Source organism: Streptomyces longisporoflavus (genome assembly GCF_014649775.1).
In the GTDB taxonomy this organism is placed as follows: Bacteria; Actinomycetota; Actinomycetes; order Streptomycetales; family Streptomycetaceae; genus Streptomyces; species Streptomyces longisporoflavus.
On record NZ_BMTR01000005.1, the window covers coordinates 228,778 to 456,577 of the forward strand.

At 71.1% G+C, this 227,800-nt stretch carries 209 protein-coding genes, 1 other RNA gene, 1 pseudogene and 3 riboswitches (2 of these 214 running past the window's edge); of the genes and pseudogenes, 102 read left to right on the plus strand and 109 right to left on the minus strand.

Going from position 1 to position 227,800, the window contains the following annotated elements:
* Positions 1-861 carry the 5' portion of a sensor histidine kinase gene (locus IE226_RS12470; RefSeq protein WP_190081192.1) on the minus strand. 390 nt of this gene lie to the left of the window's left edge, so 861 of the gene's 1,251 nt are visible here — the first part of the coding sequence; it begins with the start codon at positions 859-861; its stop codon lies beyond the left edge, outside the window.
* A gap of 389 nt (positions 862-1,250) precedes the next feature.
* Between IE226_RS12470 and chsH3 the strand changes: the two genes are divergently transcribed.
* Genes chsH3 through IE226_RS12485 form a run of 3 tightly spaced genes read left to right on the plus strand, consistent with a single transcriptional unit; the run spans position 1,251 to position 4,196 of the window.
* Positions 1,251-2,105, plus strand: a complete 855-nt coding sequence (gene chsH3 / locus IE226_RS12475; protein WP_190081193.1) for an enoyl-CoA hydratase ChsH3 — start codon at positions 1,251-1,253, stop codon at positions 2,103-2,105.
* A 43-nt stretch (positions 2,106-2,148) separates the two neighbouring features.
* Positions 2,149-3,225, plus strand: a complete 1,077-nt coding sequence (locus IE226_RS12480) for a Zn-dependent alcohol dehydrogenase (RefSeq protein WP_190081194.1) — start codon at positions 2,149-2,151, stop codon at positions 3,223-3,225.
* A gap of 17 nt (positions 3,226-3,242) precedes the next feature.
* Positions 3,243-4,196: a 3-oxoacyl-ACP reductase gene (locus IE226_RS12485; RefSeq protein WP_190081195.1), complete on the plus strand. Its 954-nt coding sequence runs from the start codon at positions 3,243-3,245 to the stop codon at positions 4,194-4,196.
* 139 nt (positions 4,197-4,335) lie between these two features.
* Here IE226_RS12485 and IE226_RS12490 read toward each other — a convergent pair whose 3' ends face one another.
* On the minus strand, positions 4,336-4,491 hold the full coding sequence (locus tag IE226_RS12490) for a hypothetical protein (RefSeq protein WP_190081196.1): 156 nt from the start codon (positions 4,489-4,491) through the stop codon (positions 4,336-4,338).
* Positions 4,492-4,562: 71 nt separating this feature from the next.
* Positions 4,563-5,723, minus strand: a complete 1,161-nt coding sequence (locus IE226_RS12495) for a hypothetical protein (protein WP_229870810.1) — start codon at positions 5,721-5,723, stop codon at positions 4,563-4,565.
* 346 nt (positions 5,724-6,069) lie between these two features.
* Between IE226_RS12495 and IE226_RS12500 the strand changes: the two genes are divergently transcribed.
* The 3 genes from IE226_RS12500 to IE226_RS12510 are packed head-to-tail and all read left to right on the plus strand — an operon-like array spanning position 6,070 to position 9,007.
* Entirely contained in the window at positions 6,070-6,921 is an 852-nt protein-coding gene (locus IE226_RS12500; protein WP_190081197.1) for a Nif3-like dinuclear metal center hexameric protein, read from the plus strand.
* Positions 6,917-7,660, plus strand: coding sequence for a zinc ribbon domain-containing protein (locus IE226_RS12505; RefSeq protein ID WP_190081440.1), 744 nt, complete (start codon positions 6,917-6,919; stop codon positions 7,658-7,660). Before IE226_RS12500 ends, IE226_RS12505 begins: the two co-directional genes overlap by 5 nt.
* Positions 7,661-7,672: 12 nt before the next feature.
* Complete coding sequence (locus IE226_RS12510) at positions 7,673-9,007, plus strand: bifunctional RNase H/acid phosphatase (protein WP_190081198.1); 1,335 nt, start codon at positions 7,673-7,675, stop codon at positions 9,005-9,007.
* 365 nt (positions 9,008-9,372) lie between these two features.
* On the opposite strand, the gene eda is transcribed toward IE226_RS12510, so the two are convergent.
* Entirely contained in the window at positions 9,373-10,011 is a 639-nt protein-coding gene (eda, locus tag IE226_RS12515; RefSeq protein WP_190081199.1) for a bifunctional 4-hydroxy-2-oxoglutarate aldolase/2-dehydro-3-deoxy-phosphogluconate aldolase, read from the minus strand.
* Between the two features lie 75 nt (positions 10,012-10,086).
* The gene (yaaA, locus tag IE226_RS12520) at positions 10,087-10,887 is read right to left on the minus strand and encodes a peroxide stress protein YaaA (protein ID WP_190081200.1); all 801 of its coding nucleotides are present in this window, start codon (positions 10,885-10,887) and stop codon (positions 10,087-10,089) included.
* Between the two features lie 231 nt (positions 10,888-11,118).
* On the opposite strand from yaaA, the gene IE226_RS12525 reads away from it, so the two are divergent.
* Entirely contained in the window at positions 11,119-12,567 is a 1,449-nt protein-coding gene (locus tag IE226_RS12525; protein WP_190081201.1) for an RNB domain-containing ribonuclease, read from the plus strand.
* On the opposite strand, the gene IE226_RS12530 is transcribed toward IE226_RS12525, so the two are convergent.
* Positions 12,518-13,369 carry a hypothetical protein gene (locus tag IE226_RS12530; protein WP_229870822.1) on the minus strand — a complete coding sequence of 284 codons (852 nt, stop codon included), beginning with the start codon at positions 13,367-13,369 and terminating at the stop codon, positions 12,518-12,520. The genes IE226_RS12525 and IE226_RS12530 overlap by 50 nt on opposite strands.
* Before the next feature lie 35 nt (positions 13,370-13,404).
* The gene (locus tag IE226_RS12535) at positions 13,405-14,232 is read right to left on the minus strand and encodes a MerR family transcriptional regulator (RefSeq protein ID WP_190081442.1); all 828 of its coding nucleotides are present in this window, start codon (positions 14,230-14,232) and stop codon (positions 13,405-13,407) included.
* A gap of 201 nt (positions 14,233-14,433) precedes the next feature.
* Between IE226_RS12535 and IE226_RS12540 the strand changes: the two genes are divergently transcribed.
* Together IE226_RS12540 and rnpB are read left to right on the plus strand one after the other, a co-directional pair.
* Positions 14,434-15,003 carry a Uma2 family endonuclease gene (locus IE226_RS12540; protein WP_190081443.1) on the plus strand — a complete coding sequence of 190 codons (570 nt, stop codon included), beginning with the start codon at positions 14,434-14,436 and terminating at the stop codon, positions 15,001-15,003.
* A 56-nt stretch (positions 15,004-15,059) separates the two neighbouring features.
* Positions 15,060-15,469, plus strand: an RNA gene (gene rnpB, locus IE226_RS12545) — RNase P RNA component class A.
* Positions 15,470-15,495: 26 nt separating this feature from the next.
* Here rnpB and IE226_RS12550 read toward each other — a convergent pair.
* A complete protein-coding gene (locus tag IE226_RS12550) occupies positions 15,496-15,999 on the minus strand; it encodes an ATP-binding protein (RefSeq protein WP_229870824.1) in 504 nt (167 codons plus the stop codon).
* Between the two features lie 162 nt (positions 16,000-16,161).
* Between IE226_RS12550 and IE226_RS12555 the strand changes: the two genes are divergently transcribed.
* From IE226_RS12555 to IE226_RS12565, 3 genes are all read left to right on the plus strand, one after another.
* Entirely contained in the window at positions 16,162-16,992 is an 831-nt protein-coding gene (locus tag IE226_RS12555) for a helix-turn-helix domain-containing protein (RefSeq protein ID WP_190081202.1), read from the plus strand.
* Positions 16,989-17,192, plus strand: coding sequence for a DUF397 domain-containing protein (locus tag IE226_RS12560; RefSeq protein ID WP_190081203.1), 204 nt, complete (start codon positions 16,989-16,991; stop codon positions 17,190-17,192). Before IE226_RS12555 ends, IE226_RS12560 begins: the two co-directional genes overlap by 4 nt.
* A gap of 151 nt (positions 17,193-17,343) precedes the next feature.
* Entirely contained in the window at positions 17,344-18,105 is a 762-nt protein-coding gene (locus tag IE226_RS12565) for a hypothetical protein (RefSeq protein ID WP_229870826.1), read from the plus strand.
* Between the two features lie 120 nt (positions 18,106-18,225).
* Here the strand turns inward: IE226_RS12565 and IE226_RS12570 are convergent, their stop codons facing one another.
* The 5 genes from IE226_RS12570 to IE226_RS12590 all read right to left on the minus strand — a co-directional run bounded on the left by IE226_RS12570 (position 18,226) and on the right by IE226_RS12590 (position 21,937).
* Positions 18,226-18,483 carry a Txe/YoeB family addiction module toxin gene (locus tag IE226_RS12570; protein ID WP_190081204.1) on the minus strand — a complete coding sequence of 86 codons (258 nt, stop codon included), beginning with the start codon at positions 18,481-18,483 and terminating at the stop codon, positions 18,226-18,228.
* Positions 18,480-18,752 (minus strand): type II toxin-antitoxin system Phd/YefM family antitoxin, encoded by a 273-nt coding sequence (locus tag IE226_RS12575; RefSeq protein ID WP_190081205.1) that lies wholly within the window; start codon positions 18,750-18,752, stop codon positions 18,480-18,482. The genes IE226_RS12570 and IE226_RS12575 overlap by 4 nt, the downstream gene beginning before the upstream one ends.
* Before the next feature lie 117 nt (positions 18,753-18,869).
* On the minus strand, positions 18,870-19,793 hold the full coding sequence (locus tag IE226_RS12580; RefSeq protein ID WP_229870831.1) for an endonuclease/exonuclease/phosphatase family protein: 924 nt from the start codon (positions 19,791-19,793) through the stop codon (positions 18,870-18,872).
* Positions 19,794-19,906: 113 nt separating this feature from the next.
* Positions 19,907-20,839 (minus strand): glutaminase, encoded by a 933-nt coding sequence (locus tag IE226_RS12585; protein WP_190081207.1) that lies wholly within the window; start codon positions 20,837-20,839, stop codon positions 19,907-19,909.
* Between the two features lie 354 nt (positions 20,840-21,193).
* Complete coding sequence (locus IE226_RS12590; RefSeq protein ID WP_190081208.1) at positions 21,194-21,937, minus strand: YqeB family protein; 744 nt, start codon at positions 21,935-21,937, stop codon at positions 21,194-21,196.
* A 188-nt stretch (positions 21,938-22,125) separates the two neighbouring features.
* Here IE226_RS12590 and IE226_RS12595 point away from each other — a divergent pair, with 188 nt between their 5' ends.
* Positions 22,126-23,061 carry a phosphotransferase family protein gene (locus IE226_RS12595; RefSeq protein WP_190081209.1) on the plus strand — a complete coding sequence of 312 codons (936 nt, stop codon included), beginning with the start codon at positions 22,126-22,128 and terminating at the stop codon, positions 23,059-23,061.
* A gap of 41 nt (positions 23,062-23,102) precedes the next feature.
* Here the strand turns inward: IE226_RS12595 and IE226_RS12600 are convergent, their stop codons facing one another.
* Together IE226_RS12600 and IE226_RS12605 are read right to left on the minus strand one after the other, a co-directional pair.
* Positions 23,103-23,927, minus strand: coding sequence for an SAM-dependent methyltransferase (locus tag IE226_RS12600; protein ID WP_190081210.1), 825 nt, complete (start codon positions 23,925-23,927; stop codon positions 23,103-23,105).
* Between the two features lie 133 nt (positions 23,928-24,060).
* Positions 24,061-24,594, minus strand: a complete 534-nt coding sequence (locus tag IE226_RS12605; protein WP_190081211.1) for a DoxX family protein — start codon at positions 24,592-24,594, stop codon at positions 24,061-24,063.
* 154 nt (positions 24,595-24,748) lie between these two features.
* Here IE226_RS12605 and IE226_RS12610 point away from each other — a divergent pair, with 154 nt between their 5' ends.
* Both IE226_RS12610 and IE226_RS12615 read left to right on the plus strand, forming a co-directional pair.
* The gene (locus IE226_RS12610; protein WP_190081212.1) at positions 24,749-25,072 is read left to right on the plus strand and encodes a nuclear transport factor 2 family protein; all 324 of its coding nucleotides are present in this window, start codon (positions 24,749-24,751) and stop codon (positions 25,070-25,072) included.
* Positions 25,073-25,124: 52 nt separating this feature from the next.
* The gene (locus IE226_RS12615) at positions 25,125-26,138 is read left to right on the plus strand and encodes an aldo/keto reductase (RefSeq protein ID WP_190081213.1); all 1,014 of its coding nucleotides are present in this window, start codon (positions 25,125-25,127) and stop codon (positions 26,136-26,138) included.
* 156 nt (positions 26,139-26,294) lie between these two features.
* Here the strand turns inward: IE226_RS12615 and IE226_RS12620 are convergent, their stop codons facing one another.
* On the minus strand, positions 26,295-26,759 hold the full coding sequence (locus IE226_RS12620; protein ID WP_190081214.1) for a lamin tail domain-containing protein: 465 nt from the start codon (positions 26,757-26,759) through the stop codon (positions 26,295-26,297).
* Between the two features lie 176 nt (positions 26,760-26,935).
* On the minus strand, positions 26,936-27,805 hold the full coding sequence (locus tag IE226_RS12625) for an SDR family oxidoreductase (RefSeq protein ID WP_190081215.1): 870 nt from the start codon (positions 27,803-27,805) through the stop codon (positions 26,936-26,938).
* 133 nt (positions 27,806-27,938) lie between these two features.
* Here IE226_RS12625 and IE226_RS12630 point away from each other — a divergent pair, with 133 nt between their 5' ends.
* Positions 27,939-29,573: an alkaline phosphatase D family protein gene (locus tag IE226_RS12630; protein WP_190081216.1), complete on the plus strand. Its 1,635-nt coding sequence runs from the start codon at positions 27,939-27,941 to the stop codon at positions 29,571-29,573.
* 39 nt (positions 29,574-29,612) lie between these two features.
* On the opposite strand, the gene IE226_RS12635 is transcribed toward IE226_RS12630, so the two are convergent.
* Entirely contained in the window at positions 29,613-30,593 is a 981-nt protein-coding gene (locus IE226_RS12635) for a Gfo/Idh/MocA family protein (RefSeq protein ID WP_373306949.1), read from the minus strand.
* Between the two features lie 127 nt (positions 30,594-30,720).
* Here IE226_RS12635 and IE226_RS12640 point away from each other — a divergent pair, with 127 nt between their 5' ends.
* From IE226_RS12640 to IE226_RS12650, 3 genes are all read left to right on the plus strand, one after another.
* Positions 30,721-32,076 carry a Bcr/CflA family multidrug efflux MFS transporter gene (locus IE226_RS12640; RefSeq protein WP_190081218.1) on the plus strand — a complete coding sequence of 452 codons (1,356 nt, stop codon included), beginning with the start codon at positions 30,721-30,723 and terminating at the stop codon, positions 32,074-32,076.
* Positions 32,031-33,209, plus strand: coding sequence for a serine hydrolase domain-containing protein (locus IE226_RS12645; protein ID WP_190081445.1), 1,179 nt, complete (start codon positions 32,031-32,033; stop codon positions 33,207-33,209). Before IE226_RS12640 ends, IE226_RS12645 begins: the two co-directional genes overlap by 46 nt.
* Positions 33,210-33,308: 99 nt before the next feature.
* Positions 33,309-34,322: a small ribosomal subunit Rsm22 family protein gene (locus IE226_RS12650; RefSeq protein WP_190081219.1), complete on the plus strand. Its 1,014-nt coding sequence runs from the start codon at positions 33,309-33,311 to the stop codon at positions 34,320-34,322.
* On the opposite strand, the gene ddaH is transcribed toward IE226_RS12650, so the two are convergent.
* Both ddaH and IE226_RS12660 read right to left on the minus strand, forming a co-directional pair.
* The gene (ddaH, locus tag IE226_RS12655) at positions 34,319-35,170 is read right to left on the minus strand and encodes a dimethylargininase (protein ID WP_373306935.1); all 852 of its coding nucleotides are present in this window, start codon (positions 35,168-35,170) and stop codon (positions 34,319-34,321) included. The genes IE226_RS12650 and ddaH overlap by 4 nt on opposite strands.
* A 163-nt stretch (positions 35,171-35,333) precedes the next feature.
* Positions 35,334-35,516, minus strand: coding sequence for a DUF6243 family protein (locus IE226_RS12660; RefSeq protein WP_190081220.1), 183 nt, complete (start codon positions 35,514-35,516; stop codon positions 35,334-35,336).
* Between the two features lie 170 nt (positions 35,517-35,686).
* Here IE226_RS12660 and IE226_RS12665 point away from each other — a divergent pair, with 170 nt between their 5' ends.
* The gene (locus IE226_RS12665; RefSeq protein WP_190081221.1) at positions 35,687-36,316 is read left to right on the plus strand and encodes a TetR/AcrR family transcriptional regulator; all 630 of its coding nucleotides are present in this window, start codon (positions 35,687-35,689) and stop codon (positions 36,314-36,316) included.
* Here IE226_RS12665 and IE226_RS12670 read toward each other — a convergent pair whose 3' ends face one another.
* Positions 36,317-37,180: a glycerophosphodiester phosphodiesterase gene (locus IE226_RS12670; RefSeq protein ID WP_190081222.1), complete on the minus strand. Its 864-nt coding sequence runs from the start codon at positions 37,178-37,180 to the stop codon at positions 36,317-36,319.
* Between the two features lie 170 nt (positions 37,181-37,350).
* Here IE226_RS12670 and IE226_RS12675 point away from each other — a divergent pair, with 170 nt between their 5' ends.
* Positions 37,351-38,094, plus strand: a complete 744-nt coding sequence (locus tag IE226_RS12675) for a bifunctional DNA primase/polymerase (protein ID WP_190081223.1) — start codon at positions 37,351-37,353, stop codon at positions 38,092-38,094.
* A gap of 39 nt (positions 38,095-38,133) precedes the next feature.
* On the opposite strand, the gene IE226_RS12680 is transcribed toward IE226_RS12675, so the two are convergent.
* From IE226_RS12680 to IE226_RS12715, 8 genes are all read right to left on the minus strand, one after another.
* A complete protein-coding gene (locus IE226_RS12680) occupies positions 38,134-39,138 on the minus strand; it encodes an SCO2278 family lipoprotein (protein WP_373306936.1) in 1,005 nt (334 codons plus the stop codon).
* 76 nt (positions 39,139-39,214) lie between these two features.
* Entirely contained in the window at positions 39,215-39,556 is a 342-nt protein-coding gene (locus IE226_RS12685) for a hypothetical protein (RefSeq protein ID WP_190081224.1), read from the minus strand.
* A 74-nt stretch (positions 39,557-39,630) separates the two neighbouring features.
* Positions 39,631-40,485, minus strand: a complete 855-nt coding sequence (gene efeU, locus IE226_RS12690; RefSeq protein WP_190081225.1) for an iron uptake transporter permease EfeU — start codon at positions 40,483-40,485, stop codon at positions 39,631-39,633.
* 15 nt (positions 40,486-40,500) lie between these two features.
* Positions 40,501-41,814 carry an iron uptake transporter deferrochelatase/peroxidase subunit gene (gene efeB / locus IE226_RS12695; protein WP_190081226.1) on the minus strand — a complete coding sequence of 438 codons (1,314 nt, stop codon included), beginning with the start codon at positions 41,812-41,814 and terminating at the stop codon, positions 40,501-40,503.
* 20 nt (positions 41,815-41,834) lie between these two features.
* A complete protein-coding gene (gene efeO / locus IE226_RS12700) occupies positions 41,835-43,004 on the minus strand; it encodes an iron uptake system protein EfeO (RefSeq protein ID WP_190081227.1) in 1,170 nt (389 codons plus the stop codon).
* 235 nt (positions 43,005-43,239) lie between these two features.
* On the minus strand, positions 43,240-44,085 hold the full coding sequence (locus tag IE226_RS12705) for a heme ABC transporter ATP-binding protein (RefSeq protein WP_190081228.1): 846 nt from the start codon (positions 44,083-44,085) through the stop codon (positions 43,240-43,242).
* Entirely contained in the window at positions 44,082-45,137 is a 1,056-nt protein-coding gene (locus IE226_RS12710) for a FecCD family ABC transporter permease (RefSeq protein WP_190081448.1), read from the minus strand. The genes IE226_RS12705 and IE226_RS12710 overlap by 4 nt, the downstream gene beginning before the upstream one ends.
* Before the next feature lie 38 nt (positions 45,138-45,175).
* Entirely contained in the window at positions 45,176-46,189 is a 1,014-nt protein-coding gene (locus IE226_RS12715; protein WP_190081229.1) for a heme/hemin ABC transporter substrate-binding protein, read from the minus strand.
* Between the two features lie 166 nt (positions 46,190-46,355).
* Between IE226_RS12715 and IE226_RS12720 the strand changes: the two genes are divergently transcribed.
* The 3 genes from IE226_RS12720 (at position 46,356) to IE226_RS12730 (ending at position 50,184) form a co-directional block, all read left to right on the plus strand.
* Positions 46,356-47,846 (plus strand): HtaA domain-containing protein, encoded by a 1,491-nt coding sequence (locus IE226_RS12720; RefSeq protein ID WP_190081230.1) that lies wholly within the window; start codon positions 46,356-46,358, stop codon positions 47,844-47,846.
* Positions 47,847-47,919: 73 nt separating this feature from the next.
* Positions 47,920-49,452 carry an HtaA domain-containing protein gene (locus IE226_RS12725; RefSeq protein WP_190081231.1) on the plus strand — a complete coding sequence of 511 codons (1,533 nt, stop codon included), beginning with the start codon at positions 47,920-47,922 and terminating at the stop codon, positions 49,450-49,452.
* A gap of 66 nt (positions 49,453-49,518) precedes the next feature.
* The gene (locus IE226_RS12730) at positions 49,519-50,184 is read left to right on the plus strand and encodes a PhzF family phenazine biosynthesis protein (protein WP_190081449.1); all 666 of its coding nucleotides are present in this window, start codon (positions 49,519-49,521) and stop codon (positions 50,182-50,184) included.
* Between the two features lie 38 nt (positions 50,185-50,222).
* On the opposite strand, the gene IE226_RS12735 is transcribed toward IE226_RS12730, so the two are convergent.
* Together IE226_RS12735 and map are read right to left on the minus strand one after the other, a co-directional pair.
* Positions 50,223-50,879: a biliverdin-producing heme oxygenase gene (locus IE226_RS12735; protein ID WP_190081232.1), complete on the minus strand. Its 657-nt coding sequence runs from the start codon at positions 50,877-50,879 to the stop codon at positions 50,223-50,225.
* Positions 50,880-51,031: 152 nt separating this feature from the next.
* The gene (map, locus tag IE226_RS12740) at positions 51,032-51,889 is read right to left on the minus strand and encodes a type I methionyl aminopeptidase (RefSeq protein ID WP_190081233.1); all 858 of its coding nucleotides are present in this window, start codon (positions 51,887-51,889) and stop codon (positions 51,032-51,034) included.
* 57 nt (positions 51,890-51,946) lie between these two features.
* Between map and IE226_RS12745 the strand changes: the two genes are divergently transcribed.
* Entirely contained in the window at positions 51,947-52,168 is a 222-nt protein-coding gene (locus IE226_RS12745; RefSeq protein ID WP_190081234.1) for a hypothetical protein, read from the plus strand.
* A gap of 39 nt (positions 52,169-52,207) precedes the next feature.
* Here IE226_RS12745 and IE226_RS12750 read toward each other — a convergent pair whose 3' ends face one another.
* Entirely contained in the window at positions 52,208-53,479 is a 1,272-nt protein-coding gene (locus IE226_RS12750) for an MFS transporter (RefSeq protein ID WP_190081450.1), read from the minus strand.
* 185 nt (positions 53,480-53,664) lie between these two features.
* Positions 53,665-54,279 carry a hypothetical protein gene (locus IE226_RS12755; RefSeq protein ID WP_190081235.1) on the minus strand — a complete coding sequence of 205 codons (615 nt, stop codon included), beginning with the start codon at positions 54,277-54,279 and terminating at the stop codon, positions 53,665-53,667.
* Positions 54,280-54,358: 79 nt separating this feature from the next.
* On the opposite strand from IE226_RS12755, the gene IE226_RS12760 reads away from it, so the two are divergent.
* The 3 genes from IE226_RS12760 (at position 54,359) to IE226_RS12770 (ending at position 56,478) form a co-directional block, all read left to right on the plus strand.
* Entirely contained in the window at positions 54,359-55,447 is a 1,089-nt protein-coding gene (locus IE226_RS12760) for a sialidase family protein (RefSeq protein ID WP_190081236.1), read from the plus strand.
* 37 nt (positions 55,448-55,484) lie between these two features.
* Positions 55,485-56,189 (plus strand): NADPH-dependent F420 reductase, encoded by a 705-nt coding sequence (gene npdG, locus IE226_RS12765; protein ID WP_190081237.1) that lies wholly within the window; start codon positions 55,485-55,487, stop codon positions 56,187-56,189.
* 97 nt (positions 56,190-56,286) lie between these two features.
* A complete protein-coding gene (locus IE226_RS12770) occupies positions 56,287-56,478 on the plus strand; it encodes a hypothetical protein (RefSeq protein ID WP_190081238.1) in 192 nt (63 codons plus the stop codon).
* Here IE226_RS12770 and IE226_RS12775 read toward each other — a convergent pair.
* Entirely contained in the window at positions 56,468-57,271 is an 804-nt protein-coding gene (locus tag IE226_RS12775; RefSeq protein WP_190081239.1) for a site-2 protease family protein, read from the minus strand. The genes IE226_RS12770 and IE226_RS12775 overlap by 11 nt on opposite strands.
* 107 nt (positions 57,272-57,378) lie before the next feature.
* Between IE226_RS12775 and IE226_RS12780 the strand changes: the two genes are divergently transcribed.
* On the plus strand, positions 57,379-57,798 hold the full coding sequence (locus tag IE226_RS12780) for a DUF6578 domain-containing protein (protein ID WP_190081240.1): 420 nt from the start codon (positions 57,379-57,381) through the stop codon (positions 57,796-57,798).
* Positions 57,799-58,431: 633 nt separating this feature from the next.
* Entirely contained in the window at positions 58,432-61,773 is a 3,342-nt protein-coding gene (locus IE226_RS12785; protein WP_190081241.1) for an AfsR/SARP family transcriptional regulator, read from the plus strand.
* Positions 61,774-61,782: 9 nt separating this feature from the next.
* Here IE226_RS12785 and IE226_RS12790 read toward each other — a convergent pair whose 3' ends face one another.
* The 3 genes from IE226_RS12790 to panB form a co-directional block, all read right to left on the minus strand.
* Positions 61,783-62,610, minus strand: coding sequence for an ABC transporter permease (locus IE226_RS12790; protein WP_190081242.1), 828 nt, complete (start codon positions 62,608-62,610; stop codon positions 61,783-61,785).
* Positions 62,607-63,626 (minus strand): ATP-binding cassette domain-containing protein, encoded by a 1,020-nt coding sequence (locus IE226_RS12795; RefSeq protein WP_190081243.1) that lies wholly within the window; start codon positions 63,624-63,626, stop codon positions 62,607-62,609. Before IE226_RS12795 ends, IE226_RS12790 begins: the two co-directional genes overlap by 4 nt.
* A 154-nt stretch (positions 63,627-63,780) precedes the next feature.
* Complete coding sequence (gene panB / locus IE226_RS12800) at positions 63,781-64,680, minus strand: 3-methyl-2-oxobutanoate hydroxymethyltransferase (RefSeq protein WP_190081244.1); 900 nt, start codon at positions 64,678-64,680, stop codon at positions 63,781-63,783.
* A 157-nt stretch (positions 64,681-64,837) separates the two neighbouring features.
* Here panB and IE226_RS12805 point away from each other — a divergent pair, with 157 nt between their 5' ends.
* The 4 genes from IE226_RS12805 (at position 64,838) to IE226_RS12820 (ending at position 69,674) form a co-directional block, all read left to right on the plus strand.
* Entirely contained in the window at positions 64,838-66,427 is a 1,590-nt protein-coding gene (locus IE226_RS12805) for an MFS transporter (RefSeq protein ID WP_190081245.1), read from the plus strand.
* A 56-nt stretch (positions 66,428-66,483) separates the two neighbouring features.
* On the plus strand, positions 66,484-67,083 hold the full coding sequence (locus IE226_RS12810; protein ID WP_229870836.1) for a TetR/AcrR family transcriptional regulator: 600 nt from the start codon (positions 66,484-66,486) through the stop codon (positions 67,081-67,083).
* A 174-nt stretch (positions 67,084-67,257) separates the two neighbouring features.
* Positions 67,258-68,280 (plus strand): endonuclease/exonuclease/phosphatase family protein, encoded by a 1,023-nt coding sequence (locus tag IE226_RS12815; RefSeq protein WP_190081246.1) that lies wholly within the window; start codon positions 67,258-67,260, stop codon positions 68,278-68,280.
* A gap of 170 nt (positions 68,281-68,450) precedes the next feature.
* Positions 68,451-69,674 carry an MFS transporter gene (locus IE226_RS12820; RefSeq protein WP_190081247.1) on the plus strand — a complete coding sequence of 408 codons (1,224 nt, stop codon included), beginning with the start codon at positions 68,451-68,453 and terminating at the stop codon, positions 69,672-69,674.
* A gap of 88 nt (positions 69,675-69,762) precedes the next feature.
* Here IE226_RS12820 and IE226_RS12825 read toward each other — a convergent pair whose 3' ends face one another.
* The 3 genes from IE226_RS12825 to IE226_RS12835 form a co-directional block, all read right to left on the minus strand.
* On the minus strand, positions 69,763-71,520 hold the full coding sequence (locus tag IE226_RS12825; RefSeq protein WP_190081248.1) for an NAD+ synthase: 1,758 nt from the start codon (positions 71,518-71,520) through the stop codon (positions 69,763-69,765).
* 89 nt (positions 71,521-71,609) lie between these two features.
* Positions 71,610-73,199: a multicopper oxidase family protein gene (locus IE226_RS12830; protein ID WP_229870879.1), complete on the minus strand. Its 1,590-nt coding sequence runs from the start codon at positions 73,197-73,199 to the stop codon at positions 71,610-71,612.
* Between the two features lie 195 nt (positions 73,200-73,394).
* A complete protein-coding gene (locus IE226_RS12835; RefSeq protein ID WP_190081250.1) occupies positions 73,395-73,925 on the minus strand; it encodes a hypothetical protein in 531 nt (176 codons plus the stop codon).
* 124 nt (positions 73,926-74,049) lie between these two features.
* Here IE226_RS12835 and IE226_RS12840 point away from each other — a divergent pair, with 124 nt between their 5' ends.
* Positions 74,050-74,754 carry a DUF998 domain-containing protein gene (locus tag IE226_RS12840; RefSeq protein ID WP_373306937.1) on the plus strand — a complete coding sequence of 235 codons (705 nt, stop codon included), beginning with the start codon at positions 74,050-74,052 and terminating at the stop codon, positions 74,752-74,754.
* Entirely contained in the window at positions 74,751-75,569 is an 819-nt protein-coding gene (locus IE226_RS12845; protein ID WP_190081252.1) for an alpha/beta fold hydrolase, read from the plus strand. Before IE226_RS12840 ends, IE226_RS12845 begins: the two co-directional genes overlap by 4 nt.
* Before the next feature lie 58 nt (positions 75,570-75,627).
* Here the strand turns inward: IE226_RS12845 and IE226_RS12850 are convergent, their stop codons facing one another.
* The 4 genes from IE226_RS12850 to IE226_RS12865 form a co-directional block, all read right to left on the minus strand.
* Positions 75,628-76,698: a LacI family DNA-binding transcriptional regulator gene (locus IE226_RS12850; RefSeq protein ID WP_190081253.1), complete on the minus strand. Its 1,071-nt coding sequence runs from the start codon at positions 76,696-76,698 to the stop codon at positions 75,628-75,630.
* Positions 76,699-76,832: 134 nt separating this feature from the next.
* Entirely contained in the window at positions 76,833-78,470 is a 1,638-nt protein-coding gene (locus IE226_RS12855; RefSeq protein WP_190081254.1) for a type 2 periplasmic-binding domain-containing protein, read from the minus strand.
* Between the two features lie 55 nt (positions 78,471-78,525).
* Positions 78,526-79,389 (minus strand): carbohydrate ABC transporter permease, encoded by an 864-nt coding sequence (locus tag IE226_RS12860; RefSeq protein ID WP_190081255.1) that lies wholly within the window; start codon positions 79,387-79,389, stop codon positions 78,526-78,528.
* Between the two features lie 83 nt (positions 79,390-79,472).
* Positions 79,473-80,327 carry an ABC transporter permease gene (locus IE226_RS12865; protein ID WP_190081452.1) on the minus strand — a complete coding sequence of 285 codons (855 nt, stop codon included), beginning with the start codon at positions 80,325-80,327 and terminating at the stop codon, positions 79,473-79,475.
* 386 nt (positions 80,328-80,713) lie between these two features.
* On the opposite strand from IE226_RS12865, the gene IE226_RS12870 reads away from it, so the two are divergent.
* A complete protein-coding gene (locus IE226_RS12870) occupies positions 80,714-81,766 on the plus strand; it encodes a hydroxyacid dehydrogenase (RefSeq protein WP_373306939.1) in 1,053 nt (350 codons plus the stop codon).
* 472 nt (positions 81,767-82,238) lie between these two features.
* Here the strand turns inward: IE226_RS12870 and IE226_RS12875 are convergent, their stop codons facing one another.
* Both IE226_RS12875 and IE226_RS12880 read right to left on the minus strand, forming a co-directional pair.
* Positions 82,239-82,862, minus strand: a complete 624-nt coding sequence (locus IE226_RS12875; RefSeq protein WP_190081256.1) for a DUF305 domain-containing protein — start codon at positions 82,860-82,862, stop codon at positions 82,239-82,241.
* Positions 82,859-83,521 carry a thioredoxin-like domain-containing protein gene (locus IE226_RS12880; protein ID WP_190081257.1) on the minus strand — a complete coding sequence of 221 codons (663 nt, stop codon included), beginning with the start codon at positions 83,519-83,521 and terminating at the stop codon, positions 82,859-82,861. Before IE226_RS12880 ends, IE226_RS12875 begins: the two co-directional genes overlap by 4 nt.
* Positions 83,522-83,841: 320 nt before the next feature.
* Here IE226_RS12880 and glnA2 point away from each other — a divergent pair, with 320 nt between their 5' ends.
* Complete coding sequence (gene glnA2 / locus IE226_RS12885; protein WP_190081258.1) at positions 83,842-85,203, plus strand: gamma-glutamylpolyamine synthetase GlnA2; 1,362 nt, start codon at positions 83,842-83,844, stop codon at positions 85,201-85,203.
* 111 nt (positions 85,204-85,314) lie between these two features.
* On the opposite strand, the gene IE226_RS12890 is transcribed toward glnA2, so the two are convergent.
* Both IE226_RS12890 and IE226_RS12895 read right to left on the minus strand, forming a co-directional pair.
* Positions 85,315-85,749, minus strand: coding sequence for a VOC family protein (locus tag IE226_RS12890; RefSeq protein WP_190081259.1), 435 nt, complete (start codon positions 85,747-85,749; stop codon positions 85,315-85,317).
* Positions 85,750-85,815: 66 nt separating this feature from the next.
* Positions 85,816-86,328: a pyridoxamine 5'-phosphate oxidase family protein gene (locus IE226_RS12895; RefSeq protein WP_190081260.1), complete on the minus strand. Its 513-nt coding sequence runs from the start codon at positions 86,326-86,328 to the stop codon at positions 85,816-85,818.
* 117 nt (positions 86,329-86,445) lie between these two features.
* On the opposite strand from IE226_RS12895, the gene IE226_RS12900 reads away from it, so the two are divergent.
* Positions 86,446-89,439: a bifunctional [glutamine synthetase] adenylyltransferase/[glutamine synthetase]-adenylyl-L-tyrosine phosphorylase gene (locus IE226_RS12900; protein ID WP_190081261.1), complete on the plus strand. Its 2,994-nt coding sequence runs from the start codon at positions 86,446-86,448 to the stop codon at positions 89,437-89,439.
* Positions 89,440-89,450: 11 nt separating this feature from the next.
* On the opposite strand, the gene IE226_RS12905 is transcribed toward IE226_RS12900, so the two are convergent.
* The 3 genes and pseudogenes from IE226_RS12905 to IE226_RS12915 form a co-directional block, all read right to left on the minus strand.
* Positions 89,451-90,320 (minus strand): phosphatase PAP2 family protein, encoded by an 870-nt coding sequence (locus IE226_RS12905; RefSeq protein WP_190081262.1) that lies wholly within the window; start codon positions 90,318-90,320, stop codon positions 89,451-89,453.
* Between the two features lie 75 nt (positions 90,321-90,395).
* Positions 90,396-91,428, minus strand: a pseudogene (locus tag IE226_RS12910) (LacI family DNA-binding transcriptional regulator).
* Between the two features lie 25 nt (positions 91,429-91,453).
* Complete coding sequence (locus tag IE226_RS12915) at positions 91,454-93,103, minus strand: glycoside hydrolase family 13 protein (RefSeq protein WP_190081263.1); 1,650 nt, start codon at positions 93,101-93,103, stop codon at positions 91,454-91,456.
* Positions 93,104-93,466: 363 nt separating this feature from the next.
* Here IE226_RS12915 and IE226_RS12920 point away from each other — a divergent pair, with 363 nt between their 5' ends.
* The 4 genes from IE226_RS12920 to IE226_RS12935 all read left to right on the plus strand — a co-directional run bounded on the left by IE226_RS12920 (position 93,467) and on the right by IE226_RS12935 (position 97,964).
* On the plus strand, positions 93,467-95,089 hold the full coding sequence (locus tag IE226_RS12920; RefSeq protein ID WP_229870840.1) for a fused response regulator/phosphatase: 1,623 nt from the start codon (positions 93,467-93,469) through the stop codon (positions 95,087-95,089).
* 88 nt (positions 95,090-95,177) lie between these two features.
* Positions 95,178-96,110, plus strand: a complete 933-nt coding sequence (locus tag IE226_RS12925) for a metal-dependent hydrolase (RefSeq protein WP_190081265.1) — start codon at positions 95,178-95,180, stop codon at positions 96,108-96,110.
* Position 96,111: 1 nt separating this feature from the next.
* Positions 96,112-97,182, plus strand: coding sequence for a PDR/VanB family oxidoreductase (locus tag IE226_RS12930; protein WP_190081266.1), 1,071 nt, complete (start codon positions 96,112-96,114; stop codon positions 97,180-97,182).
* A gap of 77 nt (positions 97,183-97,259) precedes the next feature.
* A complete protein-coding gene (locus IE226_RS12935) occupies positions 97,260-97,964 on the plus strand; it encodes a TetR/AcrR family transcriptional regulator (RefSeq protein WP_190081267.1) in 705 nt (234 codons plus the stop codon).
* Between the two features lie 132 nt (positions 97,965-98,096).
* Here the strand turns inward: IE226_RS12935 and IE226_RS12940 are convergent, their stop codons facing one another.
* Positions 98,097-100,010 carry a hypothetical protein gene (locus tag IE226_RS12940; RefSeq protein ID WP_373306950.1) on the minus strand — a complete coding sequence of 638 codons (1,914 nt, stop codon included), beginning with the start codon at positions 100,008-100,010 and terminating at the stop codon, positions 98,097-98,099.
* Positions 100,011-100,097: 87 nt separating this feature from the next.
* Entirely contained in the window at positions 100,098-103,223 is a 3,126-nt protein-coding gene (locus IE226_RS12945; protein ID WP_190081269.1) for an alpha-N-acetylglucosaminidase, read from the minus strand.
* Positions 103,224-103,364: 141 nt separating this feature from the next.
* On the opposite strand from IE226_RS12945, the gene IE226_RS12950 reads away from it, so the two are divergent.
* A complete protein-coding gene (locus IE226_RS12950; RefSeq protein ID WP_373306942.1) occupies positions 103,365-103,841 on the plus strand; it encodes a hypothetical protein in 477 nt (158 codons plus the stop codon).
* 53 nt (positions 103,842-103,894) lie between these two features.
* Here IE226_RS12950 and IE226_RS12955 read toward each other — a convergent pair whose 3' ends face one another.
* The 3 genes from IE226_RS12955 to IE226_RS12965 all read right to left on the minus strand — a co-directional run bounded on the left by IE226_RS12955 (position 103,895) and on the right by IE226_RS12965 (position 107,415).
* Positions 103,895-105,409 (minus strand): DUF1996 domain-containing protein, encoded by a 1,515-nt coding sequence (locus IE226_RS12955; protein WP_190081270.1) that lies wholly within the window; start codon positions 105,407-105,409, stop codon positions 103,895-103,897.
* Between the two features lie 99 nt (positions 105,410-105,508).
* Positions 105,509-106,159: a LuxR C-terminal-related transcriptional regulator gene (locus IE226_RS12960; RefSeq protein ID WP_190081271.1), complete on the minus strand. Its 651-nt coding sequence runs from the start codon at positions 106,157-106,159 to the stop codon at positions 105,509-105,511.
* Positions 106,144-107,415, minus strand: coding sequence for a sensor histidine kinase (locus IE226_RS12965; RefSeq protein ID WP_190081272.1), 1,272 nt, complete (start codon positions 107,413-107,415; stop codon positions 106,144-106,146). Before IE226_RS12965 ends, IE226_RS12960 begins: the two co-directional genes overlap by 16 nt.
* Positions 107,416-107,647: 232 nt before the next feature.
* Here IE226_RS12965 and IE226_RS12970 point away from each other — a divergent pair, with 232 nt between their 5' ends.
* Positions 107,648-109,837, plus strand: a complete 2,190-nt coding sequence (locus tag IE226_RS12970) for an MMPL family transporter (RefSeq protein ID WP_190081273.1) — start codon at positions 107,648-107,650, stop codon at positions 109,835-109,837.
* Between the two features lie 123 nt (positions 109,838-109,960).
* Here the strand turns inward: IE226_RS12970 and IE226_RS12975 are convergent, their stop codons facing one another.
* From IE226_RS12975 to IE226_RS12990, 4 genes are all read right to left on the minus strand, one after another.
* The gene (locus tag IE226_RS12975) at positions 109,961-110,956 is read right to left on the minus strand and encodes an NAD-dependent epimerase/dehydratase family protein (RefSeq protein ID WP_190081274.1); all 996 of its coding nucleotides are present in this window, start codon (positions 110,954-110,956) and stop codon (positions 109,961-109,963) included.
* A 98-nt stretch (positions 110,957-111,054) separates the two neighbouring features.
* Positions 111,055-111,678 carry a winged helix-turn-helix domain-containing protein gene (locus IE226_RS12980; RefSeq protein ID WP_190081275.1) on the minus strand — a complete coding sequence of 208 codons (624 nt, stop codon included), beginning with the start codon at positions 111,676-111,678 and terminating at the stop codon, positions 111,055-111,057.
* A 386-nt stretch (positions 111,679-112,064) separates the two neighbouring features.
* Positions 112,065-113,084, minus strand: a complete 1,020-nt coding sequence (gene glnII, locus IE226_RS12985; RefSeq protein ID WP_190081276.1) for a glutamine synthetase — start codon at positions 113,082-113,084, stop codon at positions 112,065-112,067.
* Positions 113,085-113,363: 279 nt separating this feature from the next.
* Positions 113,364-113,732 (minus strand): arsenate reductase family protein, encoded by a 369-nt coding sequence (locus IE226_RS12990; RefSeq protein WP_190081277.1) that lies wholly within the window; start codon positions 113,730-113,732, stop codon positions 113,364-113,366.
* Between the two features lie 154 nt (positions 113,733-113,886).
* Between IE226_RS12990 and IE226_RS12995 the strand changes: the two genes are divergently transcribed.
* Together IE226_RS12995 and IE226_RS13000 are read left to right on the plus strand one after the other, a co-directional pair.
* Complete coding sequence (locus IE226_RS12995; RefSeq protein WP_190081278.1) at positions 113,887-114,192, plus strand: hypothetical protein; 306 nt, start codon at positions 113,887-113,889, stop codon at positions 114,190-114,192.
* Positions 114,193-114,534: 342 nt separating this feature from the next.
* Positions 114,535-115,908, plus strand: coding sequence for a DUF2252 domain-containing protein (locus IE226_RS13000; RefSeq protein ID WP_190081279.1), 1,374 nt, complete (start codon positions 114,535-114,537; stop codon positions 115,906-115,908).
* A 99-nt stretch (positions 115,909-116,007) separates the two neighbouring features.
* Here IE226_RS13000 and IE226_RS13005 read toward each other — a convergent pair whose 3' ends face one another.
* Positions 116,008-117,150, minus strand: a complete 1,143-nt coding sequence (locus IE226_RS13005; RefSeq protein WP_190081280.1) for an HAD family hydrolase — start codon at positions 117,148-117,150, stop codon at positions 116,008-116,010.
* A gap of 196 nt (positions 117,151-117,346) precedes the next feature.
* On the opposite strand from IE226_RS13005, the gene IE226_RS13010 reads away from it, so the two are divergent.
* From IE226_RS13010 to IE226_RS13030, 5 genes are all read left to right on the plus strand, one after another.
* Positions 117,347-118,219 (plus strand): helix-turn-helix domain-containing protein, encoded by an 873-nt coding sequence (locus IE226_RS13010; RefSeq protein WP_190081281.1) that lies wholly within the window; start codon positions 117,347-117,349, stop codon positions 118,217-118,219.
* Between the two features lie 5 nt (positions 118,220-118,224).
* Complete coding sequence (locus IE226_RS13015; protein ID WP_190081282.1) at positions 118,225-118,677, plus strand: VOC family protein; 453 nt, start codon at positions 118,225-118,227, stop codon at positions 118,675-118,677.
* A 31-nt stretch (positions 118,678-118,708) separates the two neighbouring features.
* A riboswitch (cobalamin riboswitch) is annotated at positions 118,709-118,894 on the plus strand.
* A gap of 66 nt (positions 118,895-118,960) precedes the next feature.
* Complete coding sequence (locus IE226_RS13020; RefSeq protein ID WP_190081283.1) at positions 118,961-120,049, plus strand: ABC transporter substrate-binding protein; 1,089 nt, start codon at positions 118,961-118,963, stop codon at positions 120,047-120,049.
* Entirely contained in the window at positions 120,046-121,077 is a 1,032-nt protein-coding gene (locus tag IE226_RS13025; RefSeq protein WP_190081284.1) for a FecCD family ABC transporter permease, read from the plus strand. Before IE226_RS13020 ends, IE226_RS13025 begins: the two co-directional genes overlap by 4 nt.
* Before the next feature lie 287 nt (positions 121,078-121,364).
* A complete protein-coding gene (locus IE226_RS13030) occupies positions 121,365-122,114 on the plus strand; it encodes an ABC transporter ATP-binding protein (RefSeq protein WP_229870841.1) in 750 nt (249 codons plus the stop codon).
* Positions 122,115-122,180: 66 nt separating this feature from the next.
* On the opposite strand, the gene IE226_RS13035 is transcribed toward IE226_RS13030, so the two are convergent.
* The gene (locus IE226_RS13035; RefSeq protein WP_190081286.1) at positions 122,181-122,987 is read right to left on the minus strand and encodes an MBL fold metallo-hydrolase; all 807 of its coding nucleotides are present in this window, start codon (positions 122,985-122,987) and stop codon (positions 122,181-122,183) included.
* 83 nt (positions 122,988-123,070) lie between these two features.
* On the opposite strand from IE226_RS13035, the gene IE226_RS13040 reads away from it, so the two are divergent.
* Positions 123,071-123,679, plus strand: coding sequence for a CGNR zinc finger domain-containing protein (locus tag IE226_RS13040; protein WP_190081287.1), 609 nt, complete (start codon positions 123,071-123,073; stop codon positions 123,677-123,679).
* Positions 123,680-123,766: 87 nt separating this feature from the next.
* On the opposite strand, the gene glnA is transcribed toward IE226_RS13040, so the two are convergent.
* Positions 123,767-125,176, minus strand: a complete 1,410-nt coding sequence (gene glnA / locus IE226_RS13045) for a type I glutamate--ammonia ligase (RefSeq protein WP_190081288.1) — start codon at positions 125,174-125,176, stop codon at positions 123,767-123,769.
* Positions 125,177-125,394: 218 nt separating this feature from the next.
* Here glnA and IE226_RS13050 point away from each other — a divergent pair, with 218 nt between their 5' ends.
* Positions 125,395-125,862, plus strand: coding sequence for an RDD family protein (locus IE226_RS13050; protein WP_190081289.1), 468 nt, complete (start codon positions 125,395-125,397; stop codon positions 125,860-125,862).
* Positions 125,863-125,988: 126 nt separating this feature from the next.
* On the opposite strand, the gene IE226_RS13055 is transcribed toward IE226_RS13050, so the two are convergent.
* The 4 genes from IE226_RS13055 to lipB form a co-directional block, all read right to left on the minus strand.
* On the minus strand, positions 125,989-126,690 hold the full coding sequence (locus IE226_RS13055; RefSeq protein ID WP_190081290.1) for a DUF4191 domain-containing protein: 702 nt from the start codon (positions 126,688-126,690) through the stop codon (positions 125,989-125,991).
* 30 nt (positions 126,691-126,720) lie between these two features.
* Entirely contained in the window at positions 126,721-126,924 is a 204-nt protein-coding gene (locus tag IE226_RS13060) for an SCO2195 family GlnR-regulated protein (RefSeq protein ID WP_190081456.1), read from the minus strand.
* A gap of 248 nt (positions 126,925-127,172) precedes the next feature.
* On the minus strand, positions 127,173-128,138 hold the full coding sequence (locus IE226_RS13065; protein ID WP_190081291.1) for a lipoyl synthase: 966 nt from the start codon (positions 128,136-128,138) through the stop codon (positions 127,173-127,175).
* Positions 128,139-128,255: 117 nt separating this feature from the next.
* Positions 128,256-129,101, minus strand: a complete 846-nt coding sequence (gene lipB / locus IE226_RS13070; protein WP_190081292.1) for a lipoyl(octanoyl) transferase LipB — start codon at positions 129,099-129,101, stop codon at positions 128,256-128,258.
* 218 nt (positions 129,102-129,319) lie between these two features.
* Here lipB and IE226_RS13075 point away from each other — a divergent pair, with 218 nt between their 5' ends.
* Positions 129,320-130,765: an NsdA family TPR-like regulatory protein gene (locus IE226_RS13075; protein ID WP_190081293.1), complete on the plus strand. Its 1,446-nt coding sequence runs from the start codon at positions 129,320-129,322 to the stop codon at positions 130,763-130,765.
* Between the two features lie 109 nt (positions 130,766-130,874).
* Here the strand turns inward: IE226_RS13075 and IE226_RS13080 are convergent, their stop codons facing one another.
* The 3 genes from IE226_RS13080 to IE226_RS13090 all read right to left on the minus strand — a co-directional run bounded on the left by IE226_RS13080 (position 130,875) and on the right by IE226_RS13090 (position 135,748).
* A complete protein-coding gene (locus tag IE226_RS13080) occupies positions 130,875-133,034 on the minus strand; it encodes a family 20 glycosylhydrolase (RefSeq protein WP_229870842.1) in 2,160 nt (719 codons plus the stop codon).
* Positions 133,035-133,275: 241 nt separating this feature from the next.
* The gene (locus tag IE226_RS13085; protein ID WP_190081294.1) at positions 133,276-134,616 is read right to left on the minus strand and encodes an NAD(P)/FAD-dependent oxidoreductase; all 1,341 of its coding nucleotides are present in this window, start codon (positions 134,614-134,616) and stop codon (positions 133,276-133,278) included.
* 196 nt (positions 134,617-134,812) lie between these two features.
* Positions 134,813-135,748 (minus strand): TIGR01777 family oxidoreductase, encoded by a 936-nt coding sequence (locus tag IE226_RS13090; RefSeq protein WP_190081295.1) that lies wholly within the window; start codon positions 135,746-135,748, stop codon positions 134,813-134,815.
* Between the two features lie 82 nt (positions 135,749-135,830).
* Between IE226_RS13090 and IE226_RS13095 the strand changes: the two genes are divergently transcribed.
* Both IE226_RS13095 and IE226_RS13100 read left to right on the plus strand, forming a co-directional pair.
* Positions 135,831-136,319 carry a GNAT family N-acetyltransferase gene (locus IE226_RS13095; protein ID WP_190081296.1) on the plus strand — a complete coding sequence of 163 codons (489 nt, stop codon included), beginning with the start codon at positions 135,831-135,833 and terminating at the stop codon, positions 136,317-136,319.
* 168 nt (positions 136,320-136,487) lie between these two features.
* The gene (locus IE226_RS13100; RefSeq protein WP_190081297.1) at positions 136,488-137,657 is read left to right on the plus strand and encodes a PP2C family protein-serine/threonine phosphatase; all 1,170 of its coding nucleotides are present in this window, start codon (positions 136,488-136,490) and stop codon (positions 137,655-137,657) included.
* A 62-nt stretch (positions 137,658-137,719) separates the two neighbouring features.
* On the opposite strand, the gene IE226_RS13105 is transcribed toward IE226_RS13100, so the two are convergent.
* Complete coding sequence (locus IE226_RS13105; RefSeq protein ID WP_373306943.1) at positions 137,720-138,364, minus strand: TetR family transcriptional regulator; 645 nt, start codon at positions 138,362-138,364, stop codon at positions 137,720-137,722.
* 155 nt (positions 138,365-138,519) lie between these two features.
* Here IE226_RS13105 and IE226_RS13110 point away from each other — a divergent pair, with 155 nt between their 5' ends.
* Positions 138,520-139,305, plus strand: a complete 786-nt coding sequence (locus IE226_RS13110; protein WP_190081298.1) for an SDR family NAD(P)-dependent oxidoreductase — start codon at positions 138,520-138,522, stop codon at positions 139,303-139,305.
* A gap of 150 nt (positions 139,306-139,455) precedes the next feature.
* Positions 139,456-140,211, plus strand: a complete 756-nt coding sequence (locus tag IE226_RS13115; RefSeq protein ID WP_190081299.1) for a peptidoglycan recognition protein family protein — start codon at positions 139,456-139,458, stop codon at positions 140,209-140,211.
* 41 nt (positions 140,212-140,252) lie between these two features.
* Here IE226_RS13115 and IE226_RS13120 read toward each other — a convergent pair whose 3' ends face one another.
* Positions 140,253-140,777 carry a DUF4240 domain-containing protein gene (locus tag IE226_RS13120; RefSeq protein ID WP_190081459.1) on the minus strand — a complete coding sequence of 175 codons (525 nt, stop codon included), beginning with the start codon at positions 140,775-140,777 and terminating at the stop codon, positions 140,253-140,255.
* A 157-nt stretch (positions 140,778-140,934) separates the two neighbouring features.
* On the opposite strand from IE226_RS13120, the gene IE226_RS13125 reads away from it, so the two are divergent.
* Together IE226_RS13125 and IE226_RS13130 are read left to right on the plus strand one after the other, a co-directional pair.
* Positions 140,935-141,891, plus strand: a complete 957-nt coding sequence (locus IE226_RS13125) for an SDR family oxidoreductase (protein ID WP_190081460.1) — start codon at positions 140,935-140,937, stop codon at positions 141,889-141,891.
* 56 nt (positions 141,892-141,947) lie between these two features.
* A complete protein-coding gene (locus IE226_RS13130; RefSeq protein WP_190081300.1) occupies positions 141,948-142,919 on the plus strand; it encodes a helix-turn-helix transcriptional regulator in 972 nt (323 codons plus the stop codon).
* Between the two features lie 127 nt (positions 142,920-143,046).
* On the opposite strand, the gene aceE is transcribed toward IE226_RS13130, so the two are convergent.
* The 6 genes from aceE to IE226_RS13160 form a co-directional block, all read right to left on the minus strand.
* The gene (aceE, locus tag IE226_RS13135) at positions 143,047-145,743 is read right to left on the minus strand and encodes a pyruvate dehydrogenase (acetyl-transferring), homodimeric type (protein WP_190081301.1); all 2,697 of its coding nucleotides are present in this window, start codon (positions 145,741-145,743) and stop codon (positions 143,047-143,049) included.
* A 289-nt stretch (positions 145,744-146,032) separates the two neighbouring features.
* Entirely contained in the window at positions 146,033-146,656 is a 624-nt protein-coding gene (locus tag IE226_RS13140) for a GntR family transcriptional regulator (RefSeq protein WP_190081302.1), read from the minus strand.
* Positions 146,657-146,806: 150 nt separating this feature from the next.
* Positions 146,807-148,609 (minus strand): 2-oxoglutarate dehydrogenase, E2 component, dihydrolipoamide succinyltransferase, encoded by a 1,803-nt coding sequence (sucB, locus tag IE226_RS13145; protein WP_190081303.1) that lies wholly within the window; start codon positions 148,607-148,609, stop codon positions 146,807-146,809.
* Between the two features lie 63 nt (positions 148,610-148,672).
* On the minus strand, positions 148,673-150,061 hold the full coding sequence (lpdA, locus tag IE226_RS13150; protein ID WP_190081304.1) for a dihydrolipoyl dehydrogenase: 1,389 nt from the start codon (positions 150,059-150,061) through the stop codon (positions 148,673-148,675).
* 314 nt (positions 150,062-150,375) lie between these two features.
* Positions 150,376-151,908 carry a leucyl aminopeptidase gene (locus tag IE226_RS13155; RefSeq protein WP_190081305.1) on the minus strand — a complete coding sequence of 511 codons (1,533 nt, stop codon included), beginning with the start codon at positions 151,906-151,908 and terminating at the stop codon, positions 150,376-150,378.
* 192 nt (positions 151,909-152,100) lie between these two features.
* Positions 152,101-152,883, minus strand: coding sequence for an adenosylcobinamide-GDP ribazoletransferase (locus IE226_RS13160; protein WP_190081306.1), 783 nt, complete (start codon positions 152,881-152,883; stop codon positions 152,101-152,103).
* A gap of 102 nt (positions 152,884-152,985) precedes the next feature.
* Here IE226_RS13160 and IE226_RS13165 point away from each other — a divergent pair, with 102 nt between their 5' ends.
* Positions 152,986-153,744 (plus strand): hypothetical protein, encoded by a 759-nt coding sequence (locus tag IE226_RS13165; protein ID WP_190081307.1) that lies wholly within the window; start codon positions 152,986-152,988, stop codon positions 153,742-153,744.
* Here the strand turns inward: IE226_RS13165 and IE226_RS13170 are convergent.
* The 3 genes from IE226_RS13170 to cobT all read right to left on the minus strand — a co-directional run bounded on the left by IE226_RS13170 (position 153,690) and on the right by cobT (position 157,391).
* Complete coding sequence (locus tag IE226_RS13170; RefSeq protein ID WP_190081308.1) at positions 153,690-154,433, minus strand: hypothetical protein; 744 nt, start codon at positions 154,431-154,433, stop codon at positions 153,690-153,692. The genes IE226_RS13165 and IE226_RS13170 overlap by 55 nt on opposite strands.
* The gene (locus IE226_RS13175) at positions 154,430-156,196 is read right to left on the minus strand and encodes a phosphatidylglycerol lysyltransferase domain-containing protein (RefSeq protein ID WP_190081309.1); all 1,767 of its coding nucleotides are present in this window, start codon (positions 156,194-156,196) and stop codon (positions 154,430-154,432) included. The genes IE226_RS13170 and IE226_RS13175 overlap by 4 nt, the downstream gene beginning before the upstream one ends.
* A 64-nt stretch (positions 156,197-156,260) precedes the next feature.
* On the minus strand, positions 156,261-157,391 hold the full coding sequence (gene cobT / locus IE226_RS13180) for a nicotinate-nucleotide--dimethylbenzimidazole phosphoribosyltransferase (RefSeq protein WP_190081310.1): 1,131 nt from the start codon (positions 157,389-157,391) through the stop codon (positions 156,261-156,263).
* A gap of 175 nt (positions 157,392-157,566) precedes the next feature.
* Between cobT and IE226_RS13185 the strand changes: the two genes are divergently transcribed.
* Complete coding sequence (locus tag IE226_RS13185) at positions 157,567-158,325, plus strand: class I SAM-dependent methyltransferase (RefSeq protein ID WP_190081311.1); 759 nt, start codon at positions 157,567-157,569, stop codon at positions 158,323-158,325.
* A 45-nt stretch (positions 158,326-158,370) separates the two neighbouring features.
* Here the strand turns inward: IE226_RS13185 and IE226_RS13190 are convergent, their stop codons facing one another.
* Positions 158,371-159,570, minus strand: coding sequence for a bifunctional adenosylcobinamide kinase/adenosylcobinamide-phosphate guanylyltransferase (locus IE226_RS13190; protein ID WP_190081312.1), 1,200 nt, complete (start codon positions 159,568-159,570; stop codon positions 158,371-158,373).
* 90 nt (positions 159,571-159,660) lie between these two features.
* Here IE226_RS13190 and IE226_RS13195 point away from each other — a divergent pair, with 90 nt between their 5' ends.
* A complete protein-coding gene (locus IE226_RS13195) occupies positions 159,661-159,882 on the plus strand; it encodes a hypothetical protein (protein WP_190081313.1) in 222 nt (73 codons plus the stop codon).
* A 99-nt stretch (positions 159,883-159,981) separates the two neighbouring features.
* Here IE226_RS13195 and IE226_RS13200 read toward each other — a convergent pair whose 3' ends face one another.
* From IE226_RS13200 to IE226_RS13210, 3 genes are all read right to left on the minus strand, one after another.
* Positions 159,982-161,055: a S1C family serine protease gene (locus tag IE226_RS13200; protein ID WP_190081314.1), complete on the minus strand. Its 1,074-nt coding sequence runs from the start codon at positions 161,053-161,055 to the stop codon at positions 159,982-159,984.
* A 95-nt stretch (positions 161,056-161,150) separates the two neighbouring features.
* On the minus strand, positions 161,151-161,894 hold the full coding sequence (locus IE226_RS13205; RefSeq protein ID WP_190081461.1) for a class I SAM-dependent methyltransferase: 744 nt from the start codon (positions 161,892-161,894) through the stop codon (positions 161,151-161,153).
* Positions 161,895-161,932: 38 nt separating this feature from the next.
* Positions 161,933-162,559 carry a DUF3043 domain-containing protein gene (locus IE226_RS13210; protein ID WP_190081315.1) on the minus strand — a complete coding sequence of 209 codons (627 nt, stop codon included), beginning with the start codon at positions 162,557-162,559 and terminating at the stop codon, positions 161,933-161,935.
* A 268-nt stretch (positions 162,560-162,827) separates the two neighbouring features.
* On the opposite strand from IE226_RS13210, the gene IE226_RS13215 reads away from it, so the two are divergent.
* From IE226_RS13215 to IE226_RS13235, 5 genes are all read left to right on the plus strand, one after another.
* Positions 162,828-163,652 (plus strand): PspA/IM30 family protein, encoded by an 825-nt coding sequence (locus IE226_RS13215; RefSeq protein WP_190081316.1) that lies wholly within the window; start codon positions 162,828-162,830, stop codon positions 163,650-163,652.
* A 41-nt stretch (positions 163,653-163,693) separates the two neighbouring features.
* Positions 163,694-163,972: a PspA-associated protein PspAA gene (pspAA, locus tag IE226_RS13220; RefSeq protein WP_190081317.1), complete on the plus strand. Its 279-nt coding sequence runs from the start codon at positions 163,694-163,696 to the stop codon at positions 163,970-163,972.
* A gap of 146 nt (positions 163,973-164,118) precedes the next feature.
* Positions 164,119-165,357, plus strand: a complete 1,239-nt coding sequence (locus tag IE226_RS13225; RefSeq protein WP_229870844.1) for a sensor histidine kinase — start codon at positions 164,119-164,121, stop codon at positions 165,355-165,357.
* Positions 165,354-166,034: a response regulator gene (locus IE226_RS13230; RefSeq protein ID WP_190081318.1), complete on the plus strand. Its 681-nt coding sequence runs from the start codon at positions 165,354-165,356 to the stop codon at positions 166,032-166,034. Before IE226_RS13225 ends, IE226_RS13230 begins: the two co-directional genes overlap by 4 nt.
* Before the next feature lie 151 nt (positions 166,035-166,185).
* Entirely contained in the window at positions 166,186-169,338 is a 3,153-nt protein-coding gene (locus IE226_RS13235; RefSeq protein ID WP_190081319.1) for an efflux RND transporter permease subunit, read from the plus strand.
* Between the two features lie 175 nt (positions 169,339-169,513).
* Here IE226_RS13235 and nadA read toward each other — a convergent pair whose 3' ends face one another.
* Positions 169,514-170,710, minus strand: a complete 1,197-nt coding sequence (gene nadA / locus IE226_RS13240) for a quinolinate synthase NadA (RefSeq protein ID WP_190081320.1) — start codon at positions 170,708-170,710, stop codon at positions 169,514-169,516.
* Between the two features lie 288 nt (positions 170,711-170,998).
* Between nadA and IE226_RS13245 the strand changes: the two genes are divergently transcribed.
* The gene (locus IE226_RS13245; protein ID WP_030933606.1) at positions 170,999-171,355 is read left to right on the plus strand and encodes a HesB/IscA family protein; all 357 of its coding nucleotides are present in this window, start codon (positions 170,999-171,001) and stop codon (positions 171,353-171,355) included.
* Positions 171,356-171,423: 68 nt separating this feature from the next.
* On the opposite strand, the gene IE226_RS13250 is transcribed toward IE226_RS13245, so the two are convergent.
* Together IE226_RS13250 and IE226_RS13255 are read right to left on the minus strand one after the other, a co-directional pair.
* Positions 171,424-172,938 (minus strand): hypothetical protein, encoded by a 1,515-nt coding sequence (locus IE226_RS13250; protein ID WP_190081321.1) that lies wholly within the window; start codon positions 172,936-172,938, stop codon positions 171,424-171,426.
* Between the two features lie 179 nt (positions 172,939-173,117).
* Entirely contained in the window at positions 173,118-173,360 is a 243-nt protein-coding gene (locus tag IE226_RS13255; RefSeq protein WP_190081469.1) for a hypothetical protein, read from the minus strand.
* A 134-nt stretch (positions 173,361-173,494) separates the two neighbouring features.
* Between IE226_RS13255 and IE226_RS13260 the strand changes: the two genes are divergently transcribed.
* Entirely contained in the window at positions 173,495-174,469 is a 975-nt protein-coding gene (locus tag IE226_RS13260) for a carbohydrate kinase family protein (protein WP_190081322.1), read from the plus strand.
* Positions 174,470-174,484: 15 nt separating this feature from the next.
* Here IE226_RS13260 and IE226_RS13265 read toward each other — a convergent pair whose 3' ends face one another.
* Positions 174,485-175,864, minus strand: a complete 1,380-nt coding sequence (locus IE226_RS13265; RefSeq protein WP_190081323.1) for a cysteine desulfurase/sulfurtransferase TusA family protein — start codon at positions 175,862-175,864, stop codon at positions 174,485-174,487.
* Positions 175,865-176,236: 372 nt separating this feature from the next.
* Here IE226_RS13265 and ctaC point away from each other — a divergent pair, with 372 nt between their 5' ends.
* The 4 genes from ctaC to IE226_RS13285 all read left to right on the plus strand — a co-directional run bounded on the left by ctaC (position 176,237) and on the right by IE226_RS13285 (position 180,729).
* Positions 176,237-177,199: an aa3-type cytochrome oxidase subunit II gene (gene ctaC, locus IE226_RS13270; protein WP_190081324.1), complete on the plus strand. Its 963-nt coding sequence runs from the start codon at positions 176,237-176,239 to the stop codon at positions 177,197-177,199.
* Positions 177,196-178,932 carry an aa3-type cytochrome oxidase subunit I gene (gene ctaD / locus IE226_RS13275; protein WP_190081325.1) on the plus strand — a complete coding sequence of 579 codons (1,737 nt, stop codon included), beginning with the start codon at positions 177,196-177,198 and terminating at the stop codon, positions 178,930-178,932. Before ctaC ends, ctaD begins: the two co-directional genes overlap by 4 nt.
* Positions 178,929-179,327, plus strand: a complete 399-nt coding sequence (locus IE226_RS13280; RefSeq protein ID WP_190081326.1) for a cytochrome c oxidase subunit 4 — start codon at positions 178,929-178,931, stop codon at positions 179,325-179,327. The genes ctaD and IE226_RS13280 overlap by 4 nt, the downstream gene beginning before the upstream one ends.
* Positions 179,328-179,481: 154 nt before the next feature.
* Positions 179,482-180,729, plus strand: coding sequence for a L,D-transpeptidase (locus IE226_RS13285; RefSeq protein WP_190081327.1), 1,248 nt, complete (start codon positions 179,482-179,484; stop codon positions 180,727-180,729).
* A 70-nt stretch (positions 180,730-180,799) separates the two neighbouring features.
* Here IE226_RS13285 and IE226_RS13290 read toward each other — a convergent pair whose 3' ends face one another.
* Positions 180,800-181,201: a DNA-binding transcriptional response regulator gene (locus tag IE226_RS13290; RefSeq protein WP_190081328.1), complete on the minus strand. Its 402-nt coding sequence runs from the start codon at positions 181,199-181,201 to the stop codon at positions 180,800-180,802.
* Between the two features lie 178 nt (positions 181,202-181,379).
* Between IE226_RS13290 and ctaE the strand changes: the two genes are divergently transcribed.
* The 6 genes from ctaE to IE226_RS13320 all read left to right on the plus strand — a co-directional run bounded on the left by ctaE (position 181,380) and on the right by IE226_RS13320 (position 188,540).
* Positions 181,380-182,000 (plus strand): aa3-type cytochrome oxidase subunit III, encoded by a 621-nt coding sequence (gene ctaE, locus IE226_RS13295; protein WP_190081329.1) that lies wholly within the window; start codon positions 181,380-181,382, stop codon positions 181,998-182,000.
* Positions 182,001-182,083: 83 nt separating this feature from the next.
* Complete coding sequence (gene qcrC / locus IE226_RS13300; RefSeq protein ID WP_190081330.1) at positions 182,084-182,893, plus strand: cytochrome bc1 complex diheme cytochrome c subunit; 810 nt, start codon at positions 182,084-182,086, stop codon at positions 182,891-182,893.
* A complete protein-coding gene (qcrA, locus tag IE226_RS13305; RefSeq protein WP_190081331.1) occupies positions 182,890-183,948 on the plus strand; it encodes a cytochrome bc1 complex Rieske iron-sulfur subunit in 1,059 nt (352 codons plus the stop codon). Before qcrC ends, qcrA begins: the two co-directional genes overlap by 4 nt.
* Positions 183,945-185,576: a cytochrome bc1 complex cytochrome b subunit gene (qcrB, locus tag IE226_RS13310; RefSeq protein WP_190081332.1), complete on the plus strand. Its 1,632-nt coding sequence runs from the start codon at positions 183,945-183,947 to the stop codon at positions 185,574-185,576. The genes qcrA and qcrB overlap by 4 nt, the downstream gene beginning before the upstream one ends.
* A gap of 137 nt (positions 185,577-185,713) precedes the next feature.
* Positions 185,714-186,778, plus strand: a complete 1,065-nt coding sequence (gene trpD / locus IE226_RS13315; protein WP_190081333.1) for an anthranilate phosphoribosyltransferase — start codon at positions 185,714-185,716, stop codon at positions 186,776-186,778.
* Between the two features lie 96 nt (positions 186,779-186,874).
* Positions 186,875-186,991: riboswitch (SAM riboswitch) on the plus strand.
* A 166-nt stretch (positions 186,992-187,157) separates the two neighbouring features.
* Positions 187,158-188,540, plus strand: a complete 1,383-nt coding sequence (locus IE226_RS13320; protein WP_190081334.1) for an aminotransferase class V-fold PLP-dependent enzyme — start codon at positions 187,158-187,160, stop codon at positions 188,538-188,540.
* Here the strand turns inward: IE226_RS13320 and IE226_RS13325 are convergent.
* From IE226_RS13325 to IE226_RS13355, 7 genes are all read right to left on the minus strand, one after another.
* Positions 188,492-189,730 (minus strand): glycerate kinase family protein, encoded by a 1,239-nt coding sequence (locus tag IE226_RS13325; protein ID WP_190081335.1) that lies wholly within the window; start codon positions 189,728-189,730, stop codon positions 188,492-188,494. The genes IE226_RS13320 and IE226_RS13325 overlap by 49 nt on opposite strands.
* Before the next feature lie 30 nt (positions 189,731-189,760).
* Positions 189,761-191,173 carry an SLC13 family permease gene (locus IE226_RS13330; RefSeq protein ID WP_190081336.1) on the minus strand — a complete coding sequence of 471 codons (1,413 nt, stop codon included), beginning with the start codon at positions 191,171-191,173 and terminating at the stop codon, positions 189,761-189,763.
* Positions 191,174-191,270: 97 nt separating this feature from the next.
* Positions 191,271-191,933 carry a response regulator transcription factor gene (locus IE226_RS13335; protein ID WP_190081337.1) on the minus strand — a complete coding sequence of 221 codons (663 nt, stop codon included), beginning with the start codon at positions 191,931-191,933 and terminating at the stop codon, positions 191,271-191,273.
* On the minus strand, positions 191,930-193,387 hold the full coding sequence (locus tag IE226_RS13340) for a sensor histidine kinase (RefSeq protein ID WP_229870846.1): 1,458 nt from the start codon (positions 193,385-193,387) through the stop codon (positions 191,930-191,932). Before IE226_RS13340 ends, IE226_RS13335 begins: the two co-directional genes overlap by 4 nt.
* A complete protein-coding gene (locus IE226_RS13345; protein ID WP_190081339.1) occupies positions 193,374-193,697 on the minus strand; it encodes a small secreted hydrophilic protein in 324 nt (107 codons plus the stop codon). The genes IE226_RS13340 and IE226_RS13345 overlap by 14 nt, the downstream gene beginning before the upstream one ends.
* Before the next feature lie 91 nt (positions 193,698-193,788).
* On the minus strand, positions 193,789-194,070 hold the full coding sequence (locus IE226_RS13350; protein WP_190081340.1) for an Lrp/AsnC family transcriptional regulator: 282 nt from the start codon (positions 194,068-194,070) through the stop codon (positions 193,789-193,791).
* Positions 194,067-194,798, minus strand: a complete 732-nt coding sequence (locus IE226_RS13355; protein ID WP_190081341.1) for a rhomboid family intramembrane serine protease — start codon at positions 194,796-194,798, stop codon at positions 194,067-194,069. Before IE226_RS13355 ends, IE226_RS13350 begins: the two co-directional genes overlap by 4 nt.
* A 139-nt stretch (positions 194,799-194,937) precedes the next feature.
* Between IE226_RS13355 and IE226_RS13360 the strand changes: the two genes are divergently transcribed.
* From IE226_RS13360 to IE226_RS13380, 5 genes are all read left to right on the plus strand, one after another.
* Entirely contained in the window at positions 194,938-195,177 is a 240-nt protein-coding gene (locus tag IE226_RS13360) for a hypothetical protein (RefSeq protein WP_190081342.1), read from the plus strand.
* A gap of 34 nt (positions 195,178-195,211) precedes the next feature.
* Positions 195,212-196,561 (plus strand): NYN domain-containing protein, encoded by a 1,350-nt coding sequence (locus IE226_RS13365; protein ID WP_190081343.1) that lies wholly within the window; start codon positions 195,212-195,214, stop codon positions 196,559-196,561.
* 351 nt (positions 196,562-196,912) lie between these two features.
* The gene (locus IE226_RS13370; protein WP_190081344.1) at positions 196,913-197,944 is read left to right on the plus strand and encodes a C40 family peptidase; all 1,032 of its coding nucleotides are present in this window, start codon (positions 196,913-196,915) and stop codon (positions 197,942-197,944) included.
* Between the two features lie 272 nt (positions 197,945-198,216).
* Positions 198,217-199,245, plus strand: coding sequence for a C40 family peptidase (locus tag IE226_RS13375; protein WP_190081345.1), 1,029 nt, complete (start codon positions 198,217-198,219; stop codon positions 199,243-199,245).
* Positions 199,246-199,283: 38 nt separating this feature from the next.
* Complete coding sequence (locus IE226_RS13380; protein WP_190081346.1) at positions 199,284-200,471, plus strand: hypothetical protein; 1,188 nt, start codon at positions 199,284-199,286, stop codon at positions 200,469-200,471.
* On the opposite strand, the gene IE226_RS13385 is transcribed toward IE226_RS13380, so the two are convergent.
* Positions 200,428-201,696: a glycosyltransferase 87 family protein gene (locus tag IE226_RS13385; RefSeq protein WP_190081347.1), complete on the minus strand. Its 1,269-nt coding sequence runs from the start codon at positions 201,694-201,696 to the stop codon at positions 200,428-200,430. The genes IE226_RS13380 and IE226_RS13385 overlap by 44 nt on opposite strands.
* A 115-nt stretch (positions 201,697-201,811) precedes the next feature.
* Between IE226_RS13385 and IE226_RS13390 the strand changes: the two genes are divergently transcribed.
* On the plus strand, positions 201,812-202,954 hold the full coding sequence (locus tag IE226_RS13390; RefSeq protein ID WP_190081348.1) for a glycosyltransferase family 4 protein: 1,143 nt from the start codon (positions 201,812-201,814) through the stop codon (positions 202,952-202,954).
* A 257-nt stretch (positions 202,955-203,211) separates the two neighbouring features.
* On the opposite strand, the gene IE226_RS13395 is transcribed toward IE226_RS13390, so the two are convergent.
* Positions 203,212-205,008, minus strand: a complete 1,797-nt coding sequence (locus IE226_RS13395; protein ID WP_190081349.1) for an AMP-dependent synthetase/ligase — start codon at positions 205,006-205,008, stop codon at positions 203,212-203,214.
* Between the two features lie 339 nt (positions 205,009-205,347).
* Here IE226_RS13395 and IE226_RS13400 point away from each other — a divergent pair, with 339 nt between their 5' ends.
* The 6 genes from IE226_RS13400 to IE226_RS13425 all read left to right on the plus strand — a co-directional run bounded on the left by IE226_RS13400 (position 205,348) and on the right by IE226_RS13425 (position 210,271).
* A complete protein-coding gene (locus IE226_RS13400) occupies positions 205,348-206,097 on the plus strand; it encodes a metallophosphoesterase family protein (RefSeq protein ID WP_190081463.1) in 750 nt (249 codons plus the stop codon).
* Positions 206,098-206,187: 90 nt separating this feature from the next.
* Positions 206,188-206,631, plus strand: coding sequence for an SRPBCC family protein (locus IE226_RS13405; protein WP_190081350.1), 444 nt, complete (start codon positions 206,188-206,190; stop codon positions 206,629-206,631).
* A gap of 117 nt (positions 206,632-206,748) precedes the next feature.
* Positions 206,749-207,885, plus strand: a complete 1,137-nt coding sequence (locus IE226_RS13410; protein ID WP_190081351.1) for an ArsA family ATPase — start codon at positions 206,749-206,751, stop codon at positions 207,883-207,885.
* A 79-nt stretch (positions 207,886-207,964) separates the two neighbouring features.
* Positions 207,965-208,429, plus strand: a complete 465-nt coding sequence (locus tag IE226_RS13415; protein ID WP_190081352.1) for a DUF5304 domain-containing protein — start codon at positions 207,965-207,967, stop codon at positions 208,427-208,429.
* 54 nt (positions 208,430-208,483) lie between these two features.
* Positions 208,484-209,425 (plus strand): ROK family glucokinase, encoded by a 942-nt coding sequence (locus IE226_RS13420; protein ID WP_190081353.1) that lies wholly within the window; start codon positions 208,484-208,486, stop codon positions 209,423-209,425.
* A 90-nt stretch (positions 209,426-209,515) separates the two neighbouring features.
* Positions 209,516-210,271, plus strand: coding sequence for an endonuclease/exonuclease/phosphatase family protein (locus IE226_RS13425; RefSeq protein WP_190081354.1), 756 nt, complete (start codon positions 209,516-209,518; stop codon positions 210,269-210,271).
* A 13-nt stretch (positions 210,272-210,284) separates the two neighbouring features.
* Here IE226_RS13425 and IE226_RS13430 read toward each other — a convergent pair whose 3' ends face one another.
* Together IE226_RS13430 and IE226_RS13435 are read right to left on the minus strand one after the other, a co-directional pair.
* Positions 210,285-210,917 carry a hypothetical protein gene (locus IE226_RS13430; protein ID WP_229870848.1) on the minus strand — a complete coding sequence of 211 codons (633 nt, stop codon included), beginning with the start codon at positions 210,915-210,917 and terminating at the stop codon, positions 210,285-210,287.
* Entirely contained in the window at positions 210,910-211,689 is a 780-nt protein-coding gene (locus IE226_RS13435) for an alpha/beta hydrolase (RefSeq protein WP_190081355.1), read from the minus strand. Before IE226_RS13435 ends, IE226_RS13430 begins: the two co-directional genes overlap by 8 nt.
* A gap of 160 nt (positions 211,690-211,849) precedes the next feature.
* Here IE226_RS13435 and IE226_RS13440 point away from each other — a divergent pair, with 160 nt between their 5' ends.
* The 5 genes from IE226_RS13440 to IE226_RS13460 all read left to right on the plus strand — a co-directional run bounded on the left by IE226_RS13440 (position 211,850) and on the right by IE226_RS13460 (position 216,929).
* Positions 211,850-212,596, plus strand: a complete 747-nt coding sequence (locus IE226_RS13440; RefSeq protein WP_190081465.1) for a lysophospholipid acyltransferase family protein — start codon at positions 211,850-211,852, stop codon at positions 212,594-212,596.
* An 82-nt stretch (positions 212,597-212,678) separates the two neighbouring features.
* Complete coding sequence (gene macS, locus IE226_RS13445; protein ID WP_190081356.1) at positions 212,679-213,950, plus strand: MacS family sensor histidine kinase; 1,272 nt, start codon at positions 212,679-212,681, stop codon at positions 213,948-213,950.
* Entirely contained in the window at positions 213,947-214,666 is a 720-nt protein-coding gene (locus tag IE226_RS13450) for a response regulator (protein ID WP_373306945.1), read from the plus strand. Before macS ends, IE226_RS13450 begins: the two co-directional genes overlap by 4 nt.
* Before the next feature lie 146 nt (positions 214,667-214,812).
* Entirely contained in the window at positions 214,813-215,850 is a 1,038-nt protein-coding gene (locus tag IE226_RS13455) for a 6-phosphofructokinase (protein WP_190081357.1), read from the plus strand.
* Positions 215,851-215,918: 68 nt separating this feature from the next.
* On the plus strand, positions 215,919-216,929 hold the full coding sequence (locus IE226_RS13460; protein ID WP_190081358.1) for a 2-hydroxyacid dehydrogenase: 1,011 nt from the start codon (positions 215,919-215,921) through the stop codon (positions 216,927-216,929).
* Here the strand turns inward: IE226_RS13460 and IE226_RS13465 are convergent.
* Entirely contained in the window at positions 216,926-218,803 is a 1,878-nt protein-coding gene (locus tag IE226_RS13465; RefSeq protein ID WP_190081359.1) for an anthranilate synthase family protein, read from the minus strand. The genes IE226_RS13460 and IE226_RS13465 overlap by 4 nt on opposite strands.
* 117 nt (positions 218,804-218,920) lie before the next feature.
* Positions 218,921-219,064, minus strand: coding sequence for a trp operon leader peptide (locus IE226_RS45520; RefSeq protein WP_506417420.1), 144 nt, complete (start codon positions 219,062-219,064; stop codon positions 218,921-218,923).
* A 20-nt stretch (positions 219,065-219,084) separates the two neighbouring features.
* Between IE226_RS45520 and IE226_RS13470 the strand changes: the two genes are divergently transcribed.
* Positions 219,085-220,437 carry a class II 3-deoxy-7-phosphoheptulonate synthase gene (locus tag IE226_RS13470; RefSeq protein WP_190081360.1) on the plus strand — a complete coding sequence of 451 codons (1,353 nt, stop codon included), beginning with the start codon at positions 219,085-219,087 and terminating at the stop codon, positions 220,435-220,437.
* A 135-nt stretch (positions 220,438-220,572) separates the two neighbouring features.
* Entirely contained in the window at positions 220,573-220,848 is a 276-nt protein-coding gene (locus IE226_RS13475) for a (2Fe-2S)-binding protein (RefSeq protein ID WP_190081361.1), read from the plus strand.
* A gap of 18 nt (positions 220,849-220,866) precedes the next feature.
* On the opposite strand, the gene bfr is transcribed toward IE226_RS13475, so the two are convergent.
* A complete protein-coding gene (gene bfr, locus IE226_RS13480) occupies positions 220,867-221,346 on the minus strand; it encodes a bacterioferritin (protein WP_190081362.1) in 480 nt (159 codons plus the stop codon).
* Between the two features lie 184 nt (positions 221,347-221,530).
* Between bfr and IE226_RS13485 the strand changes: the two genes are divergently transcribed.
* A complete protein-coding gene (locus IE226_RS13485) occupies positions 221,531-222,163 on the plus strand; it encodes a sulfite oxidase-like oxidoreductase (protein ID WP_190081363.1) in 633 nt (210 codons plus the stop codon).
* A gap of 14 nt (positions 222,164-222,177) precedes the next feature.
* Here the strand turns inward: IE226_RS13485 and IE226_RS13490 are convergent, their stop codons facing one another.
* The 5 genes from IE226_RS13490 to thiO form a co-directional block, all read right to left on the minus strand.
* The gene (locus IE226_RS13490; protein WP_190081364.1) at positions 222,178-223,062 is read right to left on the minus strand and encodes a deoxyribonuclease IV; all 885 of its coding nucleotides are present in this window, start codon (positions 223,060-223,062) and stop codon (positions 222,178-222,180) included.
* 91 nt (positions 223,063-223,153) lie between these two features.
* Positions 223,154-225,145 (minus strand): Stk1 family PASTA domain-containing Ser/Thr kinase, encoded by a 1,992-nt coding sequence (gene pknB, locus IE226_RS13495; RefSeq protein ID WP_190081365.1) that lies wholly within the window; start codon positions 225,143-225,145, stop codon positions 223,154-223,156.
* Positions 225,146-225,234: 89 nt separating this feature from the next.
* On the minus strand, positions 225,235-226,029 hold the full coding sequence (locus tag IE226_RS13500; protein ID WP_190081366.1) for a thiazole synthase: 795 nt from the start codon (positions 226,027-226,029) through the stop codon (positions 225,235-225,237).
* A 6-nt stretch (positions 226,030-226,035) separates the two neighbouring features.
* Complete coding sequence (gene thiS, locus IE226_RS13505; protein WP_190081367.1) at positions 226,036-226,254, minus strand: sulfur carrier protein ThiS; 219 nt, start codon at positions 226,252-226,254, stop codon at positions 226,036-226,038.
* A complete protein-coding gene (gene thiO / locus IE226_RS13510) occupies positions 226,251-227,441 on the minus strand; it encodes a glycine oxidase ThiO (RefSeq protein ID WP_190081368.1) in 1,191 nt (396 codons plus the stop codon). Before thiO ends, thiS begins: the two co-directional genes overlap by 4 nt.
* Positions 227,439-227,552: riboswitch (TPP riboswitch) on the minus strand. (Overlaps the previous gene by 3 nt.)
* Before the next feature lie 202 nt (positions 227,553-227,754).
* Between thiO and IE226_RS13515 the strand changes: the two genes are divergently transcribed.
* A protein-coding gene (locus IE226_RS13515; RefSeq protein WP_229870895.1) for an NAD(P)/FAD-dependent oxidoreductase crosses the window boundary here: on the plus strand, positions 227,755-227,800 show its 5' end (the start). 1,121 nt of this gene lie beyond the right edge of the window; 46 of the gene's 1,167 nt are visible here — the first part of the coding sequence; its start codon is at positions 227,755-227,757; the stop codon falls past the right edge of the window.

A 227,800-nucleotide genomic window follows, 5' to 3' on the forward strand; every position in this document is an offset into this window, starting at 1 on the left:
TTCCGTGGCGAGGCTGCCCTCGCGGTAGCCGGTGACCGCCTCGCGGATCTCGGTCAGGGCCTGGCGGCCCACGGACTCGATGTCGGAGACCTGGCCGAGCGCCGCGTCCAGGTCGCGGCGGGCGAGGCGGCGCGTGGCCTCCGCCTTGACCACGATCACCGAGAGCGTGTGGCCGAGCAGGTCGTGCAGGTCGCGGGAGAAGCGCAGCCGCTCCCTCTCGACCGCCGTGCGCGCCAGCTCCTCGCGGGTGGTGCGCAGTTCCTTGACCGTCTCGGCGAGGGCCAGGATCGCCGCCGTCACCATGACGGAGAGGAACGTGCCGTACGCGATGCCCGCCGCGTCCCAGCCGTCCTTGAAACCGCCGACCACCGCCGCCGCGATGCTCAGGAGGAACCCGGCGGGAGCGAGCTGCCTGCCCCGCAGGACCGAACCTGTCGCCAGGCCGAGCAGCGGGAAGAACATCAGCCAGCTGCCGCCGTAGCCGATGGCGAGGGCGAAGGTGACCGCGGCCAGCGCGAGCAGCGAGACCTTGGTGGCGCGCGCCTCCCGCGCCTGTTTGCTGAAGGCCCTGAACACCACGTTGATGTAGAGGGAGTTGAAGGCGAGCAGGCCGAGCCCCGCGAGCCAGGGGTTGTCCGTCTTGCCCTGGAGGAGGTTGGAGAAGGAGCCCATCCCCATCAGGAGCCAGGGCAGCATCGCGAAGCCGTTGGGCGGCCCGAGGTCCTCGGGTCTGCTCCGTCCCGACTTCTCCTTCGCCCGCATCTCGGCGAGCTGCTCCTTGCTGCTGTGCTTCAAGGCCGCACCGCTGTGTTTCAGGGCCGCGAGGCGCGCGTGCTGCTGCCAGAAGCTCTTCACCGGCATTGCTCCTCCTGTCGCGCCGTCGCGCCGTCGCGCCTCGTCGGCACCGTGGTGTGATGCCCCGTCATACCGTGCGCGCGGCCCGGGAGCCGTCTTCGGCATGGCTATGACGCTACGAATCCGGGGCGGGAGGACGGCAGAGGCTGTTGTACGGACTGCGCCGGTACAAATGTCACACGCGTCGTCGAGCACGGGCCGCGATGCGTATCTGACGTGACGTCAGGAGTCTTCACAACTACCGGACGCTCGGCTATACATGGGATCGCCGGACTGGAACGCGTTCTAGAACGGGCTCCACCGGCCCTGTTGCGACCTCGGTGCGACCGACGGTGCGGACGGCCGCACCGAGGTCTTCAGACAGTCTTCGGACCGGCCAAGGAGCTGCCAACCACATGCCCATCGATGCCGCGAAAGCACTGGCCGCGGAGCCCCGGTCGGCCGAGATCGACTGGGATCACAAGGACGTCCAGCTCTACCACCTGGGCCTCGGCGCCGGCGTCCCCGCCACCGACCCCGACGAGCTGCGCTACACCCTGGAGTCGAAGCTGCACGTCCTGCCCAGCTTCGCGACCGTCGCGGGCGGCGGCATGGGCGTCGTCGGCGGCCTCTCGGCACCCGGCATCGAGGTGAACCTCGCCGCGGTCCTGCACGGCGGCCAGAGCATCACCCTGCACCGCCCCATCCCGGTCAAGGGCAAGGCCGTCACCACCTCCGAGGTGGCCGCCGTGTACGACAAGGGCAAGGCGGCGATCCTCGTCCTGCGCACCGAAGTAGCCGACGGCGACGGTCCGTTGTGGACCAGCGACGCCCAGATCTTCGTACGCGGCGAAGGCGGTTTCGGCGGCGAACGCGGCCCCTCCACCCGCCTGCCCGCGCCCGACGGCGAGCCCGACAAGACCGTCGAGCGCGCCGTCCGCGAGGACCAGGCGCTCCTCTACCGCCTCTGCGGCGACTGGAACCCGCTGCACGCCGACCCCGAATTCGCCCAGCTCGCGGGCTTCGACCGGCCGATCCTGCACGGCCTGTGCACCTACGGGATGACACTCAAGGCAGTCGTCGACACGGTGCTGGGCGGCGACGTCTCGCGGGTGCGCGGCTACAGCACGCGCTTCACCGGCATCGTCTTCCCCGGCGAGACCCTGCGCATCCGGATGTGGCGCTCCGAGGGTCGCGTCCGAGTGGCGGTGACGGCCGTCGAGCGGAACGACGCCCCTGTCCTCGCCGACACCGTCGTCGAACACACCTGAAGCCAGGGACACGCCCGCATCTTCGTACGAGAGGAGCCGCACCATGCGCGCAGCCGTACTGCACGAGATAGGCCAGGACAAACTCGAGGTCCTCGACGACGTCGAGGCGGTGGGCTTCGGGCCCGGCAAGGTGAAGATCCGGGTACGGGCGACGGGCCTGTGCCACTCCGACGTCTCCGCGATGAACGGCATCCTGCCGCAGCCCGCGCCGTTCATCCCCGGCCACGAGGGCGCGGGCGAGATCGTCGACGTCGGTGACGGCGTGAGCGGGGTCAGCCGCGGCGACCGGGTCCTGGTGTGCTGGTTGCCGGCCTGCGGCCAGTGTCCCGCGTGCAAGCGGGGCCAGAGCCAGCTGTGCCTCGCCGGGTTCATGAACGCGGGCACGCCCAACTTCAAGCGCCCCGGCGGCGATGTCTTCGGCTTCGCGGGAACGGGGACGTTCACCGAGGAGGTCGTGGTCGACGCGGGCTGCGCCGTGCCCATCCCGGACGACGTGCCCTTCGACATCGCGGCGCTCATCGGCTGCGGAGTGACGACGGGGCTCGGCGCCGCCATCAACACCGCCGACGTGAAGGCCGGTTCGTCGGTCGCCGTCATCGGCTGCGGCGGCGTCGGCATCTCCGCGATCCAGGGCGCGCGGCTCAAGGGCGCCGCGCAGATCGTCGCCGTCGACCCGGTGCAGTCGCGGCGCGAGGCGGCGCTGCGGTTCGGCGCCACGGAGGCGGTCGCGCCGGACGCGATCGAGGACGCCAAGCAGCGGATCACCGGGGGAGAGGGCTTCGACTACGTCTTCGAGGTCGTCGGCAAGTCCGCCACCGCGCGTACCGCGTACGAGACGACGCGACGCGGCGGCACGCTCGTCATCGTCGGCGCCGGCGCCATGGACGACAACCTCCGGCTGAACATGTTCGAGCTCTTCTTCGACGAGAAGAAGATCCTGCCGTCCATGTACGGCGGCGGCGACGTCCTGCAGTCCTACGAGCGGGCCATCGCCCTGTGGCGCGCGGGCCGCATCGACCTGGAGAGCATGATCACCCACCGAGTGCCGCTCTCCGAGATCAACGAAGCGCTCGACCAGATGCGTACGGGCGTCGCGCTGCGTACGTGCATCGAGATCTGAGAGGACTTCGATCCCTGATGGCACAGCCATTGCCACGGCCACTGGACGGTTTGGCCGCGATCGTGACAGGAGCGGGCCGGGGCCTCGGACGTGTGGAGGCCCTGGAGCTGGCCGGGCTCGGCGCGAGCGTCGTCGTCAACGACTTCGGGCAGCCGGGCCGGGACGGCTCGGGCGAGGCGTCGGCGACGCCCGCCGAGGAGGTCGCGGCCGAGATCCGGGCGGCGGGCGGGCAGGCGGTCGCGCACCTGGGCGATGTCGCGGACCACGAACAGGCGCGCGGGCTAGTCCAGTTGGCGATCGACACGTACGGCAAGCTCGACATCCTGGTCAACAACGCGGGGATCCTGCGGGACCGGATGATCTTCTCGATGAGCGAGGGCGAGTGGGACTCGGTCATCCACGTCCACCTCAAGGGCCACTTCAACACGACGCACTTCGCGTCCGCGCACTGGCGTGAACGCTCCAAGGCGACGGGCGGGCCGGTCTACGGCCGGATCGTCAACACCTCGTCGGAGGCGTTCCTCGCGGGCTCCGCGGGCCAGCCGAACTACGCGGCGGCGAAGGGCGGCATCGTCGGCCTGACCACGTCGAGCGCGCTGGCCCTTCGCAAGTACGGGGTGACGGCGAACGTCATCTGCCCGCGGGCGCGTACGCGGATGACCGAGGACGTCTTCGCGGGCTTCCAGGAGCCGGGCGACGGCGAGCTGGACGCCCTCGCCCCCGAGCATGTGGCCCCGCTGGTCGGCTACTTGGCCTCGCCCGCGGCGGACGGGGTCAACGGGCAGCTGCTGGTGGTCCACGGCGGCATGGTGGCCGTGGTCGAGCGGCCGAAGGTGGCGGCGAAGTTCGACACGGAGAAGGGTGTCTTCACGTACGAGGAGCTGGACGGGGTCCTGTCCCCTTATTACGCCGGGCGTCCGGAGGGGGAGACGTTCGCGGCGAGCGAGGTGCTGGGCTTGAAGCGGGGGTGAGGTGACCTTCCCCGACCCCGGTCCTCAATCGCCGGACGGCTGGAAAATTCAGCCTGTCCGGCGATTGAGGACGAACTCGGCGGAGCCGGTGATCGCCGGCGCCCAAGGCCAGCCCAAGGCCAGCCCAGAGCCAGGAGGCCTACTCGTCGCCCGGCCGACGGTGCCGGCCCCGAGGCGCCCCCGCCTCGTCATGCTCGGCCACAGGCCCCCGATGCTTGCCCGCACCGGAGGTGTCCGCCGCCTCCCGCGGCTCGGGATTCCGCTCGGAAGCCGTACGGATCTCGGTCTTGGTCAAGATACTCACCCCGTATAACTGGTAACTCTGGTAACTCTGTAAAGAAGATCGTTCGATGTGGCCGGGCGAGTCTAACCAACCGCCCCGCGCCCGGTGAGAGGCGCCTGCTGCAACGGAACGGGCCGCGCGGCGACCGGAGCGGGCGCCGCCGCCGGAGCGGGCAGTTCCACCTCCTCGACCCCGCAGGACACCGCCTCCGTCACGTACGGAAGACGGAGGGTCCCCTCCCGCGTCCACCACCCCGAACCGGCCAACCACCCCGCTGGGGCGGCGAGTTGATGCAGACGCCGCTCGGCGGGACGCCAGATGCCGAGCCAGCTCCCCGCCGCCCCGTCGATCCGCAACGCCACCGCACAGTTCTCCGGCATCAGCGTCTGCCCCGGCTGGATCGCGAACGGCGTCACCGCGAGGTCGGGCAGGCGCAGGCACTCGGGGAAACGCACCGGGCGCGTACCGCCGAGGACCCCCCAGCCGAGCCGCTCGTGACCCGGCGCGTTTGAGCGGATCAGGAGCAGTCCGCTGTCGGCGTCCGCGAGCAGCACCCGGTCGTCGCTCTCGTCGGCGATCTGGAGGAGGGGCGACACCTCCCCGCGTCGCTCCAGGTCCACCGCCACCGCCTTGACCCGGCCGCCCAACTCCCGGTCGAGGGCCAGCAGCCGGCCCTCGCGGTCCAGCCAGACCCCGCCCGAACAGTGCCCGGGGATCTCGGCGACGTGCTCGGGCCCGAAGGCGCCGCCCGCCACCAGCCACAGGGCAGTCGAGTGCGTGCCCACCGCGAGGGCGTACGCCTGGCCGCCGACCGGGGACGGCGGCAGCAGCGTCAGGCGGGACTCGCCGCACTCCACGGCACCCAGCGGCACTTCGCCGGTCTCGGGGCCCGTCGGGTACAGGAGCGCGAAGGCGTGCCGCCGGTCGACGACGCGGTGGATCAGGACCCGCCCGTCGGCCATCGGCAGCACCTCCGTGCCGGGCTCCTCCGGCTGGCTGCCGGGCAGCGGCACCGCGTAGGGCTCGGGGGAGTCGAGGGTCCAGCGCTCGGGGTACCAGGAACCGCCGGTGTGGGTGAGGCGTGCGGCGTACGCGCCGTCGGCGGTGATCACCGGGGGCGTCGCGGGGGCGGGGCGGGGTGTCGGCGCGGGTGCGTGCGCGGGCGCGGGTGCGGGTGCTTTCGCGGTCAGGGGCTCGGTCGTGGGCTGGGTCATGGGTTCGGGCTCGAGCGTGGGCGCTGTCATGAGGGGTACCTCCGCGCCCGAAGCTAGTTTTCGCACGCGTTGCCGTGGCACCTGTGGACGCCCGCTTCACACGGAAGGGTGGCGATGTCCCGATTCGACTGAGGGGGCGGGGAGCGTTGTGCTGCGTGGGAGGGGGCGGGGGCGCCGGGGGTACGGGGGGCGCTCGGAGCCGGCGACACCGGCCTGCCCTGAGTCCGCGACCGCGATCGCGTCCGCGGCCCCCACCATGGTTGCCTGCGCCCTTCCCCGCGCCCTCTTTCGGGGCGACGGCGACCGCCGGGTAGTGGCTCCGTAGCGGTCAGTGACCCACGAGCTGCGGGGCACGTGGGGAAGGTAGCCTTTCCCCGTGCCCCGTCTGTCTGAAGTCATCGCCGCCCTCGACGCCCTGTGGCCCGCCGAACTGGCCGAGAGCTGGGATGCGGTCGGCACCGTCTGCGGAGACCCCGATGCGGAGGTCTCCCGTGTCCTCTTCGCCGTCGACCCCGTCCAGGACATCGTCGACGAAGCGGTGAAGCTGGGCGCCCAGCTCCTGGTCACGCACCACCCGCTCTATCTGCGCGGCACGACGACGGTCTCGGCCGGCACCTTCAAGGGCCGCGTCGTCCACGACCTCATCAAGAACGACGTCGCGCTGCACGTCGCCCACACGAACGCGGACCGCGCCGATCCCGGCGTCTCCGACGCCCTCGCGGGCGCGCTCGACCTGCGGATCGTCCGTCCCCTCGTACCGGACCCGGCCGATGCGCACGGGCGCCGCGGGCTCGGCCGTATCTGCGAGCTCGAACACCCCCTGACGCTCCGCGAGCTCGCCGCCCGCGCGGCCGAGCGGCTGCCCGCCACCGCGCAGGGCATCCGGGTCGCGGGCGACCCGGAGCAGATCGTCCGCACCCTCGCCGTCAGCGGCGGCTCGGGCGACAGCCTCTTCGACGACGTACGCGCGTCCGGCGTGGACGCCTTCCTCACCGCGGACCTGCGCCACCACCCGGTGTCCGAGGCCCGCGCGCAGACCCCGCTCGCGCTGCTCGACGCCGCGCACTGGGCCACCGAGTGGCCGTGGTGCGAGCTGGCCGCGGCGCAGCTCGATCAGATCTCCGACCGTCACGGATGGGGCCTTCGCGTCCACGTCTCCAAGACGGTCACCGACCCCTGGACCGCCCACGCGGCCTCGACTACCGACACAACAGGAGCCCCCAATTAACGCCGCGCCCGCCGACCAGATCCGACTCCTCGACGTCCAGGCACTGGATGTACGCCTCCAGCAGCTGGCGCACCGGAAGAAGTCCCTGCCCGAGCACGCCGAGATCGAGTCCCTGAACAAGGACCTCGCGCAGCTGCGCGATCTGCACGTCGCCTCGACGACCGAGGAGAGCGACTGCGCCCGCGAGCAGACCAAGGCGGAGCAGGACGTGGACCAGGTGCGCCAGCGCGCCAACCGCGACCAGCAGCGCTTGGACTCGGGCGCCGTGACGTCCCCCAAGGACCTGGAGAACCTCCAGCGCGAGATCGCGTCCCTCGCCAAGCGCCAGGGCGACCTGGAGGACGTGGTCCTTGAGGTCATGGAGCGCCGCGAGTCGGCCCAGGAGCGCGTCTCCGAGCTGGCGGAACGTGTCTCCTCCGTCCAGTCGAAGATCGACGACGCGACGGCTCGCCGTGACGCGGCCTTCGAGGAGATCGACGGCGAGGCCGCCACGGTCACCAAGGAGCGCGAGGTCGTGGCGGGTTCGGTCCCGGCCGACCTGCTCAAGCTCTACGACAAGCTGCGCGACCAGCAGGGCGGCGTCGGCGCGGCCAAGCTCTACCAGCGGCGCTGCGAGGGCTGCCGCCTGGAGCTGAACATCACCGAGGTGAACGAAGTGAAGGCGGCGTCCCCTGACACCGTCCTGCGGTGCGAGAACTGCCGCCGCATCCTGGTCCGTACGTCCGAGTCGGGTCTGTAAGGGGCCGTGGCCGTGCGGGAGTTCGCCCGGGAGTTCATCGTCGAGGCCGACGGCGGGTCGCGGGGCAACCCGGGGCCCGCGGGCTACGGCTCGGTGGTCATCGACGCGGCGACGGGGGAGACGCTGCGGGAGGTGGCGCAGTACATCGGCGTCGCGACGAACAACGTCGCCGAGTACAAGGGTCTCGTGGCCGGCCTGAAGGCGGCGCACGAACTCGACCCGGACGCCTCGGTCCGTGTCCGGATGGACTCCAAGCTCGTCGTCGAGCAGATGTCGGGCCGCTGGAAGATCAAGCACCCGGACATGAAGCCGCTCGCGGCCGAGGCCGCGAGGGTCTTTCCCCCGTCCCAAGTGACGTACGAGTGGATCCCGCGCGAGCAGAACAAGCACGCGGACCGTCTCGCCAACGAGGCGATGGACGCGGGCAAGCGGGGCGAGCAGTGGTCGGCGGCGGATTCGACGGCGGAGCTGGACGCGCGGGATGCGCGGGCCGCGCGGGCGGCCCGGCAGGCTTCTGAGCCCTCGGGTCCGCCGGGAGACGCGGCGGCGGGCGCGGCGAAGGCGCGGGCGGCGCTGGCCGAGCGCCGGACGCCGGAGGCAGTCCCCGAAGCCATTCCCGGGACGGTCCCCGGTGCCGGGGCCGGGGCCGATGTGCGCGCCGCGGGCAATGTGGCGGCGGCGCAGGCTGCTGCCCCGCCTGTCGGCTGGGCCGTGCCCGCCGACCTCGGCGCGCCCGCGACCTTCGTGCTGCTGCGGCACGGCGAGACCGCGCTCACGCCCCAGAAACGCTTCTCCGGCAGCGGCGGAACCGACCCCTCCCTCTCCGAGGTGGGCCGGAAACAGGCCGAGCGCGCGGCGGCTGCGTTCGCCGCGCGGGGCACGATCCAGGCGATCGTCTCCTCGCCGCTGAAGCGCTGCCAGGAGACGGCGCAGGCCGTCGCCGCGCGCTTGGGCCTCGACGTACGCGTCGAGGACGGGCTGCGCGAGACGGACTTCGGGGCCTGGGAGGGCCTCACCTTCGGTGAGGTGCGGGCGGGCCAGCCCGACGAGCTGAACGCGTGGCTCGCCTCGCCCGACGCGGCACCGCCGGGCGGCGAGTCCTTCGCGGAGGTGGCCCGCAGGGTGTCTGCGACGCGGGAACGCCTGGTCAGCGAGTACGCGGGCCGCACGGTCCTCCTGGTCACGCACGTCACGCCGATCAAAACGCTGGTGCGACTCGCGCTGGGCGCGCCGCCGGAGTCCCTGTTCCGTATGGAGCTCTCGGCTGCGTCGGTGTCGGCGGTGGCGTACTACGGGGACGGCAACGCGTCACTGCGCCTGCTAAACGACACGTCCCACCTGCGGTAGGGCTTCGCAGGGGGCCGACCGGGTGCCTGTCTGCGGGTGCTCTTCGGCCGAGCGCGCAGTTCCCCGCGCCCCTACGCACGCTGCAGCTCGGCCCGCTCCCGCAACACCCGCAGAAGACCGGACCGCGGTGTCGGGCCCCGCAGGGGGCGCGGGGAACGGCGCGCTCAGCCACGAGGTACCCGCAGGGGTAGACGCAGCGGTCAGGGCCCCGCAGGGGGCGCGGGGAACTGCGCGAGCAACCACGACGCACCCGCAGAAGTCAGCGCGGGACCACGGCGTCGGGCCCCGAAGGGGGCGCGGGGAACGGCGCGACCAGCCCCCACGCACCCGCAGAAGCCCCCGCTCAAGGCCCAGGGGCCAAGCCACTAGCGCAGACCCGCCGCCTCACGGGCCAGCGCCTCGACACGGCTCCAATCCTTCGCCGAGACCGCGTCAGCAGGAAGCATCCAACTACCGCCCACGCAACCCACGTTCTTCAGAGCGAGGTACGACGGAGCGGACGCGAGGCCGATACCGCCCGTAGGGCAGAAGCGGGCCTGGGGCAGCGGCCCACTCAGCGACTTGAGATAGGCGGTACCGCCCGCCGCCTCCGCGGGGAAGAACTTCATCTCCCGCACGCCCCGCTCAAGCAGCGCCACGACCTCGGACGTCGTCGAGACCCCCGGCAGGAACGGCACCCCGGACGCCTTCATCGCGGCGAGCAGCGTGTCCGTCCAGCCCGGGCTGACCAGGAAGCGTGCCCCGGCGTCCACGGACTCCTCGACGCCCCGGGGCGAGATGACGGTCCCCGCACCGACCACGGCGTCCGGCACCTCCGCCGCGATGGCCCGGATCGCGTCGAGCGCGACGGGCGTCCGCAGCGTCACCTCGATCGCGGGCAGCCCGCCCGCGACAAGGGCGCGCGCCAGCGGTACGGCGTCGGCGACGTCCTCCACGACGACAACGGGAACGACGGGGGCGAGATCGAGCACGGAGCCGGAGGCCGCGGCGGAGGGGGAAGTCATGGAAGCATCCTGCCCCGACGCACGCAGCCTGCGCAAAGGGCGTTGCGCAGGCTGCAACCCATGGTCAAGGGAGAGTCAGTGGATCTCCCGCACCACCACGTCGAGCGCCCACCCCTTGCCCGCCTTCGCGGGCGCCTCCGCCTCCACCACGTGACCGAGGTCCCGCAGGACCTCGACCAGTTCGGCCGGGTCCTTCGGCTGGGCGCCGGTCTCCAGCAGAGAGCGGACGATCCGGCCCTTGGTCGCTTTGTTGAAGTGCGAGACGACGGAGCGCTTCTCGACGCCGTCGACCAGCTGCGCGTGCAGCACCCGTACCGTCGCCGTCCGCTCGGCGACCTCGCCCTTCGGCTTCCACGCCGCCGCGTACGCCGACGACCGCAGGTCCAGTACGAGTCCGTCGCCCGCCGCTTCCGGCATCGCCGAGGCCATCGGCGTACGCCAGTAGGCGCCGAGCGCACCGAGGCCGGGCAGCTTCACGCCCATCGAGCAGCGGTAGGAGGGGATGCGGTCGGTGATGCCGACGGCGCCCCAGAGTCCGGAGAAGACGAGCAGCGAGCGGGCCGCGCGGCGCTTGGCGGCGGCGTCCAGGGTGGCGAGGCCCAGGGCGTCGTACAGGACCCCGGTGTAGATCTCCCCGGCGGGGCGGGCGCCGGCCGTCCGCAGCTCCGTGTTCTTCGCGACCTCGCCACGCAGGCCCTCGCTCAGCCCGAGCACGTCACGGGCCTTCTCCTCGTCCGCCACACAGAGGCCGACCAACTCGTCGAGAACCGCCTCCCTCGCGTCCGCGAGCGCCGGCAAAGAGAGCGTCTCCGGCTTCAGGGGCGCTCCGCGACCGGAGGGCGCTTTGCCTTCGGAGGGCGGCAGCAGGACGAGCATGAGTCTCCTTCGGAGGGCTACGGGGTGGGGGTGCGGACCCTGCGCCAGGGTAATCGCCACGAGGGCAACACCCGCCCACGGCGACCCCGAGGCGGCGACGCCGCTCACTCCCGATCCCCCGCGGCCCGCGCCCGCAACGCTCCCGCGCACGCGGCGCGAGACCCGCCCCCCCGTCGTGCCGCCCCGCCCCTCCGCCGTGCCGCCCCGCCCCTCCCCGCCTACGCTCGACCCATGCCACGTCGTCATCTCAGCGTGACCGGCGCAGCCGAGGCTCCGTTGCGGGGCGTGCTGCGGGAGCTGCGTACGAAGTTGGATGTTCCCGGGGCCGGGGGTTTCCCGGAGGACGTGCTCGCCGAGGCGGAGCGGGCGAGTGCCGCTCCGCGGCTTCCCGCGCACGACGCGACCGACATCCCCCTCTTCACCATCGATCCGCCCGCCTCGGTCGACCTCGACCAGGCCATGCACCTCTCCCGGCGGCAGGGCGGCGGCTTCCGGGTGCGGTATGCCATCGCCGATGTCGCCGCGTACGTCACTCCGGGCGGGCCGCTCGACGCGGAGGCCCACCGGCGCGTCACCACGCTCTACTTCCCCGACGGGAAAGTGCCGCTGCACCCCGCCTCCCTGAGCGAGGGCGCGGCCAGTCTGCTGCCGGGGCAGGACTGTCCCGCGGCCCTGTGGACCATCGACCTCGACGCGGAGGGCCGCACCGTCGCCACCGACGTCCGCCGCGCCCTCGTACGCAGCCGCGCCAAGCTCGACTACGACGGCGTGCAGCAGGCCATCGACGGCGGCACCGCCGAGGAGGCCCTCGCGCTGCTCGCCGACATCGGGCGGCTGCGCGAGCAGTTGGAAGTGGAGCGGGGAGGCATCTCCCTCAACGTGCCCGAGCAGGAGATCGTCGAGCGGAACGGGGCGTACGAGCTCGACTTCCGCGCCCCGCTCCCCGCCGACGGCTGGAACGCCCAGATCTCCCTGCTCACCGGCATGGCCGCCGCCGAGCTCATGATCCAGTCGGGCAACGGCATCCTCCGTACCCTCCCCACCGCCCCCGACGGCGCGGTCGGCAGACTCCGCCGCACCGCGAAGGCCCTGCACGTCGACTGGCCGCACCACGTCCCGTACGCCCAGCTGGTCCGTTCCCTCGACCCGCACCAGCCCCGCCACGCCGCGTTCCTCCAGGAGTGCACGACCCTCCTGCGCGGCGCCGGCTACACCGCGTTCAGCGGCGGCGAGGTCCCCGACCTCACCACGCACGCCGCCGTCGCCGCCCCCTACGCCCACTGCACGGCCCCGCTGCGCCGCCTCGTCGACCGTTACGCCGCCGAGCTGTGCCTGGCGGCGGTCGCCGGGGATGAGCCCCCGGACTGGGTGCTCGCCGCGCTGCCCGAGCTGCCCAAGGAGATGGCCGACGGGACGCGGCGCGGGAACACCGTGGAGCGCGAGTGCGTGGACCTCGTCGAGGCCGCGCTGCTCAAGGACCGGGTCGGCGAGCTCTTCGACGCGGTGGTGGTGGACGTCCATGAGCGTGAACCAGCCGTAGGGACCGTCCAGTTGACCGACCCCGCGGTCGTCGCCCGCATCGAGGGCGGCACGGGCGGACTCCCGCTGGGGGAGCGGCTGCGCGTACGGCTCACGCAGGCTGATCCAGGGGCGGCGAAGGTACGGTTCGCGCCCGCGTGAGTTCCGGGGCCTGCTCGACTTCCGGGCCCGCCTTGGCTCGCAGGGCCTGGTTGAGCGCGGCCCGCAGCTTCTCCGGCTCGTCGGCGTGCAGCCGTACCGTCGTCACCTGCTGCTTGCCGCCGAGCAGACCGACCGCCGTGACGGGCTCCGTCAGCTCCAGCGTGAGGGAGGTCTGCGCGGCGACGGGCAGGTCGAGTACGCCATCGGCCGCCTCGTGCGTGAAGCGGCGCTCACCGCTCACGGCGGCGATCCGGTCCAGCGGTATCCACAGATCCCGGTGGGCGCCCTTGCGTACGCGCAGGGCGTCGGCGGACAGAACGTGCGGCCGGGTCACGGACGCCGCTTGCATGCCGAGCAGCAGCACCACGCCGTAGACGTCGACGACGAGCACCACGGCGTGCACCGCGGGCCAGTTCCGCAGCAGTACGGACAGCCCCACGGTCTCCACGACGGAGACGAAGACGATGCCGTACATCATCGCGGCCTGGTCCCGGGCGTGCCCGAACGCCAGATCCCCCGCCCGCACGCCGTGCCGCCGCCGGGCCACCCACAGCGCGAGACTGCCGAGCACCCGCAGCTCGTGCCCGACGATCCTGCGCACCGGCTCCGGCACGACCTCCCGGACCGCCGCGCGCCCGCCCCGCCGGTACAGGACCGCGAGCCCCGCTCCCTCGACGACGAACATCGTCACGGCGACGGCTTCCACGCCGAGCAGCACGTCCGGCGGAAGCGGCGCACCGGTCAACAGGCATGCGAGCAGCGTCAGTTCAGTCGGCACGAGCACCAGAGCGATGCCCCGCATCACCCTCTCCAGTCCCAGTCCCAGCCGACGGCCCCTCACCGCGCACCCCGCTCGACGAGCAGCCGCATCCCCCGGCGTACGGCCTCCGCCTGCGCGGGGGCGAAGTCGTCGAAGAGGGCTTCGAGGAACCGGTCCCCGCCGCCCCGCCCGACCCCGTAGGCCACCGCCCGCACGCCGTCCGCCCCCACCTCCTCCAGGAGGGAATCGGGCAGCGCGTCGGCGAGCGCGCGGGCGGCCTTGTCGACGACGGCTTCCGTACGAGGATCCGCGAGGTCGGTGTCGGCGAGTCCGTCGAGCAACCGGTACACCTCGTTCGCACGCTCCACCGCTTCCGGCGTGGTCAGCGCGGGCCGCATCGCGGCGAGCAGCCTGTCCCGGTCCTCCGCGGGCGCGGTCGTGTCGATGAGAGCGAGCAGCTCCCGGTCCTTCGCGGCCATCACGGACTCGGGTCCCTCGCGGTCGGCGGTGGAGCGGGACACCTCGGCGAAGAACTCGCCCAGTTCGGGGGAGACGGGACCCTCGGCGGTCAGCACCCCGCGTTCCGCACCGTCCAGCAGCACCCGCAGCCGCTCCCGCCGCTCGCGGATCGCGGCCTCCTGCCGGGCGAGGTCGGCATCAAGATCGGCGAGCACCTCGGCGAGCTCGCGCCCCGCGTCGTCCGCGAGCACGTCCCGCACCTCGGCGAGCCCGAGCCCCAGCTCGGTGAGCCGCCGGATCCGCGCGAGCACGACGGCGTGCCGCAGCCCGTACTCCCGATAGCCGTTGGCCCGCCGCTCGGGCTCGGGAAGCAGCCCGAGGTGGTGATAGTGCCTGATCGTCCGCGTGGTCACACCGACGATCCCGGCGATCTCTCCGATCCGCATCCGGTTCATGAGGCCAGTAGAAACGTTGACGCCGCGACAAGGTCAAGCGCGCGGGACCGGGACCCGCCGGGCGGGCGAAGCCTGACGCCCGCCCGTATTCCTGTGCCACGATCGAGGGAACGACTCCCGATCTCCTGAACGGTGGAGCAAGCGATGTCCCAGTCTGGCGAGCGACCGAGGAAGGGGCGTGACATGACTGCCATGGCACACGAGCCGCTCACGCAGGCAGAGGTCCTCTTGGAGGGCTTCCTCGCGCTGGACACCCCGGAGGGTTTCCGGGCGGAGCTGATCGAGGGGGAGATTGTCGTGACGCCGCCGCCGGACGGGGACCACGAGGACTACATCAATCTGATCATGAAGCAAGTGATCAGGCGTTCCAGGACCGACATGGACTACTCCGGGAACAAGGGCCTGAAGCTGAAGAGCGGGGGCGCCTGCCCGAAGAACCACGCCATCCCGGACGGCACGTTCGCCCCCACGGAGCTGCGCCTTTTCCGCGGCGCCGAATCCTGGATGCCCTGTGAGGGCGTCGCCCTTGTCGTCGAGGTCACCTCCACCAAGCCGCAGGCGGACCGCGAGGCCAAGCGCCGCTGCTACGCCCGCGGCGGCATCCCGCTCTACCTGCTCATCGACCGTGAGGGATCATCGGTGACGCTGTTCAGCGACCCGGAGAGGGACGACTACCGCCAGCACTGCACGCTCCCGTTCGGCAAGGCGGTGCCCCTTCCCGAGCCTTTCGGGTTCGAGCTGGAGACCGCGGAGTTCGACTGAGGAGCTGTGGGGGCGGAGCTCGGGCTTGCGGCGGGTAGCATGGTCGGCACGGCAGACGAGCCGGGCGGACGGCCGCGTGAAGCTCCCCTCACCAGGGGCTCTTCCCGAGGAACGTCCGGGCTCCACAGGGCAAGGTGGTGGCTAACGGCCACCCGGGGTGACCCGCGGGACAGTGCCACAGAAAACAGACCGCCGGAGGCTTCGGTCTCCGGTAAGGGTGAAACGGTGGTGTAAGAGACCACCAGCGCCTGAGGTGACTCAGGCGGCTAGGTAAACCCCACCTGGAGCAAGGTCAAGAGGGGCCTCGGAGACGGGGCCCTGCGCGGATGATCGAGGGCTGCCCGCCCGAGTCCGCGGGTAGACCGCACGAGGTCCGCAGCAATGCGGACCCTAGATGGATGGCCGTCTCCCCGGCCGCCGCGAGGCGACCGGGCGACAGAACCCGGCGTACAGCCCGACTCGTCTGCCCCCACCCTCGGCTTTGCCTCGGGCTCACTGACGACGACCTTCGCAACGGGCGTTCTGTTGCGGGTGGCCCTCAGCCTTTACCTGTAGCTCTGCCCACACGGTTTTGCCCGGGGCCGCCCTGCGAGGCGTGACACCCCAGGCGTCCGAGAGGGCGGCTACGAGAAGCAGGCCGCGACCGGACTCGGACGCGGAGTCCGTGACCGGGGGAGCAGGCGGAGGCTGTTTCTCGGCGCGCGTGTCGCTCACCTCGATGCGGTAGACGTCGTCGCCCCGGGTGAGCTGGAGGTGGAAGTCCCGGCCGGGGACCGTCCCGTGACGTACCGCGTTGGCGGCGAGCTCTGCGGCGATGAGGGTGAGCGTCTCGTTGGCCGGAGTCGTGTACGGGTGCCCCCAGTCATTGAGGCGGTGCGAGACGAGTCTGCGGGCGAGGCGGGCACCGCGCGGTGTTGAGGTGAAGCACATCGCGAACTCGCGTTCGGGAGCGAGGCGTTGTGGCATATGCCCGTTCGGGGGAGTTGCTGACTTCATGAGGTCAACGGTTGACTACCGTGCGTAGCGTTGAACAGGAGCGATGCGCTGACGAGTGCGGCCTGTACACGTACGCGATGCGCTTGTACGTGGTGTTGGGCGTGACCGGCTCCAAGGCTCTGAGTTGCCTGGCTGGGGCGGTCGTACGAGAGGAGCCGCGGCGTGGACGACGAGGTGCAGCAGCCGGAGTATGAGGTTGGGACGGGCATGCTTTGCGTGTTCGGGCGCCAGCTGAAGCTGTTCCGTGAGCGAGCGGGAATGGACCGCGCGAGGCTCGGGTCGCTGACCGGATACTCGGCCTCGACGATCGCGTCGTTCGAACAGGGGAGACGTATCCCGCCGCCGAAGTTCATCGACCGGGCCGATGAGGCGCTGGAGGCGGGCGGGGTGCTGTGCGCGAGCAAGGAGGAGGTGGCCCGGGCTCAGTATCCGGCGTTCTTCCGGGATGCGGCTCGGTTGGAGGCGGAGGCGGTCGAGCTGCACGTGTACGCGAACCAGGCGGCGCCTGGACTCTTGCAGACGGCGGAGTATGCGCGGGCCATCTTCTTGATGATGCGGCCACCCATGGACGACGAACTGGTCGAGCAGAGAGTGGGTGCGCGCCTGGCTCGGCAGGAGATCTTGTCCGGCAGGGATGCGCCGCTCGCCAGCTTTGTGATCGATGAGGCAGTGTTGAGGCGTCCGATCGGAGGACGGGGCATCCTGCGTGGCCAGCTTGAGCACATCCTCCTGATGGGCGAGCGACGGAACATCGAGATCCAGGTGATGTCGCTCGACTGTGAGGAGAACGCCGGCATGGCTGGTCCCTTCACCTTGATCGAAACGAAGGAAGGGCGGAGGATCGCGTACGCCGAGGTGCAGAACGTGAGCCGCCTGCAGACGGAGCGGGAACGCGTCCGCGCGCTGGAGGCCAAGTACGGGATCATCCGCGCGCAGGCCCTGACTCCTCGTAAATCATTGGCGTATGTAGAGAAGTTGCTGGGAGAGCTATGAACGCGCACGTGCATCAGCCGCACATACACCAGTTGGTATGGCGCAGAAGCAGCTACAGCAGCGAGGAAGGCGGTGAATGCGTCGAGGTTGCCACTCGCCCCGGCAATGTGCACGTCCGCGACTCCAAGGACGTAACCCGCGCACACCTGGCCGTGCGCCCCACGGCGTGGACCGCATTTGTCGAGTTCGCGGTCCTCTGACACACGCAAGGCCCTCGGCAGGCGCCCGCTTGCCGAGGGCCCTGGCCGTGTGTTGCTGCCCGCTCGCCCGCCATTCGGCACGCACACGAGAAGACCCAACTAGCGTGCAGATGATGGCCACTTGAGGGCAGAGTTACTGTAGTTTCCTGCTATGAAAAAGGGCAAAATAGCAGAGAACCCCGAGTCGCGCTTCTCCACCGTGCTGGTAGGTGCCGCAAGGCTTCCGGGCGTACGTATCGACAGGGCGGCGTACCTCCGAAGAGCGCTGGCGCGCTATTGCTCCGAGGACGACATCCGAAGAGCGATCGAAGAGACCCCCGCGGCGGCGGGCATCACCGTCGAGGTTCTCGACAAAGCTGCCAACGACTCCATCCGCTACGAAACCAGCAAAGTCAGCGCTCTGTCCGCCGCTGCAGGAATACCGGGCATCATCGCCCTTCCTGCCACCGTGCCCGCTGACATGGCCCAGTACTTCGGCCACATGCTGCGTATCTCGCAGAAGCTCGCCTACCTCTACAGCTGGCCCGATCTGTTCTCCGACGAGGGCGATGACGTCGATGACGCGACCATGGGTGTGCTCACGCTGTTCTTCGGCGTGATGTTCGGTACCCAATCGGCGAACACCGCTGTGGGCAAGGTCGCGGGGATGATGTCGGAGCAGGTCGCCAAGAAGCTGCCTCAGAGGGCACTCACCCAGGGTGTCATCTACCCGATAGTGAAGAGAGTCGCGGGCTACCTCGGCGTCGAGATGACGAAGCAGTCCTTCGCGAAGACCGTCTCGAAGGCCATCCCTGTCGTCGGGGCCGTTGTCTCCGGCACGCTCACTTTTGCGACTTACCTTCCCATGGCCAAACGACTCAAGAAGCACCTGTCCAGCTTGGAGCTGACGAAGCCGACGCTCCGAGTCGCTTAGCAGCATGACCGCCTATGGCGGTGAGTGCGGCGCCCCGCACCTAGCGAGCCGACGTCGTCGCGCGACGTACCGGTCGGGTCGGTGAGGTGACGGTGTGTGCCGCAACGAGGAACGGTGGCCTCAGTAGTGGTAGCGGGCCTTGAGGATCTTGACTTCTTTCTCGTCCACCCGGTAGACGAGCCGGTGCTCGTCGTCGATCCGGCGTGACCAGTAGCCGGACAGGTCGCCCTTCAGGGGTTCAGGCTTACCGATGCCGGTGAAGGGGGTGCGCTGGATCTCGGCGATCAGCCGGGTGATTCTGCGGGCCATGGCGCGGTCCGAACCGAGCCGGAACAGGAAGTCCTCCCACCCGGCCGGGTCGAAGTGAACGCTCCTCACCCGTCACCCGCAAGCTCTTGCAGCTCTTCCATGGTCCTGGTGACCACGGTCTCGCCGGCCTTGTCCCGTGCGACGGCCTCCATGAGGCTTCGCGCGTTCGCGGGGGAACGCAGCAGGTAGACGGTCTCCTGCCAGGAGTCGTAGTCCTCGGCGGACATTATTACCGCGTCGCCGCCTTTGGAGCTGATGCGCACGGGGGTGTGGTCGTCGTTCACGCGCTTGATGAGTGGAAACAGGTCCTTGCGGGCCTCGCTGGCGCTTATCGTCACTTACGACACCTCATTCAGAGTGGTACGGGAAAACGGTACCACGCTGGTACTCAATTCTGGTACGAGTCGCGAGGTGTGACGCTCCTCGGCATACACCCGACTCCTCTGCCCCTCTCCTCAGGGCAACACCGCCAGCGTGGCGGTGACCGCCCTGTGGTCCGTGCCGGGGATGGTTCGTTCGGTGACCGAGGTGCCTGCGAGGCCGGAGCCGTGCAGGACGTGGTCCAGGTGCAGCAAAGGTGGCAGCAGGCCCTTGCCCGCCGGCCATGTGCGGGGCCAGCCTTCGCCGAGTTCGGCGTGGGTGTCCGTGAGTCCGCCCGATGCGAGCAGCTCGCGCATGGGGGCGTGGTCGACGGTCGCGTTGAAATCGCCCAGGAACACCGTGTCGGGGCCACTGTCGCGGGCGACGGTGGTGAGGGCGGACATGTCCTTGGTCCAGCGGTCCGCGTCACCCAGCGGGTAGTACGTGTGCACCGCCACCAGCCGTACGGCGCGTCCGCCGACCTTCACCTGCGCCGTGGTCTGGGGCCAGGCGGTGTCCGCCTCCAGGGGGCCGCCGTGCGTCAGCGGAATCCGTGAGTAGAGCGACGAGTCGTTCTCGGGGTGGAGCTCCTGGTGCGGCATGACCTTGCCCAGGCCCGCCTCGGCGAGCGCCTTGATGCCGGTGGCCGGCAGCTCCTGCACGGCCAGGACATCTATCCGCTCGGATTTCACCAGCTCCACCAGCGCACGCGCGTCCCCCTGGCCGACGTGGGTGTTGAGGGTGGCCACCCGCAACTCGGGTGCCTGCGGGGGGATGTGCGGCTCCTCGTGCGGTACGAAGCGCGGCACAAGCAGTACGACGTACGCCGCTGTGATCAGTCCGGCGGCGATGACCGGTCGGCGGGAGCGCAGAGCGGGCACGGAGAGCGTGGTGATCAGGGCGAGGAGACTGATGACGGCCGCATAGGGGAACAGGACCACGGCCACGGCCAGCGGGGTGCCCGCGTCCAGCCCCGCAAGTCGTACGACCAGCAGGGCGAAGAGCGCGGCGAGCAGCACGAGGTACCCGCGCCGTCCCCATGTGCGTCCGCGGCGGCCAGTGCGGCGGTCAGCGCCCCGCTCTCCGTCGGCTGCGCGGTGTGCTCGCGTGGATATGTGTATGTCCGTCATCCTCAGAACACCGAAAGCCCTGTCAGTGTCGTGAACCGGTCGAGTGCCGCGACGCCCGACACCGAGTTGCCCCGTTCGTCCAGGCCGGGGCTCCATACGCAGAGCGTGCAGTGGCCGGGGACCACGGCGATGATGCCGCCGCCGACACCGCTCTTGCCGGGCAGGCCCACGCGGTAGGCGAAGTCGCCCGCCGCGTCGTACGTCCCGCAGGTGAGCATGATGGCGTTGACCTGCTTGGCCTGGCTGCGGCTGAGCAGGCGGGTGCCGTCGGCGCGGATGCCGTGGCGGGCCAGGAACCCGGTGGCCAGGGCGAGGTCGGCGCAGGACGCCTCGACGGAGCACTGGCGGAAGTACTGGTCGAGGAGGACCGGGACCGGGTTGTCGATGTTGTCGTAGGCCGCCATGAAGTGGCCCAGGGCGGCGTTGCGGTCTCCGTGCGCGGACTCGGACGCGGCGACGGCCTCGTTGATGGTGAGCCGGTCGTTGCCGCTCTCCGCGCGCAGGAAGTCGAGCAGGGTGCCCGCCGCGTCCTCGGTCTGGGTGTGGAGGCGGTCGGTGACGACGAGCGCGCCCGCGTTGATGAAGGGGTTGCGGGGGATGCCGTTCTCGTACTCCAGCTGCACGAGCGAGTTGAAGGGGTTGCCGGACGGCTCGCGGCCCACGTGCTCCCAGAGTGCGTCGCCCTCGCGGGCCAGGTCCAGCGCGAGGGTGAAGACCTTGGTGATGGACTGCGCGGAGAACGGCTGCCGCCAGTCGCCCACCCCGTACACCGTGCCGTCGGGCTCCGCGACGGCCATGCCGAACCGGCGCGGGTCGCACGCGGCGAGCGCGGGGATGTAGTCGGCGGGCCTGCCGCGCCCCGGCGTCTTCTCGATCTCGGCCGCGATGCGGTCCAGGACCGGCTGATAGGTCTGGGGCGAGGTCATGATCGCCATTTTGCACCCGCGCGGGGCGCGAGGGCGCGCGAGTTGGGGCAGGGGCAGGGGCTGGGGTTGTGGCTGTCGCCGTAGCCGTGGCTGTCGCCGTAGCCGTGGCTGACGCCGTGGGCGTGTGTGCGGTGTGCGTGGGGGGCGTGGCCCGTGGGCGCGGGTGCGGTGCGCTTGACCGATAGCCCGGCATGCGTGGGGCGTGACCGATAGCCCGGCGTGCGTGAAGGCGTGACCCACGTGAAGGGTGACCCGCGGGCTCGCGTGCGTGCAGGCGCGGTCGGCATCCGCCGGAGCATCCCGTGATCAATCCGGCCTGCGGCGAGGTGGCCACCAGCCCGCCCCCGTACGGGGCGGTCGCGCTCACCCCCTGACGGCGCCCCCGCCCTCCCCGCCCGCCAGCGGACGCCAGTACTGGTCCTTGCCCTCGTCCCGTACGACGTACCCGAGACCCTGCATCGTCTCCCCGAGGTCCCGTACGTCCTCTCCGGCCTTGCTCTTCAGCGCGACCTTCCGTGCCGCCAGCACCGCGTGTGCCTCGGCGGGCAGGCCGGGAGCCCCGGGGATCCAGCGGTGGAACAGGGACGCGTGCGGGTCGGCGTCCTGCCAGGGGTAGCCGTGCGAGCGGAACGCCCTGGCGAGGACCCGCGCCCCTGCCTCGTGGACGCCGCGCGTGAACTGGCGGGACGTCTCGTCGAGGACCACCAGTTCCTTGCCGTCGACGAACACCGCCGAGACGCGGGCGCGTTCGATGGTCCGCGTCCGCTCGTGCTGCTCGACCGCCAGCTCCTGGTTCGTCAGCGTCAGCTTCAGGGTCTCGGCCATCTCGGTGAGGGCGATGAGCAGCCCGGCCACCAGGCCGAGACCCACCGCGATCGCCGTCTGCCACGGCCTGTCCAGCGTTCCGACGAACGTGATGCCGTCCCGCCAGGGCAGTACCGGTGACTTGCTCAGCCACCTGGCGAGGGGCGGCAGGACGAGGCCGAGCACGAGGCCGACGACCGGCATGCCGATGACGATGGTCAGCAGGTCGCTGCGGGGGTAACCAAGGATCGTCGTCCGGTCCTTGCGGAGCGGGACGGAACCGAGGCTCTCTTCGCTGGTCATGGCATCGACGCTAGGCGGGCAGGGCGCCCCGGGCAGCAGCCGAAAGTCGATGGGCGGCAGACTTCGGTCGGTATCCGCAGGGGCGGTGCCGGCCGGCCACGGGCTGTGGTGCGTGGGGCAGGCCAACCTGGCCGCCCGGCCCCGAAATTGCGTTGCCGCCGCCCCGCCCGCCCCTTAGCGTGCCGATCATGCTGCCAGCCGTGGAGACCGACGAGCAATGGGACGTCATCGTCCCCGACGAGGCCGTCATGCGACCCGGAGTCGAGGACCTCTGCCGCCGTCTCGGTCTCGACGGCGCACCCCTAGACCGGTTCACGGAGGGGACACAGCCCGTATACGCCGTCGGGGACGATCTCGTACTGAAGCTCTTCCCCGGCGCCGTCGCCGACGACGGCCTCGTCGAGGAACGAGTGCTGAGCCATCTCCAGGGGCGGCTCCCCGTACCCACCCCGCGCGTGCACGCGTCCGGGGCGTACGAGAACGGCTGGCGCTACGTCCTGATGTCCCGGCTGCCCGGCGAAGACCTCGCCGCCGCCTGGCCGCGCGTCCCGCACGCCGACCGCGAACGCCTCGTCACCGAGGCCGGTGAGGCGCTCGCCGCGCTGCACGCCCTGGACCCCGAACCGCTCGCCGATGTGCTCGGGCCCGGCGACTGGGGGGCCTTCCTCGACAAGCAGCGTGCCGGAGCCGCCGCGCGGCAGCGGGAGCGCGGGCTGCCGGAGAGCTGGGTGGAGCAGATCCCCGGCTTCCTGGACGCGGTGCCGCTGCGTGCCGATGCGCCGCGCGTCCTCCTGCACACCGAGTTCATGCGCCAGCACCTGCTGGTCGGGCCGGTCGACGGGCGGCTCGGGCTCACCGGCCTCTTCGACTTCGAGCCCGCGATGATCGGGGACAGGGCGTACGACTTCGTGGGTGTCGGCCTCTTCGTCACGCGTGCGGAGCCGGGGCTTCTCGGCCGCTTCATGCGGGCCTACGGGCACACCTTCGAGCCGCGCGAACTCCTCGCCCACACCTTGCTCCACATCTACAGCAGCCTGCCCTGGTACCTGCGGGAGCTGCCCGCCCCGCCGGAGCCGACGCTCGACGCGCTGGCCCTGGCGTGGTTCGACACCGGCGACGCCTGACAAGCGGCTCCAGCTCGACTCCGGCCCAGTGCTCCGGTCCCTCAGCCCACCGGCATCAAGGTCAGATAGGCCAGGCCGAGCACGTCGCGGTAGCCCCGGAGCCAGGCGTCGCGCCGGCGGTCCGTCTTCTCGCGGGTCTCGGCGGCCAGCGGGTGGTCGGGGTGAGCGGCCAGCCATTCCTCCACGTCCGCGCGGTAGCCGGACTCGAACTCCTCCCACTCCGCCGCGCTCGCCGTCTCCACCCACAGGGGACGGAAGCCCGCGGCGATCGCCGCGTCCACGAGGTTGCCCAGGAAGAGGTGTTCACCGGCCCGGGCGTCCGGCCACATCCCGGCGAGTTCGGAGGGAGTGGGCGTGCGCTGCCAGAAGCCCTCGCCGAGTACGACGCGGCCGCCGGGACTCACCAGACGGCGCATCGCGCGCAGGGCGGCATCGGTGTGGCCGGGCGGTTCGGCGGAGCTGAGCGCGTGGCTCGATCCCAGACACAGGACGAGGTCGGCGGGGCCGCGCTTGCTGTCCGCAGCCGATTCCTCGACGAACGAGACCCGCTCGGCCAGACCGCGTTCCTCGGCGGCGGCCCGGCCCCTGGCCAAATCAGCGGCCGATACGTCGACGCCCACGCCGGTGGCCGCCGGGGCTGCTTCGAGAACGCGCAACAGCAACTCGCCCCAGCCGCAGCCGAGATCGAGGACGGACCCCGTACCCGGCGCGACGCGCTCGACGATGCGTGCGGCCCGCGCCTCGGAGAGGGGGCCGTGGAAGGTGAGACGGGTGAGACGGGGCGGGGCGTCCGGGACGGTGGGGTCGGTTTCTGTTTCGGTTTCGGGCTCGGGCTCGGGCTCGGGCTCGGGTTTGGGTTCGGTCATGGGCGATGACGCTAGCCCGGTAACTCCCTTGGGAGACACCGAATTTCGCTCGCCCCCGCAGGTCGGGGCCGCCGGCCGGGCGCCGGGGAGTCCTACGGAGTCAGCGCGGAGGCAATGGCCCAGAGCCCCCCGCCTACACGTCCGCGCCCTCCTGCTCGCGTACGTTCTTCGCCCGCGTCCCCACCGACACCAGCACGCCGATGGCCGTACCCGCCAGGGCCGCGGGCACCATCCAGTTGCGGTTGAAGGAGTGGCCCAGCGCGCTGTCGAGGGAGTAGGCGCCGGGGCCGGTGACGGCGAGGGCGGCGGAGACGGCGCCGAGGAACGCCGGGTACTCGTAGCCGCCGGCCTGGCTGAAGAAGCCGTTGGGGGCGTGTACGGCCGTCGCCCCCGCCATGGCCCCCGCCGCAGCGGAACCGGCGGCGGGAGTCGCGAGGCCGAGGGCGAGGAGCGTGCCGCCGCCCGCCTCGGCGAGCCCGGCGGCGACGGCGCTCGCCTTGCCCGGCGTGAAGCCGATGGACTCCATGAAGGCGCCGGTGCCCTCGATGCCGTGGCCTCCGAACCAGCCGAAGAGTTTCTGGGCCCCGTGCGAGGCGAGGACTCCGCCGGTGGTGACGCGGAGCAGCAGGAGGCCCAGGTCGCGTCGGTCGAAGCAGGAACGGGTCATGGTGCTGTCTCCCGGGGGTGAGCGGACGGCGGGGGCGGACGTGGTTCGTCACCACCCACCGTCCGTCAGAGCCTCGCCACGCACCCGGCTCAATCGGCCGTACGGGTGACCGCCCGGGGTGGCGGGGCCGGGGCGCCGATGTGACCGTGGGTGCATGAGTATTCAGGTAGACCGGCTCTCCGATCCCACGGTCCGTGCCTTCGTCACCGCGGTGAACGCCCACGACAAGGCCGCCTTCGAGGGCCTCCTCGCCCCCGGCGCGACCATGTCCGACGACGGGTCCGACCGGGACATCGCCGACTGGACCGACCGCGAGATCTTCTCCTCGAACGGCCATATGGACGTGGAGAGCGAGTCGGACGGCGGGCGGACGCTGATCGTCACGTTCCGCAACGACACCTGGGGCGAGATGCGGACCAAGTGGCACTTCACCGTCGACGGCGGGAAGGTCTCCCGGTTCGAGACGGGGCAGGCGTAAATCAGCGAAGGGCTTGTCTTCGTGTGCGCTTCAACTTCTAGCGTCTGCGGGCATGGAGACGACACGCAGGACATTGGGACGCAGCGGCATCGAGGTCAGCGCGCTGGGGCTCGGCTGCTGGGCCATCGGGGGCGAGTGGTCGGGGCCGGCCGGGGAGCCGTACGGCTGGGGTGCGGTCGACGACGAGGAGTCGGTGCGGGCGATTCGCCGCGCCGTCGATCTCGGCGTGGACTTCTTCGACACCGCGGACAACTACGGGACCGGGCACAGCGAGCGTGTCCTCGGGCGTGCCCTCGGCGCGCGGCGGGACGACGTGGTCATCGCCACCAAGTGGGGGAACCTCTTCGACGAGGAGAAGCGGGCCGCGCTCGGGGTCGCGGACGACTCGCCGGCGTACGCACGCCGTGCGCTGACCGCCTCGCTGAAGCGGCTCGGCACGGATCACGTCGACCTCTACCAGCTGCACATCGGCGACGCGGACCCGGAGCGGGCCGCACAGCTGCGGGACACGTGCGAGGAGTTCGTACGGGAGGGCCTCATCCGGGCGTACGGGTGGAGCACGGACGACCCCGGCCGGGTGGCGGTCTTCGCCGAGGGGCCGCACTGCGCGGCGGTGCAGCACCGCTGCAACGTGCTCCAGGACGCGCCTCGGATGCTGGCGCTCTGCGCGGAGCTCGGGCTGGCGAGCGTGCTGCGCAGTCCGCTGGCGATGGGGCTGCTCACGGGGAAGTTCGGCGACGGGCGCGTGCCGCCGGCCGGTGACATCCGCAGCGCCCCGCCGGCCTGGCTGCCGGGCTTCGGGACGGGCGGGGGCGCGGACCCCGAGTGGCTGGGGCGGGTGGACGCGGTGCGCTCCGTCCTGACGGGCGGCGGCCGGAGTCTCGCGCAGGGCGCCCTGGCGTGGCTTTGGGCGCGCAGCCCGCAGGCCGTCCCCGTGCCGGGCTTCCGGACCGTGGCGCAGGTCGAGGAGAACGCGGGGGCGCTGGAGCACGGACCGCTGACCGCGGGGGAGCTGGCGGAGGTCGAGCGCATCCTGGGTGATGTGCGCGGGAGGGACGGGGAGTAACCGCCCGGCCGCCCCTCCCGCATACCGCGTCGTCATGTCGCAGGGCAACCGTTCCGTGACCCCGGACCTTCCCGCGGCTCCCCGCGCGGGCCCCCGCCGGCCGTCACGGAGCGGCTGCCCTGCTCCCCCTCCCCCTCACGGTGGCTTGTGGGGCCGTCAGTGGCAGCTCTTGTAGCCGGGGTTGCTGTTCGTCCAGGAGCAGGAGTCCTTGAGCGAGCCGCTCGGCTTGATGAGGCGGGCCTTGTCGCTGGTGTTGTTCCAGACGTACGAGCCGCGGCCCCAGTAGCGGACGCCGGAGGCGTTGGTGCCCTTGCCCGTGCGGACCTTGACGGTCTTTCCGGCGCCGATCTTGTAGCTGCCGAAGGTGTACGTGTAGCCGGTGTTGTCCTTCAGCTTGTAGCCCTTGAGCTGGATCGCCGAGCGGGTGTTGTTGTGGATGTTCACCCACTCCGCGTTCAGCGAGGAGTTGGAGCGGGTGTCCCGGCCGGGGCTGTCGAACTGGATGTACCCGAGGTGCAGCCCGCCCTGGTGCGCGGCGGCGCTCGCGGGAGAGACGGCGAGCAGCGAGGCCGAAAGTGCGGCGGCGGCGAGAACGGCCGGGACGGCGGAACGTATGCGCAAGGTGTGCTCCGTGTGTGCTCTGAATGTGGAGTTCTCGTGGAGGGCTCGTTGAGCATACGGGGCGTGATGCGCGTAATTGACGCGGTGTTATCTATTCCGCTTGTGAAGATATGGGCCGACCGTGAACACGGGGTCACGGTCGGCCACCGGAAGCCGCCGGGTCCGGGCGCCGGCGGCTAGCCCCGCCCGACGAACGGCATGTTCGTCGCGAGCACCGTCGCGAACTGCACGTTCGCATCGAGCGGCAGCTCCGCCATATGGCGCACGGTCCGCGCCACGTCCGCCACATCCATCACGGGCTCGGGCGCCAACTCGCCGTTGGCCTGCAGCGTTCCGGCCTGCATCCGCTCGGTCATGTCGGTCGCCGCGTTGCCGATGTCGATCTGCCCGCAGGCGATCCGGTACGGGCGGCCGTCCAGGGAGAGCGACTTCGTCAGGCCGGTCATCGCGTGCTTCGTCGCCGTGTACGCGACGGAGTGCGGGCGCGGGACGTGCGCGGAGATGGAGCCGTTGTTGATGATCCGGCCGCCCTGCGGGTCCTGCTCCTTCATCTGCCGGAAGGCGGCCTGCGCGCACAGGAAGGAGCCGTTGAGGTTGGTGTCGACGACGTGCCGCCACGCGTCATAGGCCAGCTCGTCGACCGGGACGCCGCCGGGCCCGAACGTACCGGCGTTGTTGAAGAGGAGGTCGAGGCGGCCGAAGCGGTCCCGTACGGCCGAGAAGAGGGCCGCCACGTCCTCCGGGCGCGAGACGTCGGTGCGCAGACAGAGCGCGTCGGTCGCGTCGCCCGCCTCGGCCCCGGCCGGGACGTTCGCCTCGGGGGACTCCTCCGCATGCGGTACGGGCCGCACCGCCGCGCCCTCCGAGACGCCCGCGGCGATCGCGGCCGTCTCCTCAAGGGTCTCCGTGCGGCGCCCGGCGAGCGCCACGGACCATCCGGCCCGCAGCAGCTCCACCGCCACCGCCCTGCCGATTCCGGAGCCCGCGCCGGTCACCACGGCGGTCCTCGTCTGTCCGGTTCGATGCTCAGTTGGCTCAGCGTTCATGGCCCCGCAGCGTACGGGAGGGGCGTCCATGCGGACATCATCCGCCCGCCATGCGGGTGTTGTGTACGCGACAGTCGCGCGTCTTCCCCCACCACTTGCATGCCATGGACACCAATCGTCAGGGGAGGGCCACATGACATCCGCAGACCAGCAGGACACGACAGAGCTCCGAGCCGCGGCGAGCCACCTCGCCCGCCGGCGCTTCCTCACCGTCACCGGCGCCGCGGCCGCGCTCGCCTTCGCCACCAATCTGCCGACGGCGGGTGTGGCGAGCGCCGCCGAACTGGACGCCCGCAAGATCACCGTCAACCCGTTCACGCTCGGCGTGGCATCCGGCGACCCGCAGCCCGGCTCGGTCCTGCTCTGGACCCGCCTCGCCCCGTCCCCTTACGAGCCGGGCAACGGCCTGCCCGCGCAGCGCGTCCTCGTCCAGTGGGAGGTCGCGCGCGATGCCCGCTTCCGCCATGTGGTCAGGCGCGGCTCCGTCACCGCGCACCCCGAGTTCAACCACTCCGTACGCGTGGCCGTGGACTACCTGAACACCGGCCGGACCTACTACTTCCGCTTCAAGACGGGCACGTGGATCAGCGAGACGGGCCGCACCCGCACCGCCCCGTCGGCCGGCAGCAGGGTGAGCTCCCTGAAACTCGCCGCGGTCTCCTGCCAGGCGTACCACGACGGCTATTTCACGGCGTACAAACACCTGGCGCAGGACGACGTCGACGTCGTCTTCCACCTCGGCGACTACCTCTACGAGTACGCGGTGAACTCGGTCGGCGGCGCCCGCAACTACACCGACCGCACCCTTCCCGCCCTCTACAACCGCGAGACGCAGACCCTGGAGGACTACCGGCTGCGGTACGCCCTCTACAAGTCCGACCCCGATCTGCGCGCCGCGCACGCCATGCACCCCTTCGTCGTCACCTGGGACGACCACGAGGCCGAGAACAACTACGCGGGCGACCTCGACGAGAACGGCAACCCGCCCGCCGAGTTCCTGATCCGCCGCGCCGCCGCCTACCGCGCGTACTGGGAGAACCTGCCGCTGCGCAGCCCCCAGCAGCCCACGGGCCCGGACCTGCAGCTCTACCGCCGCCTCAAGTGGGGCAGGCTCGCCCAGTTCGACGTCCTCGACACCCGGCAGTACCGCTCCGACCAGGCCTACGGCGACGGCGCCGACATCCCCGGTCCGGAGTCCAAGGACCCCAAGCGCACCCTCACCGGGGCCACCCAGGAGCGCTGGCTCATCGACGGCTGGCGCCGCTCGCGGGCGCTGTGGAACGTCGTGCCGCAGCAGGTCAACTTCTCCCAGCGCAAGCTCGACCTCAACCCCGTGGCGAAGGTCAGCATGGACGCCTGGGACGGCTACCCCGCCTCCCGCGACCGCGTCCTCGCGGGCGCGGCGTCGGCCGGGATCGAGAACCTGATGGTGCTCACGGGCGACGTGCACGTCGGGTACGCCTACGACATCAAGAAGGACTTCGACGACCCCGCGTCCAAGACGGTCGGCACGGAGATCGTCGCCACGTCCATCGCGAGCGGCAAGGACGGCGCCGAGAAGCCCGCGACCTGGGAGACCTACACCAAGGCCAACCCGCACATGAAGTTCTACAACGGGCGCCGCGGCTACGTCACCGTGGACCTCGGCAGGGACTCCGCGCGCGCCGACTTCAAGACGGTGTCGGCGGTGACGACGCCGGGCGCGCCGATCACCACGGCGGCGTCCTTCGAGACGGAGGCGGGGGACCCGGGCCTGAAGCCCGCCTAGCCCACGGGCCGCCCGCCCGGCCCCGGAGCCGGGGTGCGCTCACTCGCCCGGGTAGCGCACCCCGATCCGCTCCCGCACCGCGTCCAGGGTCCGCATGACCGCGAGGGTGCCGTCCAGGGGGACGAGCGGCGACTCGGTGTCGCCCGCGCGAAGACGGTGCATGACCTCGGCGGCCTCGTGCTTGAGACTGTCGCGGGGGCCGTCCGCGGGGACGGCGGCGAACTCCTCGGGGTCGCGGCCGTCGCGGTGCAGCACGAAGCGCTCCGGGAAGAAGAAGCCGTCCGGGACGTCGATGCGGCCCTTCGAGCCCGTGACGGAGGCGGTGACCGGAGTGCCCGCGTTGATGGAGCAGTGCAGCAAGGCCTGAGCACCGCTCTCCCACGAGAGCAGCATGCCCGTCTGGAGATCGACGCCCTCCTCCGAGAGCATTGCTCTCGCCGTCACCCCCGAGGGCTCACCGAGCAGCAGGTGCGCGAACGACACCGGGTACACCCCGAGGTCGAGCAGCGCGCCACCGCCCTGCGCCGGGTCCCGGAGGCGGTGCGAGGGCGGGAAGGGACCGGCGAGGCCGAAGTCGGCCTGCACGGTGCGCACCTCGCCGATCGCCCCCTCGTCGACCAGCGCCTTCAGCCGCCTGACCAGCGGATGGCAGTACATCCACATGGCCTCCATCAGGAAGAGGCCGCGCCGCCTCGCGAGCGTCACCAGCTCCTGCGCCTCGCGGGCGTTCAGCGCGAACGCCTTCTCGCAGAGCACCGCGCGGCCCGCGTCGAGGCACAGCCCCGCCGCCGCAAGGTGCGAGGCGTGCGGCGTCGCCACGTACACGACGTCGATGTCCTCGTCCTCGGCGAGCGCGCTCCACGTTCCGTACGCGCGAGGTATCCCGAATCGTTCGGCGAACGCCTTCGCCGACGCGTCGGTCCGCGACGCCACCGCGACGACCTCCGCGTCCGGCATGTCGAGGAGGTTCGCCGTGAACGATGCGGCGATCCCGCCCGTCGCCAGGATGCCCCAGCGCACGGGTTCACGGTTGTCTTCCACCACTGGAGCCCCTGTCCGTACCGCGGAGTACCGCGGAAATGGTCTCAACCAGCACAGCTGAGCTGAGAGCATAGGTAATCGCACGCCTAATCGGAAAGGAAGTCGCATGCCGGAGCACGGCAGCCGCACCACGGGTGAGTCCGAAGGCTCCCTCATACGGCAGTCCCGGGGGGCAGACCCGGGCCCCACTCCCGCCACCCCCACCGCTCCGGCCCCCGCCGCCGGCCTCGCCGCCAAGCGCCGCACCGGCCTTCTCGTCACCCTCGTCCTCGGCGGCCTCACCGCGGTCCCGCCGCTCTCCATGGACATGTACCTGCCGGCGCTCCCGGAGGTCACCCGCTCGCTGCACACGTCCGCCGCGACCGCGCAGCTCACCCTCACCGCCTGCCTCACCGGCATGGCGCTCGGGCAGCTCGTCGTCGGACCGATGAGCGACAAGTGGGGCCGGCGCAGGCCGCTGCTCATCGGGCTCTTCGTCTACATCTTCGCCACCGCGATCTGCGCGTTCGCGCCCACCGTCGAACTCCTCGTCGGCTTCCGCCTGTTGCAGGGCCTCGCCGGCGCCGCGGGCATCGTCATCGCCCGCGCCGTCGTGCGTGATCTCTACGACGGCGTGGAGATGGCCCGCTTCTTCTCCACCCTGATGCTGATCTCCGGGGTCGCCCCGGTCGTCGCGCCCCTCATCGGCGGCCAGGTCCTGCGCTTCACCGACTGGCGCGGCATCTTCGCCGTGCTCACGGTGATCGGCATCGCCCTGACCGCGGTCGTCTGGCGCAGCCTGCCCGAGACGCTCGTCCCGGAGAAGCGGCACAGCGGCGGCACCGCCGAAGCGCTGCGCACCATGAAGTCGCTCCTCGCCGACCGCGTCTTCGCCGGTTACATGATCGCGGGCGGGTTCGCCTTCGCCGCGCTGTTCGCCTACATCTCCGCGTCGCCGTTCGTCATCCAGGAGATCTACGGCGCTTCGCCGCAGACCTTCAGCCTGCTCTTCGGCGTGAACTCCGTCGGCCTGATCGTCGTCGGCCAGATCAACGGCAAGGTCCTCGTCGGCCGGGTCAGCCTCGACAAGGCGCTCGCCTTCGGCCTGACGGTCATCGTGCTCGCCGCCACCGCGCTGCTCCTGATGACCACGGGCGTCTTCGGGGACGTCGGCCTGTTCCCCGTCGCCGCCGGGCTCTTCGTCCTGATGTCGGCGATGGGCCTCGCGATGCCCAACACCAACGCCCTGGCCCTGATGCGCACCCCGCACGCCGCGGGCTCCGCTTCGGCGCTGCTCGGCACGTCCTCCTTCCTCATCGGCGCGATCGCGTCGCCGCTGGTCGGCATCGCGGGCGAGGCCACGGCCGTGCCCATGGCCGTCGTCCAGCTCATCTGCGGCCTGGCGGCCATCGGCTGCTTCGTGGGACTGTGCCGCCCCTGGCAGCACTCGGCCAGACCGAACCGGGAGGGGACGGACCACTGACCGCGCCACGCCTCCTGCGCGCCGGGACGCCGGACCGTGCGGGGCTCGACACGGAGGAGATGGGCCACCTCGTACGCGAGGTGCGCGCCCTGACGCGCGGGGAGCGGCCCTGGTGCGCGGGCGCCGTCGTGCTCGCCGGGCGCGGCCCGGTGGTCGCCGTCCACGAGGCGGCGGGCCGTGCGGTGCGCTATGCCGCGTACGACGCCGAGGCGGACGCGGGGGTCGAACTGCCGCCCGCGGAGCAGGTGCTGACGCGCACCGGCACGCCCTTCGACCTGGCGTCGCTCACCAAGCTCTTCACCACGGTCGCCGCGATGCAGCAGCTGGAGCGCGGCACGCTCGGCATCGACGCGCGCGTCTCGGCGTACGTACCCGAGTTCACCGCCGCCGCCGAGCACGGCATCACCGTGCGCCAGCTGCTCACGCACACCTCGGGGCTGCGGCCCGAACTGCCGCTGTACGACTGCCCGGACGGCGCGGCCCGTTTCGCCGCCCTGTGCGCGGAGGCCCCGTCGAGCCCGCAGGGCGAGCATCTCTACTCCGATCTGAACATGCTGCTGCTCCAGCACGTCCTGGAGCGCATCACGGGCCGCCCGTTCGACGTCCTCGTGCGCGAGGGCATCACCCGGCCGCTCGGCATGGCGGCCACCGGCTTCGGGCCGCGCCCCGACGCGGCGGCCACCGAGGACCAGCGCAGGCCCTGGGCGAAGGCGGACCGGGGGATGCTGCGGGGGGAGGTGCACGACGAGAACGCCTGGGCGCTCGGGGGCGTGGCGGGCCACGCCGGGCTCTTCTCCACCGCGCGTGACCTCGCGGTCTTCTGCCGGGCGCTGCTGTGCGGCGGCTCGTACGGCAGGGCGCGCATACTCGGTCCCGACTTCGTGGAGCTGATGCTTACGCCGCCGGGGCTCGGGTTCGGGCTCGATCAGGCGTGGTTCATGGGGGAGCTCGCGGGGCGCGGTGCGGCGGGGCACACCGGTTTCACCGGGACGTCCCTGGTGATCGACCCCGCCACGGACTCGTTTCTGATCCTCCTGGCGAACACGGTCCATCCCCGGCGGGGGGTTCGGGGGGTTGCCGACAGCGGGCCGCGGGCCCGGGCCGCGACGCGGCTTGCTCGCGCGGCACGCTGAGCGCTTTGCTCGTGCGGTGATTCTCCTGCGGGCCGGTGGGGGCTTGTCGCGCAGTTCCCCGCGCCCCTTGCGGGGCGCGTGCCCCCGTAGAATCGCCGGGTGAACGTCCCGAAATTTGCGGTGGCCCCCGGTGAGACCCTGCGTGCTGCCCTTGCCGGGCTGCTTGAGGGGTTGCCGGCCAAGCAGGCCGCGCAAGCCGTCGAGCGGCTGATCGCCAATTATCGGGGGAGTACACCTACCGATGCGCCGATCCTGCGGGACCGGGCGGACGTCGCCGCGTATGCCGCGTACCGGATGCCCGCGACCTACGAGGCGGTGCGGTCCGCGCTCGGCGCGCTCGCGGACGCCGCGCCCGGCTGGGCGCCCGGCAGCCATGTGGACGTCGGCGGCGGTACCGGCGCGGCGACCTGGGCGGTGAGCGCGACCTGGGACGGCGAGCGGCCCGTCACGGTGCTCGACTGGGCCGAGCCCGCCCTCGCCCTGGGGCGTGAACTGGCCGCCGCCAACCCCTGGTTGAAGGCGACGGAGTGGCAGCGCTCTCGTATCGGATCGGCGCTCAGCATCGAGAGCACTGATCTCGTCACGGTGTCGTACGTCCTCAAGGAGCTGACGCGGGACGACCGGCGCTCGGTCGTGGACGCGGCGGCGAACGCCGCTCAGGCCGTCGTCATCGTCGAGCCCGGCACCCCCGACGGCTACGCCCGCGTCATCGAGGCACGGGGCCGCCTGATCGCCGCCGGATTCCGGGTCGCCGCGCCCTGCCCGCACAGCTCCGCCTGCCCGATCGTGCCCGGCGATGACTGGTGCCACTTCTCCGCCCGCGTCAGCCGCTCGTCCCTGCACCGGCAGGTCAAGGGCGGCTCACTGCCGTACGAGGACGAGAAGTTCAGCTATGTGGCGGCCGTGCGGTTCGACGCCGATCCCGCGCCCGAGCGCGTGGTGCGCAAGCCGCAGATCCGCAAAGGGCAGGTCCTGCTCGACCTGTGCGCGCCGGACGAGCGGCTGCACCGCGAGACGGTGACCAAGCGGCACGGCCCGCTGTACCGCGCGGCCCGCGACGCGCAGTGGGGCGACGCGTGGCCGCCGCCCCACCAGGAGAGCGCGGAGAGCTAGCCGCGCAGCTCCTGCGTGCAGCACTTCACGCTGCCGCCGCCCTTGAGCAGCTCGCTCAAATCCATGGGGACGGGTTCGTAGCCGCGTTCCCGCAGCGGTGCGAAGAGGCCGACCGCGCCCTGGGGGAGCAGTACGTGCAGGCCGTCCGAGACCGCGTTGAGCCCGAGCGCCACCGCGTCCGGTTCCTCGGCGATCAGCGCGTCCGGGAACAGGCGCCGCAGTACGGCCCGGCTGCCCGGCGAGAACGCGGGCGGGTAGTACATGACGTCGTCTCCGGCGTCCCCGTCGTCTCCCGCGTCCCCGGCGTCGCTGAGCACCGCGAGCGCCGTGTCCAGGTGGTAGTAGCGGGGATCGACGAGATCGAGACCGATGACCGGGCGGCCGAAGAACTCCTGCGCTTCCCCGTGCGACAGGGGACTGGCCCGGAAACCGCGCCCGGCGAGGACGTACGAGGACGTGACGGCGAAGTCGCCCTCGCCCTCGTTCACGTGCGTGGGTTCGAGAAGGTCCGTGAAGCCGTGCTCCCGGAACCACTCCAGGTGGGCGACGGCCTCGGGGCCGCGCTCGGGATAGGCGAACCGCGCGCCGAGCACGCGGCCCCCGATGACGGTCGCGCCGTTCGCGGCGAAGACCATGTCCGGCAGGCCGGGACGCGGGGTGAGCTCCTCGACGGTGTGGCCGAGCGAGCGGTAGCGGTCACGCAGGTCCTCCCACTGGGCGACGGCCAGGGGGACGTCGACCGGTTTCGAGGGGTCCATCCAGGGGTTGATGGAGTACGTGACCTTGAAGTGTGCGGGTGAGCACATCAGATAGCGCCGGGGTGTGGCGCGACGAGGAAAACGACTCAACGAGGGCTCCTCACGTACCGCGGTGGTCAGTTCCTGCCCTTGGCGGGTCAGTTGCTGCCCATGGTGCGGTCTGAGGAGCCCTCGCGCTGTGATCTGAACGGGTGGTTCAGCGAGTGGTCCAGCCGGGTCGGCGGATGGTCAGGGCACCATCCGCGCCCCCGTCTCATGACTCGCCGCGCGCCGAGCGGCCTTCCTGGAGTTTGCGCAGCAGCTCGCGCTTCTGCGCCTGCGGGCTGAGCCCGCCGCCGACCTGGCCGCCGCGGCCCCCGCCGCGCAGCGCCTTGCGGGAGAGGTTGGTGCGCGTACCGCCGACGCCCAGCATGTTTCCTGCTCCGCCTCGCGACATGTGAGTACCTCCGGGTCGAGTGATCGAATGATCGAGGGACCGAGTGATCCGCGTACCTTCCGCGAGACGTCTCGTCTCGCTTCGATGGCTAACTCTGAACGAGACGGTTCGTCTTGTCAAGGTTTTTCGAGACGGTACGTCTCGGCTCGTTCGCTGCTACATTCGACGGCATGGCCACGAAACCCGCCCCTGACTCCAAGCGCCGCAGCGAACGCTCGCGCCGCGCGATCTATGACGCCGCCCTCGAACTGGTCTCCGAGGTCGGCTACGCCAAGCTCACGATCGAGGCGATCGCGGCCCGCGCGGGCGTGGGCAAACAGACGATCTACCGCTGGTGGCCGTCGAAGGGCGCCGTCCTGCTCGACGCCTTCCTGGACCTCGGCCACCAGGCGAGCGTGGAGGCGAGCACCGCGGCTGGCCATGAACCGGAGCACGAGATCCCGGACTCCGGAGATCTCGAGGCCGACCTCAAGTACGTCGTGCGGGCCACCATCGACGAGCTCAAGAACCCCAAGTACGACGCCCCTTACCGGGCGCTCGCCGCCGAGGGCATGCTCAACGAGGAGATCGGCGCCGAGTACGTCGAGAAGCTCCTCGAACCCTCGCTCCAGCTCTACGTCAAGCGACTGCGGCGCGCCCAGGAGGCCGGCCAGGTCTCCGCCGAGGTGGACCCCCGCATCGCCCTGGAGCTGTGGACGGGCCCGATGGCCCAGCGCTGGTTGCAGCGCACCGGGCCGCTCACCCACGAATACGGCGACAAGCTCGTCGAGTACGCCCTTTACGGCATCGCGCCCCGCTGATCACACGAGATTGGCCGGCCACCCCTTCACCGGCGTCCGCGCAAGCAGCCCCGGAGCGTCCGTGATCACGCCGTTGCAGCCGAATCGCAGCGCCCGGTCGCGCTGACCCGGCGTGGTCACCGTGTGCGCCCACACCCGCGGGATACCGGAGTTGACCGCACGCAGCAGATCCACGTCCCGCGCCTTGTGGTCCACGTCGAGGACGTCCACGAACCCGGCCCAGCGCGCGGGCCGGTCCGTGCGCATCTGCTCCCTGGAGCGCCACACCTGCGCGAGCAGCCCCATCCGGTGCGCCCGCAGCGCGACGCCGGGCTCGTTGGAGTTGACGAACACCGAGCGGGTCAGGCCCCGCGCGCGGATCAGCGAGCCGAGTCTGCGCAGGCTGCGCGGGTCCTTGGCCTCCAGCATCAGCACGATCCGCCCGCCGAACCGGTCGAGGACCTCCGCGACCGTCGGCGGGCGCTCGGAACGCCAGCTGCCGGGCAGCCCGGCCCCCGGCCGCAGCCTGACCTGCCGCCACTGGCGCAGGGTGAGCGAGCGCACCGGGCCCTTTGACGTCGTCGTGCGGTCCAGGGTCGCGTCGTGCATGGCCACGAGCGTGCCGTCGCGCAGTATCCGCGTATCGACGTCGATGACCTGGGCCGTGCCGCGTTCGTACGCCGCCACCAGGCCCGACATGCTGTTCTCCGGCACCTCCAGGGCGCCGCCCCGGTGCGCGGTGTAGGTGACGCGGGGGAGTGCGTCCGCCGTCAGGGGGCCGCCGCCCCATTCGAGCGGGGAAAGAGATCCGGCGGGCGTCGCGAGGGTCAATGTGGTGAGGCTCATGAACCCGGAGAGTCCCGTGAGCACAGTCCTGGTGACCATGACCGCCACGGTAGGGGTGTATATCCCTTGTTGCCACGCAAAAGCCCGTGATGTCACCCTGCGCCGTGCATCACCCCAGCTACCCCGGATGTGGGCTCTGGCCCCCCGAGGAGCAGGATGGTGCGACCATGGGACATGCTTCTCGGCACACATGCGAGGTGAGGGGATTGATGGGCGCGGAGTTCGGCCGCCGGTCCGGCGGGCAGAGCAGGTTTTCCCAGTGGCTTCGCCGGCGTCCCCGACCGGAGGACACGGCAGACGGTGAAGCGGGCCGTGAGGCCCTGCTGGTCGCCGCGGCGGCGGCGGGTCTGCCGCTCTCACCGGCCGCGCACCCCTCCGCGTACCGGTGTTCGTGCGACCGCATCGGCTGTCCCACCCCCGCCAGACACCCCATCTCCTTCGCCTGGCAGACGCAGTCCACGACCGACCGCGGGCAGATCGAGCGCTGGGCCAGGCATCAGCCGCAGGCCAACTTCATCACCGCGACGGGCATGGTGCACGACGTGCTCGACGTGCCGGTGGACGCCGGGCGCGAGGCACTCGCCAGGCTGCTCGCCGACGGCATCGACGTGGGCCCGGTCGCCGAGTCCGAGGGCGTCATGGACGACGGGCGGATGCTCTTCTTCACGCTCACGCGCGGCACCCCGGAGGACGAGGACGAGTGGTGGCCCTGTGAGCTCGACTGCCACCCCGAGACGACGAACGAACACCCCGGCCTGCGCTGGCACTGCCGCGGTTCGTACGTCCTCGTGCCGCCCGCAAGGCTCCCCGGCGATCTGGCGGTCCGCTGGATCCGAGGCCCCGAGCACGCCCTGCCGGACCCGCTGACGCTCCTCGAGATCCTCACCGACGAATGCGCCCGCGTCGCGGGCGAACCCCAGCACGAAGCCGCCGCCTGGCCGCTGAGGGGCTGACGCCCGGGCGAAGGGAGCCTATGCCCGCGGCCCGCGGGCTTACTCCCCCTGCGCGCCCGTCAGGCCCTGGATGCGGCTCAGGAACGACACCTTGCCCGTCCCCGCCGGGTCGACGACGACCTGGTTGGAGACGCGCTCCAGCATCACCGACTGCTTGACCTCGCCCTTCAGGAGCGGCTTCACCTCGGGGTCGATGGTGAGGTTCACGCCCTTCGCGGCGGTCCGCTTCTCGTAGTGGTGCGTCGAGAAGAAGACCATCGCGCCGCCGTCCTTCGTGCGCAGGCCCACCGGAGCGAACGTTCCGTCGTTCTGCGGCTCGTCGATGTACTGGACGGCGATGCCGCGCCGCTTGGTGTTCTTGTCGCGGGCCGCCTTCCACAGCGTCGTGTGGTCGCCCGGCGCGAACGTGTCGCCGCCCGACTTCAGATACGTCGTGTACTCCCTGCCGAGGTTCTTCGGCGCCACCGCGAGGGACTTGGTGTCCACCGGGACCGGCTCGGCCCAGCCGTCCTTGTCCTTCTTCAGCTCGGGCATCTTCTGCGGCGAGACCAGGTTCAGGTAGGACGCCTCCCACAGCTGGTCCTTGCTGCCCTTGGTGAAGACCAGGACCCAGCGCAGGTCGCCCCTGCGGTTCGACTTCGTGTCCGCGACGAACCACCGGGGCCAGCCGGCCTTCGCGGGGATGGAGAACTTCGCGTCCGTCAGCTCCAGCGGCACGTGCCGGGGATTGCCGCCCGGATTCTGCGTCCCCCGCACCTTCAGACCCGCCTGGTTGATGGCGCTCAGCGGGCCGGTGACCCGCGCCGCGTCCAGGGCCGGGTCGTACGCCTTCTCGGCCTTGTTGTACGCGGTGAGAAAGTCCTTGAGGGCCTTGGCCGCCTCGGACTTGGTGGCCGACGGCACGACCTCACGCTCGCCGTGCACGGTCACGCAGCCGCTCGCCGTCAGGGCGAGGGCCGTCACCGCCGCCGACGCCATGACGGGCCGGATGCCGGTCCGGTGGACGGGCCGATCGAGACCGCGAACCCTGCGCACCTTGTTCATCGGAATACCTTCACCTACCCCTTCCCGGGCCCGAACCCTACCGGGCCGGGAAGGGGCGTGGTCAGGCGGTCCGGCCTCAGATGGCCTGCACGTTCCCCGCGAAGACCCAGGAGCGCGAGCTCGAGCTGTTCGGGTCGCCGTAGTACCACCTGTTGCCGGCGCTGTTCTTGGCGTAGCAGCGGGCGTAGAAGCCCTCGAAGGACGCCAGATGGGCCTTCTTGCTGTAGCTGGTGCCCGGGCCGCTGCGCGTCTGGGCACCGAACGAGCCGGCGATCATCTGCGTGTTCTTGATGTTCACCTCGCAGGCCGAGCCTCCGACGGCGGCCGCGCCGGTCGCCGTCATCAGCGTGCCGCCGAACGCCATGGCGGTCGCGGCGGTGAGGGTGGCAAGGGTCTTGCCCACGCGTGAGGTGCTCAAGGTGTCTCCCCGTTGGTTGATCGACTGGTGAACGGCGATCATAGGTACAAGAGTTCGTGTATGGCACATCCTGCTCAGCCCTGTTCCGGAACTGTTGCCTCCTCGGGCGCGGCAGCCCGGCGGGACGAGGGCCTCGCGGGTGCGAAGAAGAACACCAGGGTCGGCACGAGATACAGCAGCCAGACCACGACCTGGACAACCGTCGGATCGGGCTGGAAGTTGAAGACGCCCTTCAGGAGCGTGCCGTACCAGCTGTCCGGCGGGATCGTCGCGCTGATGTCGAACGCCTTGTTCTGCAGGCCGCCGATGAACTCCGCCTCCTGGAGGTCATGGACGCCGTACGCGAGGACGCCCGCCGCCACGACCACCAGCATGGCGCCGGTCCACGTGAAGAACTTCGCCAGGTTGATGCGGACCGTGCCCTTGTAGAACAGCCAGCCGAGCGCGATGGCGGTGAGCAGGCCCAGGAGCACGCCGATCAGCGGCCCCGGCGTCCCGTCGTTCGACGCGCGCACCGACGCCCACACGAACAGGGCGGTCTCCAGGCCCTCGCGGCCCACGGCGAGGAACGCGGTGGCGACCAGGGCGGCCGTGCCCATCTGGAGCGCCGCGTCCAGCTTGCCGTGCAGCTCGGCCCGGAGATGGCGGGCCGTACGCCGCATCCAGAAGACCATCCACGTCACCAGGGCGACGGCCACGATCGACAGTGAACCGCCAAGCGCCTCCTGCGCCTTGAACGTCAGCTCCTGCGAACCGAAGGTCAGCGCGCACCCGAAGCCGAGCGCGAGCCCGCACGCGACGCCGATGCCGATCCAGATGGGCTTCAGCGCGTCGCGCCGCTCCGTCTTCACGAGATAGGCGATGAGGATGCAGACGACCAGACTGGCTTCGAGTCCCTCGCGCAGGCCGATCAGGTAGTTACCGAACATGTCCGTCAGATCCCCTCAGCTGAACAGTGTCCGGCCCCACCAGTCGTCCTTGTCGCGGACGCCCGGCGGGATCGCGAAAACCGCTGAACCCACGTGCTGGATGTACTCGTTGAGCGCGTCGGAGCGCGCCAGGCTGCGCTGCACCGGAATGAATCCCGTACGGACGTCCCGCTGGTACGCGAGGAAGAAGAGCCCCGCGTCCAGGCGGCCCAGACCGTCGGTGCCGTCCGTGAAGGAATAGCCGCGGCGCAGGATCTTCGCACCGCCGTTGCTGTCCGGGTGCGCGAGCCGGACGTGGGAGTCCGGCTTCATCGCCTTCAGGAACGGCTCGTCGTGCTCCTTCGCCCTGCCGACCGGGGCACCCTTGCCCTTGTCGCGCCCGAAGATGTCCTCCTGCTCGCCGAGCGGCGTCCGGTCCCACGTCTCGACGTTCATGCGGATGCGGCGCGCGACGAGATACGAGCCGCCGGCCATCCAGCCGGGCCCGTCCTTCTCGCCCACCCACACATGCCTGGCGAGCGCCGAGCCGTCCTCGCCCGAGACGTTGCGGGTGCCGTCCTTGAACCCGAAGAGGTTACGGGGCGTCTGCGCGCCCGGCGTCGTGGAGGACGTCTTGCCGAAGCCCAGCTGCGACCAGCGCACCGCGACCTTGCCGAAGCCGATGCGGGCGAGGTTGCGGATGGCGTGCACGGCGACCTGCGGGTCGTCCGCACAGGCCTGCACGCACAGATCGCCGCCGCCGCGGGACTTGTCGAGGTTGTCGCCGGGGAACTTCGGCAGATCGACGAGGGCTTCGGGCCGCTTGTCCGCGAGCCCGAACTTCTCGAAGAGACCCGGCCCGAAGCCGATGGTGAGGGTCAGCCGGGACGGCTTGAGGCCGAGCGCCTCGCCGGTGTCGTCCGGCGGCGCCTCCACGAGCCCGCCGAAGGCACCCTCGCCGACCTCGTGCCCCGCGGTCATCCGCGCGGCGGCCTTCGTCCAGTCCTTCAGGAGCCGCACGAACTGCTCGCGGTCGTCCGTCTTCACGTCGAACGCGGCGAAGTGCAGCCGGTCCTGGACGGGGGTGGCGATGCCCGCCTGGTGCTTGCCGAGGAAGGCGACGGCGCCGCCCGCGGAAGCGGCGGGCACGGCCTCGTCCCCGTCCCCGGCGCGGGTAACCGCCACGGCGCCCCCGGTGACGGCGGCGCCGAGCGCGAGCCCCGCACCGCCCCAGCCGAGCAGCGAACGCCGGGAGGGGGCTGGGGGGTTGGTGTCGGCGCCCGACGCGGACGTGCCGCTGCCGCCGCCGGTGTCGCCTGTGTCCCCGGTGTCCCTCGTGGTCTCGCTCATCGTTCCCGTGCCCCCTGCCGCTACTTGCTGCCGACGACCGCGGCGGCCAGCTTCGACAGCGGCTCGGCGAGCGCGTTGACGCCGTCCTGCAGCTCCTTGCGGTCCGCCTTGCCGACCTTGTCGTACGACGTGTACGTGTACGAGTCCTTGCCGCCGCCCCTGCGGTACGTGTCGAGCAGCTTGTCCAGGGCCGCGAACTGCTTGTCGAGTTCCTTGGTGAGCGCCGGGTCGTTCTCCGAGGCGACGGCCTTGAGCAGGCCGTACGCCTTCTCGGCGCCCTCGACGTTCGCCTTGAAGTCGACGAGGTCGGTGTGCGAGTAGCGCTCCTCCTCGCCGGTGACCTTGCCGGTGGCGACCTCGTCGAGGAGCTCCTTGGCGCCGTTCGCCATGGAGGTCGGGGTGATCTCCGCCTTGCCGACGCGGTTCTGCCAGCCCTTGAGGTCCTTGTCCAGCCGCGTGGCGAGCTCCTTCTCGCGCTCGCCGATCTTCTTGTCCTTCCACAGGGCCCGCTCCAGACGGTGCCAGCCCGTCCAGTCCTTCTCCAGGTCCTGGCCCTCCTCCAGACCGTCCTCGCGGACGTCGACCTTCGGGTCGATGTCGCCGAAGGACTCGGCGACCGGCTCGGTGCGCTCCCAGCCGATGCGGGAGTTGGAGTACGCCTTCTTCGCGGCCTCGATGTCGCCCTCGCGCACGGCGTCGGTGAAGAGCTTCACCTTGGGCAGCGTCGCGTCGGCCTGCTCCTGGGCGTAGGCGCGGTAGTCGGCGACGGCCTTGTCGAGACGCGGGTCGCGCTTGACGGTCTTGCCGCCGCTGACGGTGACCTTCTGGCGGATGCCGTCGCCCTTCATGCCGGGCTTGCAGGCGATCTGGTACGAGCCCGCCTTCACCTCGGCGGTGAGCTTCTGCTTCGTGCCGGGGCCGATGTTCTCGCGCTCGCTGACGATGCGGTCGTCGGGGAAGAGGAGGTAGACCTCGGTGACCTTGGTGCCCTTGTTCTCGATGGCGAGCTCGACGTGCCCGGCGCGGAGCTTGGTCGTGGAGACCTCGCACTTGTCGTCGGTGGCGGTCACCGCGACGGTGTTGCCGCCGGCCTTGGCGTCGCTTTTCTCGGTGCAGCCCGTGACGGCGGTGAGCGTTGCCGCTGCCGCTGCGGCGAGAGCAGTGGCGGTGGTGAGGCGGGCGGGGTGCATGGGGACTCCAAGGCGGTTCACGAACAACCCCGGCGGGCCGGGGTGAGGGGAACCTAACTTAACCTCCCCTTATCTGCGGGAACGGCAAAGTGCGGGTCAAGCCTTGGTGCCGTGATCACCGGCTTCGCCGAGTTCGTCCTCAAACGCCGGACGGGCTGGATAGTCCAGCCCGGCCGGCGATCGAGAACATCTTGTCGGGGCCCGGGCGGGAGGGGTTGTCGGAGCCCCCGCCCCCTCAGCCCCGCACCGGCGTAACCAGCGGAGCCCCCGTCCGCGGATGCGGGAAGACCTCCACCGGCTGCCGGTAGACCTCGCTCAGCAGCTCCCCGGTGAAGACGTCACCCGGAGCCCCCTCCGCGGCGAGCGCCCCGCCCCGCAGCACCGCCACCCGATCCGCGTACGCCGCCGCAAGCCCCAGATCATGCAGCACCACCACCACCGCGTCCCCCGCGGCGGCCCGATCCCGGCAGACCCGCAGGACCAGCTCCTGGTGGCGCAGGTCGAGCGCCGCGGTCGGCTCGTCGAGCAGAAGGAGCGGCGCCCGCTGGGCGAGGACACGGGCCAGCGCGACCCGCGCCCGCTCCCCACCGCTCAGCGCCGAGAACGGCCGGCCGGCGAACTCCGTGACCTCCGTCGCGTCCATCGCCTCCCGCACCGCACGGTCGTCGTCGTCCTCGAGCGCCGTCCCGGCCCAGGGAGCACGCCCCATCCGTACGACGTCCTCCACCGGGAAGGGAAAGGAGAGCGCGGCCGCTTGCGGCAACACGGCCCGGCGCAGGGCGAGTTCACGCGCCGGCCACTGGGCGGCGGCCCGCCCGCAGATCCGTACGTCCCCCTCGTCGGCCGCGAGATCGGCGGCCAGCGCGGCCAGCAGGGTCGACTTCCCCGCCCCGTTCGGCCCGACCAGGGCAAGCACCTCGCCCGCCCGGGCGGCGACGGACACCCCAGCGAGCACCTCGCGCCCGCCCAGACGCACCACAAGCTCCGACGCCTGCGCCAGCACCTCGCCCGGAGCGGAAGACTCCGGCAGTGCGAGCCCGCGCCCCGACGCGAACAGCCGCCCGGTGATCCGCGCGATCATGCCCAACCCCCTTGCCTGCGACGGGTCCTGCGCAGCAGCCAGAAGAAGAACGGGCTGCCGAAGAGCGCGGTGAGCACCCCGAGCGGCAGCTCCGCGGGCGCCGCCACCGTCCGCGCCGCGAGATCCGCGCCGACAAGGACGACCGCCCCGCCGAGCGCGCTGCCCGGCACGAGGAAGCGATGACCGGGCCCCGCCGCCATCCGCAGCAGATGCGGGACGAGCAGACCGACGAACGTGATGATCCCGGCGACGGCCACCGCGGCGGCGGTCAGCAGCGCCACCACCAGGACGAGCACGAGCCGAAGCCGCTCCACGTCGACCCCGAGATGCCGCGCGGGCCGCTCGCCGAGCGCGAGCAGATCCAGCTTCCGCGCGTACAGCGGCGCGACCGCAAGACCCGCCACCGCGCACGGCAGCACGGCGAGCACCTTCGGCCATGTCGCCCCCGCGAGCGAGCCGAGCTGCCAGAACGTGATCTGGGTGACCTGCGCGTTGTCCGCGAAGAAGATGCAGAGCCCGATCAGCGCCCCCGCGAAGGCGTTCACCGCGATTCCGGTGAGGATCAGCGTGACGACTTCCGTACGGCCCCCGTTGCGCGAGAGGGCGTACACGAGAAGGACGGTCGCGAGCCCGGCGGCGAACGCGCAGACCGTCACGGTCCAGTTCCCGAAGAAGCTGAGCCCGAGCGCGATCGACGCCACCGCGCCGACGGCCGCGCCCGCCGAGATCCCGATGACACCGGGTTCGGCGAGCGGATTGCCGAACACGCCCTGCATGAGCGCCCCCGCGCAGCCCAGCGAGCCGCCGACGAGCAGCGCGAGCGTCACGCGCGGCAGCCGTACGTTCCACAGGACGCTCTCCGCGACCCGGTCGAGCGCGCCGCCGCCGAGACCGATCCGGTGTTGCACGGAACCGAGCACGTCCCCGAGCGGGATGTCGTACGCGCCGATACCGGCGGAGAGAAGGCAGAGGAGTACGAGGGCGGCAGTGAGCCCGGCGGTCAGGGAGGCGGTCGTGCCCCGCCGGCGGGCTTTTCTGGCCGGAGGTCGCACGTCGGTGCGACCGGAGTCCGCGGCCTTGGTCAGGACGGTCACTTCCCGCTCCCGTACAACTGGTCCACCAGCGACTTCAGGACCTGATCCGTGCGCGGCCCGTAGTTGAGGAGCACCCCGTCGTCGATCGAGACGACGCGGCGGTCGAGACCGGCCGGGGTCTCGGCGACACCCGGCACCTTGAGCAGGCCGTCCACGCCGTCCACCGATTCGAGCCCCTTGGACATCACCAGGATCGCGTCCGGCGCCGCCTTGGCGAGCGCCTCGCTGGTGATCGCCGTGAAGTCCTTCTCCAGGCCCGACGCCTTCCCCGCGTCGACCGCGCCCGCCGCCTCCAGGAGCGAGCCCGCGCCGGACTCGCGGCCGCCGAGCAGATAGACGGACGCGGAGCCGCGCAGATAGAGGAAGGCGACGCGGGGCTTCTCGGCGCGTGCGGCGGCCGGGATGGACTTCCGTACCTTCGCGATGCGTTCCCGCGTACGGGACTTGAGCTCGTCGCCCGACTTCCCGACCCCCAGCGTCTTGGCCACCGCGTCGATGCGCGGGCCCACGTCGTCGAGGCTCTTCGCCGGGTCGAAGACGACCAGCGGGATGCCCGCGTCACGTATCTGGCCGATGGCCTCCGCGGGTCCCGTCGAGGTGTCGGCGAGGACGACCGTCGGCTTGAGGGACAGCACGCTCTCCGCCGACACGTCGTGCGCGCGCGTCACCACCGGCAGCTTCTTCGCCTGCTCGAAGGTCGCGGTGATGTCGCGGGCGACGACGTTCTCGCCGAGCCCGAGCGTGAAGACGATCTCGTTCAGGCTGCCGGTCAGCGGCACGATCCGGCTCGTGTCCTCGACGGTGACCTTCGTGCCGTCGGCCGAGGTGACCGTCGCGGGGAGCACCGGGTCGGGGCGGGTCTCCAGGGGCTCGACCCGGTCGGGCGCGGAGGCCGCCGCCTTCGCCTTCGGGGACGTCCCTCCACCGCCGTCCGACGATGATCCGCAACCCGTGAGGGCCAGGGCGAGGACGGCGGTCCATGCGCCGGCGATACGGAGTGAGCGCGGCATACGCACCGAAGTCCACCGTCCTGTCGTGCTGTTGAGGGCCTGTGGCCGGGGTTGCCGACGGGCCGCTGTGGGTCTCCCGGGCCTGGATGGCCGGGATGGGGGTTCCAGCCGAAGTGATCGTAGTTTAGGTTAGCCTTACCTCATTAGCCACATCTGGAGGGGCCCCATGTCGTCGTCAAGACAGGCGCGAGCCATTGCCCGCGGCGGAGCCGTGGCGGTGCTCACCGCACTCGTCGGAGCGCTGCTTCCGGCGGGCGTCGCGCACGCCGAGGACCGCACGGTCCAGGGCGGACGGCTCGACTGGGGCATCAAATCCTCGTTCCAGAGCTACGTGACCGGGCCGATAGCGCAGGGGAGTTCGACCCTCCAGGGCGGCGCCGCCACGGTCGGCGGCAGCCAGTTCCGCTTCCATTCGGCGAAGGGTTCGTACGACCCGGACAGCGGGGCCTTCAGCGCCGCGTTCTCGGGCGGGGTGCGTTTCCTCGGGCACAAGAAGGGCGGCTCGTACGAGCTCGACCTCACCATCAGCCGTCCCACCGTCAAGATCTCCGGCGGCTCCGGCACGCTCTACGCCGACATGGTCAGCAAGGAGAAGGGCACGGGCAAGGTCACGTCCACCGCTCAGGTCCCGCTCGCGAATCTCGGCATGTCCGGCATCAACATGAAGGGCGGATCGGGGCCGATCGCCCTGAACAACGTCCCCGCGACGCTCACTTCCCGGGGCGCGAAGGCCTTCGCCGGGTACTACACCGCGGGCACCGAGCTCGACCGGGTAAGCCTGTCGACGGACCTCGTGGCGAAGTCCGGCTCCGGCGCGTCGACGAAGAAGCCGTCGCCGAAGCCTTCGAAGCCCGCGAAGTCCTCGGACTCCGGCAAGAAGACGAAGGCGGGCCGGATCGAGGACGCGGCCGTCGACTGGGGCGTGCGCCGCACCTTCCGGGAGTACGTCACCGGCTCCATCGCCAAGGGCGAGTGGAAACTGTCCGCGGGCGCCGAGGACGGCGGCGCGCTCTTCCGCTTCCCCCAGGGCGAGGGGACGTACGACAAGAAGAAGCAGTCCCTCGACGCGGACTTCGCCGGCACGGTGCGCTTCACCGGCGAACACGGCCTCGACCTCGCGCTGAGCAAGGTCGCCGTCCGGGTGAAGGACGGCAAGGGCACGCTCCGCGCGGATGTCCGGAGCGAGGGCGACAAGGGCGTCACGCTGAAGAACGCCCCGCTGGTCACCTTCGCGGCGAAGGACCTGAAGCCGGAGGACGGGCTCGTCTCCCTCGCCGAGGTGCCGACGGAGCTCACCGCCGACGGCTCCAAGGCGTTCGGCGGCATGTACAAGGCGGGCTCGGAGATGGACCCGCTCTCGCTCGCCGTCGCCCTGGACGCCGACGCGAAGCTGCCCGCCCTGCCGGACCTCGGTTCGTCCGCGAGCCCGGCCCCGGAACCGAAGGCGAAGAAGGCCGCCGAACCGCAGACCGAGAACGCCGCCGACTCCTCCGACTCCTCGTCGCCCGCCGTGCCGATCGGCGTCGGCGCGGGCGTGGCGGTGCTGCTCGCCGCGGCGGTCACGTTCGGAGTCGTACGCAAGAAGCGTGCGGCGGCGGCCACTTCCGCCACCGACTCGGGCTCAGGCTCTGGCTCTGGCTCTGGCTCTGGCTCCTGACTTTCCTCCCTCCCCGCTCGTTCACTCCTCTCCTCACACCTCCTCGCACCTCTCTCCAAGGAGAAGCCTGATCATGGCCGCCATCCGCCGCCCCCGTCGTCCCATAACCCTCGCGGCTGCCGTCGCGACCGCCGTCACGCTCGGCGCGACCGCCCTGACCCTTCCGGCGCTCGCCGCCGACGGCGCTGCCGCCGCCCCGCCGAAGGTGGAGCTGAAGAACGGCACGCTGGACTGGGGCCTCAAGGAGTCCTTCCGCAAGTACGTCGCGGGCATGGCCAAGGGCAAGATCGAGGCCACGGACGGCGCCAAGCAGGCAGCGGACAACGGCGTGTTCACCTTCACCGACGGCACGGGGACGTACGACACCGGGACGCACGCCACCGACACCGCCTTCAAGGGCAGCGTCCGTTTCGTCTCCGAGCTCCACCGCTTCGACATCAAGCTCGCCGACGTCAAGGTCCGCACCGAGGGCACGGGCGGCGCCGTCCAGGCCGACGTCAGCCTCAACGGCACCACCCAGAACGACATCGACCTCGCCAAGCTCGACCTGACCGGGATCAGGCCGGGCCAGGGCGAGGGCGGCGCGATGACCTTCAAGGACATCCCGGCGACGCTGACGGCGGACGGCGCCAAGGCCTTCAACGGCATGTACGAGGCGGGCGAGAAGCTCGACCCGGCCACGCTCACGGTGACTGCGGGCGCCCCGGTGACCGAGAAGCCGACCGAGACGCCCAAGCCGACCGGCACGCCGAAGCCCACCGAGACCCCGAAGCCGACCGCGAAGCCCACCGAGACGCCGAAGCCGACGGGCAAGCCCTCACAGACGCCGAAGCCGACCAGCGGCACCGGCACCGAGAAGCCCGGGGGCGAGGTCCACGACGGCTCGCTCGCCTGGGGCGTGAAGGAGAGCTTCCGCCGCTACATCGAGTCCGGCGGCGGCGCCACGCTCTCCGGCGGCGCCGAGAAGAACGACAACGGCTACGACTTCCCGTACGCCGAGGGTGATGTGGACAGCGACGCGAAGAAGCTGACGGCGTCCTTCGGCGGAGCCGTCCGCTTCGAGTACAAGGCGCACGGCATCGACATGAAGTTCGGCGACATCAAGGTGGCGGCGGACGGCGCCAAGGGCACGCTGACCGTGGACGTCACCACTCCCAAGGGCACCAACAACGACGTGAAGTTCGCGACGCTCGACCTCTCCAAGGCGTCGTACGCGGCGAAGGACGATGTCGTCGTGCTCGACAAGGTGCCGGCGGCGTTCACCGCGGCGGGCGCGAAGCAGTTCGAGAGCGAGGACGCGCCGTCCGGCTACAAGGAGGGCGACGCGATCGACCCCGTGACGGTGGCACTCTCGGTCGCCGAGGGCGCGGAGCTGCCGGGCGGCGGCAGCGGCAGCGGCGGTGCGTCGGGGGGCTCCACCTCCGGTACCGGTACCACCGGCGGGGGTTCGTCCGACCTCGGCAGTGGTTCGGTCGGCGGGGGCACGGGCGGCTCGATGGCGTCCACCGGTGCTTCGGTGCCGACGGGCGCGCTGCTCGGAACCGCGGGGGCGGTCATCGCCGCCGGTGCGGGAGCGGTCTTCGTGGCCCGGCGCCGCACTTCGTGAGGATGCTTGAATGCCGGAGTGACAGAACCACTTGACGGCTTCGGCCGCGCCGGCGGCCTCGCAGGCATCGGGGGCCCCGGCAGCTTCGACGGCCTTGATGTCCTGCGCGTCTTCTGCGGGCCCGACGGTCGGCACGGCAACGAGTTGGGTGTCGTGCGCGACGGGGCCCGCGTGCCGGGGCGGGACGAGCGGCAGGAGTACGCCGCGAAACTCGGCTTCAGCGAGACCGTGTTCGTCGATGACCCCGAGCGCGGGGTCATCGACATTTACACCCCTACGCTGCGGCTGCCCTTCGCCGGGCACCCCTGTGTGGGGACGTCCTGGCTTCTGGACGTGCCCGAACTCGTCGTTCCCGCGGGAGTGGTGCAGGCCCGCCAGGACGGGGAGTTCAGCTGGATCGCCGCGCGGGCGGAGTGGGCGCCGGGGCGGACGCTGCGTGCCTACGACAGCCCGGCCGAGCTGGACGCCCTCGCGGTGCCCCCGCCGGGGGAGTGGGTGTACGCGTGGGCGTGGCAGGACGAGGCCGCGGGGCGGGTGCGGGCGCGGGGCTTTCCCGGCCGGGACGACGGCATCCGGGAGGACGAGGCCACGGGCGCGGCGGCGTTGCTCCTGACGGAACGGCTCGGCCGGGCGCTCAACATCACCCAGGGGCGCGGCTCCCAGATCCTTACGGCGCCGGCGCCGGGGGGTTTGATCGAGGTGGGGGGACGGGTGCGGCTGGGAGGGGCCTGAGGCTTCCCGCCCCCGTCCTCACGCGCCCGCCCCACCCCCTACGCCGAGAGCGGGAACTCGTCCCCCAGCTCACGGAAGACCGCCGTATTCAAAGCGAAGGCGCGCTTGCACTCGTCCACGATCCGCTGCCGCTCGAGCTCGTCCGGAACTACTGCGTCCAGACCGTCGAGCAGCTCCCGATAGCCCCGCTTGAACGCGGCGGGGTTGGAGATGCCCTCGAAGACGTAGAAGCGGACGCCGTCGCCCTTGCGGGCGAAGCCCCACGTCTGCTCCGCCTTGCCGCGGATGATCTGGCCGCCGGAGAGATCGCCCAGGTAACGGGTGTAGTGGTGGGCGACATAGCCGCCGGGCCACTCCTGCGCGCACTCCGCGACCCGCGCCGCATACGCCGCGGTGGCGGGCAGCGGGACTGCGGCGGACTTCCAGCCCGCGCCCCGCAGATGCGCGAGGTCCCGCTCCAGCTCGGCGACGCGCAGCAGCTCGGGCTGTATGAACGGGCCCGCGACCGGGTCGTCGCGCAGCGCCTCGGCACCTTCCTCCAGGGCGCGGTACACGAACCACAGCTGCTCGGTGTAGCGCGCGTACGCGTCGACGCCCAGCCTGCCGCCGAGAAGGTCGCTCATGAACGTCGAGGTCTCCGCCTCCGTGTGCTGCTCGTGCGAAGCGGTGCGGATGACCGTGGAGAACGGATCCATGAGGGACCTCCGAAGCCGAAGAAAGCAAGGTACAGCGAAATGCCCGGACGGGACGCGGGAACCGGTGCGACCGCTACGATCATCTGACTTAGGCTTACCTAAGTCAACTGGTTCCCGACGTCCTGTCGGTAAAAACGCTACCCGCTCAGAGCTCAGGGAAGCGTAAGGATCTCCGCCCCGCTGTCCGTCACCACGAGCGTGTGCTCGAACTGCGCGGTGCGCTTGCGGTCCTTCGTCACCACGGTCCAGCCGTCGTCCCACATGTCGTACTCGTGCGTGCCGAGGGTCAGCATCGGCTCGATGGTGAACGTCATGCCGGGCTTGATCACCGTCGTCGCGTGCGGGCTGTCGTAGTGCGGGACGATCAATCCGGAGTGGAAGGACGTGTTGATGCCGTGGCCGGTGAAGTCGCGGACGACGCCGTAGCCGAAGCGCTTGGCGTACGACTCGATGACGCGGCCGATGATGTTGATCTGGCGGCCGGGCTTGACCGCCTTGATGGCGCGGTCGAGCGACTCGCGGGTCCGCTCCACGAGGAGCACGGACTCCTCGTCCACGTCCCCGACCAGGTACGTGGCGTTGTTGTCGCCGTGCACGCCGCCGATGTACGCGGTCACGTCGAGGTTGATGATGTCGCCGTCGTTCAGGACGGTCGAGTCCGGGATGCCGTGACAGATGACCTCGTTGACGGAGGTGCACAGCGACTTCTTGAAGCCGCGGTAGCCGAGCGTGGAGGGGTAGGCGCCGTGGTCGCACATGTACTCGTGGGCGACGCGGTCCAGCTCATCGGTGGTCACGCCGGGTGCGATGTGCTTGGCGGCCTCGGCCATCGCGCGCGCGGCGATACGGCCCGCCGTGCGCATCAGCTCGATGGTCTCGGGGGTCTGCACCTCCGGCCCGGTGTACGGGGTGGGCGCGGGTTTCCCCACGTACTCCGGGCGCCTGATGTTTCCCGGAACGGGGCGGATGGGGGAGAGCTCCCCTGGGACGAGCAGTGACTGGCCAGACATGCCAGCGAGTCTAACCAGCAGGTGTGGGGCAGCATGGCTGCAGAGAGAGGAGCAGCCATGCCACTGTTCAAGAAGCGGACCGCCGGCAAACCGGGCGAATGGTTCTACTGCCTGGAGCACAAGACGGTCGAGGAGGGCCCCGACTGTCCGGGCAAGGACCGCTTCGGGCCGTACGCGTCCCGCCAGGAGGCCCAGCGCGCGATGGAGACCGCCGCCGAGCGGAACCTGGAGTGGGAGACCGACCCGAAGTGGCACGACAAGGATTCCGGCAGCGCCTGATCCGCCGCGGGGGTGCTTCGGCCGGCCACCGGGCGGCGGCTACCGGGCGGCGGAGACCTCCCGGCGCCGGGCGGCGTCCTCGTCCGTCGTCGCGTCGTACGACACCAGCTTCGGCAGCAGCGCCGTCAGCGCCGCGACCGAGGCCACGCACGCGAGACCGCCGGACCAGATCGCCGTGCGGGTGCCCGTCCAGCCGGCGGCGGCGCCGGCGCGGACCTGGCCGAGCTGGGGTCCGACGCTGTAGGAGAGCACCTCTATGCCCGCGAGCCTGCCCCGCAGCTCGTCCGGGATCGTCTGGTTCCAGATGGTGGAGCGGCCCAGCCCGCTGAGCATGTCGCCCGCGCCGGCCAGGGCCAGGCACACGAGGACCACCCAGACGTTCCCGAACCACCCGGCCGCCGTGATCGCGAGCCCCCATCCCGCCGCCCCGAACACGACGAGCAGCCCGTGCCGCCGCACCCGTGACGTCCATCCGCTGGTCAGGCTGAGCAGCAGCGAGCCGACCGCCCCGGCCGCGTACATCAGGCCGAGCGACCACTCGGCGTCGAGATCCTCGGCGAGGAACGGGAAGATCGTGTTCGGGAACGCGAAGAACATCGCCGCCATGTCGATGGCGTACGTGCCGAGCAGCACCGGCCGCGACCACGCGTACCGCGCGCCTTCCGCGAGGCCCCGCAGGGACGGCTTCTCCGCGTCGTGCGCGGGAGGCGCGGGCGCGATACGGGTGCACAGGGCCACGGAGGCGGCGAAGGAGACCACCGTCACCGCGTACGCGGGCGCGTGCCCGGCATAGGCGACGACCAGGCCCGCGAGCGCGGGGGCCGCGATCGCGCCCACGTTCCAGCGCAGGGAGTTGAGCGCCGCGGCGGCGGTGAGCTGGTCGTGCGGCACGATGCGGGCCATGAGGGAGTCGAGCGCGGGGCGTTGCAGCCCCGCGAGCGCGGAGACTCCGGCCGCGACCACGTACAGCGGCCACAGCAGCGGCTCGGGGAGCAGGGCGTTCACGAGCAGGACGGCCGCGAGCAGACCGAGCCCCGCCTCCGTCAGAAGGATCACCTTGCGCCGGTCGACCGCGTCGGCAAGGGCGCCCCCGTAGAGCCCGAAGACGATCAGCGGAACCAGTTCGACCGCGCCCATCGCCCCGACGGCCAGCGGCGAGTCGGTGAGGTCCTTGATCTGCAACGGCAGCGCGACCAGGGCCATGAAGCTGCCGAAGGTGGTGACGAGCCCCTGGACCCAGAGCAGCCGGAAGTCACGGGTGGAACGCCAGGGGGAGAGATCGGGCAACACGGAGGAGAGAGACACGAACAGCCATGGTCGGCGGGTCGGGGACCACGGGGCAACTCATTTACCCGTCGCAGGATGCGGGGTGATCGGGTAGGCGGGATACGGGGTCATCGGGCGGGTGGGATGCGGGGTAATCGGGTGGGTGGGCGGGAAAAGATCCGCCGCGAAGCGGCGGCCCATAAGGCGTCCCGCCAGAAAGAAGTCAGGCGCTACCACCGCGCCGGCGGCGGGGAAGTCAGCTGGTCGGCGAGGCGGGAGAGGCGGTCCCGGAGCCGGTGACGGCCCCGTGCCACCGGAACCGCGTTCTCCCCCGCCGCCGCGCTCACCAAGTGCTGGACCATGTCGAGATCGAGGTCGGGCGACTGAGGCACGGCGAGCGCCTCGTGCGCCAAGGCCCGCAGATCCCCGTGCCCCGAACCCAGGGCAAGCACCGTCGCCCCCGCCGCCCGCGCGTCGTGCACCCGTTCGAGCAACCCCGCCCCCGGCGGCTCCGCCGGCGTGTCCGGCGCCACCACGAGCAGCGTCTCGCCGCGTCGTGCCGCCTCGATCCGGCCGAGCCCGGTCGACAGGTGGGCGGGATCGCCCTCCCGTACCCGGTGGCGTACGAGCGTCGGCGTCAGTTCCGGCGTACCGGACCAGGCCGCCTCGTCCACGAGATGCGCGGCCAGATGCCAGGGCTCGTACTCCTCCGTGCCCACCAGGAGGAGCCCGCCCCCGTGCGGCACCACGGAGGACCGCAGTGTCCCCGCGAAGCGGCGCGTCGCGCCCACCCACTCGGTCCCGGCGAGCACTTCGCGAAGCAGCGCGACCCGTACGGCGTCCATGGGGCGGCATCCTGCCTCAACGGGCGAGACGTCAGGCGGAGTTCACCGGGAATTCGCCCGCGGTGGGGACGGACCGGGGATGGCTGATGAGACAAGTGTTCCTTTCCGCGCCGGGCGCGAGGGCTACGCGAGCTTCCGTATCCCCGCCGTCGTGCGCACGAACTCCGGCACCCTGCTCGCCTTCTGCGAGGGAAGGGTCGGCTCGCAGGAGGACTTCGGCAACATCGACGTGGTGCTGAAGCGGTCCACCGACGGCGGCCGCACCTGGGGGGCGCTCCAGGTCGCCGCCAAGAACGGCGACAACCTCGCGGGCAACCCGGCCCCCGTCGTCCTCGACACCGGCCGGATCCTCCTCGTCCACGTCCGCAACGCCGCCGCCGCGACCGAGGACGCCATCCGGCGCGGCAAGGTCTCCGCCGCGAACGGGCGGCGTATATGGGTCCAGCACAGCGACGACGACGCTCTGACCTGGTCGGCGGCCAGGGAGATCACCGGGCAGGTGAAGAAGGCGAACTGGCGGTGGTACGCGACCACGCCGGGCCACGCCATCCAGCTGGGCGAAGGCACCGCCGCCGGCCGCGTCGTCGTGCCCGCCAACCACTCCCTGCCCCCCACCGGTACGGACGACGGCACCGAGGGCAAGTACAACGGCGGCCACTGCCTGCTCAGCGACGACCTCGGCCAGACCTGGCGCATCGGCTACGTCGACGACAACACCGACGGCTATGTGAACGTGAACGAGACCACCGCCGCCGAACTCCCCGGCGGACGGCTCTACTTCAACACCCGCAACGACTCCCCGGCCCCCGGCACCAGAGGCGACGCCTACTCCGCGGACGGCGGCCAGAAGCTGGTCAAGCCCTTCCGGCCGCAGGCGGGACTCGTCGGCCCCGTCGTCGAATGCAGCGTGCTGCAACTGCGTACACCGGACGTGCTGCTGTTCTCCGGGCCCGCAGACCCCGGCTTCCGCGCCCTGATGACGGTGCGGCGCAGCCGGGACGGCGGCATCACGTGGCAGGACGCGTACACGGTGGACGGGCTGCCCGCCGCGTACTCCGACCTCGTCCGCATCGACGACGAGGCCGTGGGACTTCTCTACGAGACCGGTGACTTCAGCGCGTACGAGACGATCACCTTCCGGCGGATCCCGGTGGCGGCGCTGGCCTGACGGAGCCGGCGGCCGGACGGTGAGTAAGGTCGGCCGCATGACCTCTAACGACAGTGTGCAGAAGGCTCCGGCCAAGGATCCGTGGGAGCTGCCCGACGTTTCCGGGCTCGTCGTCGGCGTGCTCGGCGGCACCGGTGACCAGGGACGCGGCCTCGCCTACCGGCTCGCCCGCGCGGGCCAGAAGGTGATCATCGGCTCCCGTGCGGCCGAGCGGGCGCAGACCGCCGCCGACGAGCTCGGTCACGGCGTCGAGGGCGCCGAGAACGCGGAGTGCGCGCGGCGCAGCGACATCGTGATCGTCGCCGTGCCGTGGGACGGGCACGGCAAGACGCTTGAGGCGCTGCGCGAGGAGCTGAGCGGCAAGCTCGTCGTCGACTGCGTGAACCCGCTGGGCTTCGACAAGAAGGGCGCCTACGCCCTCAAGCCCGAGGAGGGCAGCGCCGCCGAGCAGGCCGCCGCCCTCCTGCCGGACTCCAGGGTCACGGCCGCCTTCCACCACCTGTCGGCGGTGCTGCTCCAGGACCCGGCCGTCGAGGAGATCGACACCGATGTGATGGTCCTCGGCGAGGCCCGCGCCGACACGGACATCGTCCAGGCGCTCGCCGCGCGCATCCCCGGCATGCGGGGCGTCTTCGCGGGCCGGCTGCGCAACGCGCACCAGGTCGAGTCCCTCGTGGCCAACCTGATCTCCGTGAACCGGCGGTACAAGGCCCACGCGGGGCTGCGCGTGACCGACGTCTAGGACGTAGCGGGCATGGGGGACACTGGTTGCGGACGCCGCCGCGTGCGGCGGCCCGCCAGCCAGCCCACGGACCGACCCCCGACAGGAGCCGACCCCCATGCCCCGCCTCGCTCTCTACGCCCTCACGGTCTGCGTCCTCGCCGTCGCCGCGGCCGTGGTCTCCTTCGTCCAGGGCAACTGGGTCGGCGTCGTCTGGGTGCTGCTCGCCGGGCTCTCGTCGAACATGGCGTGGTACTACCTGCGCCGCGCGAAGTCGCAGCGGGACGCCTCGCGGGCCGCTACGGGTTGAGCGTGCAGTACTGGCTCGGGTCGCCGTCCCAGAAGCGGTAGAAGTCCTGGCCGCAGTACGTCTCCAGGTCGCCCACGCCGAGGCCGCGCAGGATCGCGTCGATCGCGTCGAAGAACGCGCCGTTCACCTCGGGGATCCACAGGATGCCGAAGACGGCGATCAGGCCGAACGGCGCGAACGGCTCCACCTGGCGGCGGATCTTGTGCGAGAGCCAGGGCTCGATCACCCCGTAGCCGTCGAGGCCGGGGATGGGCAGCGAGTTCAGGATCGCGGCCGTCACCTGGAGCAGCGCCAGGAAGCCGAGCGCGAACCGGAAGGTGTCCGGGACGCCGGAGAGCGCGTCGAGCCAGAAGGGCGCGGTGCAGACGATCGCGAACAGCACGTTCGTCAGCGGGCCCGCGGCCGAGATCAGGCTGTGCTTCCACTTGCCGCGGATCCGGCCCCGCTCGATGAAGACGGCGCCGCCGGGCAGGCCGATGCCGCCCATGATCACGAAGAGCACCGGCAGGACGATGCTGAGCAGCGCGTGCGTGTACTTCAGCGGGTTGAGGGTCAGATAGCCCTTCGCGCCGATGGAGATGTCGCCGCTGTGCAGGGCGGTGCGGGCGTGCGCGTACTCGTGCAGACAGAGCGAGACGATCCAGGCGGCCGTGACGAAGAGGAAGACGGCGAGCCCGGAGTTGTCCGCGAATCCGGTCCACACGGCCCAGCCGGAGACCGCGGTGACGGCGGCGATCCCGAGGAAGACGGGGCTGATCCGCCGGTCGCTGCGTCGGGTGGGAGCGGTGGTCATGGGGCGGGGCTCCTGGGTCTGGCGGGCCGGTTGTCGTACGGGACCGTACCCCGGCGTACGACGAAAACGTCTCGCACTCGGTGGGGAGTTCCGGGGAAGGTGGGGGCATGGCGCTGTGGAACGTGATGTACGACGACTGGCAGATGGAGTGCTGCGGGAAGCCGTTCTCCGTGGGGGACGAGGTGGCATGGCAGCTCGGCGGCGGCCCGCGGCTCTACTTCGTGGAACGGCACGGGGAGGAGGGGCCCGACACGGTGGGGCGGGTGCGGTCGATCCAGATGGTGACGCAGGGCTTCGAACTGCGTGCGGGCACGTACGAGCCGGTGGAGGGGGAGAGGTGGCTCCGCCCGGTGGAGAAGTGCCCCAAGTGGTTCACGGACCCGGTGGACGGCTGCCGAGAACAGGGCCGCTTCCGCAGCGAGGTGGGGGTGCTGGTCTCCTTGGAGGTGGCGGAGGACGCGGAGGGCGCGGAGGGCGCAGGCGCAGGGGAGGCAGAGGGCGCGGGGGAGGCTGGGGGCACTGCCTGACGGGCGGCCCGGCTCGCCGCGGGCCGCTGGGGACGGGGCGGGGCCCCTGGGGACGCGGGCCCGGGGACTCGGGCCGGCGGAGGCTCGGTCTGGCGGCGCATGGTGTGTCGGGGGGTTGGGGTGCAGATTGGCGGGGATTCGGCCCGGCGGCACATGGTGCGACGGGGGTTGGAGAACGCAGACCGGCGGGGACCCACAGCCCGGCGGCGCACGGTGTGTCGGGGGGTGGGGAGCGCATACCGGCGGGGACTCGCAGTCCGGCGGCGCACACGGTGCGACGGGGACCCGGGGGAACGCCGGACAAGGTGGAAGGGACTGCCTGACCGGCGGCCGTGTTCGCCGCGGGCCCCTGGGGACTCGGGCCGGCGGGGGCTCGGTCTGGCGGCGCACACGGTGCGGCGGGGACCCGGGGGGAACGTCGGACAAGGCGCGACGCGACGAGGCTCCGGGGCGAACCTCAGGCCCCCGAGACTGCCCTGCCGCCGCTCGTGCCCGCCCCCCGGTACCGCCTCTGCCTGCCCCCGCGCCGCCTCTGCCCGCCCTTGCCCGCACTTCGCCCGCCCCCCCCCGTGACCGCCCATGTATTCAGCCCCCCGCGGCATCTGACATCGCTCCGCACCTCCACCAGAGACAATGGACCCCGTGCGCTATCGCATTCTCGGCACCACTCAGGCATTTCACGCCGACGGAACGCATGCCCCCGTCGGCGGCTCAAGGCTGCGCGCTCTTTTGACGGTCCTTGCTCTGCGTGCTCCCCGGCCCGTTCCGGTGGCCGTTCTCGTCGGTGAGGTGTGGGACGGCGATCCGCCCGCCGACGCGACCGGGGCGGTGCAGGCGCTGGTGGGGCGGCTGCGCAGGGCCATCGGCGCCGACGCGATCGCATCGACCGAGGGCGGGTATCAGCTGTGTGCCGCGCCGGACGACATCGACCTGTACCGCTTCGACCGGCTCGCGGGCGAGGGCATGGACGCCCTCGCCGACGGTGACGCGGCCAAGGCCGCGACGATCCTCGACGACGCGCTGGCCCTCTGGCAGGGCCCCGTACTCGTCGACCTGCCGGACCGCACGGCGGAAGCCGCCCGGTGGGAGGCCCGCCGCCTGGAGACCCGCCGCGCCGGCCTTGCCGCGGCCCTCGCGCTCGGCAGGGCCGAACAGGCGCTGCCCGAACTCGCCGCCCTGTGCGACACCCACCCCCTCGACGAGCCGCTACAGGCCCTGCGGCTGCGGGCGCTGCGCGACGCGGGCCGCCCGGCGGAGGCGCTCGCCGCGTACGACGGCGTACGGCGGCACATCGCGGACCGCATCGGGGCCGACCCGGGGCCTGAACTCCGCGCGCTGCACGAAGAGTTGCTGCAGAGCGACGAACCGCAGCCGCCGCCGGCCAGGATTCGCCCGCCGCGCGGACCGCAGGGCAACCTGCGAGCCAGACTCACCTCCTTCGTCGGCCGCGAGGGCGACATCGAGGCCATCCGCGGCGATCTGGCACGAGCCCGCCTCGTCACGCTGCTCGGACCCGGCGGCGCCGGGAAGACGCGGCTCTCGCAGGAGGCCGCCGAGGCACACGCGGGCGGCGTTCCCGACGGCGTATGGCTGGCCGAGCTCGCGCCGGTCGAGGACCCCGACGCCGTCCCCGAGGCGGTCCTCACCGCCCTCGGGGCCCGCGAGACGGTGCTGCGCGGCGCGGGCGCCGAAGAGCTGCGGGCGGTGTCGGAGCGGCACGGCGACGACCCCGTGGTCCGCCTCACCGAACACTGCGCGCCTCGCCGCATGCTCCTGATCCTCGACAACTGCGAGCACGTCATCGACGCCGCCGCCCGCCTCGCGGACCGGCTGCTCGCGCACTGCCCCGGCCTCACCGTCCTCGCCACCAGCCGTGAACCCCTCGGCGTACCGGGGGAGTTGCTGCGCCCCGTCGAGCCGCTGCCGGAACCCATCGCCCTCCGCCTGCTCGCGGACCGCGGCGCGGCGGCCAGGCCGGGCTTCCGCGTCGAGGACGACCCGGCGGCGGCAGCGGAGATCTGCCGGCGCCTCGACGGCCTTCCGCTCGCCATCGAACTCGCCGCCGCCCGCCTGCGCATGCTCACCCCGCGTCAGATCGCCGACCGCCTCGACGACCGCTTCCGCCTCCTGACGAACGGCGCCCGCACGGTCCTGCCCCGCCAGCAGACGCTGCGCGCGGTCGTCGACTGGTCCTGGGATCTCCTGGACGCCCCCGAGCGCACCGTCCTGCGCCGCCTCTCCGTCTTCGCGGGCGGCTGCGACCTCGCCGCCGCCGAAGCGGTGTGCGGGGTGCCGGCCGAAGCGACCGCCGAAGGCGAGGGGGCGGGGCTCCGGCCGCCCGACATCGCGGACGTACTCGGCTCCCTCGTCGACAAGTCCCTTCTCGTCGCCGCCCCCTCGCCGCAGGGCGTCATGCGCTACCGGCTGCTCGAAACCGTGGCGGAGTACGCGGGCGAACGGCTCGACGAGGCCGGTGACCGCGGCGCCGCCGAACGGGCCCACCTCGTGTACTTCCGGGAGTTCGCCCGGCTGACCGAACCGCGGCTGCGGGGCGGCGGACAGCGGGAGGCCGTCGAGGGTCTCGAGGTGGAGTACGAGAACCTGCGCACCGCCCTGCGGCACGCGGTCGCCGCCAGGGAGGAGCAGGAGGCGCTCTGTCTCGTCCTCTCGCTCTCCTGGTTCTGGACGATCCGTGACCTGCGCGTCGAGATCCGCAACTGGGCCCGCGAGGTCATCGCTCTGGGGCCCGACCCCTTCGCCCGCCCCGTCACCCCGGTGGAGCCGCTCTACGAACGCTGCACGGACGCCCCGCTGCCCATGCGCCCCGAGGTGCTCGCGGAGGCGCGCCGCGGAGTCCACCTGATCCAGCTCTCCGTCATGGACATGAACCTGGCGGCCTGGCAGACGCCGGAGGCCGCCGCAAAGCTCGCGGGCATCCGGGAGGCGTACCGGCCGGGGCTTCCGCAGACCTGCTGGTCGCCGGGGAGCCTGTGGTTCTTCGCGGTGATGTTCGAGGGCGACATCACCCGGCTCTACGAGATCGTCGACGCGACCATCGACACCTGCCGCGAGCTGGGGTACGAGTGGGAGCTCGCCGCTTCCCTCCAGCAGCGCGCCAACATCCGTGCCAACCGCTCCGACTGGGCGGGCGACGCACGCCGTGACGCCGACGAGTCCCTGGAGATCTTCACGCGGCTCGGCGACGTGTGGGGCATGGCCGAGGCGCTCTCCTCGCGCGGCGAGGCCCACGAGCGGCGCGGCCGGTACACCCTCGCAGCCGAGGACTTCGGCGCCGCCATCGAGCACGCGGAGCGGCTCGGCGCCTGCGCGCAGGTGAACGTGCTCATGGCGAGGCTCGGGGGAGTGCTCGCCGAGGCGGGTGAACTGGCCAGGGGCGAGGAGCTGCTCTGGTCGGTCATGGAGCGTGACGGCGCCGGCGGCAACGGGCAGTCCATGCCCGCCGCCCGGTTCTTCCTCGTCGACCTGCTCGGCCGCACCGGCCGCACCGCCGAGGCCCGCGAGCAACTGCGGCTGCTGCGGACCGAGTTCAAGGCCGCCGAGTTCGTCATCTTCGACGGCTTCATGCTGGGCGCCGAGGCCTGGCTCGACACCGTGGACGGCCGTCATGCCGAGGGCCTCGCCGCGGCGCGCGCCGCGCTCGACAAGTCCGTCGACCCGCTGACCAAGATGATGGCGCCGCAGATGACCTCCGTCCATCTCACCACCGCGGCCCGCGCCCTGGCCGCGCTCGACGGCGGCCGGAACGCCGCCGACGCGGCCCGGCTGATCGCCGTGGCCCGGCGTGAGCTGCCGCCGGGTCACTTCGCCGCCGCCGCGGAACGCGAGATCAGCACGGCCGCCGAGGGGACGGCGCGCGCGGCACTGGGTGACGCCGCGTACGAGGCGGCGTACGCGGAAGGCGGCAGTCTCTCCGTGGAGGAGGCCGCCGCCCTCTGCGACCGGCACATCGCGTAGCCCGCGCGCTCAGCTCTTCGTGCGGAACTTGTGGATCGCGATCGGCGCCATCACCACCGTGAGCACCACCGACCAGCCGACCGTCACCCAGATGTCGTGGGCGACCGGGCCGCCCACCATCAGGCCGCGCGCGGAGTCGGCCAGCGAGGACAGCGGGTTGTAGTCGGTGAAGGCCTGCAGCCAGCCCGGCATCGACTGCGTCGGCGCGAAGATCGACGAGCCGAACTGCAGCGGCATCAGGACCAGGAAGCCCATCGCCTGCACGGACTGGGCGCTCTTCAGCGAGACACCGAGGACCAGGAAGATCCACATGATGGCGGAGCCGAAGAGGGCCGACAGGCCCACGGCGGCGAACAGGCCGCCCCAGTTCGTGATGTCGAAGCCCACCAGGACACCGACGACCATCATGACCGCCGTCGCGACGAGCATCCGCATCAGCTCGACCACGATCTTGGCGAAGAGCACCGAACCCTGACCGATCGGCAGGGTGCGGAAGCGGTCCATGATGCCGTTCTGGAAGTCCTGGTTGAAGCCGGTGCCGACGGCCATGGCGATGTTCATGCTCATCATCGCCATCATGCCCGGCACCACGTACTGCACGTAGGCGTCCTGACCGCCGCCGAGCGCCTGCCCGATGGAGCCGCCGAAGACGTACACGAACAGGAGCGTGAAGATGATCGGCATCAATATCGCGTCGAGCATCGACTCCGGGTCCTGGCGGATCCAGAGCAGATTGCGGCGGACCAGGGCGCTGGTGTGACGCACGTGGTCGCGAAGGCCGATGCGGGCATCCGCCTCGCCCTGATGGAGGGGCGGCGTGAGAGTGGTGGCGCTCATACGGCGACCTCCTCGAGTTCGGGGCGGGCGTCCTGCGGGGCGCTGGCCTTCTGGCCGGTGATGGAGAGGAACACCTCGTCCAGGCTGGGCAGTTCGGTGGCGATCGAGCCGATCGTGATGCCGCGCGCGGTGACCGCGCCGACCACGGCGGTGAGCTGCTCGTCGCTGAGGATCGGCACCAGGACCGTGCCGGACTCGGCGTCCACGGTCGAGCTGGCGAGTCCGGTCAGGCCCATGTCGTCGAGCGCGGCGGCCAGCGGGCGCAGCTCCAGCGGGTCGGCCGGGCGGATGCGCAGGGTGCGGCCGCCGACCTTCGCCTTCAGCTCGTCGATGCCGCCGTTGGCGATGACCTTGCCGCGGTCGATGACGGTCAGCTCGGAGGCGAGCTGCTCGGCCTCCTCCATGTACTGCGTGGTGAGCAGCACGGTGACGCCGTCGGTGACCATGCGCTTGACCTCGGCCCACACCTCGTTGCGGGTGCGGGGGTCGAGGCCGGTGGTGGGCTCGTCCAGGTAGAGGACGGAGGGGCTGCCGATCATCGACGCCGCGAGGTCGAGGCGGCGGCGCATGCCGCCGGAGTACGTCTTGGCGGGGCGGCCCGCCGCCTCGGTGAGGGAGAACCGCTCCAGGAGCGAGTCGGCCCGTGACCTGGCCTCCTTGCGGGAGAGGTCGAGGAGCCGCCCGATCATGTAGAGGTTCTCGCGCCCCGAGAGCTTCTCGTCCACGGACGCGTACTGGCCGGTCAGGCCTATGACCCGGCGGAGCTGGCGGGGCTGGCGCACGACGTCGTACCCGGCGACGACGGCCGAGCCCGAGTCCGGGACGACGAGGGTGGAGAGGCAGCGTACGAGGGTGGTCTTGCCGGCGCCGTTCGGACCGAGCACGCCGAGGACGGTGCCCTCGCGCACGTCGAGGTCCACGCCGTCCAGCGCTTTGGTCTCGCCGTAGTGCTTGACCAGTCCCCTCACGGTGACGGCGCTTCCCGCGCCGCCGGGGATGTTGTCGATTCGCTTCATGCCGTAAGAGTGGCAGCCGCCACCGACAAACCGCCGACAGCCCGCCTACACCCGGCCTGTGGGGGAAAGCGGACAGCCCGTCGACGGGGGAAATCGACGGGCTGCCGGTGGTGCCGCCATGGCTTGTACGGCGGTGGAGAACCGCCCTGCGGTGCTAGTGGACCGAGTGTTCCGCGGCCGGGAACGTGCCGCCCACGACGTCCTCCGCGAACGCCTTGGCCGCGCCGCTCATCACGTTCCGCAGCTCCGCGTACTGCTTCACGAAGCGCGGCATCTTGCCGCCGGTCAGGCCCAGCATGTCCGTCCAGACCAGGACCTGCGCGTCGCAGGCGGCGCCCGCCCCGATGCCGACCGTCGGGATGTGCAGCGAGCGGGTGACCTCGGCGGCGAGCTCCGCGGGGACCAGTTCGAGGACCACCGCGAAGGCGCCCGCGTCCTGCGCGGCCTTCGCGTCGCGCAGCAGCCGGTGCGCCGCCTCGTCGCCGCGGCCCTGCACGCGGTAGCCCATGGTGTTCACGGACTGCGGCGTGAGGCCCAGGTGGGACATGACGGGGATGCCGGAGGAGACGATCAGCTCGGTCTGGGCGAGGGAACGTTCACCCCCTTCGAGCTTCACCGCACCGACCCCGGCCTCCTTCACCAGGCGCGTCGCCGAGCGAAGCGCCTGGACCGGCCCTTCCTGGTACGAGCCGAAGGGCAGGTCGCCGACGATCAGGGCACGCGAGGTGCCCCGTACGACGGCCGCGGACAGCATGGTCATCTCGTCGAGGGTGACGGGCACGGTGGTCTCGTACCCGAGGTGACAGTTGCCCGCCGAGTCGCCGACCAGCATCACGGGGATGCCGGCCTCGTCGAAGACGGACGCGGTCATCGCGTCGTACGCGGTGAGCATGGGCCACTTCTCGCCGCGCTCCTTGGCGGCGGTGATGTCCCGGACGGTGATGCGGCGGGAGCTCTTGCCTCCGTACAGCGCCTTGCTGCTGTCGGCGGACGGGCTCGCGGCGGGAGCGGTGGACCCCGCGGGCTGGTTCTGGGCAGCCGGAAGTTGCGTCATCGCAACGGCTCCTTCTGTTATCTCGAGGCGCCCTGACGGCGTCCCCGGATCTCCTCCATGGTGGCATCGCGTGCCGCGAATCGGCTAGGGGCCCCCTTCGGTAAAGTCTTTACAATACGAGACGGTCTCGTATCGGAATGAGTCTACGGTGGACGTCATGACTACTCCCGCCGTCTCCACCCCACGCATACCGGAGGCCGTGCACCGGCGCCGCTGGGCGATCCTCGGCGTCCTGATGCTGAGCCTGCTGATCGTGGTGCTCGACAACTCGATCCTGAACGTCGCCATCAAGACGATCTCGACCCCGGAGCCCACGGGCCTGGGCGCCACCCAGGGCGACCTGGAGTGGGCCATCAACTCCTACACGCTGGTCTTCGCCGGGCTGCTCTTCACGGCGGGTCTGCTCGGCGACCGGCTCGGCCGCAAGAAGATGCTGCTGGTCGGCCTCGCCGTCTTCGGCATCGGCTCCGCGCTCGCCGCCGAGTCCGGCTCGCCCGTCCAACTCATCCTGTTCCGCGCGGTGATGGGCCTCGGCGCCGCCTTCGTGATGCCCGCCACCCTCGCCGTCCTGATGAACGTCTTCGAGCGCGAGGAGCAGCCCAAGGCCATCGGCATCTGGGCGGGCGGCGTCGGCCTCGCCATCGCGATCGGGCCCATCACCGGCGGCGTACTGCTCGACCACTTCTGGTGGGGCTCGGTCTTCCTGGTGAACGTGCCGATCGTGATCGTCGCGATCGGCCTGATGATCTGGCTCGTCCCCGAATCACGCGACCCCGGGCCGGGCCGGATCGACCTGGTGGGCGTGGGCCTGTCCGTCGTCGGCCTCGTCCTGCTCGTCTACGGCATCATCAAGGGCGGCCAGCTCGCCGACTTCACCGACCCCGCCGTCCTCGGCACCGTCTTCGCGGGCCTCGCCGTACTCGTCGGCTTCGTGCTGTACGAGAAGCGCAGCGACCACCCCTCCATCGACATCTCGTACTTCAGGAACCGCGTCTTCTCGGCGGCGATCAGCTCTCTCGCGCTGGTCTTCTTCGCGCTGATGGGCGTGACGTTCTTCGCGGTCTTCTACACGCAGAGCGTGCGCGGCTACTCCCCGCTGCAGACCGGCCTGCTGATGCTGCCGCTCGCCGCGGCCCAGCTCATCTTCGCGCCGCGCGCCCGCCTCGTCGTCGACCGCTTCGGCGTCCGGGCCGTGTGCGCGGGCGGCCTGCTGCTCCTGGCCTCGATGCTCGCCGCCTTCACGATCCTGGAGGCCGATACGCCGATCTGGATCCTGGAGGTCATGTTCTTCCTGATGGGCACCGGCATGGCGCACATCATGACGCCCGCGAGCGTCGTCATCATGCAGGCCCTGCCCCGCGAGAAGGCGGGCTCGGCCTCCGCGCTGAGCAACACCTTCCGGCAGGTCGGCGGCGCCCTGGGCATCGCCGTGCTCGGCTCCGTGCTCTCCGCGGCCTACCGCAACGGCGTCGAGGACAAGCTCACCCTCCTGCCCGCCGACGCGCGGCACGCGGCGGGCGAGTCCATCGAGGCCACTCTCGGCGTTGCGGCCAAGCTCGGCCCGCGCGGCGAGCCCCTGGTGGCCGCGGCCCACGACTCCTTCCTGCACGCCATGCACGTCACCGCGCTCTGCGGCGCGGGCGTCGCCCTGATCGGCGTCGTGGTCGTCGCCCTGTTCCTGCCGGGCCGCACGCCCCGCGAGCCGGAGCCGGAGCCGGAGGCCGACCCCGTGGGCGCGGGGCACTGACCGGGGCGGAGACAATCGATCCCGCACGACGGCGGTCGACGAGAGGCGGAGCAGACGTGGGCCACATCGCCAAGGGCGTCCGGGGGCGTCCCCGCAGCGAGGCCGTGGAGCGGTCGATCGTCGAGGGTGTCCTGAAGCTGATCGAGGACGGCGAGCCCCTCGCCGAGATCTCCATCGAGCGGATCGCGCGCACGGCAGGCGTGGGCAAGGCCACCATCTACCGCCGCTGGAGCGGCAAGGAGGAACTCCTCGTCGACATTCTGCGCGGCGTGGACGATCCTCCTCCCGAGCTGCCCGGCGAGTCCATGCGCGGCGACATCATCGTCTGCCTGGAGCATCTGCGCAGGCGCGGCGTGAACATGCGCTCCTCCGCGCTGCTGCACAACGTGTTCGCGCAGATGAAGAGCCTGCCGAAGCTGTGGGAGGCGTACCACGCGACCGTGATCGAACCCCAGCGCCGCGTCATGCGCGAGGTGCTGCGCCGCGGCATGGAGAACGGCGAACTCCGCGCCGGCACGGACCTCGTGCTCGCCAACGACCTCTTCGTCGGCCCCATGCTCGTACGCACCACCCTGCGGTCCGACGATCCGCTCGACGAGGACCTCGCCGAACAGATCGTGGACACGGTGCTCGCCGGGCTGCGGCCCACGGGGTGAATGTGCGCGTTTCGTCACAGCGGACCCGTTGTGCGCGGAGATGTGGAACCCGCCGCGCCGCCCTGCTCGTCATCGTCCCGTACGGCCGTCTCGGACGGCGGGGAGGACACCCGTTTATCGCCTAGGGTTTCAGGGGCGAGGACGGTTGCACGGCACCAGTGAGGCGACGAGCGTATGGCGCAGGCGTATGTGACGGAGACAGGCAGCGAGGGCGCGGGGCCCGACCGCCAGGGGTCCCGGTTCCGGCGCCTGATCGACGGTTGGCGCGGGGACCGGGGCATCTGGAGGCGCGGGCTCGTCACGGCCGGGGTCGCGGTCTTCCTCGCCCTGGTGATGCTCTTCCACGCGCAGATCCCGAACGGCATCGGCAACCTCGGCAGCCTCACCGAGACGTTCCTGCCCTGGCTCGGCGTGCTGATCCCGGTGCTGCTCGTCATCGGCTTCGTCCGCAAGTCCGCCGTCGCCCTGATCGCCGTGCTGCTGCCCGCGATCATCTGGGTGAACTCCTTCGGCGGCCTGATCACCGGCAAGTCCGCCACCGGCGGCGATCTGACGGTCGCCACCCACAACGTGAACGCGGACAACGCCGACCCTTCGGGCACCGCCCGTGACGTCGCCGCGTCCGGCGCCGACGTCGTGGCGCTCGAGGAGCTCACGCCGAACGCCGTCCCGACGTACGAGAAGGCCCTGGCCGGCACGTACAAGTACCACTCGGTGCAGGGCACCGTCGGGCTGTGGAGCAAGTACCCCCTGACCGGCACCAAGCCCGTGGACATCAAGCTGGGCTGGGTCCGCGCGATGCGGACGACGGTCGTCACGCCCAAGGGCGAGGTCGCCGTCCACGTCGCCCACCTGCCTTCGGTGCGGGTCAAGCTGGATGCGGGCTTCACCGCCAACCAGCGTGACGACAGCGCGGACGCGCTCGGTGAGGCGATCGCCGACGAGAAGCTTTCCAAGGTCGTGCTGCTCGGCGACCTGAACGGCACGATGAACGACCGCGCCCTGAACGCGGTCACCTCGCAGATGCGGTCCACGCAGGGCGCGGCGGGCGACGGCTTCGGGTTCAGCTGGCCGGCGTCGTTCCCGATGGCGCGGATCGACCAGATCATGGTGAAGGGCGTCGAGCCGATGTCGTCGTGGACGCTGCCGGAGACGACGAGCGACCACCTGCCGATCGCGGCGCGGCTCGAGATCTAGCCTCCGGCGACGGCAGGGCGGTCACTCCCGCCACATGCCGCACATCCGTTTTTAACCTCACGGAATACTGGGCCTGAGAGGGTTTGTTCCGTACGTAAACTTACGGAACACCGTCCCCCCGCATCCCTCCCCGATGCACCCCCTCCTGCGCTCCCCCGGAAGGTTTCTTCATGCCCCTGGCCCTGCTCGCCCTCGCCGTGGGCGCCTTCGGCATCGGCACCACCGAGTTCGTGATGATGGGCCTGCTGCCCAACGTCGCCGACGACCTCGGCATATCCATCCCCACTGCCGGACACCTGGTCTCCGCGTACGCCCTCGGCGTCGTCATCGGTGCCCCGCTGCTCGCCGCGGTCACCGCGCGCATGCCGCGCCGCCGCGTCCTCATCGGCCTGATGGTGCTCTTCGTCGCGGGCAATGCCCTCTCGGCGGCCGCCCCCGACTACCACTGGCTGATGGCCGCCCGCTTCCTCAGCGGCCTCCCGCACGGCGCGTTCTTCGGCGTCGGCGCGGTCGTCGCCACCGGCCTGGTGGCCCCCGAGCGCAAGGCGCGCTCGGTCTCCCTGATGTTCCTCGGCCTGACCGTCGCCAACATCGTCGGCGTACCCGTGGCCACGGCCATGGGGCAGCAGCTCGGCTGGCGCGCCACGTTCCTCGCGGTCAGCGCGATCGGCCTGGTGGCCATCGCCGCGCTCGCGTTCCTCGTACCCGCCGACCACGCCCACGGCGAGAGCGGCGGCCTGCGCGGCGAGATCCGGGCGCTGCGCAGCGTTCCGGTCTGGCTCGCGCTCGGTACGACCGTCGCCGGCTTCGGCGCGCTGTTCTCCGCGTACAGCTATGTGACGCCCATGCTCACGGACGCGGCGGGCTACGCCGAGTCCAGCGTCACGCTGCTGCTCGCGCTGTTCGGTGTCGGCGCGACCGCGGGCAACCTGCTCGGCGGCCGGCTCGCCGACCACTCGCTGCGGGGCACGCTCTTCGGCGGACTCACGGCCCTGGTCGTCGTCCTCGCCCTGTTCCCGCTCATGATGGGCGCCGCGTGGGGCGCGGCGATCGCGGTGGCGCTGCTCGGCATGGCGGCGTTCACGACCGGGTCGCCGTTGCAGCTGATGGTCATGGAGAAGGCGTCCGCCGCCCCGTCCCTGGCCTCGTCCGCGAACCAGGCGGCGTTCAACCTCGCCAACGCGGGCGGTGCCTGGATCGGCGGCCTCGCGCTTGCCGCGGGCTTCGGCGTGACGTCGCCGGCGGTGGCGGGCGCGTTCCTCGCGGTGCTCGGCCTCGCCGTGGCCGGCCTCGCGTACGTGGTGGACCTGCGGTCGCCCGCGCCGATGCCCGCCGCGGGCAACGAGCGCCTGGTGGCTTCGGGGGAGCCGCGGCGGGAGGCGTCCCGCCGGTAACCCCTACGCCCCGGGTGACACACGGGCGGGCGACTGATCCGCCGCCTCGCGGCGGATCTTTCCCCGCCCGCGTGCCCGCCCGTCGCCGTCAGACCGACTTCTCGCGCCAGTGATTGGTGATCGGCAGCCGCCGGTCCTTGCCGAAGCCCTTCGCGGAGATCTTCGTGCCCGGCGGGTACTGCCGCCGCTTGTACTCGGCGGTGTCCACCATCCGCAGCGTCTTGACGACCAGCTCCCGGTCGTACCCGGCGGCGACGATCGCGTCCGCCCCCTGGTCGCCGTCGACGTACATCTCCAGGATCGCGTCGAGCACGGGATAGTCCGGCAGCGAGTCCGTGTCCACCTGACCGGGCCGCAGCTCCGCGCTCGGCGGCTTGCTGATGGAGTTCTCCGGGATCGGCGGCGTCTGCCCGCGGTCGAGCGCCGCGCGGTTGCGCCACTCGGCGAGCCGGAAGATCACGGACTTGTAGACGTCCTTGATCGGCCCGTACGCCCCGACCGAGTCGCCGTAGAGCGTCGAATACCCCACCGCGAGCTCGGACTTGTTGCCCGGCGCGAGGACGATGTGGCCCTCCTGGTTGGAGAGCGCCATCAGCATCGTGCCGCGCAGCCGTGACTGGAGATTCTCCTCGGCGAGGCCGGTCAGACCCAGGGAATCCATGTACGCGTCGAACATCGGCGCGATCGGCACCGTGCGGAAGTTCAGCCCCGTACGCCGGGCGAGGTCCTCCGCGTCGCTGATGGAGTGGTCCGAGGAGTAGCGGGACGGCATGGCGACGCCGTACACGTTCTGTGCGCCGAGCGCGTCGCAGGCGATCGCGGCGGTGAGCGCGGAGTCGATGCCTCCGGAGAGGCCGATCAGGACGCTGCTGAATCCGTTCTTCGCGGCGTACGCGCGCAGCCCTACGACCAGCGCCGAGTACACCTCCTCGTCGTCGTCGAGCCGCTCGGCGTACCCGCCGGTGAGTTCCGGCCGGTAGGCGGCCAGGGGCTCTCCGGAGAGCGTGACGTGCTCGACGCGCAGCCCGTCGTCCACGATGCCCGACGGCGGCTCGGGTGCGGCGGCGGGCAGTTCGAGATCGAGGACCACGCAGCCCTCGGAGAACTGCGGCGCCCGCGCGATGACTTCGCCGTGCCGGTCCACGACCAGGGAGTCGCCGTCGAAGACGATGTCGTCCTGGCCGCCGATCATGGCGAGGTAGGCGGTGGTGCAACCGGCTTCCTGCGCGCGCTTGCGCACCAGTTCGAGGCGCTGGTCGTCCTTGTTCCGCTCGTACGGCGACGCGTTGATCGAGAGCAGCAGGCCCGCCCCCGCGGTGCGCGTCGCCGGGACGCGTCCGCCGTCCTGCCAGAGGTCCTCGCAGATGGCGAGCGCCACGTCGACGCCGTGCACCCGCACGACCGGCAGGGTCTCGCCCGGCACGAAGTAGCGGAACTCGTCGAAGACGCCGTAGTTCGGGAGGTGGTGCTTGGAGTACGTCAGGACGGCCTCGCCCCGGTGCAGCACGGCGGCGGCGTCACGCGGGGCGCCCGCGGGCTGGCCGTACTTCGGCTTGGCCTCCTCGGTGCGGTCGAGATAACCGACGACGACCGGCAGTTCGCCGTACCCCTCGTCGTTCAGCCGTGCGGCGAGCGTGCGCAGTGCCGCCCGTGAGGCGTCGACGAAGGACGACCGCAGGGCGAGGTCTTCGACGGGGTACCCGGTCAGCGCCATCTCGGGGAACGCGACGAGGTGCGCTCCCTGCTCGGCGGAGTGCCGGGTCCAGCGGACGATCGCCTCCACGTTCCCGGCGAGATCGCCGACCGTCGAGTCGATCTGATTCAGGGCGAGGCGTAGTTGAGGCACGGAGGCAGTCTAATCGTCAGAGCGACGCGATGTCCTGTGCGGCCGGTGTGGGGCGCCCCACGCGGGGGCGCCCCACGGCTTGGCGCCGGTCAGGCGCGGTAGCCGAGGACCGTCATCATCCCTGCCTCCGAGTGGTAGACGTTGTGGCAGTGGATCATCCACAGGCCCGGGTTGTCGGCCTCGAAGTCCACCGTCAGGGTGCCGTTCGGCAGGATGACCGCGGTGTCCTTGCGGGGGCCGTCCGCCACGTTCGCCAGGGTGAACGTGTGCCCGTGCAGATGGACCGGGTGCCACATCGCCGTCGAGTTGGCGAAGACCAGCCGGACGCGCTCACCCGCGCGGACCGGGTGGCGCTGGTCGGGTGAGTAGGGCTTGCGGTCGAAGGCCCAGTCGTACTTCGCCATGCCGCCGGTCAGTCGGATCCTGATCGTGCGGTCCGGCTTGCGGGCCCGGAGCGCGACGGACGGGGCCGCCCGCAGCTTGTCCGCCGTCAGAAGGCGGCCCTTCAGTTCGCGGGGGCGGGCCGAGGGAGCGGGTACCGCGCCGCCGCCCGTGCGCAGGACCGCGAGCGCCGCCGCCTTCTTGCCCTCGGCCGCCGCGGTCAGCGGGAACGCGCCGTCCTTGGCGGTGACCAGGACGTCATAGCGCTCGCCCATGCCGAGCAGCAGCGCGTCCGTCTTCGCGTGCTCCACGGGGAAGCCGTCCGTGTGCGTCACCGTCATCTCGTGGCCGCCGAGCGCCACCCGGAAGGCGGTGTCGCCTCCGGCGTTGATGATGCGCAGGCGGATGCGGTCGCCCGGGCGGGCCTTGAAGGAGGAAGGGGCGTCCGGTGTACGGCCGTTGATCAGATAGTGCGGGTAGGCCACGTCGCCCGCGTCGCCGCCGAGGAGGTCGCTCTTGGCGCCCATCATCATGCGGGAGGGGCCCTTCGGCGTGTCGCGCCCGCCGTGATCTGTGCCGTTCATGTCATGGTCGCCGCCCATGTCGTGGTCGCCCATGCCCATGCCCTTGCTGAGCTCCGCGAGCACGCTGTCCGGTGTCGAGCCGTCGACCCCGTCGACCCAGTCGTCCAGGACGACGACCCACTCCTTGTCGTACTCCAAGCGCTCCTTGGGGTCCTCGACGATCAGTGGTGCGTACAGACCGCGGTCCTGCTGGGTGCCCGAGTGGGGATGGAACCAGTACGTCCCCGGGTGCGGCACCGCGAAGCGGTAGGCGAAGTCGGCGCCGGGCTTGATCGCCTGCTGGGTGAGACCGGGGACGCCGTCCATGTCGTTGCGCAGGGCGAGGCCGTGCCAGTGCAGGGACGTGGCCTCGGGGAGGTGGTTGGCGAGCGTGAGGGCGAGGGTGTCGCCCGCGGTGACGCGGACTTCCCTGCCGGGCAGCTGGTCGCCGTACGCCCAGCTCCTGACCGTACGGCCGCCGAGGTCGAGCTCGGTCTTCGTGGCCGTCAGCTTCACCTCGCGGACCGAGCCGCTGCCGGCTCGCTTCTTCTCCGCGGCGGCGACTTCCCTGCCGGACGGGTCGACATAGCCCTCGGGGCTGCTGCCGGTCTTGGAGCCGCTGCCGTGTCCGGCATGGCCGGAGCCGGGACCGGAACCGGAACAGGCCGTCAGGAGTCCCGAACCGGCGACGGCGGTCGCCGCGCCGAGCAGAGTGCGGCGCGAAGGGGAGCGCAGGGGCTGATCGCGCAGGGTTCGATCGCGCGGGGTTCGGTTGCGCAGGGTTCGATCGCGCATGGCTGAGTACACCTCGTCGTGGTGGTGCGTGCAGATGGGCGCATCTGCTGCTTCTGATACACCGCTCGACGCCCGGAGGTTCCCACCAGGGACCGCACCGGTTCGCGGGCAGCACGAAACAGCCGGTGCGTCGGCCTAAATGCGCAGCACCGAGAGGCGGGACAGGAGTATGCGGGGCGGCGGCGGGTTGGGCCGCAGGCCGTCGAGCGGCCGGGCGAGCGGACGCGCGGCGACGGCGAAGCCGCCGGGCCGCAGCAGGCCCGCCTTCAGCAGCAGTACGAGGGCGAGCGCGGCGAGGACGGCCAGGCAGACGGAGAGCGGGTCCATGCCGCCCGTTCCGGTGACTCCGCTGTCGACGCTTACGTCCGCGGACGTAACCATGGGCGCCTGATGGTGGCGGGCGGCCTGTTCGGGCCCGCTCGCGTGGACCGGCGCCCGGCTCGGCGTGCGGCTCGGTGCGAGGCTCGTGGAGTGCCCGTCCGCCGCCTGGCTCATGGAGTGGCCGTCCGCCGACCGGCTGGTGGAGTGGCTCGACGACGGGTTCGGCGGGTGGCTCGCGGAGTGCCCTGTCGGGTGGCCCAGCGTATGCATCGTCACGATGCCGAAGAGCAGGGCGGCGAGCAGCAGGAGCTGCCTGCCGTTCGCTGATCTCTTCGTTGCCGCCATTGGCGGAACCTTACCCCTGGCGGGTATTCGACGAAGTGCGGCCCCCCGGCACTCCACTGATCATGACCCCATGGCGAATACGGATAAACCGTCACAGACCGCGCCAGTCGTCGGGGGGCGTGTCGTGAGCGGCGTCGCGAACGGTGTGGCGAGCGGCGTCGCGAGCGTCGGGCCGGTCACGACCGTCGCGCTCCTGCTCGCGCTCGGCGCGGTCGCCTACAGCGCGTGGCTCCTCGAAGCCGTTCTCGGGACGCCGCTCTCGCCGGTGAATTCGTACGTCAGTGAACTCGCCGCCCTGGACCAGCCGTACGGCACGCTCTTCCGTACGACCGACCTGGCCGCCGGGCTGCTGATCCTCGCGGGCGCGGCGGGCGCGCTGCTGTGGCTGCCGCGCCGGTGGTGGACGGTCGTGGGGTGGGCGGGGCTCGCGCTGTACGGGGCGGCCACCGCGGTCGACTCCCGGCTGCCGATGAGCTGCGCGCCGACCGCCGACGCGCTCTGCGAGGCCAGGGAGCGGGCGGGGCTCGTGCCCCTGACGCACACGGCGCACGTGGTGAGCAGCAGTGTCGCCGTGACGGGGGCGCTGGTGGGGATGGCGGCGCTGACGCTCGCGGCGCGGAGGTACGGGACGCTGCCCTCCCTGGTGCGCCCCGCCGGTCTCCTGCTCCTGCTTCTCGAACTGGCGGCCACCGTGTGGACGCTGGCCGCCGTCGCCGCGTTCGACGCGGGGTACGGCACGTGGGCGCTGGGGATGGGGCAGCGGCTCCAGGTGCTGTTGATCGCGGGCTGGCTCGGGCTGCTCGCGAGCGCGCTGGTGCGGCGCGGATGACGTTCGTACGGCTCGGGGACGGGGGAGTGCCGCACCACGTGCGGGTGACGGGGAGCGGGCCGGTGTGTGTGCTGAGCGCGGGGCTCGGGCTCGCGTGGTTCGACTGGGACCCGGTGGTGGAGCTCCTCGCCCCGTGGCGGACGGTGGTGCGCTTCGACCGGCCGGGGGCGGGACTGAGCGGGCACGCGCGCGTGCCGCCCACGCTCGCGGGCGAGGCCGAGCGGATCGCGCGGGTCCTGGACGCGGTGGGCCTCCCCGGCCCGGCCACCGTGGTCGGCCACTCGCTCGCCGGTTTCCACTGCGAGGCGTTCGCCCGCCTCTTCCCGGCGCGCACGTCGGGCCTGGTCCTTGCCGACTCCAGCGTCGAGGAACGGCCGGGGGTACGGGTTCCGCGCGGGGTGCGGGTGGGGGCGGCGCGGATGTGCGGGGCGGTCCTGGGCGGGGCCGGGGTGCCGCGGGCGCTGGGGCCCGTCCTGCGGAGAGCGGCGGTACGGGGGGACGCGGTGCGGGCGGACGCGGTGCGGCGGGTCTACGGGGCGAGTCGCGTGCTGCGGGGTTCGCTCCTGGAGTACGCGACGTACGGCGACCTGGCGGCCGAACTCGCCGCCCTGCGCCGTGAGTTGCCCCTCCGCGAAGGCCTCCCTGTGACGGTACTCGCGGCGTACTCGCGCGGCACGACGACCTGGCTCACCCGGCAGCGGAATCTCGCCGCGTCACTCGAAGCGACCTTCCGCGTGGCGAGTCCCTCGGGCCACCTCGTCATGCGGGACGCTCCGCGGGCTTTGGCGGAGGCGATTCTCGGCACCGCCCGCTGAAGCAACCCGCCGGGTCACCGCAGAGCGGCGTACCTCCGGCCCCCCCGGCCCCTCCGGGTCACGAAGAACTGCCGTCCCCCCGGGTCCCCCGGACCCCCCGCACACTGTCCCGAATCACGATATGCGTCCCCAGCAGATGCCTCTCCTGGCCCGATCGAGGCGCCCCCGCCAGAGCAAGGCGGACTGCGGTGCGGCCCATTTCCTCCGCGGGGATGTGCACGGTCGTCAGGCCGGGAGTGATGTCCGCGGCCACCGGGTCGTCGTTGTAGCCGACCACCGAGATGTCCTCGGGGACCCGCAGCCCGTGCTCTCGCAGCGCGATCACCGTGGCCGCCGCCACCCGGTCGTCGCCCGCGAAGACCGCCGTGAAGTCCGGCCGCCCGTCCGCCTTCCCGAGAAGGTCCATGATCGCCTCGTACCCGTGGTTCTGCCCGAAGCCGATGCCGTGCAGGATCGCCTCCTCGCGCGGGACCCCGTGGTCGGCAAGGGCACGCAGGTACCCGGCGACACGGGCCTCGCCCGTGGTGTGGCCGGGCTGGTAGCCGATCAGGGCTATCTTGCGGTGGCCCGCCCCCAGCAGATGGCTCGTGATCGCGTATGCGCCCGCCTCGTTGTCGTACTCGACGACGAGCGCGGGCACGTCCGGCGCCGGCGCGGGCCGCCCGCACAGGACGAGGCGGGAGCCCGCCGCCGCGAGCGCCTCCGCGTACCGCGCCATCCGCTCGCGGTACTCGTCGTCCTCGATCACACCGCCCACGAGCACCACCGCCTCCGCGGCCTGCTCGCGCATCATCTGGACCAGGGCCAGCTCACGGGCCGGATCGCTGTTCGTCGACGAGACGAGGGTGAGCCGGCCCCGCTGGGCGGCCTCCATCTCCACGCCCTGCGCCACATGCGCGTAGAAGGAGCTGACCACGTCGAACATCAGCACCGCGATCGTCTTGCGGCCCGCGCCCGCCAACGCGCGCGCGTGCGCGTTGGCGACGTAGTCGAGGTCCTTGACGGCCCGCAGCACCTTCGCGCGCGACGCCGTCGACGTCGGGTAGTTGCCCGCGAGGACCCGCGAGACGGTCGCGACCGAGACGCCCGCCCGCGCCGCCACGTCGCGGATGGTGACCCGCTCACCCACTGTGTCTCCTCAAGTCCTCGAGTCCTCAGGTACAAGTAGCAGAATCCGGGGCGGGGTTACCCCCACGGCAGCCTGTCCGCAGCCTGCCCCGGACCATCATCCCGCGCCCGCCGGCATACCGGGCCCGCCGGGGATCAGTGCGCCGCCTCGTACTCCTTCGCGAACTCCTCGCGCGCCTTCTCGCCGCCCTGCGACTGCCACTTCTTGTAGACGGCGTCCCAGTCGGACAGCTTCTTGCGGCCCGAGACGATCGCCGTCACACCGTCCTCGATGACCTGCTGCATGGAGGCGCCCTGCCGGTTGTACGTGTCCGACATCAGGCCCCAGTGGTCGTCGCGGACGAGGTTCGGCACGACCGCCTTCTCCCAGGTGTGCAGCCGCTCGGTGAGGTCGGCGAAGCCGGGGAAGTACAGCGGCTGCGGCGCGTCCATGAGGTAGGCGAAGGGCAGGTTCGTGCGGTTCTCCACCAGGCCGAGCGAGGTGGGGATCGGGTCGCCGTTCTTGTCGTACTTGAAGTGCGTGCCCTCGACGCCCGAGTGCATCAGCTCGTACTCCTTGGAGCCGAACGGGGACGCCAGCCAGTCCAGGACCCGCAGCATCAGCTTCACACGGTCCTTGGAGGCCTTCTTGATGACGGTGTAGCCGAAGCAGCCGCGGTTCTGCTGGTAGACGGGCGTCGCGCCGTCCACCACGTACGGCACGGCGGCGTCGAGGGTGAACTCGTCCTTGATGCCCTGCGCGTTGGAGATGGCCGCGCCCCAGCCGTCCGTCATGGAGCGGACCGTGCCGTTGTAGAACTGCGTCTTGAGGTCGACCTGGGAGATCGAGGTGGCGTCGGAGTTGTACGAGCCCGCCTTGCGCATCTTGGACATGTACTCCAGGGCGGCCCTGAACTCGTCGGTCCCGTACATGTCGGTGACCTTGCCGTTCTTGATCTGCCACTGGTTCGGCGCGCCGTGCCACATCGCGTGGTAGAGGTAGCCGAAGAAGCCGACCGACGAGGCGCCGAGCGCGGACTTCTTGTTCCGCGACGCCTCGCGCGCCATCGCCTGGAAGTCGGCCGCCGCCATGCCCGGCTTGTAGCCCGCCTTCTCGAAGGCCTCCTTGTTGATGAACATCGCGCCCTGCACCTTGGCGCGCTCGATCGGCAGGCCGTAGATGCGGCCGGCGACGCGGCCCATGCCCTCCCAGGCGTACGTGGGGATATTGGCGAGGTTCGGGTAGTCCTTGACGGCGTCCCCGGAGAGGTGGTCCGAGAGGTCCTCGCACCGCGACTTCACGAACTGCGACTCGCGCGGCAGGACGTACCCGCCACCGAAGTTGATCATGTCGGGCAGGTCGTCGCCGGACATCAGGGTGGACATCTTGGAGCGGAAGTCCGCGTCCGGCACGACGGAGAACTCGACCTCGACGCCGAGGGCCTCGTTCATCGCCTGCCAGTACTTGTTCGATCCGACCGGCTTCGGCGGGGTGCCGTAGGTGATGGTCATGACCTTGATCTTCTGCTTGCCGTTGCCCGGCTTCTCGGCCGTCGCCCGCACCAGCTTCTCCGGGTACTTGGTGAAGCCGGGCTGCACGCCCCCGGCCGTGGGCGCGAGGTCGGGCTTCGGGCCGTCGGCGGGGGTGTACGTGGGCCAGGGCGCCGCCTTCTTGTTGGCGTTGCTGACCGAACCGCCGCCGCCCGAACCGGTGGAGCAGGCGGTGAGCAGGGAGGGAGCCGCGACCGCGGCCCCGCCGACGGCTATGGAGCGCAGCAGCGTACGGCGCGACATCGAGGAACCGGACACAGTGACGACCTTTCGGAATTCGGGATGCTGGAGAAGTGGCTCAGCTCTTGATGGCGCCGGTGAGCACGCCCTTGGTGAAGTACTTCTGGAGGAAGGGATAGACGATCAGGATCGGCACGGTGGCGATCACCAGGACGGCCATCTGCATGGTCTGCGGGGCCGAGACGTTCGCGGCGTCGCTGAGCCCGGTGTCCGCGATCTGCGAGCCGCCCATGACGTACGTACGAAGGACCTGCTGGAGCGGCCAGTGGTCGGACTCCAGATAGATCGAGGCATGGAACCAGGCGTTCCAGTAGCTCACCGCGTAGAAGAGGCCGACCACCGCGAGGGCCGCCTTGGAGAGCGGGAGCACGACCCGCCACAGGATCTGCCAGTCGTTCGCGCCGTCGAGCCGCGCCGCCTCGTACAGCTCCTCGGGCACGCCCTGGAAGAAGCCGCGCAGGACGACCAGGTTGAAGACGTTGATGAGGACGGGGACGATCAGGGCGCTGTAGCTCTCCAGCATTCCCATGCCCTTGACCAGCAGGAACGCCGGGATCATGCCGGGCGGGAAGAGGAACGTGAACAGGACGATCAGCAGGATCGGCTTGCCGCCGTACACCTTGGGGCGGCTCAGCGCGTACGCGAGGAACGTGGTGCACGCGAGTGAGGCGAGGGTGCCGATGATCGTGATGCCGGCGCTGACCCCGAGCGCCTTGGTGACGATGCCGCCCGCGAAGACCTGCTCGTAGGCGCGCAGGGTGGGGTGCGTGGGCCACAGGACCCAGCCGCCGTTGGCGATGACCTCGCGGTTCGATGCGAACGACGTGGAGACGATGACCAGGAACGGTACGAAGACCATGACCAGGATGGTGACGATCGCCAGGGCCTTGGCCGCCCGGGTGACCGGCTTCGGCTTCTCCATCCAGGAGGGGCGCGGGGGGCGTGCGGGGCGTGTGCGACGCGCAGGCCGTCCGGGGCGTATCGCGGCGGTTTTCGTGCTCGTGCTCACTTGTAGACCCCCTGCTCGCCGAGGCGATGGGCGACCTTGTTGGCCGCGAAGACGAGAATCGCGCCGACCACGCCCTTGAACAGGCCCGCCGCCGCGGCGTATCCGGTGTCGCCGCCGACGATGCCCTGCCAGAAGACGAAGGTGTCGAGCACCTCTCCTGCCTCGGGGCCCACCGACTGCCGCTGCAACAGCATCTGTTCGAAGCCGACGGAGAGGATGTCGCCGAGCCGCATGATCAGGAGCAGGATGACGACCGGGCGGATGGACGGCAGCGTCACGTGCCAGAAGCGGCGCCAGGGGCCCGCCCCGTCGATCGCGGCGGCCTCGTACTGCTGCTCGTCGACCTGCATCAGCGCGGCGAGGAAGATGATCGTGCCCCAGCCCGCGTCCTTCCAGACGACCTGCGCGACGACGAGCGCCGGGTACGCGTCCGGGTTGCCGATGATGTCGACGGAGTGCAGACCCGCCTGCCCGAGCACGGAGTTGAGCAGACCGGTGTCGGCGAGCACCTGCTGGAACAGGGCGACGACGATGACCCACGACAGGAAGTGCGGGAGGTAGACCACGGACTGCACGAAGCGCCGTGTGAGGTCCGAGGTCAGGCTGTGCAGGAGCAGGGCGAGGCCGAGCGGGACCGGGAAGAAGAAGACCAACTGGAGCACCGCGAGGAAGAGCGTGTTCCAGGTCGCGTGCCAGAAGTCCGGGTCGCCGAACATCCGGTCGAAGTTCTCGAAGCCGACCCAGGGGCTGGCCCAGAGGCCGTCGAAGGGGACGTACTCCTTGAAGGCGACGGCGTTCCCGATGAACGCGCCGTAGTGGAACACCAGGAAGTACGCGACTCCCGGCACCATGAGCAGCAGCAGGACTCGCGAGGAGTGAAACCGCTTCCATCGCTCATCACGCTTGGTTTTGTTGCCATTTGGCCGGTATTCGCGTTCGCCGGGCGGCTTCACCGCCTCGGTTTCCGTCCGGTCCTTCGTCACCGCTGGCACGGCAGCCCCTCCGTCGTCGGAACAAGGTGACCGGAATCTAAAGCGGTTACTAACGCTGGTCAACCCCCTTGAGCATGCGATCTCTTGACCGCTGTCCCGACTTCGGCCTAGCCTCCAGGCGCTGTTGGGTAACCGGTTACTACGAGGGATGGTCACGCGTGGCAGACCAGGCAGAGTTGAAAGCCCCACCGGTCAGTCCGGCGACCGGAGCGGTGACTGGGGCGGCGACTGGGGCGGCGACCGGGATGGAGATTGGAGCGGCGACCGGAGCGGCGACTGGAGCGGCGGCCGGTCGGGCGAACAGATCGGCCGTCGCCGCGCTCGCCATGAGCGCGGACGTGGCGGACCGGGTGTTCGCCCCGGACATCCGCGAACGGCTCGCGCGCAGCGTGGACTTGGCGCCCGGCCTGCTCAGCGGCTCCCTCACCGACGCCGACGCGCGCGCGGTACTCGCCGAAACGGAGATCCTGGTCACCGGCTGGAACTGCCCGCCGCTCACGGCGGAGGTCCTCGCCCACGCACCCCGGCTGCGCGCCCTCGTGCATGCCGCCGGATCGGTGAAACCCGTGGTGACGGACGCGCTGTGGGACCGGGGCGTGGTGGTCTCGTCGGCGGCCGACGCGAACGCGGGGCCCGTCGTGGCGTACACGATCGCCGCGATCACCTTCGCGGCGAAGGGCGCGCTGTCCGCCGCCGCAGGCTACTCCTCCGGGTGGCCGCCCTTCACCGAACGGACCGGCGCCGACGCCCGCACCGTCGGCATCATCGGCGCGTCCCGCATCGGCCGCGGGGTGATCGCCGCACTGCGCGCCTCCGACATGGGCATGCGGGTGCTCCTGACCGACCCCTACGTCACGCTGGAGGAGGCGGCGGGGCTCGGCGTGGAGCTGATCGACCTGCCGGAACTGTGCAGGCGCAGCTCGATCGTCAGCGTCCACGCGCCCCAACTCCCCGAGACGCGGGGCATGGTGAGCGCGGAGATGCTGAAGCTGATCCCGGACGGGGGCACCGTCATCAACACGGCGCGGGGCTCACTGGTCGACAATCAGGCGCTGGCCCGTGAGTGCGGGGCGGGGCGCCTGGACGCGTTCCTGGACGTGACGGACCCCGAGCCGCTGCCGCCCGGCCATCCTCTACTGCTCCTGCCGAACGTCCTGGTCACCCCGCATGTCGCGGGGGCGCAGGGGAGCGAGGTGCGCCGACTCGGGGAGTACGCGGTCGCCGAGGTGGAGCGGTTTCTGGCGGGGGCGCCTTTGCGGGGGCAGCTGCGGAGGGAGGAGCTGCCGCGGCTGGCTTGAGCGGCGCCTTTGCCCGGCCTCTTTGCCCGGCCTGGCGCTGGATGCTGGTCCGGGCCTCTGGGCCGGGTCTCGTGCTGGATGCCATGCCGGCCCTGGCCTGGCGCCGGGCGCTGGTTTCGGCCTCGTGCCGGGTGCCGGGCCTGGTCTCGTGCCGGGCCTGGTCTCGTGCCGGCCTGGGTCTCGTACCGGGTGCCGGACCCGGTCTCGTGCCGGTCTGGGTCTCGTACCGGGTGTCGATCCGGGCCCGGGACCGGGCCCCGGGCGCTGGTCCCTGCCTCGGTCCGGACGCCGGTCCGGGCCTCGCACCGCCCCCGGCCGCAAGGCCGGACGGCTCAAAGCTCCCCCGAACCGGAGTCACCGGAGTCACCGGAGCGACCGGGGTGAGCATTCAGCCCGTCCGGCGTTTGAGGACGAGCTCGGCGGAGCCGGCGATGACGGTACGCGCGATGCCGGTACGCACAAGGCCCCGCCGCTACGGCTTTGCGCCCCGCGCCTTCAGCAACCCCGTCATCAGCTCGATCTCCGACTCCTGCGAAGCCACCATCCCCCGCGCGAGCCGCACCTCCGCACCCACCTCGCACCGGTCCACACACCCCTCGGCCATATGGACCCCGCCCTTGTGGTGCTTGATCATCAGTTGCAGATAGCGCACCTCGGCGGCCCGCCCGTCCAGCTTCCCGAGCTTCTTCAGCTTGGTGTTCGTCGCCATCCCCGGCATCAGCGCGCCGTCCTCGCCGGGCGGCACGTCCCCCATGCCCATCCACTCCATCGGCGCCTTCTCCGGCACCTTCGGCAGCTCCCACAGGTCGAGCCAGCCGAGCAGCATGCCCCGCTGGTTCGCCTGCGTCTGGGCGATGTCGTACGCGAGACGGCGGATCTCCTCGTCCTTCGTACGGTCGCGCACGATGTACGACATCTCCACGGCCTGCTGGTGATGCGTGGCCATGTCCCTGGCGAAGCCCGCGTCGGCCGACTCCGTGGCCGGAACGGACGTGCCGGACGAGCCGTGCGACGAGGCGACCGCGACCGTGATCCCGCCACCGGCCACCACCACCGCCGCGACGGCCCCCACGGCCCAGCACGTGCGCCGCCTCACTGGGACTTGCCACCCGTGCAGGCTGCGCCCGGCTCGGGGGTCTGCTTGCCCTGCACGTACGTAGAGAAGAAGGAACCGACCTTCGGGTCGTCCGCGCCGGTCACCGTGCGCTGGCGGCCCCAGGCCGACAGCATGACCGGGTCCTTCTGGTCCTTGACCGGGCTCATCAGGGAGTACGGCGTCTGCTTGACCTTCTGCTCCAGCTTCTTCAGGTCCGCGGGCTTCGCCTTGTCGTTGTACGTCACCCAGACCGCCCCGTGCTCCAGGGAGTGCACGGCGTGGCGCTCAGGGATCTCGTCCTTGTAGACGTCGCCGTTGCAGTTCATCCAGACCTGGTCGTGGTCGCCGCCCACCGGCGGGGTCATCGAGTAGCTGACGTCCTTGGTGACGTGGGTGCGGCCCAGCTTCTTCGCGTCCCAGACCTTCTCGCCGTCCGCGGTCGTCTTGAACTTCGGCGCGGCGTTCCCGTCCCCGGCCGTGTCGGAGTCCTCGCCCTGCTGGAAGAGGACGACACCGCCCACGGCGAGCGCGGCGACCACCACCGCGCTCAGGGTGATCGTGATGATGCGGCCCCGGCGGTCGCGTGCGCGCTCGGCCTTGCGCATCTCCTCTATTCGGGCCTTACGGGATGCGGTGCTCGACTTCTTGGCGGAACCCATGATGTGTCCTTCGGCGATGACGACGTAGATGACGACGTAAAGGGTGGGACGCGCGTGACAGAACAGGCGTAGCAAGGTGGAGCGGTTCGCTGATCGTAATGGGCGAGCCCGGCGGGCTGTAGGGGCAGTCTGCGCCGCCCGCTGTTACGGGCGCGCCGATCAGCAGGCACTATGGGCACAGGACGGCACATGGCCCGCAACGCGCCCGAAACCGTGTGGTGGGATGCTCATGTGCCCCGACGCGTCCCCGGACGCGGACACAGTGCGAAGGCAGCGTGGTCGCAGGCGGCCTGACCAGCAAGGATGGGTGGAAGCGGAAGATGGACAAGCAGCAGGAATTCGTGCTCCGGACTCTGGAGGAGCGCGACATCCGGTTCGTACGCCTGTGGTTCACGGATGTCCTCGGCTTCCTGAAATCGGTCGCGGTGGCTCCCGCGGAGCTGGAGCAGGCCTTCGACGAAGGCATCGGCTTCGACGGCTCGGCGATCGAGGGATTCGCCCGGGTGTACGAGTCGGACATGATCGCCAAGCCGGACCCCTCGACGTTCCAGGTGCTGCCCTGGCGCGCGGAGGCCCCCGGCACCGCCCGTATGTTCTGCGACATCCTGATGCCCGACGGCTCCCCGTCCTTCGCGGACCCGCGCTTCGTCCTCAAGCGCGCCCTGGCGAAGACCTCCGACCTCGGCTTCACCTTCTACACCCACCCCGAGATCGAGTTCTTCCTCCTGAAGGACAAGCCGCTCGACGGCTCGCGGCCCACCCCCGCCGACAACTCCGGCTACTTCGACCACACCCCGCAGAACGTGGGCATGGACTTCCGCCGCCAGGCGATCACCATGCTCGAATCCATGGGCATCTCGGTCGAGTTCAGCCACCACGAGGGCGCGCCGGGCCAGCAGGAGATCGACCTCCGTTACGCGGACGCGCTCTCCACGGCCGACAACATCATGACGTTCCGCCTGGTCATGAAGCAGGTCGCGCTGGAGCAGGGGGTCAACGCGACCTTCATGCCCAAGCCGTTCTCCGAGCACCCCGGCTCGGGCATGCACACGCACCTCTCCCTCTTCGAGGGCGACCGCAACGCCTTCTACGAGTCCGGCTCCGAGTACCAGCTCTCCAAGGTGGGCCGCTCCTTCATCGCGGGCCTCCTGAAGCACGCCGCCGAGATCTCCGCGGTCACCAACCAGTGGGTGAACTCCTACAAGCGCATCTGGGGCGGCTCGGAGCGCACGGCGGGCGCGGGGGGCGAGGCACCCTCGTACATCTGCTGGGGCCACAACAACCGCAGCGCGCTCATCCGGGTGCCCATGTACAAGCCCGGCAAGACCGGCTCCGCCCGGGTGGAGGTCCGCTCGATCGACTCGGGCGCGAACCCGTACCTGACGTACGCGGTCCTGCTCGCCGCGGGCCTCAAGGGCATCGAGGAGGGCTACGAACTCCCGCCGGGCGCCGACGACGACGTATGGGCCCTGAGCGACGCGGAACGCCGCGCGATGGGCATCGAGCCGCTCCCGCAGAATCTCGGCGAGGCGATCGCCCTGATGGAACGCAGCGAGCTCGTGGCCGAGACCCTGGGGGAGCACGTCTACGACTTCTTCCTGCGCAACAAGAAGCAGGAGTGGGAGGAGTACAGGTCAGAGGTCACGGCCTTCGAGCTGCGAAAGAACCTGCCGGTCCTGTAGCGCCCCGTCAGGGGCGCGGGGAACTGCGCGCTCAGCGTGCGAAAAGCCGCAGTCGCGTCTGCCGGGATCCCGGCAGACGCGACTGCGGCTTCGTCGTGGTTGCTCGCGCCCCTAAAGGGCGCTCACGATCGCCGCACGCAAGGGCGTCTCCGCCCGCACCCGGTACTCCTGGATCGCCCAGCCGTTCCCGTCCGGGTCCTTGAAGTACATGAACGTGCCGCCGTCCTGCGGCGCGTGAGCCACCGGCTCCGAGATCTCCAGGCCGCGCGCCGTCAGCTCGGCGTGTGCCGCCTTCGCGTCGGCGACGCACAGCTGCAGGCCCTGGTAGGAGCCGGGGGCCGGGGTGGGGCCGTCCATCGTCTCCCAGAGCGTGTCGGCGAGGGCGATGGAGCAGCCGGAGCCCGGCGGGGTCAGCTGGACGATGCGCATGCCCGGCATGACCTCCTGGTCGATGTCCACGTGGAAACCGAGTTTGTCGCGGTAGAACTCCATGGCCCGGTCGATGTCACTGACGGGGAGCGGGATCACCTCGAGTGTGTATTCCATGGGCCGAGTACATCAAGGCTCCGGGGCCCTGTCAGCGTGAACGGCCGCGTCCGCTCCGCGGCGCCGTCACTCGAACCGCCACCGCGTCTGGCTGAACGGCTCGCCCTTGCCGAAGCCGAAGGCGGTACGCGGGGCCACCTCGAAGACGTATGCGTGCCCCGCCCCGTGGTGGAAGCAGCCGTCCCGCACCTCGTAGTGCCAGAAGCTGCCGTACTTCTCCTCCCACGCAGTCGCCAGGAGTTGCAGCCTGTCCTCGTCCGTGATCCGCACCGCGGCGCCCTCGACGACCAGGTCGTGCCCCTTGTCCCAGAGGTTGACGCCCGTCGTCAGCACGACCTCGGGGTTGGCCGCCACGTTCCGTGCCTTGCGCTCGCCGGGGCCCGTGCAGAAGTACAGCGCGTCGTCCAGCCAGACGGCGGGCAGCGGTGTGACGTGCGGGCGCCCGTCGGGACGTACGGACGAGATCCAGAAGAGCTCGGCCGCCCTCAGCTGCCGTACCGCGTCGGACCAGGGGGTCGCGGCGGCTCCCACGCTGCTGTACCGGTCGTCCAGTTCCGTACGCGGTTGTTTGCTCGCCATCGTCCGCCTCCTGAGGCTGCCATCAATGCTCCCGTCCATGTACGGACCGCGCAGGCGGGCAGAACTCATCGGTCAGGCCGTAGGCTCGGGCCAGGATGATCGAACGGAGGCGCGGGGATGACACTGCCGCAAGGGCGCAGGAGCAGTACGTTCACGCGGCTGCTGCGGCATGGTTTCACCGATCCGTCCGCCGCCGAGCGGCTTCTCGGGGCTCCCGAACTGTCGGCGCTGCGGACCGACCCGGTGCTCCTCGACGCCCTCGGCGCCGTCGCCGACCCGGACCTGGCGCTCCTCGGCCTCGTACGCCTGGTCGAGGGGCAGCCCGACGACATGAGCCGCCGGGAGCTGCTGGACACCCTGGTCAGCGCCAAGCCGCTGCGCGACAGGCTGCTCGGCGTGCTCGGCGCCTCCGAGGCCCTCGCCGACCACCTGGCCAGGCACCCCGGCGACTGGCGTGCCCTGGTCACGTACGAGCTGGCCGACCTGCACCCCGGCGTCGAGGAGTTCGAGCGCGGCCTGGCGGACGCCCACGACCCGGTCTCGCTCCGTGTCGCCTACCGCCGCTGCCTGCTCGCCATAGCGGCACGTGACGTCTGCGGCACGACGGACGTCGCCGAGGCGGCGGCCGAGCTCGCGGACCTGGCGACGGCGACCCTGCGTGCCGCGCTCGCCATGGCCGAGGCGGCGGCCCCCGCTGACGCCTCGCAGTGCAGGCTCGCGGTCATCGCGATGGGCAAGTGCGGCGGCCACGAGCTGAATTACGTCTCGGACGTCGACGTCATCTTCGTCGGGGAAGCGGTGGACGGCGCCGACGAGGGCAAGGCGGTCCAGGCCGCGACCCGACTGGCCTCGCACATGATGCGGATCTGTTCGGAGACCACGGTCGAGGGCACCATCTGGCCGGTCGACGCCAACCTCCGCCCGGAGGGGCGCAACGGCCCCCTGGTGCGCACCCTCAGCAGCCACCTCGCCTACTACCAGCGCTGGGCCAAGACCTGGGAGTTCCAGGCACTGCTCAAGGCCCGCCCGGTCGCCGGTGACCTGGCCCTCGGCGAGGAGTACGTCACCACGCTCGCGCCCCTCGTCTGGCACGCGGCCGAGCGCGACAACTTCGTGGCCGACGTGCAGAAGATGCGCCGCCGAGTCGTGGAGAACATCCCGGCGGGCGAGGTCGACCGCGAGCTGAAGCTGGGTCCCGGCGGCCTGCGGGACGTCGAATTCGCCGTACAGATGCTCCAGTTGGTGCACGGTCGCGGTGACACCTCGATCCGCAGCGGCTCGACCCTGGCAGCCCTGGAGGCGCTCGCGGCCGGCGGCTACGTGGGGCGCGTGGACGCCGTCCAGCTCGACGACGCCTACCGCTTCCTGCGCTCCCTGGAGCACCGCATCCAGCTCTTCAAGTTGCGGCGCACCCACCTGATCCCCGAGGACGACGCCGACCTGCGGCGCATCGGCCGCTCCCTGGGCATGCGCACGGAGCCGATCACCGAGCTGAACCGCGCGTGGAAGCGGCACACCTCGGTCGTGCGCCGCCTGCACGAGAAGCTCTTCTACCGCCCGCTCCTTGACGCGGTGGCCCAACTGGCGCCCGGCGAGACCAGGCTGAGCACGGAAGCGGCCCGCGAACGCATGGTGGCCCTCGGCTACCACGACCCGGCGGCGGCCCTGCGCCACCTGGAGGCCCTCGCCTCGGGCGTCACGCGCAAGGCGGCGATCCAACGCACCCTGCTCCCCGTGCTCCTCGGCTGGTTCGCAGACTCGGCGGACCCCGACGCGGGCCTCCTGAACTTCCGCAAGGTCTCCGACGCCCTCGGCAAGACCCCCTGGTACCTGCGACTCCTGCGCGACGAGGGCGCCGCGGCCGAGAACCTCGCCCGCGTCCTGTCCGCCGGACGCCTCGCCCCTGATCTCCTCATGCGCGCCCCCGAAGCGGTGGCTCTCCTCGGCGACCAGCGCGGCCTCGAACCGCGCGACCACGCCCACCTGGAGCAGGAGGTCCTGGCCGCGGTGGGCCGCGCGGAGGGCGGCGAACAGGCCGTCGCGGCGGCGCGCGGCGTGCGCCGCCGCGAGCTGTTCCGTACGACGGCGGCGGACATCATCGGCTCGTACGGCACCGAGGAGAGCCCCGCCGAGGCCGATCCCGGCGCCCTGGTGGACCGGGTGGGCGACGCGCTCTCCGACATCACGGCCGCGACGATCGCGGGCACGCTGCGTGCGGTGGTCCGCGAGGGCTGGGGCGACACGCTGCCGGTGCGGTTCGCGGTGATCGGCATGGGCCGCCTGGGCGGCCACGAACTGGGCTACGGCTCGGACGCGGACGTCCTCTTCGTCCACGAGCCGCGCGAGGGCGTGGGCGACCAGGAGGCGGGCAAGGCGGCCGCCAGGGTGGTCTCGGAGATGCGCAGGCTCCTCGAGCTCCCCAGCGCCGACCCGCCGCTCCTGATCGACACGGATCTGCGGCCCGAGGGCAAGAGCGGCCCGCTGGTGCGCACCCTCGGCTCGTACGAGGCCTACTACCGCCGCTGGTCCCTCATCTGGGAGTCCCAGGCGCTCCTCCGGGCGGAACCCATCGCGGGGGACGCCGAGTTGGGCCGCGCCTTCATCGAGCTCGTGGACCCGCTGCGCTATCCGGCGGAGGGCCTCGGCGACGACGCGGTCCGCGAGATCCGCCGCCTCAAAGCCCGCATGGAGGCCGAACGCATGCCGCGCGGCGCCGACCCCACCCTGCACACCAAGCTGGGCCGCGGCGGCCTCTCGGACGTCGAGTGGACCGTCCAGCTGATGCAGCTGACGCACGGCTGGGCCGAGCCGGGCCTGCGCACCACCCGCACCCGCGAGGCCCTCGCGGCGGCCTGCGCGGCCGAGCTGATCCCGACCGAGGACGCGGCGATCCTGGACGAGGCCTGGGTCCTGGCCACCCGGGTGCGCAACGCGGTGATGCTGGTGCGCGGCCGGGCCGGTGACACGTTCCCCTCGGACGGCCGGGAACTGGCCGCGGTGGGCCGGTATCTGGGCTACGACCCGGGACACGTGGGGGACATGCTCGACGACTACCGGCGGACCACGCGCAGGGCGCGGGCCGTGATGGAGGAGAGGTTCTACGGGGCCTAGGCGGCCGGTCCCTAGGCGGCCGGGGCCGGTTCCGGTTCCGGTTTCGGGGCCGCCACCTCGCGCGGCAGCTTGTGCGGCTGCGCCCCGTACCAGAGCCAGGCCACCGCGAAGCCGAACGCCAGGCAGATCATGCCGCCCACGGCGTCGAGCCAGAAGTGGTTGGCGGTGGCGACGATCACGATCAGGGTCGCCGTGGGGTAGAGCAGGCCGAGCACCCTCACCCACGGGACCGACGCCAGGGCGAAGATCGTCAGGCCGCACCACAGGGACCAGCCGATGTGCATCGACGGCATCGCCGCGTACTGGTTCGACATGTGCTTGAGGTCGCCGGAGGCCATGGAGCCCCACGTCTGGTGGACCAGGACCGTGTCGATGAAGTCCTGGCCGTTCATCAGGCGGGGCGGTGCCAGGGGGTAGAGGTAGTAACCGAGGAGCGCCACGGCGGTTGTCGCGAAGAGCACCATGCGCGTCGCCGCATAGCGCCCCGGATGCTTGCGGAACAGCCAGACCAGGACACCGAGCGTCACCACGAAGTGCAGCGTCGCGTAGTAGTAGTTCATGCCGACGATGAGCCACGACACCGAGTTCACCGCGTGGTTGACGCTCTGCTCCACGGCGATCCCGAGATGCTGCTCCGCCTGCCAGATCCAGTCGGCGTTGCGCAGGGCCTGTGACTTCTGTTCCGGCACGGCGTTGCGGACCAGGGAGTACGTCCAGTAGCTCACCGCGATCAGCAGGATCTCGAACCAGAGCCGGGGGCGGCGCGGAGTGCGAAGACGGCGCAGGAGTGCCCGCCCATTGCGGTCTTCCTGCTCGCCCGCGATGGGTGATGTGGTGGGCCGCTGCCGGCCTTCCAGTGTCGTCACAGTCATCTCACCCATAGGCACAGAGTCTGCCAGATTCCGGCCATCCGCCCGATCATCCCAAGGTCTGGTTCAGGCCGCATTCTCTACGCCCTACGGACGAGTACGCCCCCGGGGGGAAGAAGCTGTTGAACCCCGAACGACAAGCTCCGGCATGAAGACGAATTCGCTGTGCGGGGCGGGCGTGCCGCCGATCTCCTCCAGAAGCGTACGGACCGCCGCCTGGCCCATCGACGGCACGGGTTTACGCACCGTGGTCAGGGGCGGATCGGTGAACGCGATCAGCGGGGAATCGTCGAATCCTACGACCGATATGTCGTCCGGGACCTCGAAACCGCGCTCCCTGGCCGTCCGGATCGCGCCCAGGGCCATCATGTCGCTCGCGCACACGACGGCCGTACAGCCGCGGTCGAGGAGGGCGGACGCCGCCGCCTGCCCGCCTTCCAGCGTGTACAGCGAATGCTGGACCAGATCGGACTCGATCTCCTGCGGGGTCAGTGCGAGCAGGTCCTGCACCGTGCGTACGAAACCCTCGATCTTCCGCTGTACGGGCACGAACCGCTTGGGGCCGAGCGCGAGCCCGATCCGTGTATGACCCAGCGAAACGAGATGGGTCACCGCGAGGCGCATCGCGGCCCGGTCGTCCGGCGAGATGAAGGGCGCCTGCACCTTGGGCGAGAAGCCGTCGACGAGCACGAACGGCACTCCCTGCGCGCGCAGCTGCTCATAGCGCTGCATGTCCGCCGAGGTGTCCGCGTGCAGCCCCGAGACGAAGATGATGCCGCTGACACCGCGGTCCACGAGCATCTCCGTCAGCTCGTCCTCGGTGGAGCCGCCCGGCGTCTGGGTGGCGAGCACCGGCGTATACCCCTGCCGGGTGAGGGCCTGTCCGATGATCTGGGCGAGCGCGGGGAATATCGGGTTCTCCAGCTCCGGCGTGATCAGCCCGACCAGGCCCGCGCTGCGTTGGCGCAGCCGCACCGGGCGTTCGTAGCCGAGCACGTCGAGTGCGGCAAGCACGGACTGGCGGGTGGCCCCGGCGACGCCCGGCTTGCCGTTGAGCACCCGGCTGACCGTCGCCTCGCTGACCCCCGCCTGCGCTGCGATCGGCCAGTCGCGCGGTCACAGGATTGGACTGTACCGGTCACATCTCAGGCTGCCCACCAGACCGTTGAATCCGCGGGGAGGTTCGTCGCGGCGGCGCCGGGCGTCACGTCCGCGCTGGAGACGAGGACGGTGCCGGGGGTGGGAAACACGACGGGCGCGGCGGAGAGGTTCACCGTGCAGACGAACGTGCCCCGCGGCGAGGTGCGACGGAAGGCCAGGACGCCCCCGGGAGCGTCCAGCCACTCGACGTCACGGCCCGCGCCGAGAGCCGGATGTTCGCGGCGCACGGCGAGCGCCCGGCGGTAGAACTCCAGCGTGGAGGAGGGATCGCCGTCCTGCGCCTCGGCCGTGAGGCCCCGCCATCCCGCGGGCTGCGGCAGCCAGCTCGGGCCGCCCTCGACCGGGCCGAAGCCGAACGGCGCCCGCTGACCGGACCACGGCATCGGCACCCGGCACCCGTCCCGCTTCCCGTCCTGCCCCGTGCTGCGGAAGAACGCCGGGTCCTGGCGCGCCTCGTCCGGCAGCTCGGTCACCTCGGGCAGGCCGAGCTCCTCGCCCTGGTAGAGATACGCCGAGCCGGGCAGCGCCAGCATCAGGAGCGTGGCCGCCTTCGCCCGGCGCAGACCGCGCGCGGCGTCGCCGTCGGCGAAGCGGGTGGCGTGGCGCACGACGTCGTGGTTGGAGAGCACCCAGGTGGCAGGCGCCTGCACGGCGTTCATCGCGCGCAGCGAGCGGTCGATGACGTCGCGCAGCCCGTCCGCGTCCCAACCGGTCGTCAGATACTCGAAGTTGAAGGCCTGGTGCAGCTCGTCGGGGCGCAGGTACCGCGCGCTGCGCTCCACCGTCGGCGTCCACGCCTCGGCGACGGCGATCCGCTCGCCCGCGTACTCCTGGAGGATCCGCCGCCAACTGCGGTAGATCTCGTGCACCCCGTCCTGGTCGAAGTAGGGGACGGACTGCTGGCCGAGCAGCCGCACCTGCTCCTCGTGGCCGATGTCGGGCAGGCCCGCCGCCTTGACCAGGCCGTGGGCCACGTCGATGCGGAAGCCGTCCACGCCGAGGTCCAGCCAGAAGCGCAGGATGGAGTGGAACTCCTCGTGCACCGCCGGGTGGTCCCAGTTGAAGTCGGGCTGCTCGGGCGCGAAGAGGTGGAGGTACCACTCGCCGTCCTCGACCCGCGTCCAGGCGGGGCCGCCGAAGATGGACTCCCAGTCGTTGGGCGGCAGGTGCCCGTCCTCGCCCTTCCCGCTCCTGAAGTGGAAGCGCTCGCGCGCCGGCGAGCCCCGGCCCGCGCGCAGTGCCTCCCTGAACCACGCGTGCTGGTCCGAGCAGTGGTTGGGCACCACGTCGACGATCACCCGGAGGCCGAGCGCGTGCGCCTCGCGTACGAGCTCGGCGGCATCGGTCAGGGTGCCGAACATGGGGTCGACCGCGCGGTAGTCGGCCACGTCGTACCCGGCGTCGGCCTGCGGGGACGCGTAGAAGGGGGAGAACCAGACGGCGTCCACGCCGAGCCGCTTCAGGTGGGGGAGGCGGGCCTTGATGCCCGGCAGATCGCCCATGCCGTCGCCGTTCCCGTCGGCGAAGCTGCGCGGATAGACCTGGTAGATGACGGCCTCGCGCCACCACTCGCGGCGCGCGGAGTCGTCGGACGAGGCGTCGGCGGGCAGGGCTGCGGTGACGTGCTGGGTCATGAAGTCCCTCAGTAGTGCGGGATGTGCGGCGCTTTGTTGAACGTTCCGCGGAAGGCGAAGGTCACGAGGTTCTGCCCGGTGGCGGGCGCGTCGCCGGGGCCGCTCGCAGCCGGGAAGTGCGCGGATGCGCCGTGTGTGCGCCGTGGTTCGTGACAGGCCGAAGTGGGCGATTCTACCGTCAGGCGGGAGACGGAAGCGGGGAGTTCGATGATCTCCACCGGTCCGGGTCGCGCTGCGGGTGTCTCTCCCCGGGGTCCGCCGCGGAGCGCTAATTTGGACAGGCAGGCACGAGTCGGTCGGCCTGCCCCGTCCCGCGCCGAGGGGCTGTCCCGCGTGAGCGTCAAGGGCAAGGCAGTGAATACGGTGAGCACGGTTCTGGTGGTCGATGACGTACCGGCCAGCAGGTATGCGCTGGGGGCGGTCCTGCGCAGGGACGGCCACCGCGTCCTGCTCGCCGCGAGCGCCGGCGAGGCCCTGATCGAACTCGACGTACGGCTGCGCGCGGGAGACCTGCCGGACGTGGCCCTCGTCGACGTGGGCCTGCCCGACATGAGCGGCTATGAACTGTGCCGCCGCATGAAGCAGATGCCTCCCATCGCCGCGCTGCCCGTCGTCCACTTCTCGGCGGCGCCGCGCCCGCCCGCCGACCGGTGCAGAGGGCTCGACGCGGGAGGCGAGTCCTATCTGGCGGTGCCCGCCGAGCCCGAGGAGATCCAGGCGGTCGTACGGGCCGCGGCGCGCGGCGGCCGCTGCCGCAGCGACGCCCAACTCCGCGTCGGACGGCTCGCGATGCTCGCCGGCGCGATCCTGGACGTGCAGTCGGCGCGCTGCCTCGGCGAGCTGGCCGACGCGGCGGCCACGGGCACGGCGCGCCTCACCGGCGATCCCGCCGCGGTCTTCGTGCTCGGCGAGGACGGCGAGATCCACCGGGGGCTCTCCATGCGAAGGAACGCATCCCCGGTGCCGGACTCCGCGGCGCACGAGCGGGTCGCCCGGCTGATGCGGCGCGTCATGTCCGGGCGCTCGGGCGTGCGCCACACCGTCGTGCCCGCCCCGCTGTGGCCGGGGGGCTTCTTCCGCCCGTCGGGGAGCGCCGGGCCGTGGTGCGACGGCCTCCTGGAGGAGGCCGGTCTCGTCCTGTCCCGGCTGCGCGACGGGCGCACGCTGGTGTGCCTCGCGACACCCGTGCACCGGGAAGGGTCCTCGGGCGAGACGGGCCACATGGTCGAGCGGCTCGCCCACGCCACCGCGCTCGCCGCCGAGCCCCTCCTGCGGTACGAGGAGGAGCGCCATGTCGCGCTCACCCTGCAACGCAGCTTCCTGCCCGCGCAGTTGCCGGAGCTGCCCGGCACGAACGTCGTCGTCCGCTATGAGCCGGCGTCGAGCCACGCCGAGATCGGCGGGGACTTCTACGCGGCGCTGCCCACGCCCGCCGGTGTCCTGACCGGCATCGGCGATGTCGTCGGGCACTCCCTCGACGCGGCCACCGTGATGGTCGAGATCCGCCACGCCCTGCGCGCGTACTGCGTCGAGGACCCCGATCCCGGCGTGCTCGCGCTGCGCCTTGACCGGATGCTTCAGCACTACCACCCCGGCGTGACGGCCACGATGTGCCTGAGCCTGGTCGACCCCGCCACCGGACGCACCAGGATCGCCAACGCGGGCCACATCCCGCCGCTCGTGGTGCGCGACAGGGGCACGGCCGACTACGTGGACGCGAGCGGTCCGCTCATGGGGCTCGGGCTCGGCCTCGAACGGCCGAAGCCGAGCGAGGTGGTCCTCGCGCGGACCGACCGCCTCCTGATGGTGACGGACGGGCTCATCGAGACGCGGGGCACGGATCTGGCGGTCTCGATGGAGCAACTGCGGGTGGCGGCAGCGGATGCGCCCAGGGGCGTCGCCGCCCTGTGCGACACGCTCCTGGCCTGCTTCGGGCGCGAGCGTGAGGACGACATCGCGCTGCTCGCGCTGCGCCGTACCGGCTGACGGGACGGGCCGGGAGCGACGGAACGGGCTGAAGGAAAGCGGCGCACGCACCTGTACCCACGGGCCTACCCGTCAGTACATTGACGCCATGTCTAATACGCAGAGCCGGGAGCCGAGGCCCGACGCGTCCGAGCGCATACCGCTCAAGGCACGCAAGGTCTCCTTCTCCTGGGAGGACACCCCGCTGCACTGGGTGCCCGGCGACCCCTTCGCCACGCACACCATCAACGTCCTGCACCTGCTTCTCCCCGCCGGTGAACGCTGGTTCGTCCACGTGTACAAGCAGGTCCTGCCCTACATACGTGACGACCGGCTCCGCGAGGACGTGATCGGCTTCATCGGCCAGGAAGCCATGCACGCGCAGGCCCACGACGAGGTCCTGCCGCACCTCAAGGAGCAGGGCCTGGACCCCACGCCCTACACCGCCCAGGTCGACTGGCTCTTCGAGAAGATGCTCGGCGACCGCACGCTGCCGCCCGGCAAGGCCCGTCAATGGTGGCTGATGGAGCGCGTCGCGCTGATCGCGGCCATCGAGCACTACACGGCCTTCCTCGGCAACTGGGTCCTGAACGCCGACGAGCTCGACCGCAGGGGCGCCGACCCGACCATGCTCGACCTGCTGCGCTGGCACGGCGCGGAAGAGGTCGAGCACCGCTCCGTCGCCTTCGAGCTCTTCATGCACGTCGACGGCAGCTACCGCCGCCGCGCCCGCACCTGGGCCACCGCCTTCACCGCCCTGGTCTTCCTCTGGCAGCGCGGCGCGCGCTTCTTCATGGAGAACGACCCGACCGTGATCGGCGGGAAGGCCTCCTTCAAGGACTTCTACCGGGGCGGCAAGCAGGGCACGCTGCCCACGACGCCGGACATGATCCGCTCCATCCCCCGCTACTTGAGCCGCTCCTACCACCCCTCCCACGAAGGCAGCACCGCACAGGCCGTCGCCTACCTCGCCTCGTCCCCGGCGGCCACCGCGGCCGAGGCCGCGACAGAATCGCTGCCCGCGCCGAAGGGGGCGCGCTGACATGCCCCGCATCCGCACCGTCCTGCTCGTCACGGGCGCGGCGCTGCTCGCCAAGCGGGCCATGCGGCGCCGTATCGACGCCTCCCCGCTGTGGCCGCTGCCCGCCCTGGACGAGCCGGTCTCGGGCCGCCCGCGCTCCCGCGCGCTGCGCCTTCTCGTCACCCGGCACGAGACCGTCGCCGAGGGCGTCGTACAACTGCGCCTGGAGGGTGAGCACTTGCCCGCCTGGGAGCCGGGCGCCCATCTGGACCTGGTGCTCCCCTCGGGTCTCGTCCGCCAGTACTCGCTGTGCGGAGACCCGGAGGACACCTCCTCGTACACCGTCGCGACCCGGCTGATCGACGCCGGACAGGGCGGCCGTGGTGGCTCGCGCGAGGTGCACGAGCAGCTTCGGGTGGGCACGGAAGTCGAGGTGCGCGGCCCGCGCAACCGCTTCCCGCTGGCCGACGCCGAGACGTACGTCTTCGTGGCGGGCGGCATCGGCATTACCCCGATCCTGCCCATGCTCCGGGCGGTCGAGGCGGCGGGCCGCGAGTGGCGACTGCTGTACGGGGGCCGCTCCCGCGCCTCGATGCCGTTCCTGGAAGACGTGGAGAAACTGGCGGGCGATCGCGCCGAGCGGCTCACGGTGGTCGCCGAGGACGAGGGCGGACGGCCGGATCTCGCCGCCTTCCTCGCGGACCCGGCGCCCGCCACCGCGGTGCACGTGTGCGGCCCCGAGGGTCTGATGGAGGCGGTGGCGGCGGCCCTGCCCGCGGGCGCGGACCTGCACCTGGAGCGGTTCACGCCGCACACCTCCACGGAAGGCAACGGCACTTTCGAGGTGGAACTGCGCCGCAGCCGGCGGACCCTCACCGTGGCCGCCGACACCACGGTCCTCGCCGCGGTGCGCGCGGAACTGCCCAATACGGCCTACTCCTGCGAGCAGGGCTTCTGCGGGACCTGCCAACAGCGCGTCCTCGAAGGGGAGATAGACCACCGCGACGAACTGCTCACGGACGCCGAGCGCGCCGATTCGATGCTGATCTGCGTCTCGCGGGCAAGCGGTGACCGAATCGTCCTGGACATGTGAGGAACGGGACCGGAGATGTGAACGGTTGGGGCGGACCAGCCCCTTGGACGGCTGGATCTGCTCGGTAAGGTGTTCGCATGACAACCGGGGTGCGCCGCAGAATGGGTGTCGAGGAGCGGCGGCAGCAGTTGATCGGGGTCGCACTCGACCTGTTCAGCCACCGCTCGCCCGACGACGTGTCCATCGACGAGATAGCAGCGGCCGCGGGCATCTCGCGTCCGCTGGTCTACCACTACTTCCCTGGCAAACTCAGCCTGTACGAAGCGGCGTTGCAGCGTGCGGCCGACGATCTGGCCGACCGCTTCGTGGAGCCGCAGGAGGGACCGCTCGGCGCGCGCCTCCTGCGCGTGATGGGCCGCTTCCTGGACTTCGTGGACGGTCACGGCCCCGGTTTCTCCGCACTGATGCGGGGCGGCCCCGCGGTCGGCTCGTCCACCACGAACGCGCTGATCGACTCGGTGCGGCAGGCCGCGTACGTCCAGATCCTCGCGCATCTGGGCATCACGGACCCGCCCGCCAGGCTCGAACTGGTGATCCGCTCCTGGATCTCCCTGGCCGAGTCCACGGCCCTCATCTGGCTCGACGGACGCCGCATTCCACGCGCCGAGCTGGAAGTGCAGCTGGTCCACGACTTCGCGGCGCTCGCCGCGGTGAGCGCCGCGTACGACGAGGAGATGGCGACGATCCTGCGCCGCATCCTCGCCGCGGAACCACCGGAAGGCCCGTTCACGGAACTGATCACCCGCCTGATCGCCCTGGCACCGCAGGAGCAGAACAGCTGACCCACCGCCTCGCCGACGAGGATGAGGTGTGGTGGGCGGACGGAAGCACGTACGGGGTGACGTGACGCTTCTGGAGAAGGGCCTGCGGGGCCTGCTCCCGTCCGGATCCCGACCACCTGGCAAGGTGGCGGCTCAACGCAGCGTCGGCACCTTCGAGCCGTTCGCGAGCCGGCCGGTGAGACCGGCGCGGGCGCCACGCTCCAGGGGCGCGGCCACGGTGTTGCCGGGGGTCTGCGAGGCTCCCGCGGCCTTGACCGAGACGACGTCGTTGCTGCCGGCGCCGAGCAGGTACCAGTTCCCGCCACGGGATTTCCACCGCACGCCCGCGAGCACCGAAGGCTCCCGCGCCCCGCACGCCGCCGAGTCCTCGGCCTTCGCCGCGACGGCCGCCGCGCCCCCCGCCCGGAACTGCGCGAGGGCCCGGCCTCCGGCGCCCCGCCAGGTGTCGGCGCGGGTGCAGAGCCAGGCCGCGGGACCGTTCCCCTCGGGCAGCGCCTGACGGGCGTACTGCCAGGAGTTCACGGAGCGCACGCCGTTCGAGCGCGCGTCGCCGAGCGAACAGGCCGCCGGTGACCAGTCCGCGGCAGTGGCCTCGCGCGGCGCCTGCGGGCGGCCCGCGGTGAGATGCGCGGGGACGAGTTCGCCGAGGTCGGTGGAGAGCCGGCGCACGCCCTTGTCGTCCCGCAGCTCCAGGGCGTTCCAGGACGAGCACGCGCGGGCCTGCGCCGGACTGGCCATCGGCTCGGTCACACCCTCGCCGTCCCGCTTCAGCGCGTTGCCGCCCGCCGCGGGCTTCAGCAGATCGCGTACGGCGACACCGCCCACCCAGGGCGCGGTGAGGTACCGCACGTTGCCGTCGACGCGGCTCACCACCAGGGCGCTCGCCTCGGCGCTGGTCGCGCCGTCCACGCGGGCGAAGTCGAGCGCGGCTCCGCTGGTGCCGTCCTTGGGCTCGGCGTACCGCACGACGCGCAGCCCGTCGTAGAGGAGCACGACCCGCGCCGCGTCGACCTCGCCGGCGAAGAGCAGTTGCGCGGGCCCCGCGGGCGCGCCCGCCGCCGTGCCGGTCGTGGCGGAGACCTGCACCGACTTGCCGGGCCTCGCCCAGACGGCCAGGGCGCGCCGCAGCAGCGCCTCGTCGCCGGTGAGGGCGCCCCTCGCGGGCCACACGGAGTAGTCGGCGCGGGCGGAACGTTTCCACGTGCCCGCCGCCACCTTCGTCAGCTGCGCCGGGTCGAGTGCGGCCTCCGAGGCGGGGTTCTTCGCGTACGCGGGCGCCGCGGCCCCGTCGGGGCCCCACCCGTCCCCCGGCAACCCGAGGAGCGCCCCGCACACCACGGCGGCGGCGAGGGCGACGGCCGCGGCCTTCATGTGCTGCCTGCGGCGCATCAGATCGGTGGGCCGCGCTTGCAGCGAGCAGGGGTCGAACTCGGGTGACCTGAGCAGTTCGTGGGCCGCGTCCACGCCGTCGGCCTCGGCGAGGGCCGCGCCCGGCTCGTCGACCCCGGCGGCGTCGAGGACCTTGATCACGTCGCCGTCCGAGAGCCGTTCGAGCCCGCGCAGCACGAACGCGGCCCGTGCGGGACCCGACAGGGCCGAGAGCCGCTGGTCCAGGGCGAGTTCGTCGGCGCCGCCCGACCGGGGGAAGAGCCTGAGCCCCCACACCTGCGGCAGCAGCGGCGGCAGCTGCGCACGCTTGGGCAGCGCGCTCTTGCGGAGCGGGAGCCCCGCGTCGAGCGCGGTGCTCACGACGCGCAACCGGATGTACGCGTAGCCGGGATCGGCGCTTCGCCCCTCCCGGGAGCGCTGCACCGGAATGACCTCCGCGTCGCCCGACCTGCGGCTGCGCGGCAGCGCACGCTGGGTGAGGGCGTGGGCGGTCAGGACCCGGCGGTTGCGCCCGAGGCTGGGCGGCAGGACCAGATAGGCGAGCCGCACCAGACGCGGGTAGTGCTCGACGAGGGCGGCCTCGGCCTGCTCGACATCGACGACGCCGGAGAGATCCTGGGACGGGGAGGGGGACTTCACATTCGACGACACGTTCAGCAAAACGAGCGAATCCTCGGATGGTCACCTGTCGGTGACGCGTCACCCCTCCCGCCACCCCTCCCCGCCGGCCGGCACCCTCCTGCCTCAGCCGACCTTCCAGCCGCTGAACTCCACGGTCCCCCGCGCCCCGTCACCGCCGTTGGTCGCGCTCATGAAGAGGCCCACGTCCTGTGCCGCCGCGGCCCCCGGCACGGTCACGCTCGCCACTGTCCGCCAACTGGCCCCGTCGTCCGTCGAACACGACCCGGTCAGGACGTCCCCCTCACGCCCGAGCCGCAGCAGCACCGGCGCCTTGATCCCCGTGATGCGCTTGTACGTGTCCAGCGTGCCGTCGCCGCTCGTGTCGTACGAGAGGACCACGCCGTTCGCCGGGGTGACCGCGAGGTCGACGATGCCCGCTGATCCAGGCGTCCCCATCGAGTTCCGCGCGATGATGCCCGCCCTGGCCCACGGCCCCGTGACCGCCTGGGCGTCGACCCGGACCGTCACCAAGACGCCGCTCCGCAGCGCGCCGTCGCGGTACAGCGTGCCGAACTCCGTCGTGCTCTTCCACAGGTCGGCACCGGCGCCGTTGATCGCGTAACGGCCGTCAAGCTCTCCGAACACCGCCGCGTTGTTGGTGTACTTCTTCCAGCCGGCGCTCACCGGGCCCGCCTCGTACAGCACGCCTTCGTGGACGGTCCTGACCCGGCGCTCGCCCGCGGGGCCGTACCGCACGGCGAGCTCGTACGGAAGCGGCCGCAGCGGACGGTCGAGGGGTGTACTCGGCGCGTTCGCACGCCACGCCACCTTGCCGGTGCCCGCCGCTTCGACCCGCGGCAACGAGACCGGGCCCGTGGGCTCCGCGTCGATCCCGGTCAGCTCGAAGTCGACGCGGCCCGTGGCCCGCAGGCCGTTGACGTTGCGGAAGACGGCCTCGACGCGCGCGTGGCCGCCGGGCGGCAGAGACGGCGGGTCGGCCACGACTTCCAGGGACCCCTGGTAGGGGGCCCGGGCAAGGACGTCCCGCACCCGTGACGCGGTCCGGAACTCGTCGCCGATGCCCCGCAGGGGATAGTCCTTGCGCTCGCGGGTCCACGGCTCCTCCACCGCGAACCAGTCCACCTCACGCGGCGCGCGCCCCGCGGCGAGGGCATCGGCCAGTTCGTCGAGCCACTTCTGCCAGCGGGGGACGTAGAAGTCGGCCATGAGGCCCGACCATTCGCGGTTTCCGTACTCGTGCAGCTTCCCGCCCTCGGAGGTCGCCCGGTCGCCCCACACCGTGATCAGGACCTTGGCGGTCCGCTCGAACTCGGCGCGCTCGGCTTCGTTCGTGCCCATGCGCCGGGCCGACGCCACCCAAGGGCCCAGCAGGAAGGCCTCGTTGGTCGCCGTCAACTCGTCCGAGAGGCGCATCAGCCTCAGCCACAGGGTGGACAGCGTCTTGAAGGTGGCCGCGTCCTTGCGCCGGTACGCGGTCCGCAGCTGCGGCAGCAGCTGCCGGCTGCGGTGGGCGAGCGCCTGCCGGGCCACGTCCACCACGTCGTACCGGTAGGCGGCGCTGCCCCGCAGCGCGCCGCCGATCCCGAGCAGACCGGTGAGCGCCGCGTCGAAGCGGCCGGGGTCGTACGTCAGGGCGCGCGGCGCGTACTCGGCGGCGCGGTTCGCCGCCAGGTCGGGGCGGGCGGCGAACAGGGAGTCGTGCGGATCGCTGCGCTCGACGGCGGTGTGCCGGTAGGCGGTGTCGTGCAGGGCCCGCCAGGCGCGGCGGGCGTCGGTGTCGCGGGCGCCGTAGCGGAACGCGGAGTAGCCGTCGAACCAGGCCTTCAGGTCCGGCTTCCGCTCCGTCCAGGCCAGTTCGGAGAAGAGCTCGAAGGCGGCCGGGTCGCGGTCCGTCGCCTCCGGCATGAACGCCGTGCCCACGAGCGCGCTGTCGTTCTTGTCCCGCCAGGCGAAGAACTTCTCGTTCCAGATGTGCGCCCTGGCGCCGATCGTCGTACGGCCCCCGAAGTTCGGGATGGTCCCGAAGGCGTACGGCGTGCCGCCCCAGTCCTTCTCGCGGTCGGTGACGCTCGTGAACCGGTCGGAGACCCCGTCCACGATGAGCATCCGCCGCCGGTCGATCGCGTCGAGCAGTTCGGGCAGCGGATTGGCCTCCCAGCCGAGGATCACCCAGGTCGCGCCGGGACGGGACGCCCGCAGGGCCTTCTCGACCCCGCGCGCCGCGTCGGGCACCGGGACGTCTCCGGGGGTGCCGCCCTCGTGCAGGAGGTCCATCTTGAAGTGGTCGGCGGCCCCGAAGAGCTGCTCCTGGTGCCGGTAGAAGGACGCGGCGACCTTGCCGAAGGACGCGGTACGGGGGTCGAGCCAGTCGGGCCGCTTGAACCCGTGCCAGATGCCCTGCGGCACCACGCGCGCGTCCCCGCCGTTGCGGGCCACGAAGCCGTCGGGGACGTGCCCGTAGTAGCCGGGGAGCACCGGCGCCATGCCGAGCGAGCGCAGCCGGTCCACGATCCTGCGCCCGAGCTGGGCCCGGTCCGCGATGACTTCGGGCGAGAGCGGGCCCCCGTACCCCGACAGGTTCTGCAGCAGCCACCACGCCTGGTGCGAGGGCGCGGGCAGCCATGCGCGCGCCTCGGCGTCGCTGTAGCCGAAGTCCTGGAGAACCCGGTGGTAGACGGCCTCCGCACCGGCGATCACCAGGACCTCGTTGCAGCCGTGCAGGGCGAGCACGTCGATCATGCGCTCCCAGTACGCCCAGTCGGCGTGCGGCGCGGTGTACCCGTCGTTCGTGTCGTTCAGGGCGAACCGGTGGGGGAGCGAGGTGGACCGCTCCAGGGGGCGCGAGGGGGCGGGCAGTCCGCGCGGCAGGTCCAGCTGGTCGCCGTTCCAGGCGATGTGGGCGCCGCAGACGTACTTCAGGTACCAGTGGACCCCGGTGAGCAGCACGGCGGGCGTCGTCCCGGTCACCTCGATGCGCCCGGTCGTGCCCGAAACCCGGAAACGGTCCGTGCCGCCCTTCGCGGGGACGAGTCTGAGACGGAACTGTTCCGCGTGATGCGGCAGGAGTCTGTTGAGCGCTGAGCGTGCGGAATCCGTATCGAGGGCGTGGGCGGGGCCCCGGACGGGCCCCTCGGCGGCGTGGGCCGGCACCGCCATGCCGCCGACGGCGGCACCGAGGCCGATGGCCCCGGCGGTGCCGAGCACGGAACGTCGAGACGGATCGGACATGTGTACCCCCTGGGTCGAATGGTGCGGCGCACGGTATCCGTGCGGCGTCCTGCGCTCAACGGCGCATACGGAGATGGCGAGTTCACCTCGCCTGGAGGGACTGGTGGGACGATGAAGGCAGCGCGGAAGACGCTTGGGGGCATGAACGTGGGCATGCGCGGGCGCATGCGGGCCGGCATGAGTGTGGGCCTGGGTGCGGGACTGCTGATGATGCTCGTGGCGTGCGGCTCGGACGGCGATGACGCGCCGCCGGACACGGCGAGCGGCAGCCTGGAGCAGCTGGCGGCCAAGGCGCGGTGCGAGCCTGACATCCAGACGGACGCGGCCGAACTGCGGCAGGCCACCTGTGACAAAGGTGCCCGCCGCTACGTCCTAGTAACCTTTACAAATGCCCGTGGCCAGGCCGAATGGTTCGACGAGGCGGCCGATTACGGCGGTACGTACCTCGTCGGCGAGAAGTGGATCGCGGTCGGCGACGAGAAAGTGGTCATGCGGCTGCGCGGCCGGCTCGGCGGGACGGTGGAGAAGTCCTCGCACCACTCGGGGAGTAGCGGTGGTGGGGATCACGAGGACGGGGGCCCGGGGAGTTCGGGCCACTCCGGTCACCACACGAGCTGACCGCGCAGCGGTAGGGGGGCCAGCCGGCGCGGCACTGGGCCGATCGGATCGGCTCAGTTGCAGCGCTTATTGGCGTTGATGCATTTGGTCATGCGGTTCATCAGCTTCTCGTCGAAGACGTTGATGAAGTCTCCGTGGTCGGTGATCGGCTTGTGCAGCTGCTCGGGGAACGAGTCGACGGCGAATCCGGGGCCCGGCGGCACGTCGTACACGATGCGCTGCACCAGCTGCGGAATGGCCTTGAAGCCCTGCGGGCAGGCGCCGCTTCGCTCGTCGGCGAAGGCCACGTGCGTGCGGTGGTTGGCGCTGTCGGTGTTCTGGCCGTCCCAGCAGCTCTGGAAGTTGAACGTCCGCACGACCTGGCTGCCCTCGGGGCAGATCGGGTACTTGTCCTTCAGCTGCCGGTCCTCGAAACCGGTGCAGCTCCAGGAGGCGTTGGCGTTCGCGTCGCCGTTGGTGAGCGACTTGGCGTCACCGGTGATGATGCGCAGGAAGCGCGGCATCGCGACGACCTTGCCCGTCGGATTTCCGGCGAATTTCAGCGTGACCGACGACGGGGTCTGGATCTTGCCGACATTCTGGTCCTTGCCGCCGCCGTCCGCGCCGACGTCATTCTCGTCCTCTCCGTTCTGCAGCCTCAGGACCGGCCAGTAATAGGTGGACTTGTCTCCCTGGTTCCGGCACGTGGTGTCGCCGTTCGCGAGATCCTCGTCGCTGGAGAAGGCGTCCGTGGCCTGATTTCCGACGTAATCGTGCATATGGTGAGCGCCATTGCTCACGCCGGGCGCGGCGATGACATTGTCCGGATTGAACTTGCCGTTCTCGTTCGTCCCGCATTTCGTGGTGAAGGTGCCGCGCGAGGCACCGCGCTGTTTGCCGGGGCGGTTGACGTTGGGCTGGACGGACTGGATGTCGACGAAGTCGGAGGCCTCGGGCCCGTTGCCGTTCTGCTGGCCCGGAGGCTGCTGTTGACCGTCGCCCGGCGGCTGCTCCTGGCCGTCTCCGTCACCGGGGGGCTGTTCCTGGCCGTCGCCGTCCTGCGGGGGCTGCCCGCCGTTGTCCCCGTCCTGCGGCGGCTGCTGCCCGGCCGAGTCGTCGGCCCGCATGGTGCACGGCGCCATGCCGTCGATCCCCTGCGGCGGCTGCCCGCCGGCCTGGTCGATCGAGGAGCCGATGCCCTCGATGGTCGGCCGCCGCTGCTCCTCCAGCGGTTCGAGGACGGCCTTGGCCTGCTCGGTGTTCCGGGCGTCGGAGAACTTCTCGTACGCGGCGGTGATCTGGGTGTCCAGCTCCGCGAGCCGCCGGTCGACGTCCTCGCGGGCACCGTCCGGCACGTCCGAAAGCTGCGTGCCGACATCCGGGCAGCTGATGGTCGCGAGGCCCAAGTTGCCGCCCTGCTCACCGGCCTGTGTCCCGGCGGACGGCGAATCGGAGCTTTCCCCGGCGTTCGCGTAGACATTCACCGCGACCATTCCGCCGCCGCCCAGGATTAGCGCCGCCGAGGCGGCGATGGCGCGCCCGGCGAGTTTTGATCGTTTTCGTGATGTGCGTCGTGGTGTGCGTCCCATGGGACTACGTACGCAACAGGAGCCGACCCCGTTCAATCACGCGCTGGATTCCTCCGGGATTCCTCAGGGATTCTCCCTGGACCGTCGCGGGCGATCTGCTCAGCGGCCTTGATCCAGATAGGCGAGTACGGCGAGAACCCGCCGGTTGTCGTCGTCCGAGACCGAGAGGTCCAGCTTTCCGAAGATGTTGGACGTGTGCTTGGCGATCGCACGCTCCGTCACGACGAGCTCCGCCGCGATCGCCGCGTTCGACCGCCCCTGCGCCATGAGTTCGAGCACCTCGCGCTCGCGGGGCGTCAGTTTGCCGAGCGGCTGGTCCGCCGAGCGCCGCGACAGGAGCTGCTGGATCACCTGCGGGTCCATCGCGGTGCCGCCCGCCGCGACCCGGCGTACGGCGTCGATGAACTGGTCGGCGTCGAAGACCCGGTCCTTGAGGAGATAGCCGACCCCGCCGTTCCCGTCGGCGAGCAGCTCGCGCGCGTACAGCTGCTCCACGTGCTGGGAGAGCACGAGCACGGGAAGCCCCGGCCGTGCTTTCCGTGCGGCGAGCGCGCACTGCAGTCCCTCGTCCGTGTGGGACGGCGGAAGCCGGACGTCCACGACGGCGACATCCGGCTCCAACTCGGCCAGGGCCTTGGTGAGTTCGGGCCCGGTCTCGACAGCCGCGGCGATCTCGAAGTCGAATGCCTCCAGCATCCGCACCAGACCGTCACGCAGCAGGAAGAGATCTTCGGCTAGGACAACTCGCAAGGGATCTCCATGGTCACCATGGTCGGGCCGCCCGCGGGACTGCTGACGGCCAGTACGCCGTCGAATGTACCGAGTCGGCGTTCGATCCCGCTCAGCCCCGACCCCGCCCCGATGGACGCGCCGCCTTTGCCGTTGTCGGTGACCGCGATGCGCAGCATGCCGTCCGTGTGGTGGATGTCCACCCAGACGCGGTCCGCGCCCGCGTGCTTGATGGTGTTCGTCAGGGCCTCGCTCACAGCGAAGTACGCCGCCGACTCCACGGGCTCCTCGGCCCGGCCGAACAGCTCCACGTCCGCGTCGGTCTCCACCGGGAGCCGCAGCGCGAGGGCCTTCACCGCGTCGCCGAGACCGCGCTCGGCGAGCACCGGCGGGTGGATCCCGCGGACCAGGTCGCGCAGCTCGGTCAGCGCCTCGCCGGAGTTCTGCCGGGCCTTGGCGATCATCTCCTTGGCCTTCGCCGGGTTCTTCTCGATCATCGCCTCGATGGTGCCGAGGTCCATGCCCATCGCGACCAGGCGGGCCTGTGCGCCGTCGTGCAGATCCCGCTCGATGCGGCGCAGCTCGGCGGCGGAGGAGTCCACGGCGTCGTGCCGGGTCTCGGTCAACCGGTCGACGCGCCGGGCCAGTTCGCGCTCCCGCATGGAGGTGGTGGGCGCGAGCAGCGTCCGGGCCAGGAGGAAGTGGCCGCGCACGAGGGAGGGGTTGGCGAAGAGGCCGACGACGCCGAGCGCGGTGCCGAGCAGGGCGGCCATGTTGGCGTCGCTCTGCGAGGTCACGTGGATGAAGCCGTACCACTCGCCGCCGCCGGCGTCGTAGATCGGCTCCCAGACGCCGAGGGCGAGGACGTACCCGTACAGCATGTAGAGCGGCAGCGCGGGCGCGAAGATCACCGTGACGCAACCGGCGGTCATGTCGACGAGCAGCCACTGCAGGTCCCGCCAGGTCGCCGGGTCCTTCAGCATCAGGGAGTTGCGCTCCACCAGGCCGGTGATGCCCCGGCGCAGGTCCGGGGGGAAGGGGCGGTAGGGCGTGGGGATCTGTACGCCCGACCAGGCGCCGGCCTGCGCGCGGCGCAGGTCCGCCCACTTGCGCACGCCGGTCAGGAGCGTCGGGGTCGTGAAGACGCCGACGCCGATCACGATGAGGGCGATGGAGACGACCGACAGCACGAAAAGGGTGATCGACCCGGCGAGCGTGGCGACCGCCAGGTAGAGCCCACGGGCTGCCGCGATCAAGGATGCACGGACCCTCGTCATTTTCTGCTCCCCATCTCTTCCAGTGGCATGAGCACATTCTCGCCGCCGGGCCGGGCGCCGGTCATTGGGTCCGGCACCCGAGCAGGGGGTGTACCTGACGACACCCCCGTACCTCGCCCTGTGCTTCGGACAGTGGGGGCTTCGGCGGCTGGGTGGGCGCGCCCCGGATTTCTAGCGTTGTCCCTGTCATCAACCGGCTTATCCGACGCTTACTTATGGGGGCGAAAACGCCATGAGGCCAAACCTCGCGGCACGACTCGGTGTGTGGAGTGCCCACCACCGCAAGACGGCCATCCTCGGCTGGCTGCTCTTCGTCGTGCTCGCCACGACCATCGGCGGGGCCTCGGGCATGGTCACCGCGTCCGACGACGAGATGGGGGTCGGCGACTCGGGCCGGGCCGCCGAGATCCTGGACGACGCGGGCGTCGAGGAGCCCGCCGGCGAGCTCGTCATGGTCAGCGCCAGGACCGCGGACGGCTGGCGGGACGCGGCGGGCGACCTCTCCAAGGCCCTGACGGCGACCGGCGACATACGGGAGATGCAGGCGCCGCTGCCGTCCGAGGACCGCAAGGACGCACTGCTGCGCTTCGAGATGAAGGGCGCGTCCGACGGGGCCGCCGACCGCGTGCAGCCGGTGCTCGACGCGGTGCAGAAGGCCAAGGACGAGGGGGCCTCAAAGGGCATCTCCGTCTACCAGTTCGGCGACGCGAGCTCCGAGAAGCAGCTGAGCGACCTGCTCTCGGACGACCTCACCAAGGCGGAGTTCACCGCGGTGCCGCTGGCGCTCGGCATTCTCCTGGTCGCCTTCGGCGCCGTGGTCGCGGCGCTGCTCCCGGTCGGGCTCGCGCTGACCGCGTGCGTGGCGGCCTTCGGCCTGCTCTCCCTCGCAAGCCACCAGCTGCATCTCTTCGAGACGACGTACTCGGTGATGTTCCTGATGGGGCTCGCGGTCGGCGTCGACTACTGCCTGTTCTATCTGCGGCGCGAGCGCGACGAGCGGGCGGCCGGACATGACGCGGAGACCGCGCTGCGGATCGCGGCGGCCACCAGCGGGCGGGCCGTCCTGGTCTCGGGGCTGACGGTGATGGTCGCGATGGCGGGCATGTTCCTGTCCGGGCTGCTGCTCTTCAAGGGCTTCGCCGTCGCCACGATCCTGGTGGTCTTCGTGGCGATGCTGGGCTCGGTCACGGTGCTTCCCGCGCTGCTCTCCGCGCTCGGCGACCGGATCAACGCGGGGCGCATCCCCTTCCTCAACCGCAAGAACAAGAAGGGCGCGCACGCCAGTGGCGGTATCGCGGGCAAGCTCCTGCGCCCCGTCCTCGCCAAGCCGAAGTTCTTCGCCGTCGGCGCGGCGGTCCTGCTGCTCGCCCTCGCGGCGCCCGCGCTCGGCATGAAGACCGAACAGCTCGGCCTGGAGAAGCAGTTCGGCTCGGACGCCCCGCTCTCGGTGTCGTTCCGTGAGATCACCAAGGAGTTCCCCGGCGGTCCCGCCCCTGCCAAGATCGTCGTCAAGGCGGACGAGCCGGGTGGCATCCGATCCGACGAGATGCGCGACGCACTGACGAAGGTCGTGCGGGACGCGGGCGAGGGCGCCGAACTCACCGTCCACAAGAAGGCGGGCGTGGCCGAGATCGACGTACCGCTGCCCGGTGACGGCAGTGGGGCCGAGGCGAAGAAGGCCCTCGGCGAACTCAAGGACGACGTGGTGCCCGCCGCCTTCGACGGCCTGGACGCGCAGGCGTACGTCGGCGGAGACCTCGCCGATTCCGTGGACTTCGGCGACCAGCTCAGCAAGGGCATCGTGCCGGTGTTCGCGTTCATCGCGGCGGTGACGTTCCTGCTGATGCTCTTCAGCTTCCGCTCGGTGGTGATCGCGGTGACGTCCATCGCCCTCAACCTGCTCTCGGTGGGCGCGGCCTACGGCGTGATGACCGCGGTCTTCCAGCACGGCTGGGGCGCGGAACTGATCGGCTCCGAGCAGGTGGGGGCGATCGAGAACTGGATGCCGCTGTTCGTCCTCGTGGTCCTCTTCGGCCTCTCGATGGACTACCACGTGTTCGTGGTCTCCCGGATCAGCGAGGCGCGGGACCGGGGTCTGGACAACCGCGCGGCGATCCGCGAGGGCATCACGCGCACCGCGGGCGCGGTGACCGGAGCGGCCGTGATCATGGTGGCCGTGTTCGCGGTCTTCGGCACTCTGTCCATGCAGGACATGCAGCAGATGGGCGTGGGCCTCGGCGTCGCTGTCCTGCTGGACGCGACGGTCGTACGGATGGTGCTGTTGCCGTCCCTGATGACGCTTCTGGGGGAGCGGAACTGGCGGACGCCGCGGGGGCTGGCCTGGTTGCCGCGGGTCTCTCACGGGGAGGGCCCTGTAGTACCGGAGCAGCCTGCGCCCCGGCGGGTTCCGTCGGCCACGTAGGCCCCCTGTTGGGTGTGGGGTCGTCTGCGGGCCGGTGGGGGCTGGTCGCGCAGTTCCCCGCGCCCCTGACGGGGCGGTGGCCGGGCTGGATACTCCAGCCCGGCCACCGCCCCTCTTTCCTCGCTACAGCCCCAGCGCCTTCGCTTCCAGCTCCGGGTTCAGGCCCACGACCGGGCGGTCAGGGCGTTGCGGTGCCACCCCGCCGATCGACCGGAGCCAGGCCCACGTGTCCGCGACCGTGTCCGTCACCGGGCGCGCCCGCAGGCCCGCGGCCACCGCCTTCTCCGGCGAGGTGCGGTGCATGGAGTCGTGCATCTCTCCCGGCGGCGCCCACACCGGGAGCTGCGTCCACGGTTCGATGCCGTGCTCTGCGATCACCGAGGGGTCGGTCCACCGCAGCTCCACGTCGGCCGCGCCCGCCACCGCCACGCACGTCCTCAGGAACTCCTCCGTCGTGGTGTGCGCGATGGGGGAGACGATGTTGTACGGGCCGTGCAGGCCGGCGGAAGCCGCGTCGAGAACCCACGCGGCGAGGTCGCGGGCGTCGATGTACTGGAGGTCCAACTCCCGCGGCCCCGGGGCCAGTACGGGGCCGCCGCGGGCGACCCGGTTCAGCCACCACGGCAGCCGCCCGATGTTCTCGTACGGACCGAGGATCAGCCCCGCGCGGGCGAGCACCGTGCGCTCCGCCCCGAACTCCGCGACCGCGGCCAGCTCTCCGCCGCGCTTGTCCTCGGCGTAGGCCACCGAGTCCGCCTCGGGATCTCCCTCGACGAGGGCATGGCTCTCGTCGGAGCCCGCCGCGATCGGCCACCGGTACACGGAGACGCTCGACACATACACGTACCGCCCCGCCCGTCCCGCGAGCAGCCGCGCCGTGTCGCGCACGGCACGCGGCGCCCCCGACCAGGTGTCGACGACGACGTCCCACGCGCCGTCGGCGGCGGCGAGCGCGTCCAGGCCGCCCTCGGCCGTGCGGTCACCGAGCAGCGACACCGCACCGGCGGGAGCCTCGTGGCGCCCGCGATGGAAGACCGTCACCTCCCAGCCACGCGCGAGGGCCGCCTCGGCGACTGCCCGCCCCACGAATTCGGTACCGCCCAGCATCAGAAGTCTCATACGGACGACTCTGCCCTCCGCTTCCCGTGGGCGGAACCGGGTTCTGCTACCGGCAGAGGTCTCCCGGCGAAGCCCGGTCCCACCGGGAAACCCGTAGGTCAGCGGGACGTCGGCGGCGCGTACTTGTAGCCGACCCGGCGCACCGTCTGGATCGTCCGGCGGTGCTCGGCGCCCAGCTTGCGCCGCAGCCGCGCGATGTGGACGTCGACGGTGCGTCCGTCGCCCACATGCCCGTACCCCCAGACCGTGGTCACCAGCTGGTCGCGCGTGTGCACCCGGTGCGGGTGGGCGACGAGATGCGCGAGGAGCTCGAACTCCAGGTAGGTGAGGTCGAGCTGCCTGCCGTCGACCTGCGCCGCACGCTGCACGGTGTCGATCCACACGGGCCCGGCAGAGGTCTGCTCCTTGCCGTGCCCCTGCCCGGCCGCGGGGTGCAGCGGCTCGGGCCCGGCGGTGACGGGCTCCTGCCCGGCCGGTACGAGGACCAGGTAGCCGACCATCGGCGGCTGGCCCGGCAGGGTGGGCAGGGTGTGCTGGGGCGCGGGCAGCCAGGTCGCGCCCGGCGGCAGGAAGTCGGTGATCTGCACCACCTCGTCGGGGGCGACGGCTCGCAGCCGCCCCCGGCCGGGGCCGGACAGCGGCGTGGCGGTGGCCGTCGCGGTGGCGACGGAAGCGGTGGCGGCGGAAGCGGGGGAGGCAGAGAAGGAACGGGAGTTCGCCATGGAAGTCAGCTCTTTCGCGCGGAGGAGTCGTCAGTCTCGTCAGTCGACGAGGACGTACGTACGTCGTGCGCGTCAGGCGAAAGCCGGGTGAACGGCGTTAGAGGGCCTGCGCGTTCGTCGCGCGGCAACACACCCGGTCGAAGTCGTGGTGCTGACGGGAAGGCCAGAACGGCTCGAGGTCGTGGTCACGACCCGTCGCGATGTTCCCGTGGCTGCCCATGACCCCATTGAAGCAGACGGCAGGGGCGGCGGTCGTTCCCTCTCGTCTGCTGATACGGCCCTTCGGCCAACCCTTGGCGTGAATTCGCCCCTCCGGTCCGGCATGCCGAAGGGGACGCCCGCCGGACCGGCGGGCGCCCCCTTCAGGAACGCAGGGACCCATCGGGTCAGACCTGACCGGCCTTCTCCAGGGCGGTGCAGCAGGTGTCGACGAGCAGACGCGTCACGACGTACGGGTCGACGTTCGCGTTCGGGCGGCGGTCCTCGATGTAGCCCTTCTGCTCCACCTCGACCTGCCACGGGATACGGACCGAGGCGCCGCGGTCGGAGACCCCGTACTTGTACTCGTCCCACGGGGCGGTCTCGTGCAGACCGGTCAGGCGGTCGTCGATGCCGGCGCCGTAGTTCTTGACGTGGTCCATCGGCTTGGAGCCCTCGCCGAGGGACTCGCAGGCGGTGATGATCGGGGCGTAACCCTCGCGCATCGCCTTCGTGGAGAAGTTCGTGTGCGCGCCCGCGCCGTTCCAGTCGCCCTTCACCGGCTTCGGGTCGAGCGTCGCCGACACCTTGAAGTCCTCGGCGGTGCGGTAGAGCAGCCAGCGGGCGACCCACAGCTGGTCGGAGACCTCGAGCGGCGCGAGCGGGCCGACCTGGAACTCCCACTGGCCCGGCATGACCTCGGCGTTGATGCCGGAGATCCCGAGGCCCGCCTTGAGGCAGTTCTCCAGGTGCGCCTCGACGACGTCACGGCCGAAGATCTCGTCCGCGCCGACGCCGCAGTAGTAGCCGCCCTGCGCGGCCGGGAAGCCGCCGACGGGGAAGCCGAGCGGACGGTCGCCCTCGAAGAAGGTGTACTCCTGCTCGATGCCGAAGATCGGCTCCTGCGAGGCGAAGCGCGCCTCGACCTCGGCCAGCGCGGCACGGGTGTTGGACTCGTGCGGCGTCATGTCCGTGTTGAGGACCTCGCAGAGCACGAGCACGTCGTTGCCGCCGCGGATCGGGTCAGGGCAGGTGAAGACCGGCTTGAGCACGCGGTCGGAGGCGTGACCCTCGGCCTGGTTGGTGCTGGATCCGTCGAAGCCCCAGGTGGGGAGCTCCGCGCCGTCCGTCATGATCTTCGTCTTCGAACGGAGCTTGGCGGTCGGCTCAGTGCCGTCGATCCAGATGTACTCAGCCTTGAAGGTCACGGGGCCCATCCTTTTTGACGCTCGGTACGGCGCAGAACGTGCGGGTGCTGCGGTGCCGTGGTGATGCCGCGCAGCCTGCCAACGCGCGATTTCCCGGCCATTGCTCGAATGTGAACCCCGTGTTACCTGCGGTGGCTGTGGCTCACCTCACGCCCCGCCGCGCGCCCCGGCTCATTTGATGACGGCGTCGGCGACCGCGATGAGCAGCCCGATTGTCCCGGGCCGCGCGCGCCGCCGAGTTCCCGGGCTGAGGTGCCCTCGGCCCCGCAGCGGTGGCGGCTACCTGGACAGCGCGTCCCGTACCGCCTCCTCCGTGCGCGCCACCACCGCGGTGCCGTCGTCAGCGGTGATGATCGGCCGCTGGATGAGCTCGGGGTGCTCGGAGAGGGCGGTGATCCAGCGGTCGCGGCCGGAGGCGTCGCGCGGCCAGGCCTCCCGGTCCTTCAGGTTCAGCTCCTTGGCGGCGTCCTCCCCGGTGCGCGTGATGTCCCACGGCTCCAGGCCGAGCCGGCCGAGGACGGCGCGGATCTCGTCCTCGCCGGGGACGTCGTCGAGGTAGCGCCGGACGGTGTACTCCGCGCCCTCCGCGTCGAGCAGCGTGAGCGCGCCGCGGCACTTCGAGCAGGCGGGATTGATCCAGATCTCCATGCCGCACACGCTACCCGCGACCCTCCGGGGACTCACCCGTCACAGCGCCCGAAAGCCCGTCTGGCCAGCGGCGATTGTCAGTGCCCGGCAGTAGAATTGAAGCAGTGTTCGAGGGTTCCCGACGGGGGTTCCTGACCGCGACAGGAGGATGCCTGTGCCCGCTGCCGCACTTACATCGAAGTCGAAGCGCAACGCTTCCCGGCCCGTGATCATCGACCCGACGTACGCACCACTGGAGAAGCGACCGCTCCCGGCCGGACGGCCGCGCGAGTGGTACATCACGCACAACCGGCGCCTGAAGGCCATGCGTCTGGCGATAGCACTGCTCGACTCGGGCGTCTATCTGGCGAACCAAGCGAGCAACACCCGTATCCGGAGCATGGCGGAGGACGTGGGCATCCACCCGCCGTCGGACATCACCTGCCACATGGTGCGCGCCCTGATGCGCTACAGCCGCTGAGCGGTCGCACGGACGTCTGCGGGCGGGGGCCGAACGCCCCCGCCCGCACACGTGGTGCACGCCGACCGCGTGACGCGGCCGGAACCCGCCCCCTCGCCCTCGCCCAGCCCCTGTGCACCCTCGAGCGGTTGTACCGGCCAAGGGGGTGGCGGCGTGGGTGGTGGCGGGCGGAAGCTGATGTCATGGGGAGCTGGGGGCCCCGGGGGCTGAGGCGTACGCGTGCCGGGCACGACGAACAGGTGCCCCGGCCCCGTTTCGCGTCGGCCCTCCGCCTGCGGCGGCACGGGCCGCCGCAGGAAGAAGGCTGCCGCCGGGAGCCGACGGAGAGGGGGGCGGGGAGCGATGACCACTCCAGAAGAGCGCGCCCGGCAGGGCAGGGCTGCCCGCAAGAACGCCTCCCGGTCCTCGCACGGGGCCTGGATACCCTCCGCCGATCGCGCCGACCCGGTGGCCGTGCTCGAACGGCAGGGCGCGGACCGCGTCCAGGAACTGCTGCCCGTCCGGTACGCCCGCATGGCAGCCTCCCCCTTCTCCTTCCTCCGGGGCGCCGTCGCCGTCATGGCGGGGGACTTGGCCGTCCAGTGGAACACCGGGCTCACGGTCCAACTCTGCGGCGACGCAAACCTGTTGAACTTCGGACTGTTCGCATCACCGGAACGCGGCCTGCTCTTCGACCTCGACGACTTCGACGAGACCTGCCCCGGCCCCTTCGAGTGGGACGTCAAACGCCTGGCCGCGAGCATCGCCGTGGCATCCCGCGGCAGCGGCCGGCCGGAGAGCGCGGCGCACGAGGCATGCCGCGCGGCGGTGTCGGCGTACCGCACGTCGATGAGGCGCCTCGCGGGACTGGGCGAACTGGCCGTCTGGTACGAACACATGGACACGCAGGGCCTGTCGAAGCTCATCGGCTCCACGCCCAACGGCGCGCGCGGATCGCGCGCCTCCGACGCGGCGGCCCGCCGCACGACCCTCCGGTCGGTCGGCAGGCTGACACAGGAGGTGAACGGCGTCCGCCGCATCATCCACGACCCGCCGCTCCTCGAACCCGCGGGCCCGCCGGACATCGCCGCTCTGCGCAAGATCTTCGGCGACTACCGCTCCACGCTCTCCGAGGAGCGCCGACTCCTCCTGGACCGCTACCACTTCGTGGACGCGGCGCGGAAGGTGGTGGGCGTGGGCGGCGTCGGCACCCGCTGCTACATCGTGCTCCTCGCCGGGCGCGACGCCGACGACCCGCTCTTCCTCCAGATCAAGGAAGCGGTCCGCTCGGTCTACGAGGAGCACCTCCCGGCGGGCCCGTACGTCCACCCCGGCCACCGTGTGGTCGCCGGCCAGCGTCTCCTCCAGGCGGCAGGAGACATCTTCCTCGGCTGGATGACGGGCCCCCGCGGCCGCGCCTTCTACTGGCGCAGGCTCCGTGACGTGCGGGGCGCGGCGGACGTCGAGGCCATGTCCGCCGCCCGGCTGCGCTCGTACGCCCGGCTCTGCGGCACGGCCCTGGCGCGCGCCCACGCCCGCTCCGGCGACCGCATCGCCATCGCCGCCTACCTGGGCGGCGCCGACACGTTCGACCGGGCGGTAGCGGACTTCGCGCTGCGCTACGCCGCGCAGAACGCGCAGGACCACGCGGCGCTGACCGACGCGATCGCCTCGGGTCTGGTGAACGCCGCGGGCCCGGACGGTGCCGCGTCGCAGGAGCGAGCAGGCGAGCCCTGACCCGGCCGGGGGCCCGGCCCGCAGTCTTGCCTGCAGTCCGGCCAGGGTCCGGGTGGCCCGGCCTGCGGTCCGGCCAAGGGTCCGGGTGGCCCGGCCGAGCTAGCCGATCTGGTCCGGTGTCACCGTCAGCCACCGCTTGTCGGCGGTCACCTTCTGGCCGAGTTCACGCTGCCGGTCGGCGTTCTTCCGCTTCATCCCGTCCAGTTCCTTCATGTACGAGTCCTTGCGGTTGACCCAGACCCGCGCCCCGCCGTGTGCCACGTCCGCCGAGTGGAACAGCATCGGCCCGTCGCTCTTGGGGGTGTCGCCCGCCACCAGGACGGGCTTCTTCCACTCGTCGATGTACGTGTTGATGGCCGCGGGCTTGCCCTGGTACCAGGTGAGCGGCGCCCACAGATTCGGCGTCAGCTCGCGCCCCGCGAGCTTCTTCTGGTCGAAGCGGCCCTCCGCGATCTCCTTGCGGGAGCTGGTGACCTCACCGGTCTTGCGGTCCTTGAGCTGCAGGCCGACGCCGATGACGTTCTCGGGCTTCACGTCGTAGCCGTACTTCGGGTCGGAGAGCACCATCCGGACCAGGTCCTCGCTGGCCGCGCTGACGACGTAGACCTCGATGCCGTGCCCCCGCAGGGCCTTGTAGAGCTCCTGCATGCCGGTGAAGAACTCGGGCTTCTTCACCTCGGTCTTCGTCAGCTTCCCGTCCTCGTAGTACTCGGCGGGAATGGGCTCGTCGTGCGCGAGCAGCTCGTCGACGTAGCCCTTGAGCTCCTTCAGCGTGAAACCGGAGAAGATCTGTGCGGCCCACGGGTAGCAGACCTGGTCGTCGACCTCGCAGAGCCGGTTGTAGTAGCTGTAGAGGCTCTCCTTGTGCTTCGCCGTGTCCTTGAACGGAATGATCTTCAGCGACGGGTCCATCGACTTGCGGGTCAGCACCCCCTTCATCTCCAGGAAGGGCAGGAGGGACTCCTCCAGGTCGTTGCGGTACGTCGTGTTGTCCGCGTCGAAGACGGCGTACGCGCCCTTGTCGCCGTTCTCCGCGATGACCTTGCCCAGCTTCTTCGCGACCGGCTTCGGCCAGTGCTTCAGCCCGGCCGCGGCCTCGGAGCTCCTGGCGGCCGTCTTCGCGGAGGCGTCCGCGGCCGTCGCGTCCGTGCTCGGCCAGAGCGCCGTCCCCGCGATGACGGCCGCGGTGAGCGCGCCCGCCGTGCCGAGTACGGCAAGCTTGCCCGTTGCCTTTGATGCCATGGTTCTGTGCCCCCTGAGAGCGGTCTGCGCCCCGTCCGGAGCGGCGGGTCATCGTATGAGGCGGGGCGGCGGATTCCCATGATCGACATCACCGGACGGAACGGGCATGGGACGCCCTGGCGCGGGTAGCAGCGACGGACGGTCACACGCTTTTGCGGGCCTGCTCCGGAGCGGCGCCCGCCGCATACTGGAAGGCATGGAGACCGTCTCCCCGGAGTTCGTACGGGCCGCTCCGCGGCTCGACGGCATGGTGGTGTCCGCCGTCGGCTACCGCACGTCGGGCGAGCAGCCGGGCCTGCACCGCGGCCTGCCGTCCCCGTATCTGACGCTGATCTTCTCGCTGGACGGCCCCGTCGCCACCGGCCACAGCCCCGAGCACGCGACCGGCCCCGACGCCACGCGCACGGACATCGTCCTGGGCGGCCTGCACCAGACCCCTGCGTACGTCGTACGGCCCGAGCACGAGGCGGGCATCCAGCTCGCCGTGCACCCGCTCGCCGCCCGCGCCCTCTTCGGCGTACCGGCGTCGGAGCTGGCGGGCGACCTGGTGACGCCGGGCGCGGAAGTGATGGGGCGCCACGCCGCCGACGTACGGGAGCTGCTGTGCGAGCAGAACGGCTGGGAGCAGCGGTTCGACTCGCTGTCCGCCTACCTGCGGCGGCGCGCGGCCGATGCCGACGCCGATGCCGCAGGAGCCGTACGTCCTGAGGTCGCCGAGGCCTGGGCCTGGCTGGCCCGGCACCGGGGTATCGGCACCCTGCGCGGCCTCTCCCGGCACGTCGCGCTCAGCGAGCGCCGCCTCACCACGCTCTTCCGCGCCGAGACGGGCCTGAGCCCGAAGCAGGCGGGCCGCCTGATGCGCTTCCAGCGCGCACGCAACGCCGTGGTGCGCTCCGTCGCGTCGGGCGCCGCCCCTGACCTGGCCCGCGTCGCCGCCGACTGCGGGTACTACGACCACTCCCACCTGGTGCGGGACTTCCGGCAGTACACCGGGGTGAGCCCCAGCGGCTGGCTGGCCGAAGAGTGCCGGAATATCCAAGCCGGGAGCCATGGCGGGGGCGAAGAGTAGAACCCATGAACACCACCGAGAAGCAGAACCAGCAGCCCCAGTCCCCTTCCGCCGGGCGCGCTCCCAGCGTCTGGCCGACCCTCCAGGCGCACGACGCCCCCGCCCTGATCGACTTCCTGGTCGGCACGGTCGGCTTCCTGCGCACCGCCGTCTACGAGGACGGCGGCAGCGTCGCCCACGCCGAGCTCGACTGGCCCGAGGGCGGCGCGATCATGCTCGGCTCGTACGACGACGGAACCGGAGACTGGTGCCTGAAGCCGGACACCTTCGGCACGTACGTCGTCACCGACCACGTGGACGACCTCTACCAGCGGCTCACCGCGGCCGGCGTGAAGATCATCCGGGAGATCGAGGACCAGCCGTACGGCAGCCGGGAGTTCGCGATCGCCGACCCCGAGGGCAACAAGTGGTCCTTCGGCACCTACCGCGGCGCGCCGCGGCCCGACGGGGCATCCTGACCGGCTTGACGGCAGCCTCGCTGACCTCGCGTGATAGCTTGCGAGCGCCAGTCAACCCACACCAGGGCCAGGGAATCCGGTGCGAATCCGGAACTGACGCGCAGCGGTGAGGGGGAACGGGCGGGGCCACGGCCACTGGGCGTCCACGGACGCCCGGGAAGGCGCCCCGTCCGGCCGATCCCCGAGTCCGAAGACCTGCTGGCGCCTTTGCCCGCGCACCGAGCGGCGGAGGTGATGAAGCAGGCCAGGCTCCGCGTATGAGCCGTGAGACTCAAGGGATCGTGTGTCCTCCACAGCCCGTCGTGTACGTATAACCGGCTTTCTCGCCGCGGCCCTGGCCGTCACCCTGAGTGCCTGCGGCTCGTCCGGAGGCTCCTCGGGCTCCTCAGGCGCATCGGGTTCATCGGGCTCATCGGGTTCCTCGGCCGAGAAGGCCGACGGCTACCCGGTCACCCTCACCTCCTGCGGCAGGAAGGCGGAGATCAAGGCGCCGCCGCGGCGTGCGGTCTCCCTCGATCAGGGCTCCACCGAGATCCTGCTCTCCCTCGGCCTCGCGGACCGCATGGTCGGCACCGGTACCTGGACGGACCCGGTCCGCAAGGGCCTTGAGAAGGAGAACGCCAAGGTCGACCGGCTGGCCGACAGGTACCCCTCGTTCGAGAAGGTCCTCGCCAAGGAGCCGGACTTCGTCACCGCCTCCTTCATGGCGACGGTCAGCAAGGGCGGCGTCGCCGACCGCGCCAAGTTCGCCGAACTCGGCGTACCCGCCTATGTCTCGCCGTCCGACTGCGCGGGCAAGGACAACAGCGGCGACGGCGACGGCAAGCGCGTCAAGACGCTGACCATGGACACGGTCTACGGCGAGGTGCGGGACCTGGCCGAGGCCTTCGGGGTCGAGAAGCGCGGCGAGCGCCTCATCGCGGATCTCAAGGGCCGGGTGGCGAAGGCCAGGAAGACCATCGAGAAAGCCGACGCGTCCGGTACTTCCCTCCTCTACTGGTTCGCCAACTCCGACGCTCCCTACATCGCGGGCTGCTGCGGAGCGCCGGGCATCATCACCCGCGAACTCGGCGTGAAGAACGTCTTCGACGACACCCGCGAGGAATGGCCCCAGATCAACTGGGAGACGGTGGCGGACCGCGACCCCGACGTCCTGGTCATCGGCGACCTCACCCGCAAGTCGCAGACGGCCGAGAGCGCGAAGAAGAAGATCGAGTTCCTGGAGTCCAACCCGGCCACCAAGAACCTGACCGCCGTGAAGAAGAAGCGGTACGTACTGCTCAGCGGCCAGGCCATGAACCCGACCATCCGTACGGTGGACGGCGTGGAACAAGTCGCCGACGCCTTGCGCGAGTTCGGCCTCGCCAAGTGAGGGCAGCCGCGCCCGGCTGCATACGTTCCGCCCTGCTCTGGACGGCGGGCCTCGCCGCCCTCGTCCTCTCCGTGGCGGTGGCCGTCACCATCGGGCCGGCGGACATCTCCGTACCGGACGTGTGGTCGGCGGTGGCGGCCCACCTCGGACGGGGCGAGGCGACACTGACGCCGATCCGGGACGGCATCGTCTGGAACCTGCGCATGCCGCGCACGCTCCTCGCGGCGGTCTGCGGCGCTGGCCTCGCGGTCTGCGGAACGGTCCTCCAGTCCCTCCTGCGCAACCCGCTCGCCGACCCGTTCGTGCTCGGCGTCTCGTCGGGCGCGTCCACGGGGGCGGTCGCGATCGTCGTCCTCGGGGTCGGCGGGGGAGCGGTGTCGATCTCGGCGGGCGCGTTCGTGGGCGCCGTCGTGTCGTTCGCCCTCGTCCTGCTGCTCAGCCACGCCCTGGGCGGGAGCGCCGACCGGGTCGTGCTCTCCGGAGTGGCGGCGATGCAGCTGTTCTCGGCGCTCACCTCGTTCGTGATCCTCACGGCGGGTGACGCGGAGACGACGCGGGGCGTCCTGTTCTGGCTGCTCGGCTCGCTGAGCGGGGTCGGCTGGACGGACGTCTGGCTGTGCGGGGCGGTGCTCGTCCTCGCGCTCGTCATCTGCCTGGCGCATGCCCGCACCCTGGACGCGTTCGTGTTCGGCCAGGACGCGGCGGCGACGCTGGGGGTGCACGTGACCCGCACCCGCCTCCTGCTGCTCTGCGTCACGGCCCTTCTGACGGCGGCGCTCGTCAGCAGCGCGGGGGCCATCGGCTTCGTGGGCCTGGTCCTTCCGCACGCGGCCCGCGCCCTGGTCGGCTCGGGGCACGCGCGCCTCCTGCCGGTCACGGCGCTCGCGGGCGCGGTGTTCCTGGTGTGGGTGGACACGCTGGCCCGTACGGTCCTGGACCCGCAGGAGGTCCCGGTGGGCGTGGTGACGTCCCTGATCGGCGTCCCGGCATTCGTCCTGGTCCTCTATCGCACCCGGAAGACGACATGACCCCGAACACGGACTCGGGCCGGCATCGCGACTTCGGCCCGCATAGCGACTTCGGCCTGCATGGCGACTCTGGCCCGCGCACGGGTTCTGGCCCGCGCACGGGCTCTGGCCTGCATGGCGACTCCGGCCGGCGCACGGACTCTGGCTCGCGCACGGGCTCTGGCCCGCATCGCGACTCCGGCCGGCGCACGGACTCCACCCCGCCCCCCGACTCCACCCCACCCCCCGACTCCACCCCGCACACGGGCTCCACCCCGCACCCCGACTCCGGCCTGCGCGCCGACCGCGTGTCCAGAACAGCCGGCGGTCACCTCATCATCGACGGGGTGACACTGGCCCCGCCCCCCGGCGCCACGGTCGGCCTGCTCGGCCCGAACGGGTCGGGCAAGTCCACGCTCCTGCGCGTCCTGGCGGGTGTCCTGGCCCCGGCGTCGGGCGTGGTCACCCTGGACGGCATGCCCCTGCGGGAGGCGGGCCGCCGCACGGTCGCCCGCAGGGTGGCCGTGGTCGACCAGGACGCCACCACGCAGGTCGAGCTGTCGGTGGAGGAGGTCGTACGCCTGGGCCGCATCCCGCACCGCAGACCGTGGTCGCCCTCGACGCACCGGGACGACGAGGCGGTCCACGAGGCCCTGACCCGCACGGGTCTCGCCGACCGGGCTTCCCAGTCCTGGCACACGCTCTCGGGCGGCGAACGCCAACGGGTCCAGATCGCGCGGGCGTTGGCGCAGGACCCTCGTGAACTCCTCCTGGACGAACCGACCAACCACCTGGACATCCAGCACCAACTGGACCTCCTGTCCCTGGTGGCGGACCTCCCCCTGACCAGCGTGATCGCCCTGCACGACCTGAACCTGGCCGCCATGTTCTGCGATCACGTACTGGTCCTGCGCGAGGGCGTGGCCCACGCGGCGGGCACCCCGTCCGAGGTGATCACGGAGGAACTGATCGAGAAGGTGTACGGGGTGCGTGCGGTGGTGACGCCGGCGGACGACGGCCCGGAGTCGCGGCCGTCGATCCGCTACCTGCGCCGATGAACTGAAGCCCCTCCAGCCGCACCAGCCTCTTATGCCCCTCCAGTCCCTCCAGCCCCTCCAGGCTTGTCAGCCCAACCGCAGCCGTTCGGCGAGCCCCGCGGCGGCGAAGGCGGACACCAGATCGTCCCGTCCCTCGGTGAAGTGGGCCCAGCTGTCGAAGTGGACGGGGACGACCCGCCGCGCCCCGAGGATCTTCGCGGCCTCGGCGGCCTGGTTGCTGTCGAGGACGATGGGCGCGCCCTCGAACAGGATGGGGAAGCGGGGAGCACCGGCGAAGAGGACGGCGGTGTCCACCGCCCCGAACCGCGCCGCCGTCTCCCGGACCGCTTCGAGCGAGGCGTTGTCCCCGCTGACGTACACCGTGGGCAGGCCCTCGCCGGTCAGGACGAAGCCGACGACCTCACCGGTGATCGGCTCGACGTCCTCGCGCCTGCCGGGCCCGTGGACGGCGGGGACGCCGGTCACGGTGACGTGCCCGCCGCCGGGCCGGTCGAGCTCGACGGACTCCCAGTCGCCGAGCCCCTTCACCTTGTCCCCGAGGCTCTCGCGCAGGCGGAGCCCGCCGCCGGGGGTGGTGAGGGTGAGCGGTACGCCGGTGAGCAGGGCGCGACCGGAGGTGTCGAGGTTGTCGGGGTGCTCGTCGTGGGAGAGCAGGACGACGTCGACGGGGCCGAGGTCGTCCGGGGTGATGGCGGCGGGCGCGGTCTTGGTCAGGCCGGGGCCGCCCGGGGCCGGGTAGTCGCCGGGGGCGTCGAAGGTCGGGTCGGTGAGGAACCTGAGACCGCCGTACTCGAAGAAGGCGGTGGGACCGCCGAAGACGCGGACGGGGATCTGCTCGTCGCTCGAACCGGACGTGCCGAAAGCAGCAGCCATGACAGACACATGCCTCACGGTTGGGGGAAGGTTAATCCGTGAGAAACCGTAACCGTTTCTCACGGATGAAGGCAAGGCGTAACATGAGATACGTGAAAGAAACCCTGACCGCGGAGTCGGCGCCACCGCCCGCGCCGGGTGCGGAGCAGTACCCCGCACTGGACTTCGCCAACAGCGCCATCGCCCTGCCCGGCGGCCAGTTCGCCGACTTCCTCGGCACCCCGGAAGCCGCGAACCAGTGGCTCGCCGACCGCGACCTGGCCCCGGCGGACGCGGGCCTCCAGGAGATGTGCACGGCTCAGCTGCGCACCCTGCGCGAACAGATCCGGGCCCTGCTCGCGGCCAGGCTGAACGGCTGCGCGCCCCCGGCAAGCGCACTCGCCGCCGTCAACGAAGCCCTGACCAAGGCACCCGCGGCCTCCCTCCTCCACTGGGACCCCGCCCGCGGCCTCCACCGCGCCGCGTCCCACCCCACCACGCAGATCGTCGAACACGCCCTGGCGACCCTCGCCGCGGACGCGGCGACCCTCCTCACGGCCCCCGACGTCACCCGCCTCACGGCCTGCGGCTCCCCACCCTGCAACCGCTACCTGCTACGCCACGGCCGCCGCCACTGGTGCTCCACGAGATGCGGCGACAGAGCCCGCGCGGCCCGCGCGTACGCCCGCCGCACCCAGCCGAAGACGACCTGAGCGACACACGACAAACAGCGAGGGCCGCCGCCTCCCGGGGGAGGCGGCGGCCCTCGCTGCTGTGTCAGACCTGACGGCTCAGTCGGCCTAGATGTCGAAGTAAAGCTCGAACTCGTGCGGGTGCGGGCGCAGCTGGATCGGGGCGATCTCGTTCGTGCGCTTGTAGTCGATCCACGTCTCGATCAGGTCGGCCGTGAAGACGCCGCCCGCCTGGAGGTACTCGTTGTCCGCCTCGAGGGCGTCGAGGACCGCGGGGAGGGAGGTCGGGACCTGGGCGACGCCCGCGTGCTCCTCGGGAGCCAGCTCGTAGAGGTCCTTGTCGATCGGCTCCGGCGGCTCGATCTTGTTCTTGACGCCGTCGAGGCCGGCCATCAGGAGCGCCGAGAACGCCAGGTACGGGTTCGAGGACGGGTCCGGCGCGCGGAACTCGACGCGCTTGGCCTTCGGGTTCGAGCCCGTGATCGGGATACGCATGGCCGCCGAGCGGTTGCGCTGCGAGTACACCATGTTGACCGGGGCCTCGAAGCCCGGGACCAGGCGGTGGTACGAGTTCACCGTCGGGTTGGTGAAGGCGAGCAGCGAGGGGGCGTGCTTGAGGATGCCGCCGATGTAGTAGCGGGCGGTGTCCGAGAGGCCGGCGTAGCCCTGCTCGTCGTAGAACAGCGGGTCGCCGTTGGACCACAGCGACTGGTGGACGTGCATGCCCGAGCCGTTGTCACCGAAGATCGGCTTCGGCATGAAGGTCGCGGTCTTCTGGTTGCGCCAGGCGACGTTCTTCACGATGTACTTGAAGAGCATCAGGTCGTCGGCCGCGGCGAGCAGCGTGTTGAACTTGTAGTTGATCTCCGCCTGGCCGGCCGTGCCGACCTCGTGGTGCTGGCGCTCGACCTGAAGGCCGTTCTTGTCCAGCTCCAGGGAGATCTCGGCACGCAGGTCGGCGAAGTGGTCGACCGGCGGGGCGGGGAAGTAGCCGCCCTTGTAGCGGACCTTGTAGCCGCGGTTGTTCTCGACCGCACCGGTGTTCCAGGCGCCCGCCTCGGAGTCGATGTGGTAGAAGCTCTCGTTCGCCGACGTCTGGAAGCGGACGTTGTCGAAGACGTAGAACTCGGCCTCGGGACCGAAGTACGCGGTGTCCGCGATGCCGGTCGACGCGAGGTAGGCCTCGGCCTTCTTGGCGATGTTGCGCGGGTCACGGCTGTACTGCTCGCCCGTGATCGGGTCGTGGATGAAGAAGTTGATGTTGACGGTCTTGTCGCGGCGGAAGGGGTCGACCCGGGCGGTCGACAGGTCCGCGCGCAGCGCCATGTCGGACTCGTGGATGGCCTGGAAGCCGCGGATCGACGATCCGTCGAACGCCAGCTCCTCGTTCGGGTCGAACGCCGCTGCCGGGATCGTGAAGTGCTGCATCACTCCGGGCAGGTCGCAGAACCGGACATCTACGAACTTCACGTCCTCGTCCGCGATGAACTTCTTTGCGTCGTCGGCGTTCTGGAACATCCAACTCCTCCTACTCCCGACCCCCAGGCGGGGACGGGGTTGCAGCTCGTTGTGCGGCCAGTGCGGTGGCACACGCTGGGACCCGACCATAGGGACGGGGGATTTCTCAAGCATGACCCATTTGTTTCGCCGAAGTTAACCGCGGCGGGTTCGGGCCAGGTGTCATTCGCCCTACCCCGAGCGTCCTCGTACGAAAACGGGCGCAGTACCGTGGACGGGTGGACAACAGGCAAGTAATCGGATCGTGGCTCTCCGGCCCCCGTGCGGCGGCGGAGGACGCGGGCGTCGACTTCGGATACCGCGGCGAACAGCTCGGCCTGCCGAGGGAGGGGCCGGGTTCGATCGCCCGGCCCGGGCGGCGCATGGGCGCCCTCGCGGTGGACTGGGCCCTGTGCATGCTCATCGCATACGGTCTGTTCGCTCGCGGTGACATGCAGGCGATGGGGAACTGGGCGCTCGGCATCTTCTTCGTGATGACCGTCCTGACGGTCGGCACGGTCGGCTGCACCCCCGGCAAGGCCCTCCTCCGGCTGCGCGTCGTCGCCGAGGGCGGCGGTCGCCTCGGCTTCGGCCGGGTCCTCCTGCGCAGCGTGCTGCTGTGCGTTGGCATCCCCGCCCTGATCTGGGACCGCGACGGCCGCGGCCTGCACGAGCGTCTCGCCCGCGCCGTCCAGGTGCGGATCTGACCCCGAGGATTCAATGAGCAGAGCGTTCAGCGCACGACGAAGGCCCCGGAACCGATCGGTTCCGGGGCCTTCGTCACGTAGAGGCAAGTACGTCACGCAGTGACGAGTAGAGGCAGAGGCGGGGAGTTACCGCATCTTCGGGCCGCCGCGAGGCATCCGCATGCCCTTCGGCATGGGCCCCTTCGGGAGCGGCATGTTGCTCATGAGGTCCCCCATCGCGCGCAGCCGGTCGTTCGTCGCCGTGACCTGGGGGCCCTGGAGGACGCGGGGCAGCTTCAGAAGCGTCGTACGCAGCTTCTTCAGCGGGACCTGGCCCTCGCCGGTGCCGACGATGACGTCGTGGACCGGGACGTCGGAGACGACGCGGGCCATCCGCCTCTTCTCGGCGGCCAGCAGGCTCTTCACGCGGTTCGGGTTGCCCTCGGCGACGAGCACGATGCCCGCCTTGCCGACCGTGCGGTGCACGACGTCCTGGCTGCGGTTCATCGCCACCGCCGGGGTCGTCGTCCAGCCGCGGCCGATCTTGTCGAGCACCGCGGCCGCCGCACCGGGCTGGCCCTCCATCTGCCCGAAGGCGGCACGCTCGGCCCTGCGCCCGAAGACGATCGCCATCGCGAGGAAGGCGAGCACAAAGCCGAGAATGCCGAGATAGATCGGGTGACCGATCAAGAAGCCGATCGCGAGGAAGACACCAAAGGTGACGATTCCCACAGCCGCGATGATGAGACCGATCCGCGGATCGGCCCTGCGGGTCATCTTGTAGGTCTGAGCGATCTGCTTGAGTCGCCCGGGGTTCGCGGCGTCCGCCGCGGTTTCCTTCCTCGCCATGTCGTGAAGTCTACGTGCCCCTGGAAGTGACTACGACGTGTGGGTTGGCATGGCCTCTTCGAGCACGCGCAGCGCCTCCGCCCGGTCCTTGGCGCGGCGCCGGTCGTCGAGCACGGATGTCCAGGCGTTGCGGCGGGCGGTGCGCTGGCCGCCGCTCATGAGGATCGACTCGACGGCGCGCAGTGCGTCGGTGACGGACGGGATGGCGGTGGCGCGTACGGGCGCGGCCTGCATGGTGGGGCCCTCCTGGGCGGTCATGGGTAGGGCTGTACGTGGGGTAATTCCAGGGTCACTGATTGGTGTTACCAGGGCGTGACTGGCCGGTCAAACACGGATGAAGCCCTGACGCCGGGCCGTAAAACCCTGACGCGGCCCGTACGGACCCCTCACCTGCGGGGACTGTACGGGCCGCGTCATCTCGGCCACTACTGGTCAGTAGTCACTTGTGCGCCGATTCACACAGTCGGGCTGCTCCGGGAGGATCAGACCGCCTGCGAAGCGACGTAGGCCCCGCGCTTCTCGATCGCCATCTGGTAGAGGCGCCCCGCGCGGTACGAGGAGCGGACCAGCGGTCCAGACATGACGCCGGAGAAGCCGATCTCCTCGGCCTCCTCCTTCAGCTCCACGAACTCCTGCGGCTTGGCCCAGCGCTCCACGGGGTGGTGGCGCGGCGTCGGGCGCAGGTACTGCGTGATCGTGATGAGCTCGCAGCCCGCGTCGTGCAGCGCGTGCAGCGCCTCGCTGATCTCCTCGCGCTCCTCGCCCATGCCCAGGATGAGGTTCGACTTGGTGACCAGACCGGCCTCACGGGCGCGGGTGATGACCTCCAGCGAGCGCTCGAAGCGGAAGCCGGGGCGGATGCGCTTGAAGATGCGCGGCACGGTCTCCACGTTGTGCCCGAGGACCTCGGGGCGCGAGGAGAAGACCTCGGCCAGCTGGTCGGGGTCCGCGTTGAAGTCGGGGATGAGCAGCTCGACCTTGGTCTGGCCCTCCGCGCGCTCCGCCGTCATCGCGTGGATCTGGCGAACGGTCTCCGCGTACAGCCAGGCGCCGCCGTCGTCCAGGTCGTCGCGGGCGACGCCGGTGATCGTGGCGTAGTTCAGGTCCATCGTGACGACGGACTCACCGACGCGACGGGGCTCGTCGCGGTCGAGCGCCTGCGGCTTGCCCGTGTCGATCTGGCAGAAGTCGCAGCGCCGGGTGCACTGGTCACCGCCGATGAGGAAGGTGGCCTCGCGGTCTTCCCAGCACTCGTAGATGTTGGGACAGCCCGCCTCCTGGCAGACCGTGTGCAGGCCCTCGCTCTTCACGAGGTTCTGCATCTTCGTGTACTCGGGGCCCATTTTCGCCCGAGTCTTGATCCACTCGGGCTTGCGCTCGATGGGGGTCTGGGCGTTCCGGACCTCCAGGCGCAGCATCTTGCGTCCGTCGGGTGCGACTGCGGACACATCGGCTCCCTGTAGCTTCGATTCTTCGGCGCACACCAGGGTACGCCCGTGATGTCGTTGGGCTTACGCTCGGCCAACCTCCGGCCGACGGGGTGCATTCCCCGAAGCCCGTGCCGGCTAGGCGGTCGCCTTCTCTGCTTCCGGGCGCTCAACCGTGTTTTCGGCGTTCCCGGCCGTCTTCTCCACGACCCGCGGCTTGAGTTCCGCGTTCTCCAGGACGTCCCGCAAGTGCTTCTCGGCGACGGGCAGGACGTCGGCGATCGTGACCTCGCGGCCCAGTTCGTACGAGAGCGAAGTCACGCCGGCGTCCCGGATGCCGCACGGGATGATCTTGTCGAACCAGGTGTTGTCCGGGTTCACGTTCAGCGCGAAGCCGTGCATCGTCACGCCCTTGGCGACGCGGATGCCGATGGCCGCGATCTTGCGGTCCTCGCGGCGCTGGCCCGCGTTGGACGGGGCGTACTCCGGACCGTTGAACCGGGCGTCGAACTCGTCGTCCTGCGTCCGGGGGTCGAAGTCAAGGGTCAGGCCGCCGAGCGCCGGACGCTCCTCGACGGGGTCGCCGAGGACCCATACACCGCTGCGGCCCTCGACGCGGGACGTTTCCAGGCCGAACTCCGCACACGTACGGATAAGAGCCTCTTCAAGACGGCGTACATGTGCTACGACGTCCACCGGGCGCGGCAGCTTCTGGATCGGGTAGCCCACGAGCTGGCCGGGGCCGTGCCAGGTGATCTTGCCGCCGCGGTCCACGTCCACCACGGGGGTGCCGTCCAGCGGGCGCTCGCTGTCCTCGGTGCGGCGGCCCGCGGTGTAGACCGGCGGGTGCTCGAGCAGCAGACACGTGTCCGGGAGTTCGTCGGCGAAACGGCCGGCGTGCACGCGGCGCTGCTCGTCCCAGGCCTCCTGGTACTCGACCGCGTCCGGGCCGAAGCCGAGACGGACGAACTGAAACTCACTCACGGCAAGTGCCTCCCTAGAACCTGCACCGTGCACATATCGCGCCCCAGCCACTGTACGGGCCGCGGATTCTCGTCAGTCCTCCGGTCAATCCTCACACGATCGGATGAACGCGGGTCGAAGGCCGGGATGAGGCCGGTGGGGGCCGCTACATTCACGCCGTCCACGGAGCCATAAGGGCTGCTCAAGCAACGCCCGAAAGGCAGGAGACCGCACAGCTGATGACGGAACGACCTCCGCAGCGCACGCCAAACCGCCAGCTAGCCGCACTCATCTCAGAAGCCGGCTTCTCCAATGCGGGGCTCGCGCGCCGCGTCGATCAGCTGGGTCTCGAGCACGGTCTCGATCTGCGGTACGACAAGACATCGGTGACCCGGTGGCTGCGCGGCCAGCAGCCGCGTGGCACCACGCCAGCCCTCATCGCGGAGGTCTTCACGCGGCGGTTGGGGCGCAGACTTTCCGCGCAGGATCTCGGGCTCGACGCGTGCGCGCCGGTGTACGCCGGTCTTGAGTTCGCGGCGAGCCCCGAAGAGGCGATCGACATCGTGGGCGGGCTCTGGCGCAAGGACTCCGGGAGCCACGCCGAGCTGCGGAAGATCGCCTTCACCCCGGCAGGGCTCGTCGTCCCGAGCAGGGACTGGCTCATCGGCCGCGCCGACGACCGGGTGGGGCGTGGTGACCACGGCCTCAACGGCGGCCGCGTGCCCACGCAGGGCCGCCCGGCCGTGCCCCGCCAGCGCAAGGAGCCAGAGCGCGGCGCCGGGGCGAGGGTGACGAGCGGCGACATCTCGGCCCTGCGCTCCGTCGGCGAACTCTTCCGGGCGCTCGACCACGCGTACGGCGGCGGGCACGCCCGGCAGGCACTCGTGCGCTATCTGGAGCACGAGGCCGAGCCGATGCTGCGCGGCACGTACGGCGAACAGGCCGGACGGCGGCTCTTCGCCGCAGCCGCCGACCTCACCCGGCTCGCGGGCTGGACCTCGTACGACATCGCGGCCCACGGGCTCGCCCAGCGCTATTACGTCCAGGCGCTGCGGCTCTCGCAGGCGGCGGGCGACCGCGCGTACGGCTCGTACGTCCTGGTCACGATGAGCCGGCAGGCCGTCTATCTCGGGCACGGCAGAGAGGCGGTGCAGCTGGCTCGGGTGGCCCAGCAGGGCGTCGGATCGTCGGCGCCGCCCGTCGTACAGGCCCTGCTGCACTCGGTGGAGGCGCGCGGGCACGGGGTGCTCGGCGAGGTGCGGGCCTGCACGGCGTCGATGGTGCGGGCCGAGCGCGCCCTGGAGACGGCACGGCCGGGCGACGAAGTCCCCTACTGGGCGCGTTTCTTCGACGAGGCGCAGCTCGCGGACGAGTTCGGGCACTGCCACCGCGACCTCCAGCAGTACCGCGTGGCCGCCCAGCACGCGGAGCGCTCGCTCCAACTGCGCGCTCCCGGGTACGCCCGCAGCCGCCTGTTCTGCCGGGTGGTGCTCGCCACCTCGCGCCTGGGCCTCGGCGAGCTGGAGCAGGCCTGCCAGCTGGGCGCGGAGGCGGCGCAGGCGGCGGGCGAGATGCGGTCGGTGCGGGCGGTCGAGTACGTACGCGACTTCGAGCGGCGTCTTGAGCCGTACAGGGACGCGGCGGCGGTGCGGGGGTACCGGGACCGGGTGTCGGCGCTGAGCTGAGGGCTCGGGAGCTCGGGTGCTCGGGTGCTCGAAGCTCGGGCGCTCGGGTGCGGTGTAAGGGGCGGGTCTGCGCAGGCCCGCCCCTTACACATGCCCTCGGGCGCACGGTTCAGCGCAGGCGTGCGACCTCCTCCGGGGTGAGCGCCTCGTCCCATGTGATGAGTTCGTCGAGGTCGCCCCGCAAGCTCGCCTTCTCCGTGCCGATGGACCGCAGCGGCAGGGGAATCGACGCCGCGACGGAGCCGATCCGCTTCCCGTCGGCGTACAGGGTGGTGTGTCCCGGAGTCGTCACCCACGTCAGCCGGGTCCAGCGGTCGAGCGGCAGCGTGTGGTCGAAGCTGAAATCGGCCGCTCCGTACCGCGTGAAGCCGACCTTGCCGGTGCCGTGCTGCATCAGCTTCAGCGCGCCCGCCTTGGAGCTGAGCAGCACCTGGTCCCCGGTCCGGGCGGTCGGGCGGACCCGCACGGACGCGGTCCACGGCTCGGCGACGTCGAGACCGCCGAAGCCCACGCCGTCCCGGTCGGAGTCGAAGCGCCAGGCCTGGCCGCGCACGCCCGGCACGGGGGTGGGGTTGTTGATGATGTACGAGGTGCCGGACAGGCCACCCGCCACGTCCTCGGCGAGGATCGTGTTGCCGGGACTGCCCGCGTACGTCCAGCCGCTGGGGTACGACGCGTCGTCGAACGTCCAGTGGTGGCTGGGCCGCCCCTCGACCCGCGGTGGCGGTGGCGGTGGCGTTGTGCCCGGAGGGTCGCCTATACGGGCGGCACGGGCCCTGAAGTCGGCGAGCGTGTCCGGGGTCGCGGACTTGTTCCATGCGCGGTCGGCGAGGATCGCGCGGGCGCCCGCCATGCTCTGTTCGAAGTAGCCGTCGTCGGCCCAGAAGTTGTAGTCGGCCCAGTTGGTGACGCCGGAGCCGAGCATGTCCGGGGCGGTGCTCGGCGCCCAGTCGTCGTACATCCAGGGCTCGTCCGGATACAGGTGGTGGTAGTTGTTCGGGGTGTCGTAGAAGGGGCCGATGGCGATCTCGTCGTGGCCCGGGATCCCGGGCTCGGCCTCCGTGCCCTCCCAGGTGAGGAAGACGACCGGGGCGTGGACCTGCTGCTGCGGTGCCGTCAGATGCTCGGATCCGTTGTAGACGGCCGTGCGCTTGCCGTGTGAAGTGACCACGTCGTCCAGGGTGTTGATGTAGCGGTTGAGGAGGTCGCCGAGCGTGGCCACGTCCGGTGCGCTCGCCAGGTAGTTCTTCACGCGCGGGCAATCCGCGAGCTGACCGGGCACCTCCTCGGCGCCGATCGAGAACAGCGGCGCGTCGAACCAGCCCGCGAATTCGTCGACGATCTCCTTCGACTTCGCGATCGCCTTGTCGCTGGTCATGTCGATGATCCAGTCAGGCGTGAGATGCGAGTGCGTGTGCGCGCCGGAGCACGCGCCGGCGCCCGACCCGAAGCCGATGCCGAAAGCCTCGCTGATCACGGTGGCGTGGCCGGGGAGTTCCAGTCCTGGCATCAACTGGACGTGATGGCGGGCCGCGAAGGCCTTCAGGCGCTCGATGTCGGCGCGGCTGTAGCTGTGGTCGGGGTCGGCGAGGCCGGGGAACTTCGGGCTGTGCAGGCGGAAGCCCTCGGACTCGGAGAGGTGCAGGAAGAGGGTGTTGAGCTTTTGGTCGCCCATCCTGCGGATCAGGTTCTCCAGGTAGGAGAGCTGCCAGTACTTGCGGCCCGCGTCGAGATGGACCATGCGGATCGCCTGCGCGGGGCGGTCGGCGGAGCGGGCGCGGGGGACGGCGCGGTGATCGTCGGCCGTTGCGCGCAGGAGCTGGAGGAGGGTGCGGGTGCCGTAGTAGAGGCCGTGGGTGGAGGCGGCCTCGATGCGGATCGGGCCCGCGCTGTCGAAGGTGTAGCCCTCCGCGCCGAGCTTCCCCTCGGTGGTGAGGCCGAGCGTGATGTCTCCGTCGGCGGGGTGGTCCGTGGGCCGGCCCGTTCGGTGGCCCGTGTGGTGGGCGATCCGGGGTGTGATGCCGGTGAGCTGCTTGATCTCCGTACGGAGTTGGGTGGCGAGCTGGCGTACGGACTGGCGTGCCGGGCCGGGGAATTCGGCGCGGCCCGAGGGGAGTGCGGTGGCGTAGGCGGTGCGCGGGTCGATCAGGATGCGGGTGTGCCCGGTGAGTTTCGTACGGCCGTCGAGCGCGGTCCAGTCGGTGGGGCGGGGGACGACGGATGCGACGGACGTCGCTGCGGCCTCCGTGGCGGTTGCGGTGGTCGGCAAAGACAGACCTCCCATGAATAGGCCGAGGATGAGCGGTATCACCGGGATGGTGCGACGCACGTGAGTCCTCCCGCGGCTTGGCGATCCGGTGGGACCGTAGCCGTGGGGTACGGGTGTGGCAAGGGGGGTTGCAGGGATGCGCGGGGGAGGGGGAGTCTTCGCGCGAGCAGGTCGAGGCTGCCACGGAGGCTTGCGTATCGGTCGGCAGAAGTCGTCGGCGGTGGCGTATAGGTCGGATGGGTCAGGCGGCCATCGGAAGCTGCCCCGAGCCATGGGCGGGACCCGCGCCCAGGTCCGCGAGCACGGCCCGCGCGGCACGGCGCCCCGAGTACAGCGCGCCCTGCACCGTGCTGGTGTCCCGGTGCGCCCCGCACACGTAGAGCCCCGAGAGCAGCCTCACCGGGCGGCGCGGATCGTGCGGGGGCGGCATCGCGGGCACCGCCTCGCGCGTGTGATGGACGGCGAGGGTCTCCCACCCGGCGGTCGATGTGCCGTACAGATCGGCGAGATGGGCGAGCACGGCGCGCTCGTCTGGCGGCGGGCCGAGCACGGTCGACGAGATGAGCGCCCGGCCCGCGGGGGCGCGTGAGGGGTCGACATGGCTGATCACGGCCGTGTGCGCGACCGGTCCCGAGCGGTCGGCGTCAAGGAGCAGGGCGGGTTCGGCGAGCGGCGGTTCGGTGGCCGCGTGGTGCAGCACGGTCACCTGGTGGAAGGGCGGTACGCGCAGGCCGGGGAGCAGGTCGGCGGCGGCGCGGGCGTCGGTGGCCAACAGGACGGCGCGGCAGCTCACTTCGCCGTGGTCCGCGGTCGTGACCGAGGTCGTGGAGACGGCTGTGACACGCACGCCGGTGTGCACCGTCCCCGGGGGCAGCGCGGCGGCCAGGAGCTCGGGCAGCACCTCGGCGCCGCCCTCGGGCAGGCACAGCCGGCCACGCGCGAAGGAGCGCAGGGCGAGGTCCGCGCACCGGCTCGACGTCGTCAGGTCCGGGTCGCAGAGGAGCGCCGAGAGCAGCGGGCGCAGGAAGCCGTTGACGGTGCGCGCGGGCAGGCCGCGGGCGAAGAGGGCTTGCGCGGCCGGTAGTTCGGGGCGGGCCAGGAGGCGCTCCGGGGGTGTCGCCGCCAGCTTGGCGAGTGCCGCGCCGAGCCGGGCCTGGTCGAGCGCGCCGCCGAGCGGGGTGGTGCGCGGGGCGGTCCGTGCCGTTCGCGGACCCAGGGGGGCGGTTGCGAGGGCGCGTGCGGCAGTGAGTGCGCCCCTTGCGCGCCGGGGCCCTGTGGGCTCGACGGCGCGGTGGTGCCGACCGCCGCTGTGCACCAGGACGCCGGGCACGAACGGACGCAGTACGAGGCCGTCGAGACCCGGCGTGCGGCGCAGCTCGGGATATGACGTGGTGAGCAGCTGACCGATTCTGTCGAGCCGGAAACCGTCGACCTTCTCCGTGGTCATGCGCCCGCCCACGTAAGGGGCGGCCTCCAGGACGACGGTCGTTACACCGGCCCTGGTCAGCCGACGGGCGGCCGAGAGTCCCGCGACCCCCGCTCCCACGATCACGACATCCGCATGGTGCGCAGGCTCAAGCACGGGCCCCTCCCCGGGGTTGCGCGGCTGCTGGGGACGTCATGCCCTCAACAGGGCTTCGGAATCACCGAGTTCCGCACGAGGGTAGGAGCCATGGCCTTCGGTGGCAGTCGCGCATCGACCGAGCACGGTCGCACGCCGGTCGCACGGAGGACGCACGACGATCGCAGCCGTTAAGAAAGCGAACCGGGAGCGCCGACTACCGCAGTGCCGCGCGGATCGACTCCTCGATGCCGGGGAACGCGAACGAGAACCCCGACTCCAGGAGCCGGGTCGGCAGGACCCGCTGGCTGCCCAGCACGTCACCGGCCATCTCGCCGAGCACGACGCGCAGGGCGGGCGACGGTGCCGTGAAGAGCGTGGGCCGGTGCAGCACCTTTCCCATCGCGGCCGTCACCTCACGGTTGGTGCGCGGCTCGGGCGCCGTGAGATTGACGGGGCCCGAGAGGGACTCCGTGTCGAGCAGGTGCCGCAGCGCTGCCACCGTGTCGTGCAGCGAGATGTGGCTCCAGTACTGGCGGCCGTTGCCGAGGCGCCCGCCGAGCCCCGCCTTGAAGAGCGGGAACATCCGTCCCCAGGCCCCGCCCTCGCGCGCCACGACCAGACCGTTGCGCGCGAAAACGGTACGGATGCCCGCCTCGTGCGCCGCAGCTGCCGCACCCTCCCACTCCACGCACAGGGAGGGCAGGAAGCCCGATCCGGCAGGGGCGCTCTCGTCCACCGCGCGCTGACCGGTGTCTCCGTAGTAGCCGATCGCGCTCGCGCACAGGAAGACGCGGGGCGGCTCGTCCAGGGAGGCCGCCGCCTCGGCGAGGGCGGAAGTGCCGAGCACCCTGCTGTCGCGGATCTCCCGCTTGTAGTCGGCGGTCCAGCGGTGATCGCCGACCCCGGCTCCCGCCAGGTTGACGAGCGCGTCGCAGCCCGCGAGCCCCGCCGTGTCGACGTACCGCTCCTTGGGGTCCCATCGCACCTCGTACTTCGTACGAGGTGCCCGGCGCACGAGCCGCACCACCTCGTGACCGTCATCGGCAAGGGCGCGGGCCAGTGCCGTGCCGATGAGGCCGGACGCACCGGCCACGGCGATACGGGACCGCCGCGATGACGGGACTGACTGCTCGGTCTCGGTGGGCTCCATGACGCCATCCTGCCCCGGAATCCCGCCGCGAGGCGCCTCGGTGACCCCGGGGGCGCGAGGGGCGCGTCGTACAGTGACGCTCATGCCGGACACGCACATACGTACCGCTCTGCCGGACGACGAAGAAGCCCTCGGCCGCGTCGACCGGGCCACCTGGTCCACCCTGCACGCGGTACAACCGGCTCCGCGCCCCCCGTACCCGCCGTTCTTCAACGACCGTTTCGGCCCCCGCGACCACCTGGTCGCCGAACGGCACGGCGTGGTCGTCGGCTACATACGGCTCGGTTTCCCGACCCCTCTGCTCGCCAACGCCCACGTGCGCCAGATCCTGGGCCTGGCCGTCGCGGACGAGGCGCGCGGCGAGGGGGTGGGCCGCCGGCTGCTCAGGGCCGCGGTGGACGAGGCCCGCCGCCAGGGCGCGCGGCGCATCACCCTGCGGGTGCTCGGCCACAACACTCCGGCCCGGGCCCTCTACGCCTCGGAGGGGTTCGCGATCGAGGGGGTGCTGCCGGGTGAGTTCTTCCTCGACGGCTCGTACGTGGACGACGTGCTGATGGGGCGCGCGCTCTGACACTCCGGCGGCCTACGGGGGAGCTCCGGGGCGCTTGCGGGCGCTTCGGGGAGCTCCAGGGCACGTCATCCCCTCGCCGGCCCGTCCGGGCACCCGACGGACCGGCCCGGCGTGCGGCGGGCACGCGCGCGTAGGAGCGTGGGGAGGAAGACCGGAAGGAGCGAACCGATGTTCAGGGTCGCTGCTGCCAGTCGGCGGGACCGGGAGGAGCCCGGGTGGCTTCGCGGCGCGCCGCCGCCCCCTTGGGTGCGCTGGCCTCCGCCGGCGCTCCTCGTCGTGATCTGCCTCATCCAGCTGGCCACTCCGGTGACGATCGACCTCAGCTTCCTGCTCGCCGCCGTGCCGCCACTGGCCGCACTGTCGTACGGGGCCACGGCCACGGCACTCTTCGGTGGCACCGCGGTACTGCTGCTCTACCTGCCGGGCCTGGGACTCGGCCGCCCCGGGGACAGCGATCTGCTGACGGTCGCCTTCGTGGCGCTCCTGAGCGTCGTGTTCGCCTGGGTACGCAGTCGGCGCGACGCCCATCTCGTCACCGTCCGCACCGTCGCGGAGGCGGCCCAGTTCGCCGTCCTGCCGCCGCTTCCGGAGCGGGTGGGGCAGGTGCGCTGTTCGGGCCTGTACCGCGCGGCACAGGGCGGGGCGCTGGTCGGCGGGGATCTCTTCGACGTACGAAAGGGCTGTGTCGGCGTGCGGGCGCTGGTCGGTGACGTGCAGGGGCACGGCCTCGCGGCGGTCGGCACGGTCGCCGCGCTGCTCGGCGCTTTCCGGGAGGCGGTGCTCGACCTGCCCGACCTGGAGGGGGTCGCCGCCCGGCTCGACCGCCGTCTCGTGGTCGACTCCGAGGGGTCCGAGCACGCCGAACTCTTCGCCACGGCCGTGCTCCTGGAGTTCCGGGACGACGCCCCTGAGCTGCGGATCGTCTCCTGCGGCCATCCGCCCCCGCTGTTGCTGCGCGGCGGCCGTGTCGAGGAGGTGAGCGTCGCACCGGGCGCTCCGCTCGGCCTGGGGATCGCCGGGGTCGCACCGCCCGAGGAGGCGAGCCTGGTCCTGAAGCCCGGTGACCGGCTGCTCGTGGTGACCGACGGGGTGACCGAGGCGCGCAACGCGTCTGGCGTCTTCTACCCGCTCAGCGAGCGCGTCGAAGTGCTCTGCGCCGACGCCCTGGACGACCCGGCGGTGCTGACCTCCGCGGTCTGGGAGGACCTGATGCGGTTCTGCGGGGAAGCGGGGGACGACGTGGCGCTGCTGGCGTTCTCGCTGGATCCGGCGCCCGAACCGGAGCCCGGGGCGGTCCCTGAGCCGGAACCGGCGCCTGAGCCGGGTCCGGCGCAGTAGCAGGGGGCGCCGGACGGCGGCTCCGGGGCGGGCTGTGGCAGAGCCCTGAGGGGGCGCCTGGCTCAGCTGTCGCCGCGCCCGGCGGCCAGGAGTCGCAGGCCGCCCGTCAGTTCGCGCAGGCAGCGCACCGCCAGGACGGCGGGGGAGCCGGGGCCTTCCGTGGGAGCGTCCGTGAGGGCCCAGGTTTCCAGAGCGAGGCGGACGGCGTCCGTGGCCGCCGCGGCCGTCAGGCGTACGTCCAGTTCGTCGGCTTCGTCACCGGCCAGTCGGGCCAGTACGGGGACGAGCTGTTCTTCGGACTCCTGGTTCACGCGGTACCAGACGGCGCGCAGGGCCGGATCGTCCTGCGCGGCACGCAGCAGGCCACGGGTCCACTCCAGGGCTTCGGTCGCCCGGTCGTCCGCCGCGGTGAGCGCGTCGGCGATGGACTGTTCCAGGGCCGTCGGCACTCCCGCGGCCGGGTCGAGGCCCGCGAGGTGGGCCCGCCACTCGGCCGCGCCGCCCGCGAGGAGCGGTGCGACCGCGTCCTGCTTGTTGCGGAAGTACCGGTAGAAGGTGCGCAGCGCTACTCCGGCCCGGCCCGCGATCTCCTCGGCCGTGGTGCCGTCGGGGCCGCGCTCGGCGAAGAGCTCGGCCGCGGCGCGGGCGATGTCGAGCTGCGTGGCGGCCTTGCGGCGCTCGGTCAGCGACGGTTGCTGGATGCTCACCCCCGCAGCCTACGCGGAGATCTCACCCTGATACATGAATTGTCGGCGTGGCAAAACGTGCCAGACAGGCGTACATTGACATCAGATCGGGAAGGCCGGAGCCATGGCGAATCCATGGGCGGATCCGGAAGCCCGGAGTTGAACGGAGACATCCCATGGACCGCTACGCAGGACGTCGCGTACTCATCACCGGCGCAGGATCGGGCATCGGGCAGGCCACAGTCCTGCGGATCCTCGCGGAGGGCGGCAGGGTCGTGGCCGCCGACGTCAGCGAGGCGGGCCTGAAGGACACCTGCGAGAAGGCGGGCCCCGCGGCGGACCGCCTCACCGCCCTCGTGGTCGACATCTCCGACGAGAACTCGGTGCGCGAGGGCGTCGCCGCCGCCGTCACCGCGCTCGGCGGCCTGGACGTCCTGGTGAACGCGGCGGGCGTGCTCCGCTCCTCGCACACGCACGAGACCAGCCTGGACGCCTTCAGCCGCGTCATACAGATCAACCTCGTCGGCACGTTCCTGGTGATCCGCGAGGCGATCCCGGCGCTGCTCGCGGGAGACGACGCCGCCGTGATCAACTTCAGCTCCACCTCCGCGATGTTCGCCCACCCGTACATGGCCGCGTACGCGGCGAGCAAGGGCGGCATCCAGTCCATGACGCACGCCCTGGCCGCGGAGTACGGCAAGCGGGGCATCCGATTCAATTCCGTCCAGCCCGGCTCCATATCCAGCGGCATGACGGACGGCACCGGCGCCAGCAGGCAGAGCGTGGGTCCCGGCCTGCCCGAGGACGCCGACATGAGCCTGTTCGTGAAGCTGGCCCCGGCCATAGGCCAAGGTTTCGCGGGACCGGAGTCCGTGGCCTCGGTGGTCGCCCTGCTCGGCTCGCAGGACGGCAGCTTCATCACCGGCACCGAGGTCCGGGTCGACGGCGGCACCCACTTCTGACAGCACCGGACGCCGTCCGCACGAAGCGCTTCGCGGCTCCGGGATACCGCCCGTACGGAGCGTTTCGCTGCTCCGGAACACCGATTTCCGGTTCACCCGAATGGCGGGCCGGGGATCGCGGGCGGTCTGGGCGGGCCGGACAGTCGGACCATGCGTGTCTCGCGTGTGCTGCGTGCGGCGCCCGGCCGGCTGCCAGTCCTTACGGCCGTGGGGCTCCTGCTCCTGTGCGCGCTGTTCGTGGGGCCCGGCACGGCGGGGGCGTCGGTGCGGGACCGGGCCCGGCAGGCGATGGGGCACCACCCGGCGGCGCAGCCCCGGATCGTGCCGCGCTCCGAGTGGCTGACCGACGCGGGGCGCGGGCCGCCCGCCCGGTATGCCAAGCGGGTCAGGGCGGTGTTCGTGCACCACACGGACACCCCGAACGACTACGACTGCGCCGACGCCCCGCGCACCATCCGCTATCTGTACACCGGTCAGACCGAGAGCAGGCAGTGGGACGACATCGGCTACAACTTCCTCGTCGACCGGTGCGGGACCATCTACGAGGGGAGGGCCGGCGGGGTCAAGCGGGCCGTGGTCGGGGCGCACACGCAGGGCTTCAACCGCGGGTCGGTGGGGATCGCGGCGATAGGGACGTTCACGAAGGGGGTGCCTGTTCCCGAGGCGATGACCGACGCGCTGGCGGCGCTGGTGGCGTGGAAGCTCGGCCTCACGGACGTCGACCCGCGCTCCAAGGTGCGGCTGGTCTCCTCGAACAGCCTCAGCAGGTACCCGAAGGGGAAGAGCGTCAAGTTCAACGCGGTGTCAGGACACAAGGACGGCTACTACACGCAGTGTCCGGGTGCGGCGCTGATGGCCGCGCTGCCCGGGATCAGGAAGGAGGCGGCGCGGTTGCAGGACCGGTAGGGGCCTGCCCCAGTCGCGGGGGAGCCTCAGTCGGTGTCGTCTCAGTCGGCGTCGCCGAAGCGTTCCCAGAGTTTGGGGTAGCGCTGGGCCAGGGCCTTCTCGTTCTCGAGGTCGAGCGGTGTGCCTTCCGGCTCCGAAGGGGCGGGAGCGATGCCGAGGTCGGGGGTGACCACGCCGGTGAGCTGCTCGTAGGCCTCGTCCGCCGCGAAGCCGAGTTCCTCGCCGTCGCCGTCGACGTCCTCGTCGAAGTAGTCGAGGAGATCCGCGAGCGAGTCGGGGTCGTGCAGGGCTCCCTCGAAGACCTCACGGCCCTGGCCGATCAGCCAGCAGCGGAAGTAGTCGAAGGCGTCCTCGCCGGCGCCGCCGAGGATGATCGAAGAAGCTCCCCAGAGGTCCCAGCGGTACGCGCGGTTGTAACGGGCCTCGAAGTGACGGGCGAAGTCGAGGACCATGTCCGGTTCGAGCTCGAGGAGCCGCTCGGTGAGCAGGTCGGCGTGGTCCTCGGGGTCGCCGTCGGCGGCCACGCGGGTGCGGTCCACGATCTCCCAGAACTCCGTCTCGTCCATCACGGGACAAGCATCGGCCCTGGAGGGTGGGTACGCACGCGGAGTGCGGCGGATGCGGCCCTCTCGTTATGCGTGCACATGCCCATGGAAAACCCGACAGGAGGTGTCGGCATTGAGTGGCAGCCTCCACGACATGGACAACAAGGAGAGCAGGGACATGGAGAGCACCTCCGTATCCGCACAGCCCCTGGTCGGGAAGGTCGCGCTCGTCGCCGGGGCCACGCGTGGCGCGGGCCGGGCCATGGCCGTCGAGCTCGGCCGGGCAGGAGCCACCGTCTACGCCACGGGGCGTACGACTCGTAAGCACACCAGCGAGGTGGGGCGCGACACCGAGACCATCGAGGAGACCGCGGAGCTGACCACTGCCGCGGGCCGGGAAGCGGGCGGCGCGGGCGCGGGGATCGCCGTGCCCACCGACCATCTGGTGCCCGAACAGGTCGAGGCCCTCGTCGAGCGGATCGACCGGGAGCAGGGCCGGCTGGACATCCTGGTCAACGACATCTGGGGCGGTGACATCCACGTCGAGTGGGACAAGAAGATGTGGGAGCACGACCTCGACAAGGGGCTGCGCCTGATGCGCCTCGGCATCGAGACCCACATCGTCACCAGCCGGTACGCGCTGCCGCTGCTCGTCAAGAACCCCGGCGGCCTGGTCGTCGAGGTGACCGACGGGACCGAGGAGTACAACGGCCCCAACTACCGCAAGCCCTTCTACTACGACCTCGCGAAGACGGCCCCGCTGCGGATGGCGTTCGGCCTCGCCGAGGAACTCAAGGAGTACGGCTGCGCGGCCCTCTGTCTGAGCCCGGGCTGGCTGCGCTCCGAAGCCATGCTCGACACCCACTTCAAGGTGACCGAGGAGAACTGGCTCGACGGCAGCAAGCAGGACCCGCACTTCGCGATCTCCGAGACCCCGACGTTCGTGGGCCGGGCCCTGGTCGCGCTGGCCGCCGACCCCGAGGTGGCCCGTTGGAACGGTAAGTCCCTCTCCAGCGGCGGTCTCGCCAAGGAGTACGGCTTCACGGACGTCGACGGTTCGGCGCCGGATGCCTGGCGCTACATCGCGGAGGTCGAGCAGAAGGGCAAGCCCGCCGACGTCACGGGCTACCGCTAGCCCTGCCCGCAGCCGGTTCGGCGTGATCGCCCCCCGGCCGGCGGCATCATGGGGGCATGCGCGCTGCCCGCCTCATCAAGATGGTGCTACTGCTCCAGGCCCGTCCCTCCATGACCGCCGCCGAGCTCGCGGGTGAGCTCGAAGTGTCCGAGCGGACCATCACGCGGGACGCCCAGGCGCTCTCGGAGGCGGGCGTCCCGGTCTACGCCGACCGGGGGCGGACCGGCGGCTACCGGCTCATCGGCGGCTATCGCACCCGGCTCACGGGGCTCGGGCGCAGCGAGGCGGAGGCGCTGTTCCTGTCCGGAGTGCCGGGTGCGTTGCGCGAGATGGGCCTGGAGGACGCGGCGTCGGCGGCTCGCCTGAAGGTGTCGGCGGCGCTGATGCCCTCGTTGCGGGACGCTTCGCAGAACGCCTCGCAGCGGTTCCACCTGGACGCTCCGGGCTGGTTCCAGGAGACGCCCGCGCCCGAACTGCTGCCCGCGCTGGCGGACGCGGTGTGGGACGACCGACGCGTCACCGCCCGCTACCGGCGCCAGGACGCCGAGGTGGAGAGGGAGCTGGAGCCCTACGGCCTCGTGCTCAAGGCCGGGGTCTGGTATCTGTGCGCGCGGGTGCCCGACACGGGTTCGTTCCGGGTGTACCGCATCGACCGGTTCACCGCGATCGTTGCCGAAGAGGACCGCTTCGTACGCGACGAGGAGTTCGATCTGCCGGGGTTCTGGGAGGAACGGGCCGCGCAGTTCGCGCGGGCGATCCTGCGCTCCGAGGTCGTACTGCGGCTCTCCGAGGCGGGCGTACGGCAACTTCCGTACGCCACCGATTCCGCGTCCACGCGTGAGGCACTGGAGACGGCGAGCGCCCCGGACGAGGAGGGCTGGGTGACGCTGACCCTCGCGGTCGAGAACGAGATGGTGGCGTACACGCAGCTCATGTCGCTGGGCCCAGAGGCGGAGGTCCTGGCTCCGGCGGCACTGAGGGAGCGGTTCGCGAGAGCGGCACACCAGATGGCTGATCGCTACCGGTAATGGGGTGGGCGGGCGGGAAAGAATCCGCCGCGAAGCGGCGGGCCCAAAACGCACCCGCACCCGCACCCGCACACGACTACGGGCCCCCGCCACCCGGCAGAGGCCCGTACCCGCGTCAAGCCGAAGGCTACAAACCGTACTTCGCCCGGGCTTCCTTCACCGCGGAAGCGGGAACCTCGCCCCGCCGCGCCAGCTGCGCGAGCGCCGCGACGACGATCGACTCCGCGTCGATGCCGAAGTGGCGACGAGCCGCGTCACGCGTGTCCGAGAGACCGAAGCCGTCCGCGCCCAGGGACGAGTAGTCCTGCTCGACCCACTGCGCGATCTGGTCGGGAACCTGCCGCATGTAGTCGGACACGGCGAGCACGGGACCCTGCGCACCCTCGAGCGCGGTACGCACGTACGGAGTGCGCTCCTCGCCGCGCAGGATGGCCTCGTCGGCCTCCAGGGCGTCGCGGCGCAGCTCGGTCCAGGAGGTCGCGGACCACACGTCGGCGGCCACACCCCACTCCTCGGCGAGCATCTTCTGGGCCGCGAGGGTCCAGTGGATGGCCGTACCCGAACCGATCAGCTGGATGCGCGAGGCGTTGGCCGCGGGGGAGAGCCCCGCCGACTCGGCGGTGTTGAAGCGGTACAGGCCGCGCACGATGCCCTCGTCCACACCCACGGGCTTCGCGGGCTGCGGCATCGGCTCGTTGTAGACGGTGAGGTAGTAGAAGACGTTCTGGTCTTCGCCCTCGTGGGCCTCGCCGTACATGCGGCGCAGACCCTCCTTGACGATCGCGGCGATCTCGTACGCGAACGCCGGGTCGTACGAAAGCGCGGCCGGGTTGGTCGCGGCGATCACCGGCGAGTGACCGTCCGCGTGCTGCAGACCCTCACCCGTCAGCGTCGTACGACCGGCCGTCGCGCCGACGAGGAAGCCGCGGCCGAGCTGGTCGCCGAGCTGCCACATCTGGTCGGCGGTGCGCTGCCAGCCGAACATCGAGTAGAAGATGTAGAACGGGATCATCGCTTCGCCGTGCGTCGCGTACGACGTCGACGCGGCGATGAAGTCCGCCATGGAGCCGGCCTCGGTGATCCCCTCGTTGAGGATCTGGCCGTCCTTGGCCTCCTTGTAGTACATCAGCTGGTCGCGGTCGACCGGCTCGTACGTCTGGCCCTTCGGCGAGTAGATGCCGAGCGAGGGGAAGAGCGACTCCATGCCGAAGGTGCGCGCCTCGTCGGGGACGATCGGCACCCAGCGCTTGCCGGTCTGCTTGTCGCGTACGAGGTCCTTGACCAGGCGTACGAACGCCATGGTCGTCGCCACCGACTGCGAGCCGGAGCCCTTGTCGAAGGAGGCGAAGGTCTTGTCCGCGGCGGCGGGCAGCGGGGCCAGCGGCTGCGTGCGGCGGGCCGGGGCCGGGCCGCCGAGGGCCGCGCGGCGCTCCTGGAGGTAGCGGACCTCGGGCGAGTCGGCGCCGGGGTGGCCGTAGGGCACCACGCCGTCGACGAACTGGCTGTCGGAGATCGGCAGCTCAAGGAGATCGCGCATGTCCTTGAACTCGTCCACCGTCAGCTTCTTCATCTGGTGGTTGGCGTTCTTGGACTCGAAGCCCTTGCCCAGCGTGAAGCCCTTGACCGTCTGCGCCAGGATCACGGTCGGGGCGCCCTTGTGGGTGAGCGCCGCACGGTAGGCCGCGTAGACCTTGCGGGCCTCGTGGCCGCCGCGCGAGAGGTGGAAGCACTCGCTGATCTTGTCGTCGCTGAGCAGCTTGCCGAGCTCGACGAGCGCGGGCTCGGAGCCGAAGAAGTGCTCGCGGATGTAGGCGGCGTCGCGCGTCGCGTACGTCTGGAACTGCGCGTCCGGCACCTCGCGCAGGCGGCGGACCAGGGCGCCGTTGGTGTCGAGCTTGAACAGCTCGTCCCAGGCGTTGCCCCACAGGACCTTGATGACGTTCCAGCCGGCACCGCGGAACTGGGCCTCCAGCTCCTGGACCACGCGGAAGTTGGCGCGGACCGGGCCGTCGAGGCGCTGCAGGTTGCAGTTGATGACGTAGGTGAGGTTGTCGAGACCCTCACGTGCGGCGAGCGCGAGGGCCGCCGTCGACTCGGGCTCGTCCATCTCGCCGTCACCGAGGAACGCCCACACGTGGGAGCTGGAGACGTCCTTGATGTTGCGGTTGGTGAGGTAGCGGTTGAAGCGCGCCTGGTAGATCGCGGAGAGCGGACCCAGACCCATCGACACGGTCGGGAACTCCCACAGCCAGGGCAGCCGGCGCGGGTGCGGGTAGGACGGCAGGCCGTCGCCGCCCGACTCGCGGCGGAAGTTGTCGAGCTGCGCCTCGTTCAGACGGCCGTCGAGGAAGGCGCGGGCGTAGATGCCGGGGGAGGCGTGGCCCTGGATGTAGAGCTGGTCGCCGGACCCGTCACCCTCCTTGCCCTTGAAGAAGTGGTTGAAGCCGGTCTCGTAGAGCCAGGCCGCGGAGGCGAAGGTGGCGATGTGGCCGCCGACGCCGTATTTGCTGCCCCGGGTCACCATCGCGGCCGCGTTCCAGCGGTTCCACGCGGCGATCCGCTGCTCCATCGCCTCGTCGCCCTCGATCGCCGGCTCGGCGGAGGTGGGGATGGTGTTGACGTAGTCGGTCTCGAGGAGCTTGGGCAGCGCCAGGCCCGCGCCCTCGGCGCGCTCCAGCGTGCGACGCATCAGGTATGCGGCACGGTGCGGCCCGGCCGCCTGGGTAACGGCGTCCAGGGAGGCCTGCCATTCGGCGGTCTCCTCGGGGTCGCGGTCCGGGAGCTGGTCGAGCTCGCTCGGCTGGATTGCGGAGGGGTCGGTCATGTCGCCGCCTTCCTGAGTCGGAGGGGGTCCCCTGTTCGGTAAGGGGTGGGGGTGCCCTAGGTCTTTGGCAGGACAGGGCGTGAAGCTCTGGTGTGAGCCCGTCGGAGACTGTAACTCCGTGATCGATGATCGATCAAAGGGTTGAAGGGGAAAACTCCTTCATATTGAGAAAGTAGGCATCCGGTGCCATAAAGGCGGGCACCCGGTGCCTTCAAATGAAAGGATCGGCGCAGGTCGGAGCACGTTTGAGCGGTTCGGCCACGGATGAGCGCGAGCCCGTGCGCGAGGGTCAGGGACGCGGCGCGCAGCCCAGTACGTGGGCCTTCACCAGCTCCGCGATCGCGGGGTCCCGGCTCCGGAACGCGGACACCAGCGCCTCGTGCTCCTCCGCGTACGACTGCTGCACCGTCCCGAGCCACCGGATCGAGAGGGCCGTGAAGACCTCGATGCCGAGGCCCTCCCAGGTGTGCAGCAGCACGGAGTTGTTCGCGGCCCGCACCAACTCCCGGTGGAATCCGACCGTGTGGCGCACCTGAGACGTGCCGTCGGCCGCCCGGTCCGCCTCGTACAGGGCGGCGACATGGGGTTCCAGGGCCGAGCAGTCACCGGCCAGGCTCTCCGCCGCGAGCTCGGCCGCGATGGCCTCGAGACCCGCGCGGACGGGGTAGCTCTCCTCCAGGTCCGCCGCGGTCAAGTTCCGTACCCGCACGCCCTTGTTGGGCGCCGACTCGATGAGCCGCAGCGTCTCCAGCTCCCGCAGCGCCTCCCGCACGGGGGTCTGCGAGACCTCCAGCTCCACGGCGATGCGCCGCTCCACGATCCGCTCGCCCGGCTGCCAGCGCCCGCTGACGATCCCCTCCACGATGTGCTCGCGGATCTGTTCGCGCAGCGAGTGAACGACGGGCGCGGTCATGTGGGCTCCTCCGGCGGGGGCAGCGGCCCCCAGGGCGTTGTGACCCCTAGACAATACGGCGACGCCCCCGCTCGGAAACCTCCGAACGGGGGCGTACGCGCTGATGAGACGAGTGTTACAGCCCCGGGGGCCGCAGCACCAGCGGCGGAACTACAGGCCGAGCTCGACCTCGAACTCGCCGGCCTCGAGGATCGCCTTGACCGTGGTCAGGTAGCGGGCGGCGTCCGCGCCGTCCACCAGACGGTGGTCGTAGGAGAGCGAGAGGTACGTCATGTCACGGACGGCGATGGTCTCGCCGAGGTCCGGGTGGTTGATGACGACCGGGCGCTTGACCGTGGCACCGATGCCCAGGATCGCGGCCTGGTTCGGCGGCACGATGACCGTGTCGAACAGGGCACCGCGCGAACCGGTGTTGGAGACCGTGAAGGTGGCGCCGGACATGTCGTCCGGGGTGAGGCCACCGCCACGGGCCTTGCCGGCAAGCTCGGCGGTCTTCTTGGAGATACCGGCGATGTTCAGGTCGCCCGCACCCTTGATGACCGGCGTCATCAGACCCTTCTCGGCGTCAACGGCGATGCCGATGTTCTCCGAGTCGAAGTACGTGATGGTGCCCTCGTCGTCGTTGATCCGGGCGTTGACGACCGGGTGGGCCTTCAGCGCCTGGGCGGCGGCCTTGACGAAGAACGGCATCGGGGAGAGCTTGACGCCCTCACGGGCCGCGAACGCGTCCTTCGCCTTGGCGCGCAGCTTCATCAGCTTCGTGATGTCGACCTCGACGACCGAGGTCAGCTGGGCCTGCGAGTGCAGCGCCTTCATCATGTTGTCGCCGATGACCTTGCGCATGCGGGTCATCTTGACGGTCTGGCCGCGCAGCGGGGAGGCCTCGATGGACGGGGCCTTCGAAGCGGCCGGGGCAGCGGCGGCGGCCGGAGCCGGGGCGGACTTCTTGGCCTCGGCGGCGGCGATGACGTCCTGCTTGCGGATACGTCCGCCGACGCCGGTGCCCTTGACGTCCGACAGGCTCACGCCGTGCTCGCCCGCGAGCTTGCGGACCAGCGGCGTGACGTACGCGCCGTCGTCGGCCGGGGAGGCCGGAGCGGCAGGCGCGGACGGAGCCGGGGCGGCGGGCTGCGCCGGGGCGGCCGGAGCCGGAGCCGGAGCGGCCGGCTGGGCCGGGGCCGGAGCCTGGGCAGCGGGCTGCGCCGGGGCGGCGGGCTGCGCGGGAGCGGCGGGCTGAGCCGGGGCCGGGGCCGGAGCGGCCTCCTGCTTCGGGGCCTCCTGCTGCGCGGGGGCGGCCGGGGCCTCCTCCTTGGCGGGAGCCGGAGCGGCACCGGGAGCGCCGATGACGGCGAGCTTGGCGCCGACCTCTGCGGTCTCGTCCTCGCCCACGACGATCTCGAGCAGCACGCCCGCGGCCGGGGAGGGGATCTCGGTGTCGACCTTGTCCGTGGAGACCTCGAGCAGGGGCTCGTCCTCCGCGACCTCCTCGCCGACCTCCTTCAGCCAGCGGGTGACGGTGCCCTCGGTGACCGACTCGCCCAGTGCGGGCAGGGTGACGTCGGTGCCCTCGGCGGAGCCGCCGGACGGGGCCGGTGCTGCGGGCGCCTCGGCCTGCGGGGCTGCCTGCTGCGGAGCCTCCTGCTGCGGGGCCTCCTGGGCGGGAGCGGCGGGGGCCTCGGCCTGCGCCGGGGCGGCGGAGCCGCCCGCGTCGCCCGAGCCGTCGTCGATGACGGCAAGCTCGGCGCCGACCTCGACGGTCTCGTCCTCGGCGACCTTGATGGAGGCCAGGATGCCCGCGGCCGGGGAGGGGATCTCGGTGTCGACCTTGTCGGTCGAGACCTCGAGCAACGGCTCGTCGGCCTCGACGCGCTCGCCCTCGGCCTTCAGCCAACGGGTGACAGTGCCCTCGGTGACGCTCTCGCCGAGCGCCGGAAGGGATACGGAAACCGCCATGGTTTCTGTTGCTCCTTACGAATTTGCGGAAAGTCTGGTCGTCGCGCCCGTGTGACTGAAGGGTCAGTCGTGGGAGTGGAGAGGCTTGCCCGCGAGGGCCAGGTGAGCCTCGCCCATCGCCTCGTTCTGCGTCGGGTGGGCGTGGATGAGCTGGGCGACCTCGGCCGGCAGCGCTTCCCAGTTGTAGATCAGCTGGGCTTCGCCGACCTGCTCGCCCATGCGGTCGCCGACCATGTGGACGCCGACCACGGCACCGTCCTTGACCTGGACGAGCTTGATCTCGCCCGCGGTCTTGAGGATCTTGCTCTTGCCGTTGCCCGCCAGGCTGTACTTGAGGGCGACGACCTTGTCCGCGCCGTAGATCTCCTTGGCCTTGGCCTCGGTGATGCCCACGGAGGCGACCTCGGGGTGGCAGTACGTCACCTTCGGCACGCCGTCGTAGTCGATCGGGACGGTCTTGAGACCGGCCAGGCGCTCCGCCACCAGGATGCCCTCGGCGAAGCCGACGTGCGCGAGCTGGAGCGTCGGGACCAGGTCGCCCACGGCCGAGACGGTCGGGACGTTGGTCTGCATGTACTCGTCGACCAGGACGTAGCCGCGGTCCATCGCGACGCCCTGCTCCTCGTAGCCGAGGCCCTGGGAGACCGGGCCGCGGCCGATGGCGACGAGCAGCACCTCGGCGTCGAAGGTCTTGCCGTCGGCGAGGGTCACGCGGACGCCGTCCTGCGTGTACTCCGCCTTCTCGAAGAAGGTGCCGAGGTTGAACTTGATGCCGCGCTTGCGGAACGCGCGCTCAAGAAGCTTCGAGGAGTTCTCGTCCTCGACCGGCACGAGGTGCTTGAGGCCCTCGACCACGGTGACCTCGGAACCGAAGGACTTCCACGCCGAGGCGAACTCGACGCCGATGACGCCGCCGCCCAGGATGATCGCGGACTTCGGCACGCGGTCCAGGGTCAGGGCGTGGTCCGAGGAGATGATGCGGTTGCCGTCGATCTCCAGGCCCGGCAGCGACTTCGGCACGGAGCCGGTCGCGAGGAGCACGTGGCGGCCCTGGACGCGCCGGCCGTTCACGTCGACCGAGGTCGGCGACGAGAGCTTGCCCTCGCCCTCGATGTACGTCACCTTGCGCGAGGCGATGAGTCCCTGCAGGCCCTTGTAGAGGCCCGAGATCACGTCGTCCTTGTACTTGTGGACGGCCGCCATGTCGATGCCCTCGAAGGTGGCCTTCACGCCGAACTGCTCGGCTTCGCGTGCCTGGTCGGCGATCTCGCCGGCGTGCAGCAGCGCCTTCGTGGGGATGCAGCCGTTGTGCAGGCAGGTGCCGCCGACCTTGCCCTTCTCGATCAGGGCGACGTCCAGGCCCAGCTGCGACGCGCGCAGTGCCGCGGCGTAACCGCCGCTACCGCCGCCGAGGATCACTAGGTCGAAAACGGTGCTGGCGTCGTTCGCCACGTCACGTCCTCCATGCATGTGCGCCGTACGCCGGACCGCTCTTCCCGTGGGACGACCGGTCGGTCGGCTGGTATTCGGCCGCTCTTGTTTCGGCCCTGTGGTGGGGGCCCTGTCCTGCCGAGAACCCATCTTCGCACTTGTCGGCCGGAGGTGGGACGGCGGGCCGGGCTGTGAGACGTCTGATTCGCCACGTCCGGGCGTTACCCGGGCGTATGAACGTACGGATTTCGTCGAGGGCGAAATCGGACAGACGCGGCCCGGGGCCCGGACAGCTGAGTGTCCGGGCCCCGGCCCGCGTACGAGATATCAGCAGGTCAGCCGAGGTCGCCCGCGGCCGTGCGCTCCGCGAGACGGACCAGGGTGCGGACCGCGGTACCGGTGCCGCCCTTGGGCGTGTAGCCGAACGGGCCGCCCTCGTTGAAGGCGGGGCCCGCGATGTCCAGGTGCGCCCAGGTGATGCCCTCGCCGACGAACTCCTTCAGGAAGAGACCGGCCACCAGGCCGCCGCCCATGCGCTCGCCCATGTTGGCGATGTCGGCGGTGGGGGAGTCCATGCCCTTGCGCAGGTGGTCGGGGAGCGGCATCGGCCAGGAAGGCTCGCCCGCCTCCTCGGAGGCGTCGTGGATCGCGGCGCGGAACGCGTCGTCGTTGGCCATGATGCCGAAGGTGCGGCTGCCGAGCGCCATCATCATCGCGCCGGTCAGCGTGGCCACGTCGACGATCGCGTCGGGCTTGTCCTCGGAGGCCTTGGCGATCGCGTCGGCCAGGACCAGGCGGCCCTCGGCGTCCGTGTTCAGGACCTCGACGGTCTTGCCGCTGTACATCCGCAGGACGTCGCCGGGGCGGGTCGCCGAGCCCGACGGCATGTTCTCGGCGAGCGCCAGCCAGCCGGTGACGTTCACTTCGAGGCCGAGGCGCGCGGCGGCGACGACGGCGGCGAAGACGGCGGCGGCACCGGCCATGTCGCACTTCATCGTCTCGTTGTGACCGGCGGGCTTCAGCGAGATGCCGCCCGAGTCGTACGTGATGCCCTTGCCGACGAAGGCGAGGTGCTTCTTCGCCTTGGACGAGGTGTACGAGAGCTTCACCAGGCGCGGCGGGGCCTCAGAGCCGACGCCGACACCGAGGATGCCGCCGTAGCCGCCCTTGGTGAGCGCCTTCTCGTCAAGGACCTGGACCTTGATGCCGTGCTCCTTGCCGGCCGCGGAGGCGACCGCGGCGAAGGCCTCGGGGTTCAGGTCGTTCGGCGGCGTGTTGATGAGGTCGCGGGCGCGGTTGAGCTCCTCGGCCACGGCGACGGCGCGCTCGACGGCGGCCTTGTACGCCTTGTCGCGGGGCTTGCCGCCGAGCAGGGCGATCTCGGCGAGCGGACCCTTGGCGTCCTTGCTGTTTTTGCCCTTGGCGGAACCATTTTCCTTGTACGCGTCGAACGAGTACGCGCCGAGCAGCGCACCCTCGGCGATCGCGCCGGTGTCCCCGGCGTCCTCGGCGGGCAGCGCGAACGCTGCCTTCTTCGAGCCGGACAGGGCGCGCGCGGCGGTACCGGCGGCGCGGCGCAGGGCGTCGGTGCCGTACGTCTCGTCCTTCTCCGGCACCGTGCCGAGACCGACCGCGACGACGACCGGGGCCTTGAAGCCGGAGGGCGCGGGCAGCTTGGTCACCTCGCCCTCGCCGCCCGTGGCGCCGAGGGTCTCCAGGACGGAGGCGAGCTTGCCGTCGTACGCCTTGTCCACGGCTTCGGCGCCCGGAGCCACGACCGGCCCCTTGGCGCCCTTCGCGACGCCGACGACGATCGCGTCGGCACGCAGGCCGGACGCGGCGGCAGTGCTGAGAGTCAGAGCAGTCACGGTGGTGAATTCTCGCTTCCGTTGAGTTCTTGGCCGATGGGGTGGGTCGGCCCGGCCCGGCGCCGGACTGGAACGGGCCGAAAGGGCGCCGGACATGAGCCTACGCGCGTCCTGCCCGTTCGATCGTGTCGGCGTAGATTCATCCGTTCGTGGCGGCGCATTTATGTTTCGACATGGCGTGCCCTTGCGGACTCAGCCGAGGGCCAGAACCACAAGAGCCGCGGTGGCCGCGGTTTCGGCGAGCGCGCCGAAAACGTCGCCGGTGATGCCGCCGAAGCGGCGCACGCAGTGCCGCAGGAGAAGCTCGGCGGCGCAGACCGCGAGGACGACGGACGCCGCGTACCGCGCGATCTCGTACGTTCCCAGGGGCGCGGCGGCGATCGCGGCCAGCGCGGTGACGAGCGCGGTCGCGAGCAGGGCGGAGCTTCGGGGAACCGTTCCCGCCACCGCGGCGCCGAGTCCCTCCGGGCGGGCCGGGGGGATGCCGGTGCGTGCGGCCAGGGTGAGGGCGAGACGGGCCGCCGCCGCCGAGACGACCGCGGCGAGTGCGCCCCGGGTCCACGAGGTTTCGTACAGCTGGAAGAGGACGGCCACCTGGGCGAGCAGGGTGAAGAGCAGGGTGATGACGCCGAAGGGGCCGACGTCGGACTGCTTCATGATGCTCAGCGCCTGCTCGGCGGGCTTGGCGCTGCCGAGCCCGTCGGCGGTGTCGGCGAGGCCGTCGAGGTGGAGGCCGCGGGTGAGTACGGCGGGGACGGCCGTGCTCGCCACCGCAGCGAGCAGCGGGCCCGCGCCGAGGGCAAGCAGCGCACCGCCGAGCGTGGCCGCGCAGAGGCCCACCACCAACCCCGCCACGGGGGCGGCGAGCATCCCGGCGCGGGCGGCTTCGCGGTCCCACTTGGTGACGGTGACCGGGAGCGCGGTGAGGGTGCCGAAGGCGAAGCGGAGGCCGTCGGCGGGGGAGGTTCGGGGCACCGCGGAAGCGTATCCGGGGTCGGCGGAGCCGAAGCAGCCGCGGGGTGATCCGCCGCGCGGCGGCGAAATGCGGCAGGCCGGCCCCCGGCCCAGGATGGCCCCATGGCCGACTGGTGGTACCGGAACATCGTGGAGCCGGGGAAGCTGCCCCTCCTGCTGGCCCTGCTCTCCTTCGTGGGCTGCTTCCTCGTCACCAGGACCATCACGCGCCTCATCCGTGCGGGCAGAGGCCCCTTCCGGAACATCAGCTCGGGCGACGTCCACATCCACCACGTGGTGCCCGGCATCTTCCTCATGCTCGTGGGGGGATTCTGGGCGGTCGCGGCCGGGCGGCACAGTCTCGCCGCGATGTTCGCGGCGGTCTTCTTCGGCGTCGGCGCCGGTCTCGTGCTCGACGAGTTCGCGCTGATCCTCTATCTCGACGACGTCTACTGGAGCGAGCGGGGCCGCAAGAGCGTCGAGGTCGTGATGCTGACCGCGGCCCTGGTGGTGCTCGTGCTCACCGGTTTCACGCCGTTCGGCGTGAACGACCTGACGGCCGAGGAGCGCGACAACCGCGCGGGCCTGGCCGCGAACGTCGCCGTCAACTGCTGCTTCGCCCTGATCGCGCTGGCCAAGGGCAAGCTGCGTACGGCCCTGATCGGCGTGGTCGTCCCGCTGGTCGCGCTGGTCGGCGCGATCCGCCTCGCCCGGCCCGGATCGGCATGGGCCAGGCGCTTCTACCGCAACCGGCCACGCGCCCGCGCCCGGTCGGGCCTGCGCGCCTTCCGCCACGACCGGCGCTGGGCCGGACCGCGCCGCAGGCTTCAGGACTGGATCGGCGGCAGACCCGACCCGGAACTGGCCCGCCCGCGCCGCTGAAGCACCGCCGAGCAGGCGCAGAGGACCAGCACCGCGGCGATCGCCGCCAGATGCTCCTTGCCCGCGAGGTTGTTCTTGACGGCCACCTCGACGACCATCAGCGCGATCACGAGCCCCGCCGTGCACCACGCCCGGTAGCGCCAGCACACATAGACCGCGAGGCCGACCACCGCTGCGGAAGGACCGGTGTCGACGACCCGGGCGTCCGAGGCGGGCAGCCCCAGCGGATGGCCGGGCCCCCACTCGATGCCCACGCGCGCGTAGAGCGTGCCCGCGAGGGTGGCGGCGTAGCCGATGAGGAGCGTGCGCCGCCGGCCGACGCAGATCTCCGCGACGCCGAACACCAGCAGGATCTGCGCGAGCGCGCCCCAGACGGGCAGGTCGAGGGCGGGCACGAAGAGCGAGAACGGGGTACGGAGCAGGGCGAGCCAGAGCGGTTCCTCGGCCCGTACGGAACCGATGTCCTGCACGAACTGATAGCCCCACGGCTGGTTCTGGATGAACTGGAGGAGGGCGGTGAGGCAGACGGCGGCCAGCGTCATGGGCGCCGCGCCCCACCGCCGCTCGGCGATGCCGTCGCGCACGGCGGCGTACAGCGGGCCCCACTCGGCGCGCGCCAAACGGGTCAGCGGGCCCGCGTCCGGGGGACTGGACGGGGGGCCGGCCGAGGGGCCGGCCGGGGAACTCATCGTCGGGACTCCAGGTGCTTGCGGTGCAGCCACTTCGGCAGGCCCGGCGCCTCCAGGAAGCCCTCCGCGCGGGCCGACGCGATGCCGATGCGCGGCAGGTCCCCGCTCTTCTCGAAGAGAAGGAAACGGGGCTCCCAGATCGGGCGGTACTTCGCGTTGGCGCGGTACAGCGACTCGATCTGCCACCACTTGGAGAAGAAGGTGAGCAGCGAGCGCCACAGCCGCAGGACCGGGCCCGCGCCGAGCCGCGAGCCACGTTCGAAGACCGACCTGAACATCGCGAAGTTCAGTGACACCTGAGTGATCTTGATCTCTGCGGCACGCTGGAGCAGTTCGATGACCATGAATTCCATCAGCCCGTTCTCGGAGTCGCGATCGCGCCGCATCAGGTCGAGCGAGAGTCCGTGCGGCCCCCACGGCACGAAGGAGAGCACCGCTCTCAACTCGCCGTCCCCATCGGTGCATTCGAGCATCACGCACCGTCCGTCCGCGGGGTCGCCGAGCCGCCCGAGCGCCATCGAGAAGCCGCGCTCGGTGGCCCCGTCGCGCCAGTCGTCGGCGCGTTCGAGGAGGTACGCCATCTCGTCGGCCGGGATGTCCTCGTGGCGGCGGATCCGCACCTCGTAACCCGCCCGCTTGACCCGGTTGTACGCCTGACGGACCGTCCGCATGGCCCGCCCCTCCAGGGTGAACTCGGCCGTGTCGACGATGGCTTCGTCGCCCAGCTCCAGGGCGTCCAGGCCGTGCCGGGCGTAGATCGTGCCCGCCTCCTCGCTCGCGCCCATCACGGCCGGGAGCCAGCCGTGCTCGCGGGCGTCGGCCAGCCAGGGTTCGATGGCGCCGGGCCAGGCCTCCGGGTCGCCGATGGGATCGCCGGAGGCCAGTGACACGCCGCCGACGACCCGGTAGGCGACCGCCGCCTTGCCGCTCGGCGACCAGACGACGCTCTTCTCGCGGCGCAGCGCGAAGTAGCCGAGCGAGTCGCGCTCCCCGTACTTGTCGAGCAGCGCGTGCAGCTTCCGCTCGTCGTCCTCGGTGAGCGGGTCGACCGCCTTGCGCGAGCGGAAGGCCGCGTACAGGACGGCCAGGAGGAGAAGCGTGCTGAGCACGTTGATGGTGACGTTGACCCAGCCGGGCGTGGTGATGCCCTCGAAGCGCTCGTCGTCGGCGGCCAGCGAGACCAGACGCATGGTGCCGTAGCGCCAGCGGTCGAGGAACGTCGAACGGTAGTCGTCGTGCGCCCGGTTGGTGACGGCGACCAGGAGCGCGGCGATCAGCGAGGTCACCAGGAGCCCCCCGACGGCGACGGCCGCGGCGAGCCTCGGGTTGGAGCGGTCGCCCTTGGCGTAGAACTCCCGCCGCCCGACGATCAGCGAGGCGACGAAGGCGGCGGTCAGGACGAGGGAGATCCAGTTCTGCGGGTACCGGCGGATCTCCGGGAAGACCATCGCGAACGCGAAGAGCAGCAGGAAGAGCCCGCTGAGTACGAGGTTGAGAATCCAGGCGGCGCGTTTGCGGCGGCGCATCGTGATTGCCAGGAACATCGTGAACGCACCGGACGCGAAGCCCGCCGTGAGCAGATACGGCGTGAAGTAGTTCTCGGTGTTGTGCCGCCGCAGATCCTGCCCCAGGGAGACCCAGATCGCGCTCAGGAAGTTGATGAAGGTGACGGCGCGGAGGTACCAGACGCTGAAGGCCGCGGCGAGCCGCCGCCTACGCAGATCGCGTCGGCGCCCGGCGGCAGCGGATTGCTCATCTCCCATGAAAAGGGATCATATGGGGCTATGCCGGGCTGCCCTCGGCTGTCAGCGGCCGCGCCGCCGCCTACTACTCCGCTTCGTGCGCCGCCGCTGTCCCGTCCCCGGTCTTGGCCGCTGCCTCGTCCCCGGTCCCGGCCTCCGCCGTCGGCTCGGCCTTCCGTTCGGGCAGCTCCGCAGAGAGCGCCGCGGCGGCCCGCACCAGCGGCAGCGCGAGAAGTGCGCCCACGCCCTCGCCCACCTGCACGCCCTGTTCGAGCACGGGGTCGAGAGCCATCCGGTCGAGCGCCTTGGCCTGCGCCGGCTCCCCGCTGCTGTGCCCCGCGAGCCACCAGTCCGGCGCCCGGAAGGCGACCCGCTGGGCCACGAGCGCCGCCGCCGCTGCCACGACGCCGTCCAGGATGACCGGCGTACGCCGCACCGCGCTCTGCAACAGGAATCCGGTCATGGCGGCGATGTCGGCCCCGCCCACCGCCGCGAGCAGCTCCAGCTGATCCCCGAGGACGGGCCGCGCCCGCCGCAGCGAGTCCCGGACCGCCGCGCACTTGCGCATCCACGCGAGGTCGTCGATCGGGGCACCGCCGCGCCCGGTCACCACGGACGCGTCGGTTCCGCACAGCGCGGCGACCAGCGTCGCCGCGGGCGTCGTGCCGCCGACGCTCACATCGCCGAGCACGACCAGGTCGGTCCCGGAGTCCGCCTCCTCGTCGGCGACGGCCATCCCGGCGCGCACCGCGGCCTCGGCCTCCTCGGCCGTCAGCGCGTCCTCGATGTCGACGCGCCCCGAGCCGCGCCGCACCCGGTGCCCCGCCACCTCCGCGGGAAGAGCGTCCGGATCGCAGTCCAGGGCCACGTCGACGACCCGGACGGGCACGTCGAGGCGGCGCCCGAGGACGGCCACGGGGCTCTCGCCCGAGAGCACGGCACGGACGAGCTCCGCCGCACCGCCCGCGGGCCGCGCGGAGACGCCGAGTTCCGCGACCCCGTGGTCTCCCGCGAAGAGGATCACGCGCGGCCGCTCGATCGGCTTGACCGGCACCGACGACTGGGCCGCGGACAGCCACTCGCCCAGTTCGTCCAGGCGGCCGAGTGCTCCGGGCGGCACGGTCTGCCGCTCCCTGCGCTCCTCGGCGTCGCGGCGCATCCCGCCGTCGGGCCGCTCGATCAGGTCGGTGAAGTCGTCGAGATTCAGCGAGCTCATTCGCCGAACAGTACCGGCAGGGCCCGGCCCCGGATCAGAGGGCCCGGCAGCGGGCCCCGGCGCGCGAACGGCGGTGCGGCACGGGTCGCCTCCACGGTGTCGCTGCACCGGCTCAGCCCGCCCTTTACGTACGTTTATGTTCACTTACGTGCGATGAAAGGAGCCGGCCACGCCCATGCATGTCGCACTGGCCGCCGCTGCCCGGGCCCGCAAGGTCTTCGCCGCCCCGTACTCCACCCGCCGCCACCGGGCCCGCGCCCGCGCGATGGCCCCGTTCGGCGAGCCCGAGAGCTGGCTGGACATCGGCACCGGGTACGCGCACTTCCCCGCCGTCGCTCAGGAGGTGCACCCGTACACCGCCTTCGACGGCCTCGACGCGACCGAGTGCGTGGAGGACGGGCGCAGGGCCGGGCGGGTCGAGGAGGCGCATCTCGGGCTGCTCGCCGACCTGGCGCCGAGGCTCGCGGGGCGCTACGACGTGCTGAGCATGTTCCACTACCTGGAGCGCAGCGAGGACCCGCGCATCGAACTCATCGCCGCCCGGACGGCGTTGCGGCCCGGCGGCCATCTGGTGATCGAGGTCCCCGTCCCCGGCAGCCGGTACGCCAGGATCGTCGGCAAGGGATGGCTGCGGCCCGGCTCCCGTCATCTGCTGCCCGAGCCCCACCACCGCATCCCGCTCGCCGTGCTCCGGCGCGATCTCAAAAGCCTCGGCTACACCGTCGTGGCCACCGACCGGCGCGAGTCGCACATCCCGTTCGACCTGGCCGCCGGCATGGCTCTCGCCCTCGGCCGCGTCCGGGCCACGGCCCGTGTCGCCTCCCCGCTCCTCGCCGTCGCGGCCCTCGCGGACCGGATCCTGGCACCCCTGGTCCGCCGCACCCGCTTCTCCAACGCCTACCGGGTCATCGCCCGCAGGGGCCCGAAGCCCTGACCGGAGATCCGGCCGGGTACGCGGTGAGGTACCCGGCCGTACGGGTCAGCCGCGCAGAGTGAGCGCCTGGCCCGCGACGACCAGCAGGACGTGCTCGCACTCCGCCGCGAACCCCGCGTTCAGACGGCCGAGCTCGTCGCGGTAGCGGCGGCCCGACGCGGTGGCGGGGACGATGCCGGAGCCGACCTCGTTCGAGACGGCGACGACCGTGCGCCGGGTCGCGCGCACCGCGTCCGTGAGCTCGGCGACCCGCTTGCGCAGCGCCCTCTCGCCCCCGCCCGCCCACTCGTCGTCGTCCCACGCGTTCACCTCGTCCATGGCGTACGTCAGCCACAGCGACAGGCAGTCGATGAGCAGGGGAGGCCCGTCATCGGCGAGCAGCGGCACGAGGTCGCAGGTCTCGGCGGTGCTCCACGACCCCGGCCGCCGTTCGCGGTGGGCGCTGACCCGGTCCGCCCACTCGGAGTCGCCGTTCCTGGTCCCGCCGGTCGCCACGTAGAGCACCTCGGGGAAGGCTTCGAGGCGCCGCTCGGCCTCCACCGACTTCCCGGACCTCGCGCCGCCGAGGACGAGGGTGCGGCGCGGCACGTCAGGTACGTCCTCGTACGCGCCGACCACCAGCGTCGTTCCGTCCGGCACGGCCCGCGCACCGGCTGCCGCGAGCCTGCGGGTCAGCTCCGCACCCGGCGGCACCCCGTGGTCCAGATGGACGGCGACGACGTCCGTGGTCGCCCCGATCGCCCCCGCCGCCCGCAGCCGTGCGAGCCCGTCGGGCCGCCCGATGACATCGGCGACGACCATCTCGTACGCCCGCTGCCCGTCCGGCACCCCTGCGGGCGCACCCTGCGGCGGCAGATAAAGCAGCCGCTCGCCGTCGGGGCCCGTCACCTCGTACCCCGTGCCCGGATGGTCCATCGCCACCGCGCGCACCCGGTGTCCGGTGAGCAGCGCGAGCTCCCGCCCGTCGGGCACCCGGCCGGGCTGCGGCAGTCCCGCCGGCACCTCCACCGAGGGGCCGTCGTGCGGGTGCGAGAGCAGAACCTGGCGTACGCCGCCGAGCGAGTGCCCGGCGCGCGCGGCCGCGAAGGCGGCACCAGGGGTGAGGTCGAGCAGCAGGATGCCGTCCACCAGGAGCGCGGTGGCGGCGCGTGCGGCGCCGCCGAGCGCGGTCGCGCAGGCCGCGCAGGGGCAGTCGGGGCGGGGCAGGCCTTCGGGGGAGCCGGTGCCGAGCAGAGTCAGTTCCACGAGAAGATCCTCCCGCGTCGCCGCGAGCGCCGCTCGCCCGGCTAGGCTTCAAGCGGCTTCACACAGCTGTCGGACCATCGGGAGGCTGGCATGGCGGCATGGACGTGGCGGTTCGAGAAGGCGGACGGGACGGAGGTCCAGCCCGCTCTGACGCCCGAGGAGTTCACCACTCAGGGAGACGCGGAGTCCTGGGTCGGCGAGTTCTGGAAAGAGCTCGCGGACGGCGGCGCCGACCAGGTGTCGCTCTTCGAGGACACGACCAAGATCTATGGACCGATGAGCCTGCACGCACAGGACGCGGCGCAGGGGTGAGTGACGCCTAGAGGTAAGGGGCGGCCGCAATTGCGGCCGCCCCTTACGCCGTCCTACCGGTCGTGCCGGTAGTCCCAGCAGTTCCCGTCGTTCCCGTCGCTACATCTCGCCCAGCGTGAGATCGGCGGTCTTGTCGGAACCGTCGCGCGTGTACGTCACCTGCGCCTTGTCGCCCGGCTTCTCCCCGGCCAGCGCCTCGGAGAGCGAGGTGATCGTGCTGATCCGGGTGTCGCCCAACTTGGTGATGATGTCGCCGGCCTCGATGCCCGCCTTGGCCGCCGCCCCGCCCTCCTGCGCCTCGACGACGGCGACGCCCGCGGGCTTGTAGTCGTTGCCGAGGACCGTGCGTCCCGTGATGCCGAGAGCGGCCCGGCCCGAGTCGGTGACCTTGCCGTCCTTGATGATCTGGTCGGCGACGGTCTTCACCATCGAGGACGGGATGGCGAACCCGATGCCGGGCGCCGCGCTGTCGCCCATCTGCGGGTCGGAGGCGGCGAGCGTCGGGATGCCGATCACCTCGCTGTCGAGGGTCACCAGGGCGCCGCCACTGTTGCCCGGATTGATCGCGGCGGACGTCTGCACCATGTTCGCGATGGTGGCGCCGGTGGAGCCCTCCGAACGGGGCTCGCTGACGGTCCGGCCGGTGGCGGAGATGATCCCCTGCGTGACGCTGGAGGACAGGCCCAGGGGTGAACCCATGGCCAGCACGATCTGCCCGACCTCGGCCTTCGTGGAGTCCGCGAACTTCGCGGCCTTGAGCCCGCTCGGCGGGTTGTCGAGCTTGATGACGGCGAGATCCTGCTCGGGGTAGGAGCTGACGAGCTTCGCGGTCAGGGCCTGCTCCCCGGTGGCCGTCGTGACCTTGAAGGTGCGCTCCTTGCCCACGACATGGGCGTTGGTGACGACGTGGCCCTTGTCGTCGTAGACGACACCGGAGCCGAGGCTCTCTGAGGCGTCGATCTGGACGACCGACGGCAGGACGTCCTTGATCACCTGCTGGTAGTCGTCCTGCAGACCGCTGTCCGCCCTGGGCGCGGCCTGAGTGGTGGACTCACCGGTGCCTGAGCCGGTGCCTGAGCCGGAACCTGAGTCCGAGCTTGAGCAGCCCGCGGCGAAGAGCGCTGCGGCGAGGGAGGCGGTCACGGTGACGGCACGGATACGCGAGACAGTCATGCCCCGAGTGTCCCGTTCGACCCACTATGTCGCTCTGGGATACGGGGCAATCGGGTGGGTGGCCGGGAAAGAACCGCCGCGAGGCGGCGGTTCAGTCAGTCCCGTACGCCGCAGACGTGCAGCAGAGCCGCGACCCGCCGATAGGGGTCGGTCCGCCCGGCCCGCTCCTCGGCGGCGAGCAGCGCCGTCAACTCCGCCTCCGGAGGCGGAACCGCGTCATCCGCGGCCCCGTCGGTGAAGACCCGCACCCCGTACCAGGCATGCAGCGGCGCCGCGATCCCCGCGAGCGAGGCGGAAACGGCGTCGAGCCGATCGGCCCGCGCCTCGAGCCCGATCCGATTGCGGTACACGGTGGAGTCGAAGGCCCCCATCGCCCCCGCCCAGTCCCCGGCGAGCCCCGGCCGCATGGCCAGCGCGTCCGCGTTCCGGACGAGGAGGGAGAGAAGGCCGCCGGGCGCCAGCATCCGGGCCAGGCCCGCGAGCAGCGCGTCCGGCTCCTCGACGTACATCAGGACGCCGTGGCACAGCACGACGTCGAAGCTGCCCGGCAGGAAATGCACCCCGGTCTCGCGGCCGTCGCCCTCGACGATCCGCACCCGGCCCCGAATCCCCTCGGGCTCGGCGGCGAGCGCGTCACGGGCCGCGGCCACCATCGCCGAGTCCTGCTCGACGCCGGTCACCTTGTGCCCGGCGCGGGCGAGCCGCAGCGCCTGCGTGCCCTGGCCCATGCCCACGTCGAGCACGCGCAGCCGCTGCCCCACGGGGAAGCGCCCGGCTATCTGCTCGTCGAGCTGCCGGGTGACCAGCTCCTGGCGTACGGCGTTACGCAGGCCGCCCAGCTTCTGAAGCCACGCGGCGGCCCCGCCGGCGAAACCGCTCAGGGCCGCTCTCCGCGCTTGACCTGCGGCTTCGGCAGGCGCAGCCGGCGCATCTGGAGCGTACGCATCAGGGCGTAGGCGACGGCGCCCTTCTTGCTCTCGCTCGGGAAGCGCTCGTTCAGGCGCTTCTTCAGGCGGACCGCGGTCGCCACCGAGTCCACGATGATCAGGACGATCACGAAGAGCCAGAGCAGCAGCGCGATGTTCTGCAGCTGCGGGACACGGACCATGCTCAGTACGAGGATGATCACGGCCAGCGGCAGGAAGAACTCGGCGATGCAGAACCGCGAGTCGACGAAGTCGCGCGCGAACCTGCGCACGGGACCCTTGTCGCGGGCGGGCAGATAGCGCTCGTCACCGCTGGCGAGAGCCTGGCGCTGCTTGTCCATCTGGACGCGGCGTTCGTTGCGCTGCCGCTTCGCCGCCTCCTTGCGCGTCACGGGCGTATTGGCCACGCTGCGGCGCTGGGTCTGGGCCTCACTGCGCTTGGGCGTGGGGCGGCCCTTCGGGGCCTGCGGGTCACGGGGCTGCTGGGAGTCGGTCACCGGGGCCTTGCTCGCCGGGGCCTTCTCGTCCTTGGATCGGCTACGGAACACAAAACCCAAGGGTACGGGGTGCGAACGCATGGACCCCAGCCCCACGGGGAACGATCCGGCAACACCGGGCGTCTTGATTGTGTGGCTAAGGGGACGTTCCGTGTGGTTTACAAGCGGTTTTCGGGCGGTTCCCAGGGGTGCACCTACTCCCTACGCCTGAGCCCGGCCGGACACAGTCGTCCTTGGGGATGAGCGCATCCGCACGCGAACAGTGCGGTAATGGATGCAGGGCCCGTACTGTGGGTTCTGTTGCAGTACCTGGAGCTGGAAGTCCGTCAGAAGGGGGCGCGCGAAGCCCATGAGCGGTGTCATGAAGCGTATGGGGATGATCTTCCGCGCGAAGGCGAACAAGGCCCTTGACCGGGCCGAGGACCCGCGCGAAACCCTCGATTACTCGTACCAGAAGCAGCTCGAGCTGCTTCAGAAGGTGCGCCGCGGTGTCGCCGACGTGGCGACGTCCCGCAAGCGCCTCGAACTGCAGCTGACCCAGCTCCAGAAGCAGTCCTCGACCCTTGAGGACCAGGGCCGCAAGGCGCTCGCCCTCGGCCGCGAGGATCTGGCCCGCGAGGCCCTGTCCCGCCGTGCGGCGCTCCAGCAGCAGGTGACGGACCTGGAGACGCAGCACCAGACCCTCCAGGGCGAGGAGGAGAAGCTCACCCTCGCGGCGCAGCGGCTCCAGGCCAAGGTCGACGCCTTCCGCACGAAGAAGGAGACGATCAAGGCCACGTACACCGCCGCCCAGGCGCAGACCCGGATCGGCGAGGCCTTCTCCGGCATCTCCGAGGAGATGGGCGACGTCGGCATGGCGATCCAGCGCGCCGAGGACAAGACCGCGCAGCTCCAGGCGCGGGCGGGCGCGATCGACGAGCTCCTGGCTTCCGGAGCCCTCGACGACTCCTCCGGGCTCGCCAAGGACGACATCCAGTCCGAGCTGGATCGCCTCTCCGGTGGTACTGATGTAGAGCTGGAACTGCAGCGGATGAAGGCGGAACTGGCTGGGGGCACCTCCCAGGCTATTGGCTCTGGGGGAGGCTCGACGTCGAAGCAGGCCATCGAGCCGGGTCAGGGCCAGCCCCAGACCCAGCAGCAGCCGCAGGACACCCCGCGCTTCGACAAGCAGTAGCAGCCCTGCGCACTACACCGCTCACGTCCGAGGAGGGCGACATGATCGTACGGATCATGGGGGAGGGGCAGGTGAAGCTGGCCGACGGCCACTTCGCCGAACTGAACAAGCTGGACGACGAGTTGCTCGCCGAGATGGAGAGCGGCGACGAGTCCGGCTTCCGCCGGACGCTGTGCGCGTTGCTGGACAAGGTCCGGGAGCTGGGCGCGCCCCTCCCGGACGACGCCCTTGAGCCCTCCGAGCTGATCTTGCCGGCACCGGACGCAACGCTGGACGAGGTCAAAGACATGCTGAGCGACGACGGGCTGATTCCCGGCTAGGGAATGGACCCAGGGCAAACGGGCGGGTGGGCGGGATAGATCCGGCGCGAAGCGCCGGGGCAGCCCGTCCGCGAAGACAGGGTTCAGTAGCCCCCGGTACCGCGCTTAAGGCCGAGCGGCCAGAGACGGCCCCGTACCGTTGAAGTGTGACCACTTTCGGGCGAGGCCGTTGCTGGGCCAAGGCGCACCCCCTGGCCGTGGACGGCGCCCTCGCGGCAGCAGTCCTCGTGTGCATGGTCGTCGGATCATTCGTGGAGCCGTACGGCCATGACGGCGGCCCCACCTGGGGCACCCGCACACCCAGCGGGCTCAGCCTCGTCCTGATGGTGCTCGGCGCCACCGCGCTGGTCTTCCGCCGCCGCGCCCCCTGGGTCGTGCTCGCCGCGACCTGCGGCTTCACCGTCGTCGACCTGGTCACCGGCGAGTTCCGCGGCGGCGTCGTGATGAGCGCGGTCATCGCCCTCTTCACCGTCGCCGCCCGCACCAACCGCCACACGACCTGGCGCATCGGCCTGGTCACCATGACCGGGCTCACCGCGGTAGCGATGCTGGCGGGTCCCCTGCCCTGGTACGCCCAGGAGAACCTCGGCATCTTCGCCTGGACCGGCATGGCCGCGGCCGCCGGTGACGCCGTTCGCAGCCGCCGCGCCTTCGTGGACGCCATACGCGAGCGCGCCGAACGCGCGGAACGCACCCGCGAGGAAGAGGCGAGGCGCCGCGTCGCCGAGGAACGGCTGCGCATCGCCCGCGATCTGCACGACGTGGTCGCCCACCACATCGCCCTCGTCAACGTCCAGGCGGGCGTGGCGGCCCACGTCATGGACAAGCGCCCCGACCAGGCCAAGGAAGCCCTCTCCCACGTCCGCGACGCCAGCCGCTCCGCACTCGACGAACTGCGCGCCACCGTCGGCCTGTTGCGGCAGACCGGGGACCCCGAGGCGCCCACCGAACCCGCACCGGGCCTGGCCCGCCTCGACGACCTCGTGGAGACCTTCCGCCACGCGGGCCTCCCCGTGGAGGTCACCTGCGGCGACACGGTCATGGACCTGCCCGCCGGGGTCGACCTGGCGGCCTACCGCATCATCCAGGAGGCCCTCACGAACGTGCAGAAGCACGCGGGGACGGGGGCGAAGGCCGAGGTCAGCGTCATCCGCGTGGGACCGAACGCCGAGATCACGGTCCTGGACGACGGAGGGGGCGAGAAGAAGGAGCAGAGCGGGGAGAGCGACGGCGGCGGGCACGGCCTCCTCGGTATGCGCGAGCGCGTCAGCGCCCTGGGCGGTCGCTGCACCGCCGGACCCCGCTACGGCGGCGGCTTCCGCGTCCATGCGATCCTGCCCGTCACGGCAACGCCGGTCACCCCGGCAGAGGGAGGGACCGCGTGACGATCCGGGTGCTGCTCGCCGACGACCAGGCCTTGCTGCGCAGCGCGTTCAAGGTGCTCGTCAATTCCGAGCCCGACATGGAGGTCGTCGCCGAGGCGTCGGACGGCGCGGAGGCCGTAGAGCTCGCCAAGGCGCGGGCCGCGGACGTCGTCCTGATGGACATCCGGATGCCCGGCATGGACGGCCTGGCCGCCACCCGCCTGATCAGCGCCGACGCCGCCCTGGCCCACGTACGGGTGGTCATGCTGACGACTTTCGAGGTCGACGAGTACGTGGTGCAGTCGCTTCGCGCAGGCGCCTCCGGTTTCCTCGGCAAGGGCGCGGAGCCGGACGAACTGCTCGGCGCGATCCGGATCGCGGCCGCCGGCGACGCCCTGCTCTCCCCGGTGGCGACGAAGGGCCTGATCGCCAAGTTCCTCGCCCAGGGCGACGGCGCGGACGACGACGGCGGGGTGCGCGGCGAGCGGCTCGACGCGCTCACCGGGCGCGAGCGCGAGGTCCTCGTCCAGGTCGCGGGCGGCCACTCGAACGACGAGATCGCCGAGCGCCTGGAGGTCAGCCCGCTCACCGTGAAGACGCACGTGAACCGTGCGATGGCGAAGCTGGGCGCCCGCGACCGGGCACAACTCGTCGTCATTGCCTACGAATCGGGCCTGGTACGTCCAAGGGTGGAGTGAGTGCGGGCGCAACGTACTGCGGCCGCAGTATGCGACGCATAAGAACGGGTCCTCGGAGTGACGAATCCTGCCCTGGACATGGCAGATCGTGTAGGGGGCACCGGCTCGCCGGTGCCCGTTCCTGCGCAGTACGCCACAGAGAGAGACCACCATGTCCTGGCTGTCCCGGTTCAGCCTCGCCCAACGGGCCCTTGTCGGGCTGATATCGATCATCGCGCTCGTCTTCGGCGCGATCGCGATCCCTCAGCTCAAGCAGCAGCTGCTGCCCTCCATCGAACTGCCGATGGTGTCCGTCCTGGCTCCGTACCAGGGCGCGTCCCCCGATGTGGTCGAAAAGCAGGTCGTCGAGCCGCTGGAATCGTCCCTCGACGCGGTCGACGGCATCACCGGCATCACCTCCACGGCGAGCGAGGGCAACGCCGTGATCATGGCCCAGTTCGACTACGGCAGCGGCTCCAAGCAGCTCGTCGCCGATGTCCAGCAAGCCGTGAACCGCGCCGGGGCCCAGCTCCCCGACGACGTCGACCCGCAGGTCATCGCGGGCTCCACGGACGACATCCCGACCGTGGTCCTCTCCGTCACCTCGGACAAGGACCAGCAGGCGCTCTCGGACCAGCTCGACCGTACGGTCGTCCCCGCCCTGGAGGACATCGACGGCGTCGCCCAGGTCACCGTCGACGGCGTGCGCGACCTCCAGGTCGACGTCACCCCCGACGACAGGAAGCTGGCCAAGGCGGGCCTGACCCCGGCCGCGCTCGGCCAGGCGCTCCAGGCCGGCGGCGCCACGCTCCCGGCGGGCTCCTTCGACGAGGACGGCAAGAACCGCACCGTCCAGGTCGGCGGCGGCTACACCTCCCTGAAGCAGATCCAGGACCTGATGGTCACCCCCGAGGCCAAGCCGGGCTCCCCGGCGGGCGCGGGCAAGCCGGTGCGCCTCGGTGACCTCGCCACGGTGAAGCAGCAGCCGTCGGAGGCCACCTCCATCACGCGCACCAACGGCAAGCCCAGCCTCGCCGTCGCGATCACGATGGACCAGGACGGCAGCGCCGTCTCCATCTCCGACGAGGTCAAGGACAAGCTGCCCGACCTGCGCAAGGACCTCGGCGCGGGCTCGGACCTGACGGTCGCGAGCGACCAGGGCCCGGCCGTCTCCAAGTCCATCGACGGCCTGACCACCGAGGGCGCCCTCGGCCTGGTCTTCGCCGTCCTGGTCATCCTGGTCTTCCTCGCGTCGATCCGCTCGACGCTGGTCACCGCGGTCTCCATCCCGCTCTCGGTCGTCCTGGCCCTGATCGTGCTGTGGACGCGGGACCTCTCCCTCAACATGCTCACGCTCGGCGCGCTGACCATCGCCATCGGCCGTGTCGTCGACGACTCGATCGTGGTCCTGGAGAACATCAAGCGCCACCTCGGCTACGGCGAGGAGCGCGAGGCCGCGATCACCAAGGCCGTCAAGGAGGTCGCGGGCGCCGTGACGTCCTCGACCCTGACGACCGTCGCGGTCTTCCTGCCGATCGGCCTGGTCGGCGGCATGGTGGGCGAGCTCTTCGGCTCGTTCTCGCTGACGGTCACGGCGGCGCTCTTGGCGTCCCTGCTCGTGTCGCTCACGGTCGTACCGGTTCTCTCGTACTGGTTCCTGCGTCCCCCGAAGGACGTGCGCGGCGCCGATCCGGACGAGGCCCGCCGCAAGGCCGAGGAGAAGGAGGCCAAGAGCAGGCTCCAGCGCTTCTACGTGCCCGTCCTGCGCTTCGCGACCCGTCGCCGCTTCACCAGCCTCGCCATCGCGATCGTCATCCTCGTCGGTACGTTCGGCATGGCGCCGCTCCTGAAGACCAACTTCTTCGACCAGGGCGAGCAGGAAGTCCTGACCATCAAGCAGGAGTTGAAGCCGGGCACCAGCCTCGCGGCGTCCGACGCGTCGGCCAAGAAGGTCGAGAAGATGCTGGACGGCCTCGACGAGATCAAGGACTACCAGGTCACGGTCGGTTCGTCCGGCTTCATGGCGGCCTTCGGCGGCTCGACGGACACCAATCAGGCCTCGTACACGCTGACGCTCAAGGACAAGTCCTCGTACGACAAGACGCAGGACAAGGTCGAGGAGGAGCTCGGCAAGCTCTCCGGCATCGGCCAGACGACCATCGCGGCCGGTGACGGCTTCGGCAGCCAGGACCTGAGCGTGGTCGTCAAGGCCGCCGACGCCGACGTGCTGCGCGAGGCCTCCGACGAGGTGCGCGACGAGGTCGCGAAGCTCGACGACGTCACGGACGTCCAGAGCGACCTGTCGCAGAGCATCCCGCGGATCTCGGTCAAGGCGAACGCCAAGGCCGCCGCGGCCGGGTTCAACGACACCACCCTCGGTCAGGCCGTCGCCCAGTCGGTCCGCGGCACCGAGAGCGGCAAGGCGGTCCTGGACGACACCGAGCGCGACATCGTGGTGAAGTCGGCGCGGCCCGCGAAGACCATCGCCGAGCTGCGCAAGCTCGACCTCGGCCCCGTGAAGCTCGCTGACATCGCCGACGTCAAGCTGGTCGAAGGACCGGTCTCCATGACCCGCATCGACGGCGCCCGCGCCGCGACGATCACCGCGAAGCCGACCGGCGAGAACACCGGCGCCGTCAGCGCCGACCTCACCACGAAGCTCGACGCGCTGAAGCTGCCGGACGGCGCGACCGCGTCCATCGGCGGCGTCTCCGAGGACCAGGACGAGGCCTTCGCCTCGCTCGGCCTCGCGATGCTCGCGGCGATCGCGATCGTCTTCATGCTGCTCGTGGCGACGTTCCGCTCGCTCGTCCAGCCGCTGATCCTGCTGGTCTCGATCCCGTTCGCGGCCACGGGCGCCATCGGCCTGCTGATCGCCACCGACACCCCGATGGGCGTCCCGGCGATGATCGGCATGCTGATGCTGATCGGCATCGTGGTGACGAACGCGATCGTCCTGATCGACCTGATCAACCAGTACCGCGGGCAGGGCCACGGCGTGGTCGAGGCAGTCGTCGAGGGCGGCCGGCACCGCCTGCGCCCGATCCTGATGACGGCCCTTGCGACCATCTTCGCCCTGCTCCCGATGGCCCTCGGCATCACGGGCGAGGGCGGCTTCATCGCCCAGCCGCTCGCGGTGGTGGTCATCGGCGGTCTGATCACGTCGACGCTCCTCACCCTCCTCCTCGTCCCGACGCTGTACGCGATGGTGGAGCTCCGCAAGGAGCGTCGCCGCGCCAAGCGCGAGGCGAAGCGGGCCAAGAAGGCGGGCGGCCCGACGCAGGCCGACGCCGACTCCGGGGACCCGGAGCCGGCCAAGGTCTGAGCGCTCCGCCGGCCGGTTCGCTGCGCCCCACGCGCTCCGGGCGGTACCGAGCACGGCGGACCCCACACCGGAGGCGTAGGGGACGCGTGCGAGGGCGAGCGCCGGCGCCCGCACCGAACGCCGTAAGGGGCGCCCGCAATGGCGGGCGCCCCTTACGGCCGTGCAACAAGCGGTACTACGGGAGCGCCAGCATCCGCTCCAGGGCCAGCTTCGCGAACTGCTCGGTCTCGCGGTCGACCTCGATCTGGTTGACCAGCTTGCCCTCGGCCAGCGACTCCAGGGCCCAGACCAGGTGCGGCAGGTCGATCCGGTTCATGGTCGAGCAGAAGCAGACCGTCTTGTCGAGGAAGACGATCTCCTTGTCCTCGGCGGCGAAACGGTTCGCCAGGCGGCGTACGAGGTTCAGCTCGGTCCCGATCGCCCACTTGGAACCGGCGGGAGCCGCTTCGAGGGTCTGGATGATGTGCTCCGTGGAGCCCACGTAGTCCGCCGCGGCCACGACCTCGTGCTTGCACTCGGGGTGCACCAGGACGTTGACGCCGGGAATCCGCGCGCGCACGTCCTCCACGGACTCCAGCGAGAAGCGCCCGTGCACGGAGCAGTGCCCGCGCCACAGGATCATCTTCGCGTCACGCAGCTGCTCGACGGTCAGGCCGCCGTTCGGCTTGTGCGGGTTGTAGACCACGCAGTCGTCGAGCGAGAGGCCCATGTCGCGCACGGCGGTGTTCCGGCCGAGGTGCTGGTCGGGCAGGAAGAGGATCTTCTCGCCCTGCTCGAAGGCCCACTCCAGGGCCCGCTTGGCATTCGACGACGTGCAGATCGTCCCGCCGTGCTTGCCGGTGAAGGCCTTGATGTCGGCGGAGGAGTTCATGTACGAGACGGGCACGACCTGCTCGGATATGCCGGCCTCGGCCAGCACGTCCCAGCACTCCGCGACCTGCTCGGCGGTGGCCATGTCGGCCATCGAGCAGCCGGCGGCCAGGTCAGGAAGGACGACCTTCTGGTCGTCCGTCGTCAGGATGTCGGCGGACTCGGCCATGAAGTGCACGCCGCAGAAGACGATGTACTCGGCCTCGGGCTTGGCGGCCGCGTCCTTGGCCAGCTTGAAGGAGTCGCCGGTGACATCCGCGAACTGGATGACCTCGTCGCGCTGGTAGTGGTGGCCGAGCACGAAGACCTTGTCGCCGAGCTTCTCCTTGGCGGCGCGGGCGCGCTCCACCAGGTCGGGGTCGGAGGGCGACGGCAGATCGCCGGGGCACTCCACGCCGCGCTCGCTCTTCGGGTCGGCCTCGCGGCCGAGCAGCAGCAGGGCGAGCGGCGTCGGCTGGACGTCGAGCTCCACGGGGGACTGGGCGGTGGTCACGACACGCACCCTTTCTTTTTCTGCAGACAAGGCTTCTCGTCTAATTGACGTTATCTATCATAACCGCTTCACGTCAGTTTGACGATGGCCATAGTGTCGATGTGACGCGTTCGCCTCCGGCGGGCCGGTGCTCCCGGGGGCGGCATGTGCGAGCATGAAGGGACAGACAGTCGACAGACACGTCGTCAGTCAGCCGAGAGCCGCCGAGAGACACAGCCCTCGGCCCGGAATGAATCCGCGGCCCCGACGGTTGCAACCGTCGGCAAGCAGTCTCCGTACAACCCGGGAGAGAAGCAGATGTCCGTATCGGACGAGACCACCACCGTGAGCGACGGCATCCTCCTGTCCGACGCCGCCGCGGCCAAGGTCAAGGGCCTTCTTGAGCAGGAGGGCCGGGATGACCTGGCGCTGCGCGTCGCCGTTCAGCCCGGTGGCTGCTCAGGCCTTCGCTACCAGCTGTTCTTCGACGAGCGCTCGCTCGACGGCGACGTGGTCAAGGACTTCGACGGCGTCAAGGTCGTCACCGACCGGATGAGCGCTCCCTACCTGGGCGGCGCCTCCATCGACTTCGTCGACACCATCGAGAAGCAGGGCTTCACGATCGACAACCCGAACGCCACGGGCTCCTGCGCCTGCGGCGACTCGTTCAGCTAAATCCGCGCGTACGTGCGAAGGCGGCCCCCGGAGTTCTGCGGGGGCCGCCTTCGCACGTGTCCGGGGTGCTACTTGCGCGGCACGGTCCCGCCTCCCTGAGCGTCCACGACCTTGCGGTCGCCCAGCGGCTCGTCCAGGGTCACGGTCTCCGTGAACTCCTTGGCCATCATGACGCAGACCTCGCCCTTCTTACGGGTCTCGGTCACCTTCACGCGCACGCTGTCCTTGCTCTCGTCGGCCGATGCCGAGTACTCGCCGCAGGCGCCGCCGTAGAAGTGCACCGTCAGGGACTCGCCGTCCGCGCGGTAGGACTCGACGTGCGCCGCCGGGTCCTTCGCGCCGCCCGCGCCGGGCTCCTGCCCGGGCTTGCCGGTGGGCGTCGGAGGCGAGGACGGGGTGCTCGGGGAGGTGATGAACTTCGGCTCCACCGCCGGGTGCGTCACCGTGAAGGTGTCCTCGGCGCCCTGCGGCAGCACGTCGAACAGCCAGGAGGGCACGAGCGTCTGGCGCCCGTCCACGAACTGCACCGCGAGCCCGAACGTGGCGTCCTTCACCGTGATCGGCTGCGGCTTCGGGGGTGCGGACGAGGGCTCGCACGGAGCCTGCTTCTTGCCCTCCTCGCCCGAGGCGTCCTCCGGCATGGCGGTGGCGCAGCCGCCGATGCCGACGCTCCCGCCGCCGCCCGACTTGTTGAGCTGCGCCAAGGTCTCGTCGGCGCTGATCACCGGGTACGTCGCACCCTTCTCCGGCGCCTTCAACTGGCCGCTGCCGCCGACCACTTGACCGTCCGAGCCGACCTGGACGCCGGTCGACCAGCCGTAGGTCGGCAGGCCGCCCACCTCCGGGTCGGCGTTCACCACGCGTACGGCGCCCATGAGTTGATCGGCGTCCAGCTTCGCGTCGTCCTGTCCGACCGCCTTCAGGACCGGCGCCGCGGCCTTCTTCGCCTCGCTCTCGCCGACCGCGTCACCCTTGCCGTTCGGGGCGGTGGACGTCGTCCCCGAATCCGCTGAACCCTCCGAACAAGGCTTGCCCTTCCGGCAGTTGTCGCTGCCGCCGGTGGCGTACCGCGAGAACGTCCAGGTGCCCGGTGCCTGCTTGCTCACCTGGAGCGAGGGGCCCGAACCGTCCTTCGCGGGACCGACCTGCCAGGCGCCGTCCCGCGAGGTGGGCTTGCCCGCGAGGCCGAGGGCGTCGGCCAGCTTCGTGACCTGCTCCCGGCTGACGGTGCCCCGCGCGTGGTAGACCGCCGCCGAGTCGGGGCCGCCGGGCAGCTTGCCCTCGGCGCGGTAGGCGGCGCCGTTCGGGTCGGGCTCACCGGGGGCGATGCCCTCGGTGCCGCCTTCCTTGCCGCCCTCCTGCCGGTCGCCGTCCGTGTGTCCGTCGAGGGCAAGGGGCGGAGGCGTTCCGCCGTCGCCGGCCGGAGAACTGCCGTTGCCGCCGCTGCCGCCTGACGCGGTCGCGGCGAAGTACGCGCCGCCGCCACCGACGAGCAGCACCGTGGCCGCCACCGACGCGACGGCGAGGCGGGAACGCCGCCGGTGCTGCTCGGCCGCGTCATGAACGGGTCGCTCGGTGCTCACCGCATCGCTCCTTCGACTGCACTGCTGTCCCTGGAGGCCCGTGCGTGGGCCTCGTTCGTATTCCGCGTCCCCTTTACGGGGGACAGCGGTGGGACGCGGCGGGGGAGCGCGCGGTTCCATCGGCGCGCGCCGATGGAACCGTCCTTGTCTCGGTCAGGCTCAGTCGGCTTCGGGCGGCCTCAGTCGCCGTACTCCGACATGCCGTCGATCAGCCGCGCGGACGCGGGCGGGACGCTGATCCCGTGGATCAGCGCGGGCGACACGGAAGCGGTCGCGGCGGCCGTGGGACTCACCCAGTGCGGAGCCATCCGGGCGCAGTCGCCCCGCAGGGTCTCCATGTTCTCCGGGTTCTCCGGGTTCTCCGGCTTTTCCGGGGGCTCGGCGGGACGTGCGGTGACGACATGCTTCGGGATAACGGCCATAACCGCACCGTACGCATCGCACACCTCGCGAAAAAAGACCTACTAACGGGTAGTTTGGCCTCTTCAGAAGGGGTGCCCCGACCCGGTAGCGTGAACTGTCAACCCCCGCCTCTCCTCCACAGGAGCATGCCGTCGTGCGTATCGCAGTCACCGGCTCCATCGCCACCGACCACCTGATGACCTTCCCCGGCCGCTTCGCCGACCAACTGGTCGCGGATCAGTTGCACACGGTTTCTCTCTCGTTCCTGGTCGACGCCCTGGACGTCCGCAGGGGAGGTGTCGCCGCCAACATCTGCTTCGGGATGGGCCAGCTCGGCACGGACCCGATCCTGGTCGGAGCCGCGGGCTCGGACTTCGGCGAGTACCGCGCCTGGCTCGACCGGCACGGCGTGGACACGGCGTCGGTCCGCATCTCCGAAACGCTGCACACGGCCCGCTTCGTGTGCACCACGGACGCCGACCACAACCAGATCGGCTCGTTCTACACGGGCGCGATGAGCGAGGCCCGCCTCATCGAACTGAAGACCGTGGCCGACCGCGTGGGCGGTCTCGACCTGGTCCTCATCGGCGCGGACGACCCCGAGGCGATGATGCGCCACACCGAGGAGTGCCGGACGCGCGAGATCCCCTTCGCCGCAGACTTCTCCCAGCAGATCGCGCGCATGGAGGGCGAGGAGATCCGTACCCTCCTCGACGGCGCGACGTACCTCTTCTCGAACGAGTACGAGAAGGGGCTCATCGAGTCCAAGACCGGCTGGACCGACGCCGAGATCCTCTCCAAGGTCGGCCACCGCGTGACCACCCTCGGCGCGAACGGCGTACGCATCGAGGCCGCGGGACAGGACCCGATCGAGGTCGGCGTCCCCGAGGAGAAGGCGAAGGTCGAGCCCACCGGTGTCGGCGACGGGTTCCGCGCGGGCTTCCTCTCGGGCCTGTCCTGGGGAGTCTCCCTGGAGCGCTCGGCGCAGCTCGGCTGCATGCTCGCCACCCTGGTGATCGAGAACGTCGGCACCCAGGAGTACGAGCTGCACCGCAGCGACTTCATGGACCGCTTCACCAAGGCGTACGGCGACGAGGCGGCGTCCGAGGTCCGGGCCCGCCTGGCCTGACCCCGCCCGGCCCGGTCAGGAGCTCCGGCGGACCACATAGGCGCTGCCCCGGTCCGCCGGCTCCTCGCCCACGTACTCCTGGCCCCGCATCTCGCACCACGCAGGGATGTCGAGCCGCGCCGCCTCGTCGTCGGCGAGGACCGTGACGGTGCCGCCCACCGGGACGTCCCCGATCACCTTCGCGAGCTCGATGACGGGGAGCGGGCAGCGCTTGCCGAGCGCGTCCACGACGAGTGAGGCCGACTCCGTACGCGGCGCCGCCGCCACCGGAGCGCCCAGTTGTTCGCGCACTCCGGCCACCACACCCGGCAGCACCTCCAGGAAGCGCTCCACCTCCGCTTCCTGCGTCCCCCGTGGGAGTGACACCCGGACGTTGCCCTCGCTCAGTACGCCCATGGCCTTCAGGACGTGGCTCGGGGTCAGCGTCGAGCTGGTGCAGGACGAGCCGGACGAGACCGAGAAACCGGCCCGGTCCAGCTCGTGCAGGACTGTCTCCCCGTCGACATAGAGACACGAGAAGGTCACCAGGTGGGGCAGTCGCCGCACCGGGTCGCCCACCACCTCCACGTCCGGCACGAGCCCCGGCACCCGCGCCCGGATCCGCTCCGTCAACTCCCGCAGCCGCGCGCCCTCCTCGGCCGCCTCCGCCTGTACGGCGCGCAGCGAGGCCGCCGCGGCGACCACCGCGGGGATGTTCTCGAAGCCGGGGGCGCGCCCGGACTCCCGCTCGTCGGCGGGGCCCCGCGCGGCGAACCGCACCCCCTTGCGCACGACGAGCAGGCCCACGCCCGCGGGCCCGCCCCACTTGTGGGCGCTCGCCGCGAGCAATGACCACTGGCCGTCCACTCGGCCCCACGGCAGCGACTGCGCGGCGTCCACCAGGAGCGGTACCCCGGCGGCCCGACACGCCGAAGCGACGTCGGCCGTCGGCTGCTCGGTGCCCACCTCGTGGTTGGCGGACTGGAGGCAGGCAAGGGCCGTGTCGGGGCGCAGCGCGGCCGCGTACGCCTCCGGGGAGACCGCGCCGGCCCGGTCCACCCCCACCTCGGTCACCGTCCCGCCCGCGGCCTCGTGGGATGCCGCCGAATGGAGGACCGACGAGTGTTCGACGCCGGACACCACGAGATGCCGCCCGACACGCCGGCGCCCGGCGAGGGCACCGGCGATCCCGGAGTGCACGGCCACGGTGCCGGACGGGGTGAAGGAGAGCTCGTCGGGGCGGCAGCCGACGGCCTCGGCGGCAGCCTCCCGCGCTGCGTCGAGCAGCAGCCTGGCCCGCCGCCCCTCGCGGTAGAGCCGAGCGGGATCGGCCCACCCCTCGTCCAACGAGGCTTGCAGCGCCTGCCGGGCCACGGGATGGAGGGGAGCGGAGGAGGCGACATCGAAGTAGGACACGGCCCAACGCTAGAACGTAAGTGCCCCGGGGGAGCGCCTCGGGTGAGCGCCCCGAAGGGGGCGGGGCCGTGACATTCGCGGCTCCGCCGCGTGGGCGCGCTCGGCCACGACGCTCCCGCAGTCGCGGACCGGCAGATTCCGCCGGGGCGGCGGGCGACCGGACCTCCCGTCAGAAAGCCACCGCGGGCCGGGCGTAACACCCTTCGGAGTGACCCGCGGCGCGTTAGGCACCCTCCCCGCGCGACCCCAAATAGCGTCCAGTAAGGTTTGGCCCGCATAAACATCCAAACCCCTGCCCGCCGCAGGGCGGCGACCGACGACCGAGAAGGCCGCACCCGACCGCGCGGGCCGAGACTCTCGGGAAGGCGCTACGTGAGTCCCAACGGCTCCGACCGCTCGTCGCGGCGCCCGATGCGGCGGAAGCTGCCGCAGGTGCTGACTGCGGGCCTGATCCTGGCAACCGCGACCGGTTGCACATACAAGGACTTTCCCCGCCTTGGTATGCCCACCCCCGTAACGGAGGAGGCTCCGCGGATCCTCTCCCTCTGGCAGGGCTCGTGGGCGGCAGCGCTCGCCACGGGCGTGCTGGTGTGGGGACTGATCATCTGGAGCGTCATCTTCCACCGGCGCAGCCGCACCAAGGTGGAAGTACCTCCGCAGACGCGTTACAACATGCCCATCGAGACGCTCTACACGGTGGTTCCCCTCATCATCGTCTCGGTGCTCTTCTACTTCACGGCTCGTGATGAGTCGAAGCTCCTCCACCTCGACGACAAGCCCGCCCACACGGTCAACGTGGTCGGCTATCAGTGGAGCTGGGGCTTCAACTACATCGAGGACGTGAAGGGTTCCGACAAGGACGACGCCAAGACGGCCAAGGAGCTGGAGTCCATCCCGGACAAGTTCCGTGATGCGTTCCCGTCCAACGCCGGCGGTGTCTACGACGTCGGTACGCCCGGCCAGCGGAACCCGCAGAACAACAACCCCGGTCCGACCCTCTGGCTCCCCAAGGGCGAGAAGGTCCGGTTCGTGCTGACTTCGCGTGACGTCATCCACTCCTTCTGGGTGGTGCCGTTCCTCATGAAGCAGGACGTCATCCCGGGCCACACGAACGCCTTCGAGGTGACTCCCAACAAGGAGGGCACCTTCATGGGCAAGTGCGCGGAGCTCTGCGGTGTCGACCACTCCCGGATGCTCTTCAACGTGAAGGTCGTTTCCCCCGAGCGCTACCAGAAGCACCTCGAGGACCTGGCGAAGAAGAACCAGACCGGTTACATCCCGGCCGGCATCGAGCAGACGAAGCACGAGAAGAACCGGGAGACGAACAACCTGTGAGCATCCTCAACGAACCTCAGGGTGCCGCGGCAGCAGAAGACTCGTCGGCGAACGAGCTGCCGGTACGGCGCGCACAGCCGGGCGCTGTGGTCATCAAGTGGCTGACGACCACCGACCACAAGACGATCGGCACGCTCTACCTGGTCACGTCGTTCGCGTTCTTCTGCATCGGCGGCGTGATGGCGCTCTTCATGCGCGCCGAACTCGCTCGTCCCGGCTCGCAGCTGATGTCGAACGAGCAGTTCAACCAGGCGTTCACGATGCACGGCACGATCATGCTGCTGATGTTCGCGACGCCGCTGTTCGCCGGATTCGCGAACTGGATCATGCCGCTGCAGATCGGCGCGCCCGACGTGGCGTTCCCGCGGCTGAACATGTTCGCGTACTGGCTGTACCTCTTCGGCTCGCTCATCGCGGTGGCCGGCTTCCTCACCCCGCAGGGCGCGGCCGACTTCGGCTGGTTCGCCTACTCCCCGCTGTCGGACGCCGTCCGGTCGCCGGGCATCGGCGCCGACATGTGGATCATGGGTCTGGCCTTCTCCGGCTTCGGCACGATCCTCGGCTCGGTCAACTTCATCACCACGATCATCTGCATGCGCGCACCCGGCATGACGATGTTCCGGATGCCGATCTTCGTGTGGAACGTCCTGCTGACCGCGGTTCTGGTCCTGCTGGCCTTCCCGGTTCTGGCCGCCGCGCTGTTCGCCCTGGAGGCGGACCGTAAATTCGGCGCCCATATCTTCGACGCGTCCAACGGCGGCGCGCTGCTGTGGCAACACCTCTTCTGGTTCTTCGGCCATCCAGAGGTTTACATCATCGCGCTGCCATTCTTCGGAATCATTTCCGAGGTCATCCCGGTCTTCTCCCGCAAGCCGATGTTCGGCTACATGGGCCTGATCGGCGCGACGATCGCCATCGCGGGTCTCTCCGTGACCGTGTGGGCGCACCACATGTACGTCACCGGTGGCGTGCTATTGCCGTTCTTCTCCTTCATGACGTTCCTGATCGCCGTGCCAACGGGCGTGAAGTTCTTCAACTGGATCGGAACGATGTGGAAGGGCTCACTGAGTTTCGAGACACCGATGCTCTGGGCCGTCGGCTTCCTGATCACCTTCACCTTCGGTGGTCTGACCGGCGTCATCCTGGCCTCGCCGCCGATGGACTTCCACGTCTCGGACTCGTACTTCGTGGTCGCGCACTTCCACTACGTCGTCTTCGGCACCGTCGTCTTCGCGATGTTCTCCGGATTCCACTTCTGGTGGCCGAAGTTCACCGGCAAGATGCTGGACGAGCGGCTCGGAAAGATCACCTTCTGGACGCTGTTCATCGGCTTCCACGGCACGTTCCTGGTGCAGCACTGGCTGGGTGCGGAGGGCATGCCGCGTCGTTACGCGGACTACCTCGCCGCCGACGGATTCACCGCTCTGAACACGATCTCGACGATCTCCTCGTTCCTGCTCGGTCTGTCGATCCTGCCGTTCTTCTACAACATCTGGAAGACGGCCAAGTACGGCAAGAAGATCGAGGTCGACGACCCGTGGGGCTACGGCCGCTCGCTGGAGTGGGCGACGTCCTGCCCGCCGCCGCGGCACAACTTCCTCACCCTGCCGCGGATCCGTTCCGAATCCCCGGCGTTCGACCTGCATCACCCTGAGATCGCGGCTCTCGACCAGCTCGAGAACACCGGCCACGGTGACAAGGCGCTCGCGGGCGGCAAGGAGGCCGGCAAGTGAAGGTCCAAGGCAAGATGTTCATCTGGCTGAGCGTCTTCGTGCTCGCCATGGCGATCGTCTATGGCTGGTGGTCGAAGGAGCCGGCGGGTACGACCGCGCTGTTCCTCGCCTTCGGTCTGTGCATCATGATCGGCTACTACCTGGCCTTCACGGCCCGGCGTGTCGACGCCTCCGCGCAGGACAACAAGGAGGCCGACGTAGCGGACGAGGCCGGCGAGGTGGGCTTCTTCAGCCCGCACAGCTGGCAGCCGCTCTCGCTGGCCGTCGGTGGCGCGCTCGCCTTCATGGGAGTCGTCTTCGGCTGGTGGCTGCTGTACTTCTCGGCCCCCATCCTCATGATCGGCCTGTTCGGCTGGGTCTTCGAGTACTACCGGGGCGAGAACCAGACCCAGTGAGTCTGTGAATCCCTGTCCCACCAAGGGAAACCCTGTTTCACCGAGGGGCCCGGACACTCCGCCAGGAGCGTCCGGGCCCCTCGGCGTGTCGCGGCCGACCCTCGGACGGGTCACTCGGCGCGCCGGAGCCGATGAACCTCCATACCGTGTGTTCATGAGCCACTCACCGCGAATCCGCACGGTACTGAGCTGCGCCTTGCTGGTGTCCGCCCTCGGGGTGGGAACCACGGCCTGCGGCAGCTCCGACGGCCACCCGCTCTCGGCTAAGCCGTACGACGCGGCGGGCCAGATCGCCTTCAACGGCCCTGTGGGCACCCAGAAGGCGGATCCCGACAAGCCCCTGGAGGTGACCGCCCGGGGCGAGGACGGGCGCATCACCGACGTGACGGCCACGGACGCGCAGGGGCGGTACCTGGCGGGCGAACTCGCCGCCGACGGCGCCCGCTGGCACAGCACGGCGCCGCTGGCCGCGGGAGCGCGTTACACGGTGCGGGTCAGCGCCGAGGACGAGGACGGCTCGCCGGGCCGCAAGGTCCTGACGTTCGACACCGGCGCCCCGACGAAGAAGAAGCGCCTGGACGTCACCTTCGGCCCCGATTCGGGCAAGTACGGTGTCGGCCAGCCCGTCACGGCCAAGCTCAGCGCCAAGGTGAAGGACAAGCAGGCCAGGGCGATCGTGGAGCGCGCCCTGAAGGTCGACACGCAGCCCGCGACGCAGGGCGCCTGGCACTGGGTGGACAGCGAGACGCTGCACTACCGCCCCAAGGAGTACTGGCCCACGGGCGCGTCGATCAGCGTGCGCAGCAACCTCGAGGGCATCAAGGTCCGCGACAGGCTCTGGGGCGGCAGCGCGAAGCCGCTGAAACTGACCATCGGCGACCGCATCGAGGCCGTGACGGACGCCGGCTCGCACTACATGACCGTCTACCGCAACGGCGAGGAGATCAACTCCATGCCGGTGACGACGGGCAAGCCCGGCTACTCCACGCGCAACGGCGTCAAGGTGGTGCTCGGCAAGGAGTACTCCGTACGCATGACCAGCGCCAGCATCGGCGCGTCGGACTTCTACGACAAGATGGTCTACTACGCCACGCGGGTCACCGACTCGGGCGAGTACGTGCACGCCGCGCCGTGGTCGGTCGGCTCCCAGGGCTACGCGAACACCAGCCACGGCTGCACCGGCATGAGCACCAGCGACGCCGCCTGGTTCTACGAGACCGTCCGGCAGGGCGACATCGTGAAGGTCATCAACAGCGCAGGCGCGGACATGGACCCGTTCGGCAACGGCTTCGGCGACTGGAACGTCGGCTGGAAGAACTGGCGGGACGGCAGCGCCCTGTTGGGCGGCGTCAAGAAGGGCCCCACGGCGCTCGACGCGGCCCGACTGCGGCCGCAGGTCTAGCGGACCGCGAGAGAGCCGCTGAACGGCGCGGAAGGCCCCGTGCCGAAGCGCGGGGCCTTGCCTCGTGCCGTCAGGCTTGGACGGCCAGCCTGCCGCGCAGCAGGGCGGCCAGAGAGTCCGCGAACTCGACCGGATCGACCGGAAGGGTGACCGCGGCCTCCGCGCGGCTCCAAGTGGCCAGCCAGGCGTCCTGGGGGCGCCCCATGAGCAGGAGCACGGGCGGACACCGGAAGACCTCGTCCTTGAGCTGGCGGCAGACTCCCATGCCGCCCACGGGCGTGGCCTCGCCGTCCAGGACGCAGACGTCGACGCCGCCCCGGTCCAACTCCTTCAGGACGGCGGGAAGAGTCGCGCACTCGATGAACTCGACCGCGGGAACGTCCGCCGCCGGCCTGCGTCCGGTGGCCAACCGGACCTGCTCGCGGGTGCTCGCGTTGTCGCTGTAGACCAGCACCGTGGCGGTCGGCTGCATTGTTCCTCCGCTTCGTCGGGGGCATTTCGCCGGGGACCGATGCGCGGATGCTACTCCTCCGAACACCCCGTCAACAGCGGTTCGGACAGCCCTTCGATGGGCCATACGGGCAGGACACACCCCTCAGACACTCCGAACGGCACCCCCCGGGGTGAGGGCGGGATAAGCGACCGACATAATGTCGGTCGTGGCGACAGCAACGACAGTAGATACCGGGCACGCGCACCCGCCGGTCAATCGGCCGAACCTCACCAGCGTCGGAACCATTATTTGGCTCAGTTCCGAGCTGATGTTCTTCGCGGCCCTCTTCGCGATGTACTTCACCCTGCGATCGGTGACAGGACCTGAGCACTGGAAGGAAATGGCGTCCGCGCTGAACTTCCCGTTCTCGGCGACGAACACCACGATCCTGGTGCTCTCCTCTCTCACCTGCCAGCTGGGCGTGTTCGCCGCTGAGCGCGGTGACGTGAAGAAGCTCCGGATGTGGTTCATCGTCACCTTCATCATGGGTGCGATCTTTATCGGCGGTCAGGTGTACGAGTACACCGAGCTGGTCAAGCACGAGGGCCTCTCGCTCTCGTCCGACCCGTACGGCTCGGTCTTCTACCTGACCACCGGCTTCCACGGTCTGCACGTGACAGGCGGTCTCATCGCCTTCCTGCTGGTCCTCGGCAGGACCTACGCGGCCAGGAAGTTCACCCATGAGCAGGCGACCGCAGCCATCGTCGTGTCCTACTACTGGCACTTCGTCGATGTTGTCTGGATCGGTCTCTTTGCCACGATCTACATGATCAAGTAAACGGAGCCGGGTTCACGACGAGCCCCACGTTCCGACTCATTCCAGAAGCATCGACGCAGAAGATCCTGACACCGGGGTAATCCGTGAAAAAGCTCTCCGCACGACGACGCCACCCGCTGGCGGCGGTCGTCGTCCTACTCCTCGCGCTGGCGGCCACCGGGGGGCTGTACGCCGCGTTCGCACCCGCGGACAAGGCGCAGGCCGACGACACCGCCCAGTCCCTCGCCATCGACGAGGGCAAGAAGCTGTACTCCGTGGGCTGCTCCAGCTGCCACGGAACCGGCGGTCAGGGGTCCTCCGACGGTCCTAGCCTGGTGGGCGTCGGCGCAGCCGCCGTCGACTTCCAGGTCAGCACCGGCCGTATGCCGCTCCAGCAGCCGGGCGCCCAGGCGCCGAAGAAGAAGGCCATCTACAACCAGGCCCAGATCGACCAGCTCGGGGCGTACATCGCCTCGCTGGGCGCGGGGCCGACCGTTCCCACCGAGAAGCAGTACAGCCCGGACGGGGCGGACATCGCCAAGGGTGGCGAGCTGTTCCGCACCAACTGCGCGCAGTGCCACAACTTCACCGGTGAGGGCGGCGCGTTGACGAAGGGCAAGTTCGCTCCTTCGTTGGAGGATGTCTCCCCGAAGCACATCTACGAGGCCATGCAGACCGGCCCGCAGAACATGCCGTCCTTCCCCGACACGGTGATGCCGGAGAAGAACAAGAAGGACATCATCGCGTACCTCGACGCGGTCAACGGCGAACAGACCGAGAGCCCTGGCGGTCTCAAGCTGGGCGGCCTGGGTCCGGTCAGTGAAGGCCTGTTCGGCTGGATCTTCGGTCTCGGCACGCTGATCGCGGTCGCCGTGTGGGTCGCCGCTCGGACCGCAAAGGCCAAGAAGTCATGAGTAGCCAAGAGAATCCAGAAGAGAACCTGCCCAGCGTGCAGGAGAAGACCGAGCACGGTTCGGTCGCCGTCGCGGACGAGAACCCGTTCGCCGACCCGGGCCTTCCGCCCCACGAGCACCGTGTCCAGGACATCGACGAGCGGGCCGCCAAGCGGTCCGAGCGTGCGGTCGCCTTCCTGTTCACGCTGTCGATGCTGGCCACGATCGGCTTCATCGCCTCGTACGTGGCCTTCCCGGTCGACAAGAGCGTCTACATCTTCCCGATCGGCCACATCAGTGCGCTGAACTTCTCCCTGGGCATGACCCTGGGCGTCGCGCTCTTCTGCATCGGCGCGGGCGCGGTCCACTGGGCCCGCACCCTGATGTCCGACGTGGAGGTCGCCGACGAGCGGCACCCCATCGAGGCCGAGCCCGAGGTCAAGGCCAAGGTCATGGCCGACTTCAAGGCCGGTGCCGCGGAGTCGCAGTTCGGCCGTCGCAAGCTGATCCGCAACACGATGTTCGGCGCGCTCGCCATGGTGCCGCTCTCCGGTGTCGTCCTGCTGCGTGACCTCGGGCCGCTGCCCGAGGACAAGCTGCGGCACACGCTGTGGTCCAAGGGCAAGCTCCTCGTGAACATGAACACGAACGAGCCGCTGCGTCCGTCGGACATCGCGGTCGGCTCGCTGACCTTCGCCAAGCCCGAGGGCCTGGAGGAGCACGATCACGACTTCCAGAAGGAGATCGCCAAGGCGGCCCTGATGATCGTCCGTATCCAGCCGGACGACATCAAGGACAAGCAAGAGCTCGAGTGGTCGCACGAAGGTGTCGTCGCCTACTCGAAGATCTGCACCCACGTCGGCTGCCCGATCTCCCTGTACGAGCAGCAGACGCACCACGTCCTCTGCCCGTGCCACCAGTCCACCTTCGACCTCTCCGACGGTGCCCGAGTGATCTTCGGCCCGGCCGGTCACGCGCTGCCGCAGCTGCGCATCGCCGTGAACGAAGAGGGCTACCTCGAGGCGCTCGGCGACTTCGCCGAGCCCGTCGGTCCTGCATTCTGGGAGCGCGGATGAGCACTACGACGACTGAGACGCGTAAGAAGGAGGCACCCGCTGGTGAGCGGGTCGCCGACTGGGCCGACGGCCGCCTTGGGATCTACTCCCTGGCCAAGGCCAATATGCGCAAGATCTTCCCGGACCACTGGTCCTTCATGCTCGGTGAGATCTGCCTCTACAGCTTCATCATCATCATCCTCACGGGTGTGTACCTGACCCTGTTCTTCCACCCGTCGATGAACGAGGTGGAGTACCACGGCAGCTACATCCCGCTGCAGGGCCAGCTGATGTCCGAGGCGTTCAACTCGACCATGCACATCAGCTTCGACGTGCGCGGTGGTCTGCTCATCCGGCAGATCCACCACTGGGCGGCGCTGATCTTCCTCGCGGCGATGTTCGTGCACATGATGCGCGTCTTCTTCACGGGTGCCTTCCGTAAGCCCCGCGAGGTCAACTGGGTCTTCGGCTTCCTGCTGTTCGTGCTCGGTATGTTCACCGGCTTCACCGGTTACTCGCTGCCGGACGACCTGCTTTCCGGTACCGGTGTGCGCTTCATGCAGGGCGCGATCCTGTCCGTGCCGATCGTGGGCACGTACCTGTCGATGTTCCTGTTCGGCGGGGAGTTCCCCGGCGGCGACTTCGTGGCCCGGTTCTACTCGGTGCACATCCTGCTGCTGCCGGGCATCATGCTCGGCCTCGTGGTGGCGCACCTGATCCTGGTCTTCTACCACAAGCACACGCAGTTCGCGGGCCCCGGCAAGACGAACAACAACGTCGTCGGCATGCCGCTGCTTCCCGTCTACATGGCGAAGGCCGGAGGCTTCTTCTTCCTGGTCTTCGGTGTCATCGCGGCCGTCTCGGCGATCGCCACGATCAACCCGATCTGGGCGCTCGGTCCCTACCGTCCGGACCAGGTCTCCACCGGAGCCCAGCCCGACTGGTACATGGGCTTCTCCGAGGGTCTGATCCGTGTCATGCCGGGCTGGGAGATCAACCTCTGGGGCCACACGCTCGTCCTGGGTGTGTTCGTCCCGCTGATCATCTTCCCGCTGGTCCTGGTCGCGATCGCGGTCTACCCGTTCATCGAGTCCTGGGTCACCGGCGACAAGCGCGAGCACCACATCCTGGACCGCCCGCGCAACGTCCCGACCCGTACGGGCTTCGGCGTCGCGTGGATCACCTGGTACATGGTGCTGCTCATCGGTGGCGGCAACGACCTCTGGGCCACGCACTTCCACCTGTCGATCAACTCGATCACCTGGTTCGTGCGTATCGCGTTCTTCGTGGCGCCGGTCCTCGCGTTCATCATCACCAAGCGGATCTGCCTGGGTCTGCAGCGGCGCGACAAGGACAAGGTGCTGCACGGTCGCGAGTCGGGCATCATCAAGCGCCTGCCGCACGGTGAGTTCATCGAGGTCCACGAGCCGCTCAACCAGGAGCAGCTGCACACGCTCACCGCGCACGAGCAGTACGCGCCGCTCGAGATCGGCCCCGCGGTCGACGAGAACGGTGTCGAGCGCAAGGTGTCGGGCTCGCAGAAGCTCCGGGCCAAGCTCTCCAAGGGCTACTACGGGGAGGACAACCAGATCCCCAAGCCCACCACCGAGGAGTACAAGGAGATCACGAGCGGCCACGGCCACCACTGATCGACTGAAGCTCTGACCACGGTCGCCACGGCGAGAGCCCCGTCCCCTGCATCCAGTGCATGGACGGGGCTCTTTGCCGTCCGGCGGGCTGGATAAGGTGTTCCTGTCCTATGGCCGAACGAACCCAGGAGCGGCAGATGAGCGCTGTGACCCCCGCAGGAGGCGACACCGCGGCGGCCCGTTCCTGGCCCGGTGTGCTGAACGGACTGCTCGAAGGGCGCGACCAGAGCGCCGCGGACACGGCCTGGGCCATGGACCGCATCATGCGGGGCGAGGCGACGGACGCGCAGATCGCGGGCTTCATGGTCGCGCTGCGGGCCAAGGGCGAGACCGTGGAGGAGATCTCCGGTCTCGTGCACACGATGTACGAACACGCCAACGTGATCGAGGTGCCGGGGCAGACGGTCGACATCGTCGGCACCGGCGGCGACGGCGCCAAGACCGTCAACATCTCCACGATGTCCGCGATCGTGGCCGCCGGCGCGGGCGCGAAGGTCGTCAAGCACGGCAACCGCGCCGCGTCGAGCGCCTCGGGCGCCTCCGACGTCCTGGAGAAGCTCGGGGTCAATCTGGAGCTGCCCCTGAAGCGGGTCGTCGAGGTGGCCGAGGAAGCCGGGATCACCTTCTGCTTCGCCGTGAAGTTCCACCCGGCGCTGCGGCACGCCGGCGCGGCGCGCAGCCAGCTGGGGATCAGGACCGTCTTCAACGCCCTGGGCCCGCTCACCAACCCGGCCAAGGTGCGCGCCCAGGCGGTGGGCGTCGCCGACGCGCGGATGGCGCCGATCGTGGCCGGTGTCTTCGCCGAGCGCGGCCACTCCTCCCTCGTCTTCCGCGGCGACGACGGACTCGACGAACTGACGACCACGTCGACCTCGCGGGTCTGGGTCGTACGGGACGGCGCGGTGCGCGAGGAGGCGTTCGACCCGCGGGACGTCGGCATCGACCTCGTCCCCGTGGAGGCCCTGCGCGGCGCCGACGCCTCGTACAACGCCGAGGTGGCGGTGCGGCTCCTGGACGGCGAGAGCGGCCCCGTGCGGGACGCCGTGCTGCTCAACACGGCGGCGGCCCTGGTGGCCCGCACGCCGGGCGAGGGCACCCTGGTGGAGCAGATCGGCGCCGGTATCGCGAAGGCGGCCGAGTCGATCGACTCGGGTGCCGCGAAGAAGGCCCTGGAGCGGTGGGTGGCGGCCAGCAACCGCTGAGGCCGCCGACCGGCCACCCCGAATGTGACGCAAGGCGCAGTCCGGATTCTGGACTGCGCCTTGCGCGTCGAAGATCGTGTGGCAGGATGCTGCACAGGTCATGAGTGACAGCGATTAAGCCCCGGCTCGCTGTCCGGCAACCCTCCGTCCGTGGCGGGGTGCCCCGGGTGAAGACCAGGCCGTACGCAGCAAGGCGTATGGCAAGCGCGGACCCCTGCGAACACCCTGGGGTCCTGGTCCTCAAGGGAGCAGTCTCGTGAGCAAGCGAATGCGATAGGGCTTTCCGGCCCCTCTTCCGCACCCCCTTTTCTCTTCGTCACTGCAGCGCCGCACGGGCGTCCTTGCAGTGAACTCGCCTGCCTTCCCACGGGAGTTCGCCATGTCTGTCACCACCGCTGCCGCCGACCGATCCGTCTGTGCCGCCCCGCTGCCCGTCCTCGGCCGTGACGTCACCGTGCCGCTCGTGACCGGCGGCGAGGTGACCTACGCGGCGCTCGACTACGCGGCGAGCGCGCCGGCACTGCAGCGGGTGTGGGACGACGTGGCCGCCTACGCGCCGTACTACGGCAGCGTGCACCGCGGGGCCGGGTACCTCTCGCAGCTCTCCACCGACCTCTTCGAGAACAGCCGGGCCACCGTCGCCGAGTTCCTCGGCTGCCGCGAGGGCGACCAGGTCGTCTTCACCCGCTCGACCACCGACTCGCTGAACCTGCTCGCCGCCGCGCTGCCCGCCGACTGCCAGGTCTTCGTCTTCGAGACCGAGCACCACGCCTCGCTGCTGCCCTGGCGCGACGCCCGCGTGACCTACCTGAACGCGCCGCGCACCGCCGACCAGGCCGTCGCCACCCTGGAGCGCGCCCTCGCCGACCGCGAGCCCTACGGGCCCGCCCTGGTCTGCGTGACCGGGGCCTCGAACGTCACCGGTGAACTGTGGCCGGTCAAGGAGCTCGCCGCCGCCGCCCACGCGCACGGCGCCCGCATCGTCCTGGACGCCGCGCAGCTCGCGCCCCACCACCCCGTCTCCATCAGCGAGCTCGACGTCGACTGGGTCGCCTTCTCCGGCCACAAGCTGTACGCGCCCTTCGGCTCGGGCGTCCTCGCGGGCCGCTCCGACTGGCTGCGGGAGGCCGAGCCGTACCTCGCGGGCGGCGGCGCCTCGCGCAAGGTCGCGCGGCGCCCCAAGGAAGCAGGCGGCGGTGTGGACGTCGAGTGGCACGAGACCGCGGCGCGGCACGAGGCCGGTTCGCCGAACGTCATCGGCGTGTACTCGATCGCCTCCGCCTGCAAGGCGCTGACCGAGGCGGGCTTCGACGAGCTCGTCGCCCGTGAGAACCAGCTCATCGCCAAGGTGCGCGAGGGCCTGGCCGAGGTGCCCGCCGTGAAGGTGCTCTCGCTCTTCGGTGACGACGCGCCGCGGGTCGGTGTCATCTCCTTCGTCGTCGACGGCTGGAACAGCTCGCACTTCGCCGCCGCGCTCTCCGCCGAGTACGGCATCGGTGTCCGCGACGGTCTGTTCTGCGCGCACCCGCTGGTGCGCACCCTGCTCGGGAGCGACCCGCAGACCCAGGGCGAGTGCGGTGCCCCCGAGGCCGAGCCCGGCGAGAAGTCGCTGAACGCGATCCGGGTCAGCTTCGGCGCGGGCACCCCGGACGAGCACGTGGAGCGTTTCGTGCGCGCGGTCAAGGAGCTGGTGGCGGACGGCGCGCGCTGGAACTACCGCACCGAGGACGGGCGTTGCGTGCCGGACACCAACGTCGCCTGAGCCTTGGTCCTGCCTGCCCCGGTCCTGTCCGTCCCGGCCCTGCCCTTCAGGCGTGACCCCAGGACGATCATCCGCAGGGCCCGCTCGGTCGCGTCGGTGAGGAACTCGCCGCCACGCCCGAGTGCCTCGGTCAGCGAGACGGGCGCAGGCAGGATCGAACTGTAGGCGTCCACGCCGACCGCCCGTACGTGGTGTGCGCCCTGGCCGATCGTGCCCGCGAGCACGAGAACGGGGCGGCCTGACCGCTTGGCGCGCCTCGCCACTTCGGCGGGGACCTTGCCGCGCGGCGTCTGGTGGTCGAGGGCTCCCTCGGCGGTGACGACGAGGTCGGCGCGGGCCAGGCGCGCGTCCAGGTCCAGATGGTCCAGCAGGACGTCGAAACGGGGGAGCAGCCGGGCGCCGAGGGCCGCGAGACCCGCCCCCAGACCTCCGGAGGCGCCCGTTCCGGCGCCGAGGGCGAGGTCCGTCGTGGCGTGCAGGTCGCGGGTCAGGACGTGGGCCCAGCGGTCGAGGGCGGCCGCGAGCTGGTCGACCTGCGCGGGCGTCGCGCCCTTCTGCGGGCCGAAGACGCGGGCGACGCCGCGCTCGCCGGTCAGGACGTTGAAGGGGTTGCAGGCGACGCGGATCTCGGTGTCCTTCAGACGGGGGTCGAGGCCCGCGGGGTCGATGCGGCTCAGCCGGGTCAACTCCCGTCCGCCGTGCGGCAGTTCCCAGTCGTCCGCGTCCAGGAGGCGGGCGCCGAGTGCCTGGAGCGCTCCCGCGCCGCCGTCCGACGTGCCGGAGTCGCCGCAGCCCACCAGGATGCGGCGCGCGCCCGCGTCGAGAGCGGCGCCGATCAGTTCGCCGACGCCGTACGTCGTGGTGGCACCGGGGTCACGCGCGTCGCGGGGGACGAGCGAGAGCCCGGCCACGGCCGCCATCTCCACGACCGCCGTACCGTCGGGAAGCAGCGCGAAGTGCGTGCCGATCCGCTGCCCGACGGGGCCGGTGGCGGGCAGCGCGACCAGCCGGCCGCCGGCGGTGGCGGCCAGGGCGCGGGCGGTGCCCTCGCCTCCGTCCACCAGGGGGATCAGATCGGTCTCGGCGTGCGGGACGACACGGCGTACTCCCTCGGCGATGGCCTCGGCCGCCGACTGCGCGGACAGGGACTCCTTGAAGCCGCTGGGGGCGATGGCGAAACGGGTCAGCATGGGGTCTCCAGGGTGGATTCAAGGGTGGGTTCAGCGGACGGGCACGCCGAGCAGCGGCCAGAGCGTGACGGCGAAGAGCAGGACGAGTGCGGCGGTCAGCGGTGCCAGGACCGCGGAGAGGCGCAGCAGGTCGCGCGGGGTGTAAGTGGGGGTGCCGGGGATGTCGGCGAAGAGCGTGACGGGCTTCGCGGACGCGGGCAGGGTGTGGCAGAAGCCGGCGGCGGCGGTGGAGGCGAGGGCCGCCGCGACCGGATTGACGCCCGCGCCGACGGCCGCCGCGACGACCAGCGGGACCAGGACGGACGAGCGGGCCGAGCGTGACTGGAGCACCAGGTGCGCGGCCGTGCTGACGCAGACGACGACGGTCAGGAACAGCCAGGGCGGCACATCCAGCGGGACCCCGCCCACCAGCCACTTCGCCGCCCCGGAGTCGGCGAGCGCGACGCCCATCGCCATCGTCGCCGCCATGAAGAGCAGCAGCGCCCACGGCACGGTCTTGAGCGCGTCCTTCAGGCGTACGGTGCCGAGCGCGGGGGACGAGGCGACGACCGCGCCGATCAACGCGACGACGGCGGGCGGCACCTGGTGCAGTGGTTCGCTGCACCAGAGCGCGACCACCGTGGCGAGGAGGAGGGCGCAGCGGGTCTCGGCGGGCTCCCAGGCCCCGGTGACCGGCTGCTCGCTGTGCTCCTGGAGCTGCTCGACGGTGATGTGGACGGGGCCCTTACGGTCCGCCCGCCGCGTCGTCGTCAACAGCACGGCTTCCGCCGCCAGATGGGACGAGGCGACGGCGAGCGGCAGGCCGAGCAGCATCCACTGGGTGAAGCCGATCCGGTCGCCGGTGGCCTCCCACAGCACGGAGACCGTGATCAGGTGGGCGCCCGCGCCGATCAGGGTCGCCACCGCGGAGAGCAGGATCACCGTCGGGAACAGCAGTGCGAGCATCACCACCAGGCGCCTGCGGTCGGCGAGGACCTTGGCGAGCGCGAGGAAGACGGGCAGCGCGAGCGCGGCGCGGCCCGACGTGGCGGGGACCGCGAACGCGGTGACGACCAGGGCGGCCGTGGTCAGGTGCGTCAACTGCCGTACGGTGCGGGCCCCGCTGACCAGAAAGGCCGCCGCCCGGCCCGCGAGACCGCTGCGGGCGACCGCGGCGGCCAGCACGAAGGCGCAGATAAGCAGCCAGACCGTCTCGTCGCCGAGGGTGCCGAAGAGCGTGTCGCTGCTGATCACCCCGGTCGCGGTGAGGGCGAGCCCGGCGCCGAGCGCGATGTACGTGTCGTCGATCGGCGTACCGATCCACGCGCAGGTCGCCAGGGCGAACACGCCGAGGGTGAGCCGGGCGTCACCGCTCAGGCCGGGGAAGTTGCCGGGCACCAGGAGCAGGGCGCACAGGCTGAGCGCGATGCACAGGGTGATGGCTTGGCGGGGATTCAGGGTCACACGAGGAGCCTCGGTCCCGGCCGTGAGGGCTCAATGAGCAGTGGATGAAAGGAATTTCACCAGCGCCCCGACCAACTGCTGTACCGGCTGCCGGTCGTCACCCCGGCAGCCGGTACCCCATCCCGCGCACCGTCTCCACCCGCTCGGCGCCCAGCTTCTTGCGCAACGCCCGTACGTAGACGTCCACGATGTTGGAGCCCGGGTCGAAGTCGTACCCCCACACGTGCGACAGGATCTGCTCCCGCGAGAGCACCTGACCCGGATGGCGCAGGAAGAGTTCGAGCAGCACGAACTCACGTGCCGTCAGGTCCACGGTCCGCTCGCCCGAACGCGCCCTGCGCGTGCGCAGGTCCAGCGTCAGCTCCCCGCTGCGCAGCACCGTCACCTCCGGCGCCCCCGCCGCCGTACGCAGCCGCAGGCGCACCCGCGCGAGCAGCTCCTCGAAGCGGAACGGCTTGGTCATCCAGTCGTCCGCGCCGCCCTCAAGGCCCGCCACCGTGTCCCGGACCGAGTCGCGCGCCGTGAGGACGATGACCGGTGTGCTCACGCGGGCCTCGCGCAACTGCCGCAGGACCGTGAAGCCGTCCCTGCCGGGCAGCCCGATGTCCAGGACGACGAGATCGAAGCCGCCGGTCAGGGCGTAGTCGTAGCCCGCGTCGCCGTCGCCGACGGCGGTCGTGGTGAAGCCGTTGGCGCGCAGGCCCTTCTCGACGAAGGAGGCGATGCGCTCCTCGTCCTCGACGATGAGAATCCGGTTCATGGCAGTCCTGGTTCCTGTTCTCGCGGTCCTGCACGCAGTACGAGTACGAAGGTGGCGCCGCCGCCTTCCGTGGGCCGAGGCTCGACCTGCCCGCCGTGTCCTTCGGCGATCGCGCGCACGATGGCCAGGCCGAGCCCGGCGCCGGTGGCCCGGGAGCCGCGGCGCGCGGTGCCGCGCCTGAACCGCTCGAAGATCACCGCGGCGTCCTGTGCCTGGACGCCGGGTCCGCTGTCGGCGACGTACAGCTCGATCCGGCCCGCCGCACAGCGTGATCCGATGCCGATGCGCTGGCCGGGAACGGTGTGCTGGACGGCGTTCTGGGCGAGCTGCACCATCGCCTGGGTGATGCGCTGCGGGTCCAGGGCGGCTTCCCCTTCGGCCACTTCGGCCAGCTTCCAGTCGCGGTCGCCGAGCGCCCGCGCCTTGACGAAGACGTCCGCGGTCAGCTCGGCGAGCTGCACCGGCTCCGGGGTGACGAAGTCGGGGCGCTCGGCCTTGGCGAGCAGCAGGAGGTCCTCGACGATCCGGCTCATCCGGTCGAGCTCCTCCATCACGATCCGGGTCGTCTCCTCGCGCTCGCGCGGATCGTCGCCCATCAGCTCCAGATGGCCGCGGACGATGGTGATGGGGGTGCGCAGCTCGTGCCCCGCGTCGTCGACGAACTCGCGCTGCGCGGCGAACGCCCGCTCCAGGCGGTCGAGCATGCCGTTGAACGTCTCGGCGAGCGCGGCGATGTCGTCCCGGCCCTGCACCGGGATGCGCCGGGTCAGATCCTGCTCGGTGAGCTGCGCGGCGGTCGTACGCACCAGGCGTACGGGCTTGAGGATGCGCCCGGCGACGGCCCAGCCGATGCCGGTGGTCATCAGGAGCGCGACGCCGGAGATGGCGAGCAGCATCGTGAACACGTCGCCCGCCTTGGCCTGTTCGCCCGCCGGGTGGAAGGCGACCACGAACGCCGCCGCCGGATGACCCGCGCTCGCCGCGATCTCCACCTTCGCCCAGCGGACCTCGCCCCGGTCGCGATGCAGCGTGCCGGTCGCGTCGGGGGACTCGAAGACCGTGCGCAGCGCGGCGGGGTCCTCGGCGAGCGGATGGCCGATCCGCGGCTCGCGCGACTGCTCCTTCTTCGCGGGCGCCCTGCCGGGGCGGCCGACCAGGCCGAGGAGCTCCTCGTCGGGGTCGGCGTACTGCCGGGACAGGAAGAGCCGCAGGAGGGGGTCGGGGGCGGCGAACTTCCGGCCGGTGTGCGGGTCGACCCCTTCGCGGGCGAGGTTGGTGAACTCCGCGGTCTCCTGGGCGAGCAGCCGGTCGATGCGGTGGTCTACGTCGCGCAGCAGGACGGAGCGCGTGGTGGCCGCGACCGCGGTGAGCGCGACGGCCATCACCACGAGCAGCCAGAGCAGGATGCGGACACGGGCCGATATCCGGCGGAGCGGGCGGTCAGCCGTCGTCACCGGGGCCGTCGTCGTCGTTGTCGCCCCGGCCGCCTTCGTTGCCGTCGTCGTCGTTGTCATCGCCCGAGGAATTCTCGCTCACCGGCGGCGGGGACACCGTCTCGTCACTCGGCGTCGGCCGGGGGGTGTCGGGCTTCGACGAAGGCGACGAAGGCGACGGCCCCGGTGACGACGAGCCGCTCTCCAGTTCCACCTTGGGCGGGGCCTTGGGAGGTTCGGGGCTGTCGGTCAGGGCGTAGCTGGTCGCGGCGATGCCGAGGGGGATCGCCACGACGGCGGCGAGGGCCGCCATGCGGTGGGAGAAGACCATGGCAGTGAGCGTGCGCGACGCGGTGCGCCAGGAGCATGAGCGGCAGATGAAGAAACGCTCATCCGGGACGCGGCGGTACGTCGGGGAGCGCTCAGGAGTCGAGGCCGATCGCGAACGCCGCTTCCAGGTCGTGCTGCGAGTACGTGCGGAACGCGACGTGCGTGTCCGTGCCCTCCACGCCGGGGATCTTGCTGATCCGGCCGGGGATGACGTCCGCGAGGTCGTCGTGGTGCGTGACGCGCACCATGGCGATCAGGTCGTACGTACCGGTCACGGAGAAGACCTCGCTGACGCAGTCGAGGGCGGCGATCGACTCGGCGATCTCCGGGATCCGGTCCACGCTGGTCTTGATGAGCACGATCGCGGTGATCACGGCTGGCTGTCTCCCTCGATGGCCGGTGCTGGCTTCTTCACTCTAGCCGTCCGCCCGTACCTCACCCACGCGTAGAGGAAGCCCAGGGAGAAGCCGAGCAGATGCGCCAGATACGCGACCCCCGGCCCCTGCCCGCCCTGGAGCGCCGCGAGCCACTGGAGCGCCACCCAGAACGGCAGCACCACCCACGCCGGAAAGCGCAGCGGCAGGAAGAAGAGGAACGGGAAGAGACTGGTGACCCGCGCTTTCGGGAAGAGTTGCAAAAACGCCCCGAGCACCGCCGAGATCGCTCCCGACGCGCCCACCAGGGTCTGGTGGGACCCCGCGTGCACGACCGCGTAGGCGAACAGGGCGAGATAGCCGCAGCCGAGATAGAACAGCGCGAACTGCACGTGCCCCATCCGTTCCTCGGCCATCGCCCCGAAGACGAAGAGGAAGAGCATGTTGCCCAGGAGATGCAGCCAGCTGCCGTGCACGAAGAGCGCGGTGGCCGGCGCGAGCAGGGGCCGCGGTGCCCCGCTGAACAGCTCCGACGGCACCACGCCCCAGCGCTCGAAGTAGGCCTGCTGGGCGGCGATCAGCTGATCGCCCGTGCCGTACGCGGGGTTGAACCCGGACAGCGGAGAGATCAGGAAGACCAGACAGCACGCGCCGATCAGGCCGTACGTCACCGGGGCGGACTGCCCCTTGAGCATGCGGCCCGCCGTCCTACCCCACGTCCTGATCATGCACAGAGCATGACGTAACGGAGCCAAACCGTACAGACCGCCCCGCCGGGTGAGACGTCGCCGCGAGGGGACCCTTACAGGCCTTAGGGTTACGGGCACCACGCACCATGGAATTCCGAAGGAAAGAGAAACAGCCACGATGACGGTTCCTCTGCCGACCGACACCACCCGGTGGCGCTGCACGCTCTGCGGCAACCTCACGCGTTTCGACGTGACCCGGACGTCGAAGGTCGTCGAGTATGTGCACCTCGACCTGGCCGGTGAATCGAACGTCGAGGAACGCGAGGTGGTCAGTGAGACCATCGAGTCGGTGCGCTGCCGTTGGTGCAACGCGGTGGACCAGGTGGAACTCGTGGACAGGCCGGGTGCCGGCTCCTGAGGGAGCGGGCCCCGCACAGCTAGTGGGGTGACGGATGGTGGAGAGCGCGAGCGGGGAGCCGGACGACGGCGCCGCTGAGGTGCTCGACCGTCCGCTGCCCGACGGAGTGCGCCGAAGGGTCGTCCAGATCGTCTCGGACGGCTTCGGCGGTCTCACGGTCGGCGAACTTCCCGCGCAGCTGCGGCAGTACGCCCGCTTCACGCCGACCCGGCGCACGAAGTTCGCGGGCAACGCCATGGCGACGGCCCTGGAGGGCGACCCGCTCTTCCGCCAGCGCATCGGCGAACGTCTCAGAGAGGCGCAGCCCGAGCTCACCGGCGCCCTGGACGCGGGCACACCACCCCCGGCCGCGGACCCCCTCGATGTGGCGGCCGCGGCCTATGTGCTGCGCCCCACCGGCTGGGTGAAGCTGGTGACCGCCGCGGGCGAGGAGGCCCTGCGGGCGGACGCCGAGCGCGCCGACGACGAGACCCGGGCCGAGCTCGAACGGCTGCGCGAGGAACTCGCCGCGGCCCGCGGCCAGACGAAAGCCGAGACCGAACGGCTGCGCACGGAACTCGAGTCGGCGAAGAAGGAAGCCGAATCGATGCATCGCAAGCTGCGCGGCGCCCTGAGCGACGTCAAGCGCGGCGAGGCGGCCCTGCGCAAGGCCGCCGCCGAGTTCGATGCCGCCAAAGCCGAGAGCCAGGCACAGCTGTCCGCCGCCGAGAGCGAGACGCGGCGGCTCAAGGCGCGGCTCGGCGAGACCGAGGCAGCCCTCGAGGCCAGCCGCAGGGCGGCGCGCGAGGGCCGCAGCGTCGAGGACATGCGGGTGCGGCTGCTGCTCGACACGCTCCTGGAGTCCGCCCAGGGGCTGCGCCGCGAACTGGCGCTGCCGCCCGTCTCCGTAAGGCCCGCCGAGACCGTGGACGCCGTCGAGCCCGGCCGGATGACGCCGAAGGACATCGCCGCCAGGGCGCTCTCCGAGAACGACCCGGCGATCCTGGACCAGCTGCTCGCGCTGCCCCAGGCGCACATGGTCGTGGACGGCTACAACGTCACCAAGACCGGCTATCCGACCATGCCCCTGGAGAAACAGCGGCTGCGCCTGCTCGGCTCGCTCTCGCAGCTCGCCGCGCAGACCGGCGCCGAGATGACCTGCGTCTTCGACGGGGCCGAACTCGCCGCGCCGGTGCTGCTCGCGCCGCCGCGCGGGGTGCGGGTGCTCTTCTCCAAGCCCGGCGTCACCGCGGACGAACTGATCCGCCAGCTGGTGCGCGCGGAGCCGTCGGGGCGCCCCGTGGTCGTCGTGTCGACCGACCGGGAAGTCGCCGACGGGATCGCGAAGGCGGGGGCGCGTCCCGTCGCTTCCGCCGTCCTCCTCAAGAGGCTCTCGCGCGGCTGAGAACGCGGCTGAGAACCGGCGCGTTCACGGGCTGCCGCACGCCGCCTTCACGGGGTTAACGTACGCCGCTTTCGCTCCGCTTGGGGGCACAAGTAACTCGTGTTCTCTATGCCCGAATTGGTGCTCACGCTGCGCGACGTAGCGTCAAGTAGTAACTACTGCCTGTGTGTTATCGGTAAAATATGCGCCCCGCAACCTACTTTTTTCCTGTCAGGATTTGAACTGATCACAAGAAGGTCACTAGGGTCTCGCCTCGAACCTCCGCTCGGTTGATCACCCATCCGGGGTGGCAGCGGTGGTACCCGCCCACCAGGTTTCGGTAGGCGGCTGGAGGAAGAAGGAGCCGCCTTCGTGGCGTCCCATCGTCGACCCAAGCAGCCGAGCCGCGCGCGCGTGACCGTGCTCACCGCCACCGCCGCCGCTGCCGTCGCACTCACCTCCCAGGCGGCCAACGCGGCGCCGAGCGAGAAGCCGAGCAAGGACGAGGTCAAGTCCAAGGTCGACAAGCTCTACGAGGACGCCGGCCGGGCGACCGACCGGTACAACGGCGCCAAGGAGAAGCAGGAGAAGCTCGAGAAGGAGATCGGCGAGCTTCAGGACAAGGTCGCCCGCGGCCAGGAGGACCTCAACGACCTGCGCGGCGGCCTCGGTTCGATGGCCAGCGCGCAGTACCGCTCCGGCGGCCTCGACCCCTCCGTCCAGCTGTTCCTCTCCGCCGACCCGGACGACTACCTCGACAAGGCGTCCACCATGGACCAGCTGAGCGGTCAGCAGGTCGAGGCGCTCAAGAAGGTCCAGGAGAAGCAGCGGACCCTCGCGCAGGAGCGCAAGGAGGCTTCCGACAAGCTCAAGGACCTTGCCGACACGCGCAAGGAACTGGGCAAGAAGAAGAAGGAAGTCCAGAGCAAGCTGGGCGCCGCCCAGAAGCTGCTCAACACCCTGACCGCCAAGGAGAAGCAGGAGCTCGCCGCCAAGGAGCAGCGCGCGAGCCGCGACGCCGGCGACCGCGTGGACCTCGGCAAGGAGGCCCCGGCATCGCAGCGCGGCCAGGCCGCCCTGAGCGCCGCCGCGACGCAGATCGGCAAGCCCTACGTCTCCGGCGGCAGCGGCCCCAACTCCTACGACTGCTCCGGCCTCACGCAGTGGGCGTACAACCAGGCCGGTGTCCAGATCACCCGGACCACCTACACCCAGCAGAACGACGGCCCGAAGATCGGCCGCGGCGAGCTGAAGCCGGGCGACCTGGTGTTCTTCAACAGCCTCGCGCACGTCGGGTTGTACGCCGGCAACGGCCAGGTGCTGCACGCCCCGAAGCCGGGTGCCGTGGTGCGCTACGAGTCGATGTCGACCATCGGTTCCTTCCAGTTCGGCGTCCGCATCTGAGTGCCTCCCTCCAGCCGAGTGCCGACCCCCCGGTCGTCCGCATCTGAAACGACCGGTGGTCCGCCCGAACGGGCGAATTCGGGCAACTCCCGCTGACCTCGCGCCCCGTCGGTGACCTGCGTCTCCGGCGGGGCGTCACGTTGTGTGCACGGCGAGGCCTTTGGCCGTGACGTGATCTCACCGCTACTGTCGCGCGCATTCCCCCGACGGACCGGGGGACTTTCCCCCGGCTTCGCCCGGGGGTCCGTCATGCGGAGGGAGAGCGGCTACCCGTGGGGTCCCATCGTCGTCTCGCGCTGTCAGGTCAGGACCGGAGCACGCGCGTCACCATCCTTTCGGCCGCCGCGGCCACCGCCGCGGCGGCTCTCGCCGGTGCGCCGGCGGGCGCCGCGCCGCAGGACACCCCGGCGGCCACCAAGGCCAAGGTGGACCGCCTCTTCGAGCAGGCCGAGAAGGCCACCGAGGCGTACAACAAGGCCGACGAGCGCGCCGACACCCTGCGCGAGCAGGTCGGGCGGGCCAAGGACAGCGTCGCCCGCGGCCAGGAGCGCATCAACACGATGCGCGGCGCGCTCGGTTCGCTCGCCGGGGCGCAGTACCGCTCGGGCGGCATCGACCCCTCCCTCGCCCTGCTGCTCTCCTCCGACCCGGACGGCTTTCTGGACAAGGCGGCGGCGCTCGACCGCATCAGCGCCCGGCAGGCCGGTGAACTGACCGATCTGCAAAAGGCCCAGCGCAGCCTGTCCCAGGAGCGCACGGAGGCCGGACGCAAACTCCTCGCACTGGAGAAGAGCCGCGCCACGGTGGCCCGGCACAAGCGCAGCGTCGAGCACAAGCTCGCCGAGGCGCGCAGGCTGCTCAACTCGCTGCCCTCGCGGGACCGGGACGCCTACGACAGGGCGTCGCGCTCGGAACGCGAAGGCATGCCGGACCCCGGGGGCGCCGCCCCGTCCTCGTCACGGGCCGCCGCCGCCATCGCCGCCGCGCGGTCCGCGGTCGGCAAGCCGTACGTGTGGGGCGCCAACGGCCCCTCCGGCTTCGACTGTTCGGGCCTCACCCAGTGGTCGTACGCGCAGGCGGGCGTGGGGCTGCCGCGCACCTCGCAGGCCCAGCGGTACGCGGGGAAGCAGGTGCCCCTCTCGCAAGCGCAGCCCGGCGACCTCGTCGCCTACCGCGACGACGCGAGCCACATCGGGATGTACATGGGCAACGGCCAGGTCGTGCACGCGCCCTACCCCGGAGCCTCCGTGCGCTACGACCCCGTCGGCATGATGCCGGTGTCGTCGGTGACCAGGGTCTGACCGGCACCCCGCGGCCCGCTGCCCGTACGATCTGGAACGTGGCTGGTCGCGGGCGTGGGTCGTGGGTGCTGGGGATCTGTCTCGCCGTGCTCGTCGGGTGCGGCGGTCCTCCGGCGCCCGACGCGGCGCCCGGAGACGTGCGCAGGCTGCTCGACCGGCGCGCGGCCGCGGTGCTCGACCGGGACGCGAAGGCGTACCGCGCGACGGGCGGTGCGGCCGATGCCTACGACAACCTCCGCGACGTGCCGCTGAAGTCCTGGCAGTACCGCCTGACCGCCTTCGAGCGGACCGGCACGCGGGCCACCGCCACCGCGGACCTCCGCTACCGGATCAAGGGCTACGACAGCGAGCCGCTCACCACCTCGCGCGTGCTCACGCTGCGGGAGCGCGACGGACGCTGGTACGTCGCCGCTGAGCGCCCCGCCGAGAAGGCCACGCAGCAACTCTGGGACCAGGGGCCCGTCACGTCCGTACGGGGCGCTCACAGCCTCGTGCTCGGCGTCGGGCGCGGCGAGCAGGACAAGACGACGCTGCGCGGGTACGCGGACCTCGCCGACCGGGCGGTGCCCCTGGTGCGGGACGCCTGGGAGAAGAAGTGGCCGCAGCGGGTCGTGGTCCTGGTGCCCGAGTCCCTGAAGGGCATGGCCGGGCTGCTCGGGGCGCCCGCTTCCGGATATCAGGGGATCGCGGCGGTGACCACGGGGGAGGCGGGCGGCTCCGGGGCGGCGCCGGCCGATCGGATCATCGTCAACCCCGAGGCGTACGGCGTGCTCGGCGACTTCGGCAAGCAGGTCGTGCTCACCCACGAGACCACCCACGTCGCGACCCGCGCGCACACCTCGCCCGCGACCCCGCTGTGGCTCTCCGAAGGCCTTGCCGACTGGGTGGGCTATCGCGGCACGGGCCGCACCCCCGCGCAGGCCGCCCCCGAATTGCGCCGTGCCGCCGAGCGGGACCGACTGCCCGCCGAGCTCCCCGAGGACGACGACTTCGGCTTCAGCGGGGACGCGGGGAAGCTGGCCGCGGCGTACGAGGGGTCCTGGCTGGCCTGCCGGATGATCGCGGACCAGTGGGGCGAGGCGAAGCTGACGGGCTTCTACGAAGCGGTCGGTGCGCACAAGAAGAGGCCCGGCGCGGTCCGGGACGCGCTGGAGGACGTCCTGGACATCACTCCGGAGGAGTTCACGGCGCAGTGGCGTACGTATCTGCGCGAGGAGCTCGGCTGACCTCCGCGGAGCCGGGCGCGTGCTCGCGGGAGCGCGGTCCGGACACCGTGTGCCGCCACAGGTTGCGGCAGGCGAGCAGCGCCGCCGCGACGAGCAGACCATTGCGTACGAGGAGCAGCGTGACGCCCAGCGGGTCGCTCGCCACCACGTGCGAGAACCAGACGGGGAACTCCAGGAACGTGACGAACGTGGCCGCGAGCACCAGACGCGCGGGCAGCACCATGCGGCTCGCACGGAACGCCAGGCACACGGCGGCGACCCCGACCAGCCACAGTAAGTACTGCGGGCTGATCACCCGGCTCGTCGTCGTGAACAGCAGGACGGCGACGAAGGCCGCGTCCGCGACCGTGCTCGCCGACCAGGTGCGCGCGCGAAGCCGCCACACGAGCAGCCAGCAGAAGGCCGCCGCGGAGAGCCCCTGCGCCACCGTGCTGACCAGTGTGACGTACGGACCGAGGAACTCCACCGAGCCGTAGTTGAGCTGCACGTCGCCCTGCCAGCCGAGGTGCCGCGCGACGTGGAAGACCAGCGCGCCGAGCGATTCGACCTCGGTGCCGCGGTCGCGCTGGAAGGTCAGGAAGGCCAGGGCGCCGGGCATCGTCACGAGGAAGGCGAGGGTCAGACCCGCGGCGGTGGCGAACGCCGCGCCCCACGAACTCCGGGTGGCACGCGCGCGTGGCATGCCGACGAGCAGCAGGGCCGGCCACACCTTGAGCAGCGCGCCGAACCCCGCGAGCGCCCCCATCGTGCGGGGGTGCCGGGCCCCGGCGAGCAGCGCGGCCACCGCGACGGCCGTCACCATCACGTCGTAGCGGGCGTACACGGTCGGCCCGAGCAGCGCCGCTCCCGCGACCCACGTCCAGGCTCCCCGGAGGGACTTGCCCGGCCGCCGGCCCGCGTACAGGAGCAGCCCGCAGACCAGCGCGTCGGCGAGGAGGGCGAGCACGAAGAACGCCGTGGTGTAGCCGGCGAAGGGCAGCAGGGCGGGGGAGAGGATCGCGAGGGCGGCGGCGGGCGGGTACTGCCAGGTGACGTCGTCGAGCGGGAAGGTGCCGGTGCGCAGGACCTCGTACCAGCCCTCGTAGATGACGGACACGTCACTGGTCACGTCGGGGCCGGGCGCGGTGAGCACCCCGAAGACGCAGAGCAGCAGCACGGTCCTGGTCAGGACCCAGACGGTCAGGATCCGCGCCACACACACCACGCCCCTTTTCGGATACTTCATTGTGTTTCGGTGAGCCATGATGCCGGGCGCGGCCGTCAATGGGCCATGAGGCGGGGCCGTCCGGGAGGCGAGGCCGTTCGGCGCTCCGGCGGGCTTTCGGTACTGTCGGGCGACGATGCACAAGACCCTGATCGTCACGAACGACTTCCCGCCCAGGCCCGGTGGCATCCAGGCGTTCCTGCACAACATGGCGCTGCGCCTGGACCCCGCACAGCTCGTCGTCTACGCCTCCACGTGGAAGCGGGGCCGCGAGGGCGCCGAAGCGACGGCCGCCTTCGACGCCGAGCAGCCCTTCGAGGTCGTACGCGACCCCACGACGATGCTGCTGCCCACCCCGCGCGTCACGCGGCGCGCGGTCTCGCTCCTGCGCGAACACGGCTGCGAGTCGGTGTGGTTCGGGGCGGCGGCGCCGCTCGGGCTCATGGCCCCGGCGCTGCGGAAGGCGGGCGCCAGGCGGCTCGTCGCCACGACGCACGGGCACGAGGCGGGGTGGGCGCAGCTGCCCGCGTCACGCCAACTGCTCCGCCGCATCGGAGATTCGACGGACACGATCACCTACCTGGGCGAGTACACGCGCTCGCGCATCGCCGCCGCCCTGTCGCCCGCCGCGGCCGGGCGGATGGTCCAACTGCCGCCGGGCGTCGACGAGAAGACCTTCCACCCGCAATCGGGCGGTGACGCCGTGCGGGCCCGCCTCGGCCTGACGGACCGGCCGGTCGTGGTGTGCGTCTCGCGCCTGGTGCCGCGCAAGGGGCAGGACACGCTGATCCTGGCCATGCCGAGGATTCTGGCGCGGGAGCCTGAAACGGTGCTTCTGGTGGTGGGCGGCGGCCCTTACGAGAAGGAGCTGCGGAAGCTGGCCGCCGAGACGGGTGTCTCGAAGTCGGTCCGCTTCACCGGGGCGGTGCCGTGGGAGGAGCTTCCCGCGCATTACGGCGCGGGGGACGTCTTCGCGATGCCGTGCCGTACCCGGCGGGGCGGGTTGGACGTGGAGGGGCTCGGCATCGTCTACCTGGAGGCCTCCGCGACCGGCCTCCCGGTCGTCGCCGGGGATTCTGGCGGGGCGCCGGACGCGGTGCTCGACGGGGAGACGGGGTGGGTGGTCCGGGGCGGCTCTCCGGAGGCCGCCGCCGACCGGATCGTCACCCTGCTGGGAGACGCGGAGCTGCGGGCGCGGATGGGGGAGCGGGGCCGGGAGTGGGTGGAGGAGCGGTGGCGCTGGGATCTCCTCGCGGAGAAGCTGCGGGAACTGCTTTGAGCGCCTGAGGGGGTGCCGCTGAGGGTTGTTGCGCGACTGACGGCCGTCGAGGGCTTGTCGCGCAGTTCCCCGCGCCCCTGACGGGGCGCCTGAGGGGGTGCCGCTGAGGGCTTGTTGCGCGGCTGACCGCCGTCACGGGCTTGTCGGCAGTTCCCCGCGCCCCTTAAGGGGCGCGGGGAACTGCGCGAGCAACCAGGCGCGACCCGCAGTCGCGAGAGCAGAGCGCCCCCCACGGCGAGTGGGCGCCCCCGCCAACGCTACCCGCGGTAAATCGCCTCGATCTCGTCCGCGTAGTCCTTCGCGACGACGTTCCTCTTCAGCTTCAGCGACGGAGTCAGATGCCCCGACTCCTCCGTGAACTGCGAGGAGAGGACACGGAACTTCCGCACGGACTCCGCCTTGGAGACCGCCGCGTTGCCGTCGTCCACCGCGCTCTGGATCTCCGCGAGAAGGTCCACGTCCTCCCGCAGCGACGCCGCCGTGGAACCGGCCGGCTTCCCGTGGTCCGAGGCCCAGCGGCCAAGAAATTCGTCGTCCACCGTGACGAGCGCCCCCACGAAGGGCCGCCCGTCGCCCACGACCATGCACTCGGCGACGAGCGCGTGCGCGCGGATACGGTCCTCGATCACCGCCGGAGCGACGTTCTTGCCGCCCGCCGTGACGATGATCTCCTTCTTGCGGCCGGTGATCCGCAGATAGCCGTCCTCGTCGAGCGTGCCTATGTCGCCCGTGTGGAACCAGCCGTCGGCGAGCGCCTCTTCGGTCGCGCCCTCGTTGTTCCAGTACTCCGTGAACAAGTGCTCGCCGTGCAGCAGCACCTCGCCGTCGTCGGCGATCCGGACGACCGAGCCGGGCAGCGGCTGGCCGACCGTGCCGATCTTCTGGCGGTCCCAGGGGTTGAACGCGGTGGCCGCGCACGACTCCGTCAGGCCGTAGCCCTCCAGGACCGTGAAGCCGATGCCGCGGAAGAAGTGGCCCAGGCGCTCGCCGAGCGGCGCGCCGCCCGAGATCGCGAACTCGCCGCGCCCGCCGAGGACGGCCCGCAGCTTGCTGTAGACCAGCTTGTCGAACGTCTTGTACTTGATCTTCAGGCCGAGCGAGGGACCGCTCGGGGTGTCCAGCGCGCGGCTGTACGCGATCGCCGTGTCCGCGGCCTTGTCGAAGATCTTGCCCTTGCCGTCGGCCTGCGCCTTGGCGCGCGCCGAGTTGTAGACCTTCTCGAAGACGCGCGGGACGCCCAGGATCATGGTCGGCTTGAACGACGCGAGCTCGTCCGTGAGGTTCTTGACGTCCGGCGCGTGGCCCAGCTTGATCGGCGCCATCAGCGCGGCCACCTCGACCAGGCGGCCGAAGACGTGCGCGACGGGAAGGAAGAGCAGCACCGAGCACTCGCCGGTGCGGAAGAGCGGCTTCAGGCGCTCCACGACGTTGCCGCACTCCGCGAAGAAGCTGCGGTGCGTGAGCACACAGCCCTTGGGGCGGCCCGTGGTGCCCGAGGTGTAGACGATGGTGGCCGGGTCGTCGGCGCCCGCGACCGCGCTGCGCTCGTCGACGGTCTCCTCCGGGACGTCGGCGCCCGCGCGGTTCAGCTCGTCGACGCCGCCGGCGTCGATCTGCCAGACGTTGACGAGGTCGGGGAGCCGGTCGCGCACGGCGTCGACGGCCGCGGAGTGCGCGTCGAGCTCGACGATGATGCCGACGGCCCCGGAGTCGCCCAGGATCCACTGGATCTGCTCGGCGGAGCTCGTCTCGTACACCGGCACGGTGACGGCGCCCGCGCTCCAGATCGCGAAGTCGAGGAGGGTCCACTCGTAACGGGTGCGGGACATCAGGGCGACGCGGTCGCCGGGGCGCACACCGGAGGCGATGAGCCCCTTCGCGGCGGCGCGGACCTCGGCGAGGAAGGTCTTGGCGTTGACGTCCTGCCAGGTGCCGTTCACCTTGCGGCCGATGACGGCGACATCCGGATGCTGCGCGGCATTTCTGCGGACGATGTCGGTCAGATTGCCGTCCGCAGGGACCTCGTACAGGGCCGGAAGGCTGAACTCGCGCAAGACTGCTGCTCCTACATAGGGCGCCGGCGCCACGACGTTGTGCGATGCGACGGTGCGGTCCAAGATCGGGCAGGTGCTCCGTGGAAATGGGGGGAAAGAAGGCTGGAGCACTACTGGACTGCCCGGACGTTACCCATGGGTATGGCTTGTTCGGTAGGGGGTCCGGGCCAGATGTTCGGTGCGTCACACGACGTTGTGGTCTGAACCGCACAGTACGCCACGCCCTTCCCGACTCGGAAGTAACCGCAGGTCCGCACCCTTCTCCCCCCTTCCCCGGGCCTCTACCCGGGCTTGCCCGCGCGTTCTAGGGTGATCGGCATGCCAGGTTTCAGGGTCAATGTGGTCAGTGACGTGCACGGCAACGCAAAGGATCTCGCCCGCGCGGGCGAGGGGGCCGACGCACTCATCTGTCTCGGTGATCTGGTCCTGTTTCTCGACTACGCCGACCACTCGCGCGGTATCTTCCCCGACCTCTTCGGCGAGGAGAACGCGGACCGCCTCGTCGAACTGCGCACCGCACGCCGATTCGACGAGGCCAGGGAGCTGGGAGCCCGGCTGTGGGCGGGGATGGACCAGGCTCCGGCGATCGAGAAAGCCGTGCGCAAGCAGTACGCCGAGCTGTTCCCCGCCTTCCCCGCACCGACGTACGCGACGTACGGCAACGTCGACATGCCGGCCCTCTGGTCCGAGTACGCGGGCCCCGGCACCACCGTCCTGGACGGCGGGCGCGCCGAGATCGGCGGCCGGGTCTTCGGCTTCGTCGGCGGCGGCCTGCGCACCCCCATGCGGACGCCGTACGAGATCAGCGACGAGGAGTACGCGGCCAAGATCGAGGCGGTCGGAGAGGTCGACGTGCTCTGCACGCACATCCCGCCGGACGTCCCCGAACTCGTGTACGACACTGTTGCGCGCCGTTTCGAGCGGGGCAGTCGTGCGCTGCTCGCGGCCATTCACAAGACCCGCCCGAGGTACTCACTTTTCGGCCACGTCCATCAACCGCTGACGCGACGGATGCGGGTCGGGGCGACGGAGTGTGTGAACGTGGGGCACTTCGCGAGCTCGGGCAGGCCGTGGGCCCTGGAGTGGTGACAGCGGTCCACCCGGTGCGCGGTAGCCTTCACGCGTCACACATATAGACACCACCCCCCTTACCGGACCGCATCTGGAGGAGCCACAGAGATGGCGGAACACACCAGCTCGAGCATCACGATCGAGGCGGCACCGGCCGAGGTGATGGGGGTGATCGCCGACTTCGCGCGCTACCCGGACTGGACGGGCGAGGTGAAGGAGGCGGAGGTGCTCGACACCGACGAGCAGGGCCGCGCCAAGCAGGTCCGCCTCGTCATGGACGCGGGCGCGATCAAGGACGACCAGACGCTCGGGTACACCTGGACCGGCGAGAACGAGGTCAGCTGGACCCTCGTCAAGTCGCAGATGCTGCGCTCGCTCGACGGCTCCTACCTGCTGCGGCCCGCGGGCACCGGCACGGAGGTCACGTACAAGCTGACCGTCGACGTCAAGATCCCCATGCTCGGCATGATCAAGCGCAAGGCGGAGAAGGTCATCATCGACCGGGCGCTCGCGGGTCTGAAGAAGCGAGTGGAAGCCGGGCCGAAGGCCTGACGGCGCGGGGTCGCCGGGCGGGCGGCCGGGCGGGAGAGATCCGGCGCGTGGCCGGCAGGCGGGCCCACCGGCCCGCGGTTCCGGCCGCCCCCGCCGGCTCCCGTACCGTTCACTCTTATGCGCACCCTTCTGCTCACCGGCCCCGGCGGCTCCGGCCGAACCACCGTCGCCGCGGCCACCGCGCTCCGTGCCGCCCGTGAGGGACAGCGGACCCTGCTGATCTCCGCCGACCGCGCCGACACCCTCGGCGCGGAACACGCGAACCTCACCCTGCGGACACTGGCCCCCGGCGACGAGTTCCGCGAAGATCTCCTCGCCCTGCAGAACCGCGCCTCCTCCGCGCTCGACCTGCTCGGCGCGGGACGTCTGGAGGGCGAGGAGCTCACCCCGCTGCCCGGCAGCGACGAACTCGCCCTGCTTCGCGCCCTGCGCGACGCCGGACAGGGCGCGTACGACACCGTGGTGGCCGACCTGCCCCCGGTGCCCCGCGCCCTCGCGGTCCTCGCCCTGCCCGAGCAGCTGCGCCGCTACCTCCGCAGGCTCCTGCCGCCCGAGCGGCAGGCGGCCCGCGCCCTGCGGCCCATGCTCGGCCGCATGGCCGGCGTCCCGATGCCCGCCGACTGGCTGTACGAGACCGCCGCCGACCGGGACACCGAACTCGCCGCCGCGCAGGCCGTGATCGAGGCGCCGGGCACGACGGTCCGCCTGATCGCCGAGCCGGGCCCCACGGGGGCCGACGCCGTGCGCGCCGCCGCCACCGGCCTCGCCCTGCAAGGGCTGCGCGTCGACGCGGTGTACGCCAACCGCGTGCTGCCCGACGACACCGCCGACACCTGGTTCGCCGGGCTCATCGCCCAGCAGCGCAAGACGCTGGCCGAGTGGCAGGAGACGTACGGCGAAAGCGTCGTGCGCCTGCCGCACCTGGGGCACGAACCGCGCGGCGCCGACGACCTGGCCGCCCTCCGTGTGCCCGCCCCCGCCGCCGCCCCCGGGACCGTGGACTGGCCCGTCGTCGACGCCCTCGCCGAGGACGGCGTACTGGTCTGGCACATACCGCTCCCCGGTGTCGTACGCGAGGAGCTCGGACTGATCCGGCGCGGCGACGAACTCGTCGTCACCGCGGGTCCCTTCCGGCGCATCGTCCCCCTGCCGTCGGCCCTGCGCCGCTGCACCGTCGCGGGCGCCGGACTGCGCGAGGGCGAGCTGCGGGTGCGTTTCGCGCCCGATCCCGGTCTGTGGCCGCCGGCACGGTGAACGCGCGACCGCCGTTCGGGTAACGTCGAGAGTACGAATCCATGAATCGCCCTCCGCCCCTCCGCAGGAGTCTTCCGTCATGAGCGATGCCACCGAGCGCGAAGTGCCCGAACCCGAAGCGGCCAGCGCCGACGCCTGGGAGAAGGCGTGCGCCGAGGACCTCGCCGCGGAGAAGGCCCGCCGCCGCGCCCAGTACGGGCCGCCGGCCGGATCGGCCGGCGAGGAGCTGCGCAAGCTCGTCGACGCCGTCTCGGAGAAGCTGTCCGGACTCCAGGCGCCGCTGCTCGGCGCGGTCGCGCAGGGCGCCGTCGAGCAGACCGTGAAGCAGGTAGTCCAGCAGGCGAAGGCCGCCGTCGAGCCGGTCATCGAGCGCAACCCCGACGTCTTCGACCACCTCGCCGCCGCCGGCAGCGAACTCCTTGCCGCCTACCGCTCCGCGGTGGAGGGCCAGGAAGGCCGCTGGACCCGCGGGAGCGACGCCGCGAGGGGCCCCGGCCCGCGCGACGAGGGCCCCGGTCCCGGCGAACACATCGACCTGGACTGACTACCCCTCGGGTACGGTTGCCCTTAGCGGGGCTCGACCGAAACTGAGGGACACATGGGACTCACCATCGGCGTCGATATCGGCGGCACGAAGATCGCGGCCGGAGTGGTCGACGAAGAGGGCACCATTCTCGACACCCACACGGTGCCCACTCCGCCGACCGCCGAAGGCATCGTGGACGCGATCTGTGCCGCCGTCTCCGGCGCCGGCAAGGGGAACGACGTGGAGGCCGTCGGCATCGGCGCCGCCGGTTACGTGGACGACAAGCGTGCCACCGTCCTCTTCGCACCGAACATCGACTGGCGCCACGAGCCGCTCAAGGACAAGGTCGAGCAGCGGGTCGGCATGCCGGTCGTCGTGGAGAACGACGCGAACGCCGCCGCCTGGGGCGAGTACCGCTTCGGCGCGGGCCAGGGCCACGAGGACGTCATCGTCATCACGCTCGGCACGGGCCTCGGCGGCGGCATCATCATCGGCAACAAGCTGCGGCGCGGGCGCTTCGGCGTGGCCGCCGAGTTCGGCCACATCCGGGTGGTGCCGGACGGACTCCTCTGCGGCTGCGGCAGCCAGGGCTGCTGGGAGCAGTACGCGTCCGGACGCGCCCTCCTGCGCTATGGCCGGCAGCGCGCCAACGCGACGCCCGAGGCCGCCGACATCCTGCTCGGCCTGGGCGACGGCACGGTCGAGGGCATCGAGGGCAAGCACATCAGCGAGGCGGCCCGGCAGGGCGACCCGGTCGCGGTCGACTCGTACCGTGAGCTGGCCCGCTGGGTCGGCGCGGGCCTGGCCGACCTGGCCTCGCTCTTCGACCCCTCCGCGTTCATCGTGGGCGGCGGCCTCTCGGACGAGGGCGAGCTGGTGCTCGACCCGATCCGGAAGTCCTTCCGCCGCTGGCTCATCGGCGGGCAATGGCGCCCGCACGCGCAGGTGCTCGCCGCGCAGCTCGGCAACAAGGCGGGGCTCGTGGGCGCCGCCGACCTGGCCCGCCAGGGCTAGGCGCACACCGCGTTCGTACGAGGCCCGCCGTCCCCTCCGGGGCGGCGGGCCTCGTCGTGGCGGCACCCGTCACCGCGTATCTTGATCCCCATGGTGAGGCTTCCCGACTCCAGGACCGAGGACGACGGTTCGGCCGTCGTCCGGGTGCTCAGTTACAACATCCGGTCCATGCGGGACGACACCGACGCGCTGGCCCGGGTCATCGCCGCCTGTGCGCCCGATCTCGTACTCGTCCAGGAAGCGCCCCGCTTCTTCCGGTGGCGCAAGAAGCTGGCGCGGCTCGCCCGCGCCGCCGATCTCGTGGTGCTCTCCGGGGGTGCCACGGCGTCGGGGCCCGCGCTGCTCTGCTCGCTGCGGGCCACCGTCGAGCGGACCGAGGACGTGCTGCTCCCGCTGACGCCGGGGCTGCACCGGCGCGGCTTCGCGACCGCCGTCGTGCGGTTCGGGGGCGCCCGGCTCGGCGTCCTGAGCTGCCATCTGAGCCTGCAGAGCGACGAGCGGTACGCGCAGGGCGGGATGCTGCTCGACCGGCTCGCCGGGATGGGCGTGGAGCACGCCGTCGCGGGCGGCGACCTCAACGAGCGGCCCAAGGGCCGTACGTTCCGCAGGCTGGCCTCTTCGCTCCGGGACTGCTGGGAGACCGCGCCGTGGGGCGGCGAGAACACCTCGACGCCGGGCGACCCGCATCAGCGCATCGACGCGATCTTCGCCACCTCCGGGATCGAAGTCCTCGGCTGCGGCGTGCCGTTGGAGCTCGACGGGGTGAGCGAGGCGGATCTGCGGGCGGCCACCGACCATCTGCCGGTACTCGCCGCCCTCAGGATTCCCGCCGCCAAGGGCGTGTGAGCCCCGGAGCCCGCTAGACCACCGCGCCGCGGCCCGGGTCCTCGTCGTCCTCTTCGTCGTCGCCCTTCATCCGCGCCACCAGCGTGGCGAAGCCGCCGAGGAAGCCGCCGATGCTGAGCGTCGCGAGCCACCACGTCATCTGCCAGCCGAGCAGCACCGCGAGCAGCATGAGCACCGGGCCGCCGAGGACGGCGAGCCAGGCGAACTTCGCGGTGACGTCCGCGGCGGGCAGCGGCGGCGGCTCCGGCGGCACGAAGTGGCCCTCGTCGCCCTCGCCGAGGTCGTCGTCGGACGCCTCGGGGGCGTCGTAGTCACGCGGGCCGCTGCCCACGCCGGGGGCGAAGGAGACGGAGCCGCCGAGCGTTTTCTTCGAGCCGGAGTCGTCCGGGTCGTCGGGGGCCGTGGGGTTCTTGGCCTTCCCGGAGTCCGGTCCCGGAGTGTCGTTCGTCTCCGGTTCGAGCAGGGCCAGGTCCTCGATGGACTTGAACGGCTTGGCGCCGGGCGGATCCGCCGGCTCCTGGCCGTACCCCGCGACGATCGCCTGCCAGGCCGCGTCCTCGTCCAGGGGCAGTCCCTCGGAGGGCTCCTGCCTCTTCTCGGGCTCGCGGCTCTCGCCGTCGGGTTCGATTCGGTCCTGCTCAGCCACCGGTGGCCGTCCCTTCCTTACCGACACTGGGGGCGAGCCGGCCGATGAACGCGTAGCTCTCCTCGAAGATCCGGTCCGCGTCATGGTCCAACGTCGCGACGTGGTAGCTCTGTTCCAGGATGGTCTCGGTGACGTCCGTGGACGAGACCCGGCCGAGGATCCTGGCCGAGTCGGCCGGCGGCACGACGTGGTCCTGCGGGCTGTGCAGCAGCAGCAACGGCTGCGTCACCTGCGGCAGTTCACGGTCGAGCCGCTGGAAGAAGCGGCGCATCGAGTGCGCCGCGTGCAGCGGAACCCGCTCGTAGCCGATCTCCTTCGAGCCCTCCAGGGCGATGTCGCTGGTGATGCCCTTCGTCGTGGGCAGCAGATGGCGACCGAACGGAAGGGCGTACGCGGCCAGGCCGTGCACCTTGTTCGCCGGGTTCACGAGGACGATGCCCCGCACCTCGTCGCCGTGCTTGGCGGCGAGACGCAGCGTGAGGGCGCCGCCCATGGAGAGACCGAACACGAACACGTCCGTGCACCGCTCACGGAGCGCGCGCAGCTCGCGCTCCACCTCCGCGTACCAGTCCTGCCAGCCGGTGACCTGCAGATCCTCCCAGCGCGTGCCGTGACCGGGAAGGAGCGGGAGCGAGACGGTCAGGCCGCGGCCCGCGAGGTACTCCGCCCAGGGGCGCAGGGACTGCGGGGAACCGGTGAAGCCGTGACAGAGGAGGACGCCGACCTCGCCGCCCTCGTGGCGGTACGGCTCGGCTCCGGGGAGGACCGGCACTTCGGTCTCCTTCGTGAGGTGTGGCTGCGGGGATTCGAGGAGTACTTCACGGTACGCGACCGGACTGACACCGACCAGGGCCGTCGGGCTCTTTGGGCTTACTGCGGGTTAAGGTCTGATCCACACTTAACAGGAGGCACTCGGTTTGATCTACGGCGCAATGAAGGTCGCCATCGGCGGGCCGCTGAAGCTCGGCTTCAGGCCCTGGGTGGAGGGCCTTGAGAACGTTCCCGCCGAGGGGCCGGCCGTCCTGGCAAGCAACCATCTGTCCTTCTCGGACTCCTTTTTCCTGCCCGCGGTCCTCGACCGCAAGGTCACCTTCATCGCGAAGGCGGAGTACTTCACGTCCCCGGGCGTGAAGGGCAAGCTCACCGCGGCCTTCTTCAAGGGCGTGGGCCAGCTGCCCGTGGACCGCTCCGGCGGCCGCGGCGCGGGCGAGGCGGCCATCAAGAGCGGCATCGAGGTTCTGGAGCGCGGTGAGCTCTTCGGCATCTACCCGGAAGGCACCCGTTCGCCCGACGGCAGGCTCTACCGTGGCAAGCCGGGCGGTCTCGCGCGCGTGGCCCTGGCCACCGGGGCGCCGGTGCTGCCCGTGGCGATGATCGACACCGAGAAGATCCAGCCGCCCGGCAAGGTGCTCCCGAAGCTGATGCGGCCCGGGATCAGGATCGGCGAGCCGCTCGACTTCAGCCGGTACCACGGCATGGAGCACGACCGGTTCGTCCTGCGGGCGGTGACCGACGAAGTCATGTACGAGATCATGAAGCTGTCCGGCCAGGAGTACGTCGACGAGTACGCGACGGCGGCCAAGCGCCGGATGGCGGATGCGGCGAAGGCCGAGAAGGAAGCCGAGAAAAAGGCGGAGAAGGTCGCCGCCGCGGCACAGAAGGAACGCTCCGGCGCCTGACCGCGTCAGTGCGGGGGAGTGAGCGCAAAGGGGAGCCGCGGGCGACCCGAGGGGTGCCAGGGGGTGCCAGGGGGTGGGGGACATGACCAAGCGCGTGCGTGTCATGAGGATGTCGGTCGAGCAGCCGCTGTGGCGCGCGCTGACGGGCTATCGCGTACTGACCATGCTGTACGCGATCGGCCTCTTCGTGGCCGCGCACGAGAAGTTCGACCGCCCCTGGGTGGCCGTCGCCTTCTACGTGGTGCTCGCGGGCTGGACCCTGGGCACGCTGCCGAAGGTCGCGAACGCGGCGAGCTGCACCAAGCGGTTCCTGGTCATCGACCTCACCATCGCCCTGGTCGGCATCCTGCTCACGCCGGTCGCCGACTCGCACCAGCGGATCGTGCACGACGGCCCGACGCTGCCCTCCATATGGACGGCCGGCGCGGTGCTCGCGTTCGCGATCAAGGGCGGCTGGCGGTGGGCGGCCTGCGCGTCGGCGCTCGTCGGCGCCGCCAACATCGCCCAGCGCGGCAGCCCCACCCAGGACACGCTCCACAACGTCCTGCTCGTCTGCATCGCGTCCATCGCCATCGGATACGTCGTCGAGGTGGCCCGCGCCTCCGAGCGCACCCTCGCCCGCGCCCTGGAGATCGAGGCCGCGACCCGCGAGCGGGAGCGCCTGGCCCGCGACATCCACGACAGCGTGCTCCAGGTCCTCGCGATGGTGCAGCGGCGCGGCAGCGCGCTCGGCGGCGAGGCCGCGGAGCTCGGCAGGATGGCGGGCGAGCAGGAGGTCGCGCTGCGCACCCTGGTGGCGGGCGGTCTGGTCCGTACGTCGCACGAGTCGGAGGACGCCTCGCAGGGGGCCGTCGTCCGCGTGGTGGAGGAGCCCGACGACGCCGGCGACCCCCTGGACGCCGACGACGGCGAGCCCTGTGACCTGCGACCGCTCCTCTTCCCGTACGCGGGCGCGAAGGTGACCGTCTCCGAGCCCGGCGCTCCGGTGCCCCTGCCGCCGCGGGCCGCGCGGGAACTGGCCGCCGCGGTGGGGGCCGCCCTGGACAACGTCCACCGGCACGCGGGTCCGGACGCCGGCGCCTGGATCCTGGTCGAGGACGAGCCGGACGCCGTGATCGTGACGGTACGGGACGACGGCCCCGGCATTCCCGAGGGCCGTCTCGCGGAGGCGGAGGGGGAGGGGCGGCTCGGTGTCGCCCTGTCGATCCGGGGGCGCCTTCGGGACATCGGAGGCACGGCCGAGCTGATCTCGGTGCCGGGCCAGGGGACGGAAGTGGAACTCAGGGTCCCGCGGGCCGCGAAAGGCGCGGCGGACGCGGGCAGCACACGGGGGAAGGCAGGAAAGGCACGATGAGCGCGCAGCATCAGCAGCATCAGCAGTACGACGGCGAAGCCGGCCGGGTCGGCGGGGGCGCCGTCAAGGTGATGGTCGTCGACGACCATCCGATGTGGCGGGACGCGGTCGCCCGCGACCTCGCGGAGGCCGGTTTCGACGTGGTCGCCACGGCGGGCGACGGCGAACAGGCCGTGCGCCGCGCACAGGCCGTGACGCCCGACGTCCTCGTGCTCGACCTGAACCTGCCCCTGAAGCCGGGCGTCCAGGTCTGCAAGGAACTCGTCGGCGCCAACCCCGCCCTGCGGGTGCTCGTCCTCTCGGCGAGCGGCGAGCACGCCGACGTCCTGGAGGCGGTCAAGTCCGGCGCCACCGGCTATCTCCTGAAGTCGGCGTCCACCGCCGAGCTGACCGACGCGGTGCGCCGCACGGCCGTCGGCGACACGGTGTTCACGCCGGGCCTCGCGGGCCTCGTCCTCGGCGAGTACCGCCGCCTGGCCTCCGACCCGGTGCCCGGCGCCCCGGACGAGCCGAAGGCCCCGCAGCTGACCGACCGCGAGACCGAGGTGCTCCGGCTCGTCGCCAAGGGACTGAGCTACAAGCAGATCGCCGAGCGCCTGGTCATCTCGCACCGCACCGTGCAGAACCACGTGCAGAACACCCTGGGCAAGCTCCAGCTGCACAACCGCGTGGAGCTCGTGCGGTACGCGATCGAGCGGGGTCTCGACGACGCGTGACCCCGCTGGAAACCCCTCGTACGGGTGAACCCGGGTGATCAACTCCCCTGTTCCGGCCAGGAATTGACCATCCGCACCGTCCCTGAGTGACCTGGATCACCATTAGCGTGACCCGCATCAGGTCACTGAGGCGAAGGGACGTTTCCATGGCGGCCACGAAAATCGGAGTACTGACCGGAGGCGGCGACTGCCCCGGGCTCAACGCCGTCATCCGGGGCATCGTCCGCAAGGGCGTGCAGGAGTACGGCTATGACTTCGTCGGCTTCCGGGACGGCTGGCGCGGTCCCCTGGAGGGCGACACCGTCCCGCTCGACATCCCGGCCGTGCGCGGCATCCTGCCCCGCGGCGGCACCATCCTCGGCTCCTCGCGCACGAACCCGCTCAAGGAGGAGAACGGCGTCCGGCGCATCAAGGAGAACCTCGCCAAGAACGAGGTCGGGTCCCTCATCGCGATCGGCGGCGAGGACACCCTCGGCGTCGCCGCCCGGCTCACCGACGAGTACGGCATCAATGTCGTCGGCGTACCGAAGACGATCGACAACGACCTTTCCGCCACGGACTACACCTTCGGCTTCGACACCGCGGTGGGCATCGCCACCGAGGCGATCGACCGGCTGCACACCACCGCCGAGTCGCACATGCGGGTCCTGGTCTGCGAGGTCATGGGGCGGCACGCGGGCTGGATCGCGCTGCACTCCGGGCTCGCCGGGGGCGCGAACGTCATCCTCATCCCGGAGCAGCGCTTCGACGTCGACCAGGTGTGTGCCTGGGTGACCTCGCGTTTCAAGGCCTCGTACGCGCCGATCGTCGTCGTCGCCGAAGGGGCCATGCCCAAGGACGGCGAGATGGTCCTCAAGGACGGGACGCAGGACTCCTTCGGGCATGTGCGGCTCTCGGGCGTCGGGGAGTGGCTCGCCAAGGAGATCGAGGGCCGGACGGGGAAGGAAGCACGCACGACCGTCCTCGGGCACATCCAGCGCGGCGGGACGCCCAGCGCCTTCGACCGGTGGCTGGCCACGCGCTTCGGCCTGCACGCGATCGAGGCCGTACGGGACGGCGACTTCGGGAAGATGGTCGCGTTGCAGGGCACGGACATCGTGCGGGTCCCGATCGCCGAGGCGACGGCCCGCCTGAAGACGGTGGACCCGAAGCTGTACTCCGAGGTCGGGGTCTTCTTCGGCTGAGAACGCCGCAGGGGGACGGCGCCCGGCTTGCGGGTGCCGTCCCACCAGCCCGTACATAGACTCCCCGCATGGAGATCCTCGCCTTCGGCGTGCAGGCCGACGAGAAGCCGCTGATCGAGAAGGCCTTCGAGGGGCACCACCCCCTCCGCTGCCGCTGCCTCGATGTGTTCCTCACCGAGGACACCGCCCCCATCGCGGCCGGCCACGAGATCGTCTCCACCAGCGTCAACGCCGATCTCGGCGGCGCCGTCCTGGAGAGCCTCGCCGCGGGCGGCACGCGGATGATCGCCCAGCGTTCGACGGGGTTCAACAACATCGATCTCCGGGTCGCCGAACGCCTCGGCCTCACGATCGCCCGTGTCTCGTACTACTCGCCGTACTCCGTCGCCGAATTCGCCTGGACGCTGGCGATGGCCGTCAACCGCCGCATCGTCCGGGCCGGCAACCGCACCCGCGACTTCGACTTCAGGCTCGACGGACTGATGGGCCGGGACCTGCGGGGCCGCACGGTCGGCGTGCTCGGCACCGGCAAGATCGGCGAGGCGTTCACCCGGATCGCGCACGGCTTCGGGATGAAGCTGCTCGGCTGGGACGTCGTGGAGAACCCCGCGTGCGTCGAGCTCGGCATGAAGTACGTCGCGAAGGAGGAGCTCTTCGCGGCGGCCGACCTGATCAGCCTGCACGTCCCGCTGCTCCCCGCGACGCAGCACATCATCGGCGCCGACGCCCTGCGGCTGATGAAGGACGACGCGATCCTGGTGAACTCCAGCCGCGGCGGCCTGGTCGACACCGACGCCCTGGTCGGCGAGTTGCGGGCGGGGCGGTTCGCGGGCGTCGGGCTCGACGTGTACGAGGCGGAGGCCGGGCTCTTCTTCCTCGACAAGTCCCTGGAGGCCGTCGCGGACGACACCCTGGCCCGCCTGGTGACGTTCCCGAACGTCGTGGTGACCTCGCACCAGGCGTACTACACCGTGGACGCCGTCGCTCAGATCGTCGGGACCACGGTGCAGAACGTCCTGGACTACCGTGCGGGGCGCCGCAGCGAGAACGTGCTTGTCCCGGCGGCCCCCACGCCCTAGACGAGCACCCCCGAGAGCAGCTCCCGCACGATCGCCGTCCCCCGGATCGAGAGCACCGACTCCGGGTGGAACTGGACGCCCGCGAAGCCGCGGCCCCGCAGCGCGTGCACCTCTCCCGTGGCCGGGTCCCTGCTGAGCTCGATGCCGTGCGCCGCGAGTTCGAGGGACGTCTCCTCGTCGCAGCGGGCCACGAAGCTGTTGTAGAAGCCGACCGTCTCCGGCCGCCCGAACAGGTCGATCCGCGTCTGCGCGCCCTGGTAGGGCACCTCCTTGCGGACGATCTCAAGGCCCAGCTCGGCGGCCAGGAGCTCATGGCCGAGGCAGACACCGAGGACGCCGTGGCGGTGATCGCGGACGGCGTCCGCGGTCAGTGAGCGCAGGAAGGTCATCTTCGGGTCGGCGGGGTCGGCGGGGTCGCCGGGGCCGGGGCCGATGACCAGCGGGCCCTCGTGGGCGCGGACCACTTCCCGCAGGCCGGGCTCGTCGTAGCGGCGTACGGAGACGGTGAGACCCGAGGAGCGCAGCAGATGCGCCAGCATCGCCGTGAAGGTGTCCTCGCCGTCGATCACCAGGGCGTGTCCCGACAGCTCCGCGGTCTGCTCCTGCATCCGCAGCCAGAAGGGCGCGAGCCCGGCCCGCCGGCTGTCGAGCGCGGCCCGCACCCGCGGATCGTCGGCCAGGGCTGGGCCTACGCGCTCGTCGCGGGGCCGCCCCGGACGCACCCCGAGGGCGGCGAGGACGCCGGCCGCCTTCGCGTGTGTCTCGGCCACCTCGCTCGCCGGGTCGGAACCGCGCACCAGCGTCGCGCCGACCGGGACCCGCAGCCTTCCGTCCGCGGAGATGTCGGCGGTGCGGATCAGGATGGGGGAGTCGAGGGTCTGCGCGCCGCCCGAGTCCCGGCCGATGAGGGCGAGCGCGCCCGCGTAGTACCCGCGCCCGACGCCGTCCCGTCCGAGGGGCTCGTAGCGCTCGATGACGCGGCAGGCGTTCTGCACGGGCGAGCCCGTGACGGTCGCCGCGAACATCGTCTCCTTCAGGACCTCGCGTACGTCGAGCGAGGACTTGCCGCGCAACTCGTACTCCGTGTGCGCGAGGTGGGCCATCTCCTTGAGCCTCGGCCCGACCACGACGCCGCCCATGTCGCCGACGGTGCACATCATCTTCAGTTCCTCGTCGACGACCATCGACAGCTCCTCGGTCTCCTTGCCGTCCGCGAGGAAGCCGAGCAGATCGTCCGCCGTGGGCCCTTCGGCCGGGTAGCGGTAGGTCCCGCTGATCGGGTTCATCACGACCGTCCCGCCCGACATCCGCACATGCACCTCGGGGCTCGCCCCGACAAGGGCCCGGTCCCCGGTGTGCACGACGTACGTCCAGTAGGCGCCGCGCTCGCCCACGAGCAGCCTGCGGAAGAGCGCCAGTGCGTCCGCTCTGGAGAAGCCGGGGATCTCGCCCTCGTACGTCCGCCGGATCACGAAGTTCGCGCCCTCGCCGCGCCCGATCTCCTCGCGCAGGACCCGCCCGACGATCTCCCCGTACGCCGCGTCGTCGACGTCGAAGGCCCCGCCCTCGACGCGCACGTCATGGGCGGGCAGCGCCGCAAGTGCCTCGGCGAGCGGGAGTTCGTACGCCTCCTCGGGGGTCAGGACCGCGAGCGGCGTGCCGTCGTCGCGCACGTCGAAACCGCGCTCCCTGATCTGCCGGAAGGGGATCAGGGCGAGCCCCTCGTCGGGGATGTCGGCGAGCCGGTCGTACGTGCCGACCGCGCCGATCAGGATCTCGACCGTGTCGTGGTCACGGCCGGGCGTCCGGCGTCGCAGCACGGCGAACGGACGGTCGTCGGACAGCAGGGCGGCGAAATGGTTCGGGGTGTTCATCTCGGGTCTTGTTCCTTCTCACTCGGAGAGGAACGGCCCGGCTCTCCCGGACCCTGGTCCGGAAAACACTGAAGGCCGCCCCTCGGGCGGCCTTCGCGAGTCTTCGTACGCGCAGAATCAGCGGGCCGCCGGATGAGCGGGCCACCACCAGTTTCGAGTCGTCTGCGCGTGCATGTCCGGCACATTAGCGCATCCGCGCGCCGACGCCCCGCCGTGTCGGGTCCGTCTCACTTCGTGAGCGGGGGAATGGACGGCGGACATCACCCCGTAATGTTGTGCGCGTGACCGTGAACGCTAAGACCACCCCTTCCGGTGGCAACACCTGGCGAGACCTTCCCGCGGCGCAGCAGCCCGAGTACCCCGATGCCGAGGCTCTGCGCGATGTGATCGCGGACCTCGAGTCGTATCCGCCGCTCGTCTTCGCGGGCGAGTGCGACCAGCTGCGCGCCCGACTGGCCTCGGTCGCCAAGGGAGAGGCGTTCCTGCTCCAGGGCGGCGACTGCGCCGAGGCCTTCGACGCCGTGTCGGCCGACCACATCCGCAACAAGCTGAAGACGCTGCTCCAGATGGGCGCCGTCCTGACGTACGCGGCCTCCGTGCCCGTCGTGAAGGTCGGCCGCATCGCGGGTCAGTACTCGAAGCCGCGCTCCAAGGGCACCGAGACCCGCGACGGCGTGACCCTGCCGACGTACCGCGGCGACTCGGTCAACGGCTTCGACTTCAACGAGAAGGCCCGCGTCCCGAACCCCGAGCGCCTGAAGCGGATGTACAACGCCTCCGCCTCGACGCTCAACCTCGTGCGCGCCTTCACCACCGGCGGTTACGCCGACCTGCGCCAGGTGCACGCCTGGAACCAGGACTTCGTGAAGTCGTCCCCCTCCGGCCAGCGCTACGAGCAGCTGGCGCGCGAGATCGACAACGCGCTCAACTTCATGCGCGCCTGCGGGACGGACCCGGAGGAGTTCAAGACCGTCGAGTTCTACGCCTCGCACGAGGCGCTCCTCCTCGACTACGAGTCGGCCCTCACCCGCGTGGACTCGCGCACCGGGCGGCTGTACGACACTTCGGGCCACATGGTCTGGATCGGTGAGCGCACCCGTCAGCTGGACGGCGCGCACATCGAGTTCGCCTCCAAGGTGCGCAACCCGGTCGGCATCAAGCTCGGCCCGACGACGACCACGGAGGAGGCGCTGCAGTACATCGAGCGTCTCGACCCGGACCGCGAGCCCGGCCGCCTGACCTTCATCGTCCGCATGGGCGCCGACAAGGTCCGTGACAAGCTGCCCGAGCTCGTGGAGAAGGTCACCGCGTCCGGCGCGACCGTCGCCTGGATCACCGACCCGATGCACGGCAACACCTACGAGGCGGCCTCCGGCCACAAGACGCGCCGCTTCGACGACGTGCTCGACGAGGTCAAGGGCTTCTTCGAGGTCCACAAGGCTCTCGGCACCCACCCCGGCGGCATCCACGTCGAGCTCACCGGTGACGACGTCACCGAGTGCGTGGGCGGCGGCGACGAGATCTTCGTCGACGACCTGCACCAGCGCTACGAGACGGCCTGCGACCCGCGTCTGAACCGCAGCCAGTCCCTGGACCTGGCGTTCCTGGTGGCGGAGATGTACCGCGACCAGTAGTAATTCCCGGTAACGCGATGGTGGGGCACGGATCCATGTGATCCGTGCCCCACCGGCGTATCGGGGGCTTTTGTGGACCCGGGGTCGTGGGTAAGGTTAGGTTAGCCTCACCGATTAATCGGGACGGCGCCGCCGATGAGTCCTGCCCGGGAGGTGAACCGCGTGTACGTCTGCAACTGCTTCGGGGTTACCGAAGCGCAGGTGAAGCAGCACGCGGCCGACGGTGCCTGCACGCCCCGCCAGATAGCGTCCGCCAGCAAGGCGGGCACCGACTGCGGTTCGTGTGTGCGGAGCATTCAGGCGCTCCTCGGCCGGGGCACGTGCCCCCGCAGGGAGCTGGCCGACCAGGGGCAACCCGTCCTCACCGGCCTGGACGCGGGCCTGGATACGGGCCTGGACGAGGCCGCCTAGCCCACCGCCGGCTCCGGGTCAGCTCTCCGGCTGCTCGATGAGCTGCGAGATGTAGAGCGGCTCGCCCAGTTTCTCGACCAGTTCGAGCTGGGTGTCGAGATAGTCGATGTGGTGCTCCTCGTCCTCGAGGATCGACTCGAAGATATTCGCGGAAGTGATGTCTCCCTTGCCGCGCATGACCTCGATCCCGCGCCGGAGGCGGTCGATGGCCTCCGCCTCGATCTGCCGGTCGGCCTGGAACATCTCCGTGACGGTCTGGCCCACGCGTACGTGGAAGAGCCGCTGGTAATTGGGCAGGCCGTCGAGGAAGAGAATCCGGTCGGTCAGGATCTCCGCGTGCTTCATCTCGTCGATCGACTCGGACCGGGTGTACTTCGCGAGCTTCGGCCAGCCGAAGTTCTCCTGCATCTTGGCGTGCAGAAAGTACTGGTTGATCGCCGTGAGCTCGGCGGTCAGCTGCTCGTTGAGAAATTCGATGACCTCGGGGTCGCCCTGCATCGCAGAGGCTCCTTCCACGTGGTAACTGGGCAGGTTCCGCGCATCCTTGCACCGGGGCGGAAAGGCGTCCAGTAAGTGCACGCTTAGTAGGAGTTGCCCCAATCAGCGTCCGGTCGGCGCCGGTCGGCGCCGGTCGGCGGCCTCCCTGTCACGTCCACCTTCCCCGGTCTGTCAGGATGTAGACATGGGTCAGCCGGCGGATCGCGCATCACGAGGAGCAGTGGAGCCGGAGCTTCCACCGGGCCAGCGGCTCCAGCGGGGCTGGCCGGTCACGCACTACGGCCCGGTGCCGAAGTTCCGCCCCGAGCGCTGGGAGTTCAGGGTTTTCGGGGCCACCGCCGACGGGGACAAGCACTGCTGGTCCCACGAGGAGTTCTCGGCCCTTCCGTACGCCACCGTGGTCGGCGACCTGCACTGCGTCACGAAGTTCAGCATGCTGGGCGCCGAATGGGGCGGGGTGACCGCTCGCACGCTGCTCGAGATCGCGCCGCCCGCGCCCGAGGCCACGCACGTGATGGTCTGGGCCGAGTACGGCTTCAGCTCGAATCTGCGGATGGCCGACTTCATGGACGAGCGCACGATTTTCGCCACCCACAAAGGGGGCGAGCTGCTGACCGCGGAGCACGGCTTTCCGCTGCGGCTCGTGGTCCCTCATCTGTACGCCTGGAAGGGCCCGAAGTGGGTCCGCGGCGTCGAGTACATGACCGCCGACCGGCGCGGATTCTGGGAGGAACGCGGCTATCACAACGTCGGCGACCCCTGGACCGAGCAGCGCTACTCCTACCAGGAAGAGCCCGGGGACGGCCCCGAGCTCTAGCCCTGGCCGCAGCTTTACCGGCTCCTGAGCGCCTTCAGACGCGCCACGTCCGCCGCGTGCCCCTCCTTGCCGCCGGGCGTCTCGATGACGAGCGGTACGTTCTCGGTCGCGGGGTGGGACATCAGCTCGCGGAAGGGCTCCTCGCCGATGTGGCCGGTGCCGATGTTCTCGTGCCGGTCCTTGTGGGCGCCGACCACGTCCTTGGAGTCGTTGGCGTGCACCAGCTTCAGACGGCCCTCGCCGACGGTGTCCACGAGCAGGTCGAGCGTCTGCTTCATGCCGCCGGTTTCGGCCAGATCGTGGCCCGCCGCGAAGATATGGCAGGTGTCCAGGCAGATGCCCAGCTTCGGATGGGCGTCGAGCGCCTCGAAGTACGGGCCGAAGTCCCACGTACGGGAGCAGAGCGAGAAGCCCTGGCCGGCGGTCGACTCCAGGAGCAGGAACGGGTCGTCGTCGTGAGTCAGCTCGTCCAGGAGCGGCAGCATCCGCTCGCGCACCTGCCGCAGGGCGACGGCGCGGTCCCGGCCGCCGGTCGCGGAGCCGGTGTGCACGACGACGCCGAGCGCGCCGATCTCACGGCCGCGGCGCAGCGAGTGGCGCAGGGACTCCACGGACTTCTCGACGGTCGCCTCGGTGTGCGAGCCGAAGTTGATGAGGTAGGGCGCGTGGACGTACGCGGGAATCCGCTCGGCGGCGCAGGCCGCGCGGAACTGCTCGTCCTGCTTCGGATTGCCGGGCGGCGTCGCCCAGCCGCGCGGATTGGCCACGAAGACCTGGACGGCCTCGGCGCCCAGGTCACGGGCGTAGGAAAGCCCCACGGAGGCGAGTCCGCCGGCCACCGGGACATGGCCGCCGACGGGATTGCGGGACGGGACGCTGGGGGAGTTCTTGCTGCTCACCCGCTCCAGGATGGCACGCGCGCGGGACGGAACCGTCGGCGGATGCCGGCAGGGGCCCGCGGACGTGCGCCCCGGGCCCCCGGTACGGCGGCTAGCGGATCTTGATGGTGATCGTCGAGCCCTTGGGGGCGTCGTCGCCGCCCTCCACGGACTGGCTCTCCACCTTGTCCCCGAAGATGCCGAGCAGACCGCGGTCCTCGTCGACCTCGAAGCCCGCGTCCTCAAGCTCCTGCGTGGCCTCGTCGACGCTCATGCCCTCGACGTCCGGGACCTCGATCATCTCGGGGCCCTTGGAGAGCGTCAGCGTGACGGTGTCGCCCTCGGCGAGCCGCTTCTGGCCTTCCCTCGGGGACTGGTCGACGACGGTGCCCTTGTCCTCCTCGGAGTGGACCCGCTTCGTCTCGATCTTGACTTCGAGACCTGCCTCCTCCAGCTCGGAGGTGGCGTCGGCCTGGCTCTCGCCCGTCACGTCGGGGACTTCGACCTCGCGGCCCTTGCTGACGACGAGCGTGATGGCGGAACCCGCCTTGCGCTTGGTGCCGACCTCCGGGTCCGTGCTGACCACCGAGCCCTTGCGGACCTCGTCGCTGAAGGCCCTCTTCGTCATGCCGGGAGCGAGCCCGGCGTCCTTGAGCTTGTCCCTGGCCTCGGCCAAGGGGCTGCCCTCGAGGTCGGGGACCTTCACGATCTGCGGGCCCCTGGAGATGGTCAGCGACACCCCGCCGTTGTCCCGGATACGCTCGCCGGCCGCCGGGTCGGTGGCCATGACCGTGCCGCGCTTGTCGGTGTCGCTGTACGCGCGCTTGACGTCCTTGACGTCGAGCCCCGCCTCGTCGAGGCGCTTCTTGGCCGCCGACTCGGTCTTCGCCAGGAGCGGCGGGACCTTCGTGAACTGTCCGGAGTTGATGTACCAGACGCCCGCGCCGAGGCCGAGGGCAAGGAGCACCGCCGCGACGATCACGAGGACCCGGCGGCGCGGATTGTCGCGCAGTCCCCGGCCACGACCGGGGGCGGCCGGTGGCGCGGCGGGAGGCGTGGCCAGGATGCTCGTGCGGTTGAGCTGGTCCTGGCGGTCCCGGCTGTCCTGGCGGCCCTGCTCGTCCTGCCCGCCCTCCGCGGGGAGCGGCAGCTGTACGGGCCGCCCCGCGCGCGGGATCACGTTCGTACGGTCCTCGGAGTTGTCGCGCGGCTCGTGCTCCGCCGTGAGCGCCTGCGGGGGCTCCGCGTCCAGCTGCTCCACGGAGAGCGCGGCCCGCGCCTGCCTGGCCTGCCCGAGGAGCGCCACCGCGTCGTGCGGGCGGACGTCGGGCGTGCGGGCGGTGGCGGACGCGACCAGGTCGTCGAGCTCGACGGGGAGCCCCGGAACGGCGGCCGACGGGGGCGGCACGTCCTCGTGGAGGTGCTGGTAGAGCACCTGGGCGGGCGTTTCGCCCGAGTGCGGCTTGGCGCCGGTCAGCATTTCGTAGAGCACGACGCCGCAGGCGTACACGTCCACGCGCGTGTCGGCCGTGCCGTGCTCTATCTGCTCGGGGGCGAGATAGGAGACGGTGCCGAGGATCGTGCCGGTCGTGCTCGTGACGGTGTCCACCGCGCGCACGAGTCCGAAGTCGGCGACCTTGACCCGGCCGTCGTCCCCTATGAGGACGTTCTCCGGCTTCATGTCGCGGTGCACGAACCCGGCGCGGTGCGCGGCGCCGAGCGCGGCCAGGACCGGCTCCAGGATGTCGAGTGCCGCGCGCGGCTGCAGGGCGCCGCGCTCGCGGAGCACGTCACGCAGGGTGCAACCGGCGACGTACTCCATCGCCAGATAGACGTACGCCCCGTCGGCGCCCTGGTCATACACCCCCACGACGTTCGGGTGGGAGAGCCGGGCGATCGACTTCGCCTCGCGGATGAAGCGGTCGACGAACGAGACGTCGGCGGCCAGCGTCGGGTGCATCACCTTGAGCGCGAGCACGCGGTCGAGGCGGGTGTCCACGGCCCGGTAGACCGTGGCCATCCCGCCGACCGCGATCCGCCCGTCCACGCGGTAGCGGCCGTCGAGCAGCTGGCCGACGAGCGGGTCCTGAAGGGTCGTGTCCACGCAGGGAGTCTACGAGCCACCGCTGACACCGGTGCCCGCCCGGGCAGGTCCGGGCCCCGACTGCAGCCGACCTGTAACAGGGGCCCGGATCAGAACGCGGGCCGCTCCGGATCGAGGCGCGCCAAGCCCTCCGCAGGCGAGGACGCCTCGGCGAAGTGCCGCCGGGGTATCCGCCCGGCGCGGTACGCGAGCCGCCCCGCGTCGACCCCGTGCCGCATCGCCTCGGCCATCAGGACCGGCTCCTGCGCCCGCGTCACGGCGGAGGCGAGCATCACACCCGCGCACCCCAGCTCCATCGCGAGCGCCGCGTCGGACGCCGTTCCCGCCCCCGCGTCCAGGATCACCGGCACGCCCGCGTGCTCGACGATCAGCTGGAAGTTGTGCGGATTGCGGATGCCGAGCCCGGAGCCGATGGGGGAGCCGAGCGGCATGATCGCCGCGCAGCCCACGTCCTCCAGCTTCCGCGCGAGCACCGGATCGTCGTTCGTGTACGGAAGGACCGTGAAACCGTCGTCGACCAGGGTCTCGGCGGCGTCGATCAGCTCGATCGGGTCGGGGAGCAGCGTGCGCTCGTCCGCGATGACCTCCAGCTTGACCAGGTCCGTGCCGAGCGCCTCGCGCGCGAGCCGGGCGGTCAGGACGGCCTCGCCCGCGGTGAAGCAGCCCGCGGTGTTGGGAAGGACGCGGATGCCGAGCCGGTCGAGTACGGAGAGCACGGAGCCCTGGACGCCGGGGTCGAGGCGGCGCATCGCGACCGTCGTCAGTTCCGTTCCGGAGGCGACGAGGGAGCGTTCGAGGATGTCCAGGCTCGGCGCACCGCCCGTACCCATGATCAGGCGGGAGGAAAGGGTGAGCCCGCCGATGACGAAGGAGTCGTCTGCCATGTCGGTTCAGCCTCCTTGGACGGCGGTGAGGACCTCGACGCGGTCCCCTTCGGCGAGCGGCGTCGTGGACCACCGCGTGCGCGGTACGACGGTTTCGTTGAGGGCGGCGGCGACCCCGGTGGGGGCCGCGGTGAGGGTGGCCACGAGGGCTTCGAGCGTGGTGCCCGCGGCCACATCGCGTGCTTCTCCGTTGACGGAGACGGCGGTAACGGCTGGGAGGGTCATGCGGGCTGCTCCATGAAGCGCTGCGTGGGGGAGGCGTCGGCGAAGCGCAGCGGGGTGAAGCCGCGCGCCTCGTCGGGCAGCTCCCCGGTGGTCAGGGCGTGCGCCATCACGTCGCCGGTGGCGGGCGTCAGAAGCACGCCGTTGCGGTAGTGGCCGGTGGCCAGCTGGAGGCCGGGGAGCGCGGAGGGGCCGAGCAGGGGCGCGTTGTCGGGGGAGCCGGGGCGCAGGCCCGCGCGGGTCTCGGTCAGCGGCAGCTCCGTGATGCCCGGTACGAGTTCGTGGGCGTCCCGGAGGAGCTCGTACACGCCGCCCGCGGTGACCGTCGTGTCCCAGCCGAGCTCTTCGGTGGTCGCGCCGACGACGAGCTCGCCGTTCTCGCGCGGCACCAGGTAGACGCTGCTGCCGCGCACGACGGCGCGCACGGTGCGGCTCAGGAACGGCGCGTACCGCTGCGGCACGGCGAGCCGCAGTACCTGCCCCTTCACGGGGCGCACGGACGGCAGGACGCCCTCCGGGACCCCGGCAAGGCGCCCGCTGAGGCTGCCCCCGGCGAGCACGGTCTGACCGGCGGCCAGGGCGGTGCCGTCGGCGAGGACGACCCCGGTGGCCCGGTCCGCCGCGACCGAGAGGCGCTCCGCCCACCCCCGGTGGAAGATCACGCCCGCCCGCTCGCAGGCCACCAGAAGCGCGGCGGCGAGCCTGCGCGGGTCTACCTGGTGATCGCCGTCGACGCGCAGACCGCCCCGCACGCCCGGCGCGAGCATCGGTTCGAGGCGGCGGCACTCGCGCCCGCTCAGCCACTCCGACGTGAGCCCCGACCGCTCCTGGAGGGCATGCAGCTCACGCAGGTGGGCGCGGTCGTCCGAGTCGAGGGCGACGGCGAGGGTGCCGCACGCGCGGTAACCGAGATCCCGTCCGCTCGCCTCCGCGAGCTCGGCCGCGAACTCCGGATAGCGCCGCGCGGAGGCCAGATTGAGGCCGAGCAGCGTCTCTTCCCCGTAGTGCAGTTCGGTGACGGCGGCCAGCATTCCCGCGGCGACCTGCGCCGCGCCGCCGCCCGGTTCGGGGTCCACGACCGCCGTGGACAGACCGCGCTGGGCTGCCCGCCAGGCCGTGACCAGGCCGATGATGCCGCCCCCCACGACGAGGACGTCGGTCGTGTCCCGGGGTGGTGAATGTGGATGCATGGGCGTCCAGCCCCTCCCTTCGCCGGCATGACCCGGATCAGGTTCGTACGGTCGGAGGCCGTTCCAGCCTCCCTCTCAGCCCGGTGCGTCCGGGCTCCCGCGAGTGCTCTGCACGGCAACCTTAGCCTTTGGTGCCCCGGCGTAGGTAGGGCAGCCGTGCGGTCAGGAGCAGTGACGGTGTGTCAGAGATCTCCCCGTCGCGCCCTGAGGCACGCAACGTCCGCCGTCCTAGAGTGATCGGGTGAGCGAGCAGCAGAGGCAGGGCGGGCAGCGGAGGCAGGAAGAGCGGCGCGTCGTCATCGTCGGCGCGGGGATGGCCGGGGTGCAGACCGCCGTGGCCCTGCGCGAGCAGGGGTTCG

Coding starts and splice junctions, on each gene's coding strand:
- chsH3 (WP_190081193.1), top strand. CDS start 1,251: ATGCCCATCGATGCCGCGAAAGCACTGGCCGCGGAGCCCCGGTCGGCC.
- IE226_RS12480 (WP_190081194.1), top strand. CDS start 2,149: ATGCGCGCAGCCGTACTGCACGAGATAGGCCAGGACAAACTCGAGGTC.
- IE226_RS12485 (WP_190081195.1), top strand. CDS start 3,243: ATGGCACAGCCATTGCCACGGCCACTGGACGGTTTGGCCGCGATCGTG.
- IE226_RS12495 (WP_229870810.1), bottom strand. CDS start 5,723: ATGACAGCGCCCACGCTCGAGCCCGAACCCATGACCCAGCCCACGACC.
- eda (WP_190081199.1), bottom strand. CDS start 10,011: ATGACTTCCCCCTCCGCCGCGGCCTCCGGCTCCGTGCTCGATCTCGCC.
- yaaA (WP_190081200.1), bottom strand. CDS start 10,887: ATGCTCGTCCTGCTGCCGCCCTCCGAAGGCAAAGCGCCCTCCGGTCGC.
- IE226_RS12525 (WP_190081201.1), top strand. CDS start 11,119: ATGCCACGTCGTCATCTCAGCGTGACCGGCGCAGCCGAGGCTCCGTTG.
- IE226_RS12530 (WP_229870822.1), bottom strand. CDS start 13,369: ATGCGGGGCATCGCTCTGGTGCTCGTGCCGACTGAACTGACGCTGCTC.
- IE226_RS12535 (WP_190081442.1), bottom strand. CDS start 14,232: ATGCGGATCGGAGAGATCGCCGGGATCGTCGGTGTGACCACGCGGACG.
- IE226_RS12540 (WP_190081443.1), top strand. CDS start 14,434: ATGGCACACGAGCCGCTCACGCAGGCAGAGGTCCTCTTGGAGGGCTTC.
- IE226_RS12550 (WP_229870824.1), bottom strand. CDS start 15,999: ATGAAGTCAGCAACTCCCCCGAACGGGCATATGCCACAACGCCTCGCT.
- IE226_RS12560 (WP_190081203.1), top strand. CDS start 16,989: ATGAACGCGCACGTGCATCAGCCGCACATACACCAGTTGGTATGGCGC.
- IE226_RS12565 (WP_229870826.1), top strand. CDS start 17,344: ATGAAAAAGGGCAAAATAGCAGAGAACCCCGAGTCGCGCTTCTCCACC.
- IE226_RS12585 (WP_190081207.1), bottom strand. CDS start 20,839: ATGGCGATCATGACCTCGCCCCAGACCTATCAGCCGGTCCTGGACCGC.
- IE226_RS12590 (WP_190081208.1), bottom strand. CDS start 21,937: ATGACCAGCGAAGAGAGCCTCGGTTCCGTCCCGCTCCGCAAGGACCGG.
- IE226_RS12595 (WP_190081209.1), top strand. CDS start 22,126: ATGCTGCCAGCCGTGGAGACCGACGAGCAATGGGACGTCATCGTCCCC.
- IE226_RS12600 (WP_190081210.1), bottom strand. CDS start 23,927: ATGACCGAACCCAAACCCGAGCCCGAGCCCGAGCCCGAGCCCGAAACC.
- IE226_RS12605 (WP_190081211.1), bottom strand. CDS start 24,594: ATGACCCGTTCCTGCTTCGACCGACGCGACCTGGGCCTCCTGCTGCTC.
- IE226_RS12610 (WP_190081212.1), top strand. CDS start 24,749: ATGAGTATTCAGGTAGACCGGCTCTCCGATCCCACGGTCCGTGCCTTC.
- IE226_RS12615 (WP_190081213.1), top strand. CDS start 25,125: ATGGAGACGACACGCAGGACATTGGGACGCAGCGGCATCGAGGTCAGC.
- IE226_RS12625 (WP_190081215.1), bottom strand. CDS start 27,805: ATGAACGCTGAGCCAACTGAGCATCGAACCGGACAGACGAGGACCGCC.
- IE226_RS12630 (WP_190081216.1), top strand. CDS start 27,939: ATGACATCCGCAGACCAGCAGGACACGACAGAGCTCCGAGCCGCGGCG.
- IE226_RS12640 (WP_190081218.1), top strand. CDS start 30,721: ATGCCGGAGCACGGCAGCCGCACCACGGGTGAGTCCGAAGGCTCCCTC.
- IE226_RS12660 (WP_190081220.1), bottom strand. CDS start 35,516: ATGTCGCGAGGCGGAGCAGGAAACATGCTGGGCGTCGGCGGTACGCGC.
- IE226_RS12665 (WP_190081221.1), top strand. CDS start 35,687: ATGGCCACGAAACCCGCCCCTGACTCCAAGCGCCGCAGCGAACGCTCG.
- IE226_RS12670 (WP_190081222.1), bottom strand. CDS start 37,180: ATGGTCACCAGGACTGTGCTCACGGGACTCTCCGGGTTCATGAGCCTC.
- IE226_RS12675 (WP_190081223.1), top strand. CDS start 37,351: ATGGGCGCGGAGTTCGGCCGCCGGTCCGGCGGGCAGAGCAGGTTTTCC.
- IE226_RS12680 (WP_373306936.1), bottom strand. CDS start 39,138: ATGAACAAGGTGCGCAGGGTTCGCGGTCTCGATCGGCCCGTCCACCGG.
- efeU (WP_190081225.1), bottom strand. CDS start 40,485: ATGTTCGGTAACTACCTGATCGGCCTGCGCGAGGGACTCGAAGCCAGT.
- efeB (WP_190081226.1), bottom strand. CDS start 41,814: ATGAGCGAGACCACGAGGGACACCGGGGACACAGGCGACACCGGCGGC.
- efeO (WP_190081227.1), bottom strand. CDS start 43,004: ATGCACCCCGCCCGCCTCACCACCGCCACTGCTCTCGCCGCAGCGGCA.
- IE226_RS12705 (WP_190081228.1), bottom strand. CDS start 44,085: ATGATCGCGCGGATCACCGGGCGGCTGTTCGCGTCGGGGCGCGGGCTC.
- IE226_RS12715 (WP_190081229.1), bottom strand. CDS start 46,189: ATGCCGCGCTCACTCCGTATCGCCGGCGCATGGACCGCCGTCCTCGCC.
- IE226_RS12720 (WP_190081230.1), top strand. CDS start 46,356: ATGTCGTCGTCAAGACAGGCGCGAGCCATTGCCCGCGGCGGAGCCGTG.
- IE226_RS12725 (WP_190081231.1), top strand. CDS start 47,920: ATGGCCGCCATCCGCCGCCCCCGTCGTCCCATAACCCTCGCGGCTGCC.
- IE226_RS12735 (WP_190081232.1), bottom strand. CDS start 50,879: ATGGATCCGTTCTCCACGGTCATCCGCACCGCTTCGCACGAGCAGCAC.
- map (WP_190081233.1), bottom strand. CDS start 51,889: ATGTCTGGCCAGTCACTGCTCGTCCCAGGGGAGCTCTCCCCCATCCGC.
- IE226_RS12745 (WP_190081234.1), top strand. CDS start 51,947: ATGCCACTGTTCAAGAAGCGGACCGCCGGCAAACCGGGCGAATGGTTC.
- IE226_RS12755 (WP_190081235.1), bottom strand. CDS start 54,279: ATGGACGCCGTACGGGTCGCGCTGCTTCGCGAAGTGCTCGCCGGGACC.
- IE226_RS12760 (WP_190081236.1), top strand. CDS start 54,359: ATGGCTGATGAGACAAGTGTTCCTTTCCGCGCCGGGCGCGAGGGCTAC.
- npdG (WP_190081237.1), top strand. CDS start 55,485: ATGACCTCTAACGACAGTGTGCAGAAGGCTCCGGCCAAGGATCCGTGG.
- IE226_RS12770 (WP_190081238.1), top strand. CDS start 56,287: ATGCCCCGCCTCGCTCTCTACGCCCTCACGGTCTGCGTCCTCGCCGTC.
- IE226_RS12775 (WP_190081239.1), bottom strand. CDS start 57,271: ATGACCACCGCTCCCACCCGACGCAGCGACCGGCGGATCAGCCCCGTC.
- IE226_RS12780 (WP_190081240.1), top strand. CDS start 57,379: ATGGCGCTGTGGAACGTGATGTACGACGACTGGCAGATGGAGTGCTGC.
- IE226_RS12785 (WP_190081241.1), top strand. CDS start 58,432: ATGGACCCCGTGCGCTATCGCATTCTCGGCACCACTCAGGCATTTCAC.
- IE226_RS12790 (WP_190081242.1), bottom strand. CDS start 62,610: ATGAGCGCCACCACTCTCACGCCGCCCCTCCATCAGGGCGAGGCGGAT.
- IE226_RS12795 (WP_190081243.1), bottom strand. CDS start 63,626: ATGAAGCGAATCGACAACATCCCCGGCGGCGCGGGAAGCGCCGTCACC.
- panB (WP_190081244.1), bottom strand. CDS start 64,680: ATGACGCAACTTCCGGCTGCCCAGAACCAGCCCGCGGGGTCCACCGCT.
- IE226_RS12805 (WP_190081245.1), top strand. CDS start 64,838: ATGACTACTCCCGCCGTCTCCACCCCACGCATACCGGAGGCCGTGCAC.
- IE226_RS12815 (WP_190081246.1), top strand. CDS start 67,258: ATGGCGCAGGCGTATGTGACGGAGACAGGCAGCGAGGGCGCGGGGCCC.
- IE226_RS12820 (WP_190081247.1), top strand. CDS start 68,451: ATGCCCCTGGCCCTGCTCGCCCTCGCCGTGGGCGCCTTCGGCATCGGC.
- IE226_RS12835 (WP_190081250.1), bottom strand. CDS start 73,925: ATGGCGGCAACGAAGAGATCAGCGAACGGCAGGCAGCTCCTGCTGCTC.
- IE226_RS12845 (WP_190081252.1), top strand. CDS start 74,751: ATGACGTTCGTACGGCTCGGGGACGGGGGAGTGCCGCACCACGTGCGG.
- IE226_RS12855 (WP_190081254.1), bottom strand. CDS start 78,470: ATGTCGCGCCGTACGCTGCTGCGCTCCATAGCCGTCGGCGGGGCCGCG.
- IE226_RS12860 (WP_190081255.1), bottom strand. CDS start 79,389: ATGGAGAAGCCGAAGCCGGTCACCCGGGCGGCCAAGGCCCTGGCGATC.
- IE226_RS12865 (WP_190081452.1), bottom strand. CDS start 80,327: ATGGTGCCGGGAGTCGCGTACTTCCTGGTGTTCCACTACGGCGCGTTC.
- IE226_RS12870 (WP_373306939.1), top strand. CDS start 80,714: ATGGAGATTGGAGCGGCGACCGGAGCGGCGACTGGAGCGGCGGCCGGT.
- IE226_RS12880 (WP_190081257.1), bottom strand. CDS start 83,521: ATGGGTTCCGCCAAGAAGTCGAGCACCGCATCCCGTAAGGCCCGAATA.
- glnA2 (WP_190081258.1), top strand. CDS start 83,842: ATGGACAAGCAGCAGGAATTCGTGCTCCGGACTCTGGAGGAGCGCGAC.
- IE226_RS12890 (WP_190081259.1), bottom strand. CDS start 85,749: ATGGAATACACACTCGAGGTGATCCCGCTCCCCGTCAGTGACATCGAC.
- IE226_RS12895 (WP_190081260.1), bottom strand. CDS start 86,328: ATGGCGAGCAAACAACCGCGTACGGAACTGGACGACCGGTACAGCAGC.
- IE226_RS12900 (WP_190081261.1), top strand. CDS start 86,446: ATGACACTGCCGCAAGGGCGCAGGAGCAGTACGTTCACGCGGCTGCTG.
- IE226_RS12905 (WP_190081262.1), bottom strand. CDS start 90,320: ATGGGTGAGATGACTGTGACGACACTGGAAGGCCGGCAGCGGCCCACC.
- IE226_RS12915 (WP_190081263.1), bottom strand. CDS start 93,103: ATGACCCAGCACGTCACCGCAGCCCTGCCCGCCGACGCCTCGTCCGAC.
- IE226_RS12925 (WP_190081265.1), top strand. CDS start 95,178: ATGTCTAATACGCAGAGCCGGGAGCCGAGGCCCGACGCGTCCGAGCGC.
- IE226_RS12930 (WP_190081266.1), top strand. CDS start 96,112: ATGCCCCGCATCCGCACCGTCCTGCTCGTCACGGGCGCGGCGCTGCTC.
- IE226_RS12935 (WP_190081267.1), top strand. CDS start 97,260: ATGACAACCGGGGTGCGCCGCAGAATGGGTGTCGAGGAGCGGCGGCAG.
- IE226_RS12945 (WP_190081269.1), bottom strand. CDS start 103,223: ATGTCCGATCCGTCTCGACGTTCCGTGCTCGGCACCGCCGGGGCCATC.
- IE226_RS12950 (WP_373306942.1), top strand. CDS start 103,365: ATGAACGTGGGCATGCGCGGGCGCATGCGGGCCGGCATGAGTGTGGGC.
- IE226_RS12955 (WP_190081270.1), bottom strand. CDS start 105,409: ATGGGACGCACACCACGACGCACATCACGAAAACGATCAAAACTCGCC.
- IE226_RS12965 (WP_190081272.1), bottom strand. CDS start 107,415: ATGACGAGGGTCCGTGCATCCTTGATCGCGGCAGCCCGTGGGCTCTAC.
- IE226_RS12970 (WP_190081273.1), top strand. CDS start 107,648: ATGAGGCCAAACCTCGCGGCACGACTCGGTGTGTGGAGTGCCCACCAC.
- IE226_RS12975 (WP_190081274.1), bottom strand. CDS start 110,956: ATGAGACTTCTGATGCTGGGCGGTACCGAATTCGTGGGGCGGGCAGTC.
- IE226_RS12980 (WP_190081275.1), bottom strand. CDS start 111,678: ATGGCGAACTCCCGTTCCTTCTCTGCCTCCCCCGCTTCCGCCGCCACC.
- IE226_RS12990 (WP_190081277.1), bottom strand. CDS start 113,732: ATGGAGATCTGGATCAATCCCGCCTGCTCGAAGTGCCGCGGCGCGCTC.
- IE226_RS13000 (WP_190081279.1), top strand. CDS start 114,535: ATGACCACTCCAGAAGAGCGCGCCCGGCAGGGCAGGGCTGCCCGCAAG.
- IE226_RS13005 (WP_190081280.1), bottom strand. CDS start 117,150: ATGGCATCAAAGGCAACGGGCAAGCTTGCCGTACTCGGCACGGCGGGC.
- IE226_RS13010 (WP_190081281.1), top strand. CDS start 117,347: ATGGAGACCGTCTCCCCGGAGTTCGTACGGGCCGCTCCGCGGCTCGAC.
- IE226_RS13015 (WP_190081282.1), top strand. CDS start 118,225: ATGAACACCACCGAGAAGCAGAACCAGCAGCCCCAGTCCCCTTCCGCC.
- IE226_RS13035 (WP_190081286.1), bottom strand. CDS start 122,987: ATGGCTGCTGCTTTCGGCACGTCCGGTTCGAGCGACGAGCAGATCCCC.
- IE226_RS13040 (WP_190081287.1), top strand. CDS start 123,071: ATGAGATACGTGAAAGAAACCCTGACCGCGGAGTCGGCGCCACCGCCC.
- glnA (WP_190081288.1), bottom strand. CDS start 125,176: ATGTTCCAGAACGCCGACGACGCAAAGAAGTTCATCGCGGACGAGGAC.
- IE226_RS13055 (WP_190081290.1), bottom strand. CDS start 126,690: ATGGCGAGGAAGGAAACCGCGGCGGACGCCGCGAACCCCGGGCGACTC.
- IE226_RS13060 (WP_190081456.1), bottom strand. CDS start 126,924: ATGCAGGCCGCGCCCGTACGCGCCACCGCCATCCCGTCCGTCACCGAC.
- IE226_RS13075 (WP_190081293.1), top strand. CDS start 129,320: ATGACGGAACGACCTCCGCAGCGCACGCCAAACCGCCAGCTAGCCGCA.
- IE226_RS13090 (WP_190081295.1), bottom strand. CDS start 135,748: ATGGAGCCCACCGAGACCGAGCAGTCAGTCCCGTCATCGCGGCGGTCC.
- IE226_RS13095 (WP_190081296.1), top strand. CDS start 135,831: ATGCCGGACACGCACATACGTACCGCTCTGCCGGACGACGAAGAAGCC.
- IE226_RS13100 (WP_190081297.1), top strand. CDS start 136,488: ATGTTCAGGGTCGCTGCTGCCAGTCGGCGGGACCGGGAGGAGCCCGGG.
- IE226_RS13110 (WP_190081298.1), top strand. CDS start 138,520: ATGGACCGCTACGCAGGACGTCGCGTACTCATCACCGGCGCAGGATCG.
- IE226_RS13115 (WP_190081299.1), top strand. CDS start 139,456: ATGCGTGTCTCGCGTGTGCTGCGTGCGGCGCCCGGCCGGCTGCCAGTC.
- IE226_RS13120 (WP_190081459.1), bottom strand. CDS start 140,777: ATGGACGAGACGGAGTTCTGGGAGATCGTGGACCGCACCCGCGTGGCC.
- IE226_RS13125 (WP_190081460.1), top strand. CDS start 140,935: ATGGAGAGCACCTCCGTATCCGCACAGCCCCTGGTCGGGAAGGTCGCG.
- IE226_RS13130 (WP_190081300.1), top strand. CDS start 141,948: ATGCGCGCTGCCCGCCTCATCAAGATGGTGCTACTGCTCCAGGCCCGT.
- aceE (WP_190081301.1), bottom strand. CDS start 145,743: ATGACCGACCCCTCCGCAATCCAGCCGAGCGAGCTCGACCAGCTCCCG.
- IE226_RS13140 (WP_190081302.1), bottom strand. CDS start 146,656: ATGACCGCGCCCGTCGTTCACTCGCTGCGCGAACAGATCCGCGAGCAC.
- sucB (WP_190081303.1), bottom strand. CDS start 148,609: ATGGCGGTTTCCGTATCCCTTCCGGCGCTCGGCGAGAGCGTCACCGAG.
- IE226_RS13165 (WP_190081307.1), top strand. CDS start 152,986: ATGGCCGACTGGTGGTACCGGAACATCGTGGAGCCGGGGAAGCTGCCC.
- IE226_RS13170 (WP_190081308.1), bottom strand. CDS start 154,433: ATGAGTTCCCCGGCCGGCCCCTCGGCCGGCCCCCCGTCCAGTCCCCCG.
- IE226_RS13175 (WP_190081309.1), bottom strand. CDS start 156,196: ATGGGAGATGAGCAATCCGCTGCCGCCGGGCGCCGACGCGATCTGCGT.
- cobT (WP_190081310.1), bottom strand. CDS start 157,391: ATGAGCTCGCTGAATCTCGACGACTTCACCGACCTGATCGAGCGGCCC.
- IE226_RS13185 (WP_190081311.1), top strand. CDS start 157,567: ATGCATGTCGCACTGGCCGCCGCTGCCCGGGCCCGCAAGGTCTTCGCC.
- IE226_RS13195 (WP_190081313.1), top strand. CDS start 159,661: ATGGCGGCATGGACGTGGCGGTTCGAGAAGGCGGACGGGACGGAGGTC.
- IE226_RS13200 (WP_190081314.1), bottom strand. CDS start 161,055: ATGACTGTCTCGCGTATCCGTGCCGTCACCGTGACCGCCTCCCTCGCC.
- IE226_RS13210 (WP_190081315.1), bottom strand. CDS start 162,559: ATGCGTTCGCACCCCGTACCCTTGGGTTTTGTGTTCCGTAGCCGATCC.
- IE226_RS13215 (WP_190081316.1), top strand. CDS start 162,828: ATGAGCGGTGTCATGAAGCGTATGGGGATGATCTTCCGCGCGAAGGCG.
- pspAA (WP_190081317.1), top strand. CDS start 163,694: ATGATCGTACGGATCATGGGGGAGGGGCAGGTGAAGCTGGCCGACGGC.
- IE226_RS13235 (WP_190081319.1), top strand. CDS start 166,186: ATGTCCTGGCTGTCCCGGTTCAGCCTCGCCCAACGGGCCCTTGTCGGG.
- IE226_RS13245 (WP_030933606.1), top strand. CDS start 170,999: ATGTCCGTATCGGACGAGACCACCACCGTGAGCGACGGCATCCTCCTG.
- IE226_RS13255 (WP_190081469.1), bottom strand. CDS start 173,360: ATGGCCGTTATCCCGAAGCATGTCGTCACCGCACGTCCCGCCGAGCCC.
- IE226_RS13285 (WP_190081327.1), top strand. CDS start 179,482: ATGAGCCACTCACCGCGAATCCGCACGGTACTGAGCTGCGCCTTGCTG.
- IE226_RS13290 (WP_190081328.1), bottom strand. CDS start 181,201: ATGCAGCCGACCGCCACGGTGCTGGTCTACAGCGACAACGCGAGCACC.
- ctaE (WP_190081329.1), top strand. CDS start 181,380: ATGTCGGTCGTGGCGACAGCAACGACAGTAGATACCGGGCACGCGCAC.
- qcrA (WP_190081331.1), top strand. CDS start 182,890: ATGAGTAGCCAAGAGAATCCAGAAGAGAACCTGCCCAGCGTGCAGGAG.
- qcrB (WP_190081332.1), top strand. CDS start 183,945: ATGAGCACTACGACGACTGAGACGCGTAAGAAGGAGGCACCCGCTGGT.
- trpD (WP_190081333.1), top strand. CDS start 185,714: ATGAGCGCTGTGACCCCCGCAGGAGGCGACACCGCGGCGGCCCGTTCC.
- IE226_RS13320 (WP_190081334.1), top strand. CDS start 187,158: ATGTCTGTCACCACCGCTGCCGCCGACCGATCCGTCTGTGCCGCCCCG.
- IE226_RS13325 (WP_190081335.1), bottom strand. CDS start 189,730: ATGCTGACCCGTTTCGCCATCGCCCCCAGCGGCTTCAAGGAGTCCCTG.
- IE226_RS13335 (WP_190081337.1), bottom strand. CDS start 191,933: ATGAACCGGATTCTCATCGTCGAGGACGAGGAGCGCATCGCCTCCTTC.
- IE226_RS13345 (WP_190081339.1), bottom strand. CDS start 193,697: ATGGTCTTCTCCCACCGCATGGCGGCCCTCGCCGCCGTCGTGGCGATC.
- IE226_RS13355 (WP_190081341.1), bottom strand. CDS start 194,798: ATGATCAGGACGTGGGGTAGGACGGCGGGCCGCATGCTCAAGGGGCAG.
- IE226_RS13360 (WP_190081342.1), top strand. CDS start 194,938: ATGACGGTTCCTCTGCCGACCGACACCACCCGGTGGCGCTGCACGCTC.
- IE226_RS13365 (WP_190081343.1), top strand. CDS start 195,212: ATGGTGGAGAGCGCGAGCGGGGAGCCGGACGACGGCGCCGCTGAGGTG.
- IE226_RS13385 (WP_190081347.1), bottom strand. CDS start 201,696: ATGAAGTATCCGAAAAGGGGCGTGGTGTGTGTGGCGCGGATCCTGACC.
- IE226_RS13390 (WP_190081348.1), top strand. CDS start 201,812: ATGCACAAGACCCTGATCGTCACGAACGACTTCCCGCCCAGGCCCGGT.
- IE226_RS13405 (WP_190081350.1), top strand. CDS start 206,188: ATGGCGGAACACACCAGCTCGAGCATCACGATCGAGGCGGCACCGGCC.
- IE226_RS13410 (WP_190081351.1), top strand. CDS start 206,749: ATGCGCACCCTTCTGCTCACCGGCCCCGGCGGCTCCGGCCGAACCACC.
- IE226_RS13415 (WP_190081352.1), top strand. CDS start 207,965: ATGAGCGATGCCACCGAGCGCGAAGTGCCCGAACCCGAAGCGGCCAGC.
- IE226_RS13420 (WP_190081353.1), top strand. CDS start 208,484: ATGGGACTCACCATCGGCGTCGATATCGGCGGCACGAAGATCGCGGCC.
- IE226_RS13425 (WP_190081354.1), top strand. CDS start 209,516: ATGGTGAGGCTTCCCGACTCCAGGACCGAGGACGACGGTTCGGCCGTC.
- IE226_RS13440 (WP_190081465.1), top strand. CDS start 211,850: ATGAAGGTCGCCATCGGCGGGCCGCTGAAGCTCGGCTTCAGGCCCTGG.
- macS (WP_190081356.1), top strand. CDS start 212,679: ATGACCAAGCGCGTGCGTGTCATGAGGATGTCGGTCGAGCAGCCGCTG.
- IE226_RS13450 (WP_373306945.1), top strand. CDS start 213,947: ATGAGCGCGCAGCATCAGCAGCATCAGCAGTACGACGGCGAAGCCGGC.
- IE226_RS13455 (WP_190081357.1), top strand. CDS start 214,813: ATGGCGGCCACGAAAATCGGAGTACTGACCGGAGGCGGCGACTGCCCC.
- IE226_RS13460 (WP_190081358.1), top strand. CDS start 215,919: ATGGAGATCCTCGCCTTCGGCGTGCAGGCCGACGAGAAGCCGCTGATC.
- IE226_RS13465 (WP_190081359.1), bottom strand. CDS start 218,803: ATGAACACCCCGAACCATTTCGCCGCCCTGCTGTCCGACGACCGTCCG.
- IE226_RS45520 (WP_506417420.1), bottom strand. CDS start 219,064: ATGTCCGCCGTCCATTCCCCCGCTCACGAAGTGAGACGGACCCGACAC.
- IE226_RS13475 (WP_190081361.1), top strand. CDS start 220,573: ATGAGTCCTGCCCGGGAGGTGAACCGCGTGTACGTCTGCAACTGCTTC.
- bfr (WP_190081362.1), bottom strand. CDS start 221,346: ATGCAGGGCGACCCCGAGGTCATCGAATTTCTCAACGAGCAGCTGACC.
- IE226_RS13485 (WP_190081363.1), top strand. CDS start 221,531: ATGGGTCAGCCGGCGGATCGCGCATCACGAGGAGCAGTGGAGCCGGAG.
- IE226_RS13500 (WP_190081366.1), bottom strand. CDS start 226,029: ATGGCAGACGACTCCTTCGTCATCGGCGGGCTCACCCTTTCCTCCCGC.
- thiS (WP_190081367.1), bottom strand. CDS start 226,254: ATGACCCTCCCAGCCGTTACCGCCGTCTCCGTCAACGGAGAAGCACGC.
- thiO (WP_190081368.1), bottom strand. CDS start 227,441: ATGCATCCACATTCACCACCCCGGGACACGACCGACGTCCTCGTCGTG.